Origin of the sequence: Streptomyces sp. NA04227 (assembly GCF_013364195.1) — a bacterium.
Taxonomy (GTDB): domain Bacteria; phylum Actinomycetota; class Actinomycetes; order Streptomycetales; family Streptomycetaceae; genus Streptomyces.
Genome location: NZ_CP054918.1, coordinates 6,035,037 through 6,265,722 on the forward strand (window position 1 = coordinate 6,035,037; position 230,686 = coordinate 6,265,722).

Here is a 230,686-nt window from a genome sequence, read left to right on the forward strand (position 1 = left end):
TGACGAAGACCGTCTACGTCGCGGGGCGCGGCCCGGCCGTCGTCCTGATGCCCGAGATGCCCGGCATCAGCCCCGATGTGCTGCGGCTCGCGCGCTGGATACGGGACGCCGGGTTCACCGTGTACGTCCCCTCCCTCTTCGGGACCGACGGCGCCCACCCCACCGTCGAGGACGGTGAGCGAGTGGTCCGTCGCGCCTGCGTGAGCGCCGAGTTCCGGGCGTTCGCCGGGGGCGGCACCAGCCCCGTCACGGCGTGGCTGCGCGGGCTCGCGCGCCGTGCGCACGCGGAGTGCGGCGGCCCGGGTGTCGGCGCGATCGGCCTGTGCTTCACCGGCAACTTCGCCCTGACCATGGCGCTCGAACCGGCCGTCGTCGCCCCGGTCGTCAACCACCCCTCACTGCCACTGGACGACCCGGCCGGACTGGAACTCGACGACGAGGACGCCCGGACGGTCGCCGAGCGCCTCTCCCGCGACCGACTGACCGTCCTCGCCTACCGCTTCGACAACGACCGCTGGTGCACCGGCCAACGCTTCGCCGCCTACCGCGCCCTGCTCGGCGACGCCTTCGACGGCCGCGTCCTGCCGGGCACCTCCGCCCGCACCGACCCGCCCCCGTTCTTCCGCGACTCGGTCCGGACCCCGCACAGCGTCGTCACGGCCCACCTCGTGGACGAGGAAGGGCATCCGACGGTACGGGCGCGGGACGAGATCCTCGCGTTCCTGGTGGAGCGGCTGATTCGGTAGCTCCGCCGCCTCACCCCGCCAGACTGTCCCGCCAAGCCCGGTGCAGATGCGCGAACGCGCCCGTACCCGCGATGAGTTCGGCCGGTGGGCCGTCCTCGACGACCCGGCCCTTCTCCATCACCAGGACCCGGTCGGCGATCTCCACGGTGGACAGGCGGTGGGCGATCACCACGGCGGTACGTCCGCGCAGCACGGTGTGCATGGCGTGCTGCACCGCGCGCTCGCCGGGGACGTCCAGCGAACTGGTCGCCTCGTCCAGGATCAGCACCCCGGGGTCGGCGAGCAGGGCGCGGGCGAACGCTACCAACTGGCGCTGCCCGGCCGAGATACGTCCACCCCGTTTGCGTACGTCGGTGTCGTACCCGTCGGGAAGGGCGCTGATGAAGTCGTGGGCGCCGATCGCCTTCGCCGCCCGTTCGATGTCCTCCCGGCTCGCCTCCGGCCGCCCGATGGCGATGTTCTCCGCGACGGTGCCGGAGAACAGGAAGGACTCCTGGGTCACCATCACCACGCCGCGCCGCAGTTCGGGCACCGAGAGGTGGCGCAGGTCGACCCCGTCGAGCAGGACCCGGCCCTCGGTCGGGTCGTAGAAGCGGGCGAGCAGTTTGGCGAGGGTGGACTTGCCCGCGCCGGTCGAGCCGACCACGGCGACGGTCTGGCCCGCCGGGATCGTCAGACCGAAGCGCGGCAGCACCTCGCCGCCGGTGCGGTAGGCGAAGCGCACCTGCGCGAACTCGACCTGGCGGCCCGGCTGTTCACTGCCGCGCTCGGGCAGCGGCTCCGGTTTGTCGGTCTCCGGTACGGACGGCGTCTGGGCCAGCAGACCGGCGATCTTCTCCAGCGAAGCGGCGGCCGACTGGTAGGAGTTGAGGAACATGCCGAGCCGGTCGATCGGGTCGTAGAGCCGTCGCAGGTACAGCACCGAGGCGGCGAGCACGCCGAGAGCGAGCGTGCCGTCGGCCACCCGGTAGGCGCCCCAGAGCACGATCCCGGCCACCGTCGTGTTCGCGACCAGCCGCGAGCCGACCACATAGCGGGCCATCTCCAGAAGAGCGTCGCCGTTGGTCCGCTCGTGACGGTGGTTGAGCGCGCCGAACCGCTCGTCGTTGGCACGCTCCCGGCGGAACGTGCGCACCGGCCGGATGCCGTTCATCGTCTCGGCGAACTTCACGATGACCGAGGCGACCGCCGTCGACCTGTCGCCGAAGACCCGTCCGGCGCGGCGCCGGTAGATCCGCACCAACTGGTACAGCGGCACGAACGAGGCGACGGCCACCGCGCCGAGGCCGAGGTCGAGCCAGAGCAGCATCGCCGAGATGAAGACGAACGACAGGACCACGGTGATCAGTTCCTGTAGGCCCTCGCTGAGCAGTTCGCGCAGCGACTCGACGTCGGAGGACGAACGCGAGATCAGCCGGCCCGAGGTGTACCGCTCGTGGAAGTCCACGCTCAGGGCCTGTGCGTGACGGAAGATCCGGCCGCGCAGATCGAGCAGCACACTCTGGTTCACCTGCGTCGAGGCGTCGATGAACACGTACTGCAGGACTCCGGCCACCAGGGCGCACAGCAGATAGGCCGCCCCCACCGCGATCAGCGGCCCGTGGTCGCCCTTGCGCTCGGCCGGAACCGCGTGGTCGATGGCGTACGCGACCAGCATCGGCCCCGCCTGCACCGCCGCCTGCTGAAGCAGCAGCAGGACCGCCGCCCACGCCACCCGCGCACGCAGCGGGGCGAGCAGCGAACGCAGCAGTACGCCAGTGGCGTTCTTCGGCGCGGGCAGCATGTCCCGGTCGAAGGGGTCGCCGGGGGAGTCCGCGGTGCTGGAGTCGGCGGCGCGGGAATCGGCAAGGGCTTCCGGGGTGCTGACAGCGCCGGAGGGTTCCGAAGTACCGGAAGTACCCGAAGTCCCCGAAGTGCCAGCGCCCTTGGGGGAGTTGGACTCTTTGGCGGCACCGGGGGCACCAGGGCCGCTGGGGGCGTTCGGGTCGTCGGCCGCCGCCGGGTCGACTTCCGCGGGGTCCGGTATCCGGCCGGAACCCGTGCCCGGGCCCGTCCCCGTGTCCGTACTCATCTCCGGCCTTCCGTCGTCGCGGGTTCCCGCCGGTCGCCGGCCGTCTCGGCGCCGGACATGAGCCAGGCGTACTCCGGGCTCGTACGCAGGAGTTCGTGGTGGGTGCCGACGGCGGCTATGCGGCCGCCGGACAGGAGGGCGACCCGGTCGGCGAGCTGGACGGTGGACGGGCGGTGCGCGACCACCAGTGCCGTCGTCCCGGCGAGTACTTCGCGCAGGGCGGCCTCCACCAGTGCCTCGGTGTGCACGTCGAGCGCGGACAGCGGGTCGTCCAGAACCAGGAAGCGGGGGCTGCCCACCACCGCGCGCGCCAGCGCGAGCCGTTGCCGCTGACCTCCCGACAGGCTCAGCCCCTGCTCGCCGACCTGGGTGCCGGTGCCCTCGGGCAGTGCGTACACGAAGTCGGCCTGGGCGATGGACAGGGCGCGCCGCAGCGGCTCCCCGGCCCGGTCGTCCGCGCCGTCGGTGCCCGCGATCCCTGCCGTCTCCTCGGTGGCCGTCTGCTCGGTCATGCCCATCAGGACGTTCTCGCCGACCGTGGCCGAGAACAGGGTGGGTTCCTCGAAGGCCACCGAGACCAGGGTGCGCAACTCCTCGCGCGGCATGGCGGCGATGTCCCGGCCGTCGAGGCTGATGCGGCCGCCGGTGATCTCGTGCAGGCGGGGGACCAGCGCGGTGAGCGTGGTCTTGCCGCTGCCGGTGGCGCCGACCAGGGCCATGGTCTCGCCTGGGCGTATGTGCAGGTCGATGCCGTCGAGTACGGGCGTGGAGTCCGGGGCCGCGTCGGGGAAGCGGAACACGACGTTCTCGAACCGCAGTCCGCCGCCCTCCGGTTCGGCCGCCGTGCTCTTCGCGACCCCCGCGACCGCGTCAGCCCCCGGCTTTGTCCCCGTCCCCGTCCCCGACTCCGACTCCGACTGCGACTCCGTCTTCTCGTCGAGGACTTCGAAGTACCGCTGGGTGGCCGTGGCCGCCTCCTGGCTCATCGCGATCAGGAAGCCGATCGAGTCGACCGGCCAGCGCAGGGCGAGCGCGGTCGACAGGAAGGCGACCAGGGTGCCCGCGGACAGGTCCCCGTCCGCGACCTGCATGGTGCCGACCACCAAGGCGGAGCCGATGGCCAGTTCGGGCAGGGTGACGATGACGCCCCAGATGCCCGCGAGCATCCGGCCCTTGCGCAGCTCGGTCGTCCGCAGCTTCAGGGACATCTCGCGGAAGGCGGACTCCTGGCGGCGGTGGCGGCCGAACCCCTTGATGATCCGGATGCCGAGCACACTCTCCTCGACGACCGTGGTCAGGTCGCCGACCTGGTCCTGGGCCCGTCGCGCGACGGCCGAGTACCGCGTCTCGAACTGCCAGCAGACCACGATCATCGGCAGCACGGGCACCAGGATGATCAGGCCGAGCGTCCACTCCTGGACCAGGAGCATGATCACGCCGACCAGGATGGTGACGCCATTGACCAGCAGGAAGGTCATCGGGAAGGCCAGGAACATCCGCACCATCATCAGGTCGCCGGTGGCCCGCGATATCAACTGGCCCGAGGGCCAGCGGTCGTGGAAGGAGACCGGCAGCCGTTGCAGGTGCCGGTACAGGTCGGCCCGCATCGCGGCCTCCACGCCCGCCAGCGGCCGCGCCACCAGCCAGCGCCGGAATCCGAAGAGCACCGCCTCGGCGATACCGAGCAGCAGCAGGTACAGCGCGCCGAGCCACACCCCGCGCGGGTCGCGGTCGGCGACCGGGCCGTCCACGATCCACTTGAGTACGAGGGGGATCACCAGTCCCACGCACGAGGCCACGATCGCCACGAACGCGGCGGTGAACACCCTTAGGCGCACCGGCCGTACATAAGGCCACAGACGCAGCAGCGTGCGCACGGTCGACGGTTGGTCCGGCCGTCCCCCGTGCTCCGTCTCCGTGGGTTTCTCACTCGTCTCAGACATCAGGAGCGAGACTACGGATTGCCACTGACAGAGCCCACCGACTTTTTGCCCGGTCCGGCTCCGCCTGAAGTCCCCGTCCCGACGACGGTCCCGGGAGGTGCCGCGGGCGCTGAACGCATGGCCGACGGACGGTGGTTGAGGCGGAGTCCCACATTCCACGCGGCCCTGTCACCGGGCCCGCCGACTTGGGACTGAACAGTGACAATCGCGGGGAGTCATCAGGATCGGGCCTGTGGTTAATTAACACCGGTGCGTGCGGAATGCGCCAACGCGGAAGCGGTCGGACCAGGCCGCTCGCGAGGGGAGGGGTGACATCGTGGAAGCCGGAACGGCAGCGGGGGAAATGTCGGTTGTGCGGGGGCGCAAGCGGCATCGCAGGAGGACGATCGGCGCGGTGCTCGCGGGCGCGGCACTGCTGTTCGTCACCGCCTGCGGCGGCGGGGACGAGCCGGACGACGGCAAGGGCGGCGGCTCGGACAAGGCGGACACCGCGCCCTCCAAGGCCGTCGTGACCATCTCGCCGGAGGACGGCACCGGGGACGTGGCCACCAACGGCGCGCTCAAGGTCGGTGCCGAGAACGGCAAGCTGTCCGAGGTCACCGTGCAGGACACCAAGGGCAACAAGGTCGACGGCAAGATCGCGGCCGACGGGGCCAGTTGGACCCCGGCCCGCCACCTCGCGGCCTCGACCAAGTACAAGGTGCACGCGGTCGCCAAGGACGCCGAGGGCCGTCAGTCGGCGAAGGAGGCCTCCTTCACCACGCTGAGCCCGAAGAACACCTTCGTCGGCATCTTCACGCCCGAGGACGGCTCGACGGTCGGCGTCGGCATGCCCTTCTCGCTCCACTTCACGCGCGGCATCACCGACCCGGCGGCCGTCGAGAAGGGCATCGAGATCAAGACGGTCCCGGCGGTCCCGGTCGAGGGCCACTGGTTCGGCAACGACCGTCTCGACTTCCGCCCGGAGAAGTACTGGAAGGCCGGTACCAAGGTCACCGTCAAGCTCAACCTGGACGGCGTCGAGGGACGCCCGGGTGTGTACGGCGAGCAGGTCAAGACCGTGAGTTTCACGATAGGCCGCAGCCAGGTCTCGGTCGTCGACGCCAAGTCGCACAAGATGAAGGTCGTCCGCGACGGCAAGGAGATAAAGACCCTGCCGATCACCGCGGGCGCCCCGGCCACCACCACGTACAACGGTCAGATGGTCATCAGCGAGAAGCACCGGGTGACCCGGATGAACGGTGACACCGTCGGCTTCGGCGGCGAGTACGACATCAAGGACGTGCCGCACGCGATGCGCCTGTCCACCTCCGGCACCTTCATCCACGGCAACTACTGGGCGCCGGGCGCACCCGGCAAGGAGAACGTCAGCCACGGCTGCGTGGGCCTGCGGGACGTGCGCGGCGGCTACGACAAGAAGCAGCCCGCGGCCTGGTTCTACGACAACTCGCTGATCGGTGACGTGGTCGTGGTGAAGAACTCCAAGGACAAGCAGATACAGCCGGACAACGGGCTCAACGGCTGGAACATGTCCTGGCAGGAATGGAAGTCCTGAGTCGCTGAATCTCTGAATCTCCGAGTCGTCATACGGCTCCGGGTTCGGCTGGAACGCCCGGCCGCCGCCGGGGAGTCGGGGCGGCGGCCGATGCCCGGACCCGGTGTGCTTGTGACCAAGCGCACCGGGTCTTGTGCGTCCCTGGGACCGGTGGTCCCTGTATGCCGCGGCGAAGCCCCAGTAACGTGCCCTTCATGACTGTGCATCTCGAGGTCGACGAGGGCGTCGGCACCATCCGTCTGGACCGTCCGCCGATGAACGCGCTGGATGTAGCCACCCAGGACCGGCTCAAGGAACTCGCCGAAGAGGCCACCGCCCGCGACGACGTGCGTGCGGTGATCCTGTACGGCGGGGAGAAGGTGTTCGCGGCGGGCGCGGACATCAAGGAGATGCAGGAGATGGACCACACCGCGATGGTCCTGCGCTCGCGCGCCCTGCAGGACTCCTTCACCGCGGTGGCCCGTATCCCCAAGCCGGTCGTCGCCGCCATCACGGGGTACGCGCTCGGCGGCGGGTGCGAGCTGGCCCTCTGCGCCGACTACCGCATCGCGGGCGAGCGGGCCAAGCTCGGCCAGCCCGAGATCCTGCTCGGCCTCATCCCCGGGGCCGGTGGCACCCAGCGCCTGTCCCGTCTGGTCGGCCCGTCCAAGGCCAAGGACCTGATCTTCACCGGCCGCCATGTGAAGTCGGACGAGGCCCTGACCATCGGCCTGGTCGACCGCGTCGTACCGGACGCGGAGGTCTACGAGCAGGCGCACGCCTGGGCCGCCAAGCTCGCCCAGGGTCCCGCGCTCGCGCTGCGTGCGGCCAAGGAGTCCGTGGACGTCGGCCTGGAGAGCGACATCGACACCGGCCTCGCCGTCGAACGCACCTGGTTCGCAGGCCTGTTCGCCACCGAGGACCGCGAGCGCGGCATGCGCAGCTTCGTCGAGGAAGGCCCCGGCAAGGCGAAGTTCCTCTGAGAAACGGTGAGTTGCCGAGGGGCGGCGTCGGATGTGAAGCACCTTTCACAAGCGACCCGCCCCTCGGCGGCGGGTCCCTCCTGAGGGCGGATTGAACTCTTTGAGCCCGGTTCACGTTCTTGGTTCCCGTCCGCCCCCGTGCCGAAGGATCATGCATAAGCGCAGGTCAGAGGGGTTGTGCGCGGTTGCACTCTGCCACTGGCATATGACTCTGTGATACCGCGGAGTGCTGTGGAGCGCCGGGGTGAATACCGGAGAACGCCCACGAACCGCGTCGGTGGCGGTCATGATGGTGGTCATGGCGGGCCTGGAAGGTGTCGAGCAGCCGCGAGGCGCCGCGGCGAGATGGTCGCCTGCGGTCGAGGACGAACAGGCGCTCAAGGCGCTGGAGTTGTTCGGCAATCCGACGGAGGCGGAAGTCCCGTTGCCGTCCCGCCCCGAATCGGCCGCCACCGCCCGTCGGCTCGCCCAGATCGTCGTCCTGCGCCACTGGGGACTCTCACCCCGGCACACCGAGGACACGGTCCTCCTCGTCTCCGAGCTGGTCGGCAACGCCGTACGCCACACCGGAGCCCGCACCTTCGGCCTGCGGATGCTGCGTCGCCGCGGCTGGCTGCGCGTAGAAGTCCGCGACCCCTCGCGCGGCCTCCCGTGCCTGATGCCGGTCCAGGACCTCGACATCTCGGGCCGCGGCCTCTTCCTCGTCGACCGCCTCAGTGACCGCTGGGGCGTAGACCTCCTGCCGCGTGGCAAGACGACCTGGTTCGAAATGCGCGTCATGGAACGCTGAACGTCCGCGTCGAGCACGGGCCGCACCGCTGGGCCGGCGACCGGGTACACGAAAGCCCCCGGTGCCGAGGGGCGGCTCACGGGGGCTTCCGCGGAGCGCCGCGGATCCTCGGGGGTGGAGATCCGCGGGCTACGTCGACGACCTGGCCCGGGTCAATGGGGGTCGTTTCCTCGACTATGGCAGGGAGTCCACCCGATGCCAAAGGGTCAAATGGATCAAAGGTAAAAAATCCGGCATTTCAATCTCATATCTATGGTGATGTGCGACACTTTCCTCTGTTTCAATGGCGAAACTTGAGCTACATCAGAGGATTCGCAGGACGATCTATGGCACCCTCCCGCTCTCCCTCCATCCTCAACTGTGCGCCGATCAAGGGAGAACCGGATGCAATCAACTGAATTCTTACTGAACCGTCCTTAAATGGGTCGCGTGACCAGCACTGAGCGCCGCCGCTCCGCCCCGCGTCCTCGATTCCCCCGCCTCGGCCGCACCCGGCGCACCGGCACCCTGCTCGTCGGCGCCGCGCTCGTCCTGCTCCCCGGCTGCGGCGGCGGTCCGGACAAGGAACCGAAGAAGTCCCACGGCACCCACGACGCGGCCCGCGCGGCCGAGGCGCGAGCAGCCAAGGCACTGCCGGGCATGCCGCCGGTGACCGACCCCAAGGACCTCTACGCCGCCGACCGCCCGAACCGGCTCTCCCCGGTGGTCAAGGACTTCCCCTCCCGCGTGTACGTCCCCAACACCAACTCCAACACGGTCTCCGTCATCGATCCCAAGACGTACAAGGTGATCGAGACCATCCCGGTGGGCGCCCAGCCGCAGCACGTCGTCCCGTCCTGGGACCTCAAGACCCTCTGGGTGAACAACGACAAGGGCAATACGCTCACGCCGCTCGACCCGAAGACCGGCAAGGCGGGCAAGCCGGTGGACGTGCACGACCCCTACAACCTGTACTTCACCCCGAACGGCAAGTACGCCGTGGTGATGGCCTCCCTCGACCGCGAACTGGTCTTCCGCGACGCGCACACCATGAAGCGCGAGCACACCGAGCCGGTCTCCTGCTACGGCGTCAACCACGCCGACTTCTCCATGGACGGCCGCTACTTCATCGTCTCCTGCGAGTTCTCCGGCGAACTCCTCAAGGTCGACACCGAGCGGATGAAGGTCGTCGGCCAGCAGAAGTTGCCCTTCGGCGGTGCGATGCCGCAGGACGTGAAGATCTCGCCCGACGGCAAGACCTTCTACATCGCCGACATGATGGCCGACGGCATCTGGATCCTCGACGGCGCGAAATTCACCCAGCCCCGCCTCCTGAAGACCGGCAAGGGCGCCCACGGCCTGTACGTCAGCAGGGACTCGAAGCAGATGTACATCTCCAACCGCGGCGAAGGCACCATCTCCGTGTTCGAGTTCGCCAAGGGCAAGGTCGCCAAGAAATGGCGCCTGCCGGACGGCGGCAGCCCCGACATGGGCGGCGTCTCCGCGGACGGCAAGGTCCTCTGGCTCTCCGGCCGCTACGACGAAGAGGTCTACGCGATCGACACCCGCACCGGAAAGCAACTGGCCCGTATCCCGGTCGGCAGCGGGCCCCACGGCCTCGCGGTGTATCCGCAGCCGGGGCGGTATTCGTTGGGGCATACGGGGGTGTTTCGGTGAGGGGGCGCTCCGCACCCGGTGCCGTCTGAGCACGCCCGTGCGCGGCCCCCGCCGGGGCCGCCGCTAGCCTCCGGGTGTGAAGCGTGTGGAGCGAGTCGTCGGTGCCGTCGTGGGTTCCGCGGTGGGTGACGCGTTGGGCGCCCCTTTCGAGTTCGGTCCCGAGGGCGCCTTCTCCGCCCGCTTTTCCGGTCCGGGTCACGGCGGCGAGATGTGCGGTGGCGGCGGTTGGGAGCCGGGCGAGGCAACGGACGACACCCAGATGGCAGTTCTGGTCGCGGAGTCGCTCCTGGAGCGCGGCGGCCTGGATCTGCCCGACATGTTCGGTCGCTTCCGGCGCTGGGCGGCGGCCGACCCCAAGGACATCGGCCTGCAGACCGAGGATGTCCTGACCAGCGGGATGCCCTGGGACCGGGCCGCTTCGGCCCATTTCGAGGTCAACCAACGCGCGGCGGGCAACGGAGCCTTGATGAGGGCGTCCACGTCCGCCGTGCACTTCGCACGCGCCGGACAGGCGGCCACTCTGGACGCCGCACGGCGGATCGCCGCCCTCACCCACGGCGACCGCGCCGCCTGGGAAGGCACCGCCGTGTTTCACGAACTCATCCGCGTAGCCCTGGCGGACGAGAATCCTCTCCAAGCGCTTCCGGATACGCTCGCCCTCGTTCATCCCGACCATTGGCAGCGGTTCGGCACCGTACTCGCCGCCGACTGGCACCCCGACCTCGCGACCGAGTTCAACGGTGCCGTGTGGCCCTGCCTGGGCTCGGCGGTCTGGGCCGTACGCACCACGGACAGCTTCGAGGGCGCGCTGCGCGCGGCGGTCGACCTCGGCGGAGACACGGACACCGTGGCCGCGGTCACCGGCGGGCTCGCGGGTGCCCGCTACGGACCGGACGCGATCCCCGTCCGGTGGACGGAGCCCCTGCACGTTCCGCTTCCCGGTTTCGGTGGGCGGGTGCTGCGACTGGCCGAGCTGGTCGATCTCGCTCAGCGGCTGGGGAGTTGACGGGCGGCGAGGAGAGCCGGTGGACGACCGCGCGGCTTTGGGACACCGGTCCCTCATCTCCTCGCAAGCATCGCCTCCGTCCCAGCGGCCGATACGCCGCTGCCTGGACAGCGCTGGATGCTGTGGTCGGTTCGGCCGCCCAACCCTCCCACCGGAGCAGGTGCACCGGTCCGCGGGTAACGGCCCGGTGGCATGCCGATAATCTGACCTCATCATCAATGCGGCAAGAAGGGGCGGATTCGGTGGCGAGCATCGAGGAAGCACGCAAGGCGTTCGAGCGGTACGACGTGGACGGCGACGGTTACATCACCTCCGCCGAGTACAAGAGCGTCATGGCGCAGCTCGGGGACTTCCACGTCACCGAGGCCGTGGCGGACAGCATCATCGCCGCCAAGGACGGCAACGGCGACAAGAAGCTGTCCTTCGACGAGTTCTGGGCCAGCCTGAACAAGTAGGCCGGCGGGCGCCGGCGGGGCCGTGGGCCGGCAGGTCGAGTACGTCCTGGCGGCGCCGGAGTCGCAGTCGGCGCCGCGAATGTCGTGGGCGAGGGCGGTCGGGATCCGTAGGGGTCCGGGCCGCCCTCACCACGTGTCCAGTGCGGGCGCCTGGGTCCGGTAGTGGCCCGGGGCCATTCCGTACTCGCGCTTGAAGGCCTTGGCGAAGGCGAACTCCGAGGCGTAGCCGGTGCGTTCGGCCACCGCGCGGAGCGGGAGGTCGCCGTCGCGCAGGAGGCTTCCGGCGGACGTCATCCGCCACCAGGTCAGGTAGGCCATCGGCGGCCTGCCCACGAGGAGCTGGAACCGGCGCGCGAACGCGGCCCGGGACAGGCCCACTCGGCGTCCGAGTTCCTCCACCGTCCAGGGGCGGGCCGGATCGGAGTGGATCGCGCGCAGCGCCTCGGCCACCGGAGGGTCGGCCAGCGCGGCGGCCCACCCGGCGGGCTTCCCGCGCTCGGCGTCCTCGTGCAGCCACCAGGCGCGCAGGATGTACAGCAGCAGCGTGTCCAGGAGCGAGGACACCACCGTGTACGACCCCGGCTGCGGATCGGCGAGTTCGGCGCCGAGGAGCTCGACCGCGCTGCGCAGGCCGGAGTGCGCGCCCACGCGGGCGGGCAGGTGGACGACGTCGGGCAGTTCGGCGAGCAGCGGATGGCTGCGGGTGCGGTCGAGTTGATAGGCGCCGCAGAGCAGGCCGGTGCGCGGGCCACGTCGCTCGGCGGGCGGCGGCTCCTGCGGGGCGGGGCTCGCCCAGTAGCCGTCGGGCCCCGGGGCGAAGTCCTCCAGGGGTGCGGAGGGTTCGCTCGCGAGGGCGTGTCCGCGGCCGTGCGCGAGGAAGACCACGTCTCCGGCGCCGAGTTGGACCGGTTCGGCCGCTGCCTGTGCCGCGGTCCCGGCCGGTGGCAGAAGCCAGGCCGAGCCCTGGAGCACCACATGGAAACCCGAGCCGGGCGAGGGCGCGAACCGGGTGCCCCAGGGCGCGTAGTAGTCCGAGCGGCTGGAGTGCGAACGCCCGGTCCGCATCACGGCGATGGCATCGCTGAGTACGTCCATGCCCTCACGGTAGGCGTGTTGGGGAGCGGGTGAAGCCGTAAGCGCTCAACGCGCCCTCGCGGGCGAGACGATCGGATATGGCGGCGAGCGAATGAGGCATGTTCCGTCTCGCCGGAGCTGCCTAGCGTTCCTGGCATGACGATTCATTCCACCCGCCGGGACACCCCGGTCGTGGTCCCCGCCGCGCTCTCAACTCCCGTATTCGACAAAGCCTTTACCCCGACTCCCGCTCCCATTCCCGCTCCCGTTCTCGCCTCGGCGGATTCGTCTTCCGGGTCGCAGCGGAAGCCGACGTATGGAACCCGAGGAGCCATCCCGGCCGACACCGGCGATGAGGTTCAACTCCCCGCTCCGGGCACCGCGTTGAGCCCCGAGCTCCCGCAGTCCCCGCCCGACCGCGCCCGTGCTGTCCTCTTCCACGAGACCGGCGGCCCCGAGGTGCTGCGTATCGAGCAGGTGCCGTTGCCCGCGCCAGGGCCCGGTGAGGCGCTGCTCCGGGTGGAGGCGCTGGGACTCAACCGTGCCGAGGCCCTGTTCCGGGCCGGTACCTACTACTACCCGCCGAGCCTGCCCGGTTCGAGGCTCGGCTACGAGGCGGCCGCGACGGTGGCGGCAGTGGGCGAGGGCGTCGGCCAACTGGCCGTAGGTGACGGGGTGTTGACCGGACCCGGCATCGAGATGAGCGCCCAGGGGGTCTACGGGGACTGGCTGCTGCTGCCTGCCGACGGACTCGTACGGCGCCCCGTGGAGCTGGACCCCGTTACGGCGGCGGCGACCTGGCTCACGTACTCGACCGCCTACGGCGCCCTCGTCGGCACCGCCGGTCTGCAGGCGGGCGACCACGTCCTGATCACCGCAGCCTCCAGCGGGGTCGGCATCGCCGCGCTTCAGACGGCCGCCCGGATCGGCGCGATTCCCATCGCGGTCACCAGGACCGCCGCCAAACGCGGTCGGCTGCTCGACAACGGTGCCGCCCACGTCCTCGTCTCCGAGGTGCAGGATGTGCCCGCCGAGGCTCGCCGGATCACCGGCGGCACCGGTGTGGACGTCGTCTTCGACGCCATCGCCGGACCGGGCCTGGCCGAGCTCGCGGGCGCCGCGCGGATGGGCGGCACGGTCGTGGTGTACGGCTGGCTTGACGGCCGCCCCATGAGCATGCCGCTCAACTGGCCGCTGACCGTGCACGGTTACGCGAACCAGGCGGTGGCCGACTTCGGCGAGGGACGGCGACGCGCGGAGCACTTCATCGCGTCCGGGTTGAGTGACGGCAGCCTGAGGCCCGTCGTCGGAGAGGTCTTCGAGGGGTTGGAGAGCATGCCCGAGGCCCATCGTGCGATGGAGCGCAATGAGCACGTAGGGAAGATCGTGGTGACGGTCTGAGCCCGGGATACCGGCGGCCGGACGGGCGGCGGAACAAGCGAGGGAACAGGGGAGGGAGCAGGCGGGGGTGCAGGAGGGGGAACAGGCGCGCGGGGCGCCCGGCCGGGTGAAAGCGCGTCGCGGAGATCATTTTCCGCCCGTCGGGAATGAACTCCGGAGCGAAAGAGTTGGTCGACCAATGAAAGCAGTCGCACGCACTCCTACGCACTCTTCGAAGGACGGCACCATGAAGATCGGCATCATCGGCGCGGGGAACATCGGCGGAAACCTCGCCCGGCGGTTCACGGCGGTCGGCCACGAGGTGGCGATCGCCAACTCCCGTGGCCCGCAGACCCTGACGGCCCTCGCCGAGGAGACCGGGGCCACCCCGGTCACCACGGCCGAGGCGGCACAAGGCGCTCAGGTGGTCGTGGTGACCGTCCCGCTCAAGGCGGTGCCGGACCTGCCCGAGGGTCTGCTCGACGGTGCCGCGGAGGGCTTCGCCCTCATCGACACCAACAACTACTACCCGCAGCAGCGCGACGGCCGGATCGCCGCCATCGAGGACGAGGGCCGTACGGAGAGCCGCTGGGTCGCCGAGCAGCTCGGCCACACCGTGGTCAAGGTCTTCAACGGCACCTACGCCCAGGACATCATCGACAAGCCCCGCCCCAAGGGTGACCCTGACCGGGTGGCCCTGCCGGTCGCCGGTGACGACGAGGCGGCCAAGGCGCTCGTACGCTCGCTGCTCGACGAGATCGGCTTCGACTCCGTGGACGCGGGGAGCATCGACGAGTCCTGGCGCCAGCAGCCCGACACACCCGTCTACGGTCTCGCGGCCGGAGCGGACAAGGTGACCGAGGCCCTCGCCGCCGCCTCCCCGGAACGCCCCGCGAGCTTCAAGGGCTGAGTTCTCCAAGGGAGTTCGCTCCGCTGCCGCTTCCCCGCTGTCCGGCCCCGGCGCCTCCCGCCCGCGTCGGCGCCGGACAGTGCGGGGGCGGCGGCCGCGGCGGGCCGGGCGCCGCGTGGCGGCAGCGCGCAACCTCAGCGCTTGGCCCAGGCCCGCAGCGTCTCCTTGCTCCGGAAGTCCCCGACGTTCTTGTCCAGCGGGGTGCTGGCGTACTGGTGGAAGGCCCAGTCGGCCCTGATGCGCGGCTTGCCGGCCGTCACATGGTCGGCGATCCACAGGCCGTCGCCCGCGTACGAGGTGGTGTCGCGGTTGAGCCAGAAGTCGCGGTTGCAGTAGAGCAGCACCTTGTTGTGCGGGCGCAGTCGTCGGACTTCCTTGATGAATCGGTCCTTCTCGGCGTTGGTGGCCGCGGTGCCGCTGCCCGTCCACTCCCAGTCGCAGGCGAGGAAGTCGTACTGCCGCTCCGGTGCCTTGCTCACGAAGTACTCGGCCTGCGCGGTGATGTTGCCCGGCCACAGGAAGTGGTAGAAGCCGACCAGGCAGCCGGCGTCGCGGGCGGTCTTCGTCTGTCCGGCCAGTCTTGGGTTGACGTACGAACGGCCCTCGGAGGCCTTGATGAAGACGAACGAGAGGCCCTTGGTGCTGTAGTCGATCGGCTGATAACTGCTGACGTCGACCCCGTAGATCATGCGATTCCTCCGCGAATTCGACTGTGTGGCCCGTCACTTGGGGTGTTCCCGGTGGCGCACGGGCTCACCCTCGGTGAGTGGTAACCGTGCCGTCACAGTGGTCGCGCACGGCTCGTCCGCCCCAGCCGCTCCGGGAAGCCGCGGGCGAGGCACCCGAAATGAAAAGGGTTGTCGCTTCGGCGACGCGACGGGGATGGGGGGCTGCTTTGCCGGGGGAGGGTGCTGTGTCAGCCTCTCCGAAACGGGCAAAGCAGGCGAAACGGTTCGTGCGGGATGGTGAATCTCCCGTGCGCTCGGCCTGCCTCCGAGAAGCCCCCGAGCCCGTCGCCGGAGTGAGCGGCGGTGCCAGAACGCGGAGTTGAGCAATGACAGCAGCGGCGGACCACCGCACGCACCCCGGACACGGCCACGCCCACGGTGAGGGCTGCGGCCATGTTGCCGTCCCGCACGGTGACCACGTGGACTACGCCCACGACGGGCACCTGCACCGCGCCCACGACGGTCACGTCGACGAGTGCGAACGCGGCGCCCACCAGGAGCACGGCGGCCATTCCCATCAGCACGGCGAGGGCTGCGGTCACGTCGCGGTCCCGCACGGGGATCACGTGGACTATGTGCACGACGGTCACCGGCACGCGGCGCATGAGGGGCATTGGGACGACCACTAGATTCCGTTGGATTCCGTCAGGCCCCATCAGGTTCGCTCGGCCGAGCCTGATGGGGCCTTCGCGTGGGCTCAACCAGCCGTCTGGGCACGCCTGTTGCGTCGCGGTCCGCAGCCTCACCCGAGGGTGTCGTCTCTCTCGACATTCACATGTGACATTGCACTGTGATACACATCGTTCTCGCCAGTGTCGGTACCGTGCCCGCCCCCGGGGTGGCCCATGCAAGGAGGCATGACGTGACGGACGAGCAGATACAGCAGGGTGCGGCGGGCGAGGGAGAGGCCGCGGCGCAAGGGCGGCCCGATGTGCCGCGGCGCAAGAACGGTCTGTATCCCCAAGTGTCCGACGCGCTGCACGAGTTGATGGCCTCGGGATGGGCCGATACGGAGTTGCGTGGGCTGGAGCCCGTCGCGCAGGCGCCGTATGCCGCGCGTCGCAGGGCCGCGTTGTCGGCACGGTTCCCGGGGGAGCGGCTGGTGGTTCCGGCGGGGAACCGCAAGGTGCGGGCGAACGATACGGACTACCCGTTCCGTGCGGCGACCGAGTACGTCCACCTCACCGGTGACCAGACCTTCGACGCCGTGCTCGTCCTGGAACCGCTGGCGGACGGCGGGCACGAGGCGGTGCTGTATCTGCCGGAGCGGTCCAGCAGGAGCAACGGGGAGTTCTGGCTCGACGGGGACAAGGGCGAGCTGTGGACCGGGCGCAGGCACAGCCTGGCCGAGGCCGAGCAGCTGTACGGGATGCCCTGCCGCGATATCCGTACGGCGCCCGACGCGCTGGAGCAGGCCACGGGGCCGGTCCGTGTCGTGCGCGGCTACGACGAGTCCGTCGAGGCGGCACTGCACGACAAGGTGACCGCCGAGCGGGACGAGGAGTTGACCGTCTTCCTCTCCGAACTGCGCCTGGTCAAGGACGAGTTCGAGATCGGGGAGCTGCAGAAGGCCTGTGATGCCACCGCGCGCGGCTTCGAGGACGTCGTGAAGGTGCTCGACAAGGCGCAGGCCACCTCGGAGCGTTACCTGGAGGGGACGTTCTTCCTGCGGGCCCGGGTGGAGGGCAACGACGTGGGCTACGGCTCCATCTGTGCCGCGGGTGAGCACGCCACGATCATGCACTGGGTGCGCAACGACGGACCGGTGCGCGACGGCGAGTTGCTGCTGCTCGACGCCGGTGTCGAGACCGAGACGCTGTACACCGCCGACGTCACCCGCACCCTGCCGATCAACGGACGGTTCACCCCGCTCCAGCGGCGGATCTACGACGCGGTCCACGAAGCGCAGGAGGCGGGGATCCGGGCCGTGAAGCCGGGCGCCGCCTACCGCGACTTCCACGACGTCGCCCAGCGCGTACTCGCCGAGAGGCTGGTCGAATGGGGGCTGCTCGAAGGGCCCGTGGACCGGGTGGTCGAACTGGGGCTGCAGCGGCGCTTCTCGCTCGCCGGTACCGGCCACATGCTCGGGCTCGACGTGCACGACTGCGCCAAGGCGCGCACCGAGGCCTACGTGGACTGTGTGCTGGAGCCCGGCATGGTCCTCACCGTCGAGCCGGGGCTGTACTTCCAGGCGGACGATCTGCTGGTGCCCGCGGAGTACCGCGGTATCGGGGTCCGTATCGAGGACGACATCCTGGTGACCGAGGACGGCAACCGGAACCTCTCGGCCGCACTGCCGCGTACCTCGCGGGACGTGGAGGCGTGGATGGCCGAGTTGCGGGGCTGAACTCCCGCACGACCGGCTTCCCGCTCTTCCGAGTTCTTCCGGGTTCTTCCGGGTTCACCCTGTTCGTCCTGCTCTTCCCGTCCGTCCTCTCCTCCTCGTCGAAGCGCCGCGGGCTGCGGCCGCTGGCGAGGGGAGAGAGGGGCGGGCCTGGGCTCAGCCCGTCGAGTCCCCGCCCCGGCTCGCGGCCCACAGGGAGCGGACATGGCCGAGGTGGCGGGCCATGCACCGCTCGGTTCCCTCGATGTCGCCGCGCAGCATCAGGTCGAGGAGTTCGAGGTGCTCCTCGGCCGAGGGGAGCAGTTCGCCCCGCTCGTCGAGGACGGTGAGGCCGTACAGGCGTGAGCGTTTGCGCAGTTCGCCGACCGTCTCGACGAGGCGGTCGTTGCCGGAGAGCGCGAGCAGCGAGAGGTGGAAGCGGCGGTCCGCCTCCAGGTAGCGGATCAGGTCGTGGTCGCGGGCGGCGGCCACGATCTCCTCGGCCACCGGGCGCAGCGCCTCCAGGCTCTCGCGGGGTGCGGTCGCGGCGATCCGGCCCGCCATCGGCACCTCGATCAGTAGGCGGATCTCGGTGTACTGGTCGAGGTCGCGCTCGTTGACCTCGGTGACCCGGAACCCCTTGTTGCGCACCGGCTCGACGAGCCCTTCGCGGGCGAGGTCGAGCATGGCCTCGCGTACGGGGGTGGCGGAGATGCCGAAGTCCTCGGCGAGTACGGGCGCGGAGTACACCTGGCCGGGGCGGAGTTCACCGGAGATGAGCGCGGCGCGCAGGGCGTGGGCGACCTGGTCGCGCAGCCGCTCCCGGGTGGAGCCGAGGTCGCGCTGCTGCTTCAGGTGCCCCATCGCCGTAGCGTTCCCTTCGTGCCCGTGAGGTGGAACAGCGTACCGTCCGGGCTGGTGAGCGCCGCCGGGCGCGGGGGAGACGCAGGGGCCGGGGCCGCCCGCCGCCGGACAGGGCGGCGCGGGCGGGCGGGCGCCCGGCGCTCGGGTCACTGCGCGAGGACGCCGTTCTCCGCGCGGCGTTCGGCGACCGTACGGGCCAGCGTGTCGAGCAGCTCCCGCATCTCGGCCAGGGTCGGCTCGTCGGTGAGGCGGCCGTCGGTCACCTTGCGGGTGGCCATCGGGACGCGCAGGCTCTCGGTGAGCACGCTCGCGCCCATCACGGTGAGGGTCTCGGTCAGCCAGGCGCGGGCCCGGTCGCCGCCGGTGACCGCGGGGGAGGCGCTCATCAGGGCCACCGGCTTCTCGGCGATCTCACCGCCGCCGACCAGCCACTCCAGCGCGTTCTTCAGGACGCCCGAGGTGCCGTGCGCGTACTCGGGACTGGAGATCAGCAGGCCGTCCGAGGCGCCGACCTTGGCCCGCAGCTCGGCCACGACGGCGGGGAGGTCGTTCATCTCGACGTCCGCGTTGAAGAACGGCAGCCGGCTCAGGTCCGGCTCGACGGTGATCTCCCACGGCGGTACGAAGAGGTCGGCTGCCGAGCGCAGCACCGCCGCGTTCAGCGACCCCGACCGCAAACTCCCGCACAGTGCAAGGATTTTCATGTCGCTCAGCCTACGTTCTCGAAGGTCACCGGGAGGGAGGAAAGCGCACGGGAGACGGTGGACGGACGGTAGGAGGGAGCGCCGTCCAGGGCCAGGCCCGGCAGCTTCGCGAAGATCAGCGGGACCGCGATGCGGGCCTCCAGACGGGCCAGCGGGGCGCCCAGGCAGTGGTGGATGCCGTGGCCGAAGGCCAGGTGGGTGCGGTCGCCGCGGGTGACGTCGAAGTCCTCGCCGTTCAGGAAGCGCGCCGGGTCGCGGTCGGCGGCGGCCACGCTCAGCGCGACGGCCTCGCCCGCCGGGATGGTGATGTCGCCGACCGTGACCGGCTTGCGGGTGAAGCGCCAAATGGCGTTCTGGATCGGGCCGTCCCAGCGCAGCGCCTCTTCGACGGCGTCCGGCCAGCGCTCCGGTTCCCGGGTGACGAGCGCGAGCTGGTCGGGGTGGCGCAGCAGCGCGAGGACGGTGCTGCCGAGCAGGTTCACGGTCGTCTCGTGACCGGCCGAGAGCAGCAGTGCGAGCATCGAGACCAGCTCGTCCTCGCTCAGCCGGTCGGACTGGTCACGGGCGTCGATGAGCGCGGAGGTCAGGTCGTCGCCGCCCTCGACCCGCTTGCGCTTGACCAACTCGGCCAGATAGCCGTGGACTTCCTGGAAGGCGGCCATCGCCGCGTCCCGGCTGTCCTCGTCGTTGCTCATCACCGCTTCGACGGCGCGCCGCAGCCGCTCGCCGTCCTCGGCGGGCACGTCGAGCATGTGCCGGATGACTTCCATCGGCAGCAGCGCCGCGAACTCGGTGGTCAGGTCCGCCCGGCCGGACAGCTCGCCGCCCCGGGCGAGCAGGCCGTCGAGCAGCCGGGTCGCGGTCGCCTCGATGCTGGGGGCCAGGGCCTCGATACGGCGGGGCGTGAACGCCTTGGAGACCAGCGCGCGCAGCCGGGTGTGCCGGGGCGGGTCGGAGACCAGCATGGAGTCGCCCATCCCGATCACCACGTCGCCGGTGATCGGCACCCGCTGCTCCTGGAAGGCGGTCCAGGTGCCCGCCATGTCCTTGGAGTACGAGTCGTTGTCGAGGAAGGCGCGGCGGCAGTCCTCGTACCGGGTGAGCATCCACGCCTCGACCCCGCCGGGCAGGGTGATGCGGTGCGCACGGGCGTCCTGGCGCAGGCCCGCGTACGCCGGATACGGGTCGGCGACGAACTCGGGGGTGAACAGGGCGGCGGCGTACGGGCATTGGGTCACTGCGGGGTCCAATCCGGTGGCGGGATTTCGGTGGGGGAGCGGTCGGAGAACCGACGGGGCGAGGCGGCGGGCGGGCCGGGCGAGGATGGTGCCCGGCCCGCGCGGCCTTTCACCAGGCGACGGGCAGTTCCCGCACGCCGTACAGCACCATGTCGTGGCGGAAGGGGAGTTCGCCCATCGGCTTCAGCGGGCGCAGCCCCGGCAGCCGCTCGAAGAGACCGGCGAACACCTCGGTCAGCTCGACCCGGGCCAGGGTGGCGCCGACGCACTTGTGGAAACCGTGGCCGAAGGCGACGTGGCGGCCGGTGTTCTCGCGGTGGATGTCGAAGGAGTCCGCGTTCTCGAAGACATCCTCGTCGCGGTTGGCGGCGTTCAGCATCACCAGAACGCCCTCGCCGGCGCGCAGTTGCCGGCCACCGACCTCGACGTCCTCGGTGACGGCGCGCGGCAGTCCGGCGTGGTTGATGGACAGATAGCGCAGCATTTCCTCGACGGCGCCGGGGACCAGGGCCGTGTCCGCCTTCAACTCGGCGAGCTGGTCGGGGTGTTCGAAGAGGGTGACGGTGCCGATGCCGATCATCTGGGCCATCGTGTCGTAGCCGCCGAGCAGCAACAGGGCGGCCATGCCCACGAGTTCCTGATGGTTGAGGCCGCCGTCCGCGGCGCGGGTCACCATCCGCCCGAAGAGGTCCTCTGAGGGCTGCGCCTCCTTCGCGGTCACCAACCGGTCGAAGTACCCCATCAGTTCGCCCGCCGCCTGTACCGCCTGCTCGGGCGTGCTCCTGCGGTCCAGGACCGTGTCGGTGAGTCTGACGAACAGGACGTGGTCCTCGAAGGGGACGCCGAGGATCTCGCAGATGGTCATGGCGGCCATCGGCAGCGCGAACTGCCGTACCAGATCGCCGGATTCGTTGCCGTCCGCGGTCATGTCGTCGATCAGACCGTCGAGGATCCGGCGCATCGTGGGCCGCAGCGCCTCCATCTGGTTGATCAGGAACTCGCGGGTCACGGTGCGCCGCAGCCGCCCGTGGTCCGGTGCGTCGGCCTGCATGAAGAAGCCGGGCGGGGGCGGCACGTCGCCGGTGACATACGTCGGGAAGCCCGGGGTGCGCGGGTCCGAGGAGAAGGCGCGGTGGGTGAGGACGGCGCGTACGTCCTCGTGGCGGGTGACGATCCAGGCGGTGTCGCCGCGCGGGGTGCGCACCTGGAACACCGGGCGCTCGGCGCCGAGTTCGCGGTACTGGGGCGGCGGGTCGAGGGGGTGGGTGCGCGGCATCGGGAACTCGGGCAGGGTGGCGGTCATCGCGTCGACTCCGGGCTCGGTGAGGGCGGTACTGGGGCGGGTACGGGCGGGTCAGGCGGCGGCGATCAGCGGGACGAGGGCCTCGGCGAGCGGGTTGAGCGAGGGGTTGTCCCACATCAGCGTGGGCTCGACCTCGATGCCGTAGTGGTCCTCGATCTCGGCGCACAGGCCGAGTACGTACACCGAGTCGAGGCCGTACTCGTTCAGCGGCAGGTCCACCCGGATCTCCTCGGCCGGGCTGCCGGTGTGGGCGGCCACGCGTGCGCGCAGCCACTCCCGCACCTCGTCCGCGGACACCGTCTCGGGCTGGGTGGTGAGTTCGGACATGAGGTCCTCCGGATGGTGATCAGGCCCCGGTGGGGCGGCAGTCGATGTCGAAGGTCAGGCCCGCGTCGAAGCGCCGGACCAGCTCGGCGTGGAGCGGTTCGGCGAGCCGGGCGGGCAGCGGGTCGCGGTGGCGGTCGAGGTGGGCGCCGAGCCGGTGCAGCGCGGCCAGCGTCGCCGTCGGCCCTGCGGCGTCGGGACGCTGCCACCAGGTGCCGAGGCAGGCGGCGGCCGCGAGGACACCGGTCCAGCGGGTGGTGAGTCCGAAGGCGTACGGCGAGGCGGCGGGACCGGCCTCGGCGGGGCCGAGCCCGGCCGCGTCGGCGGCCAGCGCGTCGAGTTCGTCGCACCAGAGGCGGGCCTGCGCCGTGACCGCCTCGTCGTCCCGCGAGGCGGCGGCCTGTGCCGCGCCGAGGACGAGCGAGCGGGAGAGCGGGTCGCGTCCGCCGCCCGTCACGGTCAGGTCCGTGAAGCACGGGGCGGGCAGCGGCTCTCCGAGGTGGAAGGTCTCCTCGGGCAGTGCGGCGGCCCCGTCCTTGCGCCAGGTGCGACGGGCGGTCAGCGGCAGCTGGGGCAGCAGCGCCGACTGGCAGGAGACCCGGGAGGCGTGCCCGAAGGCCGAGGGCTGGACATCGCGCAACAGCTTCTGGAACAGGGGCTGTTCGGCGCTGCGGAGGTAGAACTGCGAGCCGAGCAGTTCGGAGAGCCGGTATACCGCGTGCATCAGGAGTCGTGGGACGAAGGCCTTGACGGCGGCGGCGTAGACCCCGGCCTGCGCGGGCGCCGTGTGGGTCGTACGGGCCGCGACCGCGGTGAAGGTGTCGGCGAGGAGCAGATCGGCGAAGGCCTCGGCGAGGATCGACCGGGACAGCGGCAGGTCGGTGACGGTGCCGCCGTACAGCCTGCGGCCGCGGGCTCCGCGCAGTGCGGTCCGCAGAGCGGTGTCGAGCAGGCCGATGGTCATGCCGGGCAGCGCGATCCGGGTCGCCTGGAAGGAGCGCAGGGCCGTTTCGACTCCCTGGCCGGGGTTGCCCACCACACTGTCGGCCGGTACGGCGCAGTCGGTGAACTCGACGCCGCCGAGCTGTACGCCGCGCATCCCGACGGTGCCGAACCGCTCCAGGTGGCGTACCGCACCCGTAGGCAAGTCCGCGCTGTCGAGCAGGAGTTGGGAGTGGCTGCGACTGCCCTGCGCCGGGTCCGTACGGGCGAACAGGACCATCGCCTCCGCGCGCCGCAGATTGGCCACGACCTCCTTGCGGCCGTTCAGGCGCAGCCGCCCGTCCGGCCCGGGTAGCGCGGTGAGTCCCGCGCGCGAGAAGTCGTTGCCGTGCGCCAGCTCGTGGTACGCGCACGCCGCCCGGCCGCCGGAGAGCAACAGCTCGGCCAGCCACGCCTGTTGGGCCTCACTGCCCGCGGTCCAGACGTTGGCCCCGGCCATGAAGGAGCCCGCGCCGTAGCCGAGGCCGAGGCAGGGGTCGCGCCGGTACACGGCGCGCATGACGCCGATCAGCCCCTCCAGACCGGTGAACCGGCCGCCGAGCGCCGCGGGCACGAAGTGCGCGTTGAGGCCGAAGCCGGTCAGCGACTCTTCGCCCGCGGGGAGCATGTGGCCCTGCTCGTCGGCGGATACGACGGCGGCGGTGCCCACCGGATTCGCCCGGTCGGCGGCGTCGCCGAACAGGTCCTCCAGGGCGTCGATCTCCTTGCCGTGCGGGGAGTGCCGGGTGTGCGCGGAGTACCGGGCGGCAGGGTCCGGTACGCCATGCCGGGCGCCCTCCGAGTCGGTGGGCTCAGCACCGGTCGGCGCGGCGGGGGTCGCGGGAGTCATGCGATCAGCTCCTTCGCGGAGTTCGCCTCGTTCGGGCCGACCGGGTCGTCAGGCACCGTCGGCAGGGAGAGCAGTTCCTCGTACGCGTCCTGTGGTGCCTCGTGGCCGGGCCTGAGCAGTTCGAGGGAGCGTTCCAGGGCGGCGGTCAGCCGTATCGCGTGAGGTGTGCCGGCGGGTGCGGTGAGCAGCAGGTGGGCGGCGCTGGCGCCCGCGAAGCACCGTTCGTAGCGGCGGGCGAGCGCGAAGGCCTGAGGGGGTGTGTCGCGGGAGGCCGGGGGCAGTGCCGCCATGGCGTCCGCGACCGTGGCGATCTCCTCGGCCAGGGCGGTCGCCGCCTCGTACGCGCGGCGCGGTACGGTGCCGTCCGCCGCGAGGTGGGCGAGCCGGTCGACGGCCGTGGGCAGCCCCTGCACCACGCTGCACCCGGTGCGGCTCATCAGCCGCAGCGCGCCATGGTCCAGCGGCGGCACCGGGCCGTCGCCGACGAGTACGGCGAGGCCCTCGGCGTCGTGTGCGCCGGTGCGGGCCCTGCGGGCCAGGACCGGGAACTGGGCGATCAGCGCGGAGCGGTTGACGGCCGTGCTGCCGTCGAAGATCGCCACGATGCGATGGTCGCGCTCCAGCTTCTGGAACATCCCGTCGGCGTGCTGCTCGGTCAAGTAGCCACGGGCGCCCAGAAGTTCGGCGAGCTCGTCGATCGTCTGCTGGACGAGGTCCGGCACACCCGCCTTGACCAGGGCCGATACCACGCTCATCTCGCCGGGGAGGCAGTGCGCCGAGCGGGCGGCGAGCAGCGCGGCGGCCTCGGCCAGCGCCAGGGAGGCGGCGGCCCGCCCCAACGTGCGGCGAGCAAGGGGAAGTTGGAGCAGTGTCGTGCCGTACAGGGCGCGCCGCTCCGCGAAGTCGTGGGCGAGTGCGAGGGCGTGCTCGCCCGCGCCGAGGGACAGCGAGGTGCAGACGGTCCTGGTGAGTTGCAGGGCCCGCAGCACGATCTCCAGGCCCTCGCCGACCCCGCCGATGAGTGCCTCGGCGGGGATCTCGGCGCTGTCGAAGGCGATACCGCTGATGTCCGCGCCCCGGATGCCGTGCGTCGGTTCCTTGGGCAGCGGACGCCAACTCCCCGCAGCCAGGCGCTCCTTGTCGACGAGGAACAGGCTGAAGCCGCGCGCGCCGCCCTCGGTCGAGGTGCGGGCGAGCACCGAGATCAGACGGCCGCGGGTCGCGTTGTTGATCGGCCACTTCGCGCCGTCGAGCCGCCAGCCGCCGGTCGCCGTGGGCACCGCGGTGAGCTGCCCGGCCAGCAGGTCGCTGCCCCGGCCGGGCTCGGTCAGGCCCCAGGACACCACCGCGTGCTCGTCGAGAACCATCCGGGCGAGCGCGCGTCGCTGCGCGTAGGAGCCCGCGACCCAGGCCGACACCGACCCGAGGTACGTCTTGCCGTGCGCGACCGCCACCGTCACATCGCGGCGTGCCACCGTCCGCAGGGACGCGACGAGTTCGGGCAACCCGCCCTGCGCGCCGCCTAGTTCGGGGGGTACGTAGGCGTGCGCGATGCCACAGCCGTCGAGTACCGCACAGGCCTCGCCCGGGAACTCCTCGCGCGCGTCGAGCCGGGCACCGACGGCGGGGTCGAACGGCCCGCCCGGCTCGGCGGCGCGGCGCAGTGCGGTGTCCAGCGTGGCGGGCAGTCCGTCCGCCCACTGCGGGAGGTGTCCGGTCACGGGGCGGCCTCCGTCAGCAGGGCGCGCACCGCAGGGTCGATCTCCTCGTGCACGGGGGTGAGCGCGCCCTGGAGGAACAGGGCGCGCATCTCGGAGCGCTGCACCTTGCCGCTCGTCGTCCGGCGGACCGTGCCCGGCCTGAGCAGGGCGAGACCGGCCGTACGCACCCCGAACTCGCGGAAGACCGTGGCGCGCATCGCCACCGCGAGATCGCGCAGCTCCTCCTCGCCGAACCGGCCGCGGATCTCGTGCAGGACGACGACCTCCTCCTGCGGCACCGGCACGGTGAACGCGGTGCCCACCAGGGTCGCCAACTGCGGGTGCTGGAGGCGCAGTTCGTGCTCGATGTCGTGCGGGTAGAGATTGCGGCCGTGCACGATCAGAAGGTCCTTGCTGCGGCCGGTCACAAAGATCTCGCCGTCGAGCACGGTGCCGAGGTCGCCGGTGCGCAGGAACGGGCCCTCGCCGTCGGCGGTGCGGGCGCCGAAGGTGGCCTCGGTCGCCTCGGGGCGCCCCCAGTAACCGGCCGCCACGCTGGGACCGCGCAGCCAGATCTCGCCGGTCGTCCCGTCGGGCAGCACCCGGTGCCCGTCCGCGTCGACGATCCGTACGTCAAAGTCCGGCACGTCGCCGCAGCCGACCAGCTCGCGGACCGGGCCGCCGGGCCGAGGCTGCTCCAGGGAGTGCTTCTCCAGGGCCTCGGGGTCCACCGGTTCGATCTTCGGCGGGCGGCTCGCCAGGCCGGAGACGAAGACGGTGGCCTCGGCCATGCCGTAGCAGGGGGCCAGCGCCTCGGCGCGGAACCCGGCCGGGGCGAAGCGCTCCGCGAAGTCGCGCAGGGTGGACGCCTGGATCGGCTCCGAGCCGTTGGCGGCGAACTGCCAGCGGGACAGGTCGAGTTGCCCGAGCTGGGCGTCGGTGACCCGGCGCACGCACAGCTCGTAGGCGAAGTTGGGCGCGGCCGAGTAGCCGACGTCGTACCGGTCGAGCAGGGCCAGCCACTGGTGCGGGCGCTTGAGGAAGGCCATCGGGGACATCAGCGCGCAGCTGCTGCCGAGGAAGAGGCTGGGCAGCAGCTGCCCCATCAGGCCCATGTCGTGGTAAAGCGGTATCCAGCCACCGAAGTTGGTGTCCTCGGTGAGGCCGAGGGCGCGGCGCAGGCTGTCCGCGTTGTGCAGCAGATTGCCGTGGTCGACCATGACGCCCTTGGGGTCGCCGGTCGAGCCGGAGGTGTACTGGAGCAGCACCAGCGTGTCCGGGCCGACGTCCGGGTCGCGCCACCGGTCCGCGTCACCGAAGTCCGGCGCGTCACTGGCGGCGACCGCGATGTCCAGGCTCTCGTTCTCGATCCACTGACGAGCCTCCGCCAGCTGCCCGGTGTCGGTGAGGGCGACCCGTACGCCCGCGTCGGCGGCCATGCCGGTGACCCGGCGCTGCTGGTACTGGAACTGGCCCGGCATCGGCGAGGGCACCGCGACGACGCCCGCGTACAGACAGCCGAGGAAGGCCGTGACGAAGGGCAGGCCCGGCGGGTGCAGCAGCATGACGCGCTCGCCGGGGGCGCAGCGCTCCTGGAGCCAGGAGGCGACCCGGCGGGCCTCGGCGTCCAGGGCGGCGTAGTCGAGGGTGCGGGCGCCGTCGGGCGCGTCGTGGTCGTGGACGAAGGTGACGGCCGCGCGCCCGGCCCGCTCCGCGGCGTGGCGGCGCAGCAGGTGCAGGGCGCTGGGCTCGCCCAGGAGCAGGGAGTCGGTCACGGGGCAGTCCTCTCGGCACGCGCGGGCAGGAAGTGGGTGGCCTCGAAGTACGCGAGGTAGCGGCTGATCAGCTCGCGCTCGGGCGGCAGGCACGCGATGCCCGAACCGGTCAGCGCCGCTTGGAGGTTGGTGGTCCCGAAGACGGGCCTGCTGCCCCGGTAGCCGAGGTCCTCGGCGGGCAGTTCGGGGCCGAACAGCGGGAGGAAACGGGTGAGTTCGTTCTCCTCGCCGCGTTCGGCTGCGGCGGTGAGTTCGGCGTACCAGTCGGCGTACGAGAGGCGGCGCAGCGGATAGCCGCACTCGGCGAGCAGTGCGACGAACCGGTCCCAGGCCAGCGGATGCCCGCCCGGCAGGTTGAACGAGGTGCCGTGCCACTGCCCGCCGAGCGCCACATGGGCCACGGCCGCGGCGCAGAAGTCGACCGGGGTCATCTCCAGGAAGACGTCGAACTCCAGGGCGGCGCCGAGCTGGACGCAGCCCTTCATGGTCGCGTTGAGGAAGGTGTCCGTGGCGCAGGCGCCGGTGGTCTGCGCGCCCGCGATCTGGCCGGGGCGGTAGACGCAGGTGGGCAGCCCCCGCTCGTGGGCCTGCGCCATCATGCGGTCGCCCACCCACTTGGTCTGCCGGTAGCCGCCCACCACGCCCTCGGGGTCGGTGGCCGCGTCCTCCGCCCAGCGGTGGTCACCGGGGCGGCCGGGGTAGACGGCGAGCGAGGAGATGTAGTGCACCGGCTTGACCCGGTGCCGGGCGGCCAGGCGAAGCACCTCCTGGGTGCCGAGGACGTTGACCGGCTTGAGCCGCCGGTAGGGCAGCGCGTAGCTGGACCAGGCGCCGTTGTGGACGATCATCTCGACGTCGCGGGCCAGGGCCAGATAGGTCCGGCGGTCAAGGCCGAAGTACGGCCGGGCCAGATCGCCGGGCACGCCGGTGAACCGTGCCTCGTCGCCGTCGCGCCACACGCCGTACCGTTCCATCGCCGCCCGGACGCGCGCCGCCGCCTGCGCGGGCGTGTCCGCCCGTACCAGGACGTGGAGTCGGGCCGTGGAACGGTCGAGGAGTTCACGCATCAGGAAGGCGCCGGTGTAGCCGGTGCCGCCGGTCAGCAGGATCGTGTCGTACGGGCCGGTCGACGGCGGCAGCGCGTCGGCGGCCGGGACGATGTCGGCGGGCAGGACCGCCTCGGCCGTCAGGTCCTCGCTGGCGAGGGAACGCGGGTGCGCGGAGGGACCACCGGACTCGGCCCCGCTGCCTCGCGTGTCGAGGTGGCGTACGAGGCGTTCCACGGTCGGGTGGTCGAACAGCTTGCGCAGACTGATCTGGACGCCGGTGGCCTCCCGCAGCCGGGCCGCCATCTGCGCGGCCGCCAGCGAATCGCCGCCCAGCTCGAAGAAGTTGTCCTTGAGTCCGACCCGGCCGAGGCCCAGGACATCGGCCCAGATCTCGGTGATCCGGATCTCCTCGGGCGTCTGCGGCGCCACATAGGCGGCGGCGCCCGAGGTCTCGTCCTCCGCGAGGGCGGGCAGGCTGCCCCGGTCGACCTTTCCGTTGGGCAGCTTGGGCAGTTCGGGCAGTACGACGAAGCGGGACGGGATCATCGGGTCGGGCAGCTGCCCGGCGGCGAATTCCCGCAGGCGGGTGCGGAAGGCGGCCCAAGTCGCTTGTGCGAGAGGGTTGTTGGCCGTCGGGGTGACGGGTGCGTTCACGGTGCTCACTGCTCCCTCGGCGCGGTGGCCGCCTGATCGAAAGCCGCCTGATCGAAAGCTGCTTGGTCGAAAGCTGCCTGGTCGAAGGCCGCTTGGCCGGAACCTGCCGCATCGGAGTCCGTCGTCCCGGGACCGGCGGGCGGGGCGCCCACCGGCTCGAAGACGGCGTCGAACTCGCCCACCCGGCCCGGCTCCGGGGGGATCAGCCGTACCGGCCGCCCGTGGCGCTCACCGAGGGCGGCGATGTCCTCCGGGTCGAGCGCGCCGTCGCCCTGCGCCTCCCAGACGGCCCGTTCCAGGTCCCAGCCGGTCGCCTCGGCGCTGTGCTGGCCGTGCAGCAACTCCAGTGCGGCCAGGGGGCGTTCGAGGCGTGCGTCCGGGAGGCCGGTGACCGTCAGCGTCAACTCCGGTGCGGTACCGGCGAGAAGTTCGGCCAGGGTGCCGGTCCCCTTCAGCTCGTCCCAGGTGACCCGCTTGCCGTCGGCGACCGCGTGCGGCGCGCGGTCGCGCCCCAGGAGGGTCACGTCCCAGCGGAACCGGGTCAGTTCGTTGGCGTGGTGGCCGCGCTTGAGCTCGACCCGCAGACCGGCTCCGGCCGAGGCCGCGAACTCCTCGAAGAACGCGGCGGTCAGGCAGAGTTCGCGTTCCTCGGCGAGGGCGCGGGACGCGGCAGCCGCCACCTCGCGGGCCGGGGCCAGTGCGGGCGCCCGGCGGATCTGGGTGTCCGCGTGGAAGGCGGGCAGCAGCGACAGATCCCGTACGTCACCGACGAAGACCGCGCCCTGAGGCCCGGCCACCCGCAGTGCCTCGGTGAGCGCCCGGCGCAGGTAGTCGGCGCCCGGGAAGTACTGGACGACCGAGTTGAAGAGCACCAAGTCGGCCGAGGAGTCCGGGAGTTCGGTCAGGGTGAGCGCGTCGCCCTGGCGCAGGGTGAGGTGGTCGGGCAGCTTGCCGTCGATGGCGATCGAGGCGGCGGTGGCCAGGGCGGCGGGGGAGAGGTCGATGCCCAGGTAGGAATCGGCGGCCGGGGCCAGCTCCCGCAGGTAGAGACCGACGCCGACTCCGACGTCCACGATCCGGCGGGCCCCGGTCGCCCGGATCCGTTCGACGGTGTTGCCCAGCCACTCGCGCATCTCGTGCGCGGGGATGGGCCGCTTGGTGTAGCTGCTCGCCCACCCCGCGAAGTCCCGTTCGTCGTCGCCGAGTTGGGCGGTCTGCGTCGCGACGGCGGGCGTGTACGCGCCCTCCCAGACGTCCCGCCAGCGGTCCACGTGGCCGCGCTCGCCGCCCGCGGCCCCCTCCTCGCCGTTCTCGGCGACCGGCGCGACATAGGCGAGGAGCTCGGCCGCCCCGCCCGTGCGGCGCGCGGCGACGACCGCGACCGAGGCGACCTCCGGGTGCCGCGAGAGCACGCTCTCCACCTCGTCAGGCTCGATGCGGTGGCCCAGGATCTTCACCTGCCGGTCGATCCGGCCGAGGAACTCCAGCGTGCCGTCGGCCCGCCACCGCACCCGGTCGCCCGTACGGTAGAAGCGGCCGCCCGGCACGTCGGTGAACCGCTCGGCGGTCAACTCCGGCCTGTCCAGATAGCCTTCCGCGACTCCCTCGCCGCCGATCCACAGCTCACCGGCGACGCCCACCGGGGTCTCGCGCCCGTCGTCCGCCGTGACGCGGACCAGGGTGTTGGCGACGGGGCGGCCGATCGGCAGCGCGGCCGCGTGGACGTCGCGCTCGCGGTCGAGTTCGTGGACCGTCGACCAGATCGTGGTCTCGGTCGGCCCGTACATGTTGAACACTCGGACCGACGGCAGCGCGCCGAGCAGCTTCTGGGCGAGCCCGGACGGGAAGGCCTCGCCGCCCACGAGCAGCGCCCGCAGCCCTCGCAGTGCGTCCAGCGCCTCCGGCTGCGCGGCCACCGCCGCCAGGAACGAGGGGGTGGCCTGGAGCAGGGTGGCGCCGTGGCGGGCCAGGAGCGCGCACAGGCCGTCCTCGCCGTCGGCCGGGGTGAGCCGCTCGATCATGCGCTCCCCGGCCACCACGACGCTCGCGCCGCGGGTCAGCGGCCACAGCAGTTCCAGTACGGAGATGTCGAACGAGACGCTGGTCAGGGCGAGCACGACGTCGTCGGCGGCCAGGCCGATCCGCTCGTCCATGGCGGCGGTGAAGTTGACCACGTTGCGGTGCAGCAGGACCGTGCCCTTGGGGCGGCCGGTCGAGCCGGAGGTGTAGATGACGTACACCGGGTCGCCGGGCCGGGCCTGCTCGTCGAGTGGGTCGGTGGACCGCGCGGCGATCTCGGCCGCGTCCCGGTCGAGCCGTACGTACCCGCCCGCGGGCAGCTCCTCGGGACCGCCGGGCCCGGTGACCAGGCAGTCGAGGGCGGCGTCCTCGGCGATGTAGCGCAGCCGGTCGGCGGGGAAGTCCGGGTCCATGGGGACGTACGCGGCGCCGGCGCGGGCGACCGCGAGCAGGGTGACGACCAGGTCCGCGCCGCGCCGCACGCTCACCCCGACCCGGCGGCCGCGCCCGGCGCCGCGCTCGCGGAGCAGCCGGGCAAGGCGGGCCGCCCGCTCGTCCAACTCGGCGTAGGACAGGCGCACTTGACCGTCGACGAGGGCGAGGGCGTCCGGTGTCGCGGCGATCTGGCGGGCGATGAGCCCGGGCAGGGTGGCAGTGGTGCCGAAGTCCGTCGCGGTGGCGTTCCAGGTGTCCAGACGGGCCCGCTCGTCCGCGCCGCGCAGCTCGGTGGGGGGCGCCGCCTGCGGGTCGGCGGCCAGGGCCGCGAGGGCGCGCGCGTAGTAACCGGCGAGGCGGTCGCAGAACTCGGGGTCCAGGGACGCGGTGTCGCAGTCCAGCCAGAGGCCGAGACGGCCGCCCGCCGGGTCGACGAGAAAGTTCGCGGCGAGCGGGAAGTTGGTCTCGGCGATGCCGAAGCCGTCCTGGATCGCCGCGTCGGAGCCCCACTGTTGATGGAAGTCCATGAAGTTGACGTACGAGTCCGGCGACAGGTCGGTGTGGTCGCGCAGGACACGGGCGTACGGGTAGCGGCGGTGCGGCAGGGTGCGCTGCTCGTGCGCGTGCACCCGGCGGGCCAGCTCCAGCCAGGAGCCGCCCCGTACACCGATCCGCAGCGGCAGCGTATTGAGGAAGACACCGATGACCTGGTCGCCGCCGTCCTCCTCCAGACGGCCGTGCGTGACGACACCGGTCAGCACCTCGGCGCCGGGGGTGACCGCGTCCAGGACGACCGCGTGGGCGGCGGCGAGCAGGGACTTCGTCGGCAGTCCGGCGGCGCGGGCGGCGGCGGTGATACGGGCCCCCGTCTCCTCGGACACCGGTACGTCGAAGCGGCGGTGGGCGGCGCCCGCCGCCCGGCCCGCGGTGCGCAGCGGCAGGGGTGCGGGCTCGGCACCCGCCAACTCCCCGGCCCAGAAGGCGCGGTGCTCCTCGCGCTCAGCCGCCTGCCGCTCGGCGGCCACGAACTCCCGGAAGGTGGACGGGATTTCGGGCAGCCACAGGTCCTCGCCCGAGAGCGCGGCACGGTAGCGCCGCACGATCTCGTCGAGCATCGCCGCGTCGCTCCAGCCGTCGAGCACCACATGGTGCTCCACCACGCCGAGCTGGAACGCGCCCTCGGCCAGCGGATGCGCGGTGAAGGCGAGCAGCGGGGCGGCGGTCAGGGTGAAGTCGTGGTGCTTGGCGAATTCGGCCCACTCGGCGAGGAAGGCCTCGCGCGCCGCTTCGTCCGCGCCGAGCAGCCGTTCGTCCACGGCGAGGGGGACCCGTACCTCGCGATGCACGAGCTGGAGCGGTTCGCCGAATCCGGTGAGGTGGAAGGAGCTGCGCAGCGCCGGGTGGCGCCGTACGGTCGCGTCGAGCGCGCCGCGCAGCAGGTCCTCGTCGAAGGGGAGGCCGACCCGGATGCCGGTGACCACCCGGTAGACGGACGAGCCCTCCTCGTACTCCGCGTGGAAGACCATGCCCGTCTGCATGCTGCTGAGCGGATGGGCGTCCACCAGGCCGTCCGGCAGCAGTTCCCGGTCGGCGGCGGAGAGCAGCGAGAACGGTTCGGTGCGCGGGCCCTCGGCGACGTACGGCCGGATCCGGCGGGCGAGCCCGCGTACCGTCGGCGCCTCGTACAGGTCCGGCAGCGCGAAGGTGAACCCGGCGCGCTCCAGGGCGCTGCGCACCCGGATGCTGAGCAGGGAGTCGCCGCCGAGGGCGAAGAAGGAGGTGCCGAGGGCGACTCGGTCCTTGCCGAGCGCGGCGGCGAAGGCGTCGTGCACCCGGCGCTCGGCCTCGTCGGCGGGGGCTGTGTCCTCGGAGGTCCCGGGCGCGGCCGTGTCCTCGTGCGCCACGGGTACCGGCAGGGCGCGCCGGTCCACCTTGCCGTTCGGCAGCAGCGGCAGCGCGTCGAGCAGGACGATGCGGGACGGCACCATGTACTCCGGCAGCCGTTCGCCGAGCGCCGCCGTCAGGCTCTCGGCGGTGGCGTCGGCGGCCACCACGTGGGCCAGCAACTGCCGCTGTCCGTCCGCCTGTTGGGGCGAGGTCACGACCGCGCTCGTGACGCCGGGCAGGGCGAGCAGCGCGGACTCGATCTCGCCGGGCTCGATCCGGAAGCCGCGCACCTTCACCTGGTGGTCGATACGACCCCGGTACTCGACCACGCCGTCCTCGCGCAGCACGGCGAGGTCGCCGGTGCGGTACAGCGTCCCTCCTCGGCCCTCGCCCTTTCGATGAGGGCCCTGCGCACCTTCTCCCTCAGCCGGTCCGAAGGGGTCGGGGACGAAGCGTTCCGCCGTCTGCTCGGGCCGGTTCAGGTAGCCGCTCGCGACCTGGACGCCGCCGATGTGCAGCTCGCCGGGAACACCGAACGGCAACGGCTCGCCGCCCGGATCCAGTACGTACAGACCGGTGTTGGCGACGGCGCGGCCGATCGGCACCGGGCCGCCGGTGTCCCGCCCCGTGCACCGCCAGTGCGTGACGTCGATGGACGCCTCGGTCGGTCCGTACAGGTTGAAGAGAGCGGGGGCGTGTGCGCCGGACCCGTACCGGGACAGGAACCGGGCGACCGTCTCCGGCCGCAGCGCCTCGCCGCTGCACACCACCCGCCTCAGGCCCGGGAGTTCGGCGGCAGCAGGCTCGGCCAGGAACAGGTCGAGCATCGGCGGCACGAAGTGGACGGTGGTGACGCGGTGTTCGCGGATCTTGGTGGCGAGCGCCCGGGGGTCGCGGTGCTCGCCGGGCTCGGCGAGGTGCAGCCGCGCCCCGGCGAGCAGCGGCCAGAAGAACTCCCACACCGACACGTCGAAGGTGAACGGCGTTTTCTGCAGCACGCATTCGTCCGCCCCGAGCCCGTACTCCTCCTGCATCCACAGCAGGCGGTTCACCACGCCACGGTGCGGTACGGCGACACCCTTCGGGGTGCCGGTGGAGCCGGAGGTGTAGATCACGTACGCGGTGTCGGAGGGCGTGCCGAGAGACAACGGGGCGTCCGTGGCGGGCAGTTCGGGCAGGAGGCGGTCCACCGCGACGACCTTCGTACCGTCACCGGTCAGGCGTTCGGCCAGCCGCTCGGCGGGCCCCGAGGTGCTCAGTACGGTGCCGACCCCGGCGTCCTCGATCTGGAACTCAAGTCGTGCGGCGGGCAGTTCGGGGTCGAGGGGCAGATACGCGCCGCCCGCCATGAGGACCGCGAGCAGCGAGACGACCAGGTCGAGCGAGCGTTCCTGGTGCACGCCGACGATGCTGCCGGGCGCCACTCCGAGATCGCCGAGGTGGGCGGCCAACCGCCGGGCGGAGTCGCGGAGTTCGCGGTACGTGAGACTGGCGCCCGCGACCTGGGCGGCGACCGCGTCGGGGGTACGCGCGGCCTGGGCCGCGATCAGCTCGTGCAGCCTGCTGTCCAGGTCGTAGTCGCGTACGGCGGGGGAACCGGCGGCGAGTACCGCGCGACGCTCGGCCGCGTCCATCAACGGCAGTCGCCCGAGGGGGAGTTCGGGTGCGGCCAGGGCGCCGCGCAGCAGCGTGAGCAGGCGTCGGCTGTGCGCGGCGGGGGCGCCGGGGGAGTGGCGGCGCGGGTTGGCTTCGGTGTTCAGGCGTACCCGGGTCACCCGGGCGTCGGCGAAGAAGTCGAACCGGAGGTCGTCCACCGGGCCCGAGGAGAGGTGGTGCGCGGTGCTCGGCAGGTCGCCGAAGGCCACGTCGGCGTCGAAGGTCACCACATTGACCGTGGTCCCGGCGAGCTGCCCGCGCCGCCCTTCGGGGAACAGCTCCCGGTGCAACTCCTCGCCACGGAACCGCTGGTGGCGCAGCGCGCGGCCCAGCTCGGCCGAGACACCCTCGACCAGCTGCGCGAAGGAGGCGCCGCGCGGGGCGGCGATCCGCAGCGGCAGTTCGTTCGCGGACATGCCCGGGGTCGCGATCGCCCCGCCGGAGGAGCGGGCGGGCAGCGGAATCCGCAGCAGGGTCTCCTCGGCACCGGTGATCCGGCACTGGTAGGCGGCCACGGCCGCGACAAGCAGCGCCGAGGGCCGGGCGCCGAGCCGCCGGGCGGCGTCTCCGAGCAACTCCACGTCCGCCATGGACAGTTCGGTGCTGCGGCGCAGTAGTCCGGCCTCGGCGGAGAGGTCGTCCTGATCGCCCAGGCTCACCGGGTCCGGGCGGTCCGCGTACCGCTCCAGCCAGTGGGCGCGGTCGCGGCGGTGGGCGGGGGAGACGGCGTAGGCGGCGTCCTGGGCGACGAGTTCGGCGAGCGGCAGCGCACGGGCGGCGGGGGGTTCGGCGCCCGCGGCGAGCGCCGTGTACACCTCGGCGATACGCCGGACGTGGGCCGTCTGGCCGAGGCCGTCCATCAGCAGGTGGTGGTAACGCAGGTAAAGCAGCCGGGTGTTGGCGGATTCCTCGATCAGGACGTGCCGGACGAGTTGGCCCGAAACCAGCTCGACGGGGCGGGACAGGTCGGCCCGCATCCATTGCTCGGCGGTTGCTCGCGGCCGGTCGGCGGCCGAGAGGTCGAGCAGCTCCAGGGGGTTTTCGGCCACCGGTACGACCGTCTGCCCGGGGCCGTCGAACTCGGCCGCGCCCTCGGGATCCTCGGAGCCGGTGCGTACGGCAAAGTCGTCGAGCCGTACCCGCAGCGCCTCTGCCTCGGTCAGTGCCGTGCGCACCGCCCGGCCGAGCAGCGCGGCGTCCACCGGGCCGTGGATCTCCAGGTAACTGGCGCAGTTGTAGCGGGGGTTCCCCGGGTCGAGCTGCTGGGCCGCCCACACGCCCGACTGGGCGGCGGTCAAGGGCAGACGAATGCCCGGGTTGCGGTGTGGCATGTGCGCGGCTCTCCCCCATAGAGACGGCTTCGAGGGCCTGCGGGGCACCCTCGATAGGCCTCTCAAACCTGTCAAAGTCTGCGGATCTCAGCCACTACTTGTTCGAGTAGTTCACGGTGGCCCTACTTGTTCGAGTAGTTCCGGACACCCCTACTTGTTTGAGTAGTTGACCATTCCTTGATGGTGGGGTTCTCATCCCGCGCGTAGCGTGCGGGACGAACGTTTTCCGGAGGCGGTGAAACCGGCCGACCGGGTTGCCGCGTGGGGAGAGGTGGGCAGCGACAGGGGCGTCGCTCGCGCGCGTTGTGCCAGGTGAGGCACGTACGCGCAAAACTGAACAACAGGTACAGACGGGGGAGATTGTGAATCTGTACGGCCGTGCCCATGAACAGTGGGTAATACGGCAGCGACTTCGTACGGTGAGAAGTGGGCGTAATGGCCTTGTTCTCCTCGACGGAGCGCGAGGTTCCGGAAAAACGACATTGGTCCAGCGAATTTCGGACACCGCCGAACGGTGCGGGTTCGATGTTCTGAGCGGTCCCGCGGAACGCTTTCGCAAACTATTGCTCGCCGCTTCGCTGATGGGCGGAGCCGCGGGTTCCGGGGTGTTCACCGCGGCCACCGGTCCGGACACCGCCTGGTGCCCCGACCTCCTCGCCGAGACGCTCGCGGCCGAACTCGCCGGACCCGGCCGCGAACAGAGACCGGGCAGCGGGACGCGTCCCGTACTCATCGCCCTGGACGACGTCCCCTGGGACGACCCCGACGTCCGCGGCGCACTGCCCGCGCTGCCCTCGGTGGCCTCCGCCCGCCGGGTGCTGTGGCTGCTCTCCGGCACCGGCGCGCCCGGACCGCACGGTCCGGCCCAGAGCCCGGACACGGTCCGGCTCAGCCTCGGCCCGCTGCGCCACCGCGACTGCGTCCGGATGGCCACCGACCGGCTCGGCGGCGTGCCGGACACCGGCCTCGGACATCTGGTGGACGCCTGCGGCGGCCACCCCGGGCTGCTCGCCGCCTTACTGGACACGCTCAGCGCCTGTGGTGGGCACACCGTGCGAGGCGCCGTCGCCCGGGCGGTCACCGAACCGCTGCCCCGGCTCGTACTGACCGCCCTGGTGCGCGAGGACCCGCGGCTGTCCGCGCCGGCCCGGACCCTGCTGACCGCCGTCGCGGTCCGCTCGCACCCGGTACGGACGAGCGAGTTGACGCAACTGCCGGACGAACAGGCCCTTCCGCTGCTCGGCGCCGTACGCGAGGCGGTACAGGCCGGGGTGCTCGTCCTGGACGGCGACCGGCTCGGTTTCCGCCACCCCCTCGTGCGCGAGGCGGCGGCCCTACTGTCGTCCGGCCCCGCCGAGCGCCTCGACGCCGTACTCCAGCCGCGTGTTCCGGCCCTGAAGCTCGCCGCCACCCGCACCACCGTCCAGGCCGTGGCGCCGGAGGTCCCGCCCTGCGACGGCGAGTGGCCCAATCCGCTGAGCCCCGCCGAGCACAACATCGTCCGGCTCGTCGCGGACGGCCTGACGAACCGTCAGATCGCCTCGCGGGTCAACCTCTCGCCGCACACCGTCAACTTCCACCTCCGCAAGATCTTCCGGAAGCTGGGCGTCTCCTCCCGGGTCGAACTCGTGGGGGCACACCTCCACTTGCTGCACCCCGAGGACGAGCCCCGGACCACGCCCCCCACTCAGGAGAGCAGGACCGCAGATGCAGGATGAGCAGACCGTGACCGTCACCGAACGGCACGGGGACGACGGCGGCACCGCCAGGACCGGGGAGGCCGCCGGACCCGAGGCGCCCGGCCCGCGACGGGTACGGGCCATGGTCCTGGTGGCGATGGCCGCCACCTTCATGGCGATGATGGACTCCTACATCGTCAACGTCGCCGTCCCCTCCATCCGCGCGGACCTCGACGCCTCCGTCTCCGCGGTCGAGATGACCGTGGGCGGCTACATCCTGGTCTACGGGCTCTTCCTGGTGACCGGAGGACGGCTCGGCGACATCGTCGGCTACAAGCGGATGTTCCTCGCCGGTCTGGGGCTGTTCACCGTCGCCTCACTGGCCTGCGGCATCGCCCCCAACCCCGAGTCGCTCATCGCGTTCCGCTGCGTCCAGGGCTTCTCGGCGGCGCTGTTCTTCCCGCAGATCCTGTCCATCATCCAGACCTCGTTCGAAGGCGCCCGCCGCGACCGCGCACTCGCCCTGTTCGGCGTGACCATCGGACTCGCCGCGATCTCCGGCCAGTTGATCGGTGGCGTACTGGTCCACTTGGACCTGTTCGGCTGGGGCTGGCGCCCGATCTTCCTGGTCAACATTCCGCTCGGGATCGCCACCATGGTGGGCGCCTGGCTGACCATGCCCGGCACCAAGGGCGCCCAGCGGCCCCGCCTGGACCTGCCCGGAGTGGGCCTGCTCACCGTCGCGTTGCTGCTCCTGTCCTTCCCGCTCGCCGAGGGCCGCAACGCGGGCTGGCCCTGGTGGTGCTTCGCGATGATGGTGCTCTCGGTGCCGTTCTTCGCCGCGTTCGGACGGTGGGAGCGGAAGCTGGCGGCGAGCGGTGGCCAGCCGCTGGTCAGTCCGGCCCTCCTGAAACTGCGCGGCTACCGCTCGGGCAACCTCGTCTTCCTCGCCTTCTTCGCCTGCAACGCCGGACTCTTCTTCGTCCTGGCGGTACAACTCCAGAGCGGCCTCGGCTACTCGGCCCTGGAGGCGGGCCTGCTCTTCGCCCCGCTCGGCATCGCCTTCACCGCGGTCTCGCTCTTCGTCCCGAAGATCGTCGCCAAGCTCGGGCTGCACATCCTGACCGCGGGCTACGGCCTCAACGCCCTTGGCTACCTGGTGCTGTTGCTCACCGCGCTCGCCGCGGGCGACGACGTCAACGGGCCGATGCTCATCCCCGCCCTCGTCGTCATCGGCACCGGCCAGGGCCTCGGCGTCAGCCCACTGCTCGGCAGTGCCCTCGCCGAGGTCCCGCCGCAGGAGGCGGGCAGCGCCGCGGGCGTACTGGAGACCGTCGGCCAACTCGGCATGTCGGTCGGCGTCGCCCTGGTCGGCCTGCTCTACTTCAGCACCCTCGACGACTCCACCACCCAGCACGACTACGCACACGCCTTCACGGTGACCCTGGTGCTCAACCTCGGCCTGTCGCTGCTTGCCATGGTGTTCGTACCGTCGTTGCGGAAGGCGGCCGAGGCGCAGATGGCGGCCGCGGGGGCGCAGTGACGCGGGGATGTGTGCGGTGACGTGCTGACGTGCGCGGTGACGCGCTGAGCAATACGGCGGGCCGGGGTCCCTTCGACGTACGAAGGGCCCCCGGCCCGCCGGGTTACCGCGGTGCTCGGCCGCTCAGCGGTTCGCGCTGGACGGGCCGAAGAACTCGATCTCCGCGATGGCGACCTGCTTGTCGCCGGAGGCCGCGTGGGCCGACTCGACGGTGAAGCGGATCTTGATCACCTTGTCCACGCGGAAGGCGCGCCGCTGGCCGCCCGCACCCTGGTCCAGGGTGAGGGTGCGGGTCGTGGTGTCGCCGTTCACCGTGGTGATCGTCGCCTTGATGCGGTGCGGCAGCGCCGACTCGTTGAGCTTGTCGGCCCGGCCGGAGACGCCCGGGGTGATGATCACGTCGAGCAGCCGGGTCGGCTCGCTGAAGCGGGCCTCCAGCCACTGGCCCCGGCCGGAGTCCGCGACTCCCGGGCCCCACCAGGTGTTGCTGCGCTTGTCGAGGACGAGTTCGGGCTTGTGGCCGCTGAAGGTGCGGGAGGCCGTCATCTTGTCCGGGGAGACCGGGGCGCGCTTGGCGAAGTGGTCGCGGGTGGCCCGGACTCCGTCGGGAACGTAGAGGACGGCGAGGATCGCCAGGGTGACGACGACGGCGAGGGTGATCCAGGTGCCGATGCGGTCGAACACGCGGCGCAGGCGCGGCCGGTCACCTGCCCAGGGCGTCTCGCCCCGGCCGCCGCCGAACAGCCGTCGCCACCAGGGCAGTTGGCGCGCCGGGGCGTCCTCGCGGGTCTCGCCAAGTGGCATCGCGCAGCGCGCGCAGAAGTGACGGTCGGGGCGGTTGGGCGTCGCGCACCAACGGCAGGGCGGGCCCCCGACGGGGCCCGGCTGGTGGGCGGGCCCCCGCACCTGCGGCCGTTCCGCCTCGGGACGGCCGGGCAGTACGGGGGCGACCTGCGGGGGCGGGCCGGGCTGGGCGGAGTTCGGATCGTCGACAGGGACCAGGAGCGAGCGGGCGCGGTCGGCCATGGTGTCGCTGAGGGCGTTGGGCGCGGGCGGAGTTGCCGGGGTGGGGGTGGTTTCCTCCGTGCCCGAGGTACGGGGAGTGTGGGGGGTGGGCGGGGTGTGGGGGGTATGGGCGGCCGAGGCGGGTGTGCTGTCGGTTCGGTGGTAGGGGGTGGGACCGGGAGTGCCCGGTGTCGCGGTGCCGCCGGTCGGCCCGTGGGTGCCGGGGTGTCCCGTGTGTCCGGGGTGGCCGGGCTGTCCCGTGTGTCCGGGGTGGCCAGGCTGTCCATGGTGGCCGGGGTTTCCGGTGCCGCCCGTGCCCGCGGGTCCGGCCGCTCCGTAGGAACTACCGGTCGGGTGTTGCCCGGCGTACCCCGGGGCGCCTGCGGTGCCCGCGGCGCCGGTCGCCGGGGCGGGCTGCCCGGTTCCGACGGCGCCCGCCGCACCGGCCCCGCCCGATGCACCGTCAACACCCTGATATCCGGCGGCACTTGAGGCTGACTGTGCCGCGCTCCCGCCGGGGCCCGTCGCAGGTGCCGACTGGTGCGACTGGTGCGACTGCTGTGCGTGGTGCGGGTGCTGCGACTGGTACGGCTGCTGCGGGTGGGACGTGTACGGGGTTCCCGGATTGCCGTGGGCGGGGCCGGTGGGGGAGGGAGCCGAAGCCGGGCGGGTGTCCTGGCCGTGTGGTGCGGCCGGGCCGCCGGGGCCGGGGCGGGCGGCGGAATCCCCGCCCGGGCTCCCGTCGGCCGAGGAGGCCGAGGACGCCGGTGGCCGCGCGGCGCGGGCGCCGGGCTGGTCCCAGCGGAGTACGGCGCCGCACGCGTCGCAGAAGGACTGGCCCGGTGCCGCGCGGGTTCCGCACTCGGCGCAGTACTGCGTGGTCATTTCTCCGGGGTCCTTTCGGCGGCGGTCACTTGGACGGTGTAGGGCATGTGCGCGGGGCGGGCGGCGGCGACGAGGGTGTCCAGGCGGTGGGCGTCGGCCGGGGTCGGGTCGGGCAGCCGCAGGGCGACGTGCAGGTGTGGGCGGGGCTTGCCGGGAAACGGGCCGAGGGGGCGGGCGTTCCAGGTGGCGCCGCCGCTCTCGGTGATCTCGGGCTCTGCACCGAACGCGAGCCGGATCGCCTCGGACAGGCCGCGCCGGGTGCCGCGTACCCGGTGCAGGCGGGCCGCGGCGGCGACGGCGGCGCGCAGCCGTGGCTCGGGTTCGGTGCCGTCGGTCTCGGCACCGACCCAGGTGGCGAGCCACCGGGCGAAGTCGGCCGGGGTGAGGGCCGGGTCGAAGTAGGTGTCCAGGCAGTCGAGGACGTTCAGGATGGGCGCGAGGACGTCGTCGAGACCGCCGACGAAACGCTGCGCGAGGTCGTCGTCGGCGAAGACGGCCGGGAGCATCGTGCCGAGCGGGAGCGAGGAGCCGAGCCCGTCGACGGAGCCCCGGTACGGAGTCGTCGTCATGCGCCGTCCCCGATCACACGGACGCGGTGGTCGAAGGAGAAGACCAGCGAGGGCGGTTGGAGGTCGATCCGGTCGGTGGGGTCGCCGCGCTTGCCCGTGAGCGGATCGGCGGGGTGCAGCACGACCTCGTCGACGAGTTCGACGCCGGGGACCCGCTGGAGCACGGCGAACAACTCCCCGGTCTGCACCGGCCGTCCGAACGGCCAGCCGCGGCCGTCCGCGCCGCCCGTGAGCGGATCGAGATGGCGGTAGAGGGCGTCGTGTGCCTGGCGGCGCACCCGGTCGGTGTCCACGCCGCGGAACGCGTGCACCGTGGCGACCACGGTGACGCCCTGGTAGTACGGCGGACCGACGGCGAGGCGGGTGCCGATGAGACGGCGTTCGTCGAGGTGACGGGTGATGCGGCCCAGAAGGGCGTCGCCGGGCACCAGTTGCTCGAAGCGGAGCCGTCCGCCGGGATCGGGCACGGCCTGCGGGACGACGAGTACCCGGACCGCGTAGGACCCGTACTCCTCCACCTCGCCCTCCAGGCAGGTGATACGGGCGGTCTCCGGAGCGGCGCGGCGGGCGAGTTCCTCGTAGTCGCGCAGGGTGACGGCGCGCTCCTGGGCGCGGAGCGTGATCGGCGCCCGGAGCTTCGCCTCCTCGACGGTCTCGCCGTCCACACCGCCGCGGGCGGCCTCGCGGTTGACGACCTCGGAGACGTACGGGATGGAGGTGCGCAGCACCTGCACCGCGCCGCGGGCCACATTGCCCGCCCGGCCGCCGCCGGTGCGGTACCGGCGGGCCCGCAGTACGGCGCCCTTGGGGGCGACCTGGCCGTACTGGCGCAGGGTGCCGTCGGGTTCGCGGACGGCGGGGCCGAAGGCGATCTCGCCGGTGGTGGCGTCGAGCGTGAGATGCCGGTCGTCGGGGCCGGAACCCGCGAAGTCCGAGACGACCTGCCAGTCCCGCCAGCCGTCGCCCGCCGAGCTCTGGAGCAGCAGGGGCGGGTCGTCGGCGACGACGGGGGCGTGGGCGAGCCGCAGCCGCTGGCCCGGCAGGCCGGAGGACTCGCCCAGCGCCTCGTCGAGGACCGTCTCCGCGTGCACCGTGGAGGTGGTGCCGCCGATGGTGTACGCCTCCGCCGCGTGGATGGTGGGCGACGTGGTGTAGAAGGGCTGGCCGGACCGGGGCTCGGTGACCCGGCAGCGGATCCAGCCCGCCTCGTGACCGCCGTTGCGGGACAGGACGTGGCCGCCCGGCAGGTGGAGCACGATGTCGCCGGGGCGGTTGAGACCGCCGGTGCCGTCGCGGTCGACCTCGCAGGGCTGCCAGCCGTCCTCGGTCCACGCCTCCCAGACCAGGGGCGGCTGCCGGGGGTCGACGCCGACGCCGTCCACGCGACTGTCGAGTTCGAGGGCCAGGGCACAGTGCGGGGCGGCGGCGGTGAGGCCGATGAGCATGCAGTCACCGGGGCTCGGGGCCTCGCCGAAGCACATCAGGTCCTTGCCCTCGGCGAGGTCCGCGGTGCGGTCCACGACGGCCTGGCCGCGGTGCTGCACCACCAGACGGCCGAGCGCGCACGGCACGACGGTCAGGTCGCGCTCGGTCGCGAAGACGACCGCCTCGTCCCGCTCCGTGCGCACGGTGGCGACCTCGGTGCCGACCGGGACCAGGATCGGCTCCTCCTGCGGTGCGGACAGCCAGAAGGTGACGTCCGTACGGGCGGCGGACGGCGGGAAGAGGGTGATGCCGACCAGGTCGAGGAAGGCGAGGTGGTTCTTCTCCGGGACCCGGTTGAGGCGGTAGACGATCTGGTCGGCCATGTGGGCGACCGTCTCGACGAGGGTCACGCCGGGGTCGGAGACGTTGTGGTCGGTCCACTCCGGGGCGCGTTGCTGGATGTAGCGCTTGGCGTCGTCGACGAACTGCTGGAAGCGGCGGTCGTCGAGGTTGGGCGAGGGCAGGGACATCAGCGGTCGCTTTCGGGGGAGCCCGGACGGTCGGCGGTGCCGTCGGCGTGGCCCGGGTCGCCCGGCCCGTCGGACTCGTCGTGGGAAGGGATGACGTAGAACGGGAAGACGAGACTGCGCGGGTTGTTGGTGCCGCGGATGGAATAGCGGACGTCGATGTAGAGGACGCTCTGGTCGGCGCCCGCGCTGACCTCGACCTCGTGCACCTCGATCCGCGGCTCCCAGCGGTCCAGGCTGACGTACACCTCGTGCTGGATGCGGCCCGCTGTCTCCTCGTTGACCGGGGCGAAGACGAGGTCGTGGATGGCGCAGCCGAACTCGGGCCGCATCGGCCGCTCGCCCGGGGCGGTGGCCAGCACCAGCCGGATGGCCTCCTCCACCTCTCGTTCGCCGCTGACCAGGGCGATGCCGCCGGTGGGTCCGATACGCATCGGGAATGCCCAGCCGGAGCCGACGAACTGCTCGGCCATCAGGGAGCCACCTGCCTTCTTCGGTCGACGAACCCGGCGCGCCGGTACGCTCGCGTGCTCATGCCGGGAGCGGGTACTTCACGGTGTTGACGAAGACGAGACCCATCAGGTCGAGCCGGGCGGCCGTCAGGTTCAACTTCGCCGAGGTGACCTGGAGCAGACCGCCCGCGGTGAGCGTCGCGGCGCCGGTCGCGGTCATGGTCAGGGCGCCCATCGAGTTGAGGCTGACCGCCCCGGCCAGCGACCGGAGATTGACCAGACCCTGTCCTTGCAGGGTGAGCGGCCCGCCGCTGCGGATCGAGACCGACCTGCGCCCGTGCAGCGACAGACTCGTGCCCGCCTCCACCGACACCGAGCGGCTGCCGGTGATGTTGACCGAGCCCTTGCTGTCCACGGTGATCTCGGTCTTGGTGCGGTCGAGGTTGATGGTGAGCTTGTCGTTGCCGCTGGCGATGCGCACCCCTTGTTTGCGCCTGCCGGTCCGCTGGCTGAGCAGGTCGACACGGTTGCCCTGACGGTCCGACAGGGTGTGCCGGGTGGCCTGCTTCTTGAGGCCGTCGTGCAGCGGCACATCACTGACCTTGGTCGGCAGGTCCCGGCCGTTGTACAGCCCGCCGATCACGAACGGGTGGTCGAGCGCCCCCCGGTCGAAGGCGACGAGCACCTCGTCGCCGACGTCCATCGGGAAGACTCCGCCGCCGCCCTTGCCGCCGAGTTGCACGCTGCGCGCCCAGTCGCTGACGTAGGCGTCGTCCAGCCACGGGAACTGGAGCTTGACCCTGCCCTGCTTGAGCGGGTCCTGTACGTCGGTGACGACGGCGTTGGCGACGCTGGGCAGCCGGGCCGCGCTGCCGCTGTCGGAGCCGCCGCCCGAGGCGAGCCCGTACAGGGAGCGCCACTGGCGCCCGCTGACGGTGATCCAGGACTCGTAGTGCTGTCCGTCACCGAAGACATGGCGTACGGAGGTGACGGTGTACTTCCCCTCGAACGGCTTGCCCACGTCGGCCAGGGCGACCGGGACCCCGGGCCGCAGCTCGGGGTTGCCGCGTACGGCGACCTCCAGTTCGGCGAAGGAGGAGGTGACGTCGGCGGCGAGAGCCTTGGCGGCGTGCCGGACCTCGTCCTGCTTGTCGTGGGGGGAGCCGGTCTCGACGAGCTTGGCGGGCTTGAACTTGCTGCCCGCCGCGCCGGGGGTGAGGCCGATGGAGATACCCGGGTCGGTGGTGGCCGGCGCGATCTCGGTGATCTTCTTCTTGGTGGTGACGTTCCAGCCGCGCGACTCGACCTTGCCGACCTGGTCGGCGGCGGTGACCGCGGCCCGCAGCCGCAGGATGTCGTGACCGGCCTGGAGCACGAAGGCGCTCTGGTCGCCGTCCGTACGCGGAGAGGGCGCCCCGGCCGACGGCTTCGGCGTGACGAACCTGAACTTCCCCTTGGCATCGAGGGACATGACCATGTTGTTCTCGTCCGCGAGCCGGGACAGGAAGTCCCAGTCGGTGACATTGGACTGGCTGATGAACTCGTACGTGCCCTTCGTCGGCTGGATCCGGCCGACGGGCACCCCGTCCATACCGACGAGCTTGCGGGCGATGTCGGAGGCTTTCTGATTGCGGTACGCGGCCACCCGGCGCTGACGCAGCAGGCGGTGCCCGTAGTCGTAGCCGCGGATGACGGTGAAGCTTCCGGTGCCGTCGTAGTCGGCCTCCATGCCGGTGACCTCGCCGGTCAGCAGCGGTTTGCCGACACCCTGGCCGTCGGCCACCGGTGTGAGGACCACCTTGGTGCCGAACTGCACGTTCAGGTCGCCGAGCAGCGTGCGGTAGGGGTCCCGGAACGTCAGCCGGAACGCCGCGGGCACCCCGGCGCCCTGGTCGACCCAGCCCTCGGTGAGCATCGGGGCGATGTCGTCGGGCAGTTTCGCGCCACCGATGGTGACCTGCATGATGCTGGAGTACGAGGTCTGCACCATCAGCGGGACACCTCTTCCGCGGCGGGCAGCACGAGTTCGGCTCCGGCCGGCAGCCGTGACGGGTCGTCGATGCCGTTGGCCTCGGCGATGGTGCGCCAGGCGGTGGCGCTGCCGTACTCGCGCCAGGCCAGCGACTGCAACGAGTCGCCCGCGACGACCCGGTGGACCCGTTGAGCCGTGAGCGCCCCGGAGGTCGGGTTCTGGCCCTTGGTCTTGCCGGGGATCTCCACCAGGTGCACCTGGCAGGTGGCGCGGATGGGAATGCCGGTGGTGCCGAAGAGGGTGTACGTCGCCTCGATGGAACTGACGTACGCGGTGAACCGGGCCGTGGAGAACGACCCCCACTGGAAGACCACCCACGGCGGTGACGGCTTCTTGGCGGCGATGCTCTTGGCGGTCACCTTGCAGCAGCCGAGCAGCGAATCCACCTTCTTCAGCACCGTGTTGCCGTTCGGCTTGGTGGACGAGTCCAGAAAGATCTCCACGGTCATCTCCCTCGGCTCGGCGCCCAGGAACTCCGGTTTCGAGCCGTCCCGTACGGCCGCGGTCGGGGTGGCCTTCCACTGGGTGCGCTGACTGAGCGAGAGCTGCGCCGGGTTGAACTCGAAACCGAAGGTCCGCATGAGCGCCCCGGGTCGGTTGCTCTTGCCGACCGGGGGCTCGTGGATGGCGAGGTTGGCGCGTACCAGGCTCTTGCCGGCGCCTCCGCTGTTCTTGGCCATGGGTCTTCCTTTCTGCTGCGCGGGCGCCGTCAGTCCGTGAATCCGTGGTGGGCGATCTCCAGGACCTCCGTGGCCACGGCCGGGCTCGCCGGGTCGAGGGTGGGGCCCTGCCAGCTGACGGGCAGCACGTCGATCAGTCCCCACCGGGCCACCAGCGACCCGTCGGCGCGCAGGGCCGAGATCTGGGCGGTGGGCCGCTTGATCCCCGTCTGGACCGACGAGATCCACTTGGCGACCTTCGCGGTGTCCGGGGTGAGCGGCCGGGTCAGCCGGATGGTGGAGAAGGTGACCCGGGTCGGCAGCGCCCACACGAAGCCGTTGTTGCCGCCCTCCTGCCGGTGCTCGATCTCCACCTGCGAGGACAGCCCTTGGCACCCGTTGAAGTGGCCGAGGCTTTCGCCGTCGATGGTGAGCGTGAACCAGATCGTGGAGCCCGGATCCTGGCGGGGCATCGTGGGTGGGCCTTTCTCTCGGGCGGACGGTGGGCGGCGTGGGCGGCCGGTCAGTTGCGGGGATCGCGGAGTCTGCCGATCCGTTCGCGGTCCATCCGCAGTTCGGTACGGACCAGGCGCGTGACGCGGCCGATGATCCGGTGCACCAGCTCGTCGAGCTGGAAGTCGGTGAGCTCGCGCGGGTCGAACCCGCCGGCGGGGACTGCCGTGTAGGCCGGCGGGGGGTCGGCGGCGGGAGTCGGCGTGGACGACGGCGCGCTGTCGCCGGGCGGGGTCGCGCTGTGGGGCGGGGTCGCGCTGTACGTCGGAGGTGGGCCGGCAGGGGGCGCCGAGTCGCCCGGCGGGGTCGGCCGGTGCGACGAGGAGGGCTGGAACAAGTGGCCCAGGGAGGCGGACACGGTGGCCGAGGTGAAGGCGGCCAGCGCACCGACGGCCCCGCCCGGGGCACGCTGCACCGTCGGCCCGGCGGCGCCGAGGACGCCGTCGGCGGGGGGCGCTATCGGCGTGGTGACCTGCGGGAGCGGGCGGTGCGGTGCGGGAGGCGGCGGGGCCAAAGGCGCGACGGGCAGCGGACTTTGGGCGGCGGCACCGGATGGGGCTGATGGACGCAGGGGTACGGCCCTGGCGGGGGCGCGTTGGATTGGGGTGTCGGGTGGGGTGGGGGCCGAGGGAGGGGGAGGAGGCGTCCCCGGGGTCGGCGCGGGCACGGGCACAGGCGTGGGCGCGGATGCAGGTGGGGCCGCGGGGAGTGCCGGGTGGGTGAAGTCCGGTGCTGGAAGCGGTGGTTGGGGGATGTTCGGTGCTGTGGCCCGTTGGACTGGTCCGGTTGGTGGCGGGGGTGTGGGGGCGCTGGGGCGGGGGGAGTGGAGGGCCTGTGTCTGTGACGGCGCCTGCGCCTGTGCGGGTTCTGATGCCGCCCCTGTCCGTGCGGGCGCCGGTGTGGCGAGTGGCGTCGCGTCGGTGGGTGTGGCCGTGAGGGGGGTGCCGAGGGAGGAACGGAGTCGGTCGGCGGGCCGGGGCGCCGGGGCGGGGGCGGTGCGGTGTCCCGACGAGGTGGGTTCGGGTGCGACGAGTGGGCGCACGGTGGTCGGCTTGGACGTGGGGGCACCGAGGCCCGGCCGGGGTTGGGCGCTGCGTTGGACGGGCTGGGGTGGCGTGGTGCCGGGCTGGGTGGGTTGGGGCGTGGTGTTGCGCTGGGCGGGCCGGGGCGTGGTGCCGGGCTTGACCGGGTGGGCGGTGGCGGGGTCGGCGGAGTGGCTCGGGGCGGGCGTTTCCGTCACCGGTCGGTGAGTTGAGCCGGTGGACGGTTCGACGGCACCCGTAGCCGCTGCGACCGGATCGGGGAGTGCATGCCGGGCCGGTGCCGGGGTCGACGGTGCCGAGGGCGACGGGGCCGAGGCGGAAGAGGCCGAGGCGTCGCGGTGGGCGGCGGATGTCGGGGGGACGCCAGGTGGGGTCGGCCGACGCGTGGAGCGTTGCGCCGGGGGTGTCGTCGTGCGCGGGGGCACGGCAGCGGTGCCGGTGGACGGATGTGGTGGCGCCGGATCGGCGGGGCGCGGGGTGTGGGGGGCCGGTGAGGGCGGCGGCGTCTCTTGACGGGCGGGGATCGCCGCTTCCCTTTGGACGGAAGGAGTCGCGTGTGGCGCGTCGACGGGGCGGCCGGGGAGGACGGGTCGCTTCGCCGAGGGAGGTGTGGAGGGCGGCTGGGCTCCGGTCGCGTGGCCGGGGAGGGTTCCCTTGCCCGCGGAGTGGTCGGCCGACGGCCTGCCACTACTGGTATGCCTTGACGCCGCTTCGGCGGGACGTGAGGACTTTCCGGTGGGCTGCGACGACGGTGAAGTGCCCTTGTCGCGGCCGGAGTTCGACGTTGGGGCGTGCCGGGACACGGCTCGCTGGACCGGCGGGGGCGTGCTGCCGGGTGCCGCGCCGGTCAGGGGGGCGTCCGTGCCGCGTGTGGGTCGAGTGCCGGGCGTGGGCCCGGCGTCGCGGTCGGCGGCACGCGTTGCGGGGGCTGCGGCTGGACGGTCGTCGCGTGCGGGTGTGGCTCGCTGTACAGGCGTCTCTGCCGGTGTGCCGTTGCCGGGTGCTGGGGTGGTGCGCTGGTTCTGCGGGGTGGGGCCGGGCTGGGGCGCTCGCTGTACCGGGGCGGCGGGTGGCGTGGTGGTGCTGGGTGCGCTCGCGGCCTGGGTGCTGGACGAACCGACCTGCGGGGCCGGGGAGTTGAGTGGGGAGTTGGGCGGGTTGGTGTGCCCGGCCGGGGAGTTGGGTGAGTTGGTGCGCCCAGCCGGGGAGACCGGCGCGGCGGCGTCGGGACGCGGCGTCGAGCGGCGCGTAGGTGTGGACGCAGACGCAGACGCAGACGCAGACGCAGACGCAGACGCGGACTTAGACGTGGACGCGGATTGATGCGCCTGTGCCGCCCGGTGACCCGGTATGCCGGTCGGTGAGGTGTCGGCCGTTGAGGTGGGCGCAGATGCCCGGTCACCGGGCGGACTCGCTCCGAGCGCGGTACGGGCGGGCGACGGGCCGGATGCCCCTCGGTCACCGTCGCCGGACGAGGGTGCCGTGCCCGAGGAGTCCGGCGCAGTCTCGGAGGTCCTGCGGGCTGCGGGCAGGACGGGTCGCGGCACGGCCGTCGACCTGGACGGTGCCCTGGTCAACGAGTGCCGCACAGCGGGGGGTTGGGGCGGTACGGGGGTGGCCTGGACGCCGTGGCTCGGTGCGCTCACCGGCGCCGGGGACGACGCCGCCCCCGTGGCGCGTGACCGCTGGACCGGCGCCGGGGCATCACCCGTCGCCACGTGCGGACCGGTGGCAGCCGACCGTGTCCGCGCATGCCCAGCGGGAGCCGTACGCCCCGCAGGTACCGCACGCTCGAAAGGAGCCGTACGCCCCGAGGAAGCCCCATGCCCCGAGGCCGCACGCCCGGACGGAACCGCACCCCCCGCAGATATTGCACGCCCCGCAGGAACCGCACCCCCCGCAGGACCCGCCGCCGACTCGGTCCCCCCGGCTATCGCCCGCAGCGGCGCCACCGGCAGCCGCTGCGCCGCCGGTTCGCCGTGAGGAGCCGCCAACGGCAGCCGGTGCGCGGAACGTTCGAGCCCCGTGACCGGACGCGCCGACTCGGTCAGCGCGTCCGGGAGCAGGGTGCCACCGACGGCCGGGTTCAGGACCGCGGGGGACGGTGCCCTCGTGAACGACGGGTTCTGCCAGGTCGGCAGCCGTCCGCCGAACCCGGCGTCCGCGACGCCCGGGCGTCCGTCACCGCTCGCTCGTTGGATCGGCGGCAGCCCCGTCCAACCGGCGACCGCCACCGGAGCGGACGGGGACGGGGACGGGGACGGGGACGCGGACGGAGGCACGGCCGACGTCCCGTCCGAAGCCGTCTCCGCCGAAGCCGTCTCCGCCGAGCCCGCCCCGCTCTCGCCCGCGCCGTTGCCGCCCCGACGCCCCCGCAGCCGGTCCAGGAATCCCACCGCTCAGCCCTCCGCCGCGCCGCGCGTCACGAGGGACGCGATCTGGTCCGTGTACCGGCGGCGGTCCTGGTGCTCCAGGTCCAGGATCGCGTCCAGGCTCCAGTGGAAGTGGTAGGCGACGTACGCGATCTCCTGGTGCAGCCGGTCGGTCGCGTACGTCACGATTCCCCCAGGCGGCTCCCGCCGAGTTCCACCTCGAACGGCTGCGAACAGTGCGGGCACTGAACGGCCGCGCGGGTGTGGCCCTCCGCGTTGATCTGGCGGTAGAAGTCCTGGAGGAACGCCAGGTCGGAGGCGAACATGTTCTCCACGATCCCGTCGTGCACCATCGTCAGCGTGCCGAGCCGGGTGATCACCCGGCCGAGCAGCACGACCGACAGGTACGCCGGGTTCTCCTGCACCCGTACGTCGCGCAGCGGGACCAGTTCGTCCCGGGCCGTCGACAGGCGCATCACACCGTCGCGGTGCACGGTGCCCGACTCGTCGACGTACCCGCGCGGGAGCTCGAAGGGGAACTCCGTGCGCAACTGCTGCCTCGGTGCCGTGTCGGCCGGTGCCTCGGCGGAGACGGTGGCCGGAGCGGAACGGGGGAGATCCGCTCCGGCCGCCGGGTTCTGGGGGTCCCGGTGCGCCGCGGTGGGCGCCCCGACAGCCGAACGCCGCACTACTCGATGACCAGTTCTTCGAACACGATGGTGACGGTCTCGGTCAGGGCCGCCGCCTCGCCCGCCTTCACGGTGCTCGTGTCGATCTTGCTGCACCAGGCGTTGCGCAGGTTGTAGCGCTTCACCGGGTTGTCCTGGAAGTCCATCACGATGATGGACGCGTTCTTGCGGGCCGTGCTCATCTGGCCCCGGATCGAGTCGTTGATCCACTGGGTGAACGACGTCGACTGGGTCATACCGCGCACGACGGTGCACTGGCCGTTCTTCTGCACGCCCGGCAGCAGGGCGACTTCGGCCTTGCCCTGCGCGCTGTTCTGCTGGTAGGTGATGACGTCCTGTTCGAGGGTGAGGCCGCTGACCTCGGCGAGGTACTCGACCATCACCCCGTCGATCTGGAGGCCGAAATTGTGTGAGGTGAGGGCGTCACCCGGCTGGAGACTCATGTGTTCGCTGTCCTTCTAGAAAGGGGAGGGGCGCGGGGAGGCGTACGGGGACCGAGGCACGACGGGTGCCCCCGCCTACTCCTCCAACTCCCCGCTGCCGCTGGAGAACTGGGCCAGCCGGAAGATCACGAACTCGGCGGGCTTGACCGGCGCGATGCCGATCTCGCAGATGACCCGGCCGAGGTCGACCGACTCCGGCGGGTTGGTCTCCTCGTCGCACTTGACGTAGTACGCCTGCTCGGGGCTCTGCCCGAAGAGGGCGCCGCCGCGCCACTCGTTGACCAGGAACGCCGAGATGTTGCGCCGGATGCGGGCCCAGAGGTTGTGGTCGTTCGGCTCGAACACCACCCACTGGGTGCCGATCAGGATCGACTCCTCCAGGTAGTTGAAGTACCGGCGGATGTTCAGGTAGCGCCAGGCCGGATCGGAGGACAGGGTGCGGGCGCCCCAGATGCGGATGCCGCGGCCGGGGAAGGCGCGGATGCAGTTGACCCCGATCGGGTTGAGCAGGTCCTGCTCGCCGCGGGTGATCTGGAGTTCGAGATCGACGGCGCCGCGTACGACCTCGTTGGCCGGGGCCTTGTGCACGCCGCGCTCGGAGTCGTTGCGGGCCCAGATCCCGGCCACATGGCCGCTCGGCGGGATCAGCCGGGACTGCCCGGACGCCGGGTCGAAGGTCTTGATCCAGGGGTAGTACAGGGCCGCGTACTTGGAGTCGTAGCCGGCCGTCTCCTGGCGCCAGACGTGAATCTGACGGGCGTTCAGGCCGGGCGGCGGGTCGATGACGGCGACCCGGTCGCCCATCAGCTCGCAGTGGGCGATGAGTCCGAGCTGGACGGCCTTGACGGCTTCCAGGTCGATCGCGCCGCGCTGGTAGGCGGCCATCAGGTCGGGCACCGCGACCATGGAGATCTCGTCGACGGCCTCCAGGCCGCCGAAGCCGGTGCGGTCCGCGGAGTCGCCGAGGTACTGGGCCGGGCCGGGGTGCGCGCTCTCGCCCTTGGCGGCCGGAGCCGGGGCCGGAGCGGCGGGCGGCGCGGGCAGCGCCACGGTCTGGTTCTCCGGGCGTGCCAGTTGTGCGGCGGGCGCGGCCTCGGTCACCGTGATGAGCCTGGAGCGCTCCTTGACCTGGCTGACGACATAGGCGCGGCTGCCCTTCTTGGCGCTCACGTCGAAGGCCTCGACCGGCTTGTCGCCGTCCTTGACGATCAGCTTGAAGCGCTCGGCCGCTCCCTCGCCCTCGGGGTCGGCGACCTCGACGGACAGCGTGCCCTGTGCGCCGGGGGCGAGGGCCGCCACGGCGAAGGTGCCGAGCTGCCGGGGCTCGGCGGCGGGCAGCGCGGCCTGGGCGGGAGTGCCGCGCACCGCGCCGGTGGCGGCGGCCGGGCCCGATCCGCCCGCGGCGGCGTCCTCGGCGCTGCCGCCGACCCGGACGACGTACGCCGCGCTGCCGCCGTTGTTGAAGAAGCCGTAGACGGAGTGCGCCAGGTAGTACCCGTCGGTGAAGTCACCGAAGGCCGCGACGTACTGGGACCAGTTGGTCACCAGCGTGGGCTCGTTCAGTGGGCCGGTCGGCGAGAGCCCGACGAAGGCCGCGACCGAGGTGCCCACCCCCTCGATCGGGCGTGAGCCGCTGGCCACCTCCTCGACGTAGACGCCGGGCGACAGGTAGGACGGCATGCTCTGCTCTCCTCGAGTACGAGACAGGATGCCTGTCAGCTTCACGCGCGCGCGGCCCGCTCCGAAACGTCCTCCGGTGCCTGAGTGGGGGCACGGTCGTTGCCCCGGGCCGTGCCCCCAGGGGCAGTTCACGGTGTTCCGCGGTGGGCAGGAACCCCGGACCGGGGCTCCGCCCGGGCCGGTCACGGGCCCCCGGCCGGGTCCGGCTGCCCCCGGATCTGCCCTCGCGTACCTGTCGGCGGCCCGGGTGCCCCGGTAAGGCTGGTGGGTCAACTGGCCGACGGCGAAGGGAGTATCGTGCGCGCGCACGGAACGCGGGGCCGACGCTCCGACGAGCGGGAGGCAGCGGGCCGCGTGGCGCTGCCGAGCATGCCGGTCCAACGGATGCTCAACCTTCAGGGCGCGGCGGGGAACGCGGCTGTGGCCCGGGCCGTCGAGGAGGAGCGGCACGAACACGGCCCCGGGTGCGGGCACGGGAGTGTCGAGGACACCGCCCCGGCAGGGCAGCGCGGTCTCCTGGACGCCGCCATGGCCACCGAGAGCCGCCCGCTTCCCGGCGCGTTCCTCGCCAGGGCGCGGTCGTTCTACCAGAACGACAACCTCTCCGCGGGCCGCGTGCACGACAATCCGACGGCCCAGCGCGCGACCGAGGCGATGGGCGCCCGGGCCATGACGGTCGGCACCCACATCTTCCTCGGCCCGTCCGCCGTCGGCGACACCGAGACCCTGGCCCATGAGGCCGGTCACCTCGACAAGAACCTCAGGGGCATCCGCGAGACCGGCAACGACAACGGGGCCGGCGTCACGGTGACCGACCCCGGGCAGGCGTCCGAGCGGGCGGCGCAGGCGGACGGTGCCGCCTTCGTGGCGGGCGCCGCCACCGCCCCGTCCGTGGTCGCCCAGCGCGCGGTCACCGAGCCTGCGGGCCACGAGGGGGCGGCCGTTCAGCGCAGCACGGACGCCCCGGGCGAGGCCACGGTGCAGCGGGCTCCGGCCGCCGCCGCGACCGAGGCGGGGCCGGTCGAGATCACCCACCCGCAGATCAAGCTGCTCACCCCGAGGCCGGGGCGGCTGTACCGCGGTGACAGCCGGCCCCCGGAGCAGGTGATGGGGGACGGGGGCTTCACGTCCCAGGGGACGAACTACGACAAGCTCATCAAGCACCTGCTCGGCCGCATCACCGACAACGACGGATCGGGCTGGATCAGCACCAGCAGCGACGAGGAGATCGCCAAGACCTTCGCCTCCCCGCCGAGCCGTTCCGAGCTGAATCCGGGGCGGCCCGCGAGTCTTCTGCCGCCCCGCCGGGAGGTGAAGCCCACCCGCGTCTCCACCGGCTGGGTGTACGAGATCAAGCCGACCGGCAACATCGTCGCCTTCGACGACCACGCGGAGAAGGAGACCGAGACCCGGCAGACGAAGTGGACGAAGGAATGGGGCGCCATTCGCAAGATCAACGCGGCCAACATCGAACGGGCCGTCAAGTACCAGGCGACGTACCAGGCCGACAAACACGGTGCCCCCAGCAACCGCCTGTCGATCGAGGCGATCGACACCTGGGAGAACCCCGACTTCGACGCGGGTGATCAGGGCTATGACCCGTACAAGGACCCAGAGTCGGGCTGGAGCGACGACAAGAACATCATCGACCGGACCAACGTCAGGTGAGGCGAGGAGTCGGGGATGAGCCGGGGACGAGCCGGGGAGGAGGGCAGCGTCGGTGCCCCTGCGGACAGGAACTCTGCCCCGGCGGCTCCTGACGCGTGCGGCGGCGCTGCCTAGCGTCGCCGTGTGAGCCTTTGGACTTCCCTCGAGCCCGCGTCCACCACCGTCGATCCGGGCGGCAGTACGTTCGTACGCCTGCGCGTGCGCAATACCGGCGACGTGGTGGACGAGTACCGTTTCGAGCCCGTCGGGGACACGGCGCCCTGGACGACGGTGGAGCCGCAGGTCCTGCGGTTGTATCCGGGCACGACGGGGACCGTGGAGCTGACGTTCGCCCCGCCACGGACTTCGGACGCGGTCGCGGGACCCCATCCCTACGCGGTGCGGATCACGCCGACGGAACACCCCGAGGCGGTGACGGTTCCGGAGGGGAACCTGACCATCACGGCGTTCACCGAGGTGCGGGCCGAACTGGTGCCGCCGACGGTGAAGGGCAGGTTCCGGGGGCGGCCGCGCCTCGCGGTGGACAACCTCGGCAACACGAAGGTCACCGCGTCGCTCGCGGGCAGTGACACGGGGGACCACCTGACGTACGAGATCCGTCCGGGGAACGTGCAGATCGAACCGGGGCGTGCGGCGTTCGTGGACACGACGCTGCGGCCGCGGCAGGTCATCTGGTTCGGGGCGAAGGAGGAGCGGCCCTACACGCTGGCCGTGCGCCGGTCGGGGGCCGAGCCCCTGGAGGTGGAGGGCACGTACGTACAGCGCGGCTTCCTGCCCCGCTGGCTCGCGACCTTCTTCGGGTTCGCCCTCGCCCTGACCATCGCCTTCGTGATGATCTGGATCTCCTACAAACCCCAGGTCCGCAGCAGCGCGACGGAGCAGACCGAAGAGGCCGGGCGCGAGATCAAGCCCACCCCCAGCGCGAGCCCCTCACTCGCGCCCCCGCCTCCGCCCGAGCCCGAGAAGCCCGAGCCCGAGAAGCCGGAAGGCGGCGGGGGCGGTGACGAGAAGCCGAAGGAGAAGTCCGTGGTGCCCGCGGAGAACGTCGTGCTCCGCAACACCACCACCAAGCTCTGCGCCGAACTGCCGGGCTTCGACAAGGGCGAGATCAACGGGCCCGTCCAGCAGAGCGTCTGCGACGAGACCGACAAGGACAACCAGCTCTGGAACCTCGAGGTGAAGTACCCGAAGCTGGGCCCCGGCGGGACGGCGCTCTTCCAGATCCGCAACGTCAAGGACGAGTTCTGCATGGACCTCGGGGAGTACGACGGCCGCCCCGCGGGGACCAAGATCGCCGAGTTCACCTGTGACGGCACCACCGCCGACAACCAGCTCTGGTGGATCGAGAAGCAGGAGAGCGGCGACTACTGGATCCGCAACTACGCCAGCAACAACAAGTGCCTGGGCGTCGAGGGCAAGAGCGACGGCGTGGTCAACACACCGCTGAACATCGCCGAGTGCGCCAACAGCGACGACCACGAGTGGAAGATCATCCGGACGAAGAAGGACTGACGGCACCGGGGCCGGACGAAGAGAAGGACGGGCAGGCACTCAAGAGGGCCTGAAAACCGGGGACTTGGCACCGAGCCGAGTCCCCGGTGCCGTATCCGCCCGCCACTCGCGTCCGCTGTGGCGACCGGTCACCAGCTGCCCTCGCCCGGCACCAGCCGCCCCGCCTTGCGGTACTCGCGGCGGGCGCCCTCCAACAGGTCGGCTGCGCTCACCGTGCCCCCGCGTCCGGCGGCGAGATAGGCGGCGGTGACCACCGCGCTGCGGATCGACCCGCCGGCCAGTTCGAAGTCCCTGGCCAGCGGGGCCGGATCGAGGTCCGCCGCGGACGGGACGTGCGCCAGGCCGTGCCGCCACAGCGCGAGCCGCTGCCCGGCGTCCGGGAACGGGAAGTCGACCACCAGGTCGAGCCGCCGGGTGAACGCCTCGTCGATGTTGGCGCGCAGGTTGGTGGTGAGCAGGGCGATGCCGTCGAAGGACTCAAGGCGCTGGAGCAGATAGGCGCTCTCCATGTTGGCGTACTTGTCGTGCGCGTCCTTGACCTCGGAGCGCTTGCCGAAGACGGCGTCGGCCTCGTCGAAGAGGAGCACGGCGTCGGTACGGTCGGCCTCGGTGAAGACGCGTTCCAGGTTCTTCTCGGTCTCGCCGACGTACTTGTCCACGATCGACGACAACTGGACGACGTAGAGGTCGAGTCCCAGGTCCGCCGCGACCACCTCCGCCGACAAGGTCTTGCCGGTGCCCGACTCCCCGGCGAACAGGCCGAGTACGCCCCGCCCGCGCCCACCGCCCGCGCTGAGCCGCCAGTCGCCGAGGACCCGGTCACGATGGCGGGCGCGCAGGGCGAGTTCGTGCAGCTGCGCGAGCGGAGCGTCGGGCAGGACCAGGTCCCCCCAGTCCACGGCCGGCCGGATACGCCGGGCATGGCTCTCCAGGCCGGAGGCCGACTGGCGGCGGGCGGCGAGCCGGACGTGCGCGGCGGTCACCGGGCCGCCGTCGAAGGCGGCGAGGGCGCGCGCGGCGTGAGCGGCCCGCCGGATCCGGTCGCCACCGAGTCGGTACGGGGCGACGGTCGCGCCGAGGTCAAAGCCCTCGGCGTCCGCGCCGAGCGCGGCCCGCCAGGCGGTCGTCCCGCCCGCCCCGCGCCCCGGCGCGTCCAGTACCAGCGGGTCCTGCGGCGACCAGTGCGGATCGTACGGGCGAGAGTCCGTGAGGAGCACGGTCACGTCCCGCGCCCCGGTCAACTCCCTCACCAGCGCGGCCGGTTGGTCCGGCAGTCCCGGCACCACGACGGCCCGGCCGCTCAGGCGCGCCTCGCGCAGCAACTCGGGGACGTGGTCCCCCGGGTCCGGACAGTGCAGCGCGTCGACACCCGCGCCGCGCAGGGCGCCGCAGAACGCGGCCAGCCCGTCGCCCTCGCGCTGTTCGCGCAGATAGACGGTGAGCGGGCCGTTGTTCAGGCGGGCGGCGAGGCGGTGCGTGAAGTCCTCGGTGGCGAGGTCGGCGGGCAGCGGATCGGGCATCGGCCGCAGCCGGTCCAGGAGTGCGGGGTCCGGTGTGTCGTCGCCCAGGAGATGGCCGGTCAGCCGGTCGGGGACACGCAACGCACGGGCCAGGAAGGGGCGTTCGGGTTCTTCGACCTCCAGCAGTCCGAGGGCACGCAGCGGTGCCGAGGCGTGCAGGCGGGTGCGGGCCGCCGCCGAGTACGCGGGCAGCGCGCACAGGTCCAGGGCGAGGCCGGTGGTGGCGCGGCGGCGGCTCACGTCGTCGTTGAGGTAGCCGTACAGCGGCTCGAAGGTCCGGTCGACATCGGGGGCCAGGGCGATGAGCAGGACGGCGACGTCCCACTCGGTAAGCCCCATCCGCCCGGCCAGTGACGACAACCGGTCGGCGGGCCACGGGACTTGGCCTACCGCGGGGCCGGGTCCGGGGCGTGATCCGGTGCCGTCGTCGTCCGCGCCGAAGGACCAGGTGCGCAGCACGTGGCCCACCGCGTCCTTGGACAGGTACAGGCCGCGCAACGGGTCGTCGGCCGTGGGGTCGTCGGCGGCGCGGGACTCGACCAGCGCGGTGACCCGCTCCCGCAGGACGGCGAGCCGGCCGAGCAACTCCCGCTCGGGGGAGTCGTACGGGCGCTCGGGGCTGTCGTACGGGCCGGGCGGTGGGGCGTCGTGGTCGTGGTGGGGTCCGCCGGGCGACGGGGCGTCGCCGTCGTGGTGGGGTCCGCCGGTGATCGAGGCCGGCTGGTAGTGGCCCCCGTCGTGGCCCCCGTCGTGACCTCCGACTTGGCCCCCGTGACCGTAGGACGTCGCTGCGCAGGGCGCCGCGTACGGGGTGGTCATCGCGGGTCCGTGCGGCGGGAGTTGGGCACCGTCCGCTCGCGGGTGGCGTGCTCCTTGCGCGCGGCGCGGGCGGCCGCGACCTGGTGGGGGCGGTGGGAGCGCTCGGTGGGCTCCGCCTCGCCGTCCCGGTCGCGCACCCGGACCGTCGCGCCCTCGGTGACCGGGGGACCGGCGTCGTACTCCGGGAAGGCCGGGAACGGCGCGGTCACCACCAGGTCCAGGGACGGCTTCAGCTCGCCGCCGAGGGCGGACCAGATCTCGGCCAGCGAGCGGGACTCGGTCTGGGTGCCCGCCACTGTGAGGGGCATCGAAAGCCCCAACGCCCCGAGGAGGCCGGGGAGTTCGTCCGGCGGGAGCAGCTCACGGGGCAACAGGGTCGCGAGCGCGGCGGAGAGCAGGCGGTGTTCGTCCTGCGGGGTCTTCGTCCAGGCCGTCACCAGGTACGAGAGCCGGAACCAGCGTGGCGGCCTTCGGCGGCGCACCACGATGTCCCGCTCGTCAAGGACGGGCAGGTGGCCGCGCTGGCGCATCGCCACGTCCTCGCGGATGTCGTACAAGTAGGCGTTGATCACGGGGGCGTTGCGCCGGGCCGCCCAGTCACGGGTGGGTGCCTCGAAGGACACCTCGACGCCCGAGCCCGTCAACGCCCCGCTGCCCAGGAGGCTCTTGAGGACCTCGTCCACCTCGTGGATCACAACTCGCGCTCCCGCTCCGTCTGTTACACCCGGCGTGCCGTCCGGCCTCTGCACCCGGCGTGCCGTCCGGGCCTCGATCGTGCCCCGGGCGCCGCTCGGCCCGCAGGCGCGTCGGGGACGGTGGCGGGGCAGGCTGCCTTGCCCGCGAAGTCCCAGCGCGCCGCCTTCGGTTGCCCGTTCGGTCAGAGATAGCCTTCCCGAAGTGCATAGGCCACCGCGTGCGCGCGATTGCGCAGGTGAAGGCGTGTGGTGAGTCCGTGCATGACGTTCTTGACGGTCCGTTCGGAGTAGGACAGCTTGCTCGCGATCTCCCCGGTGTCGAGCCCTTCGGCCACCAGCCGCAGGACATCCACCTCACGGGGTGTCAGACCCAGCGAGGGGGCGCCGGGGCCGCTCGTCCCGCCGCGGTGCAGCGTGCCCACCTGGCTGATGAGCCTGCCGATCAGGTCGGCGGGCAGGTCGCCGTCGCCCCGGGAGGCGGCCAGCACCGCCTGCACCAGCCGGTGCGCGGTGGCCTCGTGGCGCCAGACGATGGTTCCGACGCCACACTCGACGATGTCGAGCAGTTCGCTCTCCCTGATCGCGCCGACCACGAGCACGGCCCGCGCGCCCTCGCTGCGCACGATCCGGCGCAGCCGGGTCAGGGCGGCCTCGTCCAGCGCGTCCTCGATCAGGAGGGCCACCGAACCGGGGCCGGACTCCTCGCGCAGCTCGATCTCCGGGCGGCGGCGCAACTGGCTGATCGCACCCTCGCGGCTTATCGGGTCCGGGGCGGACACGGCCACCGGGACCCGGGCAGCGGTGGCACCGGCGGTCGGTTCGGTGCCGAGGGCTGAAGTGGTGGTGGTCCGGGGCGAGTTGAGCAAGCGCTTCCCCCTGTTCACGAGCGCGCCGTCCGGCACGCTCCGGCAGCGACTGGGCACGCTCCACACTTCTGCGGCACCTGGAGTCACGCAATCGTGGAGCACCACGACGCACACCACGAGACCAGTGCGGACCCGACCACGAACGGGCCGTCGGTGTGGACGTATGCGCTGGTCAGGGCGGTTCGGTGGCCGGGTGTGCGCACCGTGGTGCCGCTCGCGCACCGCAGTGAGCCTTGCCACAACCACGGCCGCGCACCGCAACCACGGCGCCACGGGCACGGTCGGGCCCATGGGGGCGCACTCACCCCAGGGCCACCTCGCACCACCGTCGTCCGGGTGCGCGGGGGGCGCCTGCCGGACCGGCACCACTATCCACAGGAGGCACCGATGACCGGACCGCTCCGTGAACGCGACGACGTCCAGGCCCTGTTCACGGCCGAGACCGAGCGCGCCCGGACCGGCACCGGCGGCCTCGTCCTGCTGCGCGGCGCCACCGGCACCGGCCGCACCTTCGCGCTGGAGTCGGCCGCGCGCCACGCGGCGGACCGCGGCCTGCGCGTGCTGCGGGTGCGCTGCTCGCCCGAGGACACCGGGGTGCCCTTCGCCACGGTCCATCAACTCCTGGCCCCGGTAACGGAGTTCACCGACCTGACACCGGTGGCCGACGACCGCCGCAGCGCGGCCCGGCTGTGGCGGCTGCTGCACCGGTTCGCGGCCGAAGAGCCGCTGCTCGTGGCCGTGGACGACGTCCACCTCGCCGATGAACCCTCGCGCAGCTGGCTGCGCGAGGCGGCCCGGCGGATCGACCGATTACCGGTGCTGCTCGTGGTCACCGAGCGCAGCCAGTACGACATCGATCCCCGGCCCGAAGGACTCACCCAGGCTCTGTCGCCCTCCCTGGTACGCACCCACACCCTCGCCCCGCTCGGCGATACGGCGGCGGCCGCGCTGGTCCGCTCCGTCTTTCCCGGTGCCACGGACGGCTGGACCGAGGAGTGTGTACGGGCCGGGGCCGGCAGCCGACTGCTGCTGCACGCCCTGCTCGGCGATCTGGGCGGCACCCCGCCACCGGACGGCCTCGTACCCGAGGCGACCGCGCCCCTGCCGGACACCTGTGCCGCGCTCTATCCCGGGAGCTACCCGGCGGCCGTCGCCTGGTGGCTGCACAGCGCCGGGCCCGAGACGTCCGACGTGGCCCGCTGCCTCGCGGCCCTGGAACAGGCGTGGCCGGGCACGAACCCCGCCCCGGCGCGGCCCGCGGAGAAGGGGCATGCCCCCACCCGGGGAAGTGCGGCGCAGGCGGACGCCGGTGACCCGGTCGACCTGCTCGCCGAGGCGGCCGGGGCCGATCCCGACCGGGTCGCCGGGTGGCTCGCCGCCATGACGCGGCTCGGGCTGCTGCGCCCCGACGCCGCCGGACGTCCCCGCTACGCGCATCCGCTGCTGCGCGACGCCGTGCTCACCGGCTGGCCCCGGCCGCGCCGGGAGGCGGCGCACCGGTCGGCCGCGCAGGCCATGATGCGCAGGGGCTACCGGGCCGAGACGGTCGCCCGGCACTTGCTGCGGACACCGGCGGTCGGCCTGCCCTGGGCGCTGCGCGTACTGCGCGACGCGGCCCTGGTCGCCGTGCACGAGGCCCGGCCCGAAACCGCCGTCGGCCTTCTGCGCCGGGCGCTTGACGAACCGTTGTCCGACGACCTGCGTCAGGAACTGCTGACCGAACTGGGCTCCCTGGAGTACGCGGAGGCCGACACCCCGACGGCCATCGCGCGCCTGGCGGAGGCGCAGCGCCTGCCGACCGACCCCCGCAACCGGGTACGTACGGCTGTCGCCCTCGGCACCGCCCTGGCGGACCGCGGCGAGATCCGTACGGCCATGGAGGTGCTGCGCCGCACGGAGGACCAGCTCTCCGGCCACCCGGGCCTGGCCCGCACCGTGCAGACCGCCGGCGCGCTGCTTTCCGACCAGGACCTGGCGACCCGTCAAGAGGTGTACCGGTGGCTGCGCGAGACCGGCGAACACTCCCCGGAACTCATCGGCACGGCCGGACAGGCCCTGCTCGTGCGCTATGCCGCGACCGCCGCGCTGATGTCGGCCGACGAGGCGATGAGCCGCGTACGGGCCCTGCTCGCGCAGCCCACCGACCCGCTCTCCGAACCCTTCCTGCTGGGCACGGCCGCCGCGGTCGCCCAGTGGGCCGACGAACTCGACGAGGCGGACCGGCTGGTGGAACGCGGCCTGGCCGGACAGCACCCCGCCCTGCTGCACCCGATGCGCAACGCCCTCGTCAACACCCGTGCCGACATCGCGGCGTCCCGCGGCGACCACGCCCGCCTGCTCGCCGCGCACCCCGGTATCGAGGCGGTGGGCTACCGCACCCGGCCCACCAACCTGGACGCACATGCCCTGCTCGCGCTCGTCCACACCGACCGCACCGACGAGGCCCAGCGCTTCGCCGACAGCTTCGACCTGCGCGAGGCGCCGGAGAACTGGGAGCTGAACCGCTTCCTGTACGCGCGGGGCGTGCTGCGCGCCGCCACCGGCGATCCGGCGGGCGCGCTGCACGACTTCCTGGAGTGCGGACGCCGCCAGAGCGCCCGCGACGTGATCAGCCCGGTCGTCACCCCGTGGCGGACGGCGATCGCCGAGTGCAGGCTGGCCCTGGGCGACGGCGAGAAGGCGCTGGCCCTGGCGACGGAGGAACTGCGGCTCGCCGAGGTGTGGAACACCCCGCGCACGGTGGGCCGTGCGCTGCGCGTGCTCAGCCTCGCCACCGGCGGGCGGCGCGGCCTTGAGCTGGCCGAGGAGGCTGTACGCACCCTGCGCGCGGCGCCCGTCGACACCGACCTTGAGCTGGTCCCGGCACTGCTCGCCCAGGGCGATCAGCTCAGCGCCGTCGGCGAACGCGGCCGCGCCCGCGAATGCCTGCGCGAGGCGGCACAGCTGGCCGAACACCGGGGCGCGAGGCGGCTGCTCACGCTGGCCAGGCAGGCCCTGCACGACAACGGCGTCCGGGGCGCGGTGACCGTGGGCACCGGCCCCGCGGCGCTGACCGGCAGCGAGCGCCGTATCGCCAGGCTCGCCGCCGAAGGCCGGACGAACACCGAGATCGCCGGGCTGCTCCACCTGGCCCGCCGCACCGTGGAGACCCATCTGACCAGTACGTACCGGAAGTTACGGATACGCCGCAGGACCGAGCTGCCCGGCGCACTGGCCCGAACCGGCCCGCTGAACGCCTGCCCGGCCGCTCCGGACTGAGCAGCCGGGGGTGCAGGAGCGCCTCGGCTGCCAGACCGACTCCTGCCCATCGCAGACCACACCATGGCGCGTGATCACCTGCGAGCGATTGCCGGGTATGCCTACCGTGAGGGCGGCCCGGAGGCCCGGCTCGCCCTGCTCACGGCACTGGAACAAGCCCGTCCCGACGAGAAGGCTCTGGAACTGCTCAGGGGTCTGCTCGCGGTGCGCGAGAGCTGGTCGGCTTGAAATGCTGGCCGGGTAGAACGAGTGGTGGCAACGGGGATGAGGAGCTACAGGCACATTCTTCCCGACCCATGTGTCCCCGGTTCACAACGTTGTCCTACGGATAGGGAGTTCCCGCATTTCCCGGGCCTCGCGAACGACTGACATCCACCACTCCGTGTGATCGGGAGCGCTCCGACGGTGAGTGACGGACGTCATTGACGCTTCGGGGGCGTGAGGCATCTCCTGCGGCTTGCTCGGGATTTGGATCACATCCACGTACTGGCTGAGCTGTTCCAACCACGTGTGGCGACATTGCCTGCGAGCAGTGGGTCCGCGAATGTGATGACTAGGCCGACCACGTCAGTGAAGAGATTCGGATAGCCGGCCGAGGAAGGACCCTGTCGGCGGCGCCAGGCGGCGTAGGAGGATTGGCGGCGCTCGGCGAGGTCGGTGATCGTGGCGCTGAGAGGCTTCAGCTCGATGCCACGGTGTGTGGCGGTGGCGGTCAGTGCTGCGGCCAGTTCTCCGCCGTTGAGATTGTTGAGCGTCAGCAGGCGGTAGAGGTCCGCGTAATCCCGATCGCGGGTGTTGAGATCGCCGAGCGAGATGGCGGTGGAGAGCTTCTCGGCGATGACGGTGGCGAGCGGGTAACCGAAGAGTTGGAAGCTGTCCGTGGTGAGCTGCTGCGGGTAGTTGATGATCTGAGGTCCGGGAGTGATGGGGTTGCCGAAGCTGATGTCCAGTTGGAGCTTGAGACGCGCACGGGCGATCGATGTGGCCATGGACAGCCGTAGGCCGTGATACTCGTCCTCCTCTCGAATGGGCACGGTTCTGAGCGTGGCGGAGTCGTATGCCACGCCGTCGTCGACCTCAGTGGTGGCGATCGCGGCGATTCTGCGGATGATCTCGGCTTCCTCGCCGGAGAACGCGCGGCCAAGGATGTCGATGTCACGGGTCATCCGGCGGGCGCCGAACTGGGCGAGCAGAAGGCCGCCCTTGAGGACGAAGTGCTCGCGGCCGAGGGGGGATGCTGCCAGGCGGTAGAGGAATCGTTCGAGTACGTACTCGACCATGACCTCGTCCGTTGAACGGCCGTTGCGACGAGCCAGGTTGCGCAGGTCGTTGTAGACGCGGCCTGCGGTGGTATCCCGAGTTGGGTTGACCATCAGGCAAGCACCGCCTCTACGGCGGGGCGGATGACGGAGAGCGCGCCCAGCTCGCGGGCGATGAGTTGGAGTTCGCCGACCCCGCTCCGTCCGCTGCGACGTAGGTAGCGGCCGAGTGCGGACAGGGCCATAGTCTCGCCGATTCTGCCACGGTGGCGCATCGCGTCGACGACGCTGCGGGCGGCGTTGTATGTGGGAATGGTCTCTCCCGGTGCGGCCTCGAACCGTTCGACGCCGAGGGTGAACGTCTTCGCCGCGTACTGCGCCACGACGGTCGGAGGGTAAGAGATCGTGGGACGGCGTGATCCGCGTGGTACGGCGATGTGTACGGCGCTGGGGATGTCGTCGATCAGCTCGTGCAGAGCCAGGGCGGACTCCCCGCACAGGACAGCGCGAGGCGCCCGCGTACACACGGCCAGTAGGTCTGCATATGCGGTCTCCGGCGCGTCTGCCCGCCGGTACACACCACGGGACAGTTCGTCTATCTCCCCTGCGGTGACCAGGTGCGCCAGATCGCGAGCGGAGAGCAGGGCCTGACGTGCCTGCGCTGTCGTGAACGTCGGGGAGAGGTCAGCCAGCCGCTGGTCCAGGCGCGAGATTGCCGCAGCACTCATGTATCGAATGATACCCCTCTAGTTGACCTAGGGGATCGATTGGATACATTCAGATGGCAGGGACGGAACTCCCGTCGTTGACTATGCGCCACGAACCCGCAGGCCAGACGCCCATCCCGTGGGATCCTCCAGGGACTCTCACGTCTGTCCCAGGGCGCTTCCAGACACTTTCCGCCGCGTAAATATGGAAGGCCCTGACAGCGCTGAAAGTAACAAACGCGCTGGTCAGGGCCTACAGGCTCAGCACTCGATGATGTTCACCGCAAGCCCGCCCCGCGCCGTCTCCTTGTACTTGACGCTCATGTCGGCGCCCGTGTCCTTCATGGTCTTGATGACCTTGTCGAGGGAGACCAGGTGGCTGCCGTCGCCGCGCATGGACATCTTGGCGGCGGTGACCGCCTTGACCGCGGCCATACCGTTGCGTTCGATGCACGGGATCTGGACCAGGCCGCCGACCGGGTCGCAGGTCAGGCCGAGGTTGTGCTCCATGCCGATCTCGGCGGCGTTCTCCACCTGGCTGGGGCTGCCGCCGAGCACCTCGGCGAGGGCGCCCGCGGCCATCGAGCAGGCGGAGCCGACCTCACCCTGGCAGCCGACCTCGGCGCCGGAGATGGAGGCGTTCTCCTTGAAGAGCAGGCCGATCGCGCCGGCGGCGAGCAGGAAGCGGACGATTCCGTCCTCCTTCTCGCGCTCGGAGGCGGCGCCGGCCGCGAAGTTGATGTAGAAGTGCAGGACCGCCGGGATGATGCCCGCGGCGCCGTTGGTCGGGGCGGTCACCACGCGGCCGCCCGCGGCGTTCTCCTCGTTGACCGCCATCGCGTAGAGGGTGACCCACTCCATGGCGTGCGCCTTGGGGTCGCCCTCGGCGCGCAGCTGGCGGGCGGAGGTGGCGGCGCGGCGGCGGACCTTGAGGCCGCCGGGGAGCAGGCCCTCGGAGCTCATGCCGCGCTCCACGCAGGCACGCATGACGTCCCAGATCTCCAGGAGGCCTTCGCGGATCTCCGTCTCGGTGCGCCAGGCCTTCTCGTTCTCCAGCATCATCGAGGAGATGGACAGGCCGCTCTCGCGGGACATCCGCAGCATCTCGTCACCGCTGCGGAAGGGGTACTTGAGCTGTGTGTCGTCGAGCTTGATGCGGTCGGCGCCGACGGCCTCCTCGTCCACGACGAAGCCGCCGCCCACCGAGTAGTACGTCTTCTCCAGGAGCGCGTTGCCCTCGGCGTCGTACGCCCACAGGGTCATGCCGTTCGCGTGGTAGGGCAGGGCCTTGCGGCGGTGCAGTACCAGGTCGTCGTCGAAGCTGAAGTCGATCTCGTGGGCGCCGAGCAGATTGATCCGGCCGGAGGACTTGATCTCCTCGACGCGGGTGTCGGCGTGGTTGACGTCCACGGTGCGCGGGGACTCGCCCTCCAGACCGAGGAGTACCGCCTTGGGGGTGCCGTGGCCGTGGCCGGTGGCGCCGAGGGAGCCGTACAGCTCGGACCGTATGGAGACGGTGTGCGCGAGCAGGCCCTCGTTCTTGAGGCGGGCGGAGAACATCCGGGCCGCGCGCATCGGGCCGACCGTATGGGAGCTGGACGGGCCGATGCCGATCGAGAACAGGTCGAAGACCGAGATGGCCACGGGAACTCCTCCAGGGTGGCGGACGTCGTCGTCCGTCGGGGGTGGTGCGGGTCGCGCGTCCGGGGCGGTGCGGCGCGGGTGGCGTGCGGACGGTGCGGCCGTGGGTGGTGGCCGGACCGTCCGGGCGCCGTGGTGTCACGGCGCCCGGACAATCGTACGTTCCGCACGGAGTGCTCAGGAGTGAGAGGTTTCACCCCGGAGTTTCCTCATGCGAGGTTCTTTCCGGTGTTCCGTCCCGTTTCACTGCCGTTCGGGCGGGAACGGCGCACGGGCACTCCGTGCGGGCCGCTACTTCGTCAGGCCGGGGTAGAGCGGGTGCTTCGCGGCCAGGGCGGAGACGCGGGCCGCGAGCGCCTCCTTGTCGAAGGACGGCTTGAGGGTCTCGGCGATGATGTCCGCGACCTCCGTGAAGTCCTCCTCGCCGAAGCCGCGGGTGGCCAGCGCCGGGGTGCCGATGCGCAGCCCGGAGGTGACCATCGGCGGGCGCGGGTCGTTGGGGACCGCGTTGCGGTTGACCGTGATGCCGACCTCGTGCAGCCGGTCCTCGGCCTGCTGACCGTCCAGCTCGCTGTCCCGCAGGTCGACGAGGACCAGGTGGACGTCGGTGCCGCCGGAGAGGACCGAGACACCCACCTGAGTCACGTCGTCCTTGACCAGGCGCTCGGCGATGAGCCGGGCCCCGGCCAGGGTGCGCTCCTGGCGCTCCTTGAACTCCTCGGAGGCGGCCACCTTGAAGGAGACGGCCTTCGCGGCGATCACGTGCTCCAGCGGACCGCCCTGCTGGCCCGGGAACACCGCGGAGTTGATCTTCTTCGCCAGCTCGGCGGTGGAGAGGATCACGCCACCGCGCGGACCGCCGAGGGTCTTGTGGGTGGTGGTCGTCACGATGTGCGCGTGCGGCACCGGGTTGGGGTGCAGACCGGCGGCGACCAGACCCGCGAAGTGGGCCATGTCGACCATCAGATACGCGCCGACCTCGTCCGCGATCCGGCGGAAGGCGGCGAAGTCGAGCTGACGCGGGTACGCGGACCAGCCCGCCACGATCAGCTTCGGCTTGGACTCCTTGGCCAGGCGCTCGACCTCGGCCATGTCGACCTGACCGGTCTTGTCGTCGACGTGGTAGGCGACCACGTTGTAGAGCTTGCCGGAGAAGTTGATCTTCATGCCGTGGGTCAGGTGGCCGCCGTGCGCCAGGTTCAGACCCATGATGGTGTCGCCCGGCTTGAGCAGGGCGAACATCGCGGCGGCGTTGGCCTGCGCGCCCGAGTGGGGCTGCACGTTGGCGTGCTCGGCGCCGAAGAGCTCCTTGATGCGGTCGATGGCGATCTGCTCGACCACGTCGACGTGCTCACAGCCGCCGTAGTAGCGGCGGCCGGGGTAGCCCTCGGCGTACTTGTTGGTGAGAACCGAGCCCTGTGCCTCCATCACGGCGACGGGGGCGAAGTTCTCCGAGGCGATCATCTCGAGAGTGGACTGCTGGCGGCCGAGCTCGGCGTCGACGGCTGCGGCGACGTCCGGGTCGAGCTCATGGAGGGGAGTGTTGAGAAGCGACATCACGATCCCTGTCGGTCGGTCTCAGTTGGTGCTGCCGGAGGCGAACTCGGTGTACTCGTCGGCGCTGAGCAGGTCGCCCGGCTCCTCGCTGACGCGTACCTTGAACAGCCACCCACCCTCGAACGGGGCGGAGTTGACGAGCGCCGGGTCGGCGACGACTTCCTCGTTGAACTCGGTGACCTCGCCCGAGACGGGCGAGTAGAGGTCGCTCACCGACTTCGTCGACTCCAGCTCGCCACAGGTCTCACCGGCGGTGACGCTCGTGCCGGCCGCGGGGAGATCGGCGTAGACGACATCGCCGAGCGAGTTCGCCGCGTACTCCGTGATGCCGACCGTCGCCACGCCGTCCTCGGCGGCCGACAGCCACTCGTGCTCCTTGCTGTAACGCAGCTGCTGGGGGTTGTTCATGACCTGAATTCTCCTGTACGCGGGCCTGTGCTGATGAACGGATGGTCTTGCGATGCGAGACGGGCGCAGGGACATGCGTCACGTCGGGACACCGCGGTGGCCTGGAACGCCGCCGCCGTGAGGGCCGCGCGGCCCTCCTGTGATGGAACTACTTCCGGCGCTTGTAGAAGGGGAGCGCCACGACCTCGTACGGCTCGTGACTGCCCCGGATGTCCACACCCACTCCGGCGGTGCCGGGCTCGGCGTGCGCGGCGTCGACGTACGCCATGGCGATCGGCTTGCCCAGGGTGGGCGAGGGAGCGCCGGAGGTGACCTGGCCGATCACCTTGCCGTCGGCGACGACCTGGTAACCGGCGCGCGGCACCCGGCGGCCCTCGGCGATCAGGCCGACGAGCTTGCGCGGCGGGTTCTGCTCGGCCCGCTCGGCCGCGGCTTCCAGGGCGGCGCGGCCCACGAAGGGCTTGGGCGCGCCCTCGGCGGTGGCCTTCTCGAACTTCACGACCCGGCCCAGGCCCGCGTCGAACGGGGTCAGCGAGGTGGTCAGCTCGTGCCCGTACAGCGGCATGCCCGCCTCCAGGCGCAGCGTGTCGCGGCAGGACAGGCCACAGGCGATCAGGCCCTTGTCCGCGCCCGCCTCGGTGAGCGCCTGCCACAGCTTCTCGGCGTACTGCGGCTCGACGAACAGCTCGAAGCCGTCCTCGCCGGTGTATCCGGTACGGGCGATCAGGGCCGGGACCCCGGCGACCGTGCCGGGCAGACCCGCGTAGTACTTGAGGCCGTCCAGGTCGGCGTCAGTGAGCGACTTGAGGATGCCAGGGGACTCGGGGCCCTGGACCGCGAGCAGCGCGTAGGCCTCGCGGTCGTCGCGGACCTCGGCGTCGAAACCGGCGGCGCGCTCGGTCAGGGCGTCCAGGACGGTCTGCGCGTTGGAGGCGTTGGCGACCACCATGTACGTACGCGGGCCCTCGCCGGAGTCGAGGCGGTAGACGATCAGGTCGTCCAGGACGCCGCCGTCCTCCTGGCAGATCATCGTGTAGCGGGCGCGGCCCGCGCCGACGGTGGAGATGTTGCCGACCAGGGCGTGGTCGAGCAGGTCGACCGCCTGCGGGCCGGTCACGGTGATCTCGCCCATGTGCGAGAGGTCGAACAGTCCGGCCTTGGTGCGGACCGCGGTGTGCTCCTCGCGTTCGCTGGAGTACCGCAGCGGCATGTCCCAGCCCGCGAAGTCGGTCATCGTCGCGCCGAGCGCGCGGTGCACACCGTCGAGGGCGGTGCGGCGGATCGTATTGCTCATACGGGCTCCAAGTCCGGAAGACAGGTCGGCGAGGTCGTTCCTCCCCATCTGTCATCGGAACCTGAGAGGTTCGCCGGAAGCCGGATCCGACGCGCGGATCCCGTCCGGTTTGCACCTTGGGTGGGGCCCGGCGTCCGTGGACGGCCGTGCCCGCTTTTCAGATGTGCCTCGCCCGCGCGGTATCTGGGCCTGAGAGATTCAAGGGAGGGACTTGCTCCTTCGGCGCCCCAGCCGACTGGCTGAGAGCTCTCCCGCGCGGATTCAAGCGGCCTGTATGGAGTTGGCGGGCACATCATTGCATGCCGACCTTCCCCAGCGGCAGGTGTGCAACTTCCGGCCGTTTCCGCCACCCGCCGCATTACTCCCTCTTTACACTCGGTGGAGAGGGGCCCTGCACAGGCTCGGAGAGGACGTTGATGGCGTTCATGAGGCACAGGCCCAGGGCCTGCGCGACAGCCGTCCCGGTGGCGGTGCCCGCCCAGGTGGGTGCCCCGTCCGGGGAAGGCGCCCGGCGCCGGGCGAGTGCCCGCGACGGCGCCGTCCCGGTGGTACGGGACCTGCGCGGGCGCGACGGGCGCACGCCGTGTGAGCTGCGGTTCACCGAGGGCGACCTGGTCGTCGTCTCCGGGCTGCCCGGCAGCGGCAAGTCCACGCTGATGCGGCGCACGGTGCCCGGCGCGCGCATCGACTCGCAGGACACCAGGGAGCGCTGGGCCCGGCGGATGCCCGCCAAGCTGCCGTACGCCGTCTACCGCCCGCTGGTCCGCCTCGCGCACTACGTCCGGCTGTGGCGCACCCTGCGCGGCGGGGGCGGCGTGGTGGTCCACGACTGCGGCACCCAGGCCTGGGTCCGGCGCTGGCTCGCCCGCGAGGCCGGGCGCCGCGGCGCCCGGCTGCATCTGCTGCTCCTCGACGTCCCGGCCGAGCAGGCGCTGGCCGGTCAACTGGGGCGCGGCCGCCGCGTCTCGCGCTACGCCTTCGGGCGCCACCGCAGGACGACCGCCCGCCTGATCGCCTCCGCCGCCCGCGGACGGCTGCCGCGCGGCTGTGCCTCGGCGGTCCTCCTCGACCGCCCGGCGGCGGACCGGCTGAGCGCGATCCGACTGGACGGTCGGTGACCGGATCCGGCCGGTACTGATCGGACGCGTACCGCCCCCGGCCTCCCCAACCCCCGCTGTGCGCCCACACGTTAGGGTGCGAATGCAGACAACGCGCCCGCGCGCGACGCGAGCGGCGGCACCCGACCGATCGGCAGGCAGGACGCAGGACATGGACATACCGACGCGGCCCCAGCCCCATCCGCACGGCGGCTGGCCCGGCAACGAGCTGGAGGAGGTCCTGGCGGCCTCGCTCGGTGTGCCCGCCGCGGGCGGCCGCATCGTGGAGGTGCTCGGCCGCAGTCATCTGTGGGTGCCGCTGCCCAGCGGCGGCAGTCAGCAGAGCGCCACGCTCGACCTGCCCGCGATGGAGATCGAGGGCCAGGCCTACGTCCCCGTCTTCAGCTCGGAGCAGCAGTTGCGGCAGGCCGTCGGCGACCACATGTCGTTCACCGTCGCCCCGGCCGTGGAGTTCGCCCGCGGCCTGCCTCCGCAGTTGGGCATCGCGGTGAACCCCGACGGCACCGTGGGCATCCCGCTGCCGCCCGCCGCCGTGGCCGAGTTGTGCCGCGGCAGGCGCAGCGAGCTGGACGGGCCCGTGAGCGGTGGCCGGGTCCAGCTCTTCGCGCCGGACTGGCAGGACGACCCGGTCGACTTCCTGTCCGCGGCCTCCGCCGAGTTCGAGGCGACCGGTGTGGTGTCCTCCGCCCGCCGCTGTCTGGCCCGCATCGAGGACGGCGGCCCGGTGCTTTTCATCGGCGTCGAACTGCTGCCGCACGCCCAGGCCGCGCGCGAGGAGCCGCTGGACGCCCTCGGCCGCGCACTGGGCCGCGTCCCGGTCGACTGGCCGGTGAACATCGTGCTCCTGGACATTGCCCAGGATCCCGTGGCCGACTGGATGCGCGACAAGGTGCGGCCCTTCTACCGGAGGGACCACTGAGCGCCGCCCGCGCCGGGCGCCGAGGTCGTGTCGGTGCGGCGATCTAAGCTGGTTACATGACCGGGCGGCGCTGCCGCGAAGTCGCGTGAGCGCGCGCGGACATCGGTACGTCGAGTACGTCACGTAGGTACGGCACGAAGGGGCGGGGCATAAGTGAGCGCGTCGGGCACGGCCGCGGCAGGCCAGGTCGAGCACCTGCTGCGCCAGGTGACGCCGGGAAACTACGAGGCGTACGAGTCCCTGTTGCGCGCCCTCGCCGACCCCTCGGGCCAGTTGTGGATGCTCCTGTGGCACGGCCAGCCCGGTTCGCCCGACGCCCAGTACGGCAACATGGCGGTCGGCGGCTTCGACTACGCGCCCTGTGTCACCTCCGCGCAGGAGCTGACCGCCAGCGGCTGGAACCGCGCCTACGAGATCGTCGGCGGCCCGGACATCGCCCGGGCCATGTTCCCCGACCGGCACGGCATCTGGCTCAATCCGCACGCACCCGGCGGCGGCGTCGGCGTCCCCTGGGCGGACCTGCGCCGTATCGCGGGCGGACTCGACCGGCACCCGGCCGGACCGCTGCGGCTGAGCGAACCCACCCTGGATCTCCCGCAGTTCTACGCCCTGCTCGGCCAGCACGCGTACCGCACCCCGGCCGTCCGCTCCCTGCGCCGCGCCTGGGTACAGCCCGCGCTCGGCGCCCCGTACCTCGTCATCGGCCTGGACGTGTACGAGTCCTCGGCGCCGGCCGTCGAGTCGGTGCACACGATGATGCGCCAGTCGGTCGGCGCGGTGCCCGAGGGCCTCGCCGTGTCCACCGTCGCGCTCACCGACGAGCACGACCCGGTGGCCATGTGGCTGCGCGCCCACGCCCGCCCGTTCTACGACCGCGAGCCCCCCGGCCCGGCCGCCGCGCCGCCGGTGTCGGGGTACGGCTATCCGCCGCCGCACGGGGCGTACTGACCCCTTCGCGCCGGTTTGATCCGCGGTCCGGCCGGTCCCGATTCGGCCCGGCCGGCGGACCTCCGCGAGGCTTTGCAGTACGGGGAGTTGCACTGTTTGCGGCCGTTCGCCCCGAGCGGCGGATCGTGGTGAATTGCCCGGGTTGGCGAGGTTCGGATGGCGTCTGATCCGTAACCCGCTAATTCACGCATACGGGACATTCGCCAAGCCGTGGCGCACCCCCGCCGAATCCCGTCACGGCGTCGCGAACGCGCCCCACGTCGCCCCTCCGGCTTCAAGCGGAGCCTTTCCTTCACGTCGAATTCACCTGAAGTGACGTCTTTGTGTCCGTTGTCCACTCTGCTGACATCTGGTGTCCATTGAGGGCGACTTCCACGCCTGTGAAACCGCTTACCCCCAACTGTCCTGCGTCCGAGGGGCGTTCCCGACTGTTCGGATAACGGAACCCCCCAGACAGCATCACGGTTAGGCATCCATTCACCGGGAGATCTGGCACGTGATCCGGCGCACGTTGAAGACTCCCGCTCCAAAGGGCTTTGCGCCCTGATGCGTACGACGGACTGATCACGCCGCTACCGCGGCAAGTGTGCGCCGGCCACCGCCGGTTGAGAGGGGTCCCTGCCACTATGACGGCGCCAATGCACGACACGACCGCGGAAACCGAAGCGGCCGCGACTGTCGAAACGGCAGCCGACGCCGGGGCGAAGAAGGTGGAGGGCCGCTCCCTCAAGCAAATCGCCTGGCGTCGTCTGAAGCAGGACAAGGTCGCGCTCGCCGGCGGCATCACCGTGGTCGTGCTCATTCTCGTGGCAATCTTCGCGCCGCTGATCGTCAGCCTCTTCGGGCACCCGCCCACCGAGTTCCACCAGGACCAGCTCGAGGACATCACCAACCTGCCCAAGGGCGACTACGGCGGCATGAGCGGGGAGTACCTGTTCGGCGTCGAGCCCAACACCGGCCGCGACATCTTCAGCCGGGTCGTCTACGGCGCCCGTATCTCGCTGCTCGTGGCGGTGGCCTCGGCGGCCGTGGCCGTGGTCCTCGGCACCCTCTTCGGAGTCATCGCCGGTTACTTCGGCGGCTGGGTCGACGCGACGATCAGCCGTGTCATGGACCTGCTGCTCTCGTTCCCGCAGCTCCTGTTCATCATCTCGCTGGTCTCGGTGCTCCCGGACGATCTGCTCGGCCTGACCGGTTCCGGGGTCCGTGTCGCCGTACTCATCGCGGTCATCGGCTTCTTCGGCTGGCCCTACGTCGGCCGTATCGTGCGCGGCCAGACGCTCTCGCTGCGCGAGCGCGAGTACGTGGAGGCGGCCCGCAGCCTCGGCGCCGGACGGCGGCACATCCTCTTCAAGGAGCTGCTGCCCAACCTGGTGGCCCCGATCACCGTCTACGCCACGCTGATGATCCCCACCAACATCCTGACCGAGGCCGCGCTCAGCTTCCTCGGTGCGGGTGTCCGCCCGCCGACCGCTTCGTGGGGCGGCATGCTCCGCGACGCGCTCGAGGTGTACGAGCACGACCCGATGTTCATGGTCTTCCCCGGTGTCGCCATCTTCCTGACGGTGTTGGCCTTCAACCTCTTCGGCGACGGTCTGCGGGACGCACTCGATCCCAAGGGCTCCCGCTGATCGTTCAGCCCGCAACTGCTCTACCTGCCACCGCAGTCAGGTGGTTCCCCACATGGTTCTCAGGCAGCTCGGCCTCAGACCGCGAATCTCGGAGGATGCGAGAAAGATGTCCAACGGTTTCTCCAAGCGAAGGCTTGCCGCTGGTGCGGCCCTCGTCGTTGCCGCGCTGGTCGGTACCACCGCGTGCGGCGGCTCCGACGACGAGGACTCCGCCGGTGCCGGCTACAACGCCGGTATCGGCAAGGTCGCGAACGCCTCGAAGGACAAGGGCGGCACGCTCCGCTTCATCGGCAAGCAGGACTTCGACTCGACCGACCCGCAGCGTGCCTACTACGGCATGACCTGGGACTTCATGCGCTTCTACACGCGTACCCTGGTCACCTACGACACCAAGCCGGGTGTGGCGTCCAACAAGCTCGTCCCGGACCTCGCGGCCGCTCCGGCCACGGTCTCCAAGGACGGCAAGACCTACGAGTACAAGCTGCGTGACGGCCTCACCTGGGAGGACGGCTCGAAGCTGACCTCCAAGGACATCAAGTACGGCATCGAGCGCATCTGGGCCGGTGACGTCATCACCGGTGGCCCGCAGTACCTGAAGAGCGTGCTCGACCCCAAGGGCGAGTACAAGGGCCCGTACAAGGACAAGACCGCCGACCGGCTGGGCCTGAAGGCGATCGAGACGCCCGACGACCAGACCATCATCTTCAAGCTGCCGAAGCCGAACGTCGACTTCGAGCAGATGCTGGCCATGCCGTCCGGCTCCCCGGTCAAGCAGGAGAAGGACACCAAGGCCAAGTACACGCAGCGGCCGTTCTCCTCGGGCCCGTACAAGTTCCAGTCGTACGACGCCGGTAAGGGCGCCGTCCTGGTCCGCAACGACAAGTGGGACCCGAAGACCGACCCGATCCGTCCCGCGCTGCCGGACAAGATCACGGTCACCATCAACAAGAACCAGGCGGAGAACGACAAGCGCCTGATGGACGGGGACTACGACCTCGACATCAACGGCACCGGCATGTCGATGTCCGGCCGCACCACCGCGATCACGGACCACAAGTCCAGCGTCGACAACATGCCGACCGACTTCGTGCGGTACGTCGCGCTGATCACGGCGGCCAAGCCGTTCGACAACGAGCACTGCCGCAAGGCCGTCTTCTACGGCACCAACTTCGCGGCGCTGCAGAAGACCCGCGGTGGCGAGGTCGCGGCCGGCGAGATCGCCAACAGCGTCTTCCCGAAGGCGATCAAGGGTCACAGCGACTACGACCCGTACGGCGTTCTCGCCCGCAAGGGCAAGCCGGACGCCGCCAAGGCCAAGGCGGAGCTCAAGGAGTGCGGCAAGCCGAACGGCTTCTCCACCAAGATCACCGCGCGCAACAACCAGCCCGGTGAGGTCGAGGCCGCGACCGCCCTTCAGGAGCAGCTGAAGAAGATCGGCATCAGCCTCTCCGTCGACCCGCTGGACGGCGCCGAGTCCTCCAGCATCACCGGCTCGCCGACCGTGGTGAAGAAGCGCGGCTACGGCATGACCATGAGCGGCTGGGGCCCCGACTTCCCGAGTGGCCAGGGCTTCGGCCAGCCGCTGTGGGACAGCCGCTTCATCGCCGAGAACGGCAACTACAACGAGGCGCAGCTGAGGGACAAGGCCGTCGACAAGGCCTTCGACGACGCGATCGCCGCGAAGACGCCCGAGGAAGCCGCGCAGATCTACACGGACATGAACAAGCGCATCCTCGACCAGGCCGTCTGGATGCCGTTCATCTACGAGAAGAACATCTCCTGGCGTGGTCCGAACCTGACCAACGTCTACTCGTCGGCGGCCTACAGCGGTCGTTACGACTACGTCTCGCTCGGCGTGAAGCAGGACGAGAAGAAGTAATCAGCGGTCACACCGCCCCCACCGTCGCCGTAACCGCCAGTCCGAAGGGCAGGTGATGGCCCGGGTGGCCGCCGGGGTCCGAGACCCGGACCCCGGCGGCCACCAGGCCGCGCACAGTGCTTGCATATCTCATCCGGCGCTTGACCGCCGTACTCCTGATGGTGCTGGTCGTGCTGCTGACGACCTTCTCCATCTTCTTCCTGCTGCCGAAATGGGCGGGCCAGGACACCGCTGTGCTCTTCGCGGGCAAGGCGACCGGTGCCGAACAGCTCGAGGGCATCCGGCAGAAGCTCGGGCTCGACGAGCCGGTACTCGTCCAGTTCTGGGATTTCGTCAAGGGCATCCCGCTGGGACGTGACTACGCCAACGGCGACGACGTGACCCGCTGCGACGCCCCCTGCTTCGGCTACTCCTTCCGTACCGAGGAGCCGGTCTGGGACACCCTGAAGGAAGCGCTGCCGGTCACCGGCGCGCTGGCCGCGGGCGCCTGCGTCATGTGGCTCTTCGGCGGTGTGGCCATCGGTGTGCTCTCCGCGCTCCGCCGGGGCAGCATCTGGGACCGCAGCGCCATGATCGGCGCCCTCTCCGGCGTCTCCATGCCGATCTTCTTCACCGGCATGGTGATGATGGGCGTCTTCGTCCACGAGCTCGGCTGGCTGAAGATCGACGACGACCTGTCCGGCGCGGACGGGATCGACATCTGGTTCCAGTCGCTGATCCTGCCCTGGATCGCGCTGGCCTTCCTCTACGCGGCGATGTACGCCCGTCTCACCAGAGCGACCATGCTCGAAGTGCTCGGCGAGGACTACATCCGCACCGCCCGGGCCAAGGGACTCGGCGAGCCCGTCGTGATCCGGCGGCACGCGCTGCGCTCCGCGATGACCCCGATCCTCACCGTCTTCGGTCTCGACCTCGGTGCCCTGATGGGCGGCGCGGTCCTCACCGAGCAGACCTTCGGCCTGAAGGGACTCGGCTTCGAGGCCGTCGACGCGATCAGCAACAAGGACCTGCCCGTCATCCTCGGCGTCACCCTCATCGCGGCGCTCGCGATCGCCGTGGCCAACCTCGTCGTCGACATCATGTACGCCGTGATCGACCCCCGCGTGAGGCTGTCATGACCGAAACCGTCAAGACCGGCACGGCAGTCGGCGAGCCGGGGACCGCGGTCCCCGACGCGCCCACCGCCTTCCTCGAAGTCCGCGACCTGAAGGTGCACTTCCCGACCGACGACGGGCTCGTGAAGTCCGTCGACGGGCTCAGCTTCAAGCTGGAGAAGGGCAAGACGCTCGGCATCGTCGGCGAGTCGGGCTCCGGGAAGTCCGTGACCTCGCTCGGCATCATGGGCCTGCACACCACGGGCCAGTACGGCAAGCGCAAGGCGCAGCTCTCCGGCGAGATCTGGCTGGACGGCAAGGAGTTGCTGAGCGCCCGCCCGGACGAGGTGCGCAAGCTCCGCGGCCGTGAGATGTCCATGATCTTCCAGGACCCGCTGTCCGCGCTGCACCCGTACTACACGATCGGCAAGCAGATCGTGGAGGCCTACCGGGTCCACAACAACGTCGACAAGCGCACCGCCCGCCGCCGTGCGATCGAGATGCTCGACCGGGTCGGCATCCCGCAGCCCGACAAGCGCGTCGACAGCTACCCGCACGAGTTCTCCGGCGGTATGCGCCAGCGCGCGATGATCGCGATGTCGCTGGTGAACAACCCCGAACTGCTCATCGCCGACGAGCCGACGACCGCCCTGGACGTGACCGTCCAGGCGCAGATCCTGGACCTGATCCGCGATCTGCAGAAGGAGTTCGGCTCGGCGGTCATCATCATCACGCACGACCTGGGCGTCGTCGCCGAACTCGCGGACGACCTGCTCGTGATGTACGGCGGCCGGTGCGTGGAGCGCGGGCCCGCCGAGAAGGTCTTCTACGAGCCCCGGCATCCCTACACCTGGGGCCTGCTCGGCTCGATGCCGCGTCTGGACCGGGCGCAGACCGAACGGCTCATCCCGGTCAAGGGCTCCCCGCCGTCGCTCATCAACATCCCCTCGGGCTGCGCCTTCAACCCGCGCTGCCCGTACGCGGACGTACCCAAGGACAACGTGACCCGCACCGTCCGCCCCGACCTCTCCGAGGTCGGCAGCGGACACTGGGCCGCCTGCCACATGACGCAGGAGCAGCGGGAGCGTATCTGGACCGAAGAGATTGCGCCCAAGCTGTGAGCGAGGACAAGTCCGTGACGAGCGAGGACACTTCCGCGGGCACCGCGGCGGCCGGACCGGCGGCCGCGGGCGGCACCGCCACGCTGACCAAGGACCCCGCCAAGGGCGAAACCCTGCTGCGGGTCCGCGGTCTGCAGAAGCACTTCCCCATCCGCAAGGGCCTGTTGCAGCGCCAGGTCGGCGCCGTGAAGGCCGTGGACGGCATCGACTTCGAGGTGCGCTCGGGGGAGACCCTGGGCGTGGTGGGCGAGTCGGGCTGCGGCAAGTCGACGATGGGCCGCCTGATCACGCGGCTCCTCGAACCGACCGCAGGAACCGTCGAGTTCCAGGGCCAGGACATCACCCACCTCGGCGTCCGCGGCATGCGTCCGCTGCGCCGTGATGTGCAGATGATCTTCCAGGACCCGTACTCCTCGCTGAACCCGCGGCACACCATCGGCACCATCGTGGGCACGCCGTTCAAGCTCCAGGGCGTCAAGCCCGAGGGCGGTGTGAAGCAGGAGGTCCAGCGCCTGCTCTCGGTGGTGGGCCTCAACCCCGAGCACTACAACCGCTATCCGCACGAGTTCTCCGGCGGTCAGCGCCAGCGCATCGGCATCGCCCGCGCGCTCGCCCTCAACCCGCGTCTGGTGGTCGCCGACGAGCCGGTCTCCGCGCTCGACGTGTCGATCCAGGCACAGGTGGTCAACCTCCTGGACGACCTCCAGGACGAGCTCGGCCTGACCTACGTGATCATCGCGCACGACCTCTCGGTGGTACGGCACGTCTCCGACCGGATCGCGGTGATGTACCTCGGCAAGATCGTCGAACTCGCCGACCGCGACGCCCTGTACACGGCGCCGATGCACCCGTACACCAAGGCGCTGATGTCCGCGGTGCCGATCCCGGACCCCAAGCGGCGCCAGGCCAAGAGCGAGCGCATCCTGCTCACCGGCGACGTGCCCTCGCCGATCGCGCCGCCCTCCGGCTGCCGTTTCCACACGCGCTGCTGGAAGGCCACCACGATCTGCAAGACCACCGAGCCGCCGCTGCTCCAGCTCGGCCCGGGCCAGCAGGTCGCCTGCCACCACCCGGAGAACGCCGAGGACCAGGCCCCCGAGGACACCCAGCTGCTGCGCCCCGAGTCCGAGACGATCAACGTCGTCACGGTCGGCGGCGGTCCGGCGCCGGATGCCGCGGAAGGTGCCGCAAAGGGCGCCGACGCTGCTGGGTCCGGTGTGACGAAGGCGGAAGCTGGGGAGTCTGCTGGCGGGGATGCCGAGTCCGGGGATGCCGAGTCCGGGGATGGGCAGTCCCAGGATGCTGAGTCCCAGGACAGCCGGTCCGAGGACACCGCATCAGAGGACCCCGCGTCCGAGGACACCGCATCAGAGGACACCACGTCCGAGGAGCCCGGTTCCCAGGAGCCGAAGACCGACAAGTAGCGCTCCGGAGAGCACTGCCGGAGCGAGCCGGACGGGAGGGACCAGCCCGCGGTTCCCGCGCGCGGAACAGTCCCACGTGGGCCTCAGGCCCCTCCCGTCCGGCCCACTCCGCCGGACCGTCCGACACCTTCCGATGGCTTCCGAGGCCGGACGGCGGTTGTCCTCCCCCTGGGATCTCTCCACCGGACTGGGGCCGACGGCCGGTGAGCAGGTATGAATAACGCGTGGTCCAGGATCTGTACGCGCCCTCCGTTCAGCACGCGCTCGACATCGTCGGCATCTTCGTCTTCGCGATCTCCGGCGCCCTGCTCGCCGTGCGCAAGAACTTCGACGTCTTCGGCATCGCCGTCCTCGCGGAGGTCACGGCACTGGGCGGCGGTATCTTCCGCGACCTGATCATCGGCGCCGTACCGCCCTCGGCCTTCACGGACCTCGGCTACTTCCTCACGCCGCTGGTGGTGACGGGCCTCGTCTTCTTCCTCCACCCGGAGGTGGAGCGGCTCCAGCTCGGTGTGAACATCTTCGACGCGGCCGGGCTCGGCCTCTTCTGTGTCACCGGCACCGCCAAGGCCTACGCCTACGGGCTCGGCCTGACCTCGTCCGCAGTCATGGGCCTGGCCACCGCGGTCGGCGGCGGCGTACTGCGCGACGTGCTGGCCAACGAGGTCCCCTCGCTGCTGCGCTGGGACCGCGACCTCTACGCCGTACCGGCCGTCGTCGGCTCGACCATGGTCGTCCTGTTCATCGACCACGACATGCTCAACGGCTTCACCGCCACCCTCGCCGTCCTCACCGTCTTCACCCTGCGCCTGCTAGCGATGCGCTACCACTGGCGCGCACCGAGGGCCTGGAACCGCCGCTCACGCGTGGTGGAGGGCGACGAGACCTAGGGCGATCCGGGCCCGAAAACCAAAGCTACCGCTCAGTAATTTTTTCGTTGTACCGTAATTCCCATGACTGAAGCACCTGTGGCGGCGGTCCGGATCGGGGACAGCGAGTTCGACCGGGACACCGCGGTCACGCTGCGCGAGCCGGGCGTCTACGACATCGAGCTCTCCGCGGGCTGGACGATCATCAACGCGGTCAACGGCGGCTATCTGCTCGCCGTCATCGGCCGGGCGCTCGCGGACAGCCTGCCGCACCCGGACCCGTTCACTATCTCCGCGCACTACCTCACCGCCTCCCAGCCGGGCCCGGCGGTCGTCCGTACCGAGGTGGTCCGCACAGGCCGCACCCTCTCCACGGGCCAGGCCTCGCTGCTCCAGGTCGACGAGTCGGGCCAGGAAGTCGAGCGCATCCGCGTCCTCGCCTCCTACGGCGACCTCGACACGCTGCCCGACGACGTCCGTACCGCCGCGAAGCCGCCCGCCTTTCCGCCGCCGGAACACTGCTTCGGACCGCAGGACGCGCCGCGCGACGGTGTCGTACCGGGCAGCTCGGCGATCGCCGACCGGCTCTGGCTCAAGCTCGACCCGGACACTCTCGGCTGGGCCCTCGGCGCGCCCTCCGGCAAGGGCGAGATGCGCGGCTGGTTCGGCCTGGCCGACGGCCGTGACGCGGACCCGCTCTCGCTCCTGATGACGGTCGACGGGCTGCCGCCCACCAGCTTCGAACTCGGCATCCCGGGCTGGGTGCCCACCATCGAACTCACCGTGCACGTCCGCTGCCGCCCGGCCCCGGGCCCGCTGCGGGTGTCGATCACCACCCGGAACCTGGCCGGTGGCTTCCTGGAGGAGGACGTCGAGGTCTGGGACACCGCCGACCGACTGGTCTGCCAGTCCCGGCAGTTGGCCCGGGTCCGCCTGAAGTAGGTGCGTACGGGGCGGCCCTCGGTACGGCCGCCCCGGTACGTACGCGGGGACCGCCCTCGACCCCGCCCGCCCCCGGCGCGAGATGCTGGAGCGGTGAAGTCCGACCGACTGCTCGCGATCCTGCTGCTGCTCCAGACCCGCGGGCGCTTCTTGGCGCAGGAGCTGGCCGAGCGCCTGGAAGTCTCCGTACGCACCATCTACCGCGATGTCGAGGCGCTCTCCGCCGCGGGCGTGCCGGTGTACGCGGAGCGCGGGCGGCACGGCGGGATCTCCCTGCTCCCCGGCTACCGCACCGATGTCACGGGGCTGACCGAGGACGAGTCGCGGGCGCTGTTCGTGCTCGCGGGGACCGGTACGCACGAGGCGCTCGGGCTCGACACCGCACTCGGTTCGGCGCTGCGCAAGGTGATGGCGGCGCTGCCCGCGCCGCACCGCCCGGCCGCCGAACTCACCAGCCGCCGCATCCTGGTCGACTCCGCGCGCTGGCGGGCCGCGCCGCGGGCGGGCGTCGACCTGGACGTTCTGCAGGACGCGGTCTTCGCCGACCGGCGGCTGCGGCTGCGCTACCGGCACAGCGGCGCCGCCGAGCCGAGGACGTACACCGTCGACCCGTACGGGCTCGTGGCCAAGGCGGGCGTCTGGTACCTGGTCGCCGACCGGCGCGGGGTGCCGCGGCTGTTCCGGGCGGACCGCATCCGGGCCGCCACGCCGACAAGTGATCCGGTGCGGCGCCGGACCGGGGTCGAACTGGCCCAGGTCTGGGAGGAGTTGAGGCGCCGGGTCGAGCAGCGCCCGGACGGGATCACGGTGACGGTTCGCGTACGCAGGGACCGTCTCGACATGTTCCTGCGCCTGAACGCGGCCGCCCTGAGGGAGCCGCCCGAGGACCCCGGCGAGGGGGAGTGGGTGACGGCTCGGCTCGGCTTCGAGGCGCTTCCGGCGGTCCGTACGCTGCTCGTCCTCACCGACAACGTGGAGGTGCTCTCGCCGCCGGAGGCCCGGGAGGAACTGGCCCGGGCGGCGGTCGCGATCGGGGCGGTGTACGGCTGAGGCAGCCGTGGAGGGCGGCGGCCGGTGTTCGACTCCTGAACACGAAGCGCGAAAGTCGGTGTGGCGGACACCGGGCGCGGCCCCTCCCGCATTTCCTCGCTCAGGATTCCTCGCGACCAGGTTCTTGACGCCCCCTCCCCGCCTCTCTTAAATCAAGAACTGAACCTTCCGTTCCGGGAGTTGGCCATCCGCGTTCACTTCTCGGAGCCCTGGCTCGTCATGCCGACGCGCCCCCGTACGTCCCGACCGCAGGTCCCAGCGCACACCCCCGCACCCCCACACGCCCCCTCCAGGACGCCGCACCACCCGTACGCGTCCTCCCGAGGCGGCCACCCCCAGGAGTCGCGATGACCGTGCACCAGGAGAAGGCCCTTCAATTCCCTTACAGACACGGCACGTTGCGGCGCGGACGGCGTCGCGCCGTGCTCGGTGCGGTGTCCCTGCTCTGCTGCGCGACGGCCCTGACCGCCGTGCCCGCCGGAGCCGCCCCGGCTCCCGAGCCCGCGCGTGCGTCCGGTCCGTACGCCCCGAGCGGCGCCCGCGGCCCGGCGGTGGCGGCGGACTTCGCCGACGAGTTCGACGGTGCGGCGGGCTCGGCCGTGGACGGCGCCAAGTGGCAGATCGAGACCGGCGACAACGTCAACAACCACGAGCGGCAGTACTACACGGCGGGCAACGCCAACGCGGCGCTCGACGGTCAGGGCCATCTCGTCATCACGGCCCGCAAGGAGAACCCGGCCGGATACCAGTGCTGGTACGGGCCCTGCGAGTACACCTCGGCGCGGCTCAACACCGCGGGACGGTTCACCGCCCAGTACGGGCATGTCGAGACCCGGCTCAAAGCGCCGCGCGGACAAGGGATGTGGCCCGCGTTCTGGGCGCTCGGCGACGACATCGGGCAGGTCGGCTGGCCCGCCAGCGGCGAGATCGACGTCATGGAGAACGTCGGGTTCGAACCGAGCACGGTCCACGGCACCCTGCACGGCCCGGGCTACTCCGGCTCGGGAGGCATCGGCGCCGCGTACACGCTGCCCGGCGGGCAGCAGTTCGCCGACGACTTCCACACCTTCGCCGTCGACTGGGAACCGGGCAGGATCACCTGGTCCGTGGACGGCACCGTCTACCAGACCCGGACGCCCGCCGATCTCGCCGGAAAGCAATGGGTGTTCGACAAGCCGTTCTTCCTGATCCTGAACCTGGCGGTCGGCGGCTACTGGCCGGGGGACCCGGACGGCAGTACGCAGTTCCCGCAGCAACTCGTCGTCGACTACGTACGGGTGAGCACCGGGGAGCGCGCCCTGTCGGCCTCCCCCACGGCCCGGACCCCGTAGTCACCCCACAGCCGCGCCCGGGCCGGTCCGTCCCCCGGCCCGGGCGCACCCTTCACGTCCCCGCGCGCAGGAACCGCCCGAGCGCGGCGGTGAGTTCGGCCGGCGCGTCCTCCTGTACGAGATGCCCGGCGCCCTCGATCGGCAGCAACTCGCAGCCCGGGATCAGGGCGGCCAGTTCGCGGCCGCGCTCCGGCGGGATCCAGGTGTCCTCGGTGCCCCAGCACAGCAGGACGGGCAGGTCGAGTTCGCCGTACCGGCCCTGGATCTCGTCGGTGAAGCGCTGGTCGTTCTGCTCGATCTGCCGGTAGAAGGCGGCCCGGCCCTCCTCGGTGCACCAGGGGGCGACGAGCCGGTCCAGGGTCGCCGGGTGCAGACCGTGGTGGCTGGCGGAGGCGACGTAGGCGCGGACCAGGGCCTCGTGCAGAGCGGGCGGGAGTTCGCCGAAGACCTCGGCATGGGCGCCGAGCAACCGGTAGGCGGGGGAGCCCCATGGGCTCAGTGCCACCGGGTCGACCAGGGCCAGACGTGCGTACCGGGCGCCGTGCAGCAGATGGGCGCGCAGGCTCACGCAGCCGCCGAAGTCGTGGGCGAGGACGGCCGGTCGGTCCAGTCCCCAGTGCGCGAGCAGCTCGGTGAACACCCGCGCCTGCGAGTCGAGGCCGACGTCCTGGCCCGCGTACATCTGCGAGGCGCCGTAGCCCGGCAGGTCCCAGACGTAGACGCGGTGCTCGTGCGCGAGGGCCCGTGCGGTGCCGCGCCAGACGTACGAGGAGAAGGGGGTTCCGTGCACGAGCACCACCGGGGGCGCTTCCTCGGGGCCGAGGACGCCCCAGCGGACCTCGCCCGCGGAGGTGAGCGCCACCCGGTCGAGTTCCCAGTCGCGCTGCCAGTCGTCGTCCCGTTCGACCTCGGTGTCGGTGGGTGCGGTCGGGTGTGGGGTCATGGCTTCGACCCTAGGGTCCGGCGGGCGGTCCCGTCGTGCGGAATACAGGAGAGGCGGTGCCCGGCCCGTCCCGGCGGGCGAGGAGGCCGTGCGGGTTGCCGGGCGGTCAGTCCAGCCAGTGGGCCCGGCCCAGGTGGATCACGCGCATCTGGCGGCGGGCCATGTCCTTGATGGCCGCCTCGTCGCCGGGGGTCGCCTCGACCAGCTCGATGGCCGTCATGACCATGTGGTCCACGAAGAGCCGAGCCAGCATGTACAGGTCGTCGTCGCTCCAGCCCTCCGACTCCGGGTGGCAGGCGATGGCCGCCTTGGCCTCCTCGGAGAACCGGATCAACTCCCGGTGCATCGCCTCACGGACCTGCTGGACGCCGCCGTGCCGCTCGCGGGCCAGGAAGCGTACGTGCGAGGGCTGCGCGCGTACGTAGTCGGCGATCAGGTCGACCGTGTTCCTTATCAGGAGCTCGTGCTCGCCGGTCTCGTCGAGGGTGGACTGGATCATCGGGTGCAGGCTGCCGAGCGACTCCTCGACCAGGGCGACGCCGAGGTCCGCGGTACTGCGGAAATGCCGGTAGAACGCCGTCGGCGCCACGCCCACCGCGCGCGTGACCTCACGGATGCCCAGGCTGCTGAGGCTCTGCTCCTCCAGCAGGACCAGGGCCGCGTCGAGCAGTGCCTGGCGGGTTTTCTGCTTCTGCGCCTGGCGGACGCCAACGGTGTGACTCATGACATCAGTTAACGATTGTTCTCTGGAATTGACAACCCGGGGGACGCGGTTGGAAGATGAAGTCAGTGAACAGTTGTAACCACAAGCGTTCACTCAAATCTTCACGAGAGGTGTCCTCATGTTGTTCCTCGTCGTAGCGCTCCTGCTGCTCGGCGTGGTCATGGGGGCGGTCGTGCACGCGCCGCCCGCCGTGTCCCTCGTCGCCGCCGTCGTCATCGGGGTCTGGCTCGCCGTCTTCGCGGTTCGCGAACGGTACGGACGCCGCACCCGCACCGACTGAAACCGCGGCACACCCCCGCAGCACCGTCCGATCCGACCGTCACTTTCCTGACAGGGAGCCCACACATGCTGGAACTCACCGCCCCCGCACGGTCGACGCAGCGCCGACCCGGAGTGCGGGACGCCGACGGCATGGCCGTCGCCTCGTTCGTCCTCGGCCTGCTCGGTCTGCTCGTCCTCAACCTCGTCCTCGGCCCGATCGCGATCGTGCTCGCCCTCGCGTCCCTGTGGCGCGGCACCAAGCGCCGGGCCCGCGCCTTCCTCGGTCTCGCCCTCGGCATCGCCGACGTCGTCGTCCTGACCGTCCTCGTCCACAGCGGCGGCGTGTGGAGCTTCGGCGGCTGACCGGCCGACCCGGCCCCGCACGGCCGGTACTCCGCCCGTGCGCCCCACCGCGCGGGGCGGCCGCCCGTCCGGGGTGCCCGCACCGCGATCCGCGCGAGGCGTGAGGGTGCGAGGCTTCCGTGACCCCCTCCCGTGCGCCCCTGCGCCGGAAGCGCTCCCGTGAAGGCCTCGTAGAATCGTGGGCACCATGGCCTATCTCGACCACGCCGCGACCACTCCGATGCTTCCGGAGGCGATCGAGGCGATGACCGCCCAGCTCGCCGTCACCGGCAACGCCTCCTCGCTGCACTCGGCGGGCCGCCGCGCACGGCGCACCGTCGAGGAAGCGCGCGAGACCCTCGCCGAGGCGCTGGGCGCCCGGCCCAGCGAGGTCGTCCTGACCTCCGGCGGCACCGAGGCCGACAACCTCGCCGTGAAGGGCCTGTACTGGTCCCGCCGCGCCGCCGACCCGGCCCGCACCCGGGTCCTCGCGAGCCCCGTGGAGCACCACGCCGTCCTGGACGCCGTCGACTGGCTCGCCGTCCACGAGGGCGCCCGGGTCGAGTACCTGCCGGTGGACCGGTACGGGCGCGTGCACCCCGAGACGCTGCGCGAGGCGATCGCCCGCGACCCCGCGGACGTCGCCCTGGCCACCGTCATGTGGGCCAACAACGAGATCGGCACCGTGCTGCCGATTCGTGAACTGGCCGATGTGGCCGCCGAGTTCGGCATCCCGCTGCACGCCGACGCGGTCCAGGCCTTCGGTCAGCTCCCCCTCGACTTCGCCGCGTCCGGCCTCGCCGCGATGACGGTTTCCGGCCACAAGATTGGCGGCCCCTACGGCATCGGCGCCCTCCTCCTCGGCCGCGACCACACCCCCGTACCGGTGCTGCACGGCGGCGGGCAGGAACGCCAGGTCCGCTCCGGAACCCTGGACGTCCCGGCCACGGCCGCCTTCGCCGTCGCCGCACGGCTGGCCGCCGAGGGGCGCGAGGAGTTCGCGCGCGAGGTCGGCGCCCTGCGGGACCGGCTGGTCGAGGCGGTGCGCGAGGCCGTGCCCGAGGCGGTGCTCGGCGGGGACCCCGTCGACCGGCTGCCCGCCAACGCGCACTTCAGCTTCCCCGGCTGCGAGGGCGACTCGCTGCTCCTCCTGCTCGACGCCCAGGGCATCGAGTGCTCCACCGGATCCGCCTGCACCGCCGGCATCGCCCAGCCCAGCCATGTACTGCTCGCGACCGGTGTGGCGCCCGAACTGGCCCGCGGCACCCTGCGGTTCTCACTCGGACACACCTCCACCCGGGCCGACGTCGACGCACTGGCCAAGGCCATCGGACCGGCCGTCGAACGGGCGCGGAGCGCGGGGCTCTCCTGACCCCACGGCGCCCGGCCGAGCGCCGCGTCGTACGGTCCGTACCACCGAGTCACGGCCCTGGCCGAGAATCGCCTATGGTGTGCTGGCCCGTGGTGGTGGGGGCGCGGCCGGTGTTCCGGCGGCCCGAGGGCGCGCAGGTGTTCCGCCGTGCGCGAGGCCGCGGGCGGAACCAGGTACATACAGGAGGAACGTCGTGGACACGACTTCGCGCGCACTGCGCCGTACCGCGGCCGGTGCCGCAAGCCTGCTCGCGGTGGCGCTGCTCGCCGCCTGCGGCGGCTCGGACGACAAGGACGCGTCCGGCCCCAAGGGGGAGAAGGGCAAGGGGAGTTCGGCGTCCGGCGGCTCGGCCTCGGGCGGCGGTGACGCGTCCGGCGGCGCGGACGGCAGCGGCGGCTCGGACGGCAAGACTCTCAGCGCGGCCGAGCTGGAGACCGCGGTCGTCAAGGACGGTGAGGTCCCGGGCCACAAGATCTCCGAGCGCGCGAAGGTGGACCGGACCGCGGAGAAGGACGTGAAGACCGAGCGGGCCGAGTGCGGCCCGCTGGCCAACGCCGCGCTCGGCACCACCACCGGCGGCCCCGCGGCCAAGGTCGAGCGCGAGGCGCTCACCAAGCCCGCGAAGGGCGAGGTGAAGGACCCCAAGGACCTGGAGTCCGCCTTCGACGCGACCAAGTCCATGATCAGCCTCGCCGCGTACGAGGACGGCGGCGCGCGCTCGGCGATGGAGGCCCTGCGCAAGGGCGTCGCGCCCTGCGGGGGCGGCTTCACCACGCACGCCCACGGCGAGGACCTGAAGATCACCTCCGTCAAGGAGGACACCGCCCCGAAGCTCGGCGACGAGGCGACCGCGTTCACCGTCGTCAACCAACAGGGCCACGACAAGGCCTCGTTCAAGGTCGTCGTGGTGCGCAAGGGCAACACCCTCGCCTACTTCACCTCGCTGAACCTCGGGGCGATCGTCAGCGGCAAGGACTTCGACTTCCCGGTCGAGCTCGCACAGGCACAGGCCAAGAAGCTGGCCTGACAGCCGAGTTGGCGGGCGCTCGCGGCATGCGGGCGCCCGCGTCCGGCGGCGGCGCGAAAGGTGCCGGTCGCGGCGAAGGGTGCCGGTTCCGGCCCGCTCAGGTCTGCGCCTTGTGCGCGTCCCTGACCAGCCGCAGATACCGGTCCCAGTCCCAGAACCGGCCCGGGTCGGTGTGGTCGGTGCCCGGCACCTCCACATGCCCGACGATGTGCTCGCGGTCCACCGGCAGGTCGTAGCGTGCGCAGATGCGGGCGGTCAGACGGGCCGAGGAGCGGTACATGGCGTCGGTGAACGACTCGGGCCGGTCCACCCAGCCGACGTGCTCGATGCCGACGCTGCGCTCGTTGTACTCGCGGTTGCCGGTGTGGAAGGCCACGTCGAGCTCCCGGATCATCTGCGTGACGTGACCGTCGCCGCGCACCACGTAATGCGTGGCCGCCCGGTGCGAGGGATCGCGGAAGACCTTGACCGTGGAGCGGTAGCTGCCCTGTGTGACATGCACGACCACGCGGTCGACGGCGTAGTCGTCGGGCCGGTCCGCCCGGCGCCAGTTCGCCGGGGAGGCACCGATCCACAGGGCGCCGGTGTAGTCGACCTCACCCGGTGTGCGCGGCTTGTCCACGCCGGGTGTGCGCCACCACAGCCGCGCGAGATCGCCGCGGGCGAGCGCGCCGACGCCGATCGCGGCCCCGGCACCGCCGATCAGCAGTCCCCGTCGGCTGATCCGCTTCCCGCCGTCCTTGCCCGACCCTGCCCCGCCGCCCTTGGCGGCGCCCCCGCCACTTCCGCGTTCACGCTGCATCCACCCCGCCCTCCTCCCCGTCCGCACCGGTTCCGCCGGTCCCTCGGGCCGCCGTTCTCCCGGTATGCGAACGTCAACGAAATCACGGACGAATACAGTTCCCCGGACCCGTACCCTGGACGGGTTATGACTGACACCCCCGCGCGCCCCCTCCGTGTCCTCGCCGCCATGTCCGGCGGGGTGGACTCCGCCGTCGCCGCCGCCCGCGCCGCCGAGGCCGGGCACGACGTGACCGGAGTGCACCTCGCGCTCTCGGCGAACCCGCAGTCCTTCCGTACCGGCGCCCGCGGCTGTTGCACCATCGAGGACTCCCGCGACGCGCGCCGCGCGGCCGACGTCATCGGCATCCCGTTCTACGTCTGGGACCTGGCCGAGCGCTTCCGCGAGGACGTCGTCGAGGACTTCGTCGCCGAGTACGAGGCCGGGCGCACTCCCAACCCCTGCCTGCGCTGCAACGAGAAGATCAAGTTCGCCGCGCTGCTCGACAAGGCGCTCGCCCTCGGTTTCGACGCGGTGTGCACGGGCCACTACGCCCAGGTCGTCACGCTCCCCGACGGCTCGCGTGAGCTGCACCGCGCCTCGGACATGGCCAAGGACCAGTCGTACGTGCTCGGCGTGCTCGACGAGCGGCAGCTCGCGCACGCCCTGTTCCCGCTCGGCGACACGGTGACCACCAAGGACGAGATCCGCGCGGAGGCCGAGCGGCGCGGGCTCGCGGTCGCCAAGAAGCCCGACAGCCACGACATCTGCTTCATCGCCGACGGCGACACCCAGGGCTTTTTGGCCAACCGCCTCGGCCGCGCCGAGGGTGACATCGTCGACGAGTCCGGCGAGAAGGTCGGCACCCACGAGGGCGCGTACGGATTCACCATCGGCCAGCGCAAGGGCCTGCGCATCGGCACCCCGGCCCCGGACGGCAAGCCGCGCTACGTCCTGGACATCTCCCCGGTGGACAACACCGTCACCGTCGGCCCGGCCGCCGCCCTGGACGTCACGGCGCTCGTCGCGGTCAAGCCCCGCTGGTGCGGCGTCGCGCCCACCGGGCCCGGTACGTACACGGCGCAGCTGCGTGCGCACGGCGGCGAGAGCGAAGTACGCGCCGAACTCGTCGACGGCGAGCTGCGGGTCGACTTCGACGAGGCACAGCGCGGCGTCGCGCCCGGTCAGGCCGTGGTGCTCTACGACGGGACGCGGGTGGTGGGTTCGGCGACCATCGCGCGGACGGTACGGGCGACTTCGTCGGTGTGAGGCAGGCGGGCGCGGAGGCTTCGGCTCCGCGCCCGCGCCTACGCCCGCGCCTACGCCCGCGCCTACGCCCGCGCCTACGCCCGCGCCTACGCCCGCGCCTACGCCCGCGCCTACGCCCGCGCCTACGCCCGCGCCTACGCCCGCGCCTGGGCTTTCGCCCGCGCTCGCACACGCGAAGGGGCGGTGCCCGGACCCCCGGACACCGCCCCAGCCGTACCCCCACTCAAGGTGCGGCGCGTTGCGCGCGGTTCGCGCGCCGGATCAGCCCTTGACGTTCACCCCCGCCCAGGCCGCTTCCACGGCCTTGACCTCCGCGCCGCCCTCGCCGTAGAGGTCGGCGGCGGCCTTCAGCGTGCCCTCGCGGGCGCCGTGGTAGTCGGTGGTGGAGGTGAAGTACGAGGTCAGCGCCTTGTACCAGATCTTCACGGCCTTCTCGCGGCCGATGCCCTCGACCGTGGAGCCGTCCTTGGTGGGCGAGTCGTACTTGACGCCGTTGATCTCCTTCGCGCCGCTGCCCTCGGACAGCAGGTAGAAGAAGTGGTTGGCCGGGCCCGAGGAGTAGTGCACGTCCAGGTCGCCCAGGTTCTCGTCCCAGTAGTCGGCCGAGTCGCCGTCCCGGCTGGGCTTGTCCTGGTAGCGCAGCGGGGTGCCGTCGCCGTTGATGTCGATCTTCTCGCCGAGCAGGTAGTCGCCCTTGTCCTCGGCGTTGTCCGCGTGGAACTCGATCGCGGTGCCGAAGATGTCGGAGGTGGCCTCGTTGAGGCCGCCCGACTCGCCGCTGTATTCAAGACCGGCCGTGGCCTCGGTGACACCGTGGCTGAACTCGTGGCCCGCGACGTCGAGTTGGTTCAGCGGGTGCTTGCCGCCCGCGCCGTCGCCGTAGTAGATCGAGAAGGTGTCCGGGTCCCAGAAGGCGTTGACGTAGTTCTGGCCGAAGTGGACGTAGGACTTGGGTGCCACTCCGTCGCCGCGGATGCCGTCCCGCCCGAGCACGTCCTTGTAGAAGTCCGTGGTCCGGGCGAAGCCGTAGGCCGCGTCGACGGCGGCGGTCTGCCGGTTCGCCGGGGTGCCGTCGCCCCAGACGTCGTCGGCGTCGGTCAGCAGCACGCCCTTGCCGCTCTGGGCGTTCTTCAGGTCACGGGTCTCGTGGCCGCCGCGGGCGGTGTCGACGAGCTGGAAGCCCTTGGAGGTCTTCTTGCTGTCGATGTCGACCTTGCCGCTGTACTGGCTGGTGTCGTCGCCGTTCTTGATGTCCTGGAACGCGTAGAGCTTCTTGCCGGTGGCGGCGTCCGTGATGACGTGCAGACGGCTGGGGGTGCCGTCCTCCTGGAAGCCGCCGACGACGGTCTCGTAGGCGAGGACGGGCTTGCCCTTCGCCGCCCACACGACCTTGCGGGGCGCCGCGTCGGCGGTGAGCGAGGCCTGCTTGCCGTCCTCGGCCGTGGCGACCTTGGCGGCCTTGGCCGCCTTCAGCGCCGCCGCCTTGGCCTTGTGCGGAGCGAGCTTCGGGGTCAGCGAGGCCACCGCGACCTTCGCCTTGGTGGCCTTGGTGACGCCCTCGACCTTGCCGCCCTCGGCGCGGTGCACGACGAGGTCGCCGCCGAGGACGGGCAGTCCGCCGTAGGTCCGCTCGTAGCGCTGGTGGACGGTGCCGTCGGCGTCCTTGACGGTGTCCTTGAGGACGAGCTTCTCCTTGGCACCGAGGCCGAGCGCCTGTGCGGTGGCGCCCGCCGAGGTGTCCGCGGACCGCTCGGGCGCGGCACCCGCGGTACCGGTGGCGACGCCCACCGCGAGAACGGCGGCGGCGACACTCGCGGCACCGCCCGCGAGGGCCAGCCGCTTTCTGGTGCCGGAAATTCCGGTTACTGAAGACACGTGAACTCTCCTGTGAGCGTGGGGAGTCGGGCGGCTTTCCGCCCGCCTGACAAGGAGTCGAGCCTTGCTGGGGCAGGACCCTGACACTCCGGACGCGCACATGTCACGCGGCAAATGTCGAGTTGAGAGCGCCTATGTCCGATCTGCTCGCCTGTTGTTCACGTAACGGACAAGAACGGTGCACAAGCCGAAATGAACGGTGCACAAAGGGACATGGGGAATACGGGACTCCGCAACACCGTCAGGCTTCGACGACCTCGGTCTCGTAGAAGCAGAAGTGGTCCTTGATCCGCTGCACGTTCTCGAGCGGCTCCGGGTACGCCCACACCTGGTCCTTGCCGCCGGGCAACGACCAGTAGGAGGCCGTGCCCTTGAAGGGACACACGGTGTGGCTGTCGGAGGGTTCGAGGAGTTCGGTGCGGACGTCGGCGGGCGGGAGGTAGTAGCGCGCCGGGTAGCCGGTCTCGTGCAGGATCAGGGGCCGGGTGGTCTCGGCGACCACCTGCCCCTCGTGCACGACGCGGACGTGCTGGCTGCCCTGCTCGATGGTGATGGTGTGTCCGTTGGTCACGAAACTGCCCTTCCCTGTCGGTCGTTCGGCCGGTGCGGCACGGCCGGTCACCGCCAGTAGAGCACCGGCACCGGCGCGGAACTTCCCCTCGCCGCGCACGAAATCCGGTGTCGCGGCCGACGCGCTGTCGCGATCATGGAGCGGATACCGACATGCCGACACCCGACCGGGAGGACTCACCCGCCATGCCCGTACCCGCCGATCCCACCGTCCTGCATCCGATGCCCGGGCAGCCGCGCGTGGTGCTGCTCAAACCGCTGGTGAAGTCGCCGCTGATCGAGGTCGGGGAGTTCTCCTACTACGACGACCCGGACGGGGCAACGGAGTTCGAGACGCGCAACGTGCTCTACCACTACGGGCCGGAGAAGCTGGTCATCGGCAAGTTCTGTGCGCTGGGCACCGGCGTCCGGTTCCTCATGAACGGCGCCAACCACCGTATGGACGGCCCCTCGACCTTTCCGTTCCCCACCATGGGCGGCTCGTGGTCCGAGCACTTCGACCTGCTCTCCGGTCTGCCGAACCGGGGGGACACCGTGGTCGGCAACGACGTCTGGTTCGGTTACGGCTCCCTGGTGATGCCCGGCGTGCGGATCGGTCACGGCGCGATCATCGGCGCCGGTGCCGTGGTCACCACGGACGTGCCCGACTACGGGATCGTCGGCGGCAACCCGGCCCGTCTCCTGCGTACCCGCTACAGCGAGCCGGAGATCGAACGGCTTCTCGCCGTGGCCTGGTGGGACTGGCCGGCCGAGCACCTCACCGACCATGTGCGGACGATCATGTCGGGCAGCGTCGCGGACCTGGAGGCGGCCGCGCCGAAGACTCCCGCGTGACTCCGGCGCTTGCTCCGCCGGTCGAAGCCTCTTCGTCCGGTTCCGGGCGTACGCCCTGTCGGTGGCGGCTCGTACTGTGGGGCGTATGAACATCTGTGTCTTCCTCTCGGCCGCCGACCTCGACGAGCGCTACACGGGCCCGGCGCGCGAGTTCGCCCAACTCCTCGGCAGGGGCGGGCACTCGCTGGTCTGGGGCGGGTCCGAGCGCGGCCTCATGAAGGTGGTGGCCGACGGGGTGGCCGAGGCGGGCGGGCGACTGGTCGGTGTGAGCGTGGAGTTCCTGTCCGAGGCGGCCAGGGCCGACGCCGACGAGATGGTCGTGGCACGCGACCTCGCCGAGCGCAAGGCGCTGTTGCTCGCCAAGTCCGACGCCGTGGTGATCATGGTCGGCGGCATGGGCACCCTCGACGAGGCCACCGACATCCTCGAACTCAAGAAGCACGGCCACCACGACAAGCCGGTGGTCCTGCTCAACACCGCGGGCTACTACGACGGTCTGCGCCGGCAGTTCCAGCGCATGGACGAGGAAGGCTTCCTGCCCCGCCCGCTCACCGACCTGGTCTTCTTCGCCGAGGATCCGGTGGGCGCGCTGGCGTACCTGGAGGAGTGGGCCGGGAAGCAGTGACGCGGAGCGGGGGCGACCGGGGCCGGGGCGCGGTGCGAGCATGACCCCATGCCTACTCATGTGATCACCGGTGCCGGTTCCGGCATCGGCGCCGCCGTCGCCCGCCGACTTCAGGCACGGGGCGACGAACTGGTCCTGCTCGCCCGTGACGCCGGCCGCGCCAAGGAACTCGCCGCCACCTACGAGGGAGCGCGCACCCTGGTCGGCGATCTCGCCGACCCCGACAAGCTCTCCTGGGCCTTCTCCCACCAGGCGCTGCCCGACCGCGTCGACTCGCTGCTGCACATCGCGGGCGTCGTCGACCTCGGTCCCGTCGGTGAGCTCACCCCCAAGACCTGGCGGCACCAGCTCAACGTCAATCTGATCGCCCCGGCCGAACTCACCCGGCACTTCCTGCCCCAACTGCGCGTCACCCAGGGCCAAGTGGTCTTCGTCAACTCCGGCGCCGGCCTGAACGCCCACCCCAACTGGTCGGCGTACGGCGCCTCCAAGCACGGTCTGAAGGCGCTCGCCGACGCGCTGCGCGGCGAGGAGCGCCCCCATGGCGTACGGGTCACCACGGTCTATCCGGGCCGCACCGCGAGCCCCATGCAGGCCAAGGTGCACCAGCAGGAGGGCAAGGAGTACGACCCGGACCGCTGGATCGACCCGGAGTCGGTGGCGACCACGATCCTCATGGCGCTCGACCTGCCGCGTGACGCGGAGGTCAACGACCTCACGGTGCGCCCGGGACGGTGACCGGTGCGCGCGGTCGGGCTCCGTGCCGTGACCTGCGCTCGGGCCGGTTCGGCGGGCGGCGCCCGGTTACGTACGCTTCCCGGGTGAGCGAAAACAGCGAGTGGGTGCTGCCGCCCGCCACCGGCATCGGATCGATGCCGGGCGGCGACGCCCGTGAGGCCGCCAAGACCGTCGTCGGCAGTTTCGATTCCGGCCAGGGCATGGCCCATCTTCCGGAACTTCCCCAGCGCGGCCCCGGCGCCGACATGATCGGCCGGACCGCGGGCCTGCTCGTCGACGTGTACGCCCGCGTCGAACCGAGCGGCTGGCGCATCGGCGACCGGCCGGGCATGGACACCCGCCGGGCCCGCTCCTGGCTGGGCGAGGACCTGGACGCCCTGGAGGAGTTCACCCAGGGCCACCAGGGGCCGTTGAAGGTGCAGGCCGTCGGCCCGTGGACGCTCGCCGCCGCACTGGAGCTGCGCAACGGTGAGGCCGCGCTCTCCGACCTCGGCGCCTGCCGCGACCTCGCCGCCTCGCTCGCCGAAGGGCTGCGCGGCCATCTCGCCGAGGTGCGCAGGCGGGTGCCCGGCGCCGAGATCGTCCTCCAGCTCGACGAGCCCTCGCTGACCGCCGTACTGCGCGGCCACGTCAAAACGGCGAGCGGCTACCGCACCCACCGCGCCGTGGACCGCCAACTCGTGGAGGGCACCCTGCGCGAGGTGATCGGCGTCCACGAGGAGCGGCGGGTGCTCGTGCACTCCTGCGCGCCCGACGTGCCCTTCGCGCTGCTGCGCCGCGCGGGCGCCGGGGGCATCTCCTTCGACGCCTCACTGCTCACCGAACGTGACGACGAGGTGCTCGGGGAGGCGGCCGAGAACGGGACCAGGCTGCTGGCCGGAGTGGTGCCGACGCTGCCGCCCGCGCCCTCGCCGGGAGGCGCGCGGGCCGCCGTGTCGGGCTCCGGGGCAGGGGCATTGTCAGACCCTGCCGGTAGCGTCATGGGGGTCAGGACGTTGTGGCGCAGGCTCGGACTCGATCCGCGGCTGCTGTCGCGCGCCGTCGTGGTCACCCCCGCCTGCGGTCTCGCGGGGGCCTCCCCGGCGTACGCGCGACAGGCGCTGGCCCACTGCGTCCGGGCGGCGAGATCCCTCGCGGACAACCCTGAGTAACGGGAGGCAAGACGGTGGCCGGCCAGCAGCAAGCACAGCCCGCGGATGTGCCCGCCGAGGCACGGGAGCAGCACGCGCAGCTCGCCGAGCAGATCGAGGAGCACCGCTTCCGGTACTACGTGAAGGACCAGCCGGTCGTCACCGACGCCGAGTTCGACCGGCTGCTGCGCTCCCTGGAAGAGCTGGAGGAGCGCCACCCCGAGCTGCGGACGCCCGATTCGCCCACGCAGAAGGTGTCCGGTGCCTACGAGACCGAGCTGACCGCGGTCGAGCACCGCCAGCGGATGCTCTCCCTGGACAACGCCTTCGACGACGCCGAACTCGCCGCCTGGGCCGAGCGCGTGGCCAAGGACGTGGCCGGCGCCGAGTACCACTTCCTGTGCGAGCTCAAGGTGGACGGCCTCGCGGTCAACCTCACCTACGAGCACGGCAAGCTGACCCGCGCGGCGACCCGCGGCGACGGTCGCACCGGCGAGGACATCACCCCCAACGTGCGCACCATCGCCGAGATCCCGGAGCGGCTGCACGGCGAGCGCATCCCGGACCTGGTGGAGATCCGCGGCGAGGTCTACTTCCCGATGGACGCCTTTCAGGAGCTCAACGCACGGCGCGTGGAGGCGGGCGAGAAGCCCTACGCCAACCCCCGCAACTCCGCCTCGGGTTCACTGCGCCAGAAGGACCCGCGGGTGACCGCGACGCTGCCGCTGCACATGGTGGTGCACGGCATCGGCGCCCACGAGGGCCTGCGACTCGCCCGGCTCTCCGAGGCGTACGAGCTGCTGCACGAGTGGGGGCTGCCCACCGCGCGCCACAACAGGGTCGTCGACGGCCTGGAGGGCGTCCGCGAGTTCATCGCGTACTTCGGCGAGAACCGCCACTCCGTGGAGCACGAGATCGACGGCGCCGTCGTCAAACTCGACGAGATCCCGCTCCAGGGCCGCCTCGGCTCCACCTCGCGCGCACCGCGCTGGGCCATCGCCTGGAAGTACGCGCCCGAGGAGGTCAACACCAAACTCGTCAACATCCGGGTGGGTGTGGGCCGTACGGGCCGGGTGACGCCCTACGCCCAGGTGGAACCGGTCACCGTGGCCGGATCCGAGGTGGAGTTCGCCACCCTGCACAACCAGGACGTGGTCAAGGCCAAGGGCGTGCTCATCGGGGACACCGTGGTGCTGCGCAAGGCAGGTGACGTGATCCCGGAGATCCTCGGCCCGGTCGCCGACCTGCGGGACGGCAGCGAGCGCGCGTTCGTGATGCCCGCCGAGTGCCCCGAGTGCGGCACCGCGCTGCGCCCGATGAAGGAGGGCGACGTCGACCTGCGCTGCCCCAACGCCCGTACGTGCCCCGCCCAGTTGCGCGAGCGCCTGTTCTACCTCGGTGGCCGCAAGTCCTTCGACATCGAGCACTTCGGATACGTGGCCGCCGCGGCTCTCACCAAGCCGTTGGAGCCCTCCACACCGGTGCTCGCGGACGAGGGCGACCTGTTCGACCTGACCATCGAGCAGTTGCTGCCCATCAAGGCGTACGTACTCGACCAGGACAGCGGGCTGCCCAAGCGGGACCCGAAGACCGGCGAGGACAAGATCGTCACGGTGTTCGCCAACCAGAAGGGCGAACCGAAGAAGAACGCCACGGCCATGCTGGAGAACATCGCCGCGGCCAAAGAGCGGCCACTGGCACGGGTGTTGACGGGTCTGTCGATCCGGCACGTCGGCCCGGTCGCCGCCGAGGCACTGGCCCGCGAGTTCCGCTCCATCGACCGCATCGAAGCGGCCACCGAGCAGGAACTGGCCAATACCGAGGGCGTCGGGCCGATCATCGCGGCCTCGCTCAAGCAGTGGTTCGCCGAGGAGTGGCACCGCGAGATCCTGCGCAAGTGGCGTGCGGCCGGGGTCCGCATGGAGGAGGAGAGCTCCGGCGAGGACGAGGGCCCGCGCCCGCTGGAGGGCCTGACCGTCGTCGTCACCGGCACGCTCGCCTCCCACACCCGCGACGGCGCCAAGGAGGAACTCCAGCTCAGGGGCGCCAAGGTGACCGGATCGGTGTCCAAGAAGACCTCGTTCGTGGTGGTCGGCGACAACCCCGGTTCCAAGTACGACAAGGCGATGCAGCTCAAGGTCCCGGTGCTGAACGAGGACGGCTTCGCGGTACTGCTCGAAGAGGGGCCCAAAGCCGCCGCCGATGCGGCGCTTCCCGTGGAGGAGTAGCGGGAATCACCCAGACGAAGGTCACCCGTGCGGGCATATCAGACTGATACGGGTGGCTGGGCTGTATTCGGGCAACCGTCCGCGACCGCTGCCCGCGAACGCGTTCGGCGGCCTACTGTTGACTTGTGCACCTGCCGTTGCCCGGTTGTACGGCGGGAACAACGACGCGGGTCACGGGCCGCCGAACGGCGGGGCCGGGCGGCGGTGGACAGTGCCGGCGCGTGGCGTCAACCCGACGGACCACGTAGGCGAGAGCACCGCCGGCTGTGAGAGGGACGGGTATGGAACCGACCGAGAGCGCTGCCCCGTACTCATGGCTGCGCCGCGGACGGGAGCCCGAACACCCGTCCGCGGTACGCCGCGAGAGCGCCTGCCCGGGCGGCGGCCCGGGCGCCCAGGCGCAGGAGTGCCAGCGCCGCAACAACCTCCTGCCGCTGCTCATCGTGGTGGCCGCGGCCGCGCTGCTGGGCACCGGCATCCAGCGCGCGATCAGCGGCGGGCACGCCCTGTTCCCGGGCGGCACCGGAGGCTGGGCGCTGGCCGTACTGACCGGCGCGCTGGTCGGCCACCTGGTCGCCCTCGGCCACAACAGGCGCTGGGGGACGACCGGTTCGAGCACCTCCCTCACCCTGGCCGTGCTCCTGCTGTACGGCTGGGCGCCCGCCGGAATGGTCAGCCTCGCCGTCGTCCTGCTGGTCTCCTTGGCACGCCATCAGCGGTGGTGGCAGAGCCTGTTGCAGGGTTCGGCCGACCTCCTCGGCATCGGCATCGGGGCGTTACTTTTGTGGGCCTTCGGCCGCTCGCCCTCGGTCGAGGCCCCCTGGGAGCCGATCACCTGGGACCGCTACACCGCCCCGCTGCTCGTCCTGGTCGCCCTCGCCTATCTGACCGTCACCCGGGGCCTGTTGTGGGCCGTGGACCTGCCGGGCGGCCCCGGCCGCGGCGGCACCTCGCTGCGCAGCGCACTGATGCGGCACGGTCTGGTCGGCATCGCCCTGCTCGGCATCGCCCCGCTGATCTGCGTGGTGGCCCTCGCCCGCCCCGTACTGCTCCCGCTGTTCGCCGTCCCGCTGATCGCCCTCGACTCCACCCTGTGGATCGCCAAGGCTCGCGCCGAGGAGCAACTGCGCGACCCGCTGACCGGGCTGCCCAACCGTCAGTGGCTCCTTGAGCGCACCTGGACCGCCCTCGACGAGGCCCAAGGGGCCGAGACCCGCACCGCGTTGATGCTGATCGACCTGGACAGGTTCCGCGCCGTCAACGACACTCTCGGCCATCTCGCGGGCGACCGCCTCCTGTTGCAGATCGCCGACCGGCTGCGGGTCGCCCTGCCGCCCGGCGCGGAGGCCGCCCGGCTCGGCGGCGACGAGTTCGCCGTACTGCTGCCGGTGGCCGACTCCACCACCTCCGCCACCCGCATCGCCCGCTCCGTGATCGGCGCCCTCGGCTCCCCGCTCGACCTGGACGGACTCACCCTGGTCCTGGAGGCCAGCGCCGGACTCGCCGTCTTCCCCGACCACGCCACCGACGCCGAGGGCCTGCTGCGCCGCGCGGACGTCGCCATGTACCAGGCCAAGCGGGACCGCACCGGAGTCGAGGTGTACGAGTCCAAGCGGGACTCCAACACCCCCGACCGGCTGGGCCTGTTGGGCGATCTGCGCCGCGCGCTCGACGCCCGCGAGGTCGACCTGCACTACCAGCCCAAGGTGCGCTTCGACGGCCAGGTCGCCGGTCTGGAGGCCCTGGTGCGCTGGGTGCACCCCGAGCGCGGCAGCGTGCCGCCCGACGAGTTCATCGCCATCGCCGAGTCCTCCGGCCTGATGCCGCACCTCACCGAGTACGTACTGGAGACCGCGCTGGCCCAGGTCGCCGCCTGGCGCAAGCAGGGCCTGTTCGTGCCGGTCGCCGTCAACGTCTCGCCGCGCGACGTCCACACCCCCGGCTTCGCGGGCTCGGTCGCCGCCCGGCTCGCCCGGCACGGCGTACCGGCGGGCGCCCTCCAGTTGGAGATCACCGAGCACGTCCTGCTGGAGGACCCGCAGCGCGCCGCCGACACCCTGGCCGCGCTCACCGGCCACGGCGTGAAGATGTCCCTGGACGACTTCGGCACCGGCTACTCCTCCCTGGTGCACCTGCGCAGGCTGCCCGTCAGCGAGCTGAAGATCGACCGCTCGTTCGTGGCCCGGCTCGCCATCGACCCCGAGGACGCCGAGATCGTCCGCTGCACCCTCGACCTCGCGCACTCGCTCGGCCTGCTCGTGGTCGCCGAGGGCGTCGAGGACGACGAGACCTGGGAGCGGCTGCGCGACCTCGGCTGCGACGCCGTACAGGGCTGGCTGGTCGCCGCCGCGATGCCCGCCGCCGAGACCACCACCTGGCTGCGCGCCCGCGGCGCCCACGGCTGGCAGCGCCGCACCGCGGCCCGCGAGTCCGACGACACCGGAGAACCCGACCGCGCACCGGGACGGGTGGTTCAGTAGCGACGGACCACCGGGGCCGCGCCCGGCCCGGTGGCCCCGCGCCCGCGCTCTCGCATCAGGGCACCTACGGATTTCCGTAGGTGCCCTAGTCGTTTTCGCCCGCGCGCCCCCGCCCGCGCCTACGCACACCCGTGCCCCCGCCCGCCACCCCGAATCCGGCCATGGGCACCGCCGTTTCACGGGCACTGTGTGCGGCCCCATAGGATTGGGCCCCAACACCACTCACCCCAGCAGAGGATCGCTGCATGCCTGGCATCACGCGCGAGGAGGTCGCCCACCTCGCCCGGCTGGCGCGTCTGGAGCTGAAGCCCGAAGAGCTCGACCACTTCGCGGGCCAGCTCGACGACATCATCGGCGCGGTCGCCCGCGTCTCCGAGGTCGCCGACCAAGACGTACCGCCGACCTCCCACCCGCTCCCGCTGACCAACGTCATGCGGCCGGACGAGGTCCGTCCCTCGCTCACCCCGGAGCAGGCGCTGTCCGGCGCCCCTGCCCAGGAGCAGCAGCGTTTCAAGGTGCCGCAGATTCTGGGGGAGGACTAAACAGTCGTGACCGACATCATCAAGCTGACCGCCGCCGAGACCGCGGCGAAGATCGCCGCCGGCGAACTGACCGCCGTCGAGGTCACCGAGGCCCATCTGGCCCGGATCGCCGCAGTGGACGAGAAGGTGCACGCGTACCTGCACGTCGACCGGGAGGGCGCGCTCGCCCAGGCCCGCGCCGTGGACGCCAAGCGTGAGCGCGGCGAGAAGCTCGGACCGCTCGCCGGTGTGCCGCTGGCCCTGAAGGACATCTTCACCACCACGGGCATGCCCACCACGGTCGGCTCCAAGATCCTCGAAGGCTGGGTGGCGCCCTACGACGCCACCGTCACCAAGAGGCTCCAGGCCGCCGACATCGTCATCCTCGGCAAGACCAACATGGACGAGTTCGCCATGGGGTCCTCCACCGAGAACAGCGCCTACGGCCCGACCGGCAACCCCTGGGACCTCACCCGTATCCCGGGCGGCTCCGGCGGCGGCTCCAGCGCCGCGCTCGCCTCCTTCCAGGCCCCGCTCGCCATTGGCACCGACACCGGCGGCTCGATCCGCCAGCCCGCCGCCGTCACCGGCACGGTCGGCGTCAAGCCCACCTACGGCGGCGTCTCCCGCTACGGCATGGTGGCCTTCTCCAGCTCCCTCGACCAGGGCGGCCCCTGCGCCCGTACGGTGCTCGACGCGGCCCTGCTGCACGAAGCCATCGCCGGACACGACCCGCTGGACTCGACCTCCATCGACGCGCCCGTACCGCCGGTCGTCGAGGCCGCCCGCAACGGCAGCGTCGAGGGCATGCGCGTCGGCGTGGTCAAGCAGTTCCGCGGCGAGGGCTACCAGCCGGGCGTGCTCCAGCGCTTCGACGAGACGGTCGCCCTGCTGAAGGAACTCGGCGCCGAGATCGTCGAGGTGGACTGCCCGAGCTTCGACCTCGCGCTGTCCGCGTACTACCTGATCGCCCCCTCCGAGTGCTCCTCGAACCTGGCCCGGTTCGACGCCATGCGCTACGGCCTGCGGGTCGGCGACGACGGCTCCCGGTCGGCCGAGGACGTCACCGCCCTCACCCGCGAGGCCGGGTTCGGCGACGAGGTCAAGCGCCGCATCATGCTCGGCACGTACGCGCTCAGCTCCGGCTACTACGACGCGTACTACGGCAGCGCGCAGAAGGTCCGCACGCTCATCACCCGCGAGTTCGAGCAGGCGTTCGCGCAGGTCGACGTGATGGTCTCGCCGACGACGCCGACCACCGCCTTCCCGATCGGCGAGCGGGTCGACGACCCGATGGCGATGTACCTGATGGACCTGTGCACCATCCCGACCAACCTCGCGGGCAACGCCGCCATGTCGCTGCCCTGCGGCCTGGCGCCCGAGGACAACCTGCCGGTCGGGTTCCAGATCATCGCCCCGGCCCTCAAGGACGACCGCCTGTACAAGGTCGGTGCTGCTGTCGAGGCGGCCTTCGTGGAACGCTGGGGACACCCGCTTCTCGAGGAGGCTCCGTCACTGTGAGCGCAATGAGCAAGAAGGCCAAGGACTTCAAGAAGTCCAAGTCCGGCATCTATCTCTCGATCGGCAGCACCGCCTTCGGTGCCCTGAGCGTCTTCAAGCAGGCCAAGCTGGCCCGCAGGGAGAGCGACACGCTCCGCCTGATCGACGCCGGAGTCTCGGCCGCCGCCATCGTCACCGGTCTCGCGATCCTGTACCGCGAGCTCAAGCGACTGGGCGACGACGACGTACTGCTGGGCTGAGGTCCGGTTCGGCGGGGGCCCGGCCGCGGCCGGGCCCCGCGGCCGTTCGTGAGGTGTGCCATGGGCGAGAGGAGGAGGTGACACGGTGATCACGCGTATCGAGATCGACGGCTTCAAGACCTTCGAGGACTTCTCCCTCGACGTGCCGCCGTTCCTCGTTCTCCTCGGCCAGAACGGCTCCGGCAAGTCGAACCTGTTCGAGGCGATTTCCTTGCTGGGGCACCTTGTCGAGGAGCCCAGCAGCCAGACCGTCGTACGGCACGCACGGCGCGGGGGGCCGCAGGGGCTCTTCCGGCGGGGGCCCGACGGGGCGTTGGCCAAGTCCGTCAGGATCGCGGCCACCGTTGTGGTGGACATCGCCGAGCACGGGCGCTGCCCCCTGTCCGTCGAAGCACGTATCGGCTACCGGGAGGCCCCGGAACCGCTGGAAGTCGACCTGGACATCCGTACCGACGGTGCAGCGGCCCTGATGGACGCGGTCCAGCGCTGGCACGCGTTGCGGGAGGCGGTCGCGGGCTGGCGGATCCTGGACCTGCTGCCCGACGCCCTTCGCCTCCCCGCCGACCCCTACGACCAGGACCCACTGGCGGAGGACGGCCACAACCTCGGCGCGGTGATGGGCAGGGTCTGGGCCTCGGAGGAGTCCCGTACGCGCTACCAGGCCGATGTGGCCGCACTGCTCCCCGACATCGCCGCCATCGACGTGGTGCGCGAGAGCGAGCGCGCGCAGTGGGAGATCTGGATCCAGCACCGGCACGAGCCCCGCATGTCACCCCGGGTCGTCTCCGGCGGCACGCTGCGCGTCCTCGGACTGCTCGCCGCCGCCCACGACCCCGCCCACCCGGGTGTACTGATGGTCGAGGAACTGGAGAACGGCCTCTACCCGAACCGTGTGCCGCGGCTTCTGCACCGGCTCACCAGGTGCACCACGGACCCGGCCGGACCGGACGACCGGACACCGGCGAGCGGCTCCGGAGCCCGGCAGATCATCGTGACCTCCCACTCCCCGGTGGTGCTGTCCTCGGTTCTCGAAGAGGCCCCGCACGATGTGCTCTTCCTGGACACGGTGACGCGGGTGCGCAGGGGGCTGGCGCCCACCCGGATCACCCGGGGCCGGATGGTCGCCGAGAGCGGCGAGCGCGGCAGCTATGTGACCCCGATGGAGGTCGGGCAGTACCTGGACCCGGTGGGGTACGCCCGTGGGACTTAGGTACTTCAGCCTCGCACTGCTCACCGAGGGGCTGAGCGACCAGTGGTTCCTGCTGCCGCTGATCGACCGGCAGATCACCTCGCTCGAAGCCGCCTCGGACGAGGGCTTCGCCTTCGGCGGGTCCGGCCCGGGAGGCTGCTTCACCGTGGCGCCCAGGCAGCGCGTGGTCCGGGAGGTCGAGATGCTGCTCGACCACTTCGACGTCGTCGTCCTGCATCAGGACCACAACGAGCGGGACAAGATCGACTCGGTACGGAAGATGCTGCCCCACTCCGCGGAACGCGTGCTCGGTATCGTCCCCGTTCGGGAGACCGAGGCGTGGATGCTCGCGGATCCGGACGCGCTGCCGCAGTCCGCGGCCACGGCCGTCCGTGAGCTCGTGGCGGGCCCGGCCCACGCGGAGAAGGTGCCCGACCCGAAGAAGGCCCTGGCCCAGGCACTGGGTCCGCGGCACCAGCCCGAATACGAATTCGACAGACTGGGACAGACGGTGTCCCTCGACATCATGGAGCGGGTCCCCGCGTACAACCGCTGGGTCTCGGATCTGAAGACAGTGATGAAGGAGTTGCGTTTCCTGTGACCGCCACGACCGACCTGGTGTCATACGAGGACGCGCTCGCGTCGTACGACCCCGTCATGGGCCTGGAGGTCCATGTCGAGCTGGGCACCAGGACCAAGATGTTCTGCGGCTGTGCCACCGAGCTCGGGGCCGAGCCGAACTCGCAGACCTGCCCGACCTGTCTGGGTCTGCCGGGTTCGCTGCCCGTCGTCAACGCGACCGGTGTCGAGTCCGCGATCAAGATCGGTCTCGCGCTGCACTGCGAGATCGCCGAGTGGTGCCGCTTCGCCCGGAAGAACTACTTCTATCCGGACATGCCGAAGAACTTCCAGACCTCGCAGTACGACGAGCCGATCGCCTTCAACGGCTACCTGGACGTCCAGCTGGAGGACGGCGAGGTCTTCCGGGTGGAGATCGAGCGCGCCCACATGGAGGAGGACACCGGCAAGTCCACCCACGTCGGTGGCGCGACCGGTCGTATCCACGGCGCCCAGCACTCGCTGCTCGACTACAACCGCGCGGGCATCCCGCTGATCGAGATCGTCACCAAGCCGATCGTCGGCGCGGGTGACCGGGCCCCCGAGGTCGCCAAGGCGTACGTCGCCGAGCTGCGTGAGCTCATCAAGGCGCTCGGTGTCTCCGAGGCCCGGATGGAGATGGGCCAGATGCGCTGCGACGTGAACCTCTCGCTGATGCCCAAGGGCACCGAGAAGTTCGGTACGCGCTCGGAGACCAAGAACGTCAACTCGCTGCGCTCGGTGGAGCGCGCGGCCCGCTTCGAGATCATGCGCCACGGGGCGGTGCTCTCCTCCGGCGGCACCATCGTGCAGGAGACCCGCCACTTCCACGAGGAGGACGGTTCCACCACCTCGGGCCGGATCAAGGAAGAGGCCGAGGACTACCGGTACTTCCCCGAGCCGGACCTGGTGCCGGTGGCGCCCTCCCGCGAGTGGGTCGAGGAACTGCGCGCCACGCTGCCCGAGTTGCCGCTCGCCCGCCGCAACCGGCTGCGCGAGGAGTGGGGCGTGACCGCCCACGACATGCAGTCGATGCTCAACGCCGGTGCCATCAACCCGATCGTCGCCACCATTGACGCGGGCGCCCCCGCCGACCAGGCCCGCAAGTGGTGGATGGGCGAACTCGCCCGCAACGCCAACGAGACCGCCCGCCCGCTCGACGCCCTGCCGATCACCCCGGTCCAGGTCGCCCGGGTGACCGAACTCGTCGCCGCCGGTGAGCTGAACGACAAGCTGGCCCGTCAGGTGATCGAGGGTGTGCTCGCGGGCGAGGGCACCCCGGACGAGGTCGTCGAGAAGCGCGGCCTGAAGGTCGTCTCCGACGAGGGCGCCCTGACCAAGGCCGTCGAGGAGGCCATCGCGGGCAACCCCGGCATCGCCGACAAGATCCGTGGCGGCAAGGTGCAGGCGGCCGGTGCGCTGGTCGGCGCGGTCATGAAGGCCACGCGCGGCCAGGCGGACGCCGCCCGCGTGAAGGAGCTGATCCTCCAGCAGCTGGGCGTGGAGGGCTGAGCGGAGGCTGAGCGGCTCCGGCCGACCGACTCCTGCTCCCGGAGACCGAACGGCTCCAGAAGGGCGGTGCACCAACTGGTGTGCCGCCCTTCGGCGTTGGGGGGCGTCTGCCCAGGTCAGGTTCCAGGTGCTGGAATCTGTTTGATTTCCGCTCGGAGATTGCATAAGAACGCACTGTGCGAAGACCTGGGAGACCTCGAATACCTGGACCGACACCTGGATCGACACCCGGACCGGTGCCGCGATGAACCTGCTGAAGTACATCGGCGCGCGGGCCGTCTCCCAGCTCGGCGACGCCATGCTCCCGGTGGCCCTGACCTTCGGCGTCCTCCAGGCCGGTTACGGCGCGACCGGCGTCGGCCTCGTACTCGCCGCCCACCTCTTTCCCTTCGTGGCGTTGCTCCTGCTCGGCGGTGTGCTCGCGGACCATCTCCACCCCAAGCCGGTCCTGTTGGCGGCGGACGCGGTCCGGGTCGTCTCGATGGGCTTCATGGCCGTCCAGTTCGCGAGCGGCGAGCCCGTGCTCTGGCAGTTGGTCGTGGCACAGGCCGTCACCGGAACCGCCGGCGCCATGTTCGAGCCCGGCTCCAAGGGCCTGGTGCCGCATGTGGCGCCCGGCCGGGTCCGTGAGGGGTACGCGTATCTGCGGATCAGCGAGTCCGTGGTCACCCTCGCCGGGCCCGCCCTGGCCGGTCTGCTCCTGGCCTTCGTCGGTCCGGCCGTCGTCATCGCCGTGGACTGCGCCAGCTATCTGCTGAGCTGCGTCCTGATCGCCCTGGTGAAACTCCCGGCCCGGCCTCCGGCCAAGGGCAGGCCCCGGATCACAGCCGATCTGCGGGAAGGCTGGCGGGAGTTGAGAGCCCGCACCTGGCTGTGGGTGGTGATCGGGTCCTTCGGTCTGCTGGGCCTGTTCCTGTGGGGCCCGTACCAGGTGCTGGTGCCGACGATTCTGATCGAGGACCACGACGCGACCACCTACGGTCTGCTCCAGGCCGTGTTCGGCGCCGGGGCCGTCTGCGGCGGCTTCGTGGGCCTGCGCCGCGAACCCCGACGCCCGCTGTACGTGGGCGCGTTGGCGATGATCGCCTTCGTACCGCAGCTCTGGCTGATCGCCACCGGCGCTCCCGTCGCGATCATCGGGATCGCCATGTTCGCGGCGGGTGCCGGACGTGCCTTCTGGGGCGTGATGTGGTCCACCTCGGTGCAGTCCCAGGTCCCGCCGGGCGCACTCAACCGCATCTCCGCATACGAGGTCATGGGCTCCATGCTGCTGCTCCCCGTCGGCAGCACCCTCGCCGGACCCGCCTCAACCGCCTTTGGCACCACGGCCGTTCTGGTGGCGGCAGGCTGCGCGGGCCTGCTCGCCTTCGCCTCCCTGGTGGCGGTACCCGCCGTCCGGGGGCTGACCTCCGGAACGGCGGGCAGAACGGTCACGGGGAGTTCTGTGGTGCCGGAGTCCGAGACCGCCACGGTCAGGGAGTGACGGTCAGGGCCGACGGTCGACGGTCAGAGCCCGCCCATATCCGAGAGGAACGCGGTCCAGGTGGCCGGTGCGACGGTGAGCATCGGGCCGGACGGGTTCTTGGAGTCGCGGATGTGGATGGCGGTGGGGTGGGGGGAGACTTCTAGGCAGTTGCCGCCTTGGTCGGTGCTGTAGCTGGACTTGCGCCAGGTATGGGCGACTTCCAGGCAGTCGCCGCCCTGGTCGGAGCTGTAGCTCGACTTGAACCACGCGAGATGGGCTGTATGGCTGCTCCGCGCAGTGCTCATGACTCTCCTAGCAGTTCGTCCAACAGATCCATGCTTGCTCGTGGAGAGAGCGCCTGGGACCGTAGCATTCCATATTTCTGCTGGAGAACGCTGACCTGACCTGGGTCTTCATGGAGGAAACTGACCAACTGCCCCTCCACGTAGGCCAAGTCGTCGTGGTCTGGGGTCTCGAGGAGCACCATGGGGCCTGCGAGACCGGCGTGCGGAGTCGTGTTGGTGAGCATGATCTGGACGCCCACATTGGGTAGGTCGGCGAAGCGGCGCAGCTCAGCGATCTGGCGTTGCATCGCCTCTTCGCCTCCCAACGGACGCTGAAGAACGGCCTCTTCGATCACGAAGTTGGCAACAGGAGGCCGCTCGCGTTGCCAGACCTGTCGCCGAGCCATTCGGGCCGAGAGCCAGTTGTCAGCAATCTCCTCTGCCACTGGCGGGAAGTAGCAGTCGAATGCCGCTGCTGCGTACTCCTTGGTTTGCAGCAGCCCGGGCACGACCTGGTTCTGATAGGAGAGCACCGTCAGTGCCTCCTGCTCGTAGTCCAGGAAATCCTGGACGAATGCCGGGACCTTCTCCCGCAGCGGCACCTTCTCCACCGCAACCGCCAACACCCCTTTCGTCTCCAGCAGGTTGTCCAGGATCTCGGCCAGCGAGAGTTTGAGCGGGCGGCGGCCCTGCTCGATGGAGGCGATCGTCTCCTCGTCCACGTGGATGAGATCGGCGAGCGCGCGTTGGGTGAGGTTGGCGGCGCGGCGGAAGTGGCCGAGTTGTGCGCCGATGACGTGCCAGGAGGTGCCCTTCTTGGGCCTGTTTGCCTTGTGCATGCGTGCGTGTTTCCCCGTTCACGACGGATCGCGCCCCGCACTTCCCGTACGGGAGCGCCGTACGGACACCACGTAACACTGTCCTGACGCTCAGTGACAAGCGTGTGCGAGTTAATCAGATTTGTTCGAATCCGGGGGAGGGGTGCGGTTTACGCGGAGTGGACGGGAATCAGTCCGGGCCCCAGTACCTGCGCATCGGTTTCTCGCGAGACAACTCGTCCTCGTGCAGGGTGAGTTGGACCGCCTCCGGCACCGGCAGGTTCCGGTCCCGTTTCAGCTCCTCGACCGCCCGGCAGGGCAGGTACGGAGTGAGGCGGCCGTGTTCGAGTAGTGCTCGCCCTGAGGGCTGCCACTGGGTCGCTGTCCGCCCGGCCGCCACCACGGGCGGACCTCGGACTTGGCGATGACCAGGTAGGCGTAGCGCTCGCGTTCCCGGCGTTCGCCGAAGTCCTCCCAGAAGCTCTTGTGGTGGAGGTGGTCGTCGATCATGAGCGGCAGCACGGTGTCGAGCACTTCGTCCTCGTACGCGGCCGCGATCTTTCCGCCCTCGATGAGGAGCATCACTTCGACTTCGAGCGGGCTGCCCAACTCACGCCGGAGCCCGCTCTGTTGACGTCGCGCCCACCACGAGACCATGGAGCCAGGATGGCGCGATCGGGACGGTCGGCGAAAGCCGGTGGCCCGGAGCGCGCACGGAAAGGGGAAGGTGTCCGCCATGACGACCGTCGCATCGGACTCCGCCGGGGCACCGGACCCCACGGAGGCATCGGGGACATCGGGACCGCCGGGCCGGACCCAGGACCGGAGCTGGAACCAGGAGGTGAGCCAGGGCAACAGCCTTGCCCGGGACGGCAACCCGGACCGGGAACAGGACCGCATCGCTCATACGGTCGCCGCCCTCCAGACCGACCTCGCGCGCACGGACGGCAAGGCGAACCTGCTGCTCGCGCTGACGGGCGCCGCGCTGGTTGCGGTACTCACGGTGGCGGCAGGTCGCCAACTCCCCTTACCGGCAAAGGCGTCCGGAGCGGCGGGCGCGGCGATGCTGCTGGCCGCGACGGTCCTCCTGCTGCTCGCGGTCCGTCCGGTCCTCGCGGGCGGCGGCTGGACGAGCTGGTCCGCACTGGACCCGGAGGAACTGCGGGCCCGCCTGGTGTCCGGCTACGAGGCGGAGCACCTGAGATTCATGGCCGTACTCGCGACGCGTAAGTTCCGGCTCATACGGGCGGCCGTCGACTGCATGCTGGTGGGTGTGGTGCTGCTCGCGGTCTCGGCGGTGCTGGTGGGGCTGGACTGAGATCCTGGGACGGCGGTGACGGGCGGGTGCGGGTCGCCGGTACGAGAGCGGAGCCGAGAGGACGTGCGGGCGTGAAGGTCTACATCAGTGCCGACATGGAGGGCGTGACCGGGCTGGTCGACGCCGAGGACGTGCAGATGGGCGGGCGCGACTACGAGCGCGGCCGGGAGATGATGACCGAGGACGTCAACGCGGCGGTGCGCGGGGCGCTGGCCGCGGGCGCCACCGAGGTGTTGGTGAACGACGCCCACAGCACGATGCGCAATCTGCTCGCCGACCGTATCCACCCCGAGGCCGTCCTGGTCCGCGGCAAGCCCAAGCGGATGGGCATGCTCGAAGGCCTGGACGCGGACTTCGGCGCGGTGTTGTGCGTCGGCTATCACGCGCGGGCCGGAGAACTGGGGGTCCTCAGCCACAGCTACATGGGCCACGAGATCGAGGACATGTGGCTGGACGACCGCCTGGTCGGTGAGTTCGGCTTCGCGCACGCGACGGCAGCCGCCATGGGCGTGCCGGTGGTGATGCTCTCCGGCGACGACGTGGCCTGCGCGGAGGCCACGGCCTGGGACCCGGCGGTGATCACCGCCCCGGTCAAGTACGCCAAGGACCGCTTCGCCGCCGAACTGCGCCCGATGACCGAGGCGCGCAAGGCGATCGAGGAGGCCGCGGCCGAAGGCGTACGGGGCGCCGCGCACGCGGTCCCGGTGGGCATGGGCGAGGAGCTCACGCTGTCCGTCCGCTGGCAGTCGGCGACGGTCGCCGCCCAGCTCGAAGGCATCCCGGGGGTGACCCGGCAGGACGCGCGTACGGTGCGGGTCAGCGGTCCGGTCACCGAGCTCTACCGGCTGTTCTACGTGTTCACGAAGGTCGCGACGGCGGTGTCGGGGCAGCGGCCGTACTGCTGAGCGGAAACCTGACCGCCCTCGGCCCGGTGGACGGCAGCCGATCGGCAGCCGCGCGACGGACTAGTGTGACGGCAACGATCACGGCCGAGCCGGGAGTGAAGCATGATCACGCAGATTCGGATCGACGGCTTCAAGTCGTTCCGGGACTTCCGGCTCGACGTACCGCCGACCTTGATCATGCTGGGACCGAACGGCGCGGGAAAGTCGAACCTGCTGGATGCTCTGCGGCTGGTGGCGGCGGCAGTGGGTGGCGGCCTCGCCGACACGGCGCGCGGCGACTCGCGTCTGACGCCCGGCGCACTCCTCCATCGGTTCGGGCCTCAAAGCGAGGACAGGGCCGAGGAGTTCGTCGTCGAAGTGTCCGCTGTCTCGCTCTGCGACTACGGCCCGCTTCCCATCACCGTGCGTCTCTCCATGCAAGCCCTGCCCATGACGCCTCCAGTGCTCGGAGTGGGCGAGTGCAGCGTCAGGCTGGGCGACTTGCCCGCGCCGGGGGCGACAGGACCGTACTCCCGGTCCGAACTGCGCGAGGCGATGGACGAGTTCTCTCTGCTGGCCCGTGACACACGTGGCACGAAGGCCCACCTGGACGTGGGGAAGATGCAGTTGGGTGTCGTGGATTCGGCTGTGGTGCTGCGAGCGGGCGTGGAGGAAGCACGGGGGCTGCTGCGCCGCCTCGCCCTGGCGGAGAGCGCGTCCTGGTCCTCCCTCGTACTCGACCCGGTCGTCATGCGCCAGCCGTCGGCGGGGCTCTCACGCCCCGAACTCGGCGTGGACGGCGGGTACTTGGCGGCAGTTCTCGCCCGTATCCGCTCGGACTCCCCGGCTGCCTGGCGGCGGCTCCTCGGCGACCTCGCCTCCCTCGTGGACGGCGTCGAGGATGTGCGCACCGTGTCCGACGAGCGGCGCCAGGAACTCGACTTCGAAGTGCTCTTCAGTCACACCGGCTGGTGCGCCCCGCCGATGCTGTCCGACGGGACCCTGCGGATGATCGGTCTGCTCGCGGCGGCCGCCGACCCTCTCCGCGCCCCGACCGTGTGCGTGGAGGAGATCGAGAACGGCATGTACCCGGAGAGAGTGGCCGAACTGGTGCGGCGCCTCGGCAGAGCCGGGCCGGACGGCGCCGCGCGCCAGTTGATCGCCACCACCCACTCACCCGCCCTGCTCGCGGCCCTGCGTCACGACCTGAGCGGCAGCCTGGTCTTCCTCGACCAGGCCGATCACGTCGACCCCGTGCGCCGTACCGTCTCGCGTACCACGGTGGCCCGGCCCTTGCGCGCGTACGACCCGGACCGGGCTCCGGGGGAGACGGTCTCGCCCGAGTCCGTCGATCGGCTCCTGCGCCGCTTGGGTCGGGGGGAGGGGACGGCGTGAGGTACCGCCCTTTACAGCCCGGCCTGATGGTCGAGGGCAACAGCGACGAGCCGTATCTGAAGAACCTGGTGCGCCGTCAACTGAGCGCGCTGGTTCTCGCACACAGCACACAGAGCGTCGAAGTGCTGCCCTGTCTGGTCTCGGACGTACGGACCACGCAGGCGGAGGAGGTGGTGTTGCATGGCGCGGAGGACCTTGCCCGCGACTGTGACGTCCTCTTCCTGCACGGTGACGCGGATGCCAGGGACAGGACCGCGAAGCTGGTGACCCGGCTCGGTGACCGCGCGGGCACGCTCCGCCGCACGGCCACTCCGGTTCCTGTCGTGACCGTGCTCATGACGGAGTCGTGGATGCTCGCGGACCGGACGGCTCTGGAATCCGTGATGACGGGGCGCAGGATCGAGGGCTACCCGTATGCCCGGCCCGCAGCCGTCGAGACGCGGGTGAGTGTGAAGGGTGCGCGGGGTGTGAGCGGCAGGGAGAAGCTGGATCCCAAGCAGGTCTGGAAGGCCCTGCTCGGCGACGATGCCCACGATGCTCTGTCCGACGCGGCGGAACTCCTTGTCCGCCGTACCGATCTCTCGGTGTTGGACGCCGTGCCCTCGTACCGCCAGTGGTCCGCGGATACGGAGGCAGCCCTGAGGGACCTCGGTTACCTGTGACCACGCCGCCGGACTTCGTCCTCACGCCCTCCTTGGTTCTCCGTGAGGACGATCACACGACAGATTCCGTTTACCGCACAACCTTCCGCACCCTCCGTTGATCATTCCTGTGCACCACCGCACACGGGTGCCCCCGTCGCCCGCTCGCGGCCGCGGGGCAGCTCAGCTCCACCGGAGGGTTCAATGAGGCTCCATCGTCTTCTGGCGACCGCGGCTGTCACGGCAGTCGTCGGACCCGTAGCGCTGTTCGTGGCTCCGGTCGCGTACGCGGAGGGGGAGGAGCCCGGCGCCGCCAGCCCCTCGGCCTCGGTCGCCCCCACGACGCCCGCCCCCACGTCCGCGGCACCCACCCCGCCCGCACCCTCCGCTTCGGAGTCCGCGAAGCCGACCGCCTCCGAGTCGGCGAAGCCGAGTGCCGAGCCGTCGCCGACGTACACGCGTCCGACGTTCTGCTCCGGCATCCCGGAGGAGGAGCGCGGCAAGACCTCGCTGCGCGGGCTGCCCAGCAAGATCGTCGCCGGGTCCGGCTGGCACGACTTCACCTACCGGGTGACCAATGTGTCCGAGACCAAGGTGATGGAGACCGTGGTCTCCCTCTACCTCGGCACCGCCGATCCGAAGCTCGACGACATCGCCGAACTGGCCGTCACGGTCGAGTGGTTCGACCCGGCGGCCGGAAAGTGGAAGGCCATCGAAGGCGACGGCGCCGAGGTGCTCGGCAACGAGGAGTTCGCCACCGTCGAGACCCTCGAGCCCGGGGAGTACGCGGACGCCAAGATGCGGATCAAGGTCGGAGGCGACGCCAAGGCGGGGACCGGCTACTTCTTCACGATCGGCCACTCGTACGGCGAGGACGGCCAGTGCGGCTTCGACGACATCAGCCGGTTCGACTTCACGGTCCTCGCGCGCGGCAGCGAGCCCGGCCCGGTCGACGAGGCCGAGGGCAAGCCGGGCACGGTCGACGACATTGGCGGTGACAAGGGTGAGGGCGGCACCTCCGGTGGTTCCGGGAGCCGTGGCGGCGAGGGGCGCGGCGGGAACGGTCCCGCAGCGCAGGGCCGTCTCGGCGAGATCCCGGTCAGCGGCAAGCTCGCCCAGACCGGTTCCTCCAGCGCCGTACCGACCTTCGCGGTGATCGGTGGCGTGGCGGTGGCCGCGGGTGCCGGGGCCGTTCTCGTGGCGCGGCGGCGCAAGGCCGGGTCGGTCGCGTAGACGTCGGTCGCGTAGAGGCCTGTCGTAGAGACCTGTCGTGTAGGCACTGGTCCTGACGCGGCCGCGCATCGGGCGCGGCGCGGTCACACGTCGGGGCGACACGGTCACACATCGGGGCGGTACGGTCACGGGCTCCGCCCGCCGTGCCGCCCCGAGTCGCGTCCTCCCCGCTCCCTCTCCCCGTGCCTCCGCTGTGCACCCTCCTGGCGGCCACTGAGCTGCGCTCCCGGCCAGGGCGCGTCTTGATGTGATCTTCTGCGGTTCGTATCCGGCTGGTACGTTCGTCCGCTGCACCAAGATCACTACTGGTGTACGCATGTGACGCAACGGCCCGGTGACCAAAGGCCGTTGCTTATGGAGGAGTCAGCAGATGGTTGAGCAGACGGCGTTCTCGGGGGACGACTCGGATGACGAGGAAGTGACGTTCTCGGCCGAGGAGCTTCAGGGGCTGAAGGACGAGCTGCAGACGCGCACCACCGTGACCCGGGAGGAGATCGAGAAGCGGCTGGAGACGGAACGCGCGAATGGGGACCTGCGCGAGAACGCCGGCTACGTAGCGGCTCGCGAGGAGAAGGGGAACAACGAATCCCGTATCCAGCAGCTTGAGTACCTGATCGCGAACGCGAAGGTCACCGCATCGTCCGGCTCAGCGTCGACGACGTGGTCCACGACGGCGGCACCGTGCTGCTACGGCTCGGTGAACCCGCCTCGCCCGTTCCCGCACCGGTCGCCGCTCTGCTGCTGGAGCACATAGCGAACCGCGACAACATGAACACCGCCACCAACCCCGCCTCCCGATGGCTCTTCCCGGGCCGCCGGGCAGGACAGCCAGCCCGCCCCGACCACCTGTCCGCGCTCCTGAACGAGGCCGGGATCCCGGCCGCCGCAGCACGTGGCGCCGCCATCCGCCAGCAGCTCCTCGAACTGCCCGCTCCCGTCGTTGCCGACGCTCTCGGCTACCACAACAAGACCACCAGCCGCCTCATCAGAGAGACCGGCGGGACATGGAGCCGATACGCCGCTGGCGATCACACAAGGTCACCGGCAAGCCGGCCTCCTCGGGAAGCCGGCGGCAGTTGACTACGAGAGCCCACAGCAGAAGGCCATGCTCTAGCGGAGACGGGCCAGCAAGTGGGCATCCAGGAAGCCCCGCTCGGAGGCCGGGTCGTGGAGCAGCCGCGCGAATGTGACGAACCCGGCCCCGGCCAGCAACTCGGCGAAGCGGTCCGCCGGCCAGCTATAGGCGGGTGTCACCTTGTGGTCGAAGCGGACCGGCTCGGGCGCGTCGGTCCCGAAGAACGAGACCAGGAGAAGGCCCCCCGGCGCCAGGACACGCGCCTGCTCGGCGAGCAGCGCGGGTAGTTCCCCAGGAGGGGTATGGATCATCGAGTAGTGGGCCAGCACGCCGCCGAGCGCGCCGTCCTCAACTGGGAGTTCCTCCATCCGGGCCTCATCGAACTTGAGCGCCGGATGGGCCCGCCGAGCGTGGTCGACCATGGCCGGAGAGAGGTCGAGCCCGAAGGCATCCAGCCCCAGGTCGTGCAGCATGGCCGTCAGATGTCCGGGCCCGCAGCCGACATCCGCCACCCGCGAATTCCCCGTTCCACGCACCAACTCGGCGAAGGTGCCGATCATGTTCCGCGCGAACGGCTGCGTCTCCAGTCGATTAGCGAACATCGACGCATATAACTCGACGACCCCGTCGTAGGCCGTCCTGGTCTCGTCCTGGTGCTCCGCCACGGGAAGGAAGTTAACACCCCCCATTCTCAGCTGTTCTCCGGCCCCGTGCCGAATCCTGCGCCGTCGTATCGGACTCGCTCGGCTACCAGGACAAGGCCATCACCCGGTGGCGTGACAAGCCGCTGGCGACCACAGTCAGTCACCAGCTGGCTGGACTCCCCGGGGAACTGGCGACAGTTGATTAGGCGATCACACCAGTATGAGGCCCCTGCCCCGCGCCGTGACGCGACCCTCGACATGGTCCGGCGTGGCCCCCGACGCGCCCACCTATTTCCCCATCGATGTGACCACCGCCCCCTGTGACCAACCGCACCAAACCGACAAACGATCTCTTACTGCTGGAAGAGTGGATCCCTGTTGTTCTCATGCACTAGCGGGTGATCCGGTGACAACCGGACATTGCGGCGACTGACTCCGCTGCTCCCCGACACGTCCTCGAACACTCAGGGAGCGCATCCGTGGCAGCACTCGCCCGGTGGTGCATCAGGCACCGACTCCTCGCCGTACTGCTGTGGCTGCTCGCCCTCGGCGGGACGGCCACGGCCGCGGCGGTCACGGGGGCCGCGTACTCGAACGACTACGAGGTGCCGGGTACCGAGTCCGGGCGGGCCACGCAGCTGCTGAACGACAACTTCGACCGGCTCGGCGGGGACAGCGACACCATCGTCTGGCACACCGCCAAGGGCGAGAGCGTACGCGCCGCCGATGTCGAGCAGACCATGACGCGGACCCTGGACGAGGTCGCCGAGCAGGGCAAGGTCGCCTCCGTGGCCAGCCCGTACGGCGAGCGCGGGGCCGGGCAGATCAGCGCGGACGGGCGGACCGCCTATGCCGTGGTGACCTACGACCGGCCGGTGGGCGAGCTGTCCAAGGCCGACGCGCAGGCCGTCGTGGACACGGCGGCCGAGGCCCGGACCGGCGGGCTCCAGGTCGAACTGGGTGGCAGCGCGGTGGCGCTCACCGAATCCCAGGGCGGGCACGTCGCGGAGATCGTCGGAGTCGGCGTCGCGGCAGTGGTCCTGTTCCTCGCCTTCGGCACGCTCTCCGCCTCCCTGCTGCCCATCGCGACCGCGCTGGTGAGCGTCGGCACCGCCTACGCGGGCATCGAACTGCTCGGGCATGTGATGACGGTCGCCGACTTCGCGCCGATGCTGGGCATGCTCATCGGGCTCGGCGTCGGTATCGACTACGCGCTGTTCATCGTCACCAGACACCGGCGCGGGCTCAAACGCGGACTGAGCGTGACCGACTCCGCCGCCGAGGCGGTCGCCACCACCGGGCGGGCCGTCGTGTTCGCCGGGGCCACGGTCTGTATCGCGCTGCTCGGCATGCTCATCCTGCGGCTCAGCTTCCTGAACGGCGTGGCCATCGCGGCGAGCCTCACCGTGGTACTCACCGTCGCCGCTTCCGTGACCCTGCTGCCCGCGCTGCTCTCGCTGATCGGGATGCGCGCGCTGAGCCGCCGCGAGCGGCGCAGGCTCGCCGAGCAGGGCCCGCGGCCCGAGCTGCCGACCGGGCTCGCCGCCCGCTGGTCCGCGTTCGTGGAACGGTGGCCCAAGCTGCTCGGCGTACTCGCCATGGCGGTCATGGCCGTGCTCTCGCTGCCCACCCTCTCGCTGCACCTGGGCAGCTCCGACCAGGGCAACAAGCCCGAGTCGAGCACCACCCGCCAGGCCTACGACCTGCTCGCCGACGGCTTCGGCCCCGGCGTCAACGGTCCGCTCACCCTGGTCAGCGAGGTCGACGGCGCCCCCGACCGGCTCGCCCTGGACAACCTCGGCCGCAGCCTTCAGGGCACACCGGGCGTCGACTCGGTCAGCCCGGTCACGTACAACGCGGACGGCGACGCCGGATATCTGACCGTCCAGCCGACCACCTCCCCGCAGTCCAAGCAGACTAGCGAACTCGTGGACGAACTGCGCGGCGAGGTCCTGCCGCGCGCCGAGTCCGGCACCTCGCTCGACGTCCACGTGGGCGGCGTGACCGCCGGTTACGACGACTTCGCGGACATCATCCTCGGCAAGCTGCCGCTGTTCATCGGCGTCGTCATCGGCTTCGGCTGTCTGCTGCTCCTGCTCGCGTTCCGCTCGGTCGGTATTCCGCTCAAGGCCGCGGTGATGAACGTGGCGGCGGTGTCGGCCGCCTTCGGGATCGTGGTCGCGATCTTCCAGTTCGGCTGGGGGAGCGAGCTGCTCGGCCTCGGCGGAGCCGGGCCCATCGAGCCCTTCCTGCCGGTGATCATGGTCTCGGTGCTCTTCGGCCTCTCCATGGACTACCAGGTCTTCCTGGTCAGCCGGATGTACGAGGAGTGGCTGGAGACGGGTGACAACCGGCGGGCGGTACGCGTCGGCCTGGCCGAGACCAGCCGTGTGATCAACTCGGCGGCCGTCATCATGATTTCGGTCTTCCTCGCCTTCGTACTGAGCGGCGACCGGGTCATCGCGATGTTCGGCATCGGCCTCGCCGCCGCCGTCGCCCTGGACGCCTTCGTCCTGCGCACCCTCCTCGTACCGGCCCTCATGCACCTGCTCGGCGGCGCCAACTGGTGGCTGCCACGCTCGCTGGACCGGATCCTGCCGCGTATCAGCATCGAGGCGCCCGCGGGTGGGGTGGCGGGGCCGGAGGTGGTTGCGGTTCCCGGGCAGGTGGCTGTACCGGCGGTCGAGTCCATGTCCGTGGTGCCCGAGGTGGCCGATGCGTCCGACGTGCCTGACGCGCCCGATGTGGACACGGATGGGGATGCGCTGGTGAAGGGGTAGCGGGTGGCCCGGCAGGGCGCATCCGGCCGCCCACAATTCCGTTGGGCTCAGGGCGAGTTCGTAGCAGGGTGTGCGGTATGACGACCAGCATGACGACCAACCGAAAGGGCCATGCCGCGTAGACGGCCGAGCCACGTCCGCGCCGCTGTGCCCCGGCGCCGGACGCGAAAAGCGGAACGAAGGCACATCGACGGACTCTCCTCGCGTGCGCAGTCCGAGGTCTTCCACCTGGAAGACACGCGCAACTATCTGCGGCCGGGGGACGTGAGCGAGGCGGTACGTCTCTGGAGGGACTACGTCCGCACTCCGGAGCGACAGCTCTGGCACGACTACGAGTGGGGCGACGTCTACTGGTACTGCTGCGGTAATCCCCTCGAAGCACGCGCCCTCCTCGACACCGTGACACAGGCACTGTCCCGTCACAGCGCCCGCGAACTCCGGGCTGTCGTCGGACGGTTGGACGCGGTCTGGGGGCAGACGTCGCCGTCTTCCGACTTGAGCGACCCGTAGCGATCAGATCAAGTCGGTTGGCGCGTACGCCCGTTGAAGTGCGGCCGTGGCCGAACGCCGCGTGTCCCCGAGCGTGTGCTGTTCCCCTGGGGTGAGCACATCCGGGATCATGAAGCATGCTCTCCGATGACTGGCACCTCACCGAAGACGTCGACGAATTCCTCGCCCACGCAGGGGAGTTCCTGCGTTCGCGGCCCGGCCTGCACACCACGCCGCTGTCGGTGACGGAGAAGATCCGCGTGATGGGGCCAACCGCCGCCTACGGAGCGGACGTTGCCCACTTCGGCCGACTGGAGCGAGCGGGCGAGGTCCTCGCCACCTACTACCGCTTCCGCGGCTTGAACGTCACCTCGCTCACGCCGGAGCAGGCCGAGAGCCTCGCCGCGCACCTGGCCGCCCTCGGGCAGTCCATCCCGTACGTCACCGCGGACCAGGACACGGCGACCGCGTTCGCCGAGGCCTGGCAGCGGCACACCGGCGCGACGTCGACCGTCCGCGTCCGGCTCCGCCTGCTCCGTCTCGGCACGCTGATCCCGCCGGAGCCGTTCCCGGCGGGCCAGGGGCGGCTGGTCGGCGAGCAGGAGCACGAACACCTCATGCAGTGGTGCCGTGAGTTCGCGGCCGACGTCGGCGAGGACGTGACCATCGATGCCGACTCCTGGCCCGGCACGCGCTTCGCCGAGAAGCACTACACGTACTGGGAGACCCCGGACGGCACGCCCGTCTCCATGGCGGGCGTGAACCAGATCGTCGGCGGCCAGGCCCGGGTGGACCCCGTCTACACCCCGGCCCACCTGCGTGGCCGTGGGTACGCGGCCGCCGTGATGGTCGAGGTGAGCCGGGCCGCGCTGGCCGCGGGCGCCCAGGAGGTCGTGCTCTACACGAACGCGGCCAACCCCACCAGCAACGCCCTGTACGAGCGTCTCGGATACGTGCCGTTCAGCAGCTTCGCCGTGCACGACTTCTCGTACGCGTAGGGCGGCGCGGCCGGGATCCTGGTGGGATGGAGGAGGGAACCCTTCGGTCCTCCACTCCGTCTCAGGGGCATGACATTGCGCAGCGCTTTACGGAACAAAGTGACATATCTGTCGTTGCTCGGACTTGTCGGAACTGCCGCCCTGACGGCCTGCGGTGAGGAATCGGGCAGCGGCGCGGCGGGGGCCGATGTGCCCGTGGCCGGGGTGACCTGGCTGCCGGTGAGTGTGACGATCGACGGGAAGTCGTACGACGCGCCGCCCAACAGCGAGGCGCGCGTGGTCTTCGAGCCAGGGTCCGACCCCGCGGGCGGCGGCAAGTCCGGCGGGACCTGGGGCTGCAACGACAACGGCATGGACGTGAAGATCAAGGGAAGCACCCTGGAAGTGACCGACCGTATTTCGACCCTCATGGGGTGCGGGGAGCCACTCGAAGTGTTCGAGCGGAAGTTCGGCGCCGCCATCGACGGCAAGCACCAAGTCCGGCTCTCCGACGACGGCAAGACCCTCACGCTGACCAAGGCCGAAGGGAACGGAGACCGGATCGTGCTCAGTTCGGAGCCGCGCAAGCCCCTGGTCGGGCCGAAATGGAAGGTCACGGGGTTCACCGTGACGGACGGCCCGAAGCGCAAGTCGCGCGAGGTGAAGGCCGCGGGCGAGGCGTTCCTGCGCTTCACCGAGGACGGCGGCGTCAGCGGCAACCTCGGCTGCAACAGCTTCCGCGCCAAGGCCACCACGGCCAAGGACGGGACCGTCACCTTCGGCGAGATCGCCAGCACCCGGCGCGCGTGCATGGGACAGGCGGGCGAGACGGAGAAACTGATGCGCGAGGTCCTGGCCGGCAAGGCTCAATACGAGCTGGGACAGAAGGAGTTGTCGCTCACGGCGGGCGACGGACCCTCCGGGCCGGTACTGAACGCGACGGCGGAGTGAGGGTGGACGGAGGGTCGGCTGACGCCAGCCGCACGGTGGGCTGAGGACCGTCTTGGGGTTGTCCAAGGGTGGGAAAGCGGTTCCCTCGGGGTTCCGCTACTAGGCCCTCCGTTACTCCATTCGTTCCGTCCTCCGGGCTTCTTTTCTTCCGCTCGGCCCTCTCGCGGGGGCGCTTCCCGCGCCGCCCCTCCCTTCTCTCCTTTCCTCCCGGCGCGCTCCTTGCCCTGCTCAGGCGCCTCTCGTCCCTCCTGCTCCCCTCTCGTGCGTTCTCGTCACCCGTCCACCGCTCCTCCGCTCGTTCATGGGGCTCTCAGAAACCGTCCGTAGCGTGCGCCGCATGGCTACCAAGAACGACACCCGCGACGCCCGCGAGACGACCGAGCTCGGTGACACGGACGAGGCCAAGGAGCCCGTTCTCACCAAGGGCGACTCCGATTCCGACACCGGTACGGACGCCGACGCGCGCACCGACACCGAGACCGACACCGATGCGGCGGACGACACCGACGTGGCGGACGAGGCCGACGTCGACCCCGAGGACGACCACGAACCGGTGCCTGCCGGTGCCGCGTCCGAGGGTGTCGGTCTCGGTGCCGGGGCCGTCGTGTCCGCCGCGCTCGGTGTGGTCTCGCTGACCGGTGGCTGGCTCGGTACCGTCGCCGCCGCGCGGTCCTCCCTGGAAGGGCAGATCGAGACCTCCCAGGGCGGCGACGCCGCCAAGCAGATCCAGGCCGTCTACGGGGACTCCTGGGAGGTCACCGCGCTCATCGGCGGCGTCTTCGCGCTCGCGGCCCTGCTCGTCGGTGCCCTCGTCCTCGCCCGCCCCGCCTTCGGTACCCCGCGTCCGGCGCCCGCCGCCTGGATCAGGTCCGTGGCCTGGGGTGGTGTGGCGCTGGGCGTCATCGGCCTGGTGCTCGCCGTGGCCAAGTACACGGATCTGCTGCTGTCGTTGCCCTCGGCTCCGGGGGCCTCGTAGGCACAACGTCGGCACTACGCAGGCACAACTCCCCGGCGCTGAGCCCCGAAACGGGGAACGTCCCACGACGGCGAGGCGGGCCTCGCGGCCTCCTGTGCGATGCTCGGCAGCGTGCAGACCGGTTCCGTCAGCCCCGTGTTCGTGGGGCGCGCCGCAGAGCTCGACATGCTGCGGGCAGCGCTGGCGCGGGCCGCCGAGGGCGAGCCGCAGGCCTTGCTCCTGGGCGGCGAGGCGGGCGTGGGCAAGAGTCGTCTGCTCGCGGAGTTTGCCGGGGAGGCCCGCCGTTCGGGGGCCGTTGTGGTGGTGGGCGGCTGCGAGGGGACCAGTGCGGACGGGCTGCCGTTTGCGGCCTTCTCCGCCGTGCTGCGTGCGCTGCGTGATCGGTTTCCTGCCGAGATGGCCGCCGCCACGGCGGGGAGCGAGGACGAACTCGCCCGCCTGCTCCCGGAGTTGCAGCCCGGCCGCGCACTGGACCCCGTTGATCGACGTGGGCGGGAGACCCGCACGCGGCGCGCGCGAGAGGCACATACACGCCCCGAGCGGGATACCCGTACACACCCCGAGGGCGAACCACCCGCCGAAGACCGCGAGGGCGCCGCACGGCTCGTCGCACTGACCCTACGGATCCTCGAAGAACTCGCCGTCGAGCACACCCTCGTACTCGCCCTGGAGGATCTGCACGAGGCCGATGCCTCCACGCGCCGACTGTTCGCCCATCTCCTGCGCCACCTCTGCCACTTGGGCCCGCTGAGCGGCTCGCATCGGCCCCGGATCCTGGTACTCGCCACGTACCGCACCGACGACCTCAACCGGGGCCACCCGCTCAAGCCCCTGCTCGCGGAGTGGGAGCGGCTGCGTGCCGTCGGGCGACTCGAACTGCCGCGGTTCAGCCGTCCCGAGGTCGAGCGCCTGCTCGCCGGGATTCTCGGCGCGGAACCCGAACCCGCCCTGGCCGAGGAGGTGTTCCGGCGCAGTGACGGCAACGCATTCCTCGCCGAGGAACTCGTGGCGCGCGGGGGAGCCCAGCAGGGCGCCGAACTGGACGGCACGCTAAGGGACTTGCTGCTCCTGCGGGCGGCCGCGCTCCCCGAGACCGCTCACCGCGTGGTGCGCATCGTCGCCGTGGGCGGAGTGTCGGTCGAGCACCGGCTCCTGGAGGCCGTGTCGGCGCTCGGGGCCGACGCACTGGATGCGGCGCTACGGGCAGCCGTGGACGCCCATGTCCTGTGCGTCACGGAGGACGGGCACGGTTACCGCTTCCGGCACTTCCTGGTCCGTGAGGCGGTCGAGGGCGATCTGTTGCCCGGCGAACGGTTCCGTACTCACCGCCGGTACGCCGAAGTCCTGGAAGCCGCACCGGAGTTGGCGAGCCACTGCGAACACGCCGCCCGCCTCGCGCATCACTGGTACGCGGCGCGCGAGCCCGGGAAGGCCCTGCCCGCCGTGCTCGCCGCAGCCACGGAAGCCCGCGGTCGCCACGCCCACGCCGAGCAACTGCGGCTCTTCGAAAGGGCGTTGGAGGTGTGGGACCGTACCCCGATGCCGGTGCGCGAGGGGCTGTCCGCCCGCGACCACGCCCCTCTCGGCTGGCCCGGAGAGGACGGCCTAGCCGCCGACGCGCCCCTGAGCCCCGCCGACCTGCTTGCCGGGGCCGTCGTCGCGGGCAGGCTGAGCGGCGAGCGCGAACGGGCCCTGGAGATCGTCGACCGGGGGCTGCGGCTCCTCTCCGAGGTCCGCGATCCGCTGCGCTGCGCCTGGTTCCGGCTCCAGCGCTGCCACCTGGTCCAACACTTGGGCCAGGGCGACGGGCGGGTCGAACTCGCCACTGCCGAGGAGCTCGTACGCGGCCGTCCGCCCTCCCGGCTGCACGCCGACGTACTGGCCGCCGTCGCCTCCTGGAGCACGCTGCACACCCCGGGCCCGCAGAGCCTGGCCGCCGCCGAACGAGCCGTCGAGTACGCCCGGATCGTCGGCGCCGCCGAGACGGAGCTGAACGCCCGGCTCACTCTCGGCGGTCTGCTCGTCGACGCGGGGGACGTGGAACGCGGACTCGCGCAGATGCACCGGGTCAGGGAGGCGGCCGCGGACCGTGGGTTCACCCATCTGCTGGCGCCCAGCCATGTGAACCTGCCCTCCGTCCTCGAAGGCGTCGGACGCTCGCGGGAGGCCGTGGACATACTCGAAGCGGGGCTCGAACTCGCCCGTACCCACGGCCTGTTGGACTCCCGGGCCTGGCTGTGGAACAACCTCGCCGAGTCCCGGGCCAGCCTCGGCCGGTGGACGGAGGCCGCCGAGGCCGCCCGGCAGGCGCGGGGCCACGGCCGCAGCCCCCAGCAGCGGGGGACCGCGCGGCTACGCCTCGGCCTGCTCGCCCTCGCCCGCGGTGAGACCGAACAGGCCGCAGCCCAACTCGACGCCGCCCGGGCCGACTTCGATGGTCACGTGCTGCTGCCGCAGCACTCGCTGCCACTCGCCCGGCTCACCCTCTCGGTCGCCGCGGCCCGGGGACGGCTGCTCGACGCCCGTGCCGAGGCCGCGCGCGCCATCGACGCCGGGTTCCCGCCCGGCGCGCACCGCCACGCCTGGCCGCTGCTGCTCGCGGCGGCCACCGCGGAGTCTGATGCGCGCACGCTCGCACTCGCCGCACCCGGCCGCGCCGCCTGCCTGGAACTTCTGCGCACCACCGGCCGTCGCCTCACCACAGCGGTCCCGCTCTGGTCCGCGTACGGGCAATGGCTACGCGCCGAACTCCGGTATGCCGAGGGTGAGTTCGCGACCGAGGAGTGGCACCGCGCGGAATGTGCCCTCGCTCCGCTGGAGCGCCCGTACGAACTCGCCCTGGTGCGGTTGCGCTTGGCCGAGTGCCTGCTGTCGAGCGGCGCCGCCGAACCTCGCCAAGCCGCCAACCGCCACGAAGCAGCCGAACTCCTGCGCCAGGCAGGGGCGGTGGGACGGTACCTCGGGGCGCGCCCGCTCACGGACCGGACCGTCGCACTCGCCCGGCGGGCTCGCCTCGTCGTTCCTGCTAGGACCGGTCCGGCGGAAAACAGAGAAGCAGGAGAGGTCAGACAGGCCGGAGAAGCCGGAGCTGCCACGGAAGGCGAAGACACCGGGCACGCCTCGACCCCGACCACCGACCTGGGCCTCACCCGCCGCGAACGCGAGGTGCTGGCCCTGGTCGCGCACGGACGCAGCAACCGGCAGATCGCCGAGCGGCTGTTCATCTCGCCGAAGACGGCGAGCGTCCATGTCTCCAACATCCTTGCCAAGCTGGGGGTTGCGGGCCGTGGGGAGGCGGCGGCGATGGCTCACAGGGCCGGGCTGTTCGCGGCGGCGGAGGGCGAGGACGTGGCGACGCGCACGACTGGCGGCGGGGCAGCCCGGACTCGCGGCCGGTGACGCACGCGGAACCCGCGACGCACACGGAGACCGCGACACGACGGGCGCGCCGGAACCCTCGACACGACGGCCACGCCGGAACCCCAACTCCCGCTAACCCGGCAGCAGTTCCCCCGACCCCCGAGCGATCAGCCTCGTATCGACCGTGACCGTACGCGCCCGCGAGCGATCGCCGTCCAGGCGGGCCAGTGCGGTCGCGGCGGCGGTGCGGCCCAGTTCGGCGGGGTTCTGGGCGACGACGGTCAGGGCGGGGGAGAGGGCGCCGGCCAGGGGCAGGTCGTCGAAGGCGACCAGGGCGACGTCCTGGGCGCGGCCCAGGCGGGCGAGTTCGCCGATCACGCCAAAGGCCACCATGTTGTTCGCGGCGAAGAGCGCGGTCGGCGGCTGGGGGCCGGACAGGAGTTCGCGGGTGAGCGTCGCCGCTCCGGCCTCGTCGTGGGCGCCCACGACCAGTGCCTTGTCGTAGGGGATATCGGCCTCGGTGAGGGCGTCGCGGTAGCCGGCGAGGCGCTCGCGGCGGGTGTAGAGCTTGGGCGGGATGTCGCCGATGAAGCCGATGCGGCGGTGCCCGTGGCCGATCAGATGAGCCACGCCCTCCCGGGTGCCCGCCCGGTTCGAGCTCACCACACAGTCGGCGGCCAGACCCGCGCCGGGCCGGTCCAGGAAGACCACCGGCATCCCGGTGGACCGCTGCGACCTGAGGCGGCCGTGCTCGGCGCCCACAGAGGGGACCACCATCAGCACGCTCACCTGCCGGGCCAGGAAGGTGTCGGTGAGCGCCCGTTCGCGGTCGGCGTTCTCGGCGGAGGAGCCCATCAGAAGGGTGAGGCCGCGCTCGCGGATGGCGTCCTCGATGCCGCCCGCGACCGTGCCGAAGAAGGGGTTGCCGAGATCGGGCACGACCAGGCCGACCGTGGTGTCGGGGCCGCCGACCCGGATGTTGCGGGCCATCAGGTTGGGCCGGAAGCCTAGCCGTTCGACGGCGTCCAGGACCCGCGCCCGGGTTTCGGCCGAACTGGGCCCGTCCTCGTTGAGGACCCGGGAGACGGTCTTGGCGCTGACCCCTACCTCGCGGGCGACATCCGCCAGCGTGGGGCGACGGGACGCTGCCATGCACACCGTTCCTTCGTACGCGGTGCCCGGCCACCGGAACCCGCCGGGTCCCGGCAGCCGCGGTCACTTTTCGGTCGGCTGGGACACCTGCGGCCTGGGCCCGGTGTCGGCCCTTGACAGTACCTCCGCCGTTTACGGCCGTTCACGCAGGTCGGTGAGGTCAGCGGGCGGGGCGGCGGTCCGGCCGCGGGGAGCGGGCCCGGATGCCGGTCGCCGGGGGTTGGTCGACGGCCACCCTGAGTGTCCGGTTCCGGCGGCGGGTGGGGACCGCTCATGTCCGGGATTCGGTCGATCTTGTGTCCTACGTTGACTCCCGGACGGGAAAGCCGCAATGATGTGTCCACGAGCCGCTGTCAACGCTGACATATGTCAACGATGACAGTCTCGGAGCACCGGCACCCCGACCATTCGGTGCTCTTCTTCGGTCCGCCGGGCAGCAGCCCGGCGGACCGAATGCTCGTTTCCGCCCGTGTCGGGGCCGACGGCTACTTGACCTCGACCTCGAGGATCTTGTCGTCGCCCTTGGCCGGAGTTCCGCGTGAGTCCGTCTCGCTGGTGACCAGCCAGAGCTTGTCCCCACCCGCCGCGAGGACCGTACGCAGGCGCCCGTACTCGCCCTCGAAGAAGGCCTGCGGCTCGGCCGAGGCCTTGTTGCCGCGCAGCGGGATGCGCCAGAGGCGTTCGCCGCGCAGTCCGGCCATCCACACCGAGCCCTCCGCGTACGCGATGCCGCTCGGCGAGGCCTCGGCGGTGCTCCACTGGGCGACCGGGTCGGCGTAGCGCTTCCGGTCGTCCTCGCTCTCGGCCTTGCCCTCGACCTCGGGCCAGCCGTAATTGCCGCCCGGGGCAATGGCGTTGAGCTCGTCGAACTCGTCCTGCCCGAACTCCGAGGCCCACAGCCGCTGCTTGTCGTCCCAGGCCAGGCCCTGCACATTGCGGTGGCCGAGTGAGTAGACCAGGGAGTCCTCGCCGAAGGGGTTGCCGGGGGCCGGTTCGCCGTCCGGGGTCATCCGCAGGATCTTGCCGCCGAGCGACTCCTTGTCCTGCGCGAGCGTGCGGTCGCCCGTCTCGCCGGTGCCCGCGTACAGCATCTTGTCGGGGCCGAAGGCGATCCGGCCGCCGTTGTGGATCGAGCCCTTCGGGATGCCGCGCAGGACGGTGTTGGGGGCGCCGAGCTGATTGCCGGGCTCGCGGCCCTCGTCGTAGATCAGCCGGGCGATGCGGTTGTCCGAGTCGGTGGTGAAGTACGCGTAGACCATGTGGTCGGAGGCGAAGTCCGGGGAGATCGCGAGGCCGAGGAGGCCGCCCTCGCCGCCCGGGGTCACCCCGGGAACCTCGCCGATCTCGGTCTTCTTGCCGCTCTTGGCGTCGACCCGGGTGAGGGTGCCCTCGTCGCGGGAGGCGACGACCAGGTCGCCGTCCGGCAGCGCGGCAAGCCCCCAGGGGGACTTGAGATCCTCGGTGACCGTACGGATCACCTTCGCCGAACCCTTCGCGGGCGGGGCGGGCTCGGTCGGGCTCTTCGAGGCGCCGGGCTTGCTGGTGCCCCCCTTCGTCGGGCTCTCGCCGGTGGGCTCGTCGCTGCCGCCGTCCGAGGAGCAGCCGGTGGCCAGAAGCAGAGCGGTGGCCAACAGGGCCCCCAGGACTGGGCGTTGCACGTCGACATCCCTTCGTCGCGGTCCACGCGCGGAGCGGGGTGTGCGTCACCCCTGTGCCGACTCCGAACGGGCTCGGTAGTTCTTACACCGTGCGGGCCGCGGAGGTTCCCACAAACGCGCAGGTGTGTGGTCAATCCCAGGAGCCACGGGCGGCGGGGAGCCCGCCGAGCTCGCGCAAGTCGGCCTCGGACAAAGGCAGTCCGGCCGCCCCGGCGTTCTCGCGCACCCACCGCGCCTGCTTGGCACCCGGCACCGGAACCACGTGCCGCCCCTGCGCGAGTACCCAGGCCAGGGCGACCTGGGCCGGGCTCACCCCGTCCCCGTGCCGGGCGGCGACCCGCCGCAGCCCGGCCACGATGGGCTGGTTGGCCGCCATCATCTCGGCGGTGAACCGCGGATGCCGGGCGCGTATGTCGTCCGGCTCGAAACCCTCACCGGGGGTCAGGGTTCCGGTCAGGTAGCCGTTGCCGAGCGGCATGGCCGCGAGGAAGCCGATGCCGCGCGACTCGCACCAGGGCAGCAGCGTGGTGAGCGCCTCCCGTGACCACACCGAGAGCTCCGCCTGCACGGCGCTCACCGGGAAGACCTGCTGGGCCCGCGCCAACTGCCCTATCGTCGCCGCGTACAGATCCGCCCCGGACCGCCGCGCGGCCCGCGCCCCGATCGCGCACAGCCCGAGCGCCCGTACCTTCCCGGCCCGCACCAGGTCCGCCATCGCACCCCAGGTCTCCTCCAGCGGGACCTCCGGGTCCGCGCGGTGGAGCTGGTAGAGATCGATGACGTCGGTCTGCAGCCGCCGCAACGACGCGTCGCAGGCGCGTCTTACGTAGCCGGGGCGGCCGTTCGCCACGATGTGCTGCTCGCCCACGAGCAGGCCGCACTTGGTGGAGACGAAGGCCTCCGCGCGCCGCTCCTTGAGGACCCGGCCGAGCAGCAGCTCATTGGTGAACGGGCCGTACATGTCCGCCGTGTCCAGGAGCGAGACCCCGGCGTCCAGAGCGGCGTGCACCGTACGCAGCGACTCCTCGCCGTTCTGCCGCGAACTGCTGTAGCCCCAGCTCATCGGCATGCAGCCGAGCCCCACCGCTCCCGCCCCGAGCGCCGCGGCACCGATCGTCCTGCGCTCCACCTGGCCCAGCCCTCCCGCACCCGTACCACCCCGTCGCGCCCCCGCCGGGCACCGTTCCCCGCCGGGGTTCCGGGGTTTCGAACCGAGCCCAAACTAACCTCTCCGCGCGGCCGTTCACCTGTCATAGCCTCCTGGCCATGACTTCCGACGTGTGGCTGCCCTTCGCGGCAGACGAGATCGAGGGCCTCCCGGCCGAGTTCGCGTACCGCTTCTGGGACGGTGCCGAGGACTTCCCCGCGGACCCCGCCGACTGTGTGTTCTACGTCGTGCCGTACATGAAGGGGCCGCGCGTCTCGGTGCGCCCGCTGGCCGAGATGGCCTCCGCCCGGGTCGTGCAGACGCTGACCGCCGGGATCGACCATGTCGAGCCGGGCCTCGCGGACATGCGCGACGGTGTTCTGTTGTGCAACGCCCGCGGGGTGCACGAGGCGAGCACCTCCGAACTCGTCCTCACGCTGACATTGGCCTCGCTCCGCCGTATCCCCGACTTCGTCGACGCCCAGCGGGCCGGACGCTGGCGTACCCCGGCCGTCTTTCCACAGGCGCTCGCCGACAAATCGGTACTGATCGTGGGATACGGGTCCATCGGTGCCGCCGTCGAGGACCGGCTCGCGCCCTTTGAGCTCGCGCGGGTGGCGCGCATCGCGCGCTCCCGGCGCAATACGGAGCGCGGGCCGGTGCACTCGCTGGACGACCTGCCCGAACTCCTGCCCGAAGCCGATGTCGTCATTCTGACCACGCCGCTGACGAAGGAGACAAGAGGCCTGGTGGACGGCGCATTTCTGGCCAGGATGAAGGAGGGGGCGCTGTTGGTGAACGTGGCGCGTGGGGCGGTCGTGAACACCGATGCGCTGCTCGCCGAGCTCACTTCGGGCAGGCTGCGCGCCGCGCTCGATGTGACCGACCCGGAACCGCTTCCCGACGACCACCCCCTGTGGCACGCTCCCGGAGTGCTCATCAGTCCGCATACCGGCGGCCCCACCTCCGCCTTCCTGCCGCGTGCCACCAGGCTGGTCGCCGCGCAGCTCCAGCGGTTCGCCAAGGGCGAACCCCTCCACAACGTCGTCCTGACCACGGGAAGTTGAGACGCGGACCGGGGACGGTCCGACCGCGCCCGATGGCGGAATATCCGCTGCTCGGGGCATGGAGGGACGTGCGGAAACCGCGACTGCTCAACCCGTGAGATCGTTACGGAGAGTAGGCCAACTATGTCCCAGAGTGACGAAACTGGTGTATCGTCCCCGCAGGGGCTGCGCCACCGTCCGTCCGGCGCAGGGGGCGACTCACCGGAACTGCAAGGGGGGCGACGCGCGATGCACGCACAGTGGACCCACCAGCCGAAGCGGCACTGCCGCACCCGGCAGCCCTGGTACGCGCCCATGGCGGGCGTCGCCGGGACGCCGGGCACAACCCGTCACGGGCACGAACCGGAACCGGTCGGCCCGACAACTCCCGCCCCGCCAGGGGTACCTGACCCGGACCGGGGCCGAGACCAAGGCCGCCGCCAAGTCCGAGACCAAGTCCGAGGCCAGCACCGCGACCAGAGCCGGAGCGAGGACCGAGGAGCGGTCCGGTGACCGGCCGCCCGTCCGCCGTGGGCACCCTCGGCGGAGCCGTCCGGTCCCTGCTGCCGCTCGAACCGCTCGGCCGCAGGCATCCGCGCAAGGGCGTCAACGGCCCGCTCGTCCTCACGCTGGTCTGCGGGGGATACGGGGTCGGGGCGGCCCTGGGCTGGGGAACCGAGGAACTCGCCCTCGTCATGGGCGACTTCGGGCTCGCCGTGGCGGCAGGTCTGGCCGCGGTCTCCTGCTTCCGTTTCGCGCAACTCCACGCCGGGCCGATGCGGCCCGCCTGGCTGCTGTTCGCGCTGTCCTCGGCGATGGCCGCCCTCGGCAACGCCGTCTGGGGCTGGTACGAGGTGGTACTCGGCCAATCCGTACCGGATCCGAGCTGGGCCGATCTGTTCTTCCTCTGCTTCGCGCCGCCCGCCATCGTGGGACTGCTCGTCCTGGCCAAACGCCCGTCGAGCCGGGCCGGTTGGGTCTGTCTGGGCCTGGACGCCTGGCTGATCGGCGGCTCCCTGCTGACCCTTTCCTGGTCCCTGGCCCTGGCACAGACGGCACATTCGGAAGGCTCCAGCGTCGCGCACGCGGCGCTCTCGCTCGCCTATCCGCTGCTCGACATCGCCCTGGTGAGCATGGTGCTCTCGCTGCACTTCCGGCGCGGCTTCGTGGAACGTTCGGCGGTGAACACCGCGGTGGCGGCGCTCGCCCTGACCGTGATGTGCGACGCCCTGTTCACCTCGCCCCTGCTCCACGAGACCTACCGGTCGGGGCAGTTGCTCGACGCGGGCTGGTTCGCCGGGTCGCTGCTGCTCGCCCGCGCCCCCTGGGTCACCACGCGGCGCGGCCACCCCGCCGACGGTGAACGGCCGAGCGGTCACGGGGCACCACATCCGGCCACCGAGGACTGCCCGCCGAGCGCACGGGGACCGGCGTACTCGCGACCGATCGCCGGATCCCTCGCGGCGCTGACGCCCTACCTCGCCGCCGCGGTGTGCACCCTCGGCATCCTCTACAACGTCCTCGACGGACGCCGGGTCGACCGCGTGGTGCTGCTGACCGCCTGCACCGTGGTGCTCGCCCTCGTCGTCCGCCAGGGCATCATGCTGCTGGACAACATCACGCTCACCCGGGAACTGGCCGAGAAGGAGAACCACTTCCGCTCCCTGGTCCAGGGCTCCAGCGACGTGATCATGATCGCCGCGCCGACCGGTGTCCTGCGGTACGTCAGTCCGGCCGCCACCGGGGTCTACGGGCGGGCCGCCGAGGAACTGGTCGGCTCCGAACTGGCCGCGCTCATCCACTCCGAGGACCTCGGCCGGGTCGTCCACGAGCTGCGCCGCTTCCTCGCCGCGAGTCCGGCGGACGAGCCGACCACCCGTATCGAGTGCCGGTTCCGCTCCGGCTCCGGGCAGTGGCTGAACGTCGAGTCGACGGTCAACCGGCACGAGGGCGGGCTCATCCTGAACACCCGCGACGTGACCGAACGGGTGCGGCTCCAGGCCCAGTTGCAGCACAACGCCGAGCACGATCCGCTCACCGACCTGCCCAACCGTGCCCTGTTCGCGCGCCGGGTCGGCCAGGCGCTCGGCGGCCGCAGAACCACCGACCCGGGCACGGCCGTCCTGTTCATCGACCTGGACGGATTCAAGGCGGTCAACGACACCATCGGGCACCAGGCGGGCGACGAACTCCTGGTACAGGCCGCCAAGCGGCTCCAGGACTCGGTCCGCCAGGGCGACACCGCCGCCCGGCTCGGCGGGGACGAGTTCGCCGCGCTGGTGCTCGGCGACGGCGGCCACGACCGGGCCCGGCGCGAGCGCCAGATCCTGGAGCTCGCGGACCGGCTGCGGCTCGGGCTGTCCCGGCCGTACGTCATCGACGGCAACGACGTACGGGTCGCCGCGTCGATCGGTGTCGCCTTCGCCGATGCCGGGCTGAGCGCGGGCGAGCTGCTGCGCAACGCCGACCTGGCGATGTACCGCGCCAAGTCGGCGGGCAAGAACCGCGTCGAGCTCTACGTCCCGCAGATGAAGACCGAGGCGGTCCGCAAGGTGCAACTCGCCGACCGGCTGCGTACCGCCCTGAACGAGGGCGAGTTCGCGCTGCTGCACCAACCGGTCGTCGGATTGGAACAGGGCAGGATCGCCGCGGTCACCGCACAGGCGCGCTGGCGCAGCGGGCAGGGCGCGCTGTTCACCCCGGACCGTTTCCTGCGCGGGCGCGACGAGGCGCGCGCCGACGACCTCGACTGGTGGGTGCTCGAATCGGCGGTCGCCCAGGCAGCCGAACGGGCCGAGGCGGGTCCCACCGTTCCGGTCGTCGTGCGCATAGGCGCCCGCCGTCTGGTCGACCGCTCGCTGCCGCTGGACTCGATCGAGGGCCTGCTCACCCGGCACGCGCTGCCCACCGGCTCGCTCGTCCTGGAGCTGGCGGACGCGGGCCCGGGGGCCCGTCTCGACGAACTGGAACGCCGTCTGACCGCGCTGCGCCGCCTGGGCGTGCGGATCGCGCTCGACGGCTTCGGCGGCGGCTACGCGGCGATCAACGCGCTGCGGCGGCTCCCGGTGGACGTACTCAAACTGGACCGCCATCTGGTCGAGGGCGTGGTCGAGTCGGCGCGGCTGCACAAGATCACCAGCGGGCTGCTCAGGATCGCCGGAGACCTCGGCATGCGCTCGGTCGCCGACGGCATCGAGCATCCCGACCAGGTGATCGCCCTGCGCGCGATGGGTTGTACGCACGGGCAGGGGCCGGTCTTCTCCGGACCGCTCGACGAGTACCGGCTGCGGCGCGTGCTGGGTGTGGGGCAGTTGTCGGTGCCCGGCACGGCGGAGCGTGGCATGCTCGCCAGGGTGCCCGCGCCGTACCGTCCACAGAGTGTGCGAAGTTCACATCGTGAGACGCCTGTCCCACCCACTTGACACGTGGAGCGTCTCGGCGAGAGGGTCAGTGCCATGCGCACTCGAATTCTCGTACTTGGCAAGCGCGTCGGCTGAAGCCGGGCCTCTCACCAGACCCGGCGGACGATACCGACGCGCTCCCCTCGCTTGCCTCACGGCACGGGGGGTTTTTTGTTGCACCGAAGCACCCCGAGATCCGTACAAACTTCGCGGAATACCCTCAGAGACACCCCTCGCGAACCCGGCCCCGCACAGCACCTCGCGGCCGGCGGGGCGCGCGAGGCCCGCCGCACCACCGCTGGTACTCACCCTCAGCATCGAGAAGAGAAGCAGATGACCGAGCAGGCCCCCGGAGCACATCCGCAGCCGCGGCCCCGTTCCGGACAGCAGTCCGCCCCCGTCGAGCACGTGACGGGAGCGCAGTCCCTCATTCGCTCCCTTGAGGAGGTCGGGGCCGAGACGGTATTCGGGATTCCGGGCGGTGCGATCCTGCCGGCGTACGACCCGATGATGGACTCGACGCGGGTGCGGCACGTGCTGGTGCGGCACGAGCAGGGTGCGGGCCACGCGGCCACCGGTTACGCGCAGGCCACCGGCAAGGTCGGCGTGTGCATGGCCACCTCGGGGCCCGGCGCCACCAACCTGGTCACCCCGCTGGCCGACGCGCACATGGACTCGGTGCCGCTGGTCGCCATCACCGGCCAGGTCGCCTCCAAGGCGATCGGTACGGACGCCTTCCAGGAAGCGGACATCGTCGGCATCACCATGCCGATCACCAAGCACAACTTCCTGGTCACCAAGGCCGAGGACATCCCGCGCACCATCGCCGAGGCCTTCCACATCGCCTCCACCGGGCGCCCGGGACCGGTACTCGTCGACATCGCCAAGGACGCCCTCCAGGCCCGCACCACCTTCAGCTGGCCGCCGGTCCAGGACCTGCCCGGCTACCGCCCGGTGACCAAGCCGCACGCCAAGCAGATCCGCGAGGCGGCCCGGCTCATCGGCCAGGCCGAGCGCCCGGTCCTGTACGTGGGCGGCGGCGTCGGCAAGTCCGGCGCGACGGCCGAGCTGAAGGTGCTCGCCGAGCTGACCAAGGCGCCGGTCACCACCACGCTGATGGCGCTCGGCGCCTTCCCCGACAGCCACCCGCAGCACATCGGCATGCCCGGCATGCACGGCGCGGTCACCGCCGTCACCGCCCTGCAGAAGTCCGACCTGATCGTGGCGCTCGGTGCCCGCTTCGACGACCGCGTCACCGGCAAGCTGGACAGCTTCGCCCCGTACGCCAAGATCGTCCACGCGGACATCGACCCGGCCGAGATCGGCAAGAACCGGGCCGCGGACGTGCCGATCGTGGGCGATGCCCGTGAGGTCATCGCGGACCTGGTCCAGGCGGTGCAGCGGGAGCAGAGCGAGGGCCGCAGCGGCGAGGCGGCCGCGGCCGGCTACCCGGCCTGGTGGGCGGACCTGAACCGCTGGCGCGAGACCTACCCGCTCGGCTACGACCACCCCGACAACGGCTCGCTGTCCCCGCAGCACGTCATCCAGCGGATCGGTGAACTCGCCCCGGAGGGAACGATCTTCACCGCGGGCGTCGGCCAGCACCAGATGTGGGCCGCGCACTTCATCACCTACGACAAGCCCGCGAGCTGGCTCAACTCCGGCGGCGCCGGAACCATGGGCTACGCGGTCCCGGCGGCGATGGGCGCCAAGGCCGGACAGCCGGAGCGCGCCGTCTGGGCGATCGACGGCGACGGCTGCTTCCAGATGACCAACCAGGAACTGACCACCTGCGCCCTGAACAACATCCCGATCAAGGTCGCCATCATCAACAACGGCGCGCTCGGGATGGTCCGCCAGTGGCAGACCCTCTTCTACAACCAGCGCTACTCCAACACCGTGCTGCACTCGGGCCCCGAGGCGGACGGCAAGCAGCCGAGCGCGGGCACCCGCGTCCCCGACTTCGTGAAGCTGTCCGAGGCGATGGGCTGTGTGGCCCTGCGCTGCGAGTCCCCGGACGACCTGGACAAGGTCATCGCCGAGGCCAACGCGATCAACGACCGCCCGGTGGTCGTCGACTTCATCGTGCACGAGGACGCCATGGTCTGGCCGATGGTCGCCGCGGGCACCTCCAACGACGAGATCATGGCCGCCCGGGACGTCCGCCCCGACTTCGGCGACAACGAAGACGACTGAGACGACCGAGACCGACACCCCTCCAGAGCGCACAGCGCACAGCTCGTAGAGGAAAGAGCACACGACATGTCCAAGCACACGCTCTCGGTCCTGGTCGAGAACACCCCCGGCATCCTGGCGAGGATCGCCGCCCTGTTCTCCCGGCGCGGCTTCAACATCGACTCCCTCGCCGTGGGCGTCACCGAGCACCCCGACATCTCCCGCATCACCATCGTGGTGAACGTCGAGGACCTTCCCCTCGAACAGGTCACCAAGCAGCTCAACAAGCTCGTCAACGTACTGAAGATCGTCGAACTGGAGCCGGGTTCCGCCGTTCAGCGCGAACTCGTTCTGGTGAAGGTCCGCGCCGACAACGAGACGCGCTCGCAGATCGTCGAGATCGTCCAGCTGTTCCGCGCCAAGACCGTGGACGTCTCCCCGGAGGCCGTGACCATCGAGGCCACCGGGTCCAGCGACAAGCTGGAGGCGATGCTCAAGATGCTGGAGCCCTTCGGCATCAAGGAACTGGTGCAGTCCGGCACCATCGCGATCGGCCGCGGCTCCCGCTCCATCACCGACCGCAGCCTGCGGGCCCTGGACCGCAGCGCCTGAACCACCCCGGGACAGGGGCGAGCCGCGGTGGCCCGAAACCGCCCGCCCGGCAGCCGTCCGTCATCCGAGACCACGAAACTTCCCCCGACCCTCCCGCCGTACGGTGGGAACCACCGCAGCAGGACTGCGAGAAGCAGAACTAAGGAGAGACCCAGTGGCCGAGCTGTTCTACGAAGCCGACGCCGACCTGTCCATCATCCAGGGCCGCAAGGTCGCGGTCATCGGCTACGGAAGCCAGGGCCACGCCCACGCGCTGTCCCTGCGCGACTCGGGCGTCGACGTGCGTGTCGGTCTGCACGAGGGCTCCAAGTCCAAGGCGAAGGCCGAGGAGCAGGGCCTGCGCGTGGTGACCCCGGCGGAGGCCGCCGCCGAGGCCGACGTGATCATGATCCTGGTCCCGGACCCGATCCAGGCCAAGGTCTACCAGGAGTCCATCGCCGAGCACCTCAAGGACGGCGACGCCCTCTTCTTCGGCCACGGCCTCAACATCCGCTTCGGCTTCATCAAGCCCCCGGCCGGCGTCGACGTCTGCATGGTCGCCCCCAAGGGCCCGGGCCACCTGGTCCGCCGCCAGTACGAAGAGGGCCGCGGCGTGCCCTGCATCGCGGCCGTCGAGCAGGACGCCACCGGCAACGCCTTCGCGCTCGCCCTCTCGTACGCCAAGGGCATCGGCGGCACCCGCGCCGGTGTCATCAAGACCACCTTCACCGAGGAGACCGAGACCGACCTGTTCGGTGAGCAGGCGGTGCTCTGCGGCGGCGCCAGCGCCCTGGTGAAGGCGGGCTTCGAGACCCTGGTCGAGGCGGGCTACCAGCCGGAGATCGCGTACTTCGAGTGCCTGCACGAGCTGAAGCTCATCGTGGACCTCATGTACGAGGGCGGCCTGGAGAAGATGCGCTGGTCGGTCTCGGAGACCGCCGAGTGGGGCGACTACGTCACCGGCCCGCGGATCATCACCGACGCCACCAAGGCCGAGATGAAGAAGGTCCTCGGCGAGATCCAGGACGGCACCTTCGCCAACAACTGGATGAAGGAGTACGAAGCCGGACTGCCGAAGTACAACGAGTACAAGAAGGCCGACGAGGACCACCTCCTGGAGACCACCGGCAAGAAGCTGCGCAAGCTGATGAGCTGGGTCGACGAGGACTGACCGACGACCGTGGGGCCGCCCGGCACAAGGCGGCCCCGCGGCGTATCACGGCCGGATCGGCCCGCTCCTCCCGGTGTGAGCCACGGACGAGTGATCCTTGCGCCACAGCCGGGAAACAGAGCCGAAACCGCCACTACACTGATCCGCATCAACGCGTCAGGCCCACAGCGTCGTGCGTCTTCCACGCGGCATCCCTCCCCACGCCGGCGGCCCTCGGGACGGTCGCCACGCAACGGACTTGTGAGGACTCACGTGAGCACGAACACCACCGCCAAACCCGTGGTACTCATCGCTGAAGAACTGTCGCCCGCCACCGTCGACGCCCTCGGGCCGGACTTCGACATCCGGCACTGCAACGGCGCCGACCGCGCGGAGCTCCTCCCCGCCATCGCGGAGGTCGACGCCATCCTGATCCGCTCCGCGACGAAGGTGGACGCCGAGGCCATCGCCGCCGCGAAGCGCCTCAAGGTCGTCGCCCGCGCCGGGGTGGGCCTGGACAACGTCGACGTCTCCGCCGCCACCAAGGCGGGCGTCATGGTCGTCAACGCCCCGACGTCCAACATCGTCACCGCCGCCGAACTCGCCTGCGGACTGCTGCTCGCCACCGCGCGCAACATCCCGCAGGCCAACGCCGCACTGAAGAACGGCGAGTGGAAGCGGTCCAAGTACACCGGTGTCGAGCTGTCGGAGAAGACCCTCGGTGTCGTCGGCCTCGGCCGCATCGGCGCCCTGGTCGCGCAGCGCATGTCGGTCTTCGGCATGAAGGTCGTCGCGTACGACCCCTACGTACAGCCCGCGCGCGCCGCCCAGATGGGTGTCAAGGTCGTCTCGCTCGACGAGCTCCTGGAGAGCGCGGACTTCATCACCGTGCACCTGCCCAAGACGCCCGAGACCCTCGGTCTCATCGGCGACGAGGCGCTGCGCAAGGTCAAGCCCAGCGTGCGCATCGTCAACGCCGCGCGCGGCGGCATCGTCGACGAGGAGGCGCTGTACTCGGCGCTCAAGGAGGGCCGCGTCGCGGGCGCCGGACTCGACGTCTACGCGAAGGAGCCCTGCACGGACTCCCCGCTCTTCGAGTTCGACCAGGTCGTCGCCACCCCGCACCTCGGTGCCTCCACCGACGAGGCCCAGGAGAAGGCCGGTATCGCGGTCGCCCGCTCGGTGCGCCTCGCGCTCGCCGGTGAGCTGGTCCCCGATGCGGTGAACGTCCAGGGCGGCGTCATCGCCGAGGACGTACGCCCCGGTCTGCCGCTGGCCGAGAAGCTCGGCCGGATCTTCACCGCGCTCGCGGGCGAGGTCGCGGCCCGGCTCGACGTCGAGGTCTACGGCGAGATCACCCAGCACGACGTGAAGGTGCTCGAACTCTCCGCGCTCAAGGGCGTGTTCGAGGACGTCGTCGACGAGACGGTCTCCTACGTCAACGCCCCGCTGTTCGCGCAGGAGCGCGGCGTCGAGGTGCGCCTGACCACCAGCAGCGAGTCGCCCGACCACCGCAACCTGGTCACCGTGCGCGGCACGCTCTCGGGCGGCGAGGAGATCGCGGTCTCCGGCACCCTGGCCGGTCCCAAGCACCTCCAGAAGATCGTCGCCGTCGGCGAGCACGACATCGACCTGGCGCTCGCCGACCACATGGTCGTGCTGCGCTACGCGGACCGCCCCGGCGTCGTCGGCACGGTCGGCCGCATCCTGGGCGAGGCCGGTATCAACATCGCCGGTATGCAGGTGTCCCGCGCCAAGGCGGGCGGCGAGGCCCTCGCGGTGCTCACCGTGGACGACACGGTGCCGGTGCCGGTGCTCGGCGAACTGGCCGAGGAGATCGGCGCCACCTCGGTGCGCCCGGTGAACCTCACGGACTGAGTTCCCGCTCACGCCTGAACGTCGGCTCTCCAGACCTCATCGCGGGTCGGGGGAGCCGACGTTTTCGTTTGAGGGCGAGACGTGAAGGGCGGCCCCGCACTGGTTCACGCGTGCCGGACGTGGCCCATGATGCCCGCGGGGTGAGGGAGCGTCAGGGCCGTTGTCAGTGCCTCCCCATAAAGTGAGGACATCACTCGGGGAGCCTCGGAGGGGGAGGACAAACGTGTCCGCAAACAAGATCCAGCACAAGGTGAATCACGTCGCGCTGGTGGTGGACTGTTCCGGTTCGATGGGTCCGCACCAGAGCCAACTCATACGCGTGGTGGACGAGTTCGTGGCGGGGTTGAAGGCCGAGTCGGACAGCCTCGGCCACGAAACGCGAATCAGTCTTTACTCCTTCGATCACAAAGTGGAGAACCTGGTCTGGGACATGGACGTGAAACATCTTCCGTCCATGCGGGGGTTGTACCGGGTCAACAATGGCGCCACGGCCCTCATCGAGGCTTCCGTGAAGTCCCTGGACGACCTGGGTCATATCTGGGAGGAATACGGCGAGCACAGCTTCCTCCAGATCGTGGTGACGGACGGTGAGGAGAACGCCTCCGGCGGCGACCGGCGGCACGACGGCGACATGACCATCCTCGGTCCCTGGCTCGACAAGATCGCGGCGAAGATGAGCGGGCTTCCGGGCCACTGGACCTCCGCGATCCTCGTCCCGAACTCCCTGGCCAAGCGCACCGCCCAGAACTACGGCTTCCCGGCGGGGAACATCGCCATCTGGGACGCGGATTCCCAGAAGGGCGTCGAGGAGGCGATCGGCACCGTGCGTGCCGCCGCCACCAGCTTCCTGCGCGGGCGGGAGCAGGGGGTGCGCGGCACGAAGAACCTGTTCGCCGTCGGCCAGGACATATCGGTGGACGAGGTACGGGCGAATCTCGAACCGATTCCGGCCGACAAATACCGGCTCCTCAAAGTCGACCAGGAGATCGAGATCCGCCCCTTCGTCAATTCGTATCCGGGCGTGACGTACGAACGCGGAGCGTGTTACTACCAGTTGGGCGCCCGGGCTCAGGTTCAGCAGAACAAGGAAGTCATCGTGGTCGAGAAGGACACCGACCGCGCTTATACGGGCGACGCGGCACGCAGGCTTCTGTTCGGTACGGACGTTCAGGGCACCGTGTCCGTGAAAGCGGGGAGCAATGCCAAGTTGGAGGTGTACGTGCAAAGCCGTTCGGTGAACAGGAAACTCAAGCCGGATACGCGTCTGCTCATCATGCTCTGACGTAAGCGAATTGAGCGAAGAGCGGGGTGGTGCGGCGAAGGAATCCTGCTCGAATTGCTCGGCACCGCCATGAGCAACAGGCGTCGCCCCGTGCGGTCATCGGCAGCACGGGGCGACGCGCCCGCACCTTTCCGCAGGGAACGGACGTTGTGCAGGTCCGGTTGTACCGCGCGGTGCACGTGCCGGGGTGCGCCGAACTGCGGGGGACGAGGGGTAAGGCGTACGGTAAGTGCCCCTGGAAACTTGGTAGTTGAGGCGTGCATCGGTCGGATGCCCGAGGAGCGAAGGGGTGGGGATGCAGGTCCGCATCGAGGTCGGGGGCGAGGGCACTGCCGGAGGCGGTCCGGAGCACGGCGCCGAAGAGGTGCTGTCGCTGTATCGATGGCTCGGTTCCGACCCGGAGGTGACCGAGGGCGGCGGGCTGTCCCTCGCGCCGCGCGTGCCGAGCGGCGAGGGCGCCGGACTCGACCTCATGGGCCCGGCACCGGAGGTCGTCGAGGCCGTCTGCAACGGTGCCGTCCAACTCGCCCAACTGGCACTGGCGGTGGCCACCTGGCGGCTGTCACGGCCGCGTGCGCCGCAGGTGCGCATCGAACGTGACGGGGTGACGGTCACGGTGGAGGGTGCGGGTACCGAGGCCGTCGAGCGCGTGCTGCGCGCACTGGAAGCCCCGGGCGGTGAGGCGAGCGCCGAGCCCGCACCCGAACCCGGTGCCGACCCGGCTCGATCGCCCGATCCCGGGGCGGGCACGACGCCGGGGTCCCGGGCGACACCGGAGTAGCCGCCGTGGGGCGACTGTCCGATCCCGCCGCCTCCCGGGCCGTGCTCGTCGGTACGCACACCTACGGGCATCTGCACGACATCCCCGCGGTCAAACGCAACGTCACCCGGCTCACGAAGCTGCTGCGCGACCCGACGCTGTGGGGACTGGAACGGGACCACTGCCGGGCCCTGCTCCAGCCCACCCGTGACAAGGTCCTGGACGCGGTGCACGAGGCGGCCACCGATGCCTCGGACACCCTCGTCCTCTACTTCGCGGGCCACGGACTGACCGACCCGTACACCGGCGAGCTGTACCTGGCCCTGCCGGGCTCCGAGCCGGACCGTCTCGACAAGGCCTTGCGCTACGAGGACGTACGGCGGCTGCTGCTCGCTGCCCGCACGGCGGGCGCGGGCGGGCCCCGGCGCAAGGTCGTCGTACTGGACTGCTGCTGGAGCGGGCTCGCCCTGGGCGGCACGATGGCCGACGGGATCGGGACGCGGGCCGACATCGAGGGCACCTTCGTCCTGACGGCCACCGCCGAGACGCGGCAGGCGCTCGCGCCGCCCGGCGAGACGTACACGACGTTCACCGGGGAGCTGATCGAGACCGTCGAGCGGGGCATCGAGGGCGGGTCCGAGACGCTGACGATGGCGGGGCTGTACGACCACCTCGCCGCCTCGCTCGGCGCGAAGTCGCTGCCGGTGCCACAGCAGCGCAACCGCAATACGGCCAGCCATATCGCGGTGTTCCGGAACCGGGCGTTCCGTCCGCCTGAGCCGGTTCCGGAGGGGGCCATGTCCGGCGAGGCGGTGTCCGCTTCGCAGCGGGCAGGTACGGCGGGGGCGGGTACGGCGGGGCCCGAAGGAGGAGTGGACGCGGCGGCGTACGGGTGGCGCCGACGGCTCGTGGGCACCCATCGCCGGACCCTGGTGACGGCTCTGGCGGCGCTGCTGCCGCTGACCGCGCTCACCACCGCCTACGCGGTGAACTGGTGGCTGCGGCCGGAGAGTTCGGACTGCGGCTCCGGACCCCTCACCCTCACCGGCTCCTCGGCCTTCGCGCCGGTCCTGCGAGAGGCAGCGGCGTCGTACGAGAGCGTTTGCGAGGAAGTCGAGGTGCGGGTCGATCTCTCCAGCGGCGCGCGGGCACTGGAGGCATTGCAGAAGGACGGGGCCGCACGGTCGTCCGGGACGCCCGGCCGCTCCGAGGTGATCGCCTTCGCAGAGGGGTACAAAAAGGACTACCCGGAACTGTTGCCCAGTCCGATCGCCTTCTCGGTACTGACCTTCTACGCCCATGAGAAGGCGGTCGGCTCGAAGGTCCAGGGGCTTTCCACGGAGCAGATCAACCGGATCTATCGCGGCGAGATCAAGAACTGGAACGAGCTGGGCGGGGCCGACGTCCCGATCCGGCTCGTCAACCGCCCGGCCGCGTCCAGCTCCGGTGACATTCTTCGCCGACAGCTCCTGCGCGCCGACCCCTACCCGGTCAACTCCCTGGACTGTCTGGGTCTTTCGGGCACTGAGGGCACCCCTCCCGTGACCTGCGAGGTGGCCACCACCGCAGAGGCCCTGGAAACCGTGGCCGAGGCCGAGGGCGCCCTCGGCTACGGCCCGGTGCAGGCGGTGTCCGGCCGCACCGGCGTGCGGATGCTGAGTATCGACGGTCGCCGTCCCACCAGGGAGGCGAGCGACTACGGGGGCTACGACTTCTGGGCCACGACCTACGCCTACACCTACCGACGGCCGAGCCCCGGCTCCGCGGCCGACGGCTTTCTCCAGTATCTGATGAGCCGACAGCGCGCGGAGGTGATCGAGCGCTACGACTTCAACTCCTGCGCCAGGTACAACGGCGCGATGCCCTGCCGCTTCAGCTAGGGCCTCTCGTTTGGATCTTGTCGGGGTCGCGGGGTCTGGCACGCACATCTGCGGCGTTGTCGTCAATCACCATGGCTCCGCCATGGTTCAATCCTCCGCCTTGCAGCTGCACGCACCAGACCCCGCTCGGGTCGAATGCAAGGAACCCTCGACCACGCCGACCAGATCCAAACGAAAGGCCCTAGGGCCTGCCCCCGGCATTCCAAGTGCCCAGCGGAGTACAGGCGTTCGCGCAGGCGACCGGCGTCAGACCTCAGTGGAGAGCCGGGTCTCCGGGATCGCGTCGAGCAGGGCTTCCCACTCCGGGTAGCGCCTGAGCTTCTCCTCGTGCAGCCGCACCACCTTCGCGCCGAGCCCGGGGTCGGGATCGTCGGAGAACCGGGTGGCCCACATCCGCTGGAGCCGGGGGAGGATCACCGGGTCGCCCGCCAGGTGCACCGGGTCGTAGATGTACCGGCGCAGGGCTTCCAGATCCTCCACGCCCACCAGAAGCGAGTGCGTGAAGCCTTCGCTCGGGTCACCGATGTCCTGGCCCACGGCCCCGTAGGACACCGACTCCACCGAGGCGGTACGGCGCATCGCGGCGAGTGCCTCCGCCTTCTCCTCCTCGCTCACCTCGTCCTTGAAGCGGTAGCGCAGCAGATTCACGATCATCGGGCAACTCCCCATGCTGTACAGGAATGTAAGGGAACGTCGTATACGTGTTGTGCGGGCTCGTTCATGCCCAGTGAGCGGGCATGGAGGGCCCCGGACGCAGGCAGGCCGAAGTCGTCCGAGCGTCGCCCGGCACCGTCCGTGTTGAACTCGCGGGTTCAATCTACTGGCTTCAGCGGTTAAAACAAGCAGTGCGGAAAAATGAACCCGTGGGTTCAGTTCGGCTCCGGGTGCGGTACCGTCCCCCGGGTGGTGGAAGTGGCGGCCCCGCGCGGGCGCATCGACAAGCGGCAGGCGATTCTCGACGAGGCCTTCACCGTGTTCGCGCGCCGCGGTTACGCACAGGCGGGTGTCAAGGAGATCGCCGAGGAGGCGCGGGTCGCCAAGCCGACCGTGTACAACCACCTCGGCGACAAGGAGAACCTGTTCCGGCAGGCCATGACCGCCGCCGCGGACTCGGTCTCCGCCGAGACCGTGGCGGTGACCGACCGGCTGCGGGAGGTGTCCGGGGACCTCGGCCCCGTCCTGCACGACGTGGCGCACCGCCTGCTCAAGGTGTGCTGCTCGGACCGCTCGCGCGCCCTGCGAGCCCTGACCTACGCGGAGAGCGCGAGCTTCCCCGAACTGGCCGAACTCGTCCAGGAGCGCACCTCCGTACGCCTGCAGGAAGCCCTCGCCGACCGGCTCGCCCGGCTCTCCCTGTCCGGGAAGCTGAGGCCCTGTGATCCGTCCGGCGCCGCCGAGCAGTTCCTCGCCCTGCTCACCGGCCCCATGGAGACCCGCTCCCGCCTCGGGACCCGAAAGGTCCCGCCCGCCCAGGCCCGCGCCGTCGCCGATGCGGCCGCGGACACCTTCCTGCGGGCGTACGGATCCGGACCGCGCGAGTAGAGCCGCGCGCCGTGCCGTTCAGCCGCTGCCCGTTCCCCCGGGGTGCGGCGCCGGTGACGCGCCCCGCAACCGCGCCGCCTTCAACGCCATGTGCAGCAACAGCCGGTGCTCCCCGTCGTCCAGGTCGAGGCCGGTGAGCTGTTCGACCCGGGAGATGCGGTAGTAGAGGGTCTGGCGGTGGATGCCGAGGGCGGCCGCGGTGCGTCCGGCCTGGCCCGCGTGGTCGAGGAACTCCTCGGCGGTGTGGGCGAGTTCGCGATGGGCGGGGGTGAGCAGCGGGGCCGCGGCGGCTTCCTCGGCGGTGTCGGGGAGTGCGGACAGCAGACGGTAGGGGCCGAGGTCGGACCAGTCGGCCACCGGGCCGAACCGGGGTTCGGCGAGCGCGGCACGGGCCGCCGCCGAGGCCTTGCGCCAGGCGTCGGCGAGCTGGTCGAGGTCCGTACCGGAGGGGGCCACCCCGGCCGCGACGGCGGGTGCACCGGTGGATGCGGCCGTCCCACTCGCGGAGGCCGCGGTCCCACTCGCGGACGCGGAGGGCCCACCGGCACCCGCGTGCGCACCGGCACCCGCATGCGCACCCGAGCCCGCACCGCCCCCCGCGCCCGCGCTCGCGCCCGCACCGGCACGTCCCCCCGCGCTCCCGGCCGCACCGCCATCGCCCCCCGCGCCCCCACGCCCCCGCGCCGACCCCGTCAACCGCTCCGCCGCCGCGTGCGCCGGAGCCAACAGTTCGCGGCTGCGTAGCCGTACCAAGAGGGCCAGCGCCGCGCGGCCGCCGGGCCAGCGCACCGTGCAACGGGCCTCCACGCCGGGCAGGACCGGAACTGCGCCGGGGCCCTCCAAGTCCGCCGACGGCCAGGGTGCGACGCAGACCACGGTGTACGGGCCCTCGGCGCGGCTGCCGAGGGCGGTGCGCAGGGCGGTCAGGGCCATGGTGCGCTGCCAGCCGGGCTCCGCGGTGAGCGCGGCGCGGAACTCGCGGGTGACGCCGGCGCCCACTCGCTCCTCGGCGGCGAGCAGCTCGCCGATCCGGGCGGTGACGTCCATGGCGGCGGCGAGCTGGGCCTCGGTCGGGCCGGGTTCGTCGTCGATGAGCCAGACGTAGCCGAGGACGGTGCCGCCGTGCCGTACGGGCAGACAGATCCGGCCACGCTGTACGCCCGCGGACGGGCTGGCGGGGATGTGCACCGGGCCCGTGGCGCGGGTGATGCCGAAGCCCTCGAACCACTCGCGCACCGCCTGGGTGGAGCGGCGGGTCAGGATCGAGCGGGTGCGCACCGGGTCCATCGCGGAGTCGTCCTCGCTGTCGTGCGCGCCGAAGGCGATCAGCTGGAAATCGCGGTCCTCCAAGGTGGCGGGGGCGCCGAGCAGCGCGGAGATCTCGTCGACCGGTTCCTGGTAATCGCCCTTCACCCCGCCATTCTGCGTCAGCCGGGCCAGGACTTCAGACAAATGTCTGAGATCTCTGCCACGGACGCGTGACACCTGTCGATGGCATCGGATCGGAGGGATCCTTAGGTTTCACGGTGGTTCTCCAAGCCGCTACCGGATTGCAGTGCTGTGCTCCGGTATGGCTGATTGCAGCCCGTCCGCATACATCAGTCCCCTCAGTGTCAGTCGGCGTTCACCGTCGGTCAGGCCTCACCGTGGAGGTTCCCCGTGCTGGGTCCCGTGATCCTCGCCGCGTCGCGCAGCGAGCAGATGCGCCGCCTCGTCTCCGCCGCGCCGGTGACGAAGCCAGTCGTCACCCGCTTCATCGCGGGCGAGACGACCGAGGAGACCCTGCCGGTCGTCAAGGACCTCACCGACCGTCGCCTGGAGGTCACCATCGACGTCCTCGGCGAGGACGTCACCGACCCGGCCGAGGCGGTCCGGGCCCGGGACGCCTATCTGCACCTGATCGACGGCCTGCGTCCGCTGGGCCTGGGGGAGCGGGCCGAGATGTCCGTCAAGCTGTCCTCCTTCGGACAGGCGCTGCCCGGCGGCCACGACCTCGCACTGAAGAACATCACGGCCGTCGTCGAGGCCGCCGACGAGATCGGCACCATGGTCAGCCTCGACATGGAGGACCACACCACCGCCGACTCCACGCTCGCGATCCACGCCGAGCTGCGCCGCCGCTTCCCGAAGACCGGCGCCGTCGTGCAGTCGTACCTGTTCCGTACCGAGGACGACTGCCGCGACCTGGCCGCCGCCGGTTCCCGTGTGCGCCTGGTCAAGGGCGCCTACAAGGAGCCCGCCTCGGTCGCCCACCAGGACAAGCACGAGGTCGACCGCGCGTATGTGCGCTGCCTGAAGATCCTGATGGCCGGCAAGGGCTACCCCATGATCGGCTCGCACGACCCGCGGCTGATCGCCATCGCCCAGGACCTCGCCCTGCGCGCGGGCCGCGACCTCGACGCCTACGAGTTCCAGATGCTCTACGGCATCCGCAGCGAGGAGCAGCACCGGCTGGCGGCCGAGGGCCACCGGGTGCGCGTCTACATGGCCTACGGCACCGACTGGTACGGCTACTTCATGCGCCGTCTCGCCGAGCGCCCGGCCAACCTCGCCTTCTTCCTGCGTTCGTTCGTCACCAAGGGGTGAGGCAGTGCCCCGTACCGACTGACCGCATCCACGCGAAACCGACCGCACCCAACCGCCCCCCAAAGCAAGGAGATTCGGCACCATGGACGCCGTGACCAAGGTCCCCGCGCCGGTCAATGAGCCGGTGCACGGCTACGCGCCCGGTTCCCCGGAGCGCGCCCGGCTCGAGGCCAAGCTCAAGGAGCTGGCCAAGAACCCGATCGACCTCCCGATGACCATCGGTGGCGAGAAGCGGATGGGTGGCGGCAGCGCCTTCCAGGTCGTGCAGCCGCACAACCACAAGTCCGTCCTCGGCACCTACCGCAACGCCACCCAGGCCGACGCCCAGGACGCCATCGACGCCGCCCTGGCCGCCGCCCCCGCCTGGCGCGACCTGCCCTTCGACGCGCGCGCCGCGATCTTCCTGCGCGCCGCCGAACTCCTCGCCGGCCCCTGGCGCGAGACCATCGCGGCCTCCACCATGCTCGGCCAGTCCAAGACCGCCCAGCAGGCCGAGATCGACAGCCCCTGTGAGCTGATCGACTTCTGGCGCTTCAACGTGAGTTACGCCCGCGACCTGCTCGCCGAGCAGCCAGTGGCCAACTCGCCCGGCGTCTGGAACCGGCTCGACCACCGTCCGCTCGAGGGCTTCGTCTACGCGATCACGCCGTTCAACTTCACGGCCATCGCGGGCAACCTGCCCACCGCCCCCGCCCTGATGGGCAACGTGGTGGTCTGGAAGCCGTCGCCGACGCAGACCCACGCCGCGGTGCTGCTCATGCAGCTCCTGGAGGAGGCCGGTCTGCCCGCCGGTGTCATCAACCTGGTGACCGGCGACGGCATCGAGGTCTCCGAAGTCGCCCTGGAGCACCGCGACCTCGCGGGCATCCACTTCACCGGCTCGACCAAGACCTTCCAGTACCTGTGGAAGACGGTCGGCAACAACATCGAGAAGTACCGCTCCTACCCGCGCATCGTCGGCGAGACCGGCGGCAAGGACTTCGTGGTCGCGCACCCGAGCGCCGACCGCGCGGTCCTGAAGACGGCGCTGACCCGCGGTGCCTTCGAATACCAGGGCCAGAAGTGCTCGGCCACCTCGCGCGCTTACATCCCCGCCTCGATCTGGAACTCCGGCTTCAAGGAGGAGTTCGCGGCCGAGGTCGACGGCATCACGATGGGCGACGTCACCGACCTGTCGCACTTCATCGGTGCCGTCATCGACGAGCGCGCCTTCGCCAAGAACAAGGCCGCCATCGACCGCGCCAAGGCCGACGACACCTGCACCGTCGTCGCGGGCGGCAGCTACGACGACTCGGTGGGCTACTTCGTCCGCCCGACCGTCGTCGAGTGCACCGACCCGGCCAACGAGGTCTTCACGACCGAGTACTTCGGCCCCTTCCTCGCCGTCCACGTCTACGAGGACGAGAAGTTCGAGGAGATGCTGGAGCAGATGGAGTCGGTCTCGGCCTACGCGCTGACCGGTGCTGTCGTCGCCGGTGACCGTGCCGCCGCCGTGGACATGGCGCACAAGCTGCGCTTCGCGGCGGGCAACTTCTACATCAACGACAAGTCGACCGGTGCGGTCGTCGGCCAGCAGCCCTTCGGCGGCGGCCGTGCCTCCGGCACCAACGACAAGGCGGGCGCCCCGCAGAACCTGATGCGCTGGACGCTGACCCGGTCCATCAAGGAGGCCCTGGTCCCGCCGACGGAGTACCCCTACCCGCACATGGGCTGACCTCTCCGATACGGTCCGGCCGCCCCCTGCGGCCGCACCCACCCCGCGCCCCGGCCGAATCCCTCCTTCGCGGCCGGGGCGCGGCGCCTCGTGAGGGCGGGGCGACGGGGCCGAGGCCGTCTGTGGGGGCGGCCTCGGCCCCGGCGAAAATCCCCGGCAGCGAGGGCGTACGCCCCCGGATAATGGCCGCATGCAACCGCAGGTGACCCTCGCGCACACCGCCGACCTCGCAGCGGATCAACTCTCCGGGATCCGCGCACTCCTGGACACCGCCTTCGAGGGCGAGTTCGACGCACAGGACTGGGACCACGCCCTCGGCGGACTGCACGTCCTGCTCACCGGCGAGGACGGGCTGCTCGCGCACGGCGCGGTGATCCAGCGCCGGGTGCGGCATGCCGGGCGTTCGCTGCGGGTGGGCTACGTGGAGGCCGTCGCCGTACGGCCGGAGCTGCACCGCAGCGGTCACGGCGGCAGGATCATGGCGGCCGCGGAGCGCGTGATCGACGCGGCCTACGAGCTCGGGGCGCTCTCGGCGAGCGACGCCGGTGCCGCGCTCTACCGGTCCCGCGGCTGGCAGGTGTGGCCCGGCCGGATCGGTGCGCTAGGCCCGGACGGTCCGCTCCGGCTGCCGGACGAGGAGGGCAGCACCTTCCTGCGGGAGGTACCGGGCGGCCCCCAACTCGACGCGGAGCAGGGCCTGTTCTTCGACTGGCGGGACGGGGACGTGCTCTGAGCAGCTGACCGGCGGGGCGGCCTCGCGGCCAGGTCAGGCTTCACAAGCCGGACGGCGAGGGCGGAGAACGCGCCCGCCCGCAACGACCCGCACCCCCGCATTGCGATTTTCGCAAGCCGCCTCTACTCTCGACATATGGCGGAGACAGTCGCGGACCGGGTGCGCAAGGTCATGGACGGCGCAGGCGCCTCGCAGGCGGCGTTCGGGCGCAGTATCGGGCTGAGCGCCGACAAGTTGTCCAAGTCCCTCAAGGGCACGCGGCGATTCACCTCGCTCGACCTCGCGCGGATCGCCGAGGAGGGCAGTACCACCGTCGACTGGCTGCTGAGCGGCCGCGAGCCGCTGCGCCCCGCGTTCGCCGCGCGCACCACGGCCCCGATCGGCACCGACGCCACCCGTGAGGAACTGCGCACCCTCGTCGAGCGCTTCACCGCCGCCTACGAGGTGCTCGAACTGCTCGGCAGGCAGGCGCAGTTGCCCACCCTGCCCACCCTTCCCGGTCTGCCCGCGTCGCCCTCGGACGGCGCCGAAGTCGCCGACGGCCCGGCGGACGGTACGGGGTCGTCCTCGTCCGGGGCCGGTCTTGAGCGGCACGTCGAGCAGGGCGAGGCGCTCGCGGCCGAGGCCCTGGAGCTGACCGGCCGCGCGGGCGCGCTGCCGGTGGCCGAGTGCGAGACCGCCGAACTGGTCGCCGCTCTGGAGCGCGCCTTCGGGGTGGACGTCGCCAAGGCGGAGCTGCCGCGCGGGGTGGACGGCGCCGCCTGGCAGGCCGACGGATTCCGTCTGGTGCTGCTGCGGGCCGGTGCCGCCTGGACCCGGCAACGCTTCACGCTGGCCCACGAGTTGGGCCACATCCTCGCCCGCGACGCGCAGGACATGCTCACCGAGACGCGGCTCTCGCCGGGGCGGCAGAAGGACCTCGGCGAGGTGCGCGCCAATGTCTTCGCCGCCAACTTCCTGATGCCGCGCGCCGAGATCACCGCGGCGCTCGGCGGCCGACGGCCCACCGACGAGGACTTCCGCTCCCTGGTCGTCCGCTTCAAGGTCTCGCCGAGCGCGCTCGCGGCCCGGCTCGAAGGGCTCGGCGCCATCGACTCCGAACAGTGCGCCCGCTGGCGGACGTTGACGGCCAAGGCCTGCCACCTGCTCGCCGGACGAGGTGAGGACTTCGAGGCGCGGGCGGCCTGGGCCCAGGCCCACCGGATCCCGCCGCGCCCGGCCCGCGCCCTGTATGAGGCCTACCTCGCCGGTGACACCACGCTGCGCACGCTCGCCGCGTACTGCGAGACAGACCCCGAGGAGCTCCACGCGGCCCTGGAGCCCGGGACGGCCGAGGTGTTCGAGGCGGCGTCGCTCCCCCTGGCACACGCCGGGACCGAGACGGGGGACCTGGTCTTCCAGCCATGACCCACGGCGTCTGGTGCTTTCCCGACAACACCGTCCTGTGCAATTTCGCGGCCGTCTCGCGACTGCGCCTGCTGGAGAAGATCCTCGACGGACGCGGCCGCTGGACCGAGGCGGTGGCCGCCGAGGCCGCCAACTCGGCCCGCTACTTACCCGAGTTGGGCATCCTGAGCGACGAGAGCTGGCTCGGCGAACCGCTGGTCGTGGACGACCCGGCCGAGCTGGTGCTCGTCGACCGCCTGCGCCGCGCCGTCTTCGGCGGCCGTCCGAACCGCCCGCTCCAGCACCTCGGCGAGGCCGAGACCCTGGTGGTCATCGAGAACCGCGAGGGCTACGAGGGCGCGCTGTGGATCACCGACGACGGCGAGGCCGGACGGTACGCGCGGCGCCGCGGCATCGACGTCCTGGACACCGTCGGACTGATGCGTCTGGCCGTCGCGGACTCCCTTGTGCCCTGCGACGAGGCGCACGGACTGCTCCGCGGCATGCAGCGCGCGGGCCGCTTCCTGCGCGGGGTCCCGGCCCGGCCCGCGGACCTGCTGCCGGACCGCTGAGCGGGCCACCCCATCGGCCGAACCGCCCCGATCCGGCCAGAATCCCTCCCTCCGCTTCGGCTGCCACCGCCGCCGCGAGGCGCACGTCACATCGGCGAACGGACGGAAAACACCCGGTCAACGGCCCCTTGCGGGGGAGCGGGGAAACTACCCGTCTCAGATAGTAGGAAGTCCGAGTAATTGTGGAGACAGCCGCTCCGCAAGCGCTTAGCTTTGTAGGAAGCCGAACGTTTCGCTCGATCAAGCGAAGGCGGACGAGAGCTCGATGCCCTCAGGCAGGTGACCCCTGCGGCGCGAGTTCCCCGCCCATCCGGCGTCTCGATATCCCCCGCTCAACTCCCGAATGTCAGGAGTCGATTTCCCATGGCCGAGACGACCGCCCGCCGTGTCCGCCGCGCCCCCCGCGCGACCGCCACCGAGCGCAAGAACGCCGCCGCAGCCCTCCAGCGCGCCCTCGACCGCCGCGACAACGGCGGCCACTGGGGCCACGACGCCCCGCACCCGTAACCGAACCGCGCACGGGGCAGCCCGGCACTCGTAAGCCGCGACGACGCGAGTCGCGACGACGCGAGCCGCACCACCTCACGAGCCGCATCAACTCGTAAGCACCAACGAGCCGCAGCAAACCCAAGCCGGAAAAAGCCCCGGCCGCCGCGCCCGATCCCTCAGTGGGCGGACGCGGCGGCCGGTGGCCGTGACTTCACCGCCCTGCCCCCGTGGACGCGCGGGCGGATTCCTCACTGCCCGCGCGTGCCCCGGGCGATCTCGAAGTAGTCGATGCGCTCACCGCTCTGGGCGAGCGCGGAGACCTTCATCCGTGGCGCCGCGCCGGTCTCCACCTCCACCGCGAGGAAGGAGAAGCCGGTGTAGCGCACCCGGGACCACTCGACGGTGTCCGGGTCGGGCAGTCGCAGCTTGGTCCAGTGGAAGGTGAGGATCGACTCGCGGTCCTCGACATGGCCCTCGTAGCTGTCCTTCACACCGACCGGGAAGCTGTACAGGTCCTTGCCCGCGCCACCGGCCGTCACATAGACGATGCCGTCGCGGGTGGGATCCGTGGTGGCGCCGATCGGCACCTTCCTGCCCACCTCGCCCTTGCCCTTGACCGCGTCCGTGCGCTCGTAGACGTGATTGTGTCCGTTGATGACCAGGTCCACCTGGTGGCGCTCGAACAGCGGCTGCCAGGCAGTGCGGACACCGCCGTCGGAGCCGTGGGTCGACGTCGAGTACATGCAGTGGTGGAAGAAGACCACCAGGAAGTCGATGTCGTCCCGGGCGCGCAGCTCGCCGAGGCGCTCGTCCAGCCAGCCCGTCTGACGGCCGTCCAGATAGCCCTTGTTGGCCGGGATCTCGTACGAGACGTCGTTCGCGTCCAGGGCGATCACGCCGACGTTGCCGTAGACGAAGGAGTACACGCCCGGCGCCTTCTTCGCGTCCGGGCCGTTCTCGGGCAGCGACCAGCGGGCCGACTGGCCGCCGTAGCCATTGGGGGAGTACCAGGCCTCCATGTCGTGGTTGCCGGTGGTCACCATCCACGGCACCGATTTGGCCACCGACTCGGTCTGGGCGAGGAAGGTGTCCCAGACGCGGGCGTCGTAGGTGTCGCTCTCCTTGCCGTGGCCGCTGCTGTCCGCGTAGCAGATGTCGCCCGCGTGCAGATGGAAGGACGGGTTCTGGCCGAGGATCACCTGATCGTTGGCGAGCGCGTCATAGCTCACGCCCTGGTCGCCGAAGGCGGTGAAGACGAAGGTCTCCGGCCGGGCGGGCGCCGTACGGAACGAGCCGAGGGTGGCCAGGCGCTCGGGCGAGGCTGGGTCGAACCCCTCGTGGCCGACGCCGTAGTAGTACGTGGTGCCGGGCCGCAGTCCGTCCAGTGCCGCGTGCAGGTAGTACTGCTGGACCTCGGGCAGCTTGCCCGACAGGGCGGGCGTGTGCAGGGCGCGGACCTCGGCGGTGATCTTCTCGCCGAGGTCCCAGGGGCGGGTGCCGACGCGTACGTACGGGTTCTTCACCGTGAACGGGACCTGCCAGGAGATCCGCATCTGGGTCCTGGGGTCCGCGCCGAAGGCCAGATGCCGCCCGAACGGCGCCACCAGCGAACCGTCCACCTTGACCGGGGCCGGGGCGGCGAGCGGCGCCCGGTGCTGATTGCCGTACGCGGCACCGGAGTTGCCCGCCAGGAACCCGACGCCCCCGGCGGCGCTCGCGGCCACGGCCGCGCCGGTCAGGGCCTTGCGGCGGGAGAACTTCCGGCGCAGGTACTCGTGCTGTTCCGGCATGCTCATCCGGCGCGCGAGCTGCTCCGGAATGCCGACGTCGGGAGTGTCCATGCCGGCCAAGTTGGCAGGACTTACCTGCACGGACGGGGATTTCAGGTGAACGAGGCTCGACGGAACGGTGCCGTGCCGCGAACCCGCGTCCGCATGGTGGACGGTACGTGTCATTGGCTAAGACGGGTAGTACGGTGACGCCATGTCGCGCACCATCAATCTCGCAGTGATTCCCGGTGACGGTATCGGCCAGGAGGTCGTGGCCCAGGGGCTGAAGGTTCTCGATGCCGTTCTCGGCGAGGACGTGAAGCTGGAGACCCGGGAGTACGACCTCGGCGCCAAGCGCTGGCACCGGACCGGCGAGACCCTCCCGGACACGGAGCTGGAACAGCTCAGGGAGCACGACGCGCTCCTGCTGGGTGCGATCGGCGACCCGACCGTCCCCTCCGGTGTCCTGGAGCGGGGGCTGCTGCTCAAACTGCGGTTCGCCTTCGACCACTTCATCAACCTGCGCCCGAGCAGGCTCTTCCCGAACACGGTGAGCCCGCTGGCCGGGGACCCGCGGATCGACTTCGTCGTGGTCCGCGAGGGCACCGAGGGCCCGTACACCGGCAACGGCGGCTCGCTGCGCACCGGCACGCCCGCCGAGGTGGCCACCGAGGTCAGCCTGAACACGGCCTACGGCGTCGAGCGCGTGGTCCGCGACGCCTTCGAGCGTGCCCAGGCCCGCCCGCGCAAGAAGCTGACGCTGGTCCACAAGAACAACGTCCTCGTCTACGCGGGCCACCTGTGGAAGAGCATCTTCGACCGGGTCGCCGCCGAGTACCCCGAGGTCACCACCGACTACCTGCACGTCGACGCGGCCACGATCTTCTTCGTGACCCAGCCCGAGCGCTTCGACGTCATCGTCACCGACAACCTCTTCGGCGACATCCTCACCGACCTCGCCGCGGCCGTCACCGGCGGCATCGGCCTGGCCGCCTCCGGCAACATCAACCCGACCGGGGAATTCCCGTCGATGTTCGAGCCGGTGCACGGCTCCGCGCCCGACATCGCGGGACAGGGCAAGGCCGACCCCACGGCCACCGTGCTCTCGGTCGCGCTGCTCCTTCGCCACCTCGGCTTCGAGGCCGAGGCCGCCCGGGTCGAGGAAGCGGTCACCGCCGACCTCGCCGCGCGCGGCACCGCGCCCCGCAGCACCGACGAGATCGGCGACGCCCTCGCCGCCCGAGTAGCCGGCTGATCCCGGCGGAGCACACCATCCCCGGGGCCTCCCGGGGAAACATCTTCGAGGAAGCCGCCGGGCTCGCAACGACCCGGCGGCTTCCTCGTTTCGTCGCCGGGTGCCACCATCGGAATCCGGATCGCCCTCGCACCGCCCTGGACCATGTCGGCCATCGCGCGATAATCGGACGCGGGGCCGCGGTATGAGGCAAGCTCTGACGTCCTGGCAGTAGCGATAGGGCGTGCGGCGCGGTCCGCCCTGACGACTGTGAAGGACTCACCATGACGACGATCGAGCTCAAGCCCTCCGCCCGGCCACTGGCGGACGCCGAACGCGAGGCCATCCTGGCCGACCCCGGATTCGGCCGTCACTTCACCGACCACATGGTGTCGGTGCGCTGGACCGAGGGCCGCGGCTGGCACGACGCCGAGCTCGTCCCGTACGCGCCGCTGTCCATCGACCCGGCCAATATGACCCTGCACTACGCGCAGGAGATCTTCGAGGGACTCAAGGCCTACCGCCGCCCCGACGGCTCCGTGGCCACCTTCCGGCCCGAGGCGAACGCCGCCCGGTTCCGCGCCTCCGCCCGGCGGATGGCGATGCCGGAGGTGCCCGACGAGCTGTTCGTCGCCGCCTGCGACGCGCTGGTCAAGCAGGACCAGGCCTGGGTCCCGGCCCACGGCGGCGAGTCCTCGCTCTACCTGCGGCCGTTCATGATCGCCACGGAGGTCGGGCTCGGCGTGCGCCCGGCCAAGGAGTACCTCTTCCTGGTTATCGCCTCGCCCGCCGGTGCGTACTTCCCCGGCGGTGTGAAGCCGGTCTCCATCTGGATCTCCGAGGACCGGGTGCGCGCGGTGCCCGGCGGCGTCGGTGACGCCAAGACCGGCGGCAACTACGCGGCCTCCCTGCTCGCCCAGGCCGAGGCCGCCCAGCACGGCTGCGCCCAGGTCGCCTACCTGGACGCCGTCGAGCACAAGTGGGTCGAGGAACTGGGCGGCATGAACCTGTACTTCGTGTACGGGAACAAGATCGTCACGCCGACCCTGACCGGCTCGCTGCTCGCCGGGATCACCCGTGACTCGCTGCTCAAGGTCGCCCGTGACCTCGGCTACGAGTCCGAGGAGAGCCGCGTCTCCCTGGACCAGTGGCGCGCGGACACCGAGAACGGCACCCTCACCGAGGTCTTCGCCTGCGGCACCGCGGCCGTCATCACCCCGGTCGGCACCGTCAAGACGGCCTCCGGCGAGTGGACCCAGTCCGGCGGCGAGGCGGGCGAGGTCACCATGAAGCTGCGCGGCTCCCTCCTCGACATCCAGACCGGCAAGGCCGAGGACAAGCACGGCTGGATGCACGGCATCGTCTGATCCGGGAGCCCTCGGCGGCCCTGCCCGCAGGCGCCGCCACCGGACTCCGCTTCCGTAGGCGACGGGGCCCGTCCGCACACCCGCGGACGGGCCCCGTCCCACGTCAGAGGCCCACACCGCCCACATGATGAGACCCCCCGCCGCGGACGTGGGACCTGTGGCAGACTTCCGTCCATGCTCGCTACGGCCATGATTATTGGCAGCAGCGCGCCGGTCCGCAGTGACCGCTGAACCCGAGGACGACAACCCGGGCAGCGGACATCGTGCCCCAGACCCGCGCGCAGACCTCTCGCACCCGCGAGAGGTTTTTTCGTTTCCGGACCACACCCGGCCGGCGGCGGAGTGCGCGCGATGATGGGGGCAGGTGGAGCCAGCATCCCTGGCCTGGGATTTCTCCCGTGCAGGGACCCATCGGAGCCACTCACCGACAGGAGTCAGGCAAGCCATGACAGTCAAGGCCACCGACGACGCCTCGCGCGTCGACGACAGCTTTCACGTCTTCGACACCACCCTGCGCGACGGCGCGCAGCGCGAGGGCATCAACCTCACCGTCGCGGACAAGCTGACCATCGCACGGCACCTGGACGAGTTCGGCGTGGGCTTCATCGAGGGCGGCTGGCCCGGCGCCAACCCGCGGGACACGGAGTTCTTCGCCCGCGCACAGCAGGAGATCACCTTCCGCAACGCCCAGCTCGTCGCCTTCGGCGCCACCCGCCGCGCGGGCGGCGTCGCGGCCGAGGACCCGCAGGTCAAGGCGCTCGTCGCGTCCGGCGCCCCGGTCGTGACCATCGTGGCCAAGTCGCACGACAAGCACGTGGAGCGGGCGCTGCGCACCACACTCGACGAGAACGTCGAGATGGTCCGTGACACCGTTGCCTTCCTGCGCGAGCAGGGCCGCCGGGTGTTCGTGGACTGCGAGCACTTCTTCGACGGCTACCGCGCCAACCCCGAGTACGCCAAGGCCGTGGTCCGTGCCGCCCACGGGGCGGGCGCCGACGTCGTGGTCCTCTGCGACACCAACGGCGGCATGCTCCCCGCCCAGATCCAGGCCGTCGTCGCCACGGTGGCCGCCGACACCGGCGCCCGGCTCGGTATCCACGCCCAGGACGACACCGGCTGCGCGGTCGCCAACACCCTGGCCGCCGTGGACGCGGGCGCCACCCATGTGCAGTGCACCGCCAACGGCTACGGCGAGCGCGTCGGCAACGCCAACCTGTTCCCCGTGGTCGCGGCCCTGGAGCTCAAGTACGGCAAGCAGGTCCTGCCCGAGGGCGCGCTGCGCGAGATGACCCGGATCTCGCACGCCATCGCCGAGGTCGTCAACCTCACGCCCTCCACCCACGAGCCCTATGTCGGCGTCTCCGCCTTCGCCCACAAGGCCGGACTGCACGCCTCGGCGATCAAGGTCGACCCGGACCTCTACCAGCACATCGACCCCGACCTCGTCGGCAACCGGCTGCGCATGCTGGTCTCCGACATGGCGGGCCGCGCGTCCATCGAGCTCAAGGGCAAGGAACTGGGCATCGACCTCGGCGACGACCGGGAACTGGTCGGCCGGGTCGTCGAGCGGGTCAAGGAACGCGAGCTTCGGGGCTACTCGTACGAGGCCGCCGACGCCTCCTTCGAACTGCTGCTGCGCACCGAGGTCGACGGCAAAGTGCCGCGCTTCTTCCGTACCGAGTCGTGGCGCGCCATCATCGAGGACCGCCCCGACGGCACGCACGCCAACGAGGCCACCGTGAAGCTCTGGGCCAAGGGCGAGCGCATCGTCGCCACCGCGGAGGGCAACGGCCCGGTCAACGCGCTCGACCGGGCCCTGCGGGTCGCCCTGGAACGCATCCACCCGCAGCTCGCCAAGCTCGAACTCGTCGACTACAAGGTGCGCATCCTGGAGGGCGTGCACGGCACCGAGTCCACCACCCGGGTCCTCGTCTCGACGACGGACGGAACCGGTGAGTGGTCCACGGTCGGCGTCGGCGAGAACGTCATCGCAGCCTCCTGGCAGGCCCTGGAGGACGCGTACACCTACGGCCTCCTGCGTGCCGGGGTCGAGCCCACCGACTGAGCCGTCGGGCGCGTGCGCGGGTCGGGCCCGGGCATCCGGCCCCGCCGCTCGGCCCGGGGCCGCTCGCGTACCGTCGCCTCCGGCCCGACGTACGGGCCGGAGGCGCCCTGCGAGCCCGACCAGGTGAAGGTCGCCGAGGTCCGCCCCGGCAGCCGGTAAGTGGCGTGCGCCCCACCCCAGTTGATGGTCAGAGTGCGGGGCTCGGCCGCTTCGTTGTACGCGATCAGGGCCTTGCCGCCGTCGCCGTTGCGCCAGACCACGTTGGGCACCTCGGCGCTGCCGGTGGAGGCGACCCGCAGGGCGCCCGGCCGGACGAACTTGGTCAGGTGCCCCATCGTGTAGTACTCGACCGTGTAGTCGACCCGGCCCTCCTGGCCGTCGCCGTGGTGCACGGTGACCAGGCCGGTGCAGATGCCGCAGCCGCCGGTGTGCGGCCCGTGGTCCTGGTCGACGGCGAGCGACCACTTGCTCACGCTCCTCGCCCAGTTCCGCGAGTAGTCGATGATGTCGTGCATGTCGGCGCTCTGCTGGTTGCTCACCCAGGTGCCGCCCGAGTGCTCGGTGCCGTAGGCGGGCAGCCCCTGGTACCGGTTGTGCACGCGGGCCTGCGGGCCGATGTCCCCGCCGTAGCCGTGCCAGGCGATGCCGCCGAAGTTGGGGTGGGCGCGGATGTCGGGATCGTCGACCGTCGGGGCGCCGTACTCCTGGAAGGTGTCCCAGTTCCAGTCGTGCGCGAGCACCTTGGTGCTCAGCCCCGCCGCCTTCAGCCGGGGCAGCAGCTCCTGCTCGGTGAAGTAGCGCAGGCCCTCGCCCTGCCAGCTCATCGAGGGGTATCCGGCGCAGCAGGTCGGCTCGTTCTGCGCGGTCACGAAGTCGACGGGGATGCCCTGTTCCCGGTACGCCTCAACGTACTTGACCAGGTACTTCGCGTACGTCCCGTAGTAGCGCGCGGCCAGCCACCCGCCGTCGAGACGGTCGCTGTCCTTCATCCAGCCCGGCGCCGACCAGGGCGAGCCCATCACGGTCAGCGCGGGGTTCAGACGCCGGGCCTGCCGGGTGAGGGGAACGATGTCGGTGAGGTCGTGCTCGATGGAGAAGCGGGACAGGTCCGGGTCGTCCTGGCCTTTCGGCATGTCGTCGTACGAGTAGGGCCGGCGCGCGAGGTCGGAGCCGCCGATGGGATTGCGCAGGAAGGACAGGCCGATGCCGTCCTTCGGCGAGAAGAGCTTTTGCATGACCCGGTCGCGGGTGGCGGCGGGCAGGGCGCCGCTGGAGTTCATCAGCCAGGCGGCGGTGTCGGTGAAGGAGGCGCCGCCGCCGGTGAAGGGCTGGTAGCGCCGGGTCTCGTCCACGGTGACGTTCACGCCGGGACCGCCGGTGCCCTCCTCGAAGACGAAGGGCTCCTGTTTCTCCAGTCCGCGGACCACATGGCGGCCGCCCTCGTCGTCGGTGGTGGTGAGCCAGGCGGTCACCGGCTCGCCGACGGCACGCGGCACGCTGTGCGCGGAGGAGGTCAGGCCGCCGAGGGCGAAGAGGATCAGCGCCATGGCGAGCAGGGTCCGCAGATTGCGGGCATACCTCGGAAGGATCATGGGCCGCCGCCCTTCGTGGGGTGGGGGAGTGGGCGCGTCCGAGGCGTGAGTAAACGGCCAATTCGCAGAAGCGTCAAGGGCTTTCAGGGGTGCGTGAAAGGATTCAGGAGGGTTCACTCGTACGAGTGCCTGCACAATTGTCCGGGTCTGACAGAACGTCGTACGGCCTTGTTTTTCCCGGAGTTAACAATTGCTACTACGCAAGTCCACTGTGATTGCCGTGCAGTTGAGGGGTCCTGCTTACCAGTGTGGCAGCAGGGGGTGTGGTGAGTGGAGGGGGAGTGCGGGGTCGGGGGCCGACGCGGGCCGTTGATCCGCGGGGCCCGGAAGTCGCCGTGCGAGGACCCGGCGCCGAACCCCCGAGCCCGTCCGCCGGATGCCCTTATCCGGACGTCCTTATTTGGAGGGAATATCCCTATTGGCTGCCTATCGGGTAGCTTCGAGGTATGAACGGCGTACAGCTCCGACGCCTGCGCGGGACCCTGCTGGTCCTGGTCGCCGCCTTTCTCGGGCTGCTCGCCGTGATGGCGCCCCAGGCCCGGGCCGACACCAGCGTGGACACCATCGCCGAGGAACTCCAGCGGGACCCGGTCTATGTCGACCCCGAGGCCTCCGGAACGCTCAGCGACGCCGAGGCCGACGCGCTCTCCGAACGGATCGAGAACGCCGACAAGCCCGTCTTCGTCGCCGTGCTGCCCGAGGGCTACCGCACCGACGGCCTCTTCAACGACCTGCGCGCCCTGACCGGTGTCACGGGCGTCTACGGCATCCGCCTCGGTGACGCCTTCGACGCACGCGCCGACGCCGCCGTGATGAGCGGGCAGGAAACCCGCAACCTGGTCGGCGCGGTGGAGGGCGAGGACGCGAAGGCACAGCTGAACACCTTCGTGGACCGGGCCGTGCAGCAGGCCGAGGGCTCGGCGCCCGAGTCGTGGGCGGGCGGCACGTCCTCGAACGGAGACAGCGGCGGTGTGCACGTCGGTGCGCTGATCGTGGTCGGCTCGGTCCTGCTGCTCGGCGGCGTGGGCGGTTACACGGTGCTCAGGCGCAAGCGGCGCCGCAAGGAGGCGGAGCGGCAGGCGGCCCTGGACAAGCTGCGGGTGGTGGTCGACGAGGACATCACCGCGTACGGCGAGGAACTGGACCGGCTGGACTTCGACCCCGCCGACCCGGCCGCCGACGACGCCATGCGCGCCGACTACGAGCACGCGCTGGACGCGTACGAGAAGGCCAAGCGGTACATGGACCAGGCCCGGCAGCCGGACGACGTACGGGCGGTGACGCAGTCCCTGGAGGACGGCCGCTTCTCGCTGGCCGTGCTCGCCGCGCGCCGTGCGGGCGAGGAAACTCCCGAGCGGCGGCCGCCCTGCTTCTTCGACCCGCGGCACGGACCCTCGGTCGCCGACGTCGACTGGCGCCCCTCGGGCGGCCAGGCGCGCGAGGTCCCGGTCTGCGCGGCGGACCGTACCCGGATCGCCGACGGCGCGGACCCGGCCGTACGCGAGGTCGACACCGACCAGGGGCGGCGCCCGTACTGGGAGGCCGGTCCCGCCTACGGCCCCTGGGTGGGCGGCTACTTCGGCGGCGGCATCCTGCCCGGCCTGCTCCTCGGCACCATGCTCGGCAGCATGATGGCGACGCCCGGCTACGCCGCCGACTACGGCCACACCGAGGGCTTCAACGACGGCGGCGGTGGCTTCGAGGGCGGCGACCAGTCCGGTTCCGACTTCGACTCCGGCGACTACGGCGGCGGATTCGGGGACGGCGGAGGCTTCGGCGACGGGGGCGGCTTCGGCGGCGGAGGGGACTTCGGGGGCGGGTTCTAGGGTTCGGCTTCCGGGGTTCGGCTTCCCGGGTTCGGCCGGGCAGCGGATTTCGGCCAACCGTCCGTGCGGCGCCCGACAGGGCGCCGGGCCCGGTGGCCGTCGGCCGTCCGGACCCGTGCGCTCTCCCCGCCTGCGCCGTGGGCGCTTGTCGGCCGAGCTGTCAGGCGGACCTGACCGCCGAGATGTCGAAGACCAGCTTGATCTTGTCGGAGACCAGTACGCCACCCGTCTCCAGCGCGGCGTTCCAGGTCAGGCCCCACTCGGAGCGCAGGAGTTCGGCCCGGCCCTCGAAGCCCACGCGCTCGTTGCCGAAGGGGTCCTTCGCGGCGCCGTTGAACTCCAGGTCGATGCTGATCTCCTTGGTGGTGCCGAGCACCGACAGTTCGCCCGTGATGCGGTAGTCGTCGCCGCCGAGGGCCTCGGCGCGGGTGGAGCGGAAGGTCATCGCGGGGAAATCGTCCGTACGGAAGAAGTCGGAGCCCTTGAGGTGGCCGTCCCGGTCGGCGTTGCCGGTGTTCACGCTGTCCATCCGTACGTCGATACGCGCCGTGGACCGGGCCGGGTCCGCACCGTCCAGCTCAAGGGTGCCGTCGAAGTCGGCGAAGTGGCCCTTGACGTTGGTGACCATCGCGTGCCGGGCGACGAAGCCGATGCTGGAGTGCGTGGGGTCGAGGCTGTAGGTGCCGGTGAGCGCCGCCAGGTCCGGGTTCACGGGGGCGGGGGCGGTGGCGGTCTCGGTCGAGGTGCTGCTGCGGCCGAAGATTCCCATGGCTGACTTCTCCTTTGGCTGTTCCTGCGTCCGGGCTCTCCGCCTGGACTGTTTAATGTTCAACCACACCCACCGTAGACCTATTCCGTTCAAGGTTCAACATCTCCGGGTCGTGTCGAGGCGGCCCCGGGGCGGTGTGGAGATGGCGGCCCGGTGACGCGCGGCGGGCGAGTTCCGGTCGAAAGCGGAAGGAGGGCGGAAGAGGCATGGCGACGCGCGTAGATCTCGGGCACCATCTCCTCGCACCTCCTGCACGTCCCCGGCAATCACGGTCCACCGCGGCGGTTCCTCGCGCCGTCCGCCAGTGCGGTTCGCCGCGGCGGTCACCGCAGCGGATGCGGGACCGGTCATCAGAAGGGAAACCCCCGTGACGCAGCGCAGGATCGTCCGCACCGTCATCACCGCGTTCGCGCTGGTGCTCGGCGCGTTCTTCGCCCCCGGTTTCGGTGTGTTCGGCGGGGCCTCGGAGGCCAACGCCGCCACCAAGATCAGCCACGCCACCGCGACCTCGATGTTCCGCAGCTCGAACATCACCTGGTCGTCCTCCGGCGGCTGCTCGGACCGCAACAACCCGACCTGCACCTCGTTCGAGCAGCTCAACCTGTCCAGCGCCAAGGGCGCCCAGACGCTGAAGAGCGCGAGCGGCTGCGGCCTGAACATCACCGGTGGCACCGAGACCGGCCACGCGGGCGGCACCTACTCGCACTGGAACGGCTACAAGCTCGACTTCGGCAAGGGCACCTGCCTCACCAACTACATCAAGAACAACTTCAGCTACGCGGGCATCCGCGGTGACGGCGCCCCGATGTGGAAGTCCGGTTCCGGCAACATCTACGCGGACGAGGGCAACCACTGGGACGTCCTGTACTACAACTGCGGCGGCTGCTGATCCGCACGGGAGTGCGGGCCTGACCGGGCGCCGCGCACCCTCGACCGGGGCTCCCCGAGGCTGACCACACCGCCTCCGGGAGCCCCTTTCGCTACCCTGCCGAAGGGCTTTCGGTGCCTTCCCCGCGATTCCGCTTGGCCGGGAGGTGCTGTTGACACCGTCCAAATGTCACCGCAATCTGGCCGTCGCCGCCCGGTCACACAGTGGACATTCGCCGCCGGGCCGACGCCGGTGATCGAGTGGCCCGGCAGGGGAAAGCGCAGGCCCGCCCGGGCGAGTGTGATGCGAGTCTCAGTGCCTGGATCTTTGTGTGACCTCAACAAGCGCAGCAGCCCTGAACAGTGGGTTCAGGCCTTTCCCCGGAGGGTTCTGTCCGGGGCTACCAGGAAAACGCCCCGGAGACTGTACGGAGTCGACGGACCGGAATGCGGGTCCCCCTTCGTAAGGTCGCAGCATGACCGTTTTGGACGAGAGCCCGGGTGAACCCTCCGACGCGCGAGGGCGGGTGGCAGAGCTGCGCGCGATCCGCGCCAAGGCGCTCGCCGGGCCGAGTGAGAAGGCGACCGCGGCCCAGCACGCCAAGGGCAAGCTGACGGCCCGTGAGCGGATCGAGCTGCTTCTCGACCCGGGTACCTTCCACGAGGTCGAGCAGCTGCGGCGGCACCGGGCCACCGGCTTCGGCCTGGAGTCCAAGAAGCCGCACACCGACGGTGTCATCACCGGCTGGGGCACGGTCGAGGGCCGGACGGTCTTCGTCTACGCGCACGACTTCCGCATCTTCGGCGGCGCCCTCGGCGAGGCGCACGCCACCAAGATCCACAAGATCATGGACAAGGCCATCGCGGCCGGGGCCCCGCTGGTCTCGCTGAACGACGGCGCGGGCGCCCGTATCCAGGAGGGCGTCTCCGCGCTCGCCGGATACGGCGGCATCTTCCAGCGCAACACCCGTGCCTCGGGCGTCATCCCGCAGATCTCGGTGATGCTCGGCCCGTGCGCGGGCGGCGCGGCGTACTCGCCCGCGCTCACCGACTTCGTGTTCATGGTCCGCGAGACCTCGCAGATGTTCATCACCGGGCCCGACGTGGTCAAGGCCGTCACCGGCGAGGAGATCACCCAGAACGGGCTCGGCGGCGCGGACGTGCACGCCGAGACCTCGGGTGTGTGCCACTTCGCCTACGACGACGAGGAGACCTGCCTCGCCGAGGTGCGGTTCCTGCTGTCGATGCTGCCGCAGAACAACCGCGAGAACCCGCCGCAGGTGCACGGCGAGGACCCGGCCGACCGGCGCAGCGAGGTCCTCTTGGACCTGGTGCCCGCGGACGGCAACCGGCCCTACGACATGACCAAGGTGATCGAGGAACTCGTCGACGACGGCGAGTACCTGGAGATCCACGAGCGCTGGGCGCGCAACATCATCTGCGCCCTCGCCCACCTGGACGGCCAGGTCGTCGGCATCGTCGCCAACCAGCCGCAGACCCTCGCCGGTGTCCTGGACATCGAGGCCTCCGAGAAGGCTGCACGCTTTGTCCAGATGTGCGACGCTTTCAATATTCCGATCGTCACGCTCCTCGACGTCCCCGGCTTCCTGCCCGGGGTCGACCAGGAGCACGGCGGGATCATCCGGCACGGCGCGAAGCTGCTGTACGCGTACTGCAACGCCACCGTGCCCCGGATCTCGCTGATCCTGCGCAAGGCATACGGCGGTGCGTACATCGTGATGGACTCGCAGTCGATCGGCGCCGACCTGACCTATGCCTGGCCCACCAACGAGATCGCGGTGATGGGCGCGGAGGGTGCGGCCAACGTGATCTTCCGCAAGCAGATCACCTCGGCCGAGGACCCCGAGGCCATGCGCCGACGCATGGTCAAGGAGTACAAGGCCGAGCTGATGCACCCCTACTACGCGGCCGAACGCGGTCTCGTCGACGACGTCATCGACCCGGCGGAAACCCGCGAGGTGCTCATCCGCTCCCTCGCGATGCTGCGGTCCAAGCACGCGGACCTGCCGTCCCGCAAGCACGGCAACCCGCCGCAGTGATCCTGCGGCCCGTACCCGGAGAAGACTCACCCATGACCAGCTCTTCCCAGCCCTCCGCCGATACCGACCCGGCCCGCGCCATCGAGGCAGCCTCCCGGCTGCTGCGTGTGGAGAAGGGTCACGCCGAGCCCGAGGAGGTCGCCGCGCTGACGGCGATCCTGCTCGCCCGCGCCTCCTCCTCCGATGTCACCGCCGCCCCGGCCCACCGCGGCCGCAACAAGGCGGGCTGGCGCCGCCTGGAGCGCACCCCTGGCTTCCGCGCGCCGCACAGCTGGCAGGGCTGACGGCTCCTTCCGTACCCGAGTCATGACGGGGACCGCATGTGCGGCCCCCGTCACGGCTGCGTCACAGCGCCGCCCCGGACTCCCACCTCGCCCCTCGGGGCGGTGAGGGCCCGGGGCGTTCTTTTTGTCCCGACCGACGGGATTTGGCCGTGACGCAGAGCCATCCCCGGATGCCCCCATAAGCCGCACTCCCGACTGAACTGGCCTGCTGCGTCCGCCCGTTCGCTCACTCTCCGCCGGTGGATCGCCCCGTCACCCGTTTTGTATGGTGAGCGGGATTCAGCCAGGGGGGCCAGATGTCGGACCAACAAGCGGACACCGACCGCATCAAGGAGAGCGCGAAGACGCTCACGCGCATCCACTCGGACTTCAAGAACAACAGCAATCCCGCCGACGACCTCGGAGTCGGCACCCTGGGCGCGCAGAGCCTCATCGACGTGTTCGACGACTTCGGCAGCAACTGGAAGATCCACCGCGAACGGCTGATGGAAGAGCTGGAGAAGCTCGCCAAGGTGCTGACCCAGGCGGGCAAGTCCTACGACGAGATCGACCACGCCCTGGCCGAGGCGCTCCGCGCCAAGGACAAGCCCAAGAAGGGGGCGGGCAAATGACCCGCCCGGCCGCCCACGAGTGGGCCGTCCTCGGCGAGGACGGCGACCCGGTACCCGGCGACCCGGAAGAGGTAGCCGCCCTCGGCCGGAGCCTGCGCAAGACCGCCGACGCCATCCTCAAGCAGGCGGGCGAGATCAAGGCGCTCGCGGACGTGGACGCCTGGAAGAGCAAGGCCGCCGAGGAGTTCCGCAAGGAGGCCGAGGAGGCCGACGGCAAACTGCGCAAGGCCTTCAAGCGGTACGACACCGCCGCCGACGCGATCGGCACCGAGGTGGCGCCGGACGTGCGCAAGGAGTACGCCTCGGAGCTCAAGCGCGCCCAGACGATGGCCGACAAGGCGCTGGAGGACGCCAAGACGGCCGACGGCGAGCGCAAGTCGAGCTCCCGCGGGGTGGACCTGCTGCCCAAGGACACCAAGAAGGACGACCCCGAGCGCAAGAAGCTGGAGAAGAAGGGCGAGGCCGCCGACGACGCGCTGGCCCAGGCCAAGCGCGACCTGTCGACCGCCAAGGGGATCCGGAACGACGCCGCGGACAAGGCGTCCAAGGCCATTCGCCATGTGATCGACAACGACGGCCTCAAGGACGGCCGTTGGGACAAGTTCAAGGACTGGGTCCACGACAACAAGGGCTGGATCGACGAGGTCCTCAAGTGGTCCGGCCGGATCGCCACCGTCTGCGGAACTCTGTCGCTGTTCGTGGGCTGGATCCCCATCATCGGGCAGGCCCTCGCGGGCATCCTGGGCACCATCGCGCTGATCGCCACCGCCGTCTCCCTGGTCGGACACCTCGCTCTCGCCCTTGCCGGGGAGGGCAGTTGGTTCGACGTCGCCATGGACGTGGTCGGCCTCGCGACCCTCGGCATCGGCCGCGGCGCGCTCGCCGGAGCCAAGGGCGCCTCGCAGGCCGCCAAGAGCGCCTCCCGCACCGCCGCGTACAAGAACGCCCGGGCCGCAGGGAAGTCGGACGCCAAGGCGTGGAAGATCGCCAACCGGCTCAGCGGCGGCGAGGTCCGGGGCAAGGCCGCCGCCCAGGCCGTGAAGAACGCGCCCAAGGGCTGGTTCCCGGGTGCCGGGCGGGTCAAGGACGCCTTCAGTCCCAGGGCCATCGGCAGGGAGATGGCGGACAGCGTCAAGGACCTCAAGGCCTTCAAGGACGTGGGCGATCTGCGGCACGGCTCCTCGTGGGCGGGCAGCAGCTTCAAGGCCGGTGACTCGGGTCTCGACGACCTCGGCAGGAGCCTCGACGACATCGACCCCGCCCTCCGGCTCGACGACGCGGTCAAGGGGCACCTTGATACGTTCGAGACGCAGACCCGGATCTGGCAGGGCACCACTGCCTTCGCCTCCACCGTCGACATCGCCGACAAGGGCGAGGTCTGGGGCATGGTGGGCGCTCCCGAGGGGCTGTACGACCTGACCGGCGTCAAGGAAGCGACGACCACCAGCAATGGCTAGCCGACCCCATGCCGCCGACGCGGCGGACAACCCGGCCTCCGGCGAAGCGCGCCCCGATGTACGGCTGCGCCCGCGCGCGATGCGGGCCCCGGCGCTCGACATCGTGCGGTCCTCGGCGCTGTCCGCCGAGGACGGGGCGTTGGTGCTCACCGGCCGGAACGGGGACAGGCAGAGCTTCGTCGTCGGCGGTTCCGGCATCGCACGGATGCGGTACTTCCCCTCCGGCGGCGGGGAAAAGACCGACGCGGCACGGGCGTTGAACCGCTGGGGCACGGTCGTCTTCGAGGACGCCCAGGGCCTTCCGGTGGTCCAGGCGCCGCTCACGGACTGGCTCCCCGAGGCCGACTCCCTCGGCACGGCGTACGAGGACGAGGCCGACCCGCTCGCCCGGGCGGGCTTCCCGGAGCTCGCCCGGGCCCTCGGGGTTCCCCTCGACACCAGCGAGAGCACCTGGCAGGCACAGCCGGAGACGTACCGGCAGCACCGCTCGGTGCGCGCCGTCCACCACACCCTGCCGCCGACGCTGCACCGCGTGCGGATGCTCGCGGGCGTCGCCTGGGTGGCGGCCTTCCTGACCGGTGTGCTGGCGAAGGATCTCACCGGACCCGCCTTCGTCGTGGCCGGGGCCGCGCTGCTGCTCTTCGTGGTCTCCGGAGCGGCCGTGCACGCCGTGCTGCGACGGCGGGTACGCGACGTCGTGCCGAACGGCCCCGGCGACCCGGTACGCCCGTCTCCCGTCGAAGACCGCACCGTCACCCGGAGGTTCCTGCGGGTGCCCTTCGTGAAGGTGCTGCCGGGCGAACTCGTCCTGGTGGACTCCTTCGGTGCGGAGCGCAGGCTGCCGCGCGCGGGCTCGACCGCGGTCAAGAGCCTTGTCGTGGTGGACGACGCGCGAGGCGAACCCCTCGGCGTGGAGTTCCACGGCGCGGGGGGACAGGTACGAGCGCAGCTTCCCTGGCGCTGGTGGTTCGCGGGTCCCGGGGGAGCGCAGTCCTGGCAGCGCCTGGTCACGTCGCTCGCGGTGCCGGTGCGCCACCGCAAGGCACCGTCCGGCGCCAACGAGAAGACCTGGTTCACGGGACAGCCGCTGGGCGGGGACATCCTGCGCATGTCGCCACCGGAGCCGAGGGCCGCCCGTCAGGAGACCCAGGAGGCCAGCCACCTGTCCGGCGGCTTCGAGACGATCGTGCTGACCCTCTTCAGCATCCCCCTGATCATCGGGTTCGCCGGCGACGACCCGGCCCGCTTCGTCGCCGCCCTGCTCGCCGTGCCCGCCGTCGTCCTCCTCCTCGCGCCCGCCCTCACCCACCAGTTGACCAGCCGCTTCGGTCTCGACACCGAGGCGACGCCCCGCCAGGAGACCCCGTGACCGACGACCCGAGCGAGCAGGTCCCCTCGGACTACCGGATCCTGCTCCCCGAGGGCTGGTTCCGCCTCGCCCTGGAGCCGGACCGGCGAGCCGCCTCCGTGGACGCCCTGGTGGACCGGCAGCTGCGCGGCATCGACAACCAGCCGCAGCTGCGCGGTCTGTTGCGCACCGAGATGCTGGAGCGCGCCGAGAACGCGTACCGGGGCGGCGGCATCGAGTTGTACCTCAGCCTCCAGCAGGCGGGCGGACTCACCATCCCCGCCTCCCTGTTGATCACCCTGCTGACCCCGCCGCCCGGCCGCGGCCTGCCGAAGCTGAAGGACCTCGGCGCGGCTCTCGCTGCGGACGGCGAGGCCAAGGAGGTGAGCATGCTCGATCTGAACGCGGGCAGTGCTCTGCGGGTGCGCCGCGAGATCGCGCCGAGCGGGGAGGAGGGCGACTACGCCCAGCCCTCGGTCACCGTCGACTACCAGCTCGACATCCCGGGCGGCCAGGGGCAGTTGCTGCTCACCTTCTCCACACCGCTGATCCAGATCGCGGACGCCATGACCGAACTGTTCGACGCCGTCGCGGGTTCGCTGACCTGGAGCACCTCATGAGTGATCTCGACGTGCTGGGCGTCTCGGTTCCCGAGGACTGGGTCACGCTGCCGTTGCCGGAGGACTCCGTGGCCGCCTGGGCGCGAGAGACCTCCGCGGAGCTGGTGGAGCGTAGCCGGGCAGCCGGCTACGCACTCGATTCCCGAGCGCTGCGTTCCGACCTCAAGGCATGGGCGAAGGACAGCCGTCGGCGTGATCCGTTCAGCGCGTCGCTGCTCTACCCCGACGGGTTCGAATCAGCTCTGGCCCTGGTCGAGGTCACTCTGCTGGAGCCGGGCGCCACAGGCCCGCGCATCACCCTGGAGGGACTGGCCGAGTCTTTCTCGGCACAGGACTTCGGCCCTCCGGAGGTGAGCTATGTCGACCTGCCCGCAGGCCCGGCCGTTCGTATCCGGCAGAACTTCGCCGCGGAGTCCTCGGCGGGCGCAGAAGACCCGAAGGTACTGCAGGAGACGCTGACGTATGGCCTGATCCCGCACGGATCTGTCTGTGCCGTCATGCTGTTCGCTTCCTGGACGTTCCCTGGGATCGCACCCGAACTGGAGGAAACCATCGACGAGATCGCCCGCCGGATGGAAGCGGCGGTCTGATCCGGCGGTCTGATCCGGGGGTCCGACCCGGCGGCCTCGACAACGCGAAGCCCCGGCCCGTGATGGGCCGGGGCTTTCGCATTGCTGTCACCGCCCGCACCGAAGTACGGGACCAACTGCGGCCGTATCTACCGGAGTCGGGCCATGAGGGCGTGTTCGACGAGGGTGATGAGGGCGGATTTGGCGTCGGCGCGGTGGCGGGCGTCGGTGGTGATGATGGGGGTGTCGGGGCCGATTTGGAGTGCTTCGCGTACTTCGTCGGGGGTGTAGGGCTGGTGTCCGTCGAAGCCGTTGAGGGCGATGACGAAGGGGAGTCCTGAGTTTTCGAAGTAGTCGACGGCGGGGAAGCAGTCGGCGAGGCGGCGGGTGTCGACGAGGACGACGGCTCCGATGGCTCCTCGGACGAGGTCGTCCCACATGAACCAGAAGCGGTCCTGTCCGGGGGTGCCGAAGAGGTAGAGGATGAGGTCCTGGTCGAGGGTGATGCGGCCGAAGTCCATGGCGACGGTGGTGGTGGACTTGTCGCCGGTGTGGGTGAGGTCGTCGATTCCGGCTGAGGCGGAGGTCATGACGGCCTCGGTGCGCAGCGGGTTGATCTCCGAGACCGCGCCGACGAACGTGGTCTTGCCCACGCCGAAGCCACCCGCGACCACGATCTTCGCGCTGGTGGTCGACCTGGCGGATCCGCTAGAGCTTGCGAAGTCCACTGAGCACCCTTTCGAGCAGTGTCACGTCAGGCTGGCCACCGGTGTTCTCGTCGCCGCCGGGCTGGTGAATGGCGACGAGTCCCGCCTCCGCCAGGTCGGCGACGAGGATGCGGGCCACGCCGAGGGGAATGGTCAGAAGTGCCGAGATCTCCGCAACGGACTTGATCTCACGGCACAGATGGCAGATCCGCTGATGCTCGGGCAGCTGGCCCTGCATTTGGTGCGGCTGAGCGGTGGTGTGCACCAGCGCCTCGATGGCGAGCTGGTAGCGGGGCCTGGTGCGGCCGCCGGTCATCGCGTACGGACGCACCAGGGGGTTGTGCGCGGCCGGAGCGGGCTCGGGCGAGCGCCGCTGCGGCTGGACCGGCACGATACGCGGGGCGTGCGGCTGGTCGAAGGGCTGCTGTCGGCCCCCGCCGGGCTGCTGCGGTGCGTACGGCTGGTAGGGCCCCGGCGTGCCGGGTGCGGAGGGGTGGCCGAACCGGTTCTGCGAGCCGTCGCCCTGGCCGTGGCCGTACTGCTGCCACCTGGCCGAAGACGAACCCTCTGGGGGTGTTGACACGATTTCCTCCTCCGAAGCGCCGGGTCCATCGCCGTGGAACCGCGTCCCGAAACTTTACGTGGGCAGGACGCCAAAACGCACTGGTTGTTTGTCAGTTGAGAAGGCTTCCCTGGAGCTCCGCACGCAGGTCGGGGGTCAGGACATTGCCCGCCCGGTCGACGAGAAGCGCCATCTCGTACCCAATGAGACCGATATCCGCTTCCGGGTGGGCGAGAACGGCCAGCGAAGAGCCGTCGGAAATGGACATGATGAAGAGGAATCCTCGCTCCATCTCCACAACCGTCTGATTCACGCTGCCGCCCTCGAAGATCCGGGAGGCGCCCGCGGTCAGCGAGGTCAGTCCGGAGGCGACGGCCGCGAGCTGATCGGCGCGGTCGCGCGGAAAGCCCTCGGACATCGCGAGGAGCAGTCCGTCGGCGGAGACCACCACAGTGTGGGACACCCCGGGGGTGTTGTCCACGAAGTTGGTGATCAACCAGTTCAGGTTCTGTGCCGCCTGGCTCATCGGGCTCACACTAACGCTCCTGGTTGTAGGTGCTGTCAGGACCACCGGACTGGTTCGGTGCGGCCTGGCCGTTCGTGTCACTTCCTGCGCGTCCCCGCTGGACGCCGCGGCGCAGGTTGCTGAGCCTGCCCCGTACGTCCTCGGGGGACCGGGAGACCTGAGGGCCGCCCTGCGGGGTCTGCTCCGCGGTGCCCTCGATCAGATTCGCCTGCGGAACACGGCGCGGGAGTCCCGAAGGGGTGACCCCGCCGGCCTTCGGCTTCTTCAGCGATTCGGCCCGCTGCCACCGCTCGTCGTTGGCCGACCGCCAGTCCTCGTCGCGATCGCCCTCGTCGTCGTCCGCGGCGCTCTCGCTGTCGTGGTGCGGCGGGGCCTCCTGCGAGCCGTTGTCGGCCTGCGGCCACTGCCGACTCGCGCCGGAGACCCCCGGGTTGCCGCCTGCCTTGGAGCCGCGACGCGGGAGGCCTGCCCCGGTCAGTTCATGACCGTCACTGGGCGCAGTGGAAGTGGAACCCTGCAGGTCGAAGCCTACGCGCTCGTCGTCGGGAGCGGCAGGCCCGAGACCGGAATCCGTTCGATCTTCCTGCTCGTCCGGGTGCGCAGCCCGGTGCCCGTTGCGCGGCGGCCATGCGCCCTGCGCCGGTTCCTGGCGATAGTCCGCGAACGCCTGAAACGTCTCCTGCGGCGCGTCCGTCCGCCCGGCACCGTCGGCCGGTGCGTACGCCAGGTCCGGGTAGCCGTCCTGGCCGCCCTGGTACCGCTCCTCGTACGCGGGCTGCGGCCGCTGCTCGTACGACTGCTGTACGAGCCCGTAGTCCTGCGTGTGCTCCTGGTACGGCTGCCGCTCGTCGTACCCGGCGGGGTCGTAGCCCAAGGGCTGTTCGTAGCCGGGCTGTTGGGGCTGCTCGTACGGCTGCTGGTGCTGGGTGGCCGGGTAGGACGGGTCCTCGTAGGAGTCGGTGGATCCGTCGGGCCCGTCGTATCCGTTGGGTCCGTCGGGCCCGCTGTATCCGTCGTACTCGTCCTGGGGGGTACCCGCGTAGAACCGGTCGTCGTCGCCGTGCGTGGGCGGGCTGAGGGCCGCGCGGCGTTCCTCGCGCATCAGCGAGCGGCCGACCGGGTCCAGATCCCGCAGATCGTCGGGTATCTGGTGGTACTGGCTGTCGTCGAAGCCGAGTTCGGCCGCGGTGCGCGACGGCTCGACCTCGTGGGCCTGCTGCTGCGGGATGATCGAGGAGACGGTGAACTCCGGGTCCGCCGTGAGCTCGCCGCCACCGCCGTGCGTGATCACCTCGGGCAGCATCACCAGGGAGGTGGTGCCCGCCTGCTCGCCGGAGGGGCGCAGCTGGACCCGGATGCCGTGCCGGTCGGCGAGGCGGCCGACCACGAACAGGCCCATGCGCTGGGAGATCGCGGCGTCCACGGTCGGCGGGTTGGCCAGCTTGTGGTTGATGTCCGCGAAGTCCTCGGCGGTCAGGCCGATGCCCTTGTCGTGGATCTCGATCATGACCCGGCCGTCGGGCAGCCGGGTCGCGGCGACGCGGACCTTGGTCTGCGGCGAGGAGAAGGTGGTCGCGTTCTCCAGCAGCTCGGCGAGCAGGTGGACCAGGTCGGTCACCGCACGTCCGTGGATGTCGGCCTCGGGCACACCCGCGAGCTCGATGCGCTCGTACTGCTCCACCTCGGAGGAGGCGGCGCGCAGGACGTCCACAAGCGGAACCGGCTGGTCCCAACGGCGGCCCGGCTCCTCGCCCGCGAGGACCAGGAGGTTCTCGCCGTTGCGGCGCATACGCGTGGCCAGGTGGTCCAGGCGGAAGAGGTTCTCCAGCTGGTCCGGGTCGGCCTCGTTGTTCTCCAGGTCGGTGATCAGGGTGAGCTGGCCCTCGATCAGCGACTGGTTGCGGCGTGAGAGGTTGGTGAAGATCGCGTTGATGTTGCCGCGCAGCAGGGCCTGTTCGGCCGCGAGCCGGACGGCCTCGCGGTGCACCTGGTCGAAGGCGCGGGCGACCTCGCCGATCTCGTCGGTGGAGGAGATCGGGATCGGGTCGACCCGGGTGTCGACCCGGCCCGGGTCGGTGCGCGAGAGCTGGTCGACCATCATCGGCAGCCGCTGCTCGGCCACACCGAAGGCGGCGGTGCGCAGCCGGCGCATGGACAGGCTCATCTGGCGCGCCATGAGACCGGCCAGGACGAAGGCGATGAGCAGGGCGAGCAGGACCACGGCCGCGGTGACGAAGGTGCTGCGGCGCGCGTCGTCGGAGATGCTCGCCGCCTCGTTCACGGCCTGGTCGGACAGGGAGCTCTCGATCTCGCGGTAGGCGTCGAAGCGCGCCGTGTTCACGGCCCACCAGGCCTGCTGGGTGACGCCCTTGCGCGCCAGGTCCTGCCGGGCCTTCTCGGTGGGTTCGGGCATCGCGGTGAGCAGGCCGACCATCTTCGGTGTGGTCGGCGGCGCCTGGTAGCGCTTGCCCTTGGCCTTGGCCCGCGCGGCCTCCTGCTTGGCCTTCGTCTCCAGGTCGGTCTTCACCTTGGCCTCGGCCTTGGTATAGCGCTCCACGTCCTCGGGGCGGCCACCGGACTTGTACTCCTCGGTGGCGATGACCTCCAGGTACGCGTACGAACCGAGCGCGGTGCGCTGCATACCGAAGCCCTCGGCGTCCGGACCGGGCTTGACCAGCAGGTGCATACCGATGGAGCGCTGGAGGGAGGCGGCGGCCTTGGACAGCGAGACGGCGTAGACGGTACGGCCGTAGCTGGTGATGTTGCCGGTGCCGAGGCCCAGTTCGTTGGCGAACTCCATCAGCGGGTGCTGGATGGCGGTGTAGCCCTCCTCCGTCTTCACCCCCTTGAGCTTGGCGCTGTACGCGCTCTCGCGCAGCTTGCCCAGCCGGTGCTCGCTGTCGCGGAAGGCGGCGAGCCGGCGCTCCAGGCCCGGCTTGTCCGGCATGTTCCGGACGGCTTCCTCGAAGTCGGCGGCGGCCTGGTCGGTGACGCCGCGGGCCCGCTTGACGGTGGGGTCGTCCCGGTCGCCCTTCAGCAGCGGGGCGGCGCTCACGTCACGTTCGTTGATCAGGGCGTCGCCGTAGGTCAGGGCCGCGCGTACCAGGACGGCGGTGTTCTCGGCGTCCTCGGCCTCGTTCCAGGTCTCGATGGAGCTCTTGACCTGGAAGCCGCCCATCACGAGCCCTACCACGACGGGTATCAGCAGGATCGCGTTGAGCTTGGCCGGTACACGCCAGTTGCGCGGCGAGAACCGGCTTCCGGCGGGCGGGACGGCTACCGCGGGGGAGTGCGGCACGGAGGGCGCCGTTCCTCGCGCAGGAGGGGTGAAGTTGCCCCGCGCCGAGGGCTCGGGACCGTTATTGCTTCGCCTCACTCGACCAACAACCTCTCGGCGTCGGCACCTGACCATGTGCCGCTGTGTGCATCTCCGGACTCGTGAGTACGGGCCCGGTTCAGGCGCATTCCAGCACGTCAGCCTGTGGTCTAACAAACAGTTCGGCGGACAATTTCCGAGTGGCGTACACCTCAGATAAAGCGGGCATAAGGGGCGAGCCCCGTCAAAAGACGGGGCTCGTGTCGCTGACCGGAACCAGCCGGACGCGAACAGTGCTCAACTCGGGGCAATTCTCTGTCGAAACGTTATGAACGCCCCCTGAGGTCGTGTCGGAACCCACAGTTCCGCCCGTCCTCGCCTACAGCAACTGCCGTACGCCGCAAGGGAATTGACCCCTCACGGCGTCTGTCGGGCAGTGCCGGTGACGCCGTGTCCGGTTACCGGAGTCGGGCCATGAGGGCGTGTTCGACGAGGGTGATGAGGGCGGATTTGGCGTCGGCGCGGTGGCGGGCGTCGGTGGTGATGATGGGGGTGTCGGGGCCGATTTGGAGTGCTTCGCGTACTTCGTCGGGGGTGTAGGGCTGGTGTCCGTCGAAGCCGTTGAGGGCGATGACGAAGGGGAGTCCTGAGTTTTCGAAGTAGTCGACGGCGGGGAAGCAGTCGGCGAGGCGGCGGGTGTCGACGAGGACGACGGCTCCGATGGCTCCTCGGACGAGGTCGTCCCACATGAACCAGAAGCGGTCCTGTCCGGGGGTGCCGAAGAGGTAGAGGATGAGGTCCTGGTCGAGGGTGATGCGGCCGAAGTCCATGGCGACGGTGGTGGTGGACTTGTCGCCGGTGTGGGTGAGGTCGTCGATTCCGGCTGAGGCGGAGGTCATGACGGCCTCGGTGCGCAGCGGGTTGATCTCCGAGACCGCGCCGACGAACGTGGTCTTGCCCACGCCGAAGCCACCCGCGACCACGATCTTCGCGGAGGTCGTCGAGCGACCCTGATCAGAGCTTGCGAAGTCCACTGAGCACCCTTTCGAGCAGTGTCACGTCAGGCTGGCCACCGGCGTTCTCGTCGCCGCCGGGCTGGTGAATGGCGACAAGTCCCGCCTCCGCCAGGTCGGCCACCAGGATGCGGGCCACCCCCAGCGGCATCGAGAGCAGCGCCGAGACCTCGGCCACGGACTTCACTTCGCGGCACAGGTGGCATATGCGCTGGTGCTCCGGGAGGAGTCCCATCAGCTGGGCCGGGTCGGCCGTGGTGCTGACCAGTGCCTCGATGGCGAGCTGGTAACGCGGCCGGGTCCGGCCGCCGGTCATCGCGTACGGACGTACCAGCGGCTGGTCGCCCTCAAATCCGTACAGATCTTGTTGAGCTCCGTACGGATCGTGAGAGGCGGTGGGCGGGGTCATGTTGGGTCCTCCGGGCGGGACAGCAAGAGGTCAGCGTGCCGTCTGACAGAGCCGGTGGGGGTGCGTTTGGCGGCCGGACGGTGGGACGGTCGGTCATTTCGTACGGTCGTGACACATCGAGCAACGAGTAGCGGTGGACAGGGAGTGGGGGATCCCTCTCGGTCAGTGCAGCAGGCTCCCCTGGAGTTCCGCGCGCAGGTCCGGGGTCAGGACGTTCCCGGCGCGGTCGACGAGCAGTGCCATCTCGTATCCCACCAGGCCGATGTCACATTCGGGGTGGGCGAGGACGGCCAGCGAGGAACCGTCCGAGATCGACATGATGAACAGAAAGCCGCGTTCCATCTCGACCACGGTCTGGTTCACCGGACCGCCCTCGAAGATGCGCGAGGCACCCGCGGTCAGCGAGGTCAGTCCGGAGGCGACGGCCGCGAGCTGATCGGCGCGGTCGCGCGGAAAGCCCTCGGACATGGCCAGAAGCAGCCCGTCGGCGGACACGACGACGGTGTGGGACACCCCTGGGGTGTTGTCCACGAAGTTGGTGATCAACCAGTTCAGATTCTGTGCAGCCTGGCTCATCGGGCTCAACTAACGCTCCTGCTGGTGAGTGGGGCGCGGAACACTGTCGGTCGACGGACCGTTTCCGGCGCGGCGACCCTGTTGGATGCCCCGGCGGAGATTGGTCAGCCGCCCACGCACCTCGTCCGGTGCACGGGAAACTTGGGGACCTGCTGCCTGCGATTGCTGGGATTCTGCGGTGCCGGGTACGAGATTGGCACGGGGAACCCGCCGCGGGAGGCCGGAATTGGTTACTCCGCCTGCGGAGGGCTGCCTTATTCGCTCGGCCTGGCGCACGAGTTCGTCGTTGGGCGAGGCCCGCCAGCCCGGACGGCCGGGCTCGGCGGGACGCTGCGGACCGCCGGGGGCGCCGCCCTGCTCGCCGGGTCCCGAGGGTCCCGCGAACTCGCCGAGCTCGTCGCCGGGGTACTGCGGGCGCTGCGGCTGTGCGGGCTGCTCGGGCCGGCGGGCGTCCGGCCGCGGGCCGGCGGGGCGATTGCCCAGCGGCCCGTTCTGCGGACGGCCCGGGTAGGGCTGCTGGGGCTCACGCGGGGCGTCATGAGCGGACGGCTCACGGGTCTCGGCGGGCTGCTGGGCCTCGGCGGCCTGCTGGTTGCGGAACCAGGTGGTTTCCAGCGTGTCGTAGAGCGGGGTACGGCCGTCGCCCGGACCCGAGGCCGGGGGCAGCGCCTCCGGCTCGCTGCGGCGCGGGGCCGCGGGGGAGGGCGGCAGCACGCCGCCCGGACGCTGCGCGGGCGGGCGCGGTGCCTCGTAACGGCCGTTGTCCTGACCGGAGTTCGGCCGCGGGAAGGAGTCGGTGTCCTGGCCGTCGTACGCGCGCTCGGAGCCGTCCGCACCAAAGGCGCCGTCGGGTATCCGGTGCGCGCCGGTGTCCTCGGGGCCGCGCGAGCCGTGGGCCGGGAACCGGTGGGCGCCGGTGTCGCCGGCGTTGTCGGGGTCGTACGCGTCACGCGGGGGCAGCCGGTGGGAGCCGGTGTCCTCGTGCCGCGGGGCGGTGGGACGCGGGAAGGAGCCGGTCGACTCCGGGCCGCGCGGCGCGGGGCCGCGCTCGTCACGGGCGGGCGGTGCCGCGAACTGGCCGGTGTCGGACGGGTCCTGGCCGCCCTGCGGACGCCCGCCGAAGACGTCGGAGCGCATGTACGGACCCGCGTTGGGCTGCGGCGGGCCGGAGTTCGGCCGCCCCGGTCCGCCGCTCGCGGGCGGCGGACCGTCCAGCGCGGGCCGGGCGAACTGCCCGGTGGAACCGGGGCCTTCGGCCTGCACGCGCGGGAACTCGCCGGTGGAACCGGGGCCGTTGACGTCGGGGCGCGGGAACTCCCCAGTGGAATCAGGGCCGTTCAGCGCGGGCCGGGCGAACTCGCCCGTGGCGCCGGGACCTTGGCGGTCGTCGACCTTCGGGAGCTGCGCCGTGGCGTCCGGCTCCTCGTGGCCGCGCGGACCGTCCTGGCCCGAACGGCCGCCGCCGGTACGGGAGTTGTTCGGGTCCTCGGCGTTCCAGGCCGGGCTCGCGGCACGCGGGCCGCCCGGCAGCTCGGCACGCGGACCGCCGGGGGGCGGCAACTGCGGCCGACGGGAGCCGTCGTCGCGGGTCTCCTCGCCCCGGCGCGGACCGGGCACACCGGGCCCGGGGGACTGGAGACCGGAAGGTACGGGAGCGGAGGGACGCGAGGGCAGCGGCGGAACCGGAGCGCCCGGCGCGGCACCCGAGCCCTGCGGACGCGGGGCGCCCGGACGCGAGCCGGAGGCGCCGGCGTCCCGGGAGGGCAGTGCGGCGCGGGGTCCGGAACCGGACACCTGGCCGCGCTTGGGCAGTGCGCCCATCCGGCTGGTGCCCGGGCCCGACTGCGAGGGCCCCTGGCCGGGGGTGTTCCGGCTGCCCGGACCGCTCTGGTTGCCCTGGGCGATCTGCGGGGTCTGGTTGCCGGGACCCGACTTCTGGGCGACCGCGCTGCGACGGCCCGCCGCGGCCTGGGCCACGGCCGAACCACCGCTGCTCGCACCGGACTTGCCGGGCTTCGCGGGCATCTTGCGACCGCCCTGGGCCACGTCGACCGGCAGCATGACGAGTGCCGTCGTACCGCCCGAGTCGGAGGGCCGCAGCTGGATGCGGATGCCGTGGCGCTGCGAGAGGCGGCCGACCACGAACAGGCCCATGCGGCGGGAGACGGAGACGTCCACGGTGGGCGGCGAGGCGAGCCGCTCGTTGATCGCGGACAGGTCCTCGGGCGACAGACCGATACCGGTGTCGTGGATCTCGATCAGCACCCGGCCGTCGGGCAGCGCGTGACCGGTGACCTTGACCTTGGTCTGCGGCGAGGAGAACGAGGTGGCGTTCTCCAGCAGCTCGGCGAGCAGGTGGACGAGGTCGTTGACGACGCGGCCCGCGACCTCGGTGGCCGGTACCGCGGACAGCTCGATGCGCTCGTACTGCTCCACCTCGGAGGCCGCGGCGCGCAGCACGTCGACCAGCGGGACGGGCCGGGTCCAGCGTCGGCCCGGCTCCTCACCGGCGAGGACGAGGAGGTTCTCGCCGTTACGGCGCATACGGGTCGCGAGGTGGTCCAGCTTGAACAGCGAGGACAGCTGGTCCGGGTCGGCCTCGCGGGACTCCAGCTCCGAGATCAGCGAGAGCTGGCGCTGGATGAGGCCCTGGCTGCGGCGCGAGAGGTTGGTGAACATCGCGTTGACGTTGCCCCGGAGCAGGGCCTGCTCGGCGGCGAGGCGGACCGCCTCGCGGTGCACGTCGTCGAAGGCCGAGGCCACCTTGCCGATCTCGTCGCGCGAGTGCACACCCACCGACTGCACGGAGGTGTCCACGTCCTGCGGGTCGGCCTCGGAGAGCTGCTTGACCAGCTCGGGCAGCCGGTCCTGGGCGACCTTGGTGGCGGTGTCCTGGAGGCGGCGCAGCGAGCGGATCATGGAGCGGGCCACCACGAAGGCGCCGACCAGCGAGACACCGAGCACCAGGAACACCAGCACACCGCTGATGATCGCTTCTCGCTCGGACTCGTTGCGCAGCTCGCGGGCCTGCTGCTCCATCTTGCCGAGCAGGGTCAGCTCGATCTTGGACATCTGCTCGATCTTGGCGGTGTCCGAGTCGACCCAGTCCTTGTAGGAGCGCTTGTCCTCCTGGCGGATGCCCTCGTCCTGGGTCAGGACGCGCTCCGCGTAGGTGTCCGCTTCCTTGATGGTCGGGTTGCCGCGCTCGATCGGGGTGAGCAGTTCGTCGGGGTTCTCGTTCTTGGACAACTGGCGGAACGAGTTGAGTTCGTCCCGCTGGTTGTTGTACGCCGCCTCGCCGTACTGCCGGTCGGTCTCGGAGAGCTTGCCGGTCTCGCGGTTGTTGGCGGGCAGGGCCGCCGCGATGATCGCGCGCTGGATCGACGCGTACTCCTTGGCCGAGGAGAAGGCGGCCAGGGCGCGGGTGCGCTGAATCATCTCCGGGTTGCTGGTGGCCTGCGCCATGTCCTGCGAGAGGCCGAGCAGTTGCTCGATCAGGCGGCTGTACGCCTCGACCGTTTGCGAGGAGTTGTCGGGGTTGGCGAAGGCGGCCTGGCGGATGCTGCTGAGCCGATTGAGCTGTTCGACGATACGGACCACGTTGTCGCGGATGCCGTCGAGGCTGGCGGTGTCGTTGCTGTCCTCGATCTGGTGGGTGGCCTCCATGAAGGCCTGGCGCTCGCGGTCCGTGGTGTCGCGGGGGCCCTTGACGTCGAAGTCGCTGCCCTTGCCGCCGTTGGACAGCGGGCCCGCCGACAGGTCCCGTTCCTTCTGCAGCGCGCTGGCCAGCTCGGTGGCCTGCTTGGTCATCTCGGTGAGCAGCCGCATGTTGTCCAGCTGCTCGATGTCGTTCATCGACTGGTTGATGCGCATCCCGCCGAGGGTCGTCGCGGCGACGACGGGCAGGGCGAGCAGGGACACCAGGCGGGTGGAGATGCGCCAGTTCCGCAGCAGGAGGCGGTTGCCGGGCCCGGCCGGGGCGGTGGCGGTCGCGCTCTCGGCGGACTTGCCCCCGGAGGCGGCGGACGTGGTCGTGGTGGTCGGCTTGTGGGCGTGCTGGACCGAGGAATCGCGGTCGCTCGCGCTGCGCTCCGGCTGCGCCGCAGCTTCCTTCTGGGCCTGGCGGCTCGGCGCGGACCCCGAGCCATCCCTCTTGAAACGTCCCTGCACTAGCGTCGCAACCTCTGGACCAGGCGCCCTGCCGTTGTACGGCGGGACGATGACGGCGTCGTCGGGGCGCCGGGGCGCCCCGGGCGGTCGGTGTGACCGGCCCCTTGTTCCCCCTTCCCGCTGCCTCCCGGCGCCTGCTTCGTGCGCGCGAGTGCGCCGGGTCGGACCCGCGGCGGTCCCGGGAATTCCAGCACAGTGCTCGATCTCCAACAAGGCCCGCAAGTCAGCCGGTGGCTGTTGTGACACGGAGTGAGAGTGGGATCACCAACTGTGGGAGGCGATTGGGGTCAGGGTGGGCAATCAGGACAAAAAATGCCGAGAGGCACCCCTGTCCCAGTCGGGATGATCAGAGGCGAAATCTGCCTGTACGTTGGCAATTGCCGGTTTCGGTAACGCGCATTGATCACCCCGTCTGCCCCGATATGCCCGATGTCTGGTGAGCAAAATCACAGGCCCTGGACTGACTGCTCTCGGTGCCGATCGGGCACGGAATGTTTAGCCTGACGCTTTACAGGGATGGCAAATCCGACAACCCGCGCCCCCGCGGCGGCCGATGACGGCCGGTGCTCGGGGGCGCCGTGATGACAGGGCCGAAACGGCAGATGACGACCACGAAGACGGTGAACCCGGTGAAGATGTTCCGCAACATCGCCAACCCGCGGCGCACCACCCTCGCCCACCTCGACGACGCCGGAACCCTCCAGGTCTCCGAGCAGCCGGAGCACTCCGTCGAACTGCCCACCCAGACCGCCAACCCCCGGCGCACCATCCTGATGACCGTCCCGGAGACCGCGCCGGTCGCCTGAGTTCCGGCGGGCTCTCCCGCCGAGGGTGCGGCCACGGGCGCACCCGCCCCACAGTCATCGCCGCCGGGCCCTCACGCGATGCGTTCGCGTCGGGGCCCGGCGGTGTCGCGCCCGCCCTCGGCGGTAATGGGCCCGAAGACCCCTGGCCGGAGCGTTAGCCTGGAGCGTCAGACTCCGGCCAGCGGAAGCAGAGGGGCACAGGCACTCCCGTGCGCATCGCCAGGTTCTCCATCGACGGCAACGTCGCGTTCGGCGCGGTCGAGGGCTCCGCCCCCGACGAGCTCGTCCTCGACATCATCAAGGGCATTCCGTTCGCGGACTTCGAGCTCTCCGGCACCAAGGTCCCGCTGAGCAAGGTGCGGCTACTGCCCCCCGTGCTGCCGAACAAGGTCGTCGCGTACGGCCGCAACTACGCCGCGCACGCGCGCGAGATGGGCGGCGAGGTCCCCGAGGTGCCGTTCGCCTTCTTCAAGCCGTCCACCTCGGTGATCGGCAGCGGCGACGCGATCCAGTACCCGTCCTTCAGCCAGGAACTGCACCACGAGGCCGAACTCGCCGTCGTCATCGGCCGGATGTGCCGTGAGGTGCCGCGTTCCCGGGTCAAGGACGTGATCCTCGGCTACACCTGCGCCAACGACGTCACCGCGCGCGACGTCCAGCGCACCGAGAAGCAGTGGGCCAGGGCCAAGGGCTTCGACACCTCCTGCCCGCTCGGCCCCTGGGTGGAGACCGAGCTGGACCCCTCGGACCTGACCATCCAGTGCACCGTCAACGGCGCCCAGCGCCAGCTCGGCAGCACCGCCCAGATGATCCACTCCGTCGAGGAGCTGGTCGTCAACATCTCCGAGGCCATGACGCTGCTCCCGGGCGACGTCATCCTCACGGGCACCCCGGAAGGGGTCGGCCCGCTCAGTGTCGGCGACGAGGTCGCCGTCACCATCGAAGGCATCGGCACTCTCACCAACAAGGTGATCAAGCGTGGCTAACTCCCCTGTTCGCGTACGGTTCTGTCCCTCCCCGACCGGCAACCCCCATGTCGGCCTGGTCCGTACCGCCCTGTTCAACTGGGCCTTCGCCCGGCACCACCAGGGCACCTTCGTCTTCCGTATCGAGGACACCGACGCGGCCCGCGACTCCGAGGAGTCCTACGAGCAGCTCCTGGACGCGATGCGCTGGCTCGGCTTCGACTGGCAGGAGGGCCCCGAGATCGGCGGCCCGCACGCGCCGTACCGCCAGTCCCAGCGGATGGACCTCTACAAGGACATCGCGAACAGGCTGGTCGAGGGCGGCTACGCCTACCCGTGCTACTGCACCACCGAAGAGCTCGACAACCGCCGCGAGGCCGCCCGCGCCGCCGGCCGCCCCTCCGGCTACGACGGCACCTGCCGCGAGCTGACCGCCGAGCAGAAGGCCGCCTACGAGGCCGAGGGCCGCAGCGCGGTCATCCGCTTCCGGATGCCCGACGAGCCGATCACCTTCACCGACCTGGTGCGCGGCGAGCTGACCTTCACCCCGGAGAACGTCCCGGACTACGGCATCGTGCGCGCCAACGGCGCCCCGCTGTACACGCTGGTCAACCCGGTCGACGACGCCTTGATGGAGATCACTCACGTGCTGCGCGGCGAGGACCTGCTGTCCTCCACACCGCGGCAGATCGCGCTCTACAAGGCGCTGATCGAGCTGGGCGTCGCGAAGGACATCCCGCTCTTCGGACACCTGCCGTACGTGATGGGTGAGGGCAACAAGAAGCTCTCCAAGCGCGACCCGCAGGCCTCGCTGAACCTCTACCGCGAGCGCGGCTTCCTGCCCGAGGGACTGCTCAACTACCTTTCCCTGCTGGGCTGGTCGCTCTCCGCCGACCGCGACATCTTCTCCATCGAGGAGATGGTGGCCGCCTTCGACATCGCGGACGTGAACCCCAACCCCGCCCGGTTCGACCTGAAGAAGGCCGAGTCGATCAACGGCGACCACATCCGCATGCTCGACGTGAAGGACTTCACCGCGGCCTGCGCGCCCTGGCTGAAGGCTCCCTTCGCGCCCTGGGCGCCGGAGGACTTCGACCAGCAGACCTTCGAGGCCATCGCGCCGCACGCGCAGACCCGCCTCCCGGTGCTCTCGGAGATCACCCAGAACGTCGACTTCCTCTTCCTGCCCGAGCCGGTCGAGGACGAGGCCTCCTGGACCAAGGCCATGAAGGAGGGCTCGGACGCGCTGCTTCGCACCGCCCGCGCCAAGCTGGAGGACGCGGACTGGAACAGCGCCGAGTCCCTGAAGGCCGCGGTGCTCGCCGCGGGCGAGGAGCACGGCCTCAAGCTCGGCAAGGCGCAGGCCCCGGTCCGCGTCGCGGTCACCGGCCGTACGGTCGGCCTCCCCCTGTTCGAGTCCCTGGAGATCCTCGGCAAGGAGCGCACGCTGCGCCGCATCGACGCGGCCCTGGCCAAGCTCACCGCCAACTGATCCGGCCCGTACGGGAGTTGGCTTCCGTACGGGGGAGGGGCGCCGTCCGTTCGCGGGCGGCGCCCTTCGCCGTTGCCGCTCGCCGGCGCAAGCCGGTCCGCCCTGTCGGACCGCACGGCGCGGGCGATAGCGTCGGGGCATGAGCAGCGAACCCGCAGCCCCCTCCGCCGAGCCCGCCGCCTCAGCACCTCCGCCGAACCCGCAGGACGCCGCAGCGCTCCCGGCGACCGCGGTGATCGAACCCGCCACGGTGCCGGAGCCGATCGAAGCGGTCGTCTGGGACATCGACGACACGCTCTTCGACTACGCCGGGGCCGATCTCGCCGGACTGCGGGCCCACTTGGGCGCCGAAGGGCTCCTCGACCTCCACGGCTCCACCGAGGCGGCCCTGGCCGAATGGCAGCGCCTCACCAGGATCCACTGGGCCCGCTGCGAGTCGGGCGAGGTCGATTTCCTCACCCAACGCCGCGACCGCGTACGGGAGTTCCTCACCTCGTCCCTGGACGACGACGGCATCGACGCCTGGTTCGCGGGCTACGCCGTCCACTACGAGGCCGCCTGGGCGCTGTTCCCGGACGTACTGCCCGCCCTCGAGGCGCTGTCCGGCCGCTACCGGCACGCGGTGCTCTCCAACTCCGCGCTGTCCACCCAGGAGTACAAGCTCGCGACTCTCGGCCTGCGGGACCGTTTCGAGGCGGTGCTCTGCGCGGTGGACCTCGGCGTCTCCAAGCCGGAGCCGGGCGCCTTCCACGCGGTGGGCGAAGCGCTCGGCCTGGCCCCGGCGCGGATCGCGTACGTGGGGGACCAGCCGGACACCGACGCCCGCGGTGCGCGGGACGCCGGAATGCTCGGAATCTGGCTGGACCGGACCAACTCGCCCTCGGCGACGCCCTCGGGGGTTCACCGCATCACGTCGCTCGCCGAGCTGGAAGCCCTGCTCGGCACGCATACTCGTTTTGGAGCGCCGTCCACCTTCGGGTAATGTTCTTCCTGCGCCGCCCGGAAGGGGCCGAGAGGCCCGGCCGGTCGGTACACACACAGAGCAGAAGTTCTGGGCACAGGACTTGCGCTTTGGTGGCCTATGGTGTAATTGGCAGCACGACTGATTCTGGTTCAGTTAGTCTAGGTTCGAGTCCTGGTAGGCCAGCTCGCAGAGCTTATCTGCAAAGCCCCCGTTGTGTAGCGGCCTAGCACGCCGCCCTCTCAAGGCGGTAGCGCCGGTTCGAATCCGGTCGGGGGTACAGATCCATCCCGCAACGACAGCAGGGTCGCTCCCGTTGTCGCGCGGTGACATCACCCGGTTTCTGCCGGGTGGGATCGCCAGGGCCCCCGTTGTGTAGCGGCCTAGCACGCCGCCCTCTCAAGGCGGTAGCGCCGGTTCGAATCCGGTCGGGGGTACTTGCAGGTGGTCTAGACCAGACTGCCAGTGGGCTATGGTGTAATTGGCAGCACGACTGATTCTGGTTCAGTTAGTTTAGGTTCGAGTCCTGGTAGCCCAGCTCGATCGTGCGAAAGCACGGTTCACGCCCCCGTTGTGTAGCGGCCTAGCACGCCGCCCTCTCAAGGCGGTAGCGCCGGTTCGAATCCGGTCGGGGGTACTTCGCAGGAAGGGTCCTTCGCTCAGGCGAGGGGCCCTTCGGCGTTTCCGGGGCGCGTGACCGGTGGGCGCCAGCCGCCCCTCACGCGGGCGTCAATACCCGTACCGCCGGGCCGATTCCTCCTGTTGGGCAAGTCTGCGCAGCGAGATGAGGAAGGGCTCGAAGAGCATCGTCGACGCCACCGCCCACTCGACCCGTTCGCCGTCCGAGGGCAGGGTCTCCAGAAGGTCGAGATCGCTCTCGGCGACCTCGTGCATCTTCTGTCCGTAGGGGAGCAGCAGGTCGACCGTGATGGGGAAGCCGAGGCGCAACAGCGTGGCGAGGCCGGTCACCAGGGACTGGTAGGAGGGGGAGAGGCTGCCGATCTCCTGGGCCTTGCTCCAGCCGAGCCGGCTGAGGAGTTCCTCCAACTGCTGTGTGGCCGCGGCCGTTTCGGCGTCGCTGCCGTCAAGCGGCTCGGGGTTCGTCTGGGGTAGCGCCCACAGTGCGGCGCCCAGCCGCATGGTGCGGCTCAGGGAGTCGTCGTCGACATGGCGGAGCACTTCGCGCGCGGTCGCCACCGGGACGCGGCCCGCCTGGATCAGTGCCCGCACCAGCCGCAGTCTGCGCAGGTGCTCCTCGCTGTACTCGGCCTGGGTGGCGCTGACGCGGCGGCCGGGCGGGAGCAGCTTCTCGCGCAGGTAGTACTTGATCGTCGCGGTGGAGACGCCGCTTCGCTCGCTGAGTTCCGACAGTCGCATGGCTTGCGTCCCCTCGTGGTGAGTGTCACTATCCAAGCATGGATAGCATGACTATCCAAGGTAGCGAGAAAGGGGGCACCTGTGTTCTCCAAGCCCATCCCGGGCCGTACGACGGCGGCCGCCCGAGGCGATGTGGTCGTGCTGCTCATCGGCATGCGGATCAACCACTTCTGGGGCGTCCATCACTGGCTCCCCGTGTTCCTCGCCATGCCGCGGATGCTCCGCGAACTGTCGAAGGACCCCTCCCGGGGACTGCTCGGCCACACCCTGCTCAGCGGTTCGCCGCGGACGTACTACGTGGTGCAGTACTGGGAGTCCAAGGAGAAGCTCTACGCGTACGCGAAGGCGCCGGACATGTTCCATCGCAAGGCCTGGGCCAGGCTCAACCGGGCGGAGAAGAAGTCCCGGCAGCACGTGGGGCTGTGGCACGAGAGCTATGTGGTGCCCGAGGGCGGCTACGAGAACATCTACGCCGACATGCCGCCCTACGGACTCGGCAAGGCGCTCGGCGTCCTGCCGATCGAGCAGCGCGGGCGCAGCGCCAAGGAGCGGTTCGCACACCGTTCCCGCGCGTGAACGCCCTTGCCGGGCGGACGTGGACGCTCCTGGGAGCCACGCGCGCGCTCGCGTACGACGTCCCGTAGCGCCCGAAGCGGTGCGCCGGTCTCCGCCCGACGGGGGTGGACGGAGACCGGCGCACCGCTTTTGTGGCACGGTCGTGCGGGCCTGTGAGGTCTCACACGGTCCAGCGCACCGGGTGGATCTCGTCGGCGGGGTGGCCGGTGCGACTGTGCACCCGCTGCACGGCCTCGGCGGAGGGGCCTTCGGACAGGCAGTAGACCGTGCCCGACTCCGGGTCCGCCCAGGCGTGCTTGAAGCGCACGCCCTCCTCGCCCTCGATGGCCTGGTCGGCACGGTGGGCCTCACGCAACTCCTCGTTGGTGATGCCCTTCATCCCGCGGTGAACGTCCATGTACTCGGTCATCTCGCACCTCCGTGACGGTCGGCACGCCGACGGAGGTGCGGCGCCCGCCGCCACTTCCATGCTGCACCCGCACGCCGTCGCCGAACATCCGGCGGGGCGGCGGTGGTCAGCCGTTGCGGCGCAGCGCCTCGGAGAGCCGGGCCGCCGCGTCGATGACGGCCTGGGCGTGCATCCGGCCCGGGTGACGGGTGAGGCGCTCGATCGGTCCGGAGACCGAGACGGCGGCGACCACACGGTTGGACGGCCCGCGCACCGGCGCCGAGACGGAGGCCACACCCGGCTCGCGCTCGCCGATCGACTGGGCCCAGCCCCTGCGGCGTACCCCGGACAGGGCGGTCGCCGTGAAACGGGCACCCTGCAGACCGCGGTGCAGCCGCTCGGGCTCCTCCCAGGCCATCAGGATCTGTGCCGAGGAACCGGCCTTCATGGTGAGCGTGGAACCGACGGGCACGGTGTCCCGCAGTCCGGACAGCCGCTCGGCGGCGGCCACGCAGATACGCATGTCGCCCTGGCGCCGGTAGAGCTGCGCGCTCTCGCCGGTGACGTCCCGCAGATGCGTGAGCACCGGGCCCGCCGTGGCGAGCAGGCGGTCCTCGCCCGCGGCGGCGGCCAGTTCGGCCAGCCGCGGGCCCAGGATGAACCTGCCCTGCATGTCCCTCGCCACCATCCGGTGGTGTTCCAGTGCCACGGCAAGGCGATGTGCCGTGGGTCGTGCGAGCCCTGTCGCCGCGACCAGCCCGGCGAGGGTGGCCGGACCGGACTCCAGGGCGCTCAGAACCAGAGCTGCCTTGTCGAGAACGCCGACGCCGCTAGAGTTGTCCATGAAACGATATTCGCGTCTCACTCTGTGAAACGCAAGTTCCTTTTTCCGTGGGACTTGCCACTCTGTAGGGACAGCGGCCCGCGGACCAATCGGGCCCGGCGGGCGCAACCCGGCAGAACACGGGGAGTTGGGCGCACGCGAGATCTCCAGTTGAGCAGGCGGCCCGTGAGGTGCCGGCCGGCCGAAGGGAAAGCGATGGGTAGGACACTCGCGGAGAAGGTCTGGGACGACCATGTCGTCCGGCGCGCCGAGGGCGAGCCCGACCTCCTCTTCATCGATCTTCACCTGCTGCACGAGGTGACCAGCCCGCAGGCCTTCGACGGGCTGCGCAAGAACGGCCGCCCGGTGCGCAGGCTCGACCTCACCATCGCGACCGAGGACCACAACACTCCCACGCTGGACATCGACAAGCCCATCGCGGACCCCGTCTCCCGCGCCCAGCTGGAGACGCTGCGCAAGAACTGCGCCGACTTCGGCGTACGGCTGCACCCGCTGGGCGACGTGGAACAGGGCGTTGTCCACGTAGTGGGCCCGCAACTGGGACTGACCCAGCCCGGCACCACCGTGGTCTGCGGCGACTCGCACACCTCCACCCACGGAGCCTTCGGCGCCCTCGCCTTCGGTATCGGCACCTCGCAGGTCGAGCACGTGCTCGCGACCCAGACGCTGCCGATGGCCCGCCCCAGGACCATGGCCATCACCATCAACGGCGAACTGCCCGAGGCCGTCACCGCCAAGGACCTGATCCTCGCCATCATCGCGCGGATCGGCACCGGCGGCGGCCAGGGCTACGTCCTGGAGTATCGCGGCGAGGCCATCGAGAAACTCTCGATGGAAGCCCGGATGACCATCTGCAACATGTCCATCGAGGCCGGTGCCCGGGCGGGCATGATCGCCCCGGACGAGACCACGTTCGCCTACCTGAAGGGCCGCGCGCACGCGCCCGAGGGCGCGGACTGGGACGAGGCAGTCGCGTACTGGAAGACGCTGCGCACCGACGAGGACGCCGCGTTCGACGCCGAGGTCGTCATCGAGGCCGCCGAACTGGCCCCGTTCGTCACCTGGGGCACCAACCCGGGCCAGGGCGCGCCGCTGTCGGCGAGCGTCCCCGATCCGGCTTCGTACGAGGACGCCTCGGAGCGCTTCGCCGCCGAAAAGGCCCTGGAATACATGGGGTTGACCGCCGGACAGCCGCTGCGCGACATCCGCGTCGACACCGTCTTCGTAGGTTCCTGCACCAACGGCCGTATCGAGGACCTGCGGGCCGCGGCCTCGATCGTCGAGGGCCGCAAAATCGCCGACGGCGTACGGATGCTGGTGGTGCCCGGCTCCGCGCGGGTGGGCCTGCAGGCCGTGGACGAGGGCCTGGACCGGGTCTTCAAGGAGGCCGGGGCCGAGTGGCGGCACGCGGGCTGCTCCATGTGCCTGGGCATGAACCCCGACCAACTCGCCCCGGGGGAGCGCTCGGCGTCCACCTCCAACCGCAACTTCGAGGGCCGGCAGGGCAAGGGCGGCCGTACGCACCTCGTCTCGCCGCAGGTGGCCGCCGCGACCGCGGTCCTGGGCCACCTGGCCTCGCCCGCCGACCTGACCGACGCCCGTACCACCGCCGGAGTCTGACAGCCATGGAAGCCTTCACCACGCACACCGGCCGGGCCGTCCCGCTGCGCCGCAGCAACGTCGACACCGACCAGATCATCCCCGCGCACTGGCTCAAGAAGGTCACCCGCGACGGATTCGAGGACGGGCTGTTCGAGGCCTGGCGCAAGGACCCCGAGTTCGTGCTCAACCAGCCTGTTCACCAGGGCGGGACCGTGCTGGTCGCCGGGCCCGACTTCGGTACGGGTTCCTCGCGCGAGCACGCCGTCTGGGCCCTGCAGAACTACGGTTTCAAGGCCGTCATCTCCTCCCGTTTCGCCGACATCTTCCGCGGCAACTCGCTGAAGAACGGCCTGCTCACGGTCGTTTTGGAGCAGGAAACCGTGGACGCCCTGTGGGAGCTGGCCGAGCGCGACCCGAACGCGCCGGTCACCGTGGACCTCCAGGACCGTCAGGTGCGCGCCGAGGGCGTCACCGCGGACTTCGAGCTCGACGAGAACGCCCGCTGGCGGCTGCTGAACGGCCTGGACGACATCAGCATCACGCTCCGCAGCGAGCAGGACATCGCCGACTACGAGACCCGGCGCCCGGCGTTCAAGCCGCGCACGCTCCAGCTCTGAGTCGCGTCCGCCGCGCGCGCGGCGATGTGGTCCGTACCCCCAGCCGATTCACGGTTGGGGGTACGTTCTTGTGCGCACTTCCGCTGCGTCCGATGACCTGAACGGGTGGACTCGCCCGAGTGCCCAACTCCCTTGATTCTGGGGGCACAAGAGAGCTTTCGGCCCTGTTCGCGGGCGGTTTTCGGCTACGCTCACCATGCCGCCACAGCACGGCAGTTGCGCCCTGCGGAGGCGACAACTCGCCCCAGATGGCACAATCGGCGCATGGAACGCGACGACCAACTCGAGCTCTACGAGGTCGTGGCGGACCAGCTCAAGGAAGCGCACACAAGGGTGCGCGCACTGCAAGTCCCGGAGGGCGTACGGATGGCGCTGACCCGGAAGCTGCTGGTCATTACGGCCGTGGCCAAACACGATCTCGCCGACGCGGCAAGGCGACTGGACCGATTCACCGCGGACCTCGATGAGGGCCGATTCCCGGAAGAAGCCTGAACAGCAAGTCCCGGTGAACTCGACAGCGGCCCAGTTCGTTGCGGCACAAGGGTGATTAGACCGTTTCGTGTTTGATTTGCGGTATATATCTGCCTAACGTGCGAAAAAGCTTGAACACTTTCGTTCCGGCAATGTCTCCGAAGGGGAAGACGTGAACAAGGCGCAGCTCGTAGAAACGATTGCCGACAAGGTCGGCGGGCGTCAGCAGGCGGCCGAGGCCGTCGACGCCGTCCTCGACGCCATCGTCCGCGCCGTTGTCGGCGGAGACCGGGTCTCGGTCACCGGCTTCGGCTCGTTCGAGAAAGTCGACCGGCCCGCCCGCTACGCCCGTAACCCGCAGACCGGCGAGCGGGTGCGGGTCAAGAAGACCTCGGTGCCGCGGTTCCGCGCGGGCCAGGGCTTCAAGGATCTGGTGAGCGGCTCGAAGAAGCTGCCGAAGGGCGGCGAGGTCGCGGTCAAGAAGGCGCCCAAGGGCAGCCTTTCGGGCGGCACCAGCACCAGGACCACCGCCAAGGCGGCGGCCAAGAAGGCCACCGCGAAGAAGGCGACCGCCAAGAAGGCCACCACCGCACGCAAGACGGCGGCGAAGAAGGCCACCACCGCGCGGAAGACCGCGGCCAAGAAGACCACCGCCAAGAAGGCGACGGCGAAGAAGACCACGGCCAAGAAGGCGACGGCGAAGAAGACCACCGCCAAGAAGACCGCCCCGGCCAAGAAGGCGACCGCCAAGAAGGCGCCGGCCCGCAAGACGACCGCGCGCAAGACCACCGCCAAGAAGGCCACCACCCGCAGGAAGTAAGGGCAAGGGCCGCTCACGCGCCGGGCCGGACTCCCGTTGAGGAGCCCGGCCCGCGGCGGTTCGGTGCGATGACCGCAGGCCCGCGCACGGGCGTGCGCGTAGGCGTGGGCGATCCGGTGGGATTCAGAGAGTCTGCAGGGTGATCAGCGTGATGCGGCGCTGTTCGCCTTCGCCCTGTGTCTCGATACGCACCCGCTGTCCCGAGCGGAGCAGCAACAGCCCGCCCGCGTCGAACGCGGCGGAGTCGAAGGGCATCGGGGTGCCGTCGTCCAGGAGCACGCTGCCGGAGCGCGTCTCGGGGTCGAAGGTGTACGAGGTCGCCTGCATGCCGTCAGCGTAGGCGAAGCTCATTCGGTCATCAGCAGTCGGGCGGCGGCCTCGCGGGTGTGCGGGCCGACGCCGAGCGCGAGTGCCGCGCGCAGGTCTTCCTCCGTGTCCACGTCCTGGCGCACGGATTCCACGTCACCGAGCAGGATTTCGTGCGCCCCGGAAGCCGCGTGGCGCGCCCTGGAGGCCATGCCGAATGCGGGCCACAGCGAAATCCCCGGAAGCGCGCTGAGCAAAGTCGTGCCCATGTGCGCGGCGTCGGCGACAAATGCGCGATCGTGCGCGGCGGCGGTATGAAGAACCCGGGCCAGTTCCCCGGGGCGCAATGCCGGTAGATCCGCGTTGAGGGCGGCCACGGCGGCCGCGGGGCGGTCGGCGCGTATCTCTCGTACCCCTTGCCGCAATGCCGCGTTGAGACCGCCCTCGGGCGGGTCCGCGACGATACGCGCGCCGAGGCGGGAGAGTTCGTGGCCCGCGAGGGGGTCGTCGGTCACCACCGTCACGTCGCGTACCGGCCCACAGGCCAGCGCCGCGGCCACGGTGTCCAGCGCGAAGGCCAGCGCGAGGCGCGGGCGCTGAGGGCCGGTGGCCGCCGTGGAGAGTCGGCTCTTGGCCAGCCCGAGCGGCTTCAGGGGGACGACCAGGGTCCATTGCACGGGTGCGTTCCGTCCTTCCGTCGCGCCCATTGTGACCGTAGCCGGGCTCGGGCCGTCAGCCCTGAGCAGGCCGTTGTGGGCAGATGGGTGGTGTGGCCAACGAGCGGGGGGCGTACGGTGTGTCTCGACAGACCGGCGGCCCGGGGCGACACTTGTGCGGCCGAGAAGCAACCAGGGCCTTGCGCGTGGATCCGGTCGGTGTGGCCGGAGGATCCCCGCGTCCGACCCGAGCAGGGTCCGGGGGGTGGCGCCACCCGCGACCCCGTCAAGATCCGAACGAGAGGCCCTAGAGGAAGGTGTCGCGCGTGTCCCGCCGCAAAATCGGCTTCTGGTACCGCCTTGCCGCGGTCATCTGCAAACCGCCGCTGGTGGTTCTGGTCAAGCGGGACTGGCGTGGAATGGAGAACATTCCGGCCGACGGCGGATTTATCACCGCGGTCAACCACAATTCCCTTGTGGACCCATTCCTCTATGCCCATTTCCAGTACAACAGTGGCCGTGTGCCCCGATTCATGGCCAAGCACAGTCTTTTCGGCAAGGGATTCGCGGGTGCCTTCATGCGGGGCACCGGACAGATCCCGGTGTACCGCGAGAGCACCGACGCGCTGAGCGCCTTTCGCGCCGCGATCGCCGCGGTGGACGCCGGGGAATGCGTGGCCTTCTATCCGGAGGGGACGCTCACCCGGGACCCCGAGCTGTGGCCGATGACCGCGAAGTCCGGTGCCGCCAGGGTCGCCCTGCAGACCAAGTGCCCCGTCATTCCGGTGGCCCAGTGGGGCGCGAGCGAAATTCTTCCGCCGTATTCCAAGAAGCTGAGCCTCCTGCCGCGTAAAACGCACAGGGTGCTCGCAGGACCCCCGGTCGACCTTTCGCGTTTCCACGACAAGGAAATGACCCCGGAGATCCTCAAGGAGGCGACCGAGGCCATCATGGCGTCGGTGACCTCGCTCCTGGAGGAACTGCGCGGCGAAGCGGCGCCGCCGGTGGCCTACGACCCGCGCCGGGAACGTCTGGCACAGCGCCGTGTGAGCGAGTCGAGGAAGCGGCGCGACACCACGCGCGGCCCGGTCGGTACGGGGGAAGCACAGTGAGCGCGAGCGCCAAAGCCGCGGTGTTCGGCACGGGTTCATGGGGTACGGCCTTCGGCATGGTCCTCGCCGACGCGGGCTGTGACGTCACCCTGTGGGGCCGCCGCCCCGAACTCGCCGAGGCCGTCAACTCCACCCGCAGCAACCCCGACTACCTCCCGGGCGTCGAACTCCCGACGAATCTGCGGGCGACCACGGATCCCGCCGAGGCCGCCCGGGACGCCGACTTCACGGTGCTCGCGGTGCCTTCGCAGACGCTGCGCGCCAACCTCGGTGCCTGGCGCGAACTGCTGCACCCGGACACCGTGCTCGTCTCCCTGATGAAGGGCATCGAACTCGGCTCCGCGATGCGGATGAGCGAGGTCATCGAGGACGTCACCGGGGCCGGGGCCGCGCGTATCGCCGTGGTCTCCGGGCCCAACCTGGCCCGCGAGGTGGCCGCCAGGATGCCCGCAGCCGCGGTGGTGGCCTGCCGTGAGGCCGCGGTGGCCGAACGGCTCCAGAGCCACTGCCACACGCCGTACTTCCGCCCGTACACCATCACCGACGTCACCGGCTGTGAACTCGGCGGCGCCGTCAAGAACGTGATCGGTCTGGCCGTGGGCATCGCGGACGGGATGGGGCTCGGCGACAACGCCAAGGGCTCGCTGATCACTCGCGGTCTCGCGGAGACCACCCGGCTCGGCCTGGTGATGGGCGCCGACCCGCTCACCTTCTCCGGACTCGCGGGCCTGGGCGACCTCGTGGCCACGTGTTCGTCGCCGCTGTCGCGCAACCACACCTTCGGGACGAACCTCGGCAAGGGCATGACCCTCGAGGAGACCATCGCCGTCACCAAACAGACGGCCGAGGGCGTCAAGTCCTGTGAATCCGTGCTGGATCTGGCCCGGCGGCACGGCGTCGAGATGCCGATCACGGAGACCGTCGTGAGCATCGTGCACGAGGGCAAGCCGCCCGCCGTCGCCGTGAAGGAGCTCATGTCGCGCAGCGCGAAGCCGGAACGGCGCTGAGACGACCGCCGGGTGCCCGCAGGGGCATCCGCCGAGGCCGGGGGCCCACCGGGCCGCCGGGCCGCGGAACATCGGCCTCCGGCCGCGTGCCGTATCTCGGCGAACCGGCACCGCGCGCGCTGACGCGGGTGGTACCAGCGGGTACGCTCATCGCGATATGAGCAGCGAGAACTCCCCCCAGAGCCACGAGATCCGCAAGCCGCGCGTCGCCGTCGTGTTCGGCGGCCGCAGCTCCGAGCACGGCATCTCGGTCGTCACCGCGGGTGCCGTCCTGCGGGCCATCGACCGCACCAAGTACGACGTGCTGCCGATCGGCATCACCCAGGACGGGCGCTGGGCGCTCACCTCGGACGAGCCGGACCGGATGGCCATCACCGAGCGCACGGTGCCGAGCGTCGAGCAGCTCGCCGAGTCGGCGGAGGGCGCGGTCATCCTCCCCGTCGACCCGTCCAGCCGCGAGGTCGTCTACGCAGAGCCCGGACTCGTACCGAAGGCGCTCGGCGACGTCGACGTCGTCTTCCCCATGCTGCACGGCCCGTACGGCGAGGACGGCACCCTCCAGGGCATGCTCGACCTCGCCGGGATCCCGTACGTGGGATCCGGTGTGCTGTCCTCGGCGGTCGGCCAGGACAAGGAGTACATGAAGCGCGTCTTCCTGTCCTTCGGGCTGCCGGTCGGGCCGTATCTGGTGGTGCGGCCCCGCGAGTGGGAGCAGGACGAGGCCGGGGCGCGGGCCAGGATCGCCGAGTTCGCCGGGGACCACGGCTGGCCGCTGTTCGTGAAGCCCGCGCGCGGTGGTTCCTCGATGGGCATCACCAAGGTCGACTCCTTCGACGGTCTCGACGAGGCGATCGAGGAAGCCCGGCGGCACGACCCGAAGTTCCTCATTGAATCGCTGCTGCGCGGACGCGAGATCGAGTGCGGAGTCCTGGAGTTCGAAGACGGACCGCGCGCCAGCGTGCCCGCCGAGATCCCGCCCGCCACCTCGCACGAGTTCTACGACTTCGAGGCCAAGTACATCGACGCGGCACCGGGCATCGTGCCCGCGCCGCTCTCCGAGGAGGAGACGGCCGAGGTCCAGCGGCTGGCCGTCGCCGCGTTCGAGGCGGCCTCCTGCGAGGGCCTGGTGCGCGCCGACTTCTTCCTCACCGAGGACGGCGGCTTCGTCATCAACGAGATCAACACGATGCCCGGCTTCACGCCGATCTCCATGTATCCGCGGATGTGGCAGGAGAGCGGCGTGAGTTATCCGGAACTCGTCGACCGGCTCGTGCAGGCGGCCCTGAAGCGGTCCACCGGCCTGCGCTGAGGCACGGAGACGCGGAGCGCGGAGCGCGGACCACGGGGAGTCCGCGGAGAGCACGAAAACGCCCAACGGGCCGGTCGGCACTGCCTTCCGGCCCGTTGGGCGGCTACTGCGACGGGTGGCGCCGCGGGGCGCCGGGACCATGACGGCCCGATGCTCAGTCGGACGAGACGCCCTTGGGGATCGTCTTCTTCACCGGCGGCGCCAAGTCGGTGAGCGGCGCCAGGCCTTCGGAGGCCCGGTCCTCGGGCACCGTGACCTCCACGTACGCCTTGCGCAGGGTGGTCGTGAACCGGAACGAACCGTCGGACCGCTTCTCCAGGAGCCAGCCGACGCCGTCGACGTCCACGCCGTCCGCCTTGGGGTCGTCCATCTTGTCGGGACGGGTCACCCCGCAGCGCAGTACGTACGCCGGATCGCCCCAGGCGGCGGTGAGTTGGGACGCGGCGGGGTCTTCGCGGCGCTGCCCGGCGACGCGGTCCGGCAACTCCCGGTCCAGGTCGCGGCACAGACGTACGCTCTCGGCTCCCGGTTCGGGAACCGCGACATCCGTGCCACCGTCACCAGAGGTGCAGGCCGCCGTGGCGGTGAGCAGCAGAGCGAGGACCGGGGGTGCGCCGAGCGCGCGGCGCCCGGAGATCGAGAAGTTCACCGGCCAAGCGTAGACGGGGGCTACAGATGAACCACCGGGCAGGTCAGCGTGCGCGTGATGCCCTCCACCTGTTGCACCCTGGCCACCACCATGCGGCCCAGGTCGTCGACGGTGTCGGCCTGGGCGCGGACGATCACGTCGTACGGGCCGGTCACATCCTCGGCCTGGATCACGCCGGGGATCTCGCCGATCGTCTGGGCGACGGACGACGCTTTGCCGACCTCCGTCTGGATCAGGATGTACGCCTGTACCACGGAACCTCCAGGGCGGCCACGAGGAGTCTGGGTAGCACGAAGAGTCTGTGCGAGGGGATCACGTGCGGAAAGGGACGCCACGGTATCGCGTCGCCGCCTGCCGCGGGGAGACCCACGGCCGCGCTGGCGGCCACCACGTGCGGTGACGCCGGACGGCTCCGGTCACCTCGACGGTACCGAGACCGCGTGCGGCCCGCGACCCCGCCCCCCGTCCACGGCGGCGAACCGGTCCGGGGCGGCGTCGAGCACATGCCCCGCACGGGGGACACTGGAGACCTCCGCACACCCGGTCCGGCGCACCGCCCGGACCGTGACGACGAACGGACAGGCCGCCTCGGCGGACCGGTGGAAGGGAACAGGTGAGACGCGGTGAAGGGAACCGTGGGCGAGTTGGGGGAGTTCGGGCTCATCAGGGAGCTCACTTCCCGGCTCACCACCACCCCGGCGGTCCGGCTGGGACCGGGCGACGACGCCGCGGTGGTCGCCGCGCCGGACCGCAGGGTCGTGGCGAGCACGGACATCCTGCTGGAAGGGCGGCACTTCCGCCGTGACTGGTCCACCGCCTACGACGTGGGACGGAAGGCCGCCGCACAGAACCTCGCGGACATCGCCGCGATGGGCGCGGTGCCGACCGCACTGCTGCTCGGTCTCATCGTTCCGGCCCAACTCCCGGCCACCTGGCCCTCGGAGCTGATGGACGGACTGCGCGACGAGTGCCAGGTGGCCGGAGCCGCGGTGGTCGGCGGTGATCTGGTACGCGGGGACACCATCACGGTCGCCATCACCGCACTGGGCGACATGCGCAACCAGGAGCCGGTGACCCGCGCGGGCGCACAGCCCGGCGATCTGGTCGCCGTCACCGGCTGGCTCGGCTGGTCCGCGGCCGGGCACGCGGTGCTCTCCCGCGGCTTCCGCTCGCCGCGCGCCTTCGTGGAGGCCCACCGCCGCCCGGAACCGCCGTACCACGCGGGCCCCGCGGCCGCCTCGCTCGGCGCCACCGCGATGACGGACGTGAGCGACGGACTCATCGCCGACCTCGGGCACATCGCCGAGGCCAGCAAGGTACGGATCGACATCCGCTCCGGTGCGGTGGACGTCCCCTCGCAGATGAACGACATCGGTCAGGCGGTGGGCGTCGACCCGCTCCAGTGGGTGCTCACCGGCGGCGAGGACCACGCCATCGTCGCGACCTTCCCGCCCGACGTGAAACTCCCCGCGCGCTGGACCGTCATAGGCGAGGTGCAGAACCTCTCGGCACTGCCCCGGGTCACGGTGGACGGCGCGCCGTGGACCAAGAAGGGCGGCTGGGACCACTTCGGGGACATCGAGTCGTGAGCGGGCACTCGACGCCCGCCGAGGGCGCCTCCGCGGCGGGGCCGTCCGGTCCGTCCGAAGTCGCGGACGCCCGGCCGCACTTGGCGGCCCCGCCCCGCGTACTGACCGTGGCCGGGTCCGACTCGGGCGGCGGCGCGGGCATCCAGGCCGATCTGAAGACGATGCTGGCGCTCGGTGTGCACGGGATGAGTGTGCTCACCGCGGTGACCGCCCAGAACTCCCGTGGCGTGCACGGCGCTTGGGAGCTGCCCGCCGAGGCGGTACGGGCCCAGTACCGCGCCGTGGTGGACGACATCGGCGTCCAGGCGGTCAAGACCGGCATGCTCTCCTCGACGGTCCTCGTGGAAACCGTGGCCGAACTCCTCGCCGGTACACCGGTTCCCGTCGTGGTGGACCCGGTCGGCGTCTCCAAACACGGCGATCCGCTGCTCGCCGAGTCCGCCCTGGACGCGGTACGCACCCGGCTGCTGCCCCGCGCCACGGTGGCCACTCCCAACCTCGACGAAGTGGCGCAACTCACGGGCGTACACGTGCGGTCGGAGGAGCACATGCCCCAAGCGGCGGCCGCCGTCCTGGAGTTCGGGCCGCGCTGGGTGCTCGTCAAGGGCGGCCATCTGCCCGGCGACGCCGTGGACCTGCTCACCGACGGCTCGGCGGAACACTGGCTGCGCGCCCCGCGTCACGACAACCGGCACACCCACGGCACCGGCTGCACCCTGGCCAGCGCGATCGCCTCCGGTCTCGCCCGTGGCCTTTCGGTGCCGGAGGCGGTGACCAGGGCCAAGGAGTACGTGACCGGCGCGGTGGCGGCCGGCTTCGCGCTCGGCTCGGGGATCGGGCCGGTGGATCACGGCTGGGAGCTGGGCGGACGGGGCCGGGGCCGGGGTCAGGGCCGCTGAGGTCCGGCCGCGCTCGGCCGAGGCGCGTAGTCGCTCACGTCACTTGAGTCGCTTGAGTCGCTCGAAGGGGTTCACCGGGAACGTGGGGTGGACCCCCTGTGTTACGGGGCGTGGGCGCGGGGCGGTCCGGACCGCACGCGAGCGCACGCGGAAAAGCCGGTCCACCCGAAGGTGAACCGGCTTCGCAGCAACCAGCGAGGGTGGCCGCGCTGCATGTTGCGATCCTCTGTCGCCCCGAAGGGCGACCTCTACGTCAGCGCGCGACCTTACCGGCCTTGATGCACGAGGTGCAGACGTTGAGCCGCTTCGGCGTCCCGCCGACCACGGCACGCACGCGCTGGATGTTCGGGTTCCAGCGTCGCGGCGTACGGCGGTGCGAGTGCGAGATGTTGTTGCCGAAGCCCGGCCCCTTGCCGCAGACGTCGCAGTTGGCAGCCACGGGTCACTCCAAAGACTTCAGAACGTACGGTTGAACCCGGCATGCCGGGTCAGAGATCTGAGTGGCGGTGCCAGGGGGAAGACCCGAAGGTATCGGGCAACCGGAGCAGCATACAACGGCTGCTTCCGTTCAACGAAATTACCATGATTCCCGCTGGCCCCGCGCCCGTAACCTCGGCGGCCGGGGTCTACCCTGCCTCCAGTCCACCCAGCAAGGAGGCGCAGGTGCCGCAGTTCCTCGACGCCGGCGCCGTACGCGCCTGGTGCGGGCTCGCGCTCAGGGCGCTGGGGCGGGACCGCGAGGCGATCGACGCGATCAACGTGTATCCCGTCGCGGACGGGGACACCGGCACCAACCTCTACCTGACCGTCGAGTCGGCGGCGCAGGCCGTCGAAGAGGCTTTCGCCGGGGCTACGGCAGCGGCTGCACGTACGCGTACGGACATCGGGACCGGAGCCGGAGGCGATGCCGCGCACACGACCCCCGATGACGCTTCCGTACGCGGAGAGGGCGCGGGCGGTGACTCCCTGTCGCTCGGCGAGGCCGTACGCGCCATGGCGCACGGCGCATTGCTCGGCGCGCGCGGCAATTCGGGCACGATCCTGGCTCAGCTCCTGCGGGGTATGGCCCAGGTGCTGACCGGGGACAGGAACGGGGCCAAGGGGGCCCCGGCGGATGAGCGCGGTGCCGACGGGCTCGCGCTGGCGCGGGCGCTGCGCGGGGCGGCCGAGGCCGGGTACCGGGCCGTGGCGCACCCGGTGGAGGGCACCGTGCTGACCGTTGCCACGGCGGCGGCCCGGGCGGCGGACCGGCTGGGTGGCGAGCGCGACTGCGGCGAGGTGGCGCGGGCCGCGTACGAGGGTGCGCGGGAGGCGCTGGCCAGGACGCCGGGACAGCTCGCGGTGCTCGGCCGGGCCGGAGTGGTGGACGCCGGGGGCCGGGGCCTGGTCGCCGTCCTCGCGGCGCTGGTCGAGGCGCTCACCGGGCGGCGCCCTCTCTCGGCCGAGACCTCGGGTGCGAAGGCGGGCCCGGGCGGTGACGTACGGGGGCCCGGGGCCCCGACGAGCGCGTTGCTCCCGGACGAGTCGAGCGCGGCGTTCCCGGCCGAGCCGAGTGCGTTGCTCCCGGAGGAGTGCGGGGAAGCGGCGCCGGACGGGACGGGCCCCGCGTTCGAGGTGATCTATCTGCTCGAAGCCGCGGACGAGGCGGTCGACCGGCTGCGGGCGCGGCTCGACGGGCTGGGGGACTCCCTGGTGGTCGTCGGCGGCGACGGGCTGTGGAACGTCCATGTGCATGTGGACGACGCGGGCGCCGCCGTCGAGGCCGGAGTCGAGGCGGGGCGTCCGTACCGCATTCGCATCACGCATTTCGCGGCCGGGGACGCGCACATGCGTGCCGGGCGCCCGCCGCGCGCGCGGGTGCCGCGCGCGGTGGTGGCCGTGGTCCCCGGCGAGGGCCTCGCCGGGCTGTACGCGGAGGCGGGCGCGACGACCGTTCCGCAGCGGCCTGGACGTCGGCTCGCCAGTACCGAACTGGTGCAGGCCATACACCGTGCCCACGCCGACGAGGTCGTACTGCTTCCCAACGACGCGGAGTTGAGGCCCACCGCCGCGGCCGCCGCCGAGCGGGCGCGCTCGGAGGGGCTGCGGATCGCGCTGATCCCGACCCGGTCGCCGGTGCAGGGTCTGTCCGCGCTCGCGGTGCACGAGCCGGAGCGCCGGTTCGACGAGGACGTGGTCCAGATGACCTCGGCCGCGGGGGCCACCCGGTACGGCGAACTCAGCATCGCCGAGCGGCAGTCGTGGACCAGCGCGGGCATCTGTCAGGCCGGGGACGTACTCGGCCTGATCGACGGCGACGTGGCCGTGATCGGCGCCGAGGTCACCGGCATGGCGATCACCGTCCTGGACCGGATGCTGTCGGCGGGCGGTGAACTGGTGACCCTGATCCTCGGCGAGTCAGTGCCCGAGGCGCTCGCCGAGATTCTCGAACAGCACGTGCGCGAGGTGCACTTGGCCGTGGACACGGTGGTCTACCGGGGCGGCCGCGAGTCGGCGCTGCTGCTCATCGGGGTCGAGTAGCTCTCGTACAGCCCTCGTACGGAGATGCCGTCGGCGCGCCAACGTCCTTTCCCGTAGGGCGACTTCGGAGCCTTTTGCCAGTGCCCGCCGCAGCGGTACGCCGAGGCGTGAGGCCGGACTCCGCGGCCCGACCGCCCGGTGGCCGCCGATGGCCGGGCGCAACCGAACCGCCCGCCCCCGGCGTCGTTCGACACCGGAACGGACGGACGGCGGGCGAACCGGAGGCTGCGAGCGGTGACGGCGAGGGCGGACAGGGCGGGGGAGCGCCCGGAGGAGTGCGTACGGGAAGGGGCCCCAAAGGGCGTCGCGAGCGCGGGAGTTGAGGCTTCGCCCGCCGGGCGGTGGTCCTGGCAGCGGCAGCGGCAGCGGCTGCGGCTGCGGGGTGCGGCGACAGGGGAGCGCGTACTGGCCGGAGTGTCCCTCCCGTTTCCGCTACTGCTGGCCTTCCCCGGGGTGGTGCCGAATGCGTTCGGGCGCTGGGGCAGCCTCGTGGAGACCTTTCTGCCGTGGCTCGGCCTGGTCGTCGTCCCGCTGCTGCTTCTGGCGGCGCTGCGCCGCTCGGTCGTGGTGCTGTGTGCGGCGCTGCTGCCCGCGCTGGTCTGGTCGGTGGTCTTCGGTCCGCTGCTGCTGCCACGGTCCGACGAGGCCTACGACCTCACGGTGGTGCAGCACAACGTCAGCGATGTGAACGAGGACCCCTCGGGGACCGCGCGGAACTGCTCGCGGCGGGTGGCGCGCTGATCGCCGTGGAGGAGCTGACGCCGTCCGCGGACCGGGAGTTCGACAAGGTCCTGGCCGCTCGCTATCCCCACCACGCCACCAGTGGGACGGTCGGCCTGTGGTCGGCGCACCCGCTCACCGACGTACGTCCCGTCGACCTCAGGCCGGACGGATTCGACCCGGGCTGGCAGCGCGGGCTGCGGGCAACGGCCGGGCTGCCGCAGGGAGATGTGGCCGTGTACGTGGCCCATCTGCCCTCGGTCCGGCTCGGCGCGAGCGGCTTCGGCTCGGCCCCGCGCGACGAAAGCGCCGCACTGCTCGGCACCGTCCTGCGCGCGGAGCGGCTGAGCCGGGTGATCCTGCTCGGCGACCTCAACGGCACCGTGGACGACCGGGGCCTGGACCCCGTCCTCGCACAGGTGCGCCCGCCCCGGTCGGGCTTCGCCCTGAGCTGGCCCGCGCGTCTGCCACTGGCCCGGATCGACCAGGTCATGGCCCGTACCGCCACGGTCATCCGCATCGACTCGCTGCCCGCCACCGGCAGCGATCACCTGCCTGTGGCGGCGCGGATACGGCTGTAGGCGCCGGTGGCTGTACGGCTCTTGAGCGCTGAGCGCTGAGCGCTGAGTGCCGGGTGCCGGGTGCAGTGGCCGTGCCGCCGCGTGCCGCGTCCGCACACCGCCGACCCGGTTCACCGCCCCTCGGACGGCACCGCCTCCTGGCTCAACTGACGTACCGCGGTGGACAGTTCGGCCGCCTGTCCGCGATGCCGGGCGGCGACGGCGGAGTCCTCGTCGGCGTACTCGGCACGTACCCGCTCGGCCCGCGCGGCGGCCTCCTCGGGGCGGCCGAGGTGGTGGGCCAGCCAGCCCGCCTCGATCTCGGCGGCGCTGCGGCGGTCGCGGGCCGCCGCGCCCAGCGGGGCGAATCCGGCCACGGCGCGGTCGAGCAGGGCGAGTGCCTCCTCGTACGCCGTGCGTGCGTGGCCGTCCGTGTCCCGGGCCGGGTCGCCCTGGGTGATCCGGGGCAGCAGCTCGCCCAACTGCCGCAGGGTGTCGGCGTGTTCGAGGGCGAGCCGGTCACGGTCCTCGCCTTCCTCGGGCGCGGCGGCGAGCGCGGACTCGGTCGTGTGCAGCGCGGTCGTCATCAACTCCCGTGCCCGGGCGGGCTCGCCGAGTTCCTGGGCGAGCCAGGCGCGGGCGCGCAGGCTGCGGACCAGCCCGTGCGGATTGCCGAGCTCCTGCCACAGCTCACCGGCGCGCCCGTAGGCACGGTCGGCCTGCTCGGGCAGTTCCGAGCGGCTCAGCGCCTCGGCGGCGAGATGGGCCAGGGCCGCGTGATCGCTCTGGTCCGGCCAGGTCGCGGCGGTCTCCGCGGCCCGCAGCCAGTGCTCGGCGGCCAAACGGTGCTCCCCGAGTGCGCTGAGGCTCTCGCCCAGCCACCAGCGGGTCTGGACCACGGTGCCCTCGCCGTGGATCTCGGTGGAGATCTCGGCGAGCGCGCCCTCCAGTACCTCCGCGGCCTCGGCGGCGCGGCCCTGGTGCAGCAGGAACCCGCCCAGCTTGTGCCGGGCCCAGGCGCCGAAGGTGCCGCTCTCGCCCGCCTCGTCGGCCCAGTGGGCCGCGTCCAGGGCGTGGGTGACCGCGTCGGCCAACTCGCCCCGGGCGCCGAGCAGATCGGCCAGGCGCAGGTGCACTCGGGCCAGAGCGGGCGGCGGGAGCCGGCCCGCCCCGTGCTCCAGGGCCGCGTAGCCCGCGGCCAGGGCACCCTCGCGGTCGCAGAGCCGGTACCGCACGTCGGTGAGCCGGACCTCGTACTCGACCGCGAACCAGGGCAGCGAGGCCGCGACGTACTCCTCGGCGGCGCGCGCGTACCCGTCTGCTGCCTCGCCGAACTCGCCCCGGTGCTCGGCGAGTTCACCCAGCGCGCCGCGTGCCTCGGCGGACCGGGCGGCCAGTTGGAGGTCCTCGGTGTGCGAGGCGGCGTGCGCGAGGAGTTCCCGGGCGGCGGACTCGGCGGCGGCCAGGGGCGGTTCGGTCGTGTCGGCGGCACCGCCCGGGTCGGCCTGGGCGTTCGCAGCGGGATCGGTTTCCGGCGCCGCCTCGCCCATCCGCTCCTGTACGGCTGCCAGCAGGATCCGCAGGCGTGCGGCGAGGACCGCACCCGCCTGCCGGGGGCCGGTGTCCCCGGCGCCGTACAGCGTGAGCACCTTCTCGCGACAGGTGTCGACGTCGGCCAGGGCCCGCACGGGCGAGCCGAAGTGGGCCAGGGCGTGGGCGGCGCGGGCGCGCGAGGCCTCGGCCTCGCCGCCGTCACCGGCCTCCTCGTACCGTTCGGCGGCCTCCTCGAAGTGGCGCACCGCCTCCTCGCGCGGCGTGCGGCCGTCCAGGCCGCGGTGCTCGGCGAGCCGGGCCAGGTCCACCGCGTCGAGTACGGCGTCCTGCTCCGTCGCCGCCCGTGCGACCGCCGCCCAGGCGGACACGGACTCCGGGCGCAGTTCCTCGGTGGCGGTCCGTGCCGCGTCGAGGAGGGCGGGCAGGTCGTCGGTGGGGGCCTCGCTCCGGTGCGCGGGTGGCGCCGGGCGCGGTGGTGTGACCGGGCGCCCGGCGCGCACGCCGAGAGCCAGGCGCTCCGCGAGGGGCTCGCGCGCCATGCGTGCGCGCACCCGCTCACCGATGTGCGCGGTGCCGTTGCGGGCGTCGAACAGCGCGGCGAGCTCCAGCGCGCCGTCGCGGGCGTGCGCGCCGAGCGCGTCGGCCCGCCATTCACGTCCGGGCGGCCCGGGTACCGGCTGGGCGCCGAGGCCGAGTTCGACCAGGCGGTCCATGAGCCGCGCGACCACCGCGAGGAACTCCATCCGGCTGGCCGGGTCGCCGTCCGAGACGAAGTACGCGGGCCGTTCGGCGAGCAGTTCCAGGGCGCGCGCCTCGTTGCCGGTCAGGGCGCAGAACTCGACATGGTCGGCGTACGCGTCCCGCATGCTCTCCATGCCGCGCACCAGCCGCAGCCCGCGCAGATGGTGGGCGCGTGCCTCGTCCCTGCGGTTCTCGCGCAGCAGCGGCAGCAGCGAGGAGGCCAGCACCGCGTGCGGCTCGTGGGCGCAGGTGTAGGTGCCCGCGAGTACCGGCTGCCACAGCTCCAGAGCCGCCGCGTCGTCGCCGAGCCGGGCCTTCCACGCGCCCTGCTCGTGCAGTTCGCAGGCATGGCAGTCGGCCATGTCGTCGCGCTCGGCCGCCAGCCACGCCTGGTACGCGCGTTCGGCGCGCGCCAGATCGCCGATGTGGTGGGCCACCGCGTGCTCGCAGCAGCGCACCGCGCGCTCGGAGTACCCGGCGAGCCGGTAGCGGTGCTCCATCTCGCCGAGCCACTTCTCGATGGAGGCCAGCGGGATGTGCGGCTGCTCCAGCATCCCGGAGGACATCCACTTGAAGACCCAGTGCAGCGAGTGGGCCTCGTAGGTGTCGAAGTCGTCGGGGCGTTCGTCCCACATCCGCAGCAGCCGCGCGAAGGGCACGAACATCTTGTCCTTCTCGGAGCTGTAGTTGTACGACTGCAGTTGATGGCCGAGTGCCTCGACGACCGCGAGCGGAATGCCCAACTGCTCCGCCTGCGCGAGGAGTTCCTCGGCACGGGCGTTGCGGGCCGGACCCTCCGGCTGCTCGTCGTTCTCGGCGATCGCCGCCCGCAGCCCGTCGAAGTCCACTGCCCCGTCGCTCAGTTGGGTCACAGGCCGCCCTCTCCGTTCGCCGTGCCGTCGTGCGTCGCCCATTCAAGAAGCCCGATGAAGGCGCGGTTGAGCAGCGCCGAGTCCGCGGGGCGCAGCGGGCGCTGGGCCCTCAACAGCGCCTGCCCGTACAGCGATTCGACCGCGGTGCCGACCAGTTCGGGGTCGCCCAGCGAACCGATGCGCCGCACCAGCGGGTTGAGGTGGTTGAGGATCAGCTTGGGACGCGGGGCGCTGCCGCGCAGCGAGCCGAGGATGCCCGACCACAGCTCGTCCGCCTGCTCCTCGGCCTCCTCCCGTGCCTGTTCGTGGCGGGCGCCGCGGTCGTCGAGGTGGAGTGCGGGCACCGACAGCGGATGGAAGGCGCGCAGCGCGACATCGCAGCCGAGCGCGTCCAGCCGCGCGCGGGCCGTGCCGAGGAACGCGGCGAGCGCCAGTTCCTCCTCGGGGGCCACGGTGTCCAGATGCGCGGTGACGGTGTCCGTGTCGAGTTCGGCGACAGCGGTGCCGGGCCGCACCGAGGGCAGCGCCTCGACCAGGTCGGTGTCGTAGGTGTAGCCGCCGTTGACGACACCGATGCCCTGGGCCGCGGCGATCGGGGCGACCTGACGGAACTCCTCGACCGTACGCGTGTAGTGGATCACCGGGTGGCGCTGGGCGAACTCCTCGAGCGAGACCTGTCCGTCGGTGGTCTCGAACGGCAGCCAGGGCAGCATCGTGCGCAGCATGTCCCCGTCGTGCCGGGCCAGCGACTTCACGCCCAGGTGGTGCACGGCCAAAAAGGCCCGCAGACGCTCCGGGTCGCCCGCCGCGAGGGTGCTCAGCCAGTCGCGGATGCGCTCGCCGAGCGCCTCGCGCACCGCCGCCAGGGTCTCGTCCTCGTACAGCGACTCGCGCGAGGCGGTCGGCCGCAGGCTGTCGGTGTCGATGACGCAGCGGACGAAGAACGCCCAGTCGGGCAGGAGCTGTTCGGCACGCTCGGTCAGCAGCATGCCCTTGAGGTGCACCCGGTGCCGGGCCCGCTGCGCCGGACTCACCGCACTGGGCAGCACATACGCGACACCGCGCACGCCCGCCAGCGGGATGTCCAGCTCGACGGTGTCCAGCGGGGAGAAGCCGAACGTCTCCTGGCAGTGCCGGGCCAGCGCGACCCGGCGGGCGGCCGGGCCGGGGTAGGTACGGTCCCAGGGCGCGGGCAGCTCGGTGACCGGTTCGCCGCCGACCCGTACGTCGTAGGGCAGCAACGCGCCGAAGTCCCGGGCCAGTTCACGCACCCGGTCCTCGGCGAGCCACTCCTCGGCGTCGCCGCGGGCCTCCAGGTGGACGGTGGTGCCGGGCTCGGGGCGGGCCGAGTCGTCCAGCGTGCGCACGGTGTACGAGCCGTCGTCGCGGGCCGTCCACTCCACCGGCGGCGCGTCCGGCGTACGCGCGGAACGGCTCACCACCCGGATCCGGTCGGCGACCACGAAACAGGCGAGCAGCCCGATGCCGAACTGCCCGAGGAACTCGCTGCGCACCGCCTGAAGTCCCTCGCCACGCTTGGAACTGCGCCCGATGGTGGCGAGCAGGCTGTGCACATCGGCCTCGGTCAGCCCGATGCCGGTGTCCTCGACGCGCAGCGTGCCGCCCTCCGCGTACAGCCGCACCTCGGCGGGCGCGTCCGGCTGCTCCGCCCGGCGGGCGGTCAGCGCGTCGACGGCGTTCTGCAGCAGCTCGCGCAGATAGACCTTGGGACTGGAGTAGAGGTGGTGGGAGAGCAGGTCCACGAGGCCACGCAGGTCGACCTGGAATGTATGCGGAATCGATGTGTCCATGGTCGCTGCGCCGGTGGGGGGTGGGACGGCGCGGGTCGGGCGGTTCACCGTGAACCGCGGGGCGGGCGCGGGCGAGTGCGCCAGCATAGGCGTCCGGCGTCCTCGCTGACCAGCCGATAATCCGGTAACTGCCGTGCTGCGGAGGGTGTTCACGCCTCCCCGGCCGAAAGCGGCGCGCTTCTTCCTTGCGGGGGAGGGGAGTTGGGGCGGGGTAAGGGGCGAGGCGTGCTCACGGGCGCGGGGTACGGGCGTTCGGGGTGGCGGTGTGCGGCGGCGTCCGTAACCCCTGTCGGCCCGGACGCCGTGGCGGCGGGTGCCGGGCGATGTCGGTGGTGTGGTGTCCAATGGAAGGGTGTCCGTGCGTGAAACGTCCCCGTCCGAGTCGGCGCGCCAGCCTCTGCGCCAGCCGCTCAAGAACGTCCTCGGCGCCGCCACCGCGAAGGTGATGGCCGAGGCCCTCGGCCTGCACACGGTCGGGGATCTGCTGCATCACTACCCGCGCCGCTACGCCGAGCGCGGCGAACTGACCCGGCTCACCGAGCTGCCGCTCGACGAGCATGTGACGGTGGTCGCGCAGGTCGCCACCGCGCGGATCCTCAAGTTCAACGCCGGGCGCGGCCAGCGCCTGGAGGTCGTCATCACCGACGGCTCGGGGCAGCTCCAGCTCGTCTTCTTCGGACGCGGCGTGCACAAGCCGCACAAGGACCTGGTGCCCGGCACCAGGGCGATGTTCTCGGGCAAGGTCTCCGTCTTCAACCGCAAGCTCCAACTCGCCCATCCCGCCTATCAGTTGCTGCTCGGCGACCACGGCGACCACGGCGGTCTCGGTGGGGACGGCGAAGGGGGAGCGGACGGCGACGCGGCGGAGGTGGCGAGCTGGGCGGGCGCGCTCCTCCCGCTGTATCCGGCCACCGCCAAACTGGAGTCCTGGAAGATCGCCAAGGCGGTCGACGCGGTCCTGCCGCAGGCCCGCGAGGCGCTCGACCCGCTGCCGCCCTCACTGCGCGAGGGGCGCGGCCTGCTCCCCCTGCCCGAGGCGCTGGAACTGATCCACCGGCCGCGCACCAAGTCCGACATCGCCGAGGCCCGCGCCCGGCTCAAGTGGGACGAGGCCTTCGTGCTCCAGGTCGCCCTCGCCCGCCGCCGGCACGACGAGACCCAACTCCCCGCCGTGGCCCGGGTTCCCGGCGAGGCGGGCCTGCTCGCCGCCTTCGACGCGCGGCTGCCGTTCACCCTCACCGACGGCCAGCAGAAGGTGACCCGCGAGATCTTCGGCGACCTCGCCACCGAACACCCGATGCACCGGCTGCTCCAGGGCGAGGTCGGCTCCGGCAAGACCCTGGTGGCCCTGCGCGCGATGCTCGCCGTCGTCGACGCGGGCGGCCAGGCGGCCATGCTCGCGCCCACCGAAGTGCTCGCCCAGCAGCACCACCGCTCGGTCGTCGAGATGATGGGCGACCTCGCCGACGGGGGAAGGCTCGGCGCCCCCGACAAGGCCACCAAGGTGGTCCTCCTGACCGGCTCGATGGGCGCGGCGGCCCGCCGCCAGGCCCTGCTCGACCTGGTCACCGGCGAGGCCGGGATCGTCATCGGCACCCATGCCCTGATCGAGGACAAGGTGCAGTTCCACGACCTCGGCCTGGTGGTCGTCGACGAACAGCACCGGTTCGGCGTCGAACAGCGCGACGCCCTGCGCGGCAAGGGCAAACAGCCCCCGCACCTGCTCGTGATGACGGCGACGCCCATCCCGCGCACCGTCGCCATGACCGTCTTCGGCGACCTGGAGACCTCCGTACTCGACCAGCTCCCCGCGGGCCGTTCCCCCATCGCCAGCCATCTGGTCCCCGCCCAGGACAAGCCGCACTTCCTCGCGCGCGCCTGGGAGCGCGTGCGCGAGGAAGTACGTCAGGGACACCAGGCGTACGTCGTCTGCCCCCGCATCGGCGACGACGAGGACGAGAAGGCGGAGCGCAAGGCCAAGCAGTCCGCGGAGGAGGCCGACAAACGCCCGCCGCTCGCCGTCCTGGACATCGCCGCCGAACTGTCCGCCGGACCGCTCAAGGGACTCGGCGTCGAGATCCTGCACGGCCGGATGGCGCCCGAGGACAAGGACGCCGTGATGCGCCGGTTCGCCGCGGGCGAGAGCGACGTGATGGTGGCGACCACGGTCATCGAGGTCGGCGTGAACGTCCCCAACGCCACCGTCATGGTCATCATGGACGCCGACCGGTTCGGCGTCTCCCAACTGCACCAGCTGCGCGGCCGGGTCGGCCGCGGCTCGGCCCCCGGCCTGTGCCTCCTGGTCACCGAGATGCCCGAGGCGAGCCCCGCCCGCGCCCGGCTCGGCGCCGTCGCCGCCACCCTCGACGGCTTCGAACTCTCCCGGATCGACCTCGAACAGCGCCGGGAGGGCGACGTACTCGGCCAGGCCCAGTCCGGGGTGCGCTCCAGCCTGCGGATGCTCGCCGTCATCGAGGACGAGGAGATCATCGCCGAGGCCCGCGAGGAGGCCGCCGCGGTGGTCGCCGCGGACCCCGAACTCACCGCCTACCCGGGCCTGCGCACCGCCCTCGCCGCGCTCCTCGACGAGGAACGGGAGCGGTACCTGGACAAGGGCTGAGCCGGCTCCCGTACCCGGGGCGCGGCGCAGGGGTCCCGCAGCCGCAGCGCCCGGCAGGGGTCCGTACCCGGGGGACAAGGGTCGCCGCGCCCCGACCACGGCATATCGTGGAAACACCCCCGTGGCAGCGGGACGCGGCCCTCGGTACACACCTTCTCCAGGGCGGCACCGCAGCCCACCCCTCCCCACCCCCGAGACGAACGAAGGGCCCCGATGACCCGCGTGATCGCCGGCCGCGCCGGCGGACGCCGAATCGCCGTCCCGCCGGGCACCGGCACCCGCCCCACCTCCGACCGCGCACGCGAGGGCCTGTTCTCCACCTGGAGCTCGCTGCTCGGCGGCTCCCTGGACGGCGAACGCGTCCTCGACCTGTACGGCGGCTCGGGCGCGGTGGGCCTGGAAGCACTCTCGCGGGGCGCCGCGCACGCCCTGCTCGTCGAGTCCGACGCCCGCGCCGTACGCACCATCCGGGACAACGTCCGCAGCCTGCAACTGCCCGGCGCCGAGGTAAGGGCGGGCAAGGCCGAGCAGGTCGTGACGGGTGCGGCGCCCGAGGAGCCGTACACCCTGGCCTTCCTCGACCCGCCCTACGCCGTGCCCGACCAGGAGCTGGCCGAGATTCTGCTCACACTGCGCGCGGGCGGCTGGCTCGCCGAGGAGGCACTGGTCACCGTGGAACGCAGTACCCGAAACGGCACATTCCCCTGGCCCGAGGGGTTCGAAGAGCTGAGGGCCCGCCGCTACGGCGAAGGCACGTTTTGGTACGGTCGCGCCGCCGCTGTGACCGTCCCCGGACGCACAGACGCCTCATGACACCGGAGAGCGAGGGACCTCAGTTGCGCCGCGCCGTCTGTCCCGGGTCGTTCGACCCCATCACCAACGGACATCTCGACATCATCTCCCGCGCCTCCGCGCTCTACGACGTGGTCCACGTCGCGGTGATGATCAACCAGTCCAAGCAGGGCCTGTTCGCCATCGAGGAGCGGATCGAGCTGATCCGCGAGGTCACCGCCGAGTTCGGCAACGTCGAGGTCGAGTCCTTCCACGGACTGCTCGTGGACTTCTGCAAGGAACGCGACATCCCGGCCATCGTGAAGGGCCTGCGCGCCGTCAGCGACTTCGACTACGAACTCCAGATGGCCCAGATGAACAACGGTCTCACCGGCGTCGAGACCCTGTTCGTCCCCACCAACCCCACCTACAGCTTCCTGTCCTCCTCGCTGGTCAAGGAGGTCGCCAAGTGGGGCGGCGACGTCTCCCACCTGGTACCCGCTCCGGTACTGCGCGCCCTCGGCGAGCGGCTCACCCAGGACTGAGTCACTGACTGTCCGTCACCCGGTGTCGGGCCGCCCCGCCCAGGCCGTACAGTCGGGGGCGTCCGACCGGTCGGACAGGGTCGTGCCACCGCCCGCCGCGGCGGGCACGCGCCCGGGCCGGGGACGTCGGACTCCCGTCAAGGCAAGAGAGTGGCGAGCACACGGTGGACGTGCAGAAGAGACTCGACGAGATCGTCGACGCGGTCACAAACGCCCGGTCCATGCCCATGTCGGCCTCCTGCGTGGTCAACCGCGCCGAACTGCTCGCGCAGCTCGCCGAGGTCCGTGAGGCGCTGCCAGGTTCCCTGGCGCAGGCGCAGGAACTGATCGGCGGCCGCGACCACATGGTCGAGCAGGCCCGCCAGGAAGCCGAGCGCATCATCGAGTCCGCCCACGCGGAACGCGGCTCGCTGGTCTCCGGCACCGAGATCGCCCGGCGCGCGCAGGAGGAGGCCGACCGGATCCTCGCCGAGGCCCGCCGGGAGGCCGAGGAGGTCCGTGCCGAGGCCGACGACTACGTGGACTCCAAGCTCGCGAACTTCGAGGTCGTCCTGACCAAGACGCTCGGCTCCGTCGGCCGCGGCCGCGAGAAGCTGCTCGGCACCGGCCCCGCCGCCGGCGAGCACCCCGAGTACGCCGAGGACCCCGACTACGCCGAGGCGCCCGAGCGCAGCCAGGACCCGGAGACGCTGCGGCAGCGCGCCGACCAGTACGTCGACGTCAAGCTCGGCGCCTTCGAGGCCGTACTCGCCAAGACGCTCCAGGCCGTCGGCCGAGGCCGCCAGAAGCTGCACGGCCGCGTCGCCGCGGACGAGCTGGGCGACCTGTCCGGCGAGAACGCCCACGGACACCACACCAGCGACGCCGACTACCTCGCGGGCCTCGCCGAACTCGCCGACCCCGCCCCGGGCGGCGCCCCCGCACCCGAGGGCCAGGACCCCCGCGTCCCGGTCCCGCCCCAGTACACCCCCGAAACCGCCGCCGCGGCCCAGGCCCCGGCACACCCCGCCTCGGCCCCCGCCCACCCCGGCCAGGTTCCGGCCCACCCCGGCCAGGCGCCCGCACCGCAGCAGGCCTACGCCGACGCCGGGCAGGACCCGTACTCCTACGCCCAGCAGGACCCGTACGCGTATCAACAGCAGTCCTACGCCCAGCAGGACGCGTACGGCTACCAGCAGACCGAGCAGTACGACCAGTACGCCGCCCAGCAGCAGCACGGCTACCCCCAGCACGGGGAGCAGGTCGCGTACGGGCAGGGGTACGCGCAGGACGCGAGCATCGGCGACCAGTTCCACGCCCAAGGGCAGCTGCCCGCGCAGGGCTACGAACAGGGCGGGTACGCGCCCGCCCAGGATCAGCAGTCCTACGCTCAGCCGCAGGCACCGCAGCAGCCCACCTCCCTCGACGAGACCAGCCTCTTCGACACCGGGATGATCTCCGCCGAGCAACTGCGCCAGTACGAGCAGGGGCGCTGAGCCCGGCCGGAAAAGCCGGGGGAGCGGCGCCCGGCGCACGGCCCCCGAGCAGGGGCCGGGGGACCGGATTGGGCCGTGAGCGAAAGGTCCAGTATCCTGGCTCTTCGGTCGTGCGCGCGTGAGTCGTGCGCCGATCATGGTTGCCGGAAGCCGATTCCGGCCCAGACGCTGGGCCGCGGCACCGCGACCCCACCTAGTTCCGAGGATCGACAGCAGGAATGGCCGTGAACGCCCGCCTTGACCATCGCAACCCGCTCGTGTTCGACACACATGAGCTGGGCCGGCGTCCCGGTGGGCTGCAACGACTCAGCCGCAGCGTCGAGGCGCCCGGCGGGGCGGCTACGGCCTTCGGCATTCCGGGTGTCGTCACGGTCCCCGAGAACGCCCCGGTGGAACTCGACATCCGCCTCGAATCGGTGATGGAGGGCGTGCTTGTCACAGGTACCGCCCGTGCCGAGGCCGAAGCGGAGTGCGTAAGGTGTCTGGAGCCGCTCGGACTCGACGTCGAAGCGGACTTCCAGGAGATGTTCTCGTACCCTGACGCCGACGAGCGGGGCCGTGCTTTCACGGAACCGGCCGACGACGCCGAGGACGACGAGGACAGGCTCTTCCTCGAGGACGGCCTGTTCGACCTCGAACCCGTGCTGCGTGACGCGGTGGTGCTCGCACTGCCGATGCAGCCGGTGTGCCGGGAGGACTGCCCGGGCCTGTGCTCCGAATGCGGAGCGCGGCTCGCGGACGACCCGGACCACCACCACGATGCCGTCGACCCCCGGTGGGCGGCACTGCAGGGACTCGCCGGAACCGATCAGGCCGGCGAGAAGGACGAGATGAGCGACGCCGAAGCTGGCGTCGACGAGAAGCAGGAGAAGTAGCCGTGGCTGTTCCGAAGCGGAAGATGTCGCGCAGCAACACGCGCCACCGCCGGTCGCAGTGGAAGGCTGCGGTCCCCACCCTGGTTGCGTGCGAGCGCTGCCACGAGCCCAAGCAGCAGCACATCGCCTGCCCTGCTTGCGGCACCTACAACAAGCGCCAGGTCCTCGAGGTCTGAGCGGCTGGTGAGAGGCACAGTGTCTGAAGCCCGGGAGAACCGGAAGAACGGCCCCCGCTCCGGCGGGAGCAACCCGGCGGACACAGCCTCGTCCCACACGCTTCTGGAAGGGCGGCTCGGCTATCAGCTCGAGTCCGCCCTTCTGGTGCGCGCGCTGACCCACCGCTCCTACGCGTACGAGAACGGCGGTCTGCCGACCAACGAGCGTCTGGAGTTCCTCGGGGACTCCGTACTGGGCCTCGTGGTCACCGACACGCTGTACCGAACCCACCCGGACCTGCCCGAGGGCCAACTGGCCAAGTTGCGGGCCGCGGTGGTCAATTCGCGTGCGCTGGCGGAAGTGGGGCGTGGGCTGGAACTCGGCTCCTTCATCCGGCTCGGCCGTGGTGAAGAGGGCACGGGTGGCCGGGACAAGGCGTCCATCCTCGCCGACACCCTCGAAGCGGTGATCGGCGCGGTCTATCTCGACCAGGGACTCGACGTGGCGGCGGAGCTGGTGCACCGGCTCTTCGACCCGCTGATCGAGAAGTCCTCCAATCTCGGTGCCGGACTGGACTGGAAGACCAGCCTCCAGGAACTCACGGCGACCGAGGGACTCGGCGTGCCCGAGTACCTCGTCTCCGAGACCGGACCCGACCACGAGAAGACCTTCACCGCTGCTGCCCGCGTCGGAGGCGTCTCGTACGGCACCGGTACCGGCCGCAGCAAGAAGGAAGCCGAACAGCAGGCGGCCGAGTCGGCCTGGCGCGCGATCCGCGCCGACGCCGACGAACGGGCCAAGGCGGCGGCAGCGGCTGAGGCCGCGGTCGAGCCGGACCCGGAGGTCTCCTAGCCAGTGCGCGTGCTGCTTGGTCGGGCAGCACGCGTCCGAGCTTCGCACGATCGCCCGTACCCCAGCCCGGGGGCGGGCGTTCGCGCGTCGCGGGGCCTCGCGCCGCACGCGGCGAAGCCCCGGAAAGTCCTCAACTCCCGTCCGCCGACCGCCTGTACAAGGAGTCCGCCGTGCCCGAGCTGCCCGAGGTCGAGGTCGTCCGCCGTGGACTCGCCCGCTGGGTCGCCCACCGGGAGGTGCGCGACGCCGAGGTGCTGCACCCGCGCGCGGTACGCCGCCACCTCGCGGGCGGCGCGGATTTCGTCCAGCGGCTCACCGGGGCCCGGTTCGAAGAGCCGAGGCGCCGGGGCAAGTATCTGTGGCTGCCGGTCGAAACGGCGCGGGAGGCGGAGTCGGGCCACGCGGACACCGGAGTCGAAACGGCCCGGGACGCGGAGGCGGCGCACGCGGACAGCGGCACCGCGGCCTTCTCGGTCCTCGCGCACCTGGGCATGAGCGGTCAGCTCCTCGTCCAGCCGGAGAGCGCCCCCGACGAGAAGCATCTGCGGATCCGGGTGCGTTTCACCGACGATCTCGGCACCGAGCTGCGCTTCGTCGACCAGCGCACCTTCGGCGGACTCTCGCTGCACGAGAACACCGCCGAGGGCCTGCCCGACGTCATCGCGCACATCGCCCGTGACCCGCTCGACCCCGCCTTCGACGACGAGGCCTTCCTCACCGCGCTGCGCCGCCGCCGTACCACCGTCAAGCGCGCCCTGCTCGACCAGTCCCTGATCAGCGGGGTCGGCAACATCTACGCGGACGAGGCCCTCTGGCGCGCCAAGCTCCACTACGACCGGCCGACCGCCACCCTCACCCGCCCCAAGTCGGCCGAACTCCTCGGCCACGTAAGGGAAGTGATGACCGCGGCCCTGGCGGTCGGCGGCACCAGTTTCGACAGTCTCTACGTCAATGTGAACGGCGAGTCCGGCTACTTCGAACGCTCCCTCGACGCCTACGGCCGGGAGGACGAGCCCTGCCGCCGCTGCGGTACGCCGATGCGCCGCCGCCCCTGGATGAACAGGTCCAGCTACTTCTGCCCGCGCTGCCAGCGCCCGCCCCGTGCGACGACCACCCAACGAGGGCTCGGCGGAACGGCGTTGGGGCCCGGGGCGGTGTAGGACCGGGCCGGATCGACCGCGCCCGAGTTCTGTGACGCTCCGTCAGTTCGATGTGTCGCCGGTTCTGTGGTGCTGTCCCGCCGAGTCAACTCACCCGCGCCGTAAGCCCGTTGACCGTGCCCCTGCGCTCGGCTACCGTTTGACCAGCACCACGGAATCGCAGCCCGATTTCTCATGTGCCCGGTGTCGTCCGGGCGGGGGAGTCGGGCTCTTTTGCGTTTCGGTGCCGGGTGCCATCTCGGCACCAGGGGGGAGGGGGACGACAACCGACCCGAACCCAAAGGGAGTTATGCCGATGTGGGCCGCGATGTTCAGTGAACTGGGGCGGACGATCCGGTACGCCATCGGGGACGACCGCAGGACCGCACGACTGCGGTCACTGCTGGTCACGACGGCCGTGGCGGGCGGCGGGTGCTACGCGTTGCTCGTACGGTGAGCGGCGTAGGAACCTGACAGGGCGAACAGCCGAGCGGGGGCGGGAGCCCGACAGGGGGGGGCGGGCTCCCGGGGCCGCACATGTGCCGGATCCGGGAATCCCGGGTCAGTACCCGAAGTCCTGGGTCCACCAGGGGCCGCCGTCGGCGAAGTGCGCGCCCACGCCTATGGTCGAGAACTCGCAGTTCAGGATGTTGGCGCGGTGGCCCGGGCTGTTCATCCAGGACTCCATCACGGCCTCGGCGTCGGCCTGGCCGCGGGCGATGTTCTCGCCGCCCATGTCCGTTATCCCCGCCTGCTCGGCGCGGTCCCAGGGGGAGTCGCCGTCCGGGTCGGTGTGGTCGAAGAAGCCGCGCGCGGCCATGTCCTCGCTGAAGTTCTCGGCGAGGGCGGCGAGTTCGGCATCCGGCTTGAGCGGGGAGCAGCCCGCGTTCGCCCGCTCCTCGTTCACCAGGTTGATCACCTGGGTCTCGGCGCTGGAACCCGTCGGCGGCCGGTCCGGCTCGGGCTTCGTCGGGGTGGGCGTGGGGGTGGGAGTGGTGGGCCGCGGGGTGACAGGCGCGGAGGTGAGCGGCTTCGGCTCGGGCGACTCGCTCTTCTCGGGCTCGGCGGTCTCCTTGCTCGGGCTCGGCTTCGGCTTGTCCGAGGGCTTCGCGGACGGGGCCGACTCGGAGGGCGAGGCCGTACGGGAGGGGGAGGGGCTCTGCGACTCGACGCCCTGTTCCCACGGCGGCGCGCTCGGTCCCGTCTGCGTGCGCGGTTCGGAGGGAGTGCGTTCGGCCCGGACCTGTCCCGAGTCGTCACCCGAGGTGAAGTGGAGGGAGTCGGCCGGGATGGCACCCGTCGTGACCGCGACCACACCGATGGCGACGACGGCGGAGAAGCCGAGCAGTCCGGTGCGCAGCGACGCGGCACCCCTCTTCCGGTGGCGTCCCATACCCCGACCCTTCTCGCGCGTCACCTTCACCGAGGAAAATTTGCCCATTCGAGTGAAGCTTGTTGGAGGGGGACGGTACCCCATGACGGCGGGAACGAAAGTGCCTCGCGGGGGAACGGACGGTTAGCGTGCAGCCATGACGGAACATGTACGCCTCACCGCGTGGGTGCGGGTCCAGGGCGTGGGATTTCGCTGGTTCACCAGGGCCCGGGCGCTGGAGATCGGCGGCCTGAGTGGTTTTGCTCTCAACTTGGACGACGGCCGGGTCCAGGTGGTCGCCGAAGGACCCCGGGCGCGGTGCGAACAACTGCTCGACTGGCTGCGGGACGGCGACACACCCGGGGCCGTCACCGGCGTGACTGAGATCTGGGACACTCCGCGCGGCGGCTACGAGAGTTTCGCCATTCGCTGATGGAAACGGTCGCTGTGTGTCGAGGCGAGCGGTGCGCACCGTGGCCGCGGGGGCCGAAATCCCAGGTGATCGGGGAAAGGGCCTTGCCTGACGGTGGCCTTGCGGGTAAGGATGATCTCCACGCGCATGCCACAGGCAGAGTTGCGCGAGTCAAGTGGTGCCGGACATTCCGAGCCGATGCACCCGGGTCGCCCGCCGATACGGGGCGTGATCGTGTTGACCGTCAAACTTTTTGGTGAGACTCTGGAAGTCCCCGCGCACCTTGGCTGATCGGCATGTGAGAAGACCAGCGACAACGAGCGTGTCAGAGCCAAAGGCTGCGATTTCCCTCACGACCACGACCCAACCGCAACGGTCGGTCACTCATTGTGGAGGACCATCCATCATGGCAAAGGCGCTTCTCGGTTACGTCGGCGGCTCCGACCCGCGACTCCTCGCCGAGATGCGAAGGCTTCAGCAGCGCGTCCAGGACCTCGAATCCGAGCTCGTACGGATTCAGGCGGAAAACGACGCCCTTTCGGCTGGCGCTTCGCACGGCGACCCGCTCCTCGAGAGCATCGACGTACCCCAGGCCGAGCCTGCGCTCACCTGACGATCCCTGCCAACCCCTAAGCGGGCTGCCTGCCGGGCAGCCCTCGTCCACTTCGCAAGGGACGCTCTGGCGTCCCTTCTTTCTTGCTCCGCTTCCCCCTCGCCCCGGGCCGCTCCGCGCGTACCCGGACGGTGTTCTCCCGCTTCTCAACCTGTCATGTGCCCTGCACCTGTGACAGCGAAACCGAGTGTTCACCGTCCGAGACGCCCGGCGCCAGTCAGCCGACGCGCGCAGGACGTCCCGATCGGACAGTGCGGCGGCGGGCCGGGGAGGTAGAGTCCACCGGCGTGCACCTCAAGGCCCTGACCCTGCGCGGCTTCAAATCCTTCGCGTCGGCCACGACGCTCAGGTTCGAACCGGGCATCACCTGCGTCGTCGGACCCAACGGTTCCGGCAAGTCGAATGTCGTCGACGCGCTGAGCTGGGTCATGGGCGAGCAGGGCGCCAAGTCGCTGCGCGGCGGCAAGATGGAAGACGTCATCTTCGCCGGCACCACCGGGCGGCCACCGCTCGGCCGCGCCGAAGTCTCGCTGACCATCGACAACTCCGACGGCGCGCTGCCCATCGAGTACGCCGAAGTCACCATTACGCGGATCATGTTCCGCAACGGCGGCAGCGAGTACCAGATCAACGGTGACACCTGTCGGCTGCTCGACATCCAGGAGTTGCTCTCCGACTCCGGTATCGGCCGCGAGATGCACGTCATCGTCGGCCAGGGCCAGCTGGACTCCGTTCTGCACGCCGATCCGATGGGCCGCCGCGCCTTCATCGAGGAGGCCGCCGGGGTACTCAAGCACCGCAAGCGCAAGGAGAAGGCGCTGCGCAAACTGGACGCGATGCAGGCCAACCTCGCCCGCGTCCAGGACCTCACCGACGAACTGCGCCGCCAGCTCAAGCCACTTGGCAGACAGGCCGCCGTCGCCCGCCGGGCCGCCGTCATCCAGGCCGACCTGCGCGACGCCCGCCTGCGGCTGCTCGCCGACGATCTCGTGGCGCTGCGCGAAGCCCTCAGGACCGAGGTCGCCGACGAGGCCGCGCTCAAGGCACGCAAGGAAGAGACCGAAGCCGCGCTCAAGGCCGCGCTGACCCGCGAGGCCCGACTCGAGGACGAGGTGGGCAGGCTCGCGCCGCGTCTGGGGCAGGCCCAGCAGACCTGGTACGAACTCTCCCAGTTCGCCGAGCGGGTGCGCGGCACGGTCAGCCTCGCCGACGCCCGGATCAAGAGCGCCACCAGCGCGCCGCCCGAGGAACGCCGCGGCCGTGACCCGGAGGACCTGGAGCGCGAGGCGGCCCGTATCCGCGAGCAGGAGGCCGAGCTGGAGGCCGCGCTCGAAGCCGCCGAGCGGGCACTGGACGACACGGTCTCGCACCGCGCCGAACTCGAACGCGAACTGGCCCTGGAGGAACGGCGCCTGAAGGACGCGGCCCGTGCCATCGCCGACCGGCGCGAGGGCCTTGCCCGCCTCAACGCGCAGGCGGGCGCGGCCCGTTCCCGCGCCGCCTCCGCCCAGCAGGAGATCGAACGCCTCGCAGTGGCCCGGGACGAGGCGCAGCAGCGCGCGAGCGCGGCCCAGGAGGAGTACGAGCAGCTCAAGGCCGAGGTCGACGGGCTCGACGCGGACGACACCGAACTGGCCGCACGGCACGAAGAGGCCCGCGCCGCCCTCGCCGAGGCCGAGTCCGCGCTCTCGGCCGCGCGGGAGGCGGCGAGCGAGGCCGAACGCTCCCGGGCCGCACTCACCGCCCGCCACGAGACACTCGCCCTCGGCCTGCGCCGCAAGGACGGCACCGGCGCGCTGCTCGACGCGGGCGAACGGCTGACCGGCCTGCTCGGCCCGGCCGCCGAACTCCTGCGGGTCACGCCCGGTCACGAGGTGGCGCTGGCCGCCGCGCTCGGCACGGCCGCCGACGCCGTCGCCGTGGCGAGCCCCGCCACCGCCGCCGAAGCCCTCCGCCTGCTGCGCAAACAGGACGCGGGCCGCGCCGCACTGCTCCTCGCCGACGCCTTTGCCCCGGCGCCCGCGAGCCGCGCCGACGGATTGACGTACGCCGCCGATCTCGTCCGCGGACCCGACGAACTCATGCCCGCGGTACGGCGGTTGCTCGACGGGATGGTCGTGGTCGCGAGCCTGGAGGACGCCCAGGACCTGGTGTACGTACACCCGGAGCTGACCGCCGTCACCGCCGAGGGCGATCTGCTCGGCGCGCACTTCGCGCAGGGCGGCTCCGCCGGGGCGCCGAGCCTGCTCGAAGTGCAGGCCTCCGTCGACGAGGCGGCCGCGCAGCTCGAACAACTCGCCCTGCGCTGCGAGGAGTTGGCCGCCGAGCGGGAGAGCGCGGGCGAGCGGCGCCGGGCCGCGGCCGCGCTTGTGGAGGAACTCGGCGAGCGCAGGAGGGCCGCCGACCGGGAGAAGTCCTCGGTCGCGCAGCAGCTCGGGCGGCTCGGCGGACAGGCCAGGGGCGCGGCGGGCGAGGCGGAACGGGCCGCCGCCGCGGCGGCCCGCGCCCAGGACGCCTACGACAAGGCCGCCATCGAGGCCGAGGAACTGGCCGAACGGCTCGCCGTGGCCGAGGAGTTGCCCGTCGAGGACGAGCCCGACTCCTCCGTACGCGACCGCCTCGCCGCGGACGGCGCCAACGCGCGGCAGACCGAGATGGAGGCCCGGCTCCAGGTCCGTACGCACGAGGAGCGGGTCAAGGGACTCGCGGGGCGGGCCGACGGGCTCGACCGTGCGGCGCGCGCCGAGCGCGAGGCGCGGGCCAGGGCCGAGCAGCGCAGGGCGCGGATGCGGCACGAGGCCGAGGTCGCCGAGGCGGTGGCCTCCGGTGCGCGTCAGTTGCTCGCCCATGTCGAGCTCTCGCTCGGGCGGGCCGACGCGGAGCGGGTGCTCGCCGAGCGGGCCAAGGGGGAACGCGAGCGCGAGCTCACCGCGGCCCGCGCGGAGGGGCGCGACCTGAAGTCCGCCCTCGACAAGCTGACCGACTCGGTGCACCGCGGCGAGGTGCTCGGTGCCGAAAAGCGCATGCGTATCGAGCAGTTGGAGACCAAGGCGCTGGAGGAGCTGGGCGTCGAACCGGCGGGCCTGATCGCCGAGTACGGGCCCGACCAGCTCGTGCCGCCCTCGCTGCCCGCCGAGGGCGAGGAACTCCCGGAGGACCCCGAGCACCCGCGCAACCTGCCGCGGCCCTTCGTCCGCGGCGAACAGGAGAAGCGGCTGAAGTCGGCGGAGCGCGCCTACCAGCAGCTCGGCAAGGTCAATCCGCTCGCCCTGGAGGAGTTCGCGGCCCTGGAGGAGCGGCACAAGTTCCTCTCCGAGCAGCTGGAGGACCTGAAGAAGACCCGCGCCGACCTGCTCCAGGTGGTCAAGGAGGTCGACGAGCGGGTGGAACAGGTCTTCACCGAGGCCTACCGCGACACCGCCCGCGAGTTCGAGGGTGTCTTCTCGCGGCTCTTCCCCGGCGGCGAGGGCAGGCTGGTGCTCACCGACCCGGACAACATGCTCACCACGGGCGTCGACGTCGAGGCGCGGCCCCCGGGCAAGAAGGTCAAGCGGCTCTCGCTGCTGTCCGGCGGCGAACGGTCGCTGACCGCCGTGGCCATGCTGGTGTCCATCTTCAAGGCGCGGCCCAGCCCCTTCTACGTGATGGACGAGGTCGAGGCAGCCCTCGACGACACCAACCTGCAGCGGCTGATCCGCATCATGCAGGAGCTGCAGGAGGCCTCGCAGCTCATCGTCATCACGCACCAGAAGCGGACCATGGAAGTCGCCGACGCGCTCTACGGGGTGTCGATGCAGGGCGACGGCGTCTCCAAGGTGATCAGCCAGCGCCTGCGCTGAGGTGCGCTCTGCCGACGGGCTGGATCCCGTAAGGCACAAGATCTCTTCGACAGTTGAACGCAAAGTTTCGATATCGAGCCTACGGCGACTTGAACCTAACCCTTGACGTAAAAACTTGAAGACATATGGTCTCCTGCGTACCGCTTCCCTTCAGGTGGTGGGCGCATGGAAGCTGTGCACCACTGGAAGGGCTCATGCCCCGAACCCGGCGCAGGCCGTGGCCAGAGGAGTAACACGTGACCAGCACATCGCGGGCCCCGCAGTCGGGGGCCAGCAGCACCGGAGGGTCCGAGCACCTCGGGCACGTCGTCTTCATCGCCGCCGCGGCCGCCATGGGCGGATTCCTCTTCGGTTACGACAGCTCCGTCATCAACGGTGCCGTGGAGGCCATCCGCCACCGCTACGACATCGGCTCCGGAACCCTGGCGCAGGTCATCGCGATCGCCCTGATCGGCTGTGCGATCGGCGCCGCCACCGCGGGCCGAATCGCGGACCGGATCGGCCGTATCCGCTGTATGCAGATCTCGGCCGTGCTGTTCACCATCAGCGCGGTCGGCTCGGCGGTGCCGTTCGCGCTCTGGGACCTCGCGATGTGGCGCATCGTCGGCGGTTTCGCGATCGGCATGGCCTCCGTCATCGGCCCCGCCTACATCGCCGAGGTCGCGCCGCCCGCCTACCGCGGCCGCCTCGGCTCCTTCCAGCAGGCGGCCATCGTGTTCGGCATCGCGGTCTCACAGCTCGTGAACTGGGGCATCCTCAACGCCGCCGACGGCGACCAGCGCGGCGAGCTGCTCGGCCTGGAGGCCTGGCAGTTGATGCTGGGCGTGATGGTGATCCCCTCGATCCTGTACCTGCTGCTCTCCTTCGCGATCCCCGAGTCGCCGCGCTTTCTCATCTCGGCGGGCAAGGACAGCGAGGCGCGTGAGGTGCTCGCCGAGGTGGAGGGCGAGGGCACGGATCTCGACGGGCGGCTGGAGGAGATCCGCAGCGCCATGCACCGCGAGCACAAGTCCACCTTCAAGGACCTGCTCGGCGGCGGCGGGTTCTTCTTCAAGCCGATCGTCTGGGTCGGCATCGGCCTGTCCGCGTTCCAGCAGCTCGTCGGCATCAACGTCGCCTTCTACTACTCCTCGACGCTGTGGCAGTCCGTGGGTGTGAACCCGGCCGACTCGTTCTTCTACTCGTTCACCACCTCGATCATCAACATCATCGGCACCGTGATCGCGATGATCTTCGTCGACCGGATCGGCCGCCGCCCGCTCGCCCTCATCGGCTCCGTCGGCATGGTCATCGGCCTGGCGCTGGAGGCGTGGGCGTTCTCGTACGACCTGGTGGACGGGAAGCTGCCCGAGACGCAGGGCTGGGTGGCGCTGGTCGCGGCCCACTGGTTCGTGCTCTTCTTCGCCCTGTCCTGGGGTGTGGTCGTGTGGGTCTTCCTCGGCGAGATGTTCCCGAACCGGATCCGCGCCGCCGCGCTCGGCGTCGCGGCCTCCGCGCAGTGGATCGCCAACTGGGCCATCACCGCGAGCTTCCCGTCCCTGGCCGACTGGAACCTCGCCACCACGTACGTGATCTACACGGTGTTCGCCGCGCTCTCCATCCCGTTCGTGCTGAAGTTCGTCCCCGAGACCAAGGGCAAGACGCTGGAAGAGATGGGCTGAACACGGGCCGGTCACGGAGGCGGGACCAGGAACCAAGGCTCCTGGTCCCGCCTCCGTGACCGGCCCGCGGTGGGGCACGCATAGCAGTACCGGCGAATGGCCGATACTGGGTGGCGTTGTGACTCCGCTCCCCCACCGGAAGGAGGGGGGCTTCCAACCCGAGGGTTGCGGTCCAGCCCGAACCGATCCCTGACGGGACGAGCAGAAAGCACCAAAAGCCAGGGAAGCGATTCCCCCACCGGCTGAAGCCGTTGGCCCCCTCGCTAGGAGTCTGATGGAAATCGTCATCCTTGCTGTAGTCATCGCCGTCGTCGTGATCGGCGCGCTCGGCGGGCTCGTGATCGGCAGCCGCCGCAAGAAGCAGCTGCCGCCGCCCGAGGCGCCCACCACCACCCCCGACATCACCGCTCCTCCGGCTGAGCCGCACGTCGGCGACGAGGCCGGGGCACCGAGCGACGAATCCCGCCGAACCGTCGAAGAGGTCGGCCTGCCCGAGGGCGCGGAGCCCTCGCCGGTCCTGGTCGAGCCCGAGGCGCCCACCCCGATCGAGGTGCCCGAGCCGAGCGCCGGGCGGCTGATCCGGCTGCGGGCCCGGCTCTCCCGCTCGCAGAACGCCCTCGGCAAGGGCCTGCTGTCCCTGCTGTCCCGGGAGCACCTCGACGAGGACACCTGGGAGGAGATCGAGGACACCCTGCTCACCGCCGACGTCGGGGTCGCCGCGACCACCGAGCTCGTCGACCGGCTGCGCGCCCGCGTGAAGGTCCTGGGCACCCGCACCCCGCAGGAGCTGCGGACCCTGCTCCGCGAGGAACTGCTCGCCCTGGTCGGCACCGACATGGACCGCACGGTGCACACCGAGTCCCCGCTGGACACCCCGGGCATCGTGATGGTCGTCGGTGTCAACGGCACCGGCAAGACCACCACCACCGGCAAGCTGGCCCGGGTCCTGGTCGCCGACGGCAAGATCGTCCTGCTCGGCGCCGCGGACACCTTCCGCGCTGCCGCCGCCGACCAGTTGCAGACCTGGGGCGAGCGGGTCGGCGCGCTGACCGTGCGCGGCCCGGAGGCCGGTGACCCCGCCTCGGTTGCCTTCGACGCGGTCAAGGAGGGTGCCGAGACCGGCGCCGACGTCGTCCTGATCGACACCGCGGGCCGCCTGCACACCAAGGCCGGCCTGATGGACGAGCTCGGCAAGGTCAAGCGCGTCGTCGAGAAGCACGCCCCGCTGGACGAGGTACTCCTCGTCCTCGACGCCACCACCGGTCAGAACGGTCTTGTCCAGGCACGGGTGTTCGCGGAGGTCGTCGACATCACCGGCATCGTCCTGACCAAGCTCGACGGCACGGCCAAGGGCGGCATCGTGGTCGCCGTCCAGCGTGAACTCGGCGTCCCGGTCAAGCTCGTCGGCCTCGGCGAGGGCCCGGACGACCTCGCGCCCTTCGAGCCGGAGGCGTTCGTCGACGCCCTCATCGGCGACTGATTCCCGCCATCCGCGCGGCCGGTGCGACACCGGCACGGAACACGGGAAGCCCCGGCCCGCGAATTTCGCGAGCCGGGGTTTTTCGCTGTACGGGTCCTGGGTTCGTCCTGCGGGTCCTGGGTTTGTACGAGGTCGTCGGGCCCCGGCTGTCCCCGCGGTGCCCCCACCGCACCGGCAGCCCGGGGTGCCGCTATCCGGCAGTGCCGCGTACCGCGTACCGATGGGCGGCGTGGGCGAGGGTGCCGAGCAGGAGCCGCGCCTGTGGCGGGCGGCGGGTGGCTTCGGCGAGGGCGGGGGAGCGCAGCCACTGGACCGGGCCGAGGCCGCCGCGGTCCGAGGGCGGGGCGGTGATGTGGCTGCCGGGGCCCAGGCAGCGCAGGTCGAGGCGGGCGTCGTCCCAGCCCATCCGGTAGAGCAGCGCGGGCAGTTCGGCGGCCGCGCCGGGGGCGACGAAGAACTGCGCCCGCCCCTCGGGGGTGAGGGCGACCGGGCCGGTCGGCAGGCCCATGCGTTCCAGGCGGACCAGGCCGCGCCGTCCCGCGGCCTCGTCGACCTCGATGATCTCGAAGGCGCGGCCGACCGGCAGCATCACCGCCGCTCCGGGGAAGGATCCCCAGGTCTGAGCGACCTCGTCGAGTGCGGCCCCGGCGGGCACCACCGGGGCGAAGTCCAGTGGATGGGCGCCGGGGGAGGGGCAGGCGGCCAGGCCGCAGGAGCATCTGCCGCCCGCCGCGCGGGCGCCGGGCACCGCCTCCCAGCCCCACAGTCCGGTCAGTTCGGCAACGGTGGTGCAGTCCGCGCCGCGGCCGCGGCGCCGGGAACTCGTGCGGCGTTCCCGGATGCCGCCGATCGTGAAGCCCATGCCTCCTCCAACGGGCCCGCCGTGCAGGGGGTTACGCGACGGACCGGCTCGTGACCGACAGTTCCTGACTTCCCCGCGGTGCCGCCCGGCGACGGCGCGTTGACGCGCGCCGGGTGGTGAACGAAGCGGTGCACGCCGGGGCGTACCCCGCATCGGCGCCTTTCGTCTGTCCTATGTCAAGTGAATCGTGCGGCGGGCCAAGGGAGTTCGTGGGAAGGGGTGGCGAATGGTGGCGTTTCAGGGATCGACCTCGCGAGAGGGGTGATCGTAGGATTACTTTCGGTACACGACCCCGGTGGTTGCGCGTAGTTGTGGGTATGCCAACGGCAAGTCGGTTCCCTGTTCGACGGGTGGTGTCCCGCCGATATGAGGACCAGGGCCTTCCGCATTCTGGTAGGGGTTGGGCACGAAGGAATGGGCACGAGTGACCAACGGCCTTGAGAATCCC

The 230,686-nt window shown here is 71.1% G+C and carries 188 protein-coding genes, 5 tRNA genes, 1 pseudogene and 1 riboswitch (1 of these 195 running past the window's edge); of the genes and pseudogenes, 122 read left to right on the forward strand and 72 right to left on the reverse strand.

The genetic code is table 11. From position 1 onward, the window contains the following. Positions 1-746 carry the 3' portion of a dienelactone hydrolase family protein gene (locus HUT18_RS25730; protein WP_176102916.1) on the forward strand. It extends 202 nt beyond the left edge of the window, so 746 of the gene's 948 nt are visible here — the last part of the coding sequence; its start codon lies off the left edge, out of view; it ends in the stop codon at positions 744-746. Between the two features lie 10 nt (positions 747-756). Here HUT18_RS25730 and HUT18_RS25735 read toward each other — a convergent pair whose 3' ends face one another. Then, complete coding sequence (locus HUT18_RS25735) at positions 757-2,817, reverse strand: ABC transporter ATP-binding protein (RefSeq protein WP_254878808.1); 2,061 nt, start codon at positions 2,815-2,817, stop codon at positions 757-759. Beyond that, a complete protein-coding gene (locus HUT18_RS25740; RefSeq protein WP_176102917.1) occupies positions 2,814-4,760 on the reverse strand; it encodes an ABC transporter ATP-binding protein in 1,947 nt (648 codons plus the stop codon). Before HUT18_RS25740 ends, HUT18_RS25735 begins: the two co-directional genes overlap by 4 nt. Before the next feature lie 343 nt (positions 4,761-5,103). Here HUT18_RS25740 and HUT18_RS25745 point away from each other — a divergent pair, with 343 nt between their 5' ends. From HUT18_RS25745 to HUT18_RS25770, 6 genes are all read left to right on the forward strand, one after another. Beyond that, on the forward strand, positions 5,104-6,315 hold the full coding sequence (locus HUT18_RS25745) for an Ig-like domain-containing protein (RefSeq protein ID WP_176102918.1): 1,212 nt from the start codon (positions 5,104-5,106) through the stop codon (positions 6,313-6,315). A 194-nt stretch (positions 6,316-6,509) separates the two neighbouring features. Next, positions 6,510-7,277: an enoyl-CoA hydratase/isomerase family protein gene (locus HUT18_RS25750; RefSeq protein ID WP_176102919.1), complete on the forward strand. Its 768-nt coding sequence runs from the start codon at positions 6,510-6,512 to the stop codon at positions 7,275-7,277. Between the two features lie 298 nt (positions 7,278-7,575). Beyond that, on the forward strand, positions 7,576-8,067 hold the full coding sequence (locus HUT18_RS25755) for an ATP-binding protein (RefSeq protein WP_176102920.1): 492 nt from the start codon (positions 7,576-7,578) through the stop codon (positions 8,065-8,067). Positions 8,068-8,574: 507 nt separating this feature from the next. After that, positions 8,575-9,723: a YncE family protein gene (locus HUT18_RS25760; RefSeq protein WP_254879091.1), complete on the forward strand. Its 1,149-nt coding sequence runs from the start codon at positions 8,575-8,577 to the stop codon at positions 9,721-9,723. 76 nt (positions 9,724-9,799) lie between these two features. Next, positions 9,800-10,729, forward strand: coding sequence for an ADP-ribosylglycohydrolase family protein (locus HUT18_RS25765; RefSeq protein WP_176102922.1), 930 nt, complete (start codon positions 9,800-9,802; stop codon positions 10,727-10,729). 242 nt (positions 10,730-10,971) lie between these two features. Next, complete coding sequence (locus HUT18_RS25770; RefSeq protein WP_176102923.1) at positions 10,972-11,184, forward strand: EF-hand domain-containing protein; 213 nt, start codon at positions 10,972-10,974, stop codon at positions 11,182-11,184. Between the two features lie 126 nt (positions 11,185-11,310). On the opposite strand, the gene HUT18_RS25775 is transcribed toward HUT18_RS25770, so the two are convergent. After that, entirely contained in the window at positions 11,311-12,279 is a 969-nt protein-coding gene (locus HUT18_RS25775; RefSeq protein WP_176102924.1) for an AraC family transcriptional regulator, read from the reverse strand. A 135-nt stretch (positions 12,280-12,414) separates the two neighbouring features. Between HUT18_RS25775 and HUT18_RS25780 the strand changes: the two genes are divergently transcribed. Then, on the forward strand, positions 12,415-13,659 hold the full coding sequence (locus HUT18_RS25780; protein WP_176102925.1) for a zinc-dependent alcohol dehydrogenase family protein: 1,245 nt from the start codon (positions 12,415-12,417) through the stop codon (positions 13,657-13,659). A gap of 178 nt (positions 13,660-13,837) precedes the next feature. Further along, on the forward strand, positions 13,838-14,548 hold the full coding sequence (locus HUT18_RS25785; RefSeq protein ID WP_303246556.1) for an NADPH-dependent F420 reductase: 711 nt from the start codon (positions 13,838-13,840) through the stop codon (positions 14,546-14,548). A 134-nt stretch (positions 14,549-14,682) separates the two neighbouring features. Here HUT18_RS25785 and HUT18_RS25790 read toward each other — a convergent pair whose 3' ends face one another. Beyond that, positions 14,683-15,237 (reverse strand): glycoside hydrolase family 25 protein, encoded by a 555-nt coding sequence (locus HUT18_RS25790; protein WP_176102927.1) that lies wholly within the window; start codon positions 15,235-15,237, stop codon positions 14,683-14,685. A gap of 365 nt (positions 15,238-15,602) precedes the next feature. Here HUT18_RS25790 and HUT18_RS25795 point away from each other — a divergent pair, with 365 nt between their 5' ends. Both HUT18_RS25795 and HUT18_RS25800 read left to right on the forward strand, forming a co-directional pair. After that, on the forward strand, positions 15,603-15,905 hold the full coding sequence (locus HUT18_RS25795; protein ID WP_176102928.1) for a hypothetical protein: 303 nt from the start codon (positions 15,603-15,605) through the stop codon (positions 15,903-15,905). Between the two features lie 248 nt (positions 15,906-16,153). Then, on the forward strand, positions 16,154-17,623 hold the full coding sequence (locus HUT18_RS25800) for an aminopeptidase P family protein (RefSeq protein WP_254879093.1): 1,470 nt from the start codon (positions 16,154-16,156) through the stop codon (positions 17,621-17,623). Positions 17,624-17,776: 153 nt separating this feature from the next. On the opposite strand, the gene HUT18_RS25805 is transcribed toward HUT18_RS25800, so the two are convergent. The 10 genes from HUT18_RS25805 to HUT18_RS25850 form a co-directional block, all read right to left on the reverse strand. After that, complete coding sequence (locus HUT18_RS25805) at positions 17,777-18,463, reverse strand: GntR family transcriptional regulator (protein WP_176102929.1); 687 nt, start codon at positions 18,461-18,463, stop codon at positions 17,777-17,779. Between the two features lie 146 nt (positions 18,464-18,609). Then, the gene (locus HUT18_RS25810; protein WP_176102930.1) at positions 18,610-19,167 is read right to left on the reverse strand and encodes an NADPH-dependent FMN reductase; all 558 of its coding nucleotides are present in this window, start codon (positions 19,165-19,167) and stop codon (positions 18,610-18,612) included. 5 nt (positions 19,168-19,172) lie between these two features. Continuing rightward, on the reverse strand, positions 19,173-20,405 hold the full coding sequence (locus HUT18_RS25815; RefSeq protein WP_254878809.1) for a cytochrome P450: 1,233 nt from the start codon (positions 20,403-20,405) through the stop codon (positions 19,173-19,175). Positions 20,406-20,514: 109 nt separating this feature from the next. After that, positions 20,515-21,708, reverse strand: coding sequence for a cytochrome P450 (locus HUT18_RS25820; protein WP_176102932.1), 1,194 nt, complete (start codon positions 21,706-21,708; stop codon positions 20,515-20,517). 51 nt (positions 21,709-21,759) lie between these two features. Beyond that, positions 21,760-22,035, reverse strand: coding sequence for an acyl carrier protein (locus HUT18_RS25825; protein ID WP_176102933.1), 276 nt, complete (start codon positions 22,033-22,035; stop codon positions 21,760-21,762). Between the two features lie 19 nt (positions 22,036-22,054). Further along, positions 22,055-23,863, reverse strand: a complete 1,809-nt coding sequence (locus tag HUT18_RS25830) for an acyl-CoA dehydrogenase (RefSeq protein ID WP_176102934.1) — start codon at positions 23,861-23,863, stop codon at positions 22,055-22,057. Then, positions 23,860-25,584, reverse strand: a complete 1,725-nt coding sequence (locus tag HUT18_RS25835) for an acyl-CoA dehydrogenase family protein (RefSeq protein WP_176102935.1) — start codon at positions 25,582-25,584, stop codon at positions 23,860-23,862. Before HUT18_RS25835 ends, HUT18_RS25830 begins: the two co-directional genes overlap by 4 nt. Further along, positions 25,581-27,338 (reverse strand): fatty acyl-AMP ligase, encoded by a 1,758-nt coding sequence (locus tag HUT18_RS25840; protein ID WP_176102936.1) that lies wholly within the window; start codon positions 27,336-27,338, stop codon positions 25,581-25,583. The genes HUT18_RS25835 and HUT18_RS25840 overlap by 4 nt, the downstream gene beginning before the upstream one ends. Continuing rightward, positions 27,335-29,041, reverse strand: coding sequence for a thioester reductase domain-containing protein (locus tag HUT18_RS25845; protein ID WP_254878810.1), 1,707 nt, complete (start codon positions 29,039-29,041; stop codon positions 27,335-27,337). Before HUT18_RS25845 ends, HUT18_RS25840 begins: the two co-directional genes overlap by 4 nt. 5 nt (positions 29,042-29,046) lie before the next feature. Then, complete coding sequence (locus HUT18_RS25850) at positions 29,047-36,369, reverse strand: non-ribosomal peptide synthetase (protein WP_176102938.1); 7,323 nt, start codon at positions 36,367-36,369, stop codon at positions 29,047-29,049. Positions 36,370-36,731: 362 nt separating this feature from the next. Between HUT18_RS25850 and HUT18_RS25855 the strand changes: the two genes are divergently transcribed. Continuing rightward, positions 36,732-38,087, forward strand: coding sequence for a LuxR C-terminal-related transcriptional regulator (locus HUT18_RS25855; RefSeq protein WP_176102939.1), 1,356 nt, complete (start codon positions 36,732-36,734; stop codon positions 38,085-38,087). Continuing rightward, a complete protein-coding gene (locus HUT18_RS25860) occupies positions 38,077-39,591 on the forward strand; it encodes an MFS transporter (RefSeq protein ID WP_254878812.1) in 1,515 nt (504 codons plus the stop codon). Before HUT18_RS25855 ends, HUT18_RS25860 begins: the two co-directional genes overlap by 11 nt. A gap of 123 nt (positions 39,592-39,714) precedes the next feature. Here the strand turns inward: HUT18_RS25860 and HUT18_RS25865 are convergent, their stop codons facing one another. The 12 genes from HUT18_RS25865 to HUT18_RS25920 all read right to left on the reverse strand — a co-directional run bounded on the left by HUT18_RS25865 (position 39,715) and on the right by HUT18_RS25920 (position 53,885). Beyond that, positions 39,715-41,481 carry a zinc ribbon domain-containing protein gene (locus HUT18_RS25865; RefSeq protein WP_176096602.1) on the reverse strand — a complete coding sequence of 589 codons (1,767 nt, stop codon included), beginning with the start codon at positions 41,479-41,481 and terminating at the stop codon, positions 39,715-39,717. Next, entirely contained in the window at positions 41,478-42,050 is a 573-nt protein-coding gene (locus HUT18_RS25870) for a phage tail protein (RefSeq protein ID WP_176102940.1), read from the reverse strand. The genes HUT18_RS25865 and HUT18_RS25870 overlap by 4 nt, the downstream gene beginning before the upstream one ends. After that, on the reverse strand, positions 42,047-44,005 hold the full coding sequence (locus HUT18_RS25875) for a putative baseplate assembly protein (protein WP_176102941.1): 1,959 nt from the start codon (positions 44,003-44,005) through the stop codon (positions 42,047-42,049). The genes HUT18_RS25870 and HUT18_RS25875 overlap by 4 nt, the downstream gene beginning before the upstream one ends. Further along, positions 44,005-44,475 (reverse strand): GPW/gp25 family protein, encoded by a 471-nt coding sequence (locus tag HUT18_RS25880; RefSeq protein ID WP_176102942.1) that lies wholly within the window; start codon positions 44,473-44,475, stop codon positions 44,005-44,007. The genes HUT18_RS25875 and HUT18_RS25880 overlap by 1 nt, the downstream gene beginning before the upstream one ends. Positions 44,476-44,533: 58 nt before the next feature. Beyond that, a complete protein-coding gene (locus HUT18_RS25885; RefSeq protein ID WP_176102943.1) occupies positions 44,534-46,444 on the reverse strand; it encodes a VgrG-related protein in 1,911 nt (636 codons plus the stop codon). After that, a complete protein-coding gene (locus HUT18_RS25890) occupies positions 46,444-47,166 on the reverse strand; it encodes a LysM peptidoglycan-binding domain-containing protein (protein ID WP_176102944.1) in 723 nt (240 codons plus the stop codon). The genes HUT18_RS25885 and HUT18_RS25890 overlap by 1 nt, the downstream gene beginning before the upstream one ends. 29 nt (positions 47,167-47,195) lie before the next feature. Then, on the reverse strand, positions 47,196-47,618 hold the full coding sequence (locus HUT18_RS25895) for a phage tail protein (RefSeq protein ID WP_176102945.1): 423 nt from the start codon (positions 47,616-47,618) through the stop codon (positions 47,196-47,198). A gap of 50 nt (positions 47,619-47,668) precedes the next feature. After that, complete coding sequence (locus tag HUT18_RS33970) at positions 47,669-48,172, reverse strand: extensin (RefSeq protein ID WP_254878813.1); 504 nt, start codon at positions 48,170-48,172, stop codon at positions 47,669-47,671. Positions 48,173-51,100: 2,928 nt separating this feature from the next. Beyond that, the gene (locus HUT18_RS25905; protein WP_176102946.1) at positions 51,101-51,259 is read right to left on the reverse strand and encodes a DUF6760 family protein; all 159 of its coding nucleotides are present in this window, start codon (positions 51,257-51,259) and stop codon (positions 51,101-51,103) included. Continuing rightward, positions 51,256-51,762, reverse strand: coding sequence for a hypothetical protein (locus tag HUT18_RS25910; RefSeq protein WP_176102947.1), 507 nt, complete (start codon positions 51,760-51,762; stop codon positions 51,256-51,258). The genes HUT18_RS25905 and HUT18_RS25910 overlap by 4 nt, the downstream gene beginning before the upstream one ends. Beyond that, positions 51,762-52,205 carry a phage tail protein gene (locus tag HUT18_RS25915; RefSeq protein WP_176102948.1) on the reverse strand — a complete coding sequence of 148 codons (444 nt, stop codon included), beginning with the start codon at positions 52,203-52,205 and terminating at the stop codon, positions 51,762-51,764. The genes HUT18_RS25910 and HUT18_RS25915 overlap by 1 nt, the downstream gene beginning before the upstream one ends. Positions 52,206-52,280: 75 nt before the next feature. After that, on the reverse strand, positions 52,281-53,885 hold the full coding sequence (locus HUT18_RS25920) for a phage tail sheath subtilisin-like domain-containing protein (RefSeq protein WP_176102949.1): 1,605 nt from the start codon (positions 53,883-53,885) through the stop codon (positions 52,281-52,283). Between the two features lie 297 nt (positions 53,886-54,182). Here HUT18_RS25920 and HUT18_RS25925 point away from each other — a divergent pair, with 297 nt between their 5' ends. Continuing rightward, the gene (locus HUT18_RS25925) at positions 54,183-55,553 is read left to right on the forward strand and encodes a DUF4157 domain-containing protein (RefSeq protein WP_254878814.1); all 1,371 of its coding nucleotides are present in this window, start codon (positions 54,183-54,185) and stop codon (positions 55,551-55,553) included. 123 nt (positions 55,554-55,676) lie between these two features. Then, a complete protein-coding gene (locus HUT18_RS25930; RefSeq protein WP_176102950.1) occupies positions 55,677-57,065 on the forward strand; it encodes an RICIN domain-containing protein in 1,389 nt (462 codons plus the stop codon). Between the two features lie 128 nt (positions 57,066-57,193). On the opposite strand, the gene HUT18_RS25935 is transcribed toward HUT18_RS25930, so the two are convergent. The 3 genes from HUT18_RS25935 to HUT18_RS25945 form a co-directional block, all read right to left on the reverse strand. Then, positions 57,194-59,404, reverse strand: a complete 2,211-nt coding sequence (locus HUT18_RS25935; RefSeq protein ID WP_254878815.1) for an ATP-binding protein — start codon at positions 59,402-59,404, stop codon at positions 57,194-57,196. Continuing rightward, the gene (locus HUT18_RS25940; protein ID WP_176102951.1) at positions 59,401-60,099 is read right to left on the reverse strand and encodes a DUF4255 domain-containing protein; all 699 of its coding nucleotides are present in this window, start codon (positions 60,097-60,099) and stop codon (positions 59,401-59,403) included. The genes HUT18_RS25935 and HUT18_RS25940 overlap by 4 nt, the downstream gene beginning before the upstream one ends. Before the next feature lie 182 nt (positions 60,100-60,281). Next, positions 60,282-60,884, reverse strand: coding sequence for a response regulator transcription factor (locus tag HUT18_RS25945; RefSeq protein WP_176104811.1), 603 nt, complete (start codon positions 60,882-60,884; stop codon positions 60,282-60,284). A gap of 468 nt (positions 60,885-61,352) precedes the next feature. On the opposite strand from HUT18_RS25945, the gene HUT18_RS25950 reads away from it, so the two are divergent. Next, positions 61,353-64,223 carry an AAA family ATPase gene (locus HUT18_RS25950; protein WP_176102952.1) on the forward strand — a complete coding sequence of 957 codons (2,871 nt, stop codon included), beginning with the start codon at positions 61,353-61,355 and terminating at the stop codon, positions 64,221-64,223. 63 nt (positions 64,224-64,286) lie between these two features. Beyond that, the gene (locus HUT18_RS25955; RefSeq protein WP_176102953.1) at positions 64,287-64,451 is read left to right on the forward strand and encodes a hypothetical protein; all 165 of its coding nucleotides are present in this window, start codon (positions 64,287-64,289) and stop codon (positions 64,449-64,451) included. A gap of 245 nt (positions 64,452-64,696) precedes the next feature. Here the strand turns inward: HUT18_RS25955 and HUT18_RS25960 are convergent, their stop codons facing one another. The 6 genes from HUT18_RS25960 to gcvT form a co-directional block, all read right to left on the reverse strand. Continuing rightward, positions 64,697-65,596 carry a nucleotidyl transferase AbiEii/AbiGii toxin family protein gene (locus HUT18_RS25960; RefSeq protein ID WP_176102954.1) on the reverse strand — a complete coding sequence of 300 codons (900 nt, stop codon included), beginning with the start codon at positions 65,594-65,596 and terminating at the stop codon, positions 64,697-64,699. Beyond that, positions 65,596-66,210: a type IV toxin-antitoxin system AbiEi family antitoxin domain-containing protein gene (locus HUT18_RS25965; RefSeq protein ID WP_176102955.1), complete on the reverse strand. Its 615-nt coding sequence runs from the start codon at positions 66,208-66,210 to the stop codon at positions 65,596-65,598. Before HUT18_RS25965 ends, HUT18_RS25960 begins: the two co-directional genes overlap by 1 nt. A 240-nt stretch (positions 66,211-66,450) precedes the next feature. Then, positions 66,451-67,833 (reverse strand): L-serine ammonia-lyase, encoded by a 1,383-nt coding sequence (locus tag HUT18_RS25970; RefSeq protein WP_176102956.1) that lies wholly within the window; start codon positions 67,831-67,833, stop codon positions 66,451-66,453. A 288-nt stretch (positions 67,834-68,121) separates the two neighbouring features. Beyond that, positions 68,122-69,387 carry a serine hydroxymethyltransferase gene (glyA, locus tag HUT18_RS25975; RefSeq protein WP_176102957.1) on the reverse strand — a complete coding sequence of 422 codons (1,266 nt, stop codon included), beginning with the start codon at positions 69,385-69,387 and terminating at the stop codon, positions 68,122-68,124. A 21-nt stretch (positions 69,388-69,408) separates the two neighbouring features. Further along, positions 69,409-69,795, reverse strand: a complete 387-nt coding sequence (gcvH, locus tag HUT18_RS25980) for a glycine cleavage system protein GcvH (protein ID WP_176102958.1) — start codon at positions 69,793-69,795, stop codon at positions 69,409-69,411. A gap of 148 nt (positions 69,796-69,943) precedes the next feature. Further along, on the reverse strand, positions 69,944-71,089 hold the full coding sequence (gene gcvT / locus HUT18_RS25985) for a glycine cleavage system aminomethyltransferase GcvT (protein WP_176102959.1): 1,146 nt from the start codon (positions 71,087-71,089) through the stop codon (positions 69,944-69,946). A gap of 167 nt (positions 71,090-71,256) precedes the next feature. Beyond that, positions 71,257-71,353, reverse strand: a riboswitch (glycine riboswitch). 161 nt (positions 71,354-71,514) lie between these two features. Between gcvT and HUT18_RS25990 the strand changes: the two genes are divergently transcribed. The 12 genes from HUT18_RS25990 to HUT18_RS26045 all read left to right on the forward strand — a co-directional run bounded on the left by HUT18_RS25990 (position 71,515) and on the right by HUT18_RS26045 (position 85,415). After that, positions 71,515-72,207 carry an AAA family ATPase gene (locus tag HUT18_RS25990; protein ID WP_176102960.1) on the forward strand — a complete coding sequence of 231 codons (693 nt, stop codon included), beginning with the start codon at positions 71,515-71,517 and terminating at the stop codon, positions 72,205-72,207. A gap of 151 nt (positions 72,208-72,358) precedes the next feature. Next, on the forward strand, positions 72,359-73,126 hold the full coding sequence (locus tag HUT18_RS25995; RefSeq protein WP_176102961.1) for an enhanced serine sensitivity protein SseB: 768 nt from the start codon (positions 72,359-72,361) through the stop codon (positions 73,124-73,126). A 153-nt stretch (positions 73,127-73,279) separates the two neighbouring features. Next, the gene (locus tag HUT18_RS26000; RefSeq protein WP_176102962.1) at positions 73,280-74,074 is read left to right on the forward strand and encodes an enhanced serine sensitivity protein SseB C-terminal domain-containing protein; all 795 of its coding nucleotides are present in this window, start codon (positions 73,280-73,282) and stop codon (positions 74,072-74,074) included. A 626-nt stretch (positions 74,075-74,700) separates the two neighbouring features. Next, complete coding sequence (locus HUT18_RS26005; RefSeq protein WP_176102963.1) at positions 74,701-75,705, forward strand: ABC transporter permease; 1,005 nt, start codon at positions 74,701-74,703, stop codon at positions 75,703-75,705. Positions 75,706-75,811: 106 nt separating this feature from the next. After that, positions 75,812-77,584, forward strand: a complete 1,773-nt coding sequence (locus HUT18_RS26010; protein ID WP_176102964.1) for an ABC transporter substrate-binding protein — start codon at positions 75,812-75,814, stop codon at positions 77,582-77,584. 116 nt (positions 77,585-77,700) lie between these two features. Then, positions 77,701-78,702, forward strand: coding sequence for an ABC transporter permease (locus HUT18_RS26015; protein ID WP_176102965.1), 1,002 nt, complete (start codon positions 77,701-77,703; stop codon positions 78,700-78,702). Beyond that, positions 78,699-79,799, forward strand: a complete 1,101-nt coding sequence (locus tag HUT18_RS26020) for an ABC transporter ATP-binding protein (protein ID WP_176102966.1) — start codon at positions 78,699-78,701, stop codon at positions 79,797-79,799. Before HUT18_RS26015 ends, HUT18_RS26020 begins: the two co-directional genes overlap by 4 nt. Positions 79,800-79,813: 14 nt before the next feature. Continuing rightward, entirely contained in the window at positions 79,814-81,223 is a 1,410-nt protein-coding gene (locus HUT18_RS26025) for an ABC transporter ATP-binding protein (RefSeq protein WP_176102967.1), read from the forward strand. A 224-nt stretch (positions 81,224-81,447) separates the two neighbouring features. Next, positions 81,448-82,113 (forward strand): trimeric intracellular cation channel family protein, encoded by a 666-nt coding sequence (locus HUT18_RS26030; RefSeq protein ID WP_176102968.1) that lies wholly within the window; start codon positions 81,448-81,450, stop codon positions 82,111-82,113. 63 nt (positions 82,114-82,176) lie between these two features. After that, complete coding sequence (locus tag HUT18_RS26035) at positions 82,177-83,034, forward strand: thioesterase family protein (RefSeq protein WP_176102969.1); 858 nt, start codon at positions 82,177-82,179, stop codon at positions 83,032-83,034. A gap of 93 nt (positions 83,035-83,127) precedes the next feature. Continuing rightward, positions 83,128-84,084, forward strand: coding sequence for a YafY family protein (locus HUT18_RS26040; protein WP_176102970.1), 957 nt, complete (start codon positions 83,128-83,130; stop codon positions 84,082-84,084). A 347-nt stretch (positions 84,085-84,431) separates the two neighbouring features. Beyond that, complete coding sequence (locus HUT18_RS26045) at positions 84,432-85,415, forward strand: family 16 glycosylhydrolase (RefSeq protein ID WP_176102971.1); 984 nt, start codon at positions 84,432-84,434, stop codon at positions 85,413-85,415. Positions 85,416-85,467: 52 nt separating this feature from the next. Here HUT18_RS26045 and HUT18_RS26050 read toward each other — a convergent pair whose 3' ends face one another. Further along, complete coding sequence (locus tag HUT18_RS26050; RefSeq protein ID WP_176102972.1) at positions 85,468-86,358, reverse strand: alpha/beta fold hydrolase; 891 nt, start codon at positions 86,356-86,358, stop codon at positions 85,468-85,470. Positions 86,359-86,464: 106 nt separating this feature from the next. Next, complete coding sequence (locus tag HUT18_RS26055) at positions 86,465-87,082, reverse strand: TetR family transcriptional regulator (protein ID WP_176102973.1); 618 nt, start codon at positions 87,080-87,082, stop codon at positions 86,465-86,467. A 118-nt stretch (positions 87,083-87,200) separates the two neighbouring features. On the opposite strand from HUT18_RS26055, the gene HUT18_RS26060 reads away from it, so the two are divergent. The 4 genes from HUT18_RS26060 (at position 87,201) to HUT18_RS26075 (ending at position 90,084) form a co-directional block, all read left to right on the forward strand. After that, complete coding sequence (locus HUT18_RS26060) at positions 87,201-87,362, forward strand: hypothetical protein (RefSeq protein ID WP_176102974.1); 162 nt, start codon at positions 87,201-87,203, stop codon at positions 87,360-87,362. 68 nt (positions 87,363-87,430) lie between these two features. After that, positions 87,431-87,706, forward strand: a complete 276-nt coding sequence (locus HUT18_RS26065) for a DUF4190 domain-containing protein (RefSeq protein ID WP_176104812.1) — start codon at positions 87,431-87,433, stop codon at positions 87,704-87,706. Positions 87,707-87,893: 187 nt separating this feature from the next. Beyond that, positions 87,894-89,057: a cysteine desulfurase family protein gene (locus HUT18_RS26070; RefSeq protein WP_176102975.1), complete on the forward strand. Its 1,164-nt coding sequence runs from the start codon at positions 87,894-87,896 to the stop codon at positions 89,055-89,057. Between the two features lie 193 nt (positions 89,058-89,250). After that, positions 89,251-90,084 (forward strand): hypothetical protein, encoded by an 834-nt coding sequence (locus tag HUT18_RS26075; protein ID WP_176102976.1) that lies wholly within the window; start codon positions 89,251-89,253, stop codon positions 90,082-90,084. 97 nt (positions 90,085-90,181) lie between these two features. On the opposite strand, the gene HUT18_RS26080 is transcribed toward HUT18_RS26075, so the two are convergent. Continuing rightward, positions 90,182-90,886 (reverse strand): N-acetylmuramoyl-L-alanine amidase, encoded by a 705-nt coding sequence (locus HUT18_RS26080; protein ID WP_176102977.1) that lies wholly within the window; start codon positions 90,884-90,886, stop codon positions 90,182-90,184. 126 nt (positions 90,887-91,012) lie between these two features. Between HUT18_RS26080 and mnmA the strand changes: the two genes are divergently transcribed. Then, entirely contained in the window at positions 91,013-92,134 is a 1,122-nt protein-coding gene (gene mnmA / locus HUT18_RS26085; RefSeq protein ID WP_176102978.1) for a tRNA 2-thiouridine(34) synthase MnmA, read from the forward strand. 261 nt (positions 92,135-92,395) lie between these two features. Here the strand turns inward: mnmA and HUT18_RS26090 are convergent, their stop codons facing one another. Both HUT18_RS26090 and HUT18_RS26095 read right to left on the reverse strand, forming a co-directional pair. After that, positions 92,396-94,009, reverse strand: a complete 1,614-nt coding sequence (locus HUT18_RS26090) for a M4 family metallopeptidase (protein ID WP_254878816.1) — start codon at positions 94,007-94,009, stop codon at positions 92,396-92,398. 241 nt (positions 94,010-94,250) lie between these two features. After that, positions 94,251-94,580, reverse strand: a complete 330-nt coding sequence (locus HUT18_RS26095) for a DUF427 domain-containing protein (protein ID WP_176102979.1) — start codon at positions 94,578-94,580, stop codon at positions 94,251-94,253. Positions 94,581-94,765: 185 nt separating this feature from the next. On the opposite strand from HUT18_RS26095, the gene HUT18_RS26100 reads away from it, so the two are divergent. The 13 genes from HUT18_RS26100 (at position 94,766) to HUT18_RS26160 (ending at position 109,676) form a co-directional block, all read left to right on the forward strand. Continuing rightward, the gene (locus tag HUT18_RS26100) at positions 94,766-95,413 is read left to right on the forward strand and encodes a CatB-related O-acetyltransferase (protein ID WP_176104814.1); all 648 of its coding nucleotides are present in this window, start codon (positions 94,766-94,768) and stop codon (positions 95,411-95,413) included. 85 nt (positions 95,414-95,498) lie between these two features. Further along, positions 95,499-96,038 (forward strand): TIGR00730 family Rossman fold protein, encoded by a 540-nt coding sequence (locus HUT18_RS26105; RefSeq protein WP_176102980.1) that lies wholly within the window; start codon positions 95,499-95,501, stop codon positions 96,036-96,038. A 48-nt stretch (positions 96,039-96,086) separates the two neighbouring features. Further along, a complete protein-coding gene (locus HUT18_RS26110; RefSeq protein WP_176102981.1) occupies positions 96,087-96,776 on the forward strand; it encodes an SDR family oxidoreductase in 690 nt (229 codons plus the stop codon). Between the two features lie 83 nt (positions 96,777-96,859). Next, entirely contained in the window at positions 96,860-97,927 is a 1,068-nt protein-coding gene (locus HUT18_RS26115) for a methionine synthase (protein WP_176102982.1), read from the forward strand. 14 nt (positions 97,928-97,941) lie between these two features. Then, complete coding sequence (gene ligA, locus HUT18_RS26120) at positions 97,942-100,134, forward strand: NAD-dependent DNA ligase LigA (RefSeq protein WP_176102983.1); 2,193 nt, start codon at positions 97,942-97,944, stop codon at positions 100,132-100,134. 281 nt (positions 100,135-100,415) lie between these two features. Further along, positions 100,416-102,614 carry a bifunctional diguanylate cyclase/phosphodiesterase gene (locus HUT18_RS26125; RefSeq protein WP_176102984.1) on the forward strand — a complete coding sequence of 733 codons (2,199 nt, stop codon included), beginning with the start codon at positions 100,416-100,418 and terminating at the stop codon, positions 102,612-102,614. 245 nt (positions 102,615-102,859) lie between these two features. Continuing rightward, positions 102,860-103,156: an Asp-tRNA(Asn)/Glu-tRNA(Gln) amidotransferase subunit GatC gene (gene gatC, locus HUT18_RS26130; RefSeq protein ID WP_031117542.1), complete on the forward strand. Its 297-nt coding sequence runs from the start codon at positions 102,860-102,862 to the stop codon at positions 103,154-103,156. 6 nt (positions 103,157-103,162) lie between these two features. After that, positions 103,163-104,656, forward strand: coding sequence for an Asp-tRNA(Asn)/Glu-tRNA(Gln) amidotransferase subunit GatA (gatA, locus tag HUT18_RS26135; protein ID WP_176102985.1), 1,494 nt, complete (start codon positions 103,163-103,165; stop codon positions 104,654-104,656). Positions 104,657-104,661: 5 nt separating this feature from the next. Continuing rightward, positions 104,662-104,895 carry a hypothetical protein gene (locus tag HUT18_RS26140; RefSeq protein WP_176102986.1) on the forward strand — a complete coding sequence of 78 codons (234 nt, stop codon included), beginning with the start codon at positions 104,662-104,664 and terminating at the stop codon, positions 104,893-104,895. 85 nt (positions 104,896-104,980) lie between these two features. Next, the gene (locus tag HUT18_RS26145) at positions 104,981-106,105 is read left to right on the forward strand and encodes an AAA family ATPase (RefSeq protein WP_176102987.1); all 1,125 of its coding nucleotides are present in this window, start codon (positions 104,981-104,983) and stop codon (positions 106,103-106,105) included. Continuing rightward, positions 106,095-106,685 (forward strand): DUF4276 family protein, encoded by a 591-nt coding sequence (locus HUT18_RS26150; RefSeq protein WP_176102988.1) that lies wholly within the window; start codon positions 106,095-106,097, stop codon positions 106,683-106,685. Before HUT18_RS26145 ends, HUT18_RS26150 begins: the two co-directional genes overlap by 11 nt. Further along, a complete protein-coding gene (gene gatB / locus HUT18_RS26155; RefSeq protein ID WP_176102989.1) occupies positions 106,682-108,193 on the forward strand; it encodes an Asp-tRNA(Asn)/Glu-tRNA(Gln) amidotransferase subunit GatB in 1,512 nt (503 codons plus the stop codon). The genes HUT18_RS26150 and gatB overlap by 4 nt, the downstream gene beginning before the upstream one ends. A gap of 244 nt (positions 108,194-108,437) precedes the next feature. Further along, complete coding sequence (locus tag HUT18_RS26160) at positions 108,438-109,676, forward strand: MFS transporter (protein WP_176102990.1); 1,239 nt, start codon at positions 108,438-108,440, stop codon at positions 109,674-109,676. 23 nt (positions 109,677-109,699) lie between these two features. On the opposite strand, the gene HUT18_RS26165 is transcribed toward HUT18_RS26160, so the two are convergent. The 3 genes from HUT18_RS26165 to HUT18_RS26175 all read right to left on the reverse strand — a co-directional run bounded on the left by HUT18_RS26165 (position 109,700) and on the right by HUT18_RS26175 (position 111,417). Next, positions 109,700-109,963, reverse strand: coding sequence for a DUF397 domain-containing protein (locus HUT18_RS26165; RefSeq protein ID WP_176102991.1), 264 nt, complete (start codon positions 109,961-109,963; stop codon positions 109,700-109,702). Beyond that, positions 109,960-110,781: a helix-turn-helix transcriptional regulator gene (locus HUT18_RS26170; RefSeq protein WP_176102992.1), complete on the reverse strand. Its 822-nt coding sequence runs from the start codon at positions 110,779-110,781 to the stop codon at positions 109,960-109,962. The genes HUT18_RS26165 and HUT18_RS26170 overlap by 4 nt, the downstream gene beginning before the upstream one ends. A 273-nt stretch (positions 110,782-111,054) precedes the next feature. Then, on the reverse strand, positions 111,055-111,417 hold the full coding sequence (locus tag HUT18_RS26175; protein ID WP_176102993.1) for a hypothetical protein: 363 nt from the start codon (positions 111,415-111,417) through the stop codon (positions 111,055-111,057). A 79-nt stretch (positions 111,418-111,496) separates the two neighbouring features. Between HUT18_RS26175 and HUT18_RS26180 the strand changes: the two genes are divergently transcribed. From HUT18_RS26180 to HUT18_RS26205, 6 genes are all read left to right on the forward strand, one after another. After that, positions 111,497-112,078 (forward strand): Pycsar system effector family protein, encoded by a 582-nt coding sequence (locus HUT18_RS26180; RefSeq protein WP_254878817.1) that lies wholly within the window; start codon positions 111,497-111,499, stop codon positions 112,076-112,078. 71 nt (positions 112,079-112,149) lie between these two features. Continuing rightward, the gene (locus HUT18_RS26185; RefSeq protein WP_176102994.1) at positions 112,150-112,983 is read left to right on the forward strand and encodes a M55 family metallopeptidase; all 834 of its coding nucleotides are present in this window, start codon (positions 112,150-112,152) and stop codon (positions 112,981-112,983) included. A 102-nt stretch (positions 112,984-113,085) separates the two neighbouring features. Then, positions 113,086-114,357 (forward strand): AAA family ATPase, encoded by a 1,272-nt coding sequence (locus tag HUT18_RS26190; protein WP_176102995.1) that lies wholly within the window; start codon positions 113,086-113,088, stop codon positions 114,355-114,357. Further along, positions 114,354-115,019 carry a hypothetical protein gene (locus HUT18_RS26195; RefSeq protein WP_176102996.1) on the forward strand — a complete coding sequence of 222 codons (666 nt, stop codon included), beginning with the start codon at positions 114,354-114,356 and terminating at the stop codon, positions 115,017-115,019. The genes HUT18_RS26190 and HUT18_RS26195 overlap by 4 nt, the downstream gene beginning before the upstream one ends. A 183-nt stretch (positions 115,020-115,202) precedes the next feature. Then, entirely contained in the window at positions 115,203-116,231 is a 1,029-nt protein-coding gene (locus tag HUT18_RS34240; protein ID WP_176102997.1) for an LPXTG cell wall anchor domain-containing protein, read from the forward strand. A 370-nt stretch (positions 116,232-116,601) separates the two neighbouring features. Next, positions 116,602-116,985 carry a hypothetical protein gene (locus HUT18_RS26205; protein ID WP_176102998.1) on the forward strand — a complete coding sequence of 128 codons (384 nt, stop codon included), beginning with the start codon at positions 116,602-116,604 and terminating at the stop codon, positions 116,983-116,985. A 356-nt stretch (positions 116,986-117,341) separates the two neighbouring features. Here HUT18_RS26205 and HUT18_RS26210 read toward each other — a convergent pair whose 3' ends face one another. Next, positions 117,342-117,971 carry a class I SAM-dependent methyltransferase gene (locus HUT18_RS26210; RefSeq protein ID WP_176102999.1) on the reverse strand — a complete coding sequence of 210 codons (630 nt, stop codon included), beginning with the start codon at positions 117,969-117,971 and terminating at the stop codon, positions 117,342-117,344. Positions 117,972-118,429: 458 nt separating this feature from the next. Between HUT18_RS26210 and HUT18_RS26215 the strand changes: the two genes are divergently transcribed. The 6 genes from HUT18_RS26215 (at position 118,430) to HUT18_RS26240 (ending at position 127,522) form a co-directional block, all read left to right on the forward strand. Continuing rightward, positions 118,430-120,730 (forward strand): MMPL family transporter, encoded by a 2,301-nt coding sequence (locus HUT18_RS26215; protein WP_176103000.1) that lies wholly within the window; start codon positions 118,430-118,432, stop codon positions 120,728-120,730. Positions 120,731-120,841: 111 nt separating this feature from the next. Beyond that, a complete protein-coding gene (locus HUT18_RS26220) occupies positions 120,842-121,240 on the forward strand; it encodes a hypothetical protein (RefSeq protein ID WP_254878818.1) in 399 nt (132 codons plus the stop codon). Between the two features lie 116 nt (positions 121,241-121,356). After that, a complete protein-coding gene (locus HUT18_RS26225) occupies positions 121,357-122,217 on the forward strand; it encodes a GNAT family N-acetyltransferase (protein ID WP_176103001.1) in 861 nt (286 codons plus the stop codon). A gap of 99 nt (positions 122,218-122,316) precedes the next feature. Then, positions 122,317-123,147, forward strand: a complete 831-nt coding sequence (locus HUT18_RS26230; RefSeq protein WP_176103002.1) for an META domain-containing protein — start codon at positions 122,317-122,319, stop codon at positions 123,145-123,147. A 337-nt stretch (positions 123,148-123,484) separates the two neighbouring features. Further along, positions 123,485-124,123, forward strand: coding sequence for a hypothetical protein (locus HUT18_RS26235; protein WP_176103003.1), 639 nt, complete (start codon positions 123,485-123,487; stop codon positions 124,121-124,123). 99 nt (positions 124,124-124,222) lie between these two features. After that, entirely contained in the window at positions 124,223-127,522 is a 3,300-nt protein-coding gene (locus tag HUT18_RS26240) for a helix-turn-helix transcriptional regulator (RefSeq protein ID WP_176103004.1), read from the forward strand. A gap of 93 nt (positions 127,523-127,615) precedes the next feature. Here the strand turns inward: HUT18_RS26240 and HUT18_RS26245 are convergent, their stop codons facing one another. The 3 genes from HUT18_RS26245 to HUT18_RS26255 form a co-directional block, all read right to left on the reverse strand. After that, positions 127,616-128,635 carry a LacI family DNA-binding transcriptional regulator gene (locus HUT18_RS26245; protein ID WP_176103005.1) on the reverse strand — a complete coding sequence of 340 codons (1,020 nt, stop codon included), beginning with the start codon at positions 128,633-128,635 and terminating at the stop codon, positions 127,616-127,618. A 485-nt stretch (positions 128,636-129,120) separates the two neighbouring features. Further along, positions 129,121-130,293, reverse strand: a complete 1,173-nt coding sequence (locus HUT18_RS26250; RefSeq protein WP_176103006.1) for a sorbosone dehydrogenase family protein — start codon at positions 130,291-130,293, stop codon at positions 129,121-129,123. Between the two features lie 130 nt (positions 130,294-130,423). Continuing rightward, a complete protein-coding gene (locus tag HUT18_RS26255) occupies positions 130,424-131,422 on the reverse strand; it encodes an aldo/keto reductase (RefSeq protein WP_176103007.1) in 999 nt (332 codons plus the stop codon). 137 nt (positions 131,423-131,559) lie between these two features. On the opposite strand from HUT18_RS26255, the gene HUT18_RS26260 reads away from it, so the two are divergent. From HUT18_RS26260 to HUT18_RS26300, 9 genes are all read left to right on the forward strand, one after another. Then, positions 131,560-132,507, forward strand: coding sequence for a 2-hydroxyacid dehydrogenase (locus tag HUT18_RS26260; RefSeq protein ID WP_176103008.1), 948 nt, complete (start codon positions 131,560-131,562; stop codon positions 132,505-132,507). Positions 132,508-133,046: 539 nt separating this feature from the next. Then, positions 133,047-135,908 (forward strand): bifunctional diguanylate cyclase/phosphodiesterase, encoded by a 2,862-nt coding sequence (locus HUT18_RS26265; RefSeq protein ID WP_254879095.1) that lies wholly within the window; start codon positions 133,047-133,049, stop codon positions 135,906-135,908. A 312-nt stretch (positions 135,909-136,220) separates the two neighbouring features. Further along, the gene (locus HUT18_RS26270; protein WP_176103009.1) at positions 136,221-138,083 is read left to right on the forward strand and encodes an acetolactate synthase large subunit; all 1,863 of its coding nucleotides are present in this window, start codon (positions 136,221-136,223) and stop codon (positions 138,081-138,083) included. A gap of 66 nt (positions 138,084-138,149) precedes the next feature. Beyond that, the gene (gene ilvN / locus HUT18_RS26275; RefSeq protein ID WP_176103010.1) at positions 138,150-138,674 is read left to right on the forward strand and encodes an acetolactate synthase small subunit; all 525 of its coding nucleotides are present in this window, start codon (positions 138,150-138,152) and stop codon (positions 138,672-138,674) included. Between the two features lie 154 nt (positions 138,675-138,828). Next, a complete protein-coding gene (gene ilvC / locus HUT18_RS26280) occupies positions 138,829-139,824 on the forward strand; it encodes a ketol-acid reductoisomerase (RefSeq protein WP_176103011.1) in 996 nt (331 codons plus the stop codon). A 252-nt stretch (positions 139,825-140,076) separates the two neighbouring features. Then, positions 140,077-141,681 (forward strand): phosphoglycerate dehydrogenase, encoded by a 1,605-nt coding sequence (gene serA / locus HUT18_RS26285; protein ID WP_176103012.1) that lies wholly within the window; start codon positions 140,077-140,079, stop codon positions 141,679-141,681. A 223-nt stretch (positions 141,682-141,904) separates the two neighbouring features. Further along, positions 141,905-142,963: a vWA domain-containing protein gene (locus HUT18_RS26290; protein WP_176103013.1), complete on the forward strand. Its 1,059-nt coding sequence runs from the start codon at positions 141,905-141,907 to the stop codon at positions 142,961-142,963. Positions 142,964-143,258: 295 nt separating this feature from the next. Continuing rightward, the gene (locus HUT18_RS26295) at positions 143,259-143,744 is read left to right on the forward strand and encodes a hypothetical protein (RefSeq protein ID WP_254879096.1); all 486 of its coding nucleotides are present in this window, start codon (positions 143,259-143,261) and stop codon (positions 143,742-143,744) included. Positions 143,745-143,749: 5 nt separating this feature from the next. Next, positions 143,750-145,603 carry a substrate-binding domain-containing protein gene (locus HUT18_RS26300; protein WP_176103014.1) on the forward strand — a complete coding sequence of 618 codons (1,854 nt, stop codon included), beginning with the start codon at positions 143,750-143,752 and terminating at the stop codon, positions 145,601-145,603. A 246-nt stretch (positions 145,604-145,849) separates the two neighbouring features. Here the strand turns inward: HUT18_RS26300 and HUT18_RS26305 are convergent, their stop codons facing one another. Continuing rightward, positions 145,850-146,257 carry a Dabb family protein gene (locus tag HUT18_RS26305; RefSeq protein ID WP_176103015.1) on the reverse strand — a complete coding sequence of 136 codons (408 nt, stop codon included), beginning with the start codon at positions 146,255-146,257 and terminating at the stop codon, positions 145,850-145,852. Between the two features lie 249 nt (positions 146,258-146,506). Here HUT18_RS26305 and HUT18_RS26310 point away from each other — a divergent pair, with 249 nt between their 5' ends. Further along, complete coding sequence (locus HUT18_RS26310) at positions 146,507-147,145, forward strand: TetR/AcrR family transcriptional regulator (RefSeq protein ID WP_254878819.1); 639 nt, start codon at positions 146,507-146,509, stop codon at positions 147,143-147,145. An 18-nt stretch (positions 147,146-147,163) separates the two neighbouring features. Here HUT18_RS26310 and HUT18_RS26315 read toward each other — a convergent pair whose 3' ends face one another. Continuing rightward, positions 147,164-148,558: a CdaR family transcriptional regulator gene (locus tag HUT18_RS26315; RefSeq protein ID WP_176103017.1), complete on the reverse strand. Its 1,395-nt coding sequence runs from the start codon at positions 148,556-148,558 to the stop codon at positions 147,164-147,166. A 246-nt stretch (positions 148,559-148,804) separates the two neighbouring features. On the opposite strand from HUT18_RS26315, the gene HUT18_RS26320 reads away from it, so the two are divergent. The 6 genes from HUT18_RS26320 to HUT18_RS26345 all read left to right on the forward strand — a co-directional run bounded on the left by HUT18_RS26320 (position 148,805) and on the right by HUT18_RS26345 (position 154,643). After that, positions 148,805-149,731 carry a proline dehydrogenase family protein gene (locus tag HUT18_RS26320; RefSeq protein ID WP_176103018.1) on the forward strand — a complete coding sequence of 309 codons (927 nt, stop codon included), beginning with the start codon at positions 148,805-148,807 and terminating at the stop codon, positions 149,729-149,731. 82 nt (positions 149,732-149,813) lie between these two features. Then, entirely contained in the window at positions 149,814-151,445 is a 1,632-nt protein-coding gene (gene pruA / locus HUT18_RS26325) for an L-glutamate gamma-semialdehyde dehydrogenase (RefSeq protein WP_176103019.1), read from the forward strand. A gap of 190 nt (positions 151,446-151,635) precedes the next feature. Beyond that, complete coding sequence (locus tag HUT18_RS26330; RefSeq protein WP_176103020.1) at positions 151,636-152,178, forward strand: GNAT family N-acetyltransferase; 543 nt, start codon at positions 151,636-151,638, stop codon at positions 152,176-152,178. A 135-nt stretch (positions 152,179-152,313) separates the two neighbouring features. Next, complete coding sequence (locus tag HUT18_RS26335) at positions 152,314-153,585, forward strand: ImmA/IrrE family metallo-endopeptidase (RefSeq protein WP_176103021.1); 1,272 nt, start codon at positions 152,314-152,316, stop codon at positions 153,583-153,585. Beyond that, a complete protein-coding gene (locus tag HUT18_RS26340) occupies positions 153,582-154,136 on the forward strand; it encodes a hypothetical protein (protein WP_176103022.1) in 555 nt (184 codons plus the stop codon). The genes HUT18_RS26335 and HUT18_RS26340 overlap by 4 nt, the downstream gene beginning before the upstream one ends. 363 nt (positions 154,137-154,499) lie before the next feature. After that, on the forward strand, positions 154,500-154,643 hold the full coding sequence (locus HUT18_RS26345; protein WP_176103023.1) for a hypothetical protein: 144 nt from the start codon (positions 154,500-154,502) through the stop codon (positions 154,641-154,643). Positions 154,644-154,873: 230 nt separating this feature from the next. Here the strand turns inward: HUT18_RS26345 and HUT18_RS26350 are convergent, their stop codons facing one another. Beyond that, complete coding sequence (locus HUT18_RS26350) at positions 154,874-156,466, reverse strand: metallophosphoesterase family protein (RefSeq protein WP_176103024.1); 1,593 nt, start codon at positions 156,464-156,466, stop codon at positions 154,874-154,876. Positions 156,467-156,608: 142 nt separating this feature from the next. Here HUT18_RS26350 and HUT18_RS26355 point away from each other — a divergent pair, with 142 nt between their 5' ends. The 3 genes from HUT18_RS26355 to cimA all read left to right on the forward strand — a co-directional run bounded on the left by HUT18_RS26355 (position 156,609) and on the right by cimA (position 161,060). Further along, on the forward strand, positions 156,609-157,649 hold the full coding sequence (locus tag HUT18_RS26355; RefSeq protein WP_176103025.1) for a 3-isopropylmalate dehydrogenase: 1,041 nt from the start codon (positions 156,609-156,611) through the stop codon (positions 157,647-157,649). A gap of 263 nt (positions 157,650-157,912) precedes the next feature. Further along, positions 157,913-158,995, forward strand: a complete 1,083-nt coding sequence (locus tag HUT18_RS26360) for a branched-chain amino acid aminotransferase (RefSeq protein ID WP_176103026.1) — start codon at positions 157,913-157,915, stop codon at positions 158,993-158,995. A 445-nt stretch (positions 158,996-159,440) separates the two neighbouring features. Beyond that, positions 159,441-161,060 carry a citramalate synthase gene (gene cimA / locus HUT18_RS26365; protein ID WP_176103027.1) on the forward strand — a complete coding sequence of 540 codons (1,620 nt, stop codon included), beginning with the start codon at positions 159,441-159,443 and terminating at the stop codon, positions 161,058-161,060. Here the strand turns inward: cimA and HUT18_RS26370 are convergent. Continuing rightward, a complete protein-coding gene (locus HUT18_RS26370) occupies positions 161,021-162,607 on the reverse strand; it encodes a glycoside hydrolase family 30 beta sandwich domain-containing protein (protein WP_176104819.1) in 1,587 nt (528 codons plus the stop codon). The two genes, cimA and HUT18_RS26370, sit on opposite strands and share 40 nt — an antisense overlap. Positions 162,608-163,098: 491 nt before the next feature. On the opposite strand from HUT18_RS26370, the gene HUT18_RS26375 reads away from it, so the two are divergent. Beyond that, positions 163,099-164,478, forward strand: coding sequence for a hypothetical protein (locus tag HUT18_RS26375; RefSeq protein ID WP_176103028.1), 1,380 nt, complete (start codon positions 163,099-163,101; stop codon positions 164,476-164,478). 160 nt (positions 164,479-164,638) lie between these two features. On the opposite strand, the gene HUT18_RS26380 is transcribed toward HUT18_RS26375, so the two are convergent. Further along, positions 164,639-165,247, reverse strand: coding sequence for a YceI family protein (locus HUT18_RS26380; RefSeq protein ID WP_176103029.1), 609 nt, complete (start codon positions 165,245-165,247; stop codon positions 164,639-164,641). 367 nt (positions 165,248-165,614) lie between these two features. Here HUT18_RS26380 and HUT18_RS26385 point away from each other — a divergent pair, with 367 nt between their 5' ends. From HUT18_RS26385 to HUT18_RS26420, 8 genes are all read left to right on the forward strand, one after another. Then, positions 165,615-166,136, forward strand: coding sequence for a hypothetical protein (locus HUT18_RS26385; protein WP_176103030.1), 522 nt, complete (start codon positions 165,615-165,617; stop codon positions 166,134-166,136). Between the two features lie 454 nt (positions 166,137-166,590). Beyond that, complete coding sequence (locus HUT18_RS26390) at positions 166,591-168,174, forward strand: acyl-CoA carboxylase subunit beta (protein WP_176103031.1); 1,584 nt, start codon at positions 166,591-166,593, stop codon at positions 168,172-168,174. Between the two features lie 80 nt (positions 168,175-168,254). Beyond that, a complete protein-coding gene (locus HUT18_RS26395; protein WP_368661574.1) occupies positions 168,255-168,458 on the forward strand; it encodes an acyl-CoA carboxylase subunit epsilon in 204 nt (67 codons plus the stop codon). Positions 168,459-168,754: 296 nt separating this feature from the next. After that, positions 168,755-169,069, forward strand: a complete 315-nt coding sequence (locus tag HUT18_RS26400; protein ID WP_176103033.1) for a hypothetical protein — start codon at positions 168,755-168,757, stop codon at positions 169,067-169,069. Then, positions 169,066-170,526, forward strand: a complete 1,461-nt coding sequence (locus HUT18_RS26405; RefSeq protein WP_176103034.1) for a hypothetical protein — start codon at positions 169,066-169,068, stop codon at positions 170,524-170,526. The genes HUT18_RS26400 and HUT18_RS26405 overlap by 4 nt, the downstream gene beginning before the upstream one ends. Continuing rightward, positions 170,519-171,895, forward strand: coding sequence for a hypothetical protein (locus HUT18_RS26410; protein WP_176103035.1), 1,377 nt, complete (start codon positions 170,519-170,521; stop codon positions 171,893-171,895). The genes HUT18_RS26405 and HUT18_RS26410 overlap by 8 nt, the downstream gene beginning before the upstream one ends. Then, positions 171,892-172,494 (forward strand): hypothetical protein, encoded by a 603-nt coding sequence (locus tag HUT18_RS26415; RefSeq protein ID WP_176103036.1) that lies wholly within the window; start codon positions 171,892-171,894, stop codon positions 172,492-172,494. Before HUT18_RS26410 ends, HUT18_RS26415 begins: the two co-directional genes overlap by 4 nt. Next, a complete protein-coding gene (locus tag HUT18_RS26420; protein WP_176103037.1) occupies positions 172,491-173,084 on the forward strand; it encodes a hypothetical protein in 594 nt (197 codons plus the stop codon). The genes HUT18_RS26415 and HUT18_RS26420 overlap by 4 nt, the downstream gene beginning before the upstream one ends. 128 nt (positions 173,085-173,212) lie before the next feature. Here HUT18_RS26420 and HUT18_RS26425 read toward each other — a convergent pair whose 3' ends face one another. From HUT18_RS26425 to HUT18_RS26460, 8 genes are all read right to left on the reverse strand, one after another. Beyond that, a complete protein-coding gene (locus HUT18_RS26425) occupies positions 173,213-173,791 on the reverse strand; it encodes an ATP/GTP-binding protein (RefSeq protein ID WP_176103038.1) in 579 nt (192 codons plus the stop codon). Further along, positions 173,772-174,353, reverse strand: a complete 582-nt coding sequence (locus HUT18_RS26430; protein ID WP_176103039.1) for a DUF742 domain-containing protein — start codon at positions 174,351-174,353, stop codon at positions 173,772-173,774. The genes HUT18_RS26425 and HUT18_RS26430 overlap by 20 nt, the downstream gene beginning before the upstream one ends. A 91-nt stretch (positions 174,354-174,444) precedes the next feature. Beyond that, complete coding sequence (locus tag HUT18_RS26435; protein ID WP_176103040.1) at positions 174,445-174,858, reverse strand: roadblock/LC7 domain-containing protein; 414 nt, start codon at positions 174,856-174,858, stop codon at positions 174,445-174,447. A gap of 10 nt (positions 174,859-174,868) precedes the next feature. After that, complete coding sequence (locus tag HUT18_RS26440; protein WP_176103041.1) at positions 174,869-178,234, reverse strand: nitrate- and nitrite sensing domain-containing protein; 3,366 nt, start codon at positions 178,232-178,234, stop codon at positions 174,869-174,871. Positions 178,235-178,632: 398 nt separating this feature from the next. Then, positions 178,633-179,208 carry an ATP/GTP-binding protein gene (locus HUT18_RS26445; RefSeq protein WP_176103042.1) on the reverse strand — a complete coding sequence of 192 codons (576 nt, stop codon included), beginning with the start codon at positions 179,206-179,208 and terminating at the stop codon, positions 178,633-178,635. Beyond that, positions 179,189-179,596 (reverse strand): DUF742 domain-containing protein, encoded by a 408-nt coding sequence (locus HUT18_RS26450; protein WP_176103043.1) that lies wholly within the window; start codon positions 179,594-179,596, stop codon positions 179,189-179,191. The genes HUT18_RS26445 and HUT18_RS26450 overlap by 20 nt, the downstream gene beginning before the upstream one ends. 162 nt (positions 179,597-179,758) lie before the next feature. Further along, a complete protein-coding gene (locus HUT18_RS26455; RefSeq protein ID WP_176103044.1) occupies positions 179,759-180,172 on the reverse strand; it encodes a roadblock/LC7 domain-containing protein in 414 nt (137 codons plus the stop codon). A gap of 9 nt (positions 180,173-180,181) precedes the next feature. After that, complete coding sequence (locus HUT18_RS26460; RefSeq protein ID WP_303246557.1) at positions 180,182-184,342, reverse strand: nitrate- and nitrite sensing domain-containing protein; 4,161 nt, start codon at positions 184,340-184,342, stop codon at positions 180,182-180,184. Between the two features lie 602 nt (positions 184,343-184,944). Between HUT18_RS26460 and HUT18_RS26465 the strand changes: the two genes are divergently transcribed. From HUT18_RS26465 to HUT18_RS26505, 9 genes are all read left to right on the forward strand, one after another. Beyond that, positions 184,945-185,148: a hypothetical protein gene (locus HUT18_RS26465; RefSeq protein WP_176096603.1), complete on the forward strand. Its 204-nt coding sequence runs from the start codon at positions 184,945-184,947 to the stop codon at positions 185,146-185,148. A 209-nt stretch (positions 185,149-185,357) separates the two neighbouring features. After that, on the forward strand, positions 185,358-186,134 hold the full coding sequence (locus HUT18_RS26470) for a fumarylacetoacetate hydrolase family protein (RefSeq protein WP_176103045.1): 777 nt from the start codon (positions 185,358-185,360) through the stop codon (positions 186,132-186,134). After that, positions 186,127-187,605: a glutamate--tRNA ligase gene (gene gltX, locus HUT18_RS26475; RefSeq protein WP_176103046.1), complete on the forward strand. Its 1,479-nt coding sequence runs from the start codon at positions 186,127-186,129 to the stop codon at positions 187,603-187,605. The genes HUT18_RS26470 and gltX overlap by 8 nt, the downstream gene beginning before the upstream one ends. Positions 187,606-187,744: 139 nt before the next feature. Continuing rightward, the gene (locus HUT18_RS26480; RefSeq protein WP_176103047.1) at positions 187,745-188,587 is read left to right on the forward strand and encodes an HAD family hydrolase; all 843 of its coding nucleotides are present in this window, start codon (positions 187,745-187,747) and stop codon (positions 188,585-188,587) included. Between the two features lie 93 nt (positions 188,588-188,680). Next, a tRNA-Gln gene (locus HUT18_RS26485) sits at positions 188,681-188,752 on the forward strand. Positions 188,753-188,773: 21 nt separating this feature from the next. After that, a tRNA-Glu gene (locus HUT18_RS26490) sits at positions 188,774-188,846 on the forward strand. Positions 188,847-188,930: 84 nt separating this feature from the next. Continuing rightward, a tRNA-Glu gene (locus tag HUT18_RS26495) sits at positions 188,931-189,003 on the forward strand. Between the two features lie 29 nt (positions 189,004-189,032). Beyond that, positions 189,033-189,104 (forward strand) — tRNA-Gln (locus HUT18_RS26500). Between the two features lie 26 nt (positions 189,105-189,130). After that, positions 189,131-189,203 (forward strand) — tRNA-Glu (locus HUT18_RS26505). Positions 189,204-189,295: 92 nt separating this feature from the next. Here the strand turns inward: HUT18_RS26505 and HUT18_RS26510 are convergent. Next, on the reverse strand, positions 189,296-189,943 hold the full coding sequence (locus HUT18_RS26510; protein WP_176103048.1) for a MerR family transcriptional regulator: 648 nt from the start codon (positions 189,941-189,943) through the stop codon (positions 189,296-189,298). Between the two features lie 81 nt (positions 189,944-190,024). Here HUT18_RS26510 and HUT18_RS26515 point away from each other — a divergent pair, with 81 nt between their 5' ends. Then, a complete protein-coding gene (locus HUT18_RS26515) occupies positions 190,025-190,519 on the forward strand; it encodes a DUF4188 domain-containing protein (RefSeq protein WP_176103049.1) in 495 nt (164 codons plus the stop codon). Between the two features lie 160 nt (positions 190,520-190,679). Here HUT18_RS26515 and HUT18_RS26520 read toward each other — a convergent pair whose 3' ends face one another. Together HUT18_RS26520 and ndgR are read right to left on the reverse strand one after the other, a co-directional pair. Next, complete coding sequence (locus HUT18_RS26520; RefSeq protein ID WP_176103050.1) at positions 190,680-190,928, reverse strand: SCO4226 family nickel-binding protein; 249 nt, start codon at positions 190,926-190,928, stop codon at positions 190,680-190,682. 106 nt (positions 190,929-191,034) lie between these two features. After that, positions 191,035-191,751: an IclR family transcriptional regulator NdgR gene (gene ndgR, locus HUT18_RS26525; RefSeq protein ID WP_005311436.1), complete on the reverse strand. Its 717-nt coding sequence runs from the start codon at positions 191,749-191,751 to the stop codon at positions 191,035-191,037. 195 nt (positions 191,752-191,946) lie between these two features. Here ndgR and leuC point away from each other — a divergent pair, with 195 nt between their 5' ends. The 4 genes from leuC (at position 191,947) to HUT18_RS26545 (ending at position 195,261) form a co-directional block, all read left to right on the forward strand. Beyond that, positions 191,947-193,371 (forward strand): 3-isopropylmalate dehydratase large subunit, encoded by a 1,425-nt coding sequence (gene leuC, locus HUT18_RS26530; RefSeq protein ID WP_176103051.1) that lies wholly within the window; start codon positions 191,947-191,949, stop codon positions 193,369-193,371. Positions 193,372-193,376: 5 nt separating this feature from the next. Continuing rightward, positions 193,377-193,970, forward strand: coding sequence for a 3-isopropylmalate dehydratase small subunit (gene leuD, locus HUT18_RS26535; protein WP_176103052.1), 594 nt, complete (start codon positions 193,377-193,379; stop codon positions 193,968-193,970). A gap of 264 nt (positions 193,971-194,234) precedes the next feature. Beyond that, a complete protein-coding gene (locus HUT18_RS26540; RefSeq protein WP_176103053.1) occupies positions 194,235-194,462 on the forward strand; it encodes a hypothetical protein in 228 nt (75 codons plus the stop codon). Between the two features lie 151 nt (positions 194,463-194,613). Beyond that, positions 194,614-195,261: an HU family DNA-binding protein gene (locus HUT18_RS26545; protein ID WP_176103054.1), complete on the forward strand. Its 648-nt coding sequence runs from the start codon at positions 194,614-194,616 to the stop codon at positions 195,259-195,261. 123 nt (positions 195,262-195,384) lie between these two features. On the opposite strand, the gene HUT18_RS26550 is transcribed toward HUT18_RS26545, so the two are convergent. Next, positions 195,385-195,588 (reverse strand): hypothetical protein, encoded by a 204-nt coding sequence (locus tag HUT18_RS26550; RefSeq protein WP_176103055.1) that lies wholly within the window; start codon positions 195,586-195,588, stop codon positions 195,385-195,387. A 20-nt stretch (positions 195,589-195,608) separates the two neighbouring features. Then, positions 195,609-196,244, reverse strand: coding sequence for a 2-phospho-L-lactate guanylyltransferase (gene cofC, locus HUT18_RS26555; RefSeq protein ID WP_254878820.1), 636 nt, complete (start codon positions 196,242-196,244; stop codon positions 195,609-195,611). A gap of 305 nt (positions 196,245-196,549) precedes the next feature. Between cofC and HUT18_RS26560 the strand changes: the two genes are divergently transcribed. The 3 genes from HUT18_RS26560 (at position 196,550) to HUT18_RS26570 (ending at position 199,651) form a co-directional block, all read left to right on the forward strand. Beyond that, positions 196,550-197,335 carry a 1-acyl-sn-glycerol-3-phosphate acyltransferase gene (locus HUT18_RS26560; RefSeq protein ID WP_176103057.1) on the forward strand — a complete coding sequence of 262 codons (786 nt, stop codon included), beginning with the start codon at positions 196,550-196,552 and terminating at the stop codon, positions 197,333-197,335. Continuing rightward, positions 197,332-198,342: an NAD(P)H-dependent glycerol-3-phosphate dehydrogenase gene (locus tag HUT18_RS26565; RefSeq protein WP_176103058.1), complete on the forward strand. Its 1,011-nt coding sequence runs from the start codon at positions 197,332-197,334 to the stop codon at positions 198,340-198,342. Before HUT18_RS26560 ends, HUT18_RS26565 begins: the two co-directional genes overlap by 4 nt. A 157-nt stretch (positions 198,343-198,499) precedes the next feature. After that, positions 198,500-199,651 (forward strand): D-alanine--D-alanine ligase family protein, encoded by a 1,152-nt coding sequence (locus tag HUT18_RS26570; RefSeq protein ID WP_176103059.1) that lies wholly within the window; start codon positions 198,500-198,502, stop codon positions 199,649-199,651. 154 nt (positions 199,652-199,805) lie between these two features. On the opposite strand, the gene HUT18_RS26575 is transcribed toward HUT18_RS26570, so the two are convergent. Both HUT18_RS26575 and HUT18_RS26580 read right to left on the reverse strand, forming a co-directional pair. Next, entirely contained in the window at positions 199,806-200,300 is a 495-nt protein-coding gene (locus HUT18_RS26575) for a DUF3515 domain-containing protein (protein ID WP_176103060.1), read from the reverse strand. A gap of 20 nt (positions 200,301-200,320) precedes the next feature. Further along, a complete protein-coding gene (locus tag HUT18_RS26580; RefSeq protein WP_176103061.1) occupies positions 200,321-200,554 on the reverse strand; it encodes an Lrp/AsnC family transcriptional regulator in 234 nt (77 codons plus the stop codon). A 369-nt stretch (positions 200,555-200,923) separates the two neighbouring features. Here HUT18_RS26580 and HUT18_RS26585 point away from each other — a divergent pair, with 369 nt between their 5' ends. Next, positions 200,924-201,889, forward strand: coding sequence for a thiamine-phosphate kinase (locus tag HUT18_RS26585; protein WP_176103062.1), 966 nt, complete (start codon positions 200,924-200,926; stop codon positions 201,887-201,889). Positions 201,890-201,969: 80 nt separating this feature from the next. After that, positions 201,970-202,788, forward strand: coding sequence for a bifunctional hydroxymethylpyrimidine kinase/phosphomethylpyrimidine kinase (thiD, locus tag HUT18_RS26590; RefSeq protein WP_176104821.1), 819 nt, complete (start codon positions 201,970-201,972; stop codon positions 202,786-202,788). Between the two features lie 253 nt (positions 202,789-203,041). On the opposite strand, the gene rpmB is transcribed toward thiD, so the two are convergent. Next, a complete protein-coding gene (rpmB, locus tag HUT18_RS26595; RefSeq protein ID WP_040247828.1) occupies positions 203,042-203,227 on the reverse strand; it encodes a 50S ribosomal protein L28 in 186 nt (61 codons plus the stop codon). 224 nt (positions 203,228-203,451) lie between these two features. Here rpmB and HUT18_RS26600 point away from each other — a divergent pair, with 224 nt between their 5' ends. Next, positions 203,452-205,308, forward strand: coding sequence for a DAK2 domain-containing protein (locus HUT18_RS26600; protein ID WP_254878821.1), 1,857 nt, complete (start codon positions 203,452-203,454; stop codon positions 205,306-205,308). A 405-nt stretch (positions 205,309-205,713) separates the two neighbouring features. Then, positions 205,714-206,609: pseudogene (locus tag HUT18_RS26605) on the forward strand (endonuclease/exonuclease/phosphatase family protein). Between the two features lie 110 nt (positions 206,610-206,719). Here the strand turns inward: HUT18_RS26605 and HUT18_RS26610 are convergent. Continuing rightward, positions 206,720-209,755 carry a tetratricopeptide repeat protein gene (locus HUT18_RS26610; protein ID WP_176103064.1) on the reverse strand — a complete coding sequence of 1,012 codons (3,036 nt, stop codon included), beginning with the start codon at positions 209,753-209,755 and terminating at the stop codon, positions 206,720-206,722. After that, entirely contained in the window at positions 209,752-211,566 is a 1,815-nt protein-coding gene (locus HUT18_RS26615) for an HSP90 family protein (protein ID WP_176103065.1), read from the reverse strand. Before HUT18_RS26615 ends, HUT18_RS26610 begins: the two co-directional genes overlap by 4 nt. Before the next feature lie 358 nt (positions 211,567-211,924). Between HUT18_RS26615 and recG the strand changes: the two genes are divergently transcribed. The 9 genes from recG (at position 211,925) to HUT18_RS26660 (ending at position 220,456) form a co-directional block, all read left to right on the forward strand. Beyond that, entirely contained in the window at positions 211,925-214,186 is a 2,262-nt protein-coding gene (gene recG, locus HUT18_RS26620; RefSeq protein WP_176103066.1) for an ATP-dependent DNA helicase RecG, read from the forward strand. A 213-nt stretch (positions 214,187-214,399) separates the two neighbouring features. Beyond that, positions 214,400-214,999, forward strand: a complete 600-nt coding sequence (rsmD, locus tag HUT18_RS26625; protein WP_176103067.1) for a 16S rRNA (guanine(966)-N(2))-methyltransferase RsmD — start codon at positions 214,400-214,402, stop codon at positions 214,997-214,999. A 23-nt stretch (positions 215,000-215,022) separates the two neighbouring features. Then, positions 215,023-215,502 (forward strand): pantetheine-phosphate adenylyltransferase, encoded by a 480-nt coding sequence (gene coaD, locus HUT18_RS26630; protein WP_217710580.1) that lies wholly within the window; start codon positions 215,023-215,025, stop codon positions 215,500-215,502. Positions 215,503-215,666: 164 nt separating this feature from the next. Further along, a complete protein-coding gene (locus HUT18_RS26635; RefSeq protein ID WP_176103069.1) occupies positions 215,667-216,977 on the forward strand; it encodes a DivIVA domain-containing protein in 1,311 nt (436 codons plus the stop codon). Positions 216,978-217,195: 218 nt separating this feature from the next. Further along, positions 217,196-217,852 carry a DUF177 domain-containing protein gene (locus HUT18_RS26640; RefSeq protein ID WP_176103070.1) on the forward strand — a complete coding sequence of 219 codons (657 nt, stop codon included), beginning with the start codon at positions 217,196-217,198 and terminating at the stop codon, positions 217,850-217,852. A 2-nt stretch (positions 217,853-217,854) separates the two neighbouring features. Next, the gene (rpmF, locus tag HUT18_RS26645; protein ID WP_028802425.1) at positions 217,855-218,028 is read left to right on the forward strand and encodes a 50S ribosomal protein L32; all 174 of its coding nucleotides are present in this window, start codon (positions 217,855-217,857) and stop codon (positions 218,026-218,028) included. A 19-nt stretch (positions 218,029-218,047) separates the two neighbouring features. Then, positions 218,048-218,860 carry a ribonuclease III gene (gene rnc, locus HUT18_RS26650; protein ID WP_176103071.1) on the forward strand — a complete coding sequence of 271 codons (813 nt, stop codon included), beginning with the start codon at positions 218,048-218,050 and terminating at the stop codon, positions 218,858-218,860. Positions 218,861-219,030: 170 nt separating this feature from the next. After that, entirely contained in the window at positions 219,031-220,020 is a 990-nt protein-coding gene (gene mutM, locus HUT18_RS26655; RefSeq protein ID WP_176103072.1) for a bifunctional DNA-formamidopyrimidine glycosylase/DNA-(apurinic or apyrimidinic site) lyase, read from the forward strand. A 289-nt stretch (positions 220,021-220,309) separates the two neighbouring features. After that, the gene (locus HUT18_RS26660; protein WP_176103073.1) at positions 220,310-220,456 is read left to right on the forward strand and encodes a hypothetical protein; all 147 of its coding nucleotides are present in this window, start codon (positions 220,310-220,312) and stop codon (positions 220,454-220,456) included. 105 nt (positions 220,457-220,561) lie between these two features. On the opposite strand, the gene HUT18_RS26665 is transcribed toward HUT18_RS26660, so the two are convergent. Further along, the gene (locus HUT18_RS26665) at positions 220,562-221,392 is read right to left on the reverse strand and encodes a CAP domain-containing protein (RefSeq protein WP_176103074.1); all 831 of its coding nucleotides are present in this window, start codon (positions 221,390-221,392) and stop codon (positions 220,562-220,564) included. Positions 221,393-221,528: 136 nt separating this feature from the next. Here HUT18_RS26665 and HUT18_RS26670 point away from each other — a divergent pair, with 136 nt between their 5' ends. The 5 genes from HUT18_RS26670 (at position 221,529) to ftsY (ending at position 229,376) form a co-directional block, all read left to right on the forward strand. Further along, positions 221,529-221,804 carry an acylphosphatase gene (locus HUT18_RS26670; RefSeq protein ID WP_176103075.1) on the forward strand — a complete coding sequence of 92 codons (276 nt, stop codon included), beginning with the start codon at positions 221,529-221,531 and terminating at the stop codon, positions 221,802-221,804. A 385-nt stretch (positions 221,805-222,189) separates the two neighbouring features. Beyond that, positions 222,190-222,396 carry a hypothetical protein gene (locus tag HUT18_RS26675; RefSeq protein WP_176103076.1) on the forward strand — a complete coding sequence of 69 codons (207 nt, stop codon included), beginning with the start codon at positions 222,190-222,192 and terminating at the stop codon, positions 222,394-222,396. Positions 222,397-222,683: 287 nt separating this feature from the next. After that, positions 222,684-226,235, forward strand: a complete 3,552-nt coding sequence (gene smc, locus HUT18_RS26680; RefSeq protein WP_176103077.1) for a chromosome segregation protein SMC — start codon at positions 222,684-222,686, stop codon at positions 226,233-226,235. A gap of 236 nt (positions 226,236-226,471) precedes the next feature. After that, complete coding sequence (locus HUT18_RS26685; RefSeq protein WP_176103078.1) at positions 226,472-227,896, forward strand: sugar porter family MFS transporter; 1,425 nt, start codon at positions 226,472-226,474, stop codon at positions 227,894-227,896. Between the two features lie 274 nt (positions 227,897-228,170). Beyond that, positions 228,171-229,376, forward strand: a complete 1,206-nt coding sequence (ftsY, locus tag HUT18_RS26690) for a signal recognition particle-docking protein FtsY (RefSeq protein WP_176103079.1) — start codon at positions 228,171-228,173, stop codon at positions 229,374-229,376. A 190-nt stretch (positions 229,377-229,566) separates the two neighbouring features. On the opposite strand, the gene HUT18_RS26695 is transcribed toward ftsY, so the two are convergent. Beyond that, a complete protein-coding gene (locus HUT18_RS26695) occupies positions 229,567-230,238 on the reverse strand; it encodes a bifunctional DNA primase/polymerase (protein WP_176103080.1) in 672 nt (223 codons plus the stop codon). Positions 230,239-230,686 lie beyond the last annotated feature (448 nt).

Excerpts from the sequence above, each read along its gene's own strand:
- HUT18_RS26140 (WP_176102986.1), top strand. The coding sequence starts at position 104,662 with ATGAGCAAGAAGGCCAAGGACTTCAAGAAGTCCAAGTCCGGCATCTAT.
- HUT18_RS26405 (WP_176103034.1), top strand. The coding sequence starts at position 169,066 with ATGACCCGCCCGGCCGCCCACGAGTGGGCCGTCCTCGGCGAGGACGGC.
- HUT18_RS26510 (WP_176103048.1), bottom strand. The coding sequence starts at position 189,943 with ATGCGACTGTCGGAACTCAGCGAGCGAAGCGGCGTCTCCACCGCGACG.
- HUT18_RS26100 (WP_176104814.1), top strand. The coding sequence starts at position 94,766 with ATGCCCGTACCCGCCGATCCCACCGTCCTGCATCCGATGCCCGGGCAG.
- HUT18_RS25875 (WP_176102941.1), bottom strand. The coding sequence starts at position 44,005 with ATGTCCCTGCCCTCGCCCAACCTCGACGACCGCCGCTTCCAGCAGTTC.
- HUT18_RS26190 (WP_176102995.1), top strand. The coding sequence starts at position 113,086 with ATGATCACGCAGATTCGGATCGACGGCTTCAAGTCGTTCCGGGACTTC.
- HUT18_RS25750 (WP_176102919.1), top strand. The coding sequence starts at position 6,510 with ATGACTGTGCATCTCGAGGTCGACGAGGGCGTCGGCACCATCCGTCTG.
- HUT18_RS26165 (WP_176102991.1), bottom strand. The coding sequence starts at position 109,963 with ATGAGCACTGCGCGGAGCAGCCATACAGCCCATCTCGCGTGGTTCAAG.
- HUT18_RS26480 (WP_176103047.1), top strand. The coding sequence starts at position 187,745 with ATGAGCAGCGAACCCGCAGCCCCCTCCGCCGAGCCCGCCGCCTCAGCA.
- HUT18_RS25870 (WP_176102940.1), bottom strand. The coding sequence starts at position 42,050 with ATGACGACGACTCCGTACCGGGGCTCCGTCGACGGGCTCGGCTCCTCG.
- HUT18_RS26270 (WP_176103009.1), top strand. The coding sequence starts at position 136,221 with ATGACCGAGCAGGCCCCCGGAGCACATCCGCAGCCGCGGCCCCGTTCC.
- HUT18_RS25990 (WP_176102960.1), top strand. The coding sequence starts at position 71,515 with ATGAGGCACAGGCCCAGGGCCTGCGCGACAGCCGTCCCGGTGGCGGTG.
- HUT18_RS26465 (WP_176096603.1), top strand. The coding sequence starts at position 184,945 with ATGACGACCACGAAGACGGTGAACCCGGTGAAGATGTTCCGCAACATC.
- HUT18_RS26175 (WP_176102993.1), bottom strand. The coding sequence starts at position 111,417 with ATGGTCTCGTGGTGGGCGCGACGTCAACAGAGCGGGCTCCGGCGTGAG.
- gatC (WP_031117542.1), top strand. The coding sequence starts at position 102,860 with ATGCCTGGCATCACGCGCGAGGAGGTCGCCCACCTCGCCCGGCTGGCG.
- HUT18_RS25810 (WP_176102930.1), bottom strand. The coding sequence starts at position 19,167 with ATGAAAATCCTTGCACTGTGCGGGAGTTTGCGGTCGGGGTCGCTGAAC.
- HUT18_RS26570 (WP_176103059.1), top strand. The coding sequence starts at position 198,500 with ATGAGCAGCGAGAACTCCCCCCAGAGCCACGAGATCCGCAAGCCGCGC.
- HUT18_RS26105 (WP_176102980.1), top strand. The coding sequence starts at position 95,499 with ATGAACATCTGTGTCTTCCTCTCGGCCGCCGACCTCGACGAGCGCTAC.
- HUT18_RS25915 (WP_176102948.1), bottom strand. The coding sequence starts at position 52,205 with ATGAGTCTCCAGCCGGGTGACGCCCTCACCTCACACAATTTCGGCCTC.
- gcvH (WP_176102958.1), bottom strand. The coding sequence starts at position 69,795 with ATGAACAACCCCCAGCAGCTGCGTTACAGCAAGGAGCACGAGTGGCTG.
- HUT18_RS26080 (WP_176102977.1), bottom strand. The coding sequence starts at position 90,886 with ATGCAGCGTGAACGCGGAAGTGGCGGGGGCGCCGCCAAGGGCGGCGGG.
- HUT18_RS25860 (WP_254878812.1), top strand. The coding sequence starts at position 38,077 with ATGCAGGATGAGCAGACCGTGACCGTCACCGAACGGCACGGGGACGAC.
- ndgR (WP_005311436.1), bottom strand. The coding sequence starts at position 191,751 with ATGGACAACTCTAGCGGCGTCGGCGTTCTCGACAAGGCAGCTCTGGTT.
- HUT18_RS25895 (WP_176102945.1), bottom strand. The coding sequence starts at position 47,618 with ATGCCCCGCCAGGATCCGGGCTCCACGATCTGGTTCACGCTCACCATC.
- pruA (WP_176103019.1), top strand. The coding sequence starts at position 149,814 with ATGGACGCCGTGACCAAGGTCCCCGCGCCGGTCAATGAGCCGGTGCAC.
- HUT18_RS25785 (WP_303246556.1), top strand. The coding sequence starts at position 13,838 with ATGAAAGCAGTCGCACGCACTCCTACGCACTCTTCGAAGGACGGCACC.
- HUT18_RS26455 (WP_176103044.1), bottom strand. The coding sequence starts at position 180,172 with ATGAGCCAGGCTGCACAGAATCTGAACTGGTTGATCACCAACTTCGTG.
- HUT18_RS26180 (WP_254878817.1), top strand. The coding sequence starts at position 111,497 with ATGACGACCGTCGCATCGGACTCCGCCGGGGCACCGGACCCCACGGAG.
- HUT18_RS25955 (WP_176102953.1), top strand. The coding sequence starts at position 64,287 with ATGGCGCGTGATCACCTGCGAGCGATTGCCGGGTATGCCTACCGTGAG.
- HUT18_RS26540 (WP_176103053.1), top strand. The coding sequence starts at position 194,235 with ATGGAACGCGACGACCAACTCGAGCTCTACGAGGTCGTGGCGGACCAG.
- HUT18_RS26110 (WP_176102981.1), top strand. The coding sequence starts at position 96,087 with ATGCCTACTCATGTGATCACCGGTGCCGGTTCCGGCATCGGCGCCGCC.
- HUT18_RS26050 (WP_176102972.1), bottom strand. The coding sequence starts at position 86,358 with ATGACCCCACACCCGACCGCACCCACCGACACCGAGGTCGAACGGGAC.
- HUT18_RS26005 (WP_176102963.1), top strand. The coding sequence starts at position 74,701 with ATGACGGCGCCAATGCACGACACGACCGCGGAAACCGAAGCGGCCGCG.
- HUT18_RS26220 (WP_254878818.1), top strand. The coding sequence starts at position 120,842 with ATGCCGCGTAGACGGCCGAGCCACGTCCGCGCCGCTGTGCCCCGGCGC.
- HUT18_RS26345 (WP_176103023.1), top strand. The coding sequence starts at position 154,500 with ATGGCCGAGACGACCGCCCGCCGTGTCCGCCGCGCCCCCCGCGCGACC.
- HUT18_RS25950 (WP_176102952.1), top strand. The coding sequence starts at position 61,353 with ATGACCGGACCGCTCCGTGAACGCGACGACGTCCAGGCCCTGTTCACG.
- HUT18_RS26330 (WP_176103020.1), top strand. The coding sequence starts at position 151,636 with ATGCAACCGCAGGTGACCCTCGCGCACACCGCCGACCTCGCAGCGGAT.
- HUT18_RS25775 (WP_176102924.1), bottom strand. The coding sequence starts at position 12,279 with ATGGACGTACTCAGCGATGCCATCGCCGTGATGCGGACCGGGCGTTCG.
- HUT18_RS26380 (WP_176103029.1), bottom strand. The coding sequence starts at position 165,247 with ATGGGAATCTTCGGCCGCAGCAGCACCTCGACCGAGACCGCCACCGCC.
- HUT18_RS26360 (WP_176103026.1), top strand. The coding sequence starts at position 157,913 with ATGACGACGATCGAGCTCAAGCCCTCCGCCCGGCCACTGGCGGACGCC.
- HUT18_RS25740 (WP_176102917.1), bottom strand. The coding sequence starts at position 4,760 with ATGTCTGAGACGAGTGAGAAACCCACGGAGACGGAGCACGGGGGACGG.
- HUT18_RS26240 (WP_176103004.1), top strand. The coding sequence starts at position 124,223 with ATGCTCGGCAGCGTGCAGACCGGTTCCGTCAGCCCCGTGTTCGTGGGG.
- HUT18_RS25755 (WP_176102920.1), top strand. The coding sequence starts at position 7,576 with ATGGCGGGCCTGGAAGGTGTCGAGCAGCCGCGAGGCGCCGCGGCGAGA.
- HUT18_RS26205 (WP_176102998.1), top strand. The coding sequence starts at position 116,602 with ATGGTTGAGCAGACGGCGTTCTCGGGGGACGACTCGGATGACGAGGAA.
- HUT18_RS26010 (WP_176102964.1), top strand. The coding sequence starts at position 75,812 with ATGTCCAACGGTTTCTCCAAGCGAAGGCTTGCCGCTGGTGCGGCCCTC.
- HUT18_RS26335 (WP_176103021.1), top strand. The coding sequence starts at position 152,314 with ATGGCGGAGACAGTCGCGGACCGGGTGCGCAAGGTCATGGACGGCGCA.
- HUT18_RS25935 (WP_254878815.1), bottom strand. The coding sequence starts at position 59,404 with ATGACCACCCCGTACGCGGCGCCCTGCGCAGCGACGTCCTACGGTCAC.
- HUT18_RS26035 (WP_176102969.1), top strand. The coding sequence starts at position 82,177 with ATGACTGAAGCACCTGTGGCGGCGGTCCGGATCGGGGACAGCGAGTTC.
- HUT18_RS25920 (WP_176102949.1), bottom strand. The coding sequence starts at position 53,885 with ATGCCGTCCTACCTGTCGCCCGGCGTCTACGTCGAGGAGGTGGCCAGC.
- HUT18_RS25995 (WP_176102961.1), top strand. The coding sequence starts at position 72,359 with ATGGACATACCGACGCGGCCCCAGCCCCATCCGCACGGCGGCTGGCCC.
- HUT18_RS26550 (WP_176103055.1), bottom strand. The coding sequence starts at position 195,588 with ATGCAGGCGACCTCGTACACCTTCGACCCCGAGACGCGCTCCGGCAGC.
- HUT18_RS26260 (WP_176103008.1), top strand. The coding sequence starts at position 131,560 with ATGACTTCCGACGTGTGGCTGCCCTTCGCGGCAGACGAGATCGAGGGC.
- HUT18_RS25880 (WP_176102942.1), bottom strand. The coding sequence starts at position 44,475 with ATGGCCGAGCAGTTCGTCGGCTCCGGCTGGGCATTCCCGATGCGTATC.
- HUT18_RS26370 (WP_176104819.1), bottom strand. The coding sequence starts at position 162,607 with ATGGCGCTGATCCTCTTCGCCCTCGGCGGCCTGACCTCCTCCGCGCAC.
- HUT18_RS25885 (WP_176102943.1), bottom strand. The coding sequence starts at position 46,444 with ATGGTGCAGACCTCGTACTCCAGCATCATGCAGGTCACCATCGGTGGC.
- HUT18_RS25820 (WP_176102932.1), bottom strand. The coding sequence starts at position 21,708 with ATGACCGCCACCCTGCCCGAGTTCCCGATGCCGCGCACCCACCCCCTC.
- HUT18_RS26045 (WP_176102971.1), top strand. The coding sequence starts at position 84,432 with ATGACCGTGCACCAGGAGAAGGCCCTTCAATTCCCTTACAGACACGGC.
- HUT18_RS26060 (WP_176102974.1), top strand. The coding sequence starts at position 87,201 with ATGTTGTTCCTCGTCGTAGCGCTCCTGCTGCTCGGCGTGGTCATGGGG.
- HUT18_RS25865 (WP_176096602.1), bottom strand. The coding sequence starts at position 41,481 with ATGACCACGCAGTACTGCGCCGAGTGCGGAACCCGCGCGGCACCGGGC.
- HUT18_RS26295 (WP_254879096.1), top strand. The coding sequence starts at position 143,259 with ATGCAGGTCCGCATCGAGGTCGGGGGCGAGGGCACTGCCGGAGGCGGT.
- HUT18_RS25965 (WP_176102955.1), bottom strand. The coding sequence starts at position 66,210 with ATGAGTGCTGCGGCAATCTCGCGCCTGGACCAGCGGCTGGCTGACCTC.
- cimA (WP_176103027.1), top strand. The coding sequence starts at position 159,441 with ATGACAGTCAAGGCCACCGACGACGCCTCGCGCGTCGACGACAGCTTT.
- HUT18_RS26695 (WP_176103080.1), bottom strand. The coding sequence starts at position 230,238 with ATGGGCTTCACGATCGGCGGCATCCGGGAACGCCGCACGAGTTCCCGG.
- HUT18_RS26170 (WP_176102992.1), bottom strand. The coding sequence starts at position 110,781 with ATGCACAAGGCAAACAGGCCCAAGAAGGGCACCTCCTGGCACGTCATC.
- HUT18_RS26355 (WP_176103025.1), top strand. The coding sequence starts at position 156,609 with ATGTCGCGCACCATCAATCTCGCAGTGATTCCCGGTGACGGTATCGGC.
- HUT18_RS34240 (WP_176102997.1), top strand. The coding sequence starts at position 115,203 with ATGAGGCTCCATCGTCTTCTGGCGACCGCGGCTGTCACGGCAGTCGTC.
- HUT18_RS26070 (WP_176102975.1), top strand. The coding sequence starts at position 87,894 with ATGGCCTATCTCGACCACGCCGCGACCACTCCGATGCTTCCGGAGGCG.
- HUT18_RS25890 (WP_176102944.1), bottom strand. The coding sequence starts at position 47,166 with ATGGCCAAGAACAGCGGAGGCGCCGGCAAGAGCCTGGTACGCGCCAAC.
- mnmA (WP_176102978.1), top strand. The coding sequence starts at position 91,013 with ATGACTGACACCCCCGCGCGCCCCCTCCGTGTCCTCGCCGCCATGTCC.
- HUT18_RS26420 (WP_176103037.1), top strand. The coding sequence starts at position 172,491 with ATGAGTGATCTCGACGTGCTGGGCGTCTCGGTTCCCGAGGACTGGGTC.
- HUT18_RS26350 (WP_176103024.1), bottom strand. The coding sequence starts at position 156,466 with ATGGACACTCCCGACGTCGGCATTCCGGAGCAGCTCGCGCGCCGGATG.
- HUT18_RS26305 (WP_176103015.1), bottom strand. The coding sequence starts at position 146,257 with ATGATCGTGAATCTGCTGCGCTACCGCTTCAAGGACGAGGTGAGCGAG.
- HUT18_RS26375 (WP_176103028.1), top strand. The coding sequence starts at position 163,099 with ATGAACGGCGTACAGCTCCGACGCCTGCGCGGGACCCTGCTGGTCCTG.
- HUT18_RS26235 (WP_176103003.1), top strand. The coding sequence starts at position 123,485 with ATGGCTACCAAGAACGACACCCGCGACGCCCGCGAGACGACCGAGCTC.
- HUT18_RS25745 (WP_176102918.1), top strand. The coding sequence starts at position 5,104 with ATGTCGGTTGTGCGGGGGCGCAAGCGGCATCGCAGGAGGACGATCGGC.
- HUT18_RS26245 (WP_176103005.1), bottom strand. The coding sequence starts at position 128,635 with ATGGCAGCGTCCCGTCGCCCCACGCTGGCGGATGTCGCCCGCGAGGTA.
- HUT18_RS26675 (WP_176103076.1), top strand. The coding sequence starts at position 222,190 with ATGGCAAAGGCGCTTCTCGGTTACGTCGGCGGCTCCGACCCGCGACTC.
- HUT18_RS25780 (WP_176102925.1), top strand. The coding sequence starts at position 12,415 with ATGACGATTCATTCCACCCGCCGGGACACCCCGGTCGTGGTCCCCGCC.
- HUT18_RS26390 (WP_176103031.1), top strand. The coding sequence starts at position 166,591 with ATGACCGTTTTGGACGAGAGCCCGGGTGAACCCTCCGACGCGCGAGGG.
- gcvT (WP_176102959.1), bottom strand. The coding sequence starts at position 71,089 with ATGAGCAATACGATCCGCCGCACCGCCCTCGACGGTGTGCACCGCGCG.
- HUT18_RS26225 (WP_176103001.1), top strand. The coding sequence starts at position 121,357 with ATGCTCTCCGATGACTGGCACCTCACCGAAGACGTCGACGAATTCCTC.
- HUT18_RS26660 (WP_176103073.1), top strand. The coding sequence starts at position 220,310 with ATGCCGATGTGGGCCGCGATGTTCAGTGAACTGGGGCGGACGATCCGG.
- HUT18_RS26450 (WP_176103043.1), bottom strand. The coding sequence starts at position 179,596 with ATGACCCCGCCCACCGCCTCTCACGATCCGTACGGAGCTCAACAAGAT.
- rsmD (WP_176103067.1), top strand. The coding sequence starts at position 214,400 with ATGACCCGCGTGATCGCCGGCCGCGCCGGCGGACGCCGAATCGCCGTC.
- ftsY (WP_176103079.1), top strand. The coding sequence starts at position 228,171 with ATGGAAATCGTCATCCTTGCTGTAGTCATCGCCGTCGTCGTGATCGGC.
- HUT18_RS25825 (WP_176102933.1), bottom strand. The coding sequence starts at position 22,035 with ATGTCCGAACTCACCACCCAGCCCGAGACGGTGTCCGCGGACGAGGTG.
- HUT18_RS26055 (WP_176102973.1), bottom strand. The coding sequence starts at position 87,082 with ATGAGTCACACCGTTGGCGTCCGCCAGGCGCAGAAGCAGAAAACCCGC.
- HUT18_RS26160 (WP_176102990.1), top strand. The coding sequence starts at position 108,438 with ATGAACCTGCTGAAGTACATCGGCGCGCGGGCCGTCTCCCAGCTCGGC.
- HUT18_RS25960 (WP_176102954.1), bottom strand. The coding sequence starts at position 65,596 with ATGGTCAACCCAACTCGGGATACCACCGCAGGCCGCGTCTACAACGAC.
- leuD (WP_176103052.1), top strand. The coding sequence starts at position 193,377 with ATGGAAGCCTTCACCACGCACACCGGCCGGGCCGTCCCGCTGCGCCGC.
- HUT18_RS26020 (WP_176102966.1), top strand. The coding sequence starts at position 78,699 with ATGACCGAAACCGTCAAGACCGGCACGGCAGTCGGCGAGCCGGGGACC.
- HUT18_RS26670 (WP_176103075.1), top strand. The coding sequence starts at position 221,529 with ATGACGGAACATGTACGCCTCACCGCGTGGGTGCGGGTCCAGGGCGTG.
- HUT18_RS26400 (WP_176103033.1), top strand. The coding sequence starts at position 168,755 with ATGTCGGACCAACAAGCGGACACCGACCGCATCAAGGAGAGCGCGAAG.
- HUT18_RS26665 (WP_176103074.1), bottom strand. The coding sequence starts at position 221,392 with ATGGGACGCCACCGGAAGAGGGGTGCCGCGTCGCTGCGCACCGGACTG.
- HUT18_RS25735 (WP_254878808.1), bottom strand. The coding sequence starts at position 2,817 with ATGAGTACGGACACGGGGACGGGCCCGGGCACGGGTTCCGGCCGGATA.
- leuC (WP_176103051.1), top strand. The coding sequence starts at position 191,947 with ATGGGTAGGACACTCGCGGAGAAGGTCTGGGACGACCATGTCGTCCGG.
- HUT18_RS25850 (WP_176102938.1), bottom strand. The coding sequence starts at position 36,369 with ATGCCACACCGCAACCCGGGCATTCGTCTGCCCTTGACCGCCGCCCAG.
- HUT18_RS26125 (WP_176102984.1), top strand. The coding sequence starts at position 100,416 with ATGGAACCGACCGAGAGCGCTGCCCCGTACTCATGGCTGCGCCGCGGA.
- HUT18_RS25790 (WP_176102927.1), bottom strand. The coding sequence starts at position 15,237 with ATGATCTACGGGGTCGACGTCAGCAGTTATCAGCCGATCGACTACAGC.
- HUT18_RS26435 (WP_176103040.1), bottom strand. The coding sequence starts at position 174,858 with ATGAGCCAGGCGGCACAGAACCTGAACTGGTTGATCACCAACTTCGTG.
- glyA (WP_176102957.1), bottom strand. The coding sequence starts at position 69,387 with ATGTCGCTTCTCAACACTCCCCTCCATGAGCTCGACCCGGACGTCGCC.
- ilvN (WP_176103010.1), top strand. The coding sequence starts at position 138,150 with ATGTCCAAGCACACGCTCTCGGTCCTGGTCGAGAACACCCCCGGCATC.
- HUT18_RS26615 (WP_176103065.1), bottom strand. The coding sequence starts at position 211,566 with ATGGACACATCGATTCCGCATACATTCCAGGTCGACCTGCGTGGCCTC.
- HUT18_RS25805 (WP_176102929.1), bottom strand. The coding sequence starts at position 18,463 with ATGGGGCACCTGAAGCAGCAGCGCGACCTCGGCTCCACCCGGGAGCGG.
- HUT18_RS26340 (WP_176103022.1), top strand. The coding sequence starts at position 153,582 with ATGACCCACGGCGTCTGGTGCTTTCCCGACAACACCGTCCTGTGCAAT.
- HUT18_RS26640 (WP_176103070.1), top strand. The coding sequence starts at position 217,196 with ATGGCCGTGAACGCCCGCCTTGACCATCGCAACCCGCTCGTGTTCGAC.
- HUT18_RS25830 (WP_176102934.1), bottom strand. The coding sequence starts at position 23,863 with ATGACTCCCGCGACCCCCGCCGCGCCGACCGGTGCTGAGCCCACCGAC.
- HUT18_RS26520 (WP_176103050.1), bottom strand. The coding sequence starts at position 190,928 with ATGACCGAGTACATGGACGTTCACCGCGGGATGAAGGGCATCACCAAC.
- HUT18_RS26410 (WP_176103035.1), top strand. The coding sequence starts at position 170,519 with ATGGCTAGCCGACCCCATGCCGCCGACGCGGCGGACAACCCGGCCTCC.
- HUT18_RS25795 (WP_176102928.1), top strand. The coding sequence starts at position 15,603 with ATGACAGCAGCGGCGGACCACCGCACGCACCCCGGACACGGCCACGCC.